Origin of the sequence: Leucobacter sp. CX169, from assembly GCF_017161405.1 — a bacterium.
In the GTDB taxonomy this organism is placed as follows: domain Bacteria; phylum Actinomycetota; class Actinomycetes; order Actinomycetales; family Microbacteriaceae; genus Cx-87.
This window is the reverse complement of record NZ_CP071051.1, coordinates 2,121,300-2,351,985: the sequence shown is the minus strand read 5'-3', so window position 1 is coordinate 2,351,985 and position 230,686 is coordinate 2,121,300. Positions and strand designations below refer to the sequence as shown.

At 65.6% G+C, this 230,686-nt stretch carries 204 protein-coding genes, 1 tRNA gene, 3 rRNA genes and 2 pseudogenes; 127 read left to right on the top strand and 83 right to left on the bottom strand.

Features of this window, described 5'->3' with window-relative positions; all coding sequences use genetic code 11:
• Positions 1–8: 8 nt before the first annotated feature.
• Entirely contained in the window at positions 9–497 is a 489-nt protein-coding gene (gene greA / locus JW030_RS10750) for a transcription elongation factor GreA (protein ID WP_188046252.1), read from the bottom strand.
• 99 nt (positions 498–596) lie between these two features.
• Positions 597–1,016, bottom strand: a complete 420-nt coding sequence (locus JW030_RS10745; protein ID WP_188046253.1) for a DUF4307 domain-containing protein — start codon at positions 1,014–1,016, stop codon at positions 597–599.
• Positions 1,017–1,105: 89 nt separating this feature from the next.
• On the opposite strand from JW030_RS10745, the gene mca reads away from it, so the two are divergent.
• Genes mca through recQ form a run of 3 tightly spaced genes read left to right on the top strand, consistent with a single transcriptional unit; the run spans position 1,106 to position 4,348 of the window.
• Positions 1,106–1,969, top strand: a complete 864-nt coding sequence (mca, locus tag JW030_RS10740; RefSeq protein ID WP_188046254.1) for a mycothiol conjugate amidase Mca — start codon at positions 1,106–1,108, stop codon at positions 1,967–1,969.
• 3 nt (positions 1,970–1,972) lie between these two features.
• Positions 1,973–2,311 carry a hypothetical protein gene (locus JW030_RS10735; protein ID WP_206348560.1) on the top strand — a complete coding sequence of 113 codons (339 nt, stop codon included), beginning with the start codon at positions 1,973–1,975 and terminating at the stop codon, positions 2,309–2,311.
• Between the two features lie 21 nt (positions 2,312–2,332).
• Positions 2,333–4,348, top strand: a complete 2,016-nt coding sequence (recQ, locus tag JW030_RS10730) for a DNA helicase RecQ (protein WP_188046256.1) — start codon at positions 2,333–2,335, stop codon at positions 4,346–4,348.
• Between the two features lie 48 nt (positions 4,349–4,396).
• On the opposite strand, the gene JW030_RS10725 is transcribed toward recQ, so the two are convergent.
• On the bottom strand, positions 4,397–5,416 hold the full coding sequence (locus tag JW030_RS10725) for a LacI family DNA-binding transcriptional regulator (protein WP_188046257.1): 1,020 nt from the start codon (positions 5,414–5,416) through the stop codon (positions 4,397–4,399).
• A 113-nt stretch (positions 5,417–5,529) separates the two neighbouring features.
• Positions 5,530–7,182 carry a glycoside hydrolase family 13 protein gene (locus tag JW030_RS10720; protein ID WP_188046258.1) on the bottom strand — a complete coding sequence of 551 codons (1,653 nt, stop codon included), beginning with the start codon at positions 7,180–7,182 and terminating at the stop codon, positions 5,530–5,532.
• Positions 7,183–7,444: 262 nt separating this feature from the next.
• Between JW030_RS10720 and JW030_RS10715 the strand changes: the two genes are divergently transcribed.
• The 3 genes from JW030_RS10715 to JW030_RS10705 all read left to right on the top strand — a co-directional run bounded on the left by JW030_RS10715 (position 7,445) and on the right by JW030_RS10705 (position 11,419).
• Complete coding sequence (locus JW030_RS10715) at positions 7,445–8,680, top strand: maltose ABC transporter substrate-binding protein (protein ID WP_188046259.1); 1,236 nt, start codon at positions 7,445–7,447, stop codon at positions 8,678–8,680.
• 136 nt (positions 8,681–8,816) lie between these two features.
• Positions 8,817–10,430, top strand: a complete 1,614-nt coding sequence (locus JW030_RS10710; RefSeq protein ID WP_188046260.1) for an ABC transporter permease subunit — start codon at positions 8,817–8,819, stop codon at positions 10,428–10,430.
• A 92-nt stretch (positions 10,431–10,522) separates the two neighbouring features.
• A complete protein-coding gene (locus tag JW030_RS10705; protein ID WP_188046323.1) occupies positions 10,523–11,419 on the top strand; it encodes a sugar ABC transporter permease in 897 nt (298 codons plus the stop codon).
• Between the two features lie 9 nt (positions 11,420–11,428).
• Here JW030_RS10705 and JW030_RS10700 read toward each other — a convergent pair whose 3' ends face one another.
• Positions 11,429–12,232, bottom strand: coding sequence for an isoprenyl transferase (locus JW030_RS10700; RefSeq protein ID WP_370567040.1), 804 nt, complete (start codon positions 12,230–12,232; stop codon positions 11,429–11,431).
• Between the two features lie 87 nt (positions 12,233–12,319).
• On the opposite strand from JW030_RS10700, the gene JW030_RS10695 reads away from it, so the two are divergent.
• Positions 12,320–13,090: a hemolysin III family protein gene (locus JW030_RS10695; RefSeq protein ID WP_188046261.1), complete on the top strand. Its 771-nt coding sequence runs from the start codon at positions 12,320–12,322 to the stop codon at positions 13,088–13,090.
• 131 nt (positions 13,091–13,221) lie between these two features.
• Here JW030_RS10695 and JW030_RS13605 read toward each other — a convergent pair whose 3' ends face one another.
• Positions 13,222–13,938 (bottom strand): GntR family transcriptional regulator, encoded by a 717-nt coding sequence (locus JW030_RS13605; RefSeq protein ID WP_285895462.1) that lies wholly within the window; start codon positions 13,936–13,938, stop codon positions 13,222–13,224.
• A 100-nt stretch (positions 13,939–14,038) separates the two neighbouring features.
• On the opposite strand from JW030_RS13605, the gene JW030_RS10685 reads away from it, so the two are divergent.
• The 3 genes from JW030_RS10685 to JW030_RS10675 all read left to right on the top strand — a co-directional run bounded on the left by JW030_RS10685 (position 14,039) and on the right by JW030_RS10675 (position 17,036).
• On the top strand, positions 14,039–14,830 hold the full coding sequence (locus JW030_RS10685; protein ID WP_188046263.1) for an SDR family NAD(P)-dependent oxidoreductase: 792 nt from the start codon (positions 14,039–14,041) through the stop codon (positions 14,828–14,830).
• Positions 14,831–14,880: 50 nt separating this feature from the next.
• Positions 14,881–16,206: an amidohydrolase family protein gene (locus JW030_RS10680; RefSeq protein WP_188046264.1), complete on the top strand. Its 1,326-nt coding sequence runs from the start codon at positions 14,881–14,883 to the stop codon at positions 16,204–16,206.
• A gap of 74 nt (positions 16,207–16,280) precedes the next feature.
• The gene (locus tag JW030_RS10675; protein WP_188046265.1) at positions 16,281–17,036 is read left to right on the top strand and encodes a nucleoside phosphorylase; all 756 of its coding nucleotides are present in this window, start codon (positions 16,281–16,283) and stop codon (positions 17,034–17,036) included.
• Positions 17,037–17,190: 154 nt separating this feature from the next.
• On the opposite strand, the gene JW030_RS10670 is transcribed toward JW030_RS10675, so the two are convergent.
• The 6 genes from JW030_RS10670 to mtnA form a co-directional block, all read right to left on the bottom strand.
• Complete coding sequence (locus tag JW030_RS10670) at positions 17,191–17,715, bottom strand: cupin domain-containing protein (RefSeq protein ID WP_241095424.1); 525 nt, start codon at positions 17,713–17,715, stop codon at positions 17,191–17,193.
• Positions 17,712–18,626, bottom strand: coding sequence for an ABC transporter permease (locus JW030_RS10665; RefSeq protein ID WP_188046266.1), 915 nt, complete (start codon positions 18,624–18,626; stop codon positions 17,712–17,714). Before JW030_RS10665 ends, JW030_RS10670 begins: the two co-directional genes overlap by 4 nt.
• Complete coding sequence (locus tag JW030_RS10660; protein WP_188046267.1) at positions 18,623–19,759, bottom strand: ABC transporter permease; 1,137 nt, start codon at positions 19,757–19,759, stop codon at positions 18,623–18,625. The genes JW030_RS10665 and JW030_RS10660 overlap by 4 nt, the downstream gene beginning before the upstream one ends.
• The gene (locus tag JW030_RS10655; protein ID WP_206348558.1) at positions 19,756–21,342 is read right to left on the bottom strand and encodes an ABC transporter ATP-binding protein; all 1,587 of its coding nucleotides are present in this window, start codon (positions 21,340–21,342) and stop codon (positions 19,756–19,758) included. Before JW030_RS10655 ends, JW030_RS10660 begins: the two co-directional genes overlap by 4 nt.
• 102 nt (positions 21,343–21,444) lie before the next feature.
• A complete protein-coding gene (locus JW030_RS10650) occupies positions 21,445–22,503 on the bottom strand; it encodes a BMP family ABC transporter substrate-binding protein (protein WP_188046268.1) in 1,059 nt (352 codons plus the stop codon).
• 59 nt (positions 22,504–22,562) lie between these two features.
• Entirely contained in the window at positions 22,563–23,603 is a 1,041-nt protein-coding gene (gene mtnA / locus JW030_RS10645) for an S-methyl-5-thioribose-1-phosphate isomerase (protein ID WP_188046269.1), read from the bottom strand.
• A gap of 449 nt (positions 23,604–24,052) precedes the next feature.
• Here mtnA and JW030_RS10640 point away from each other — a divergent pair, with 449 nt between their 5' ends.
• Together JW030_RS10640 and JW030_RS10635 are read left to right on the top strand one after the other, a co-directional pair.
• Entirely contained in the window at positions 24,053–25,342 is a 1,290-nt protein-coding gene (locus tag JW030_RS10640) for a PhoH family protein (protein ID WP_241095627.1), read from the top strand.
• Between the two features lie 132 nt (positions 25,343–25,474).
• The gene (locus tag JW030_RS10635; protein ID WP_188046271.1) at positions 25,475–26,641 is read left to right on the top strand and encodes an acyl-CoA dehydrogenase family protein; all 1,167 of its coding nucleotides are present in this window, start codon (positions 25,475–25,477) and stop codon (positions 26,639–26,641) included.
• Positions 26,642–26,771: 130 nt separating this feature from the next.
• Here the strand turns inward: JW030_RS10635 and JW030_RS10630 are convergent, their stop codons facing one another.
• On the bottom strand, positions 26,772–27,266 hold the full coding sequence (locus tag JW030_RS10630; protein ID WP_188046272.1) for a tetratricopeptide repeat protein: 495 nt from the start codon (positions 27,264–27,266) through the stop codon (positions 26,772–26,774).
• Positions 27,267–27,563: 297 nt separating this feature from the next.
• On the opposite strand from JW030_RS10630, the gene JW030_RS10625 reads away from it, so the two are divergent.
• Positions 27,564–31,205, top strand: a complete 3,642-nt coding sequence (locus tag JW030_RS10625) for a phosphodiester glycosidase family protein (RefSeq protein ID WP_188046273.1) — start codon at positions 27,564–27,566, stop codon at positions 31,203–31,205.
• A 227-nt stretch (positions 31,206–31,432) separates the two neighbouring features.
• On the opposite strand, the gene JW030_RS10620 is transcribed toward JW030_RS10625, so the two are convergent.
• Genes JW030_RS10620 through xseA form a run of 5 tightly spaced genes read right to left on the bottom strand, consistent with a single transcriptional unit; the run spans position 31,433 to position 35,725 of the window.
• Positions 31,433–32,839: a class II fumarate hydratase gene (locus tag JW030_RS10620; RefSeq protein ID WP_188046274.1), complete on the bottom strand. Its 1,407-nt coding sequence runs from the start codon at positions 32,837–32,839 to the stop codon at positions 31,433–31,435.
• 57 nt (positions 32,840–32,896) lie between these two features.
• The gene (locus tag JW030_RS10615; protein WP_188046275.1) at positions 32,897–33,571 is read right to left on the bottom strand and encodes a carbonic anhydrase; all 675 of its coding nucleotides are present in this window, start codon (positions 33,569–33,571) and stop codon (positions 32,897–32,899) included.
• A 10-nt stretch (positions 33,572–33,581) separates the two neighbouring features.
• The gene (locus JW030_RS10610; RefSeq protein WP_188046276.1) at positions 33,582–34,232 is read right to left on the bottom strand and encodes a DUF4245 family protein; all 651 of its coding nucleotides are present in this window, start codon (positions 34,230–34,232) and stop codon (positions 33,582–33,584) included.
• A gap of 2 nt (positions 34,233–34,234) precedes the next feature.
• A complete protein-coding gene (locus JW030_RS10605; protein WP_188046277.1) occupies positions 34,235–34,468 on the bottom strand; it encodes an exodeoxyribonuclease VII small subunit in 234 nt (77 codons plus the stop codon).
• A gap of 9 nt (positions 34,469–34,477) precedes the next feature.
• Positions 34,478–35,725, bottom strand: coding sequence for an exodeoxyribonuclease VII large subunit (gene xseA / locus JW030_RS10600; RefSeq protein WP_188046278.1), 1,248 nt, complete (start codon positions 35,723–35,725; stop codon positions 34,478–34,480).
• A 111-nt stretch (positions 35,726–35,836) separates the two neighbouring features.
• On the opposite strand from xseA, the gene JW030_RS10595 reads away from it, so the two are divergent.
• On the top strand, positions 35,837–36,868 hold the full coding sequence (locus JW030_RS10595) for a 4-hydroxy-3-methylbut-2-enyl diphosphate reductase (protein ID WP_188046327.1): 1,032 nt from the start codon (positions 35,837–35,839) through the stop codon (positions 36,866–36,868).
• 33 nt (positions 36,869–36,901) lie between these two features.
• Here JW030_RS10595 and JW030_RS10590 read toward each other — a convergent pair whose 3' ends face one another.
• The 5 genes from JW030_RS10590 to fbaA all read right to left on the bottom strand — a co-directional run bounded on the left by JW030_RS10590 (position 36,902) and on the right by fbaA (position 42,973).
• Positions 36,902–38,029 carry a sorbosone dehydrogenase family protein gene (locus JW030_RS10590; protein ID WP_188046279.1) on the bottom strand — a complete coding sequence of 376 codons (1,128 nt, stop codon included), beginning with the start codon at positions 38,027–38,029 and terminating at the stop codon, positions 36,902–36,904.
• Positions 38,030–38,095: 66 nt separating this feature from the next.
• Positions 38,096–39,610, bottom strand: coding sequence for an aspartate aminotransferase family protein (locus tag JW030_RS10585; protein ID WP_188046280.1), 1,515 nt, complete (start codon positions 39,608–39,610; stop codon positions 38,096–38,098).
• Positions 39,607–41,010: an MFS transporter gene (locus tag JW030_RS10580; protein WP_188046281.1), complete on the bottom strand. Its 1,404-nt coding sequence runs from the start codon at positions 41,008–41,010 to the stop codon at positions 39,607–39,609. Before JW030_RS10580 ends, JW030_RS10585 begins: the two co-directional genes overlap by 4 nt.
• An 87-nt stretch (positions 41,011–41,097) precedes the next feature.
• Positions 41,098–41,943, bottom strand: coding sequence for a DUF6264 family protein (locus JW030_RS10575; RefSeq protein WP_188046282.1), 846 nt, complete (start codon positions 41,941–41,943; stop codon positions 41,098–41,100).
• A gap of 1 nt (position 41,944) precedes the next feature.
• The gene (gene fbaA, locus JW030_RS10570; protein WP_188046283.1) at positions 41,945–42,973 is read right to left on the bottom strand and encodes a class II fructose-bisphosphate aldolase; all 1,029 of its coding nucleotides are present in this window, start codon (positions 42,971–42,973) and stop codon (positions 41,945–41,947) included.
• A gap of 174 nt (positions 42,974–43,147) precedes the next feature.
• On the opposite strand from fbaA, the gene glpX reads away from it, so the two are divergent.
• Complete coding sequence (gene glpX, locus JW030_RS10565) at positions 43,148–44,131, top strand: class II fructose-bisphosphatase (RefSeq protein ID WP_241095423.1); 984 nt, start codon at positions 43,148–43,150, stop codon at positions 44,129–44,131.
• An 84-nt stretch (positions 44,132–44,215) separates the two neighbouring features.
• Here the strand turns inward: glpX and JW030_RS10560 are convergent, their stop codons facing one another.
• Positions 44,216–45,583: a DNA recombination protein RmuC gene (locus JW030_RS10560; protein WP_188046284.1), complete on the bottom strand. Its 1,368-nt coding sequence runs from the start codon at positions 45,581–45,583 to the stop codon at positions 44,216–44,218.
• A 98-nt stretch (positions 45,584–45,681) separates the two neighbouring features.
• The gene (locus tag JW030_RS10555; RefSeq protein WP_188046285.1) at positions 45,682–46,266 is read right to left on the bottom strand and encodes a 3'-5' exonuclease; all 585 of its coding nucleotides are present in this window, start codon (positions 46,264–46,266) and stop codon (positions 45,682–45,684) included.
• A 122-nt stretch (positions 46,267–46,388) separates the two neighbouring features.
• On the opposite strand from JW030_RS10555, the gene JW030_RS10550 reads away from it, so the two are divergent.
• The 4 genes from JW030_RS10550 (at position 46,389) to JW030_RS13625 (ending at position 52,064) form a co-directional block, all read left to right on the top strand.
• Positions 46,389–46,814: a DUF1761 domain-containing protein gene (locus tag JW030_RS10550; protein ID WP_188046286.1), complete on the top strand. Its 426-nt coding sequence runs from the start codon at positions 46,389–46,391 to the stop codon at positions 46,812–46,814.
• Positions 46,815–46,825: 11 nt separating this feature from the next.
• Entirely contained in the window at positions 46,826–47,899 is a 1,074-nt protein-coding gene (gene ychF, locus JW030_RS10545; RefSeq protein WP_188046287.1) for a redox-regulated ATPase YchF, read from the top strand.
• 899 nt (positions 47,900–48,798) lie between these two features.
• Positions 48,799–50,466 carry a hypothetical protein gene (locus JW030_RS10540; RefSeq protein WP_206348556.1) on the top strand — a complete coding sequence of 556 codons (1,668 nt, stop codon included), beginning with the start codon at positions 48,799–48,801 and terminating at the stop codon, positions 50,464–50,466.
• Between the two features lie 293 nt (positions 50,467–50,759).
• Positions 50,760–52,064, top strand: coding sequence for a M23 family metallopeptidase (locus JW030_RS13625; protein WP_188046289.1), 1,305 nt, complete (start codon positions 50,760–50,762; stop codon positions 52,062–52,064).
• 38 nt (positions 52,065–52,102) lie between these two features.
• Here JW030_RS13625 and JW030_RS10530 read toward each other — a convergent pair whose 3' ends face one another.
• Together JW030_RS10530 and JW030_RS10525 are read right to left on the bottom strand one after the other, a co-directional pair.
• Complete coding sequence (locus JW030_RS10530) at positions 52,103–52,687, bottom strand: DapH/DapD/GlmU-related protein (protein ID WP_188046290.1); 585 nt, start codon at positions 52,685–52,687, stop codon at positions 52,103–52,105.
• Positions 52,688–53,270: 583 nt separating this feature from the next.
• Entirely contained in the window at positions 53,271–53,924 is a 654-nt protein-coding gene (locus JW030_RS10525; protein ID WP_188046291.1) for an alpha/beta family hydrolase, read from the bottom strand.
• 100 nt (positions 53,925–54,024) lie between these two features.
• Between JW030_RS10525 and JW030_RS10520 the strand changes: the two genes are divergently transcribed.
• The 12 genes from JW030_RS10520 (at position 54,025) to JW030_RS10465 (ending at position 64,606) form a co-directional block, all read left to right on the top strand.
• A complete protein-coding gene (locus JW030_RS10520) occupies positions 54,025–54,963 on the top strand; it encodes an alpha/beta hydrolase fold domain-containing protein (protein ID WP_188046292.1) in 939 nt (312 codons plus the stop codon).
• 46 nt (positions 54,964–55,009) lie between these two features.
• Positions 55,010–55,555, top strand: coding sequence for a PadR family transcriptional regulator (locus JW030_RS10515; protein WP_188046293.1), 546 nt, complete (start codon positions 55,010–55,012; stop codon positions 55,553–55,555).
• Positions 55,556–55,593: 38 nt separating this feature from the next.
• A complete protein-coding gene (locus tag JW030_RS10510; protein ID WP_223159973.1) occupies positions 55,594–57,273 on the top strand; it encodes an AarF/ABC1/UbiB kinase family protein in 1,680 nt (559 codons plus the stop codon).
• Between the two features lie 17 nt (positions 57,274–57,290).
• Positions 57,291–58,016, top strand: a complete 726-nt coding sequence (locus JW030_RS10505; RefSeq protein WP_241095422.1) for a hypothetical protein — start codon at positions 57,291–57,293, stop codon at positions 58,014–58,016.
• Positions 58,013–58,459: a HEAT repeat domain-containing protein gene (locus JW030_RS10500; RefSeq protein WP_241095421.1), complete on the top strand. Its 447-nt coding sequence runs from the start codon at positions 58,013–58,015 to the stop codon at positions 58,457–58,459. Before JW030_RS10505 ends, JW030_RS10500 begins: the two co-directional genes overlap by 4 nt.
• 68 nt (positions 58,460–58,527) lie before the next feature.
• Positions 58,528–58,824, top strand: coding sequence for a putative quinol monooxygenase (locus JW030_RS10495; protein WP_188046295.1), 297 nt, complete (start codon positions 58,528–58,530; stop codon positions 58,822–58,824).
• A 9-nt stretch (positions 58,825–58,833) separates the two neighbouring features.
• Positions 58,834–60,525, top strand: a complete 1,692-nt coding sequence (locus JW030_RS10490) for an ABC-F family ATP-binding cassette domain-containing protein (protein ID WP_188046296.1) — start codon at positions 58,834–58,836, stop codon at positions 60,523–60,525.
• Positions 60,526–60,584: 59 nt separating this feature from the next.
• Complete coding sequence (locus JW030_RS10485; RefSeq protein WP_188046297.1) at positions 60,585–61,235, top strand: DUF1345 domain-containing protein; 651 nt, start codon at positions 60,585–60,587, stop codon at positions 61,233–61,235.
• Positions 61,236–61,285: 50 nt separating this feature from the next.
• A complete protein-coding gene (locus JW030_RS10480; protein ID WP_188046298.1) occupies positions 61,286–62,791 on the top strand; it encodes a SulP family inorganic anion transporter in 1,506 nt (501 codons plus the stop codon).
• Positions 62,792–62,908: 117 nt separating this feature from the next.
• Positions 62,909–63,136 (top strand): DUF4287 domain-containing protein, encoded by a 228-nt coding sequence (locus JW030_RS10475; RefSeq protein ID WP_188046299.1) that lies wholly within the window; start codon positions 62,909–62,911, stop codon positions 63,134–63,136.
• A gap of 5 nt (positions 63,137–63,141) precedes the next feature.
• Entirely contained in the window at positions 63,142–64,017 is an 876-nt protein-coding gene (locus JW030_RS10470) for a homocysteine S-methyltransferase family protein (RefSeq protein WP_223159988.1), read from the top strand.
• A gap of 19 nt (positions 64,018–64,036) precedes the next feature.
• A complete protein-coding gene (locus JW030_RS10465) occupies positions 64,037–64,606 on the top strand; it encodes a hypothetical protein (protein ID WP_188046301.1) in 570 nt (189 codons plus the stop codon).
• 9 nt (positions 64,607–64,615) lie between these two features.
• Here the strand turns inward: JW030_RS10465 and JW030_RS10460 are convergent, their stop codons facing one another.
• The gene (locus JW030_RS10460) at positions 64,616–65,419 is read right to left on the bottom strand and encodes a CPBP family intramembrane glutamic endopeptidase (RefSeq protein WP_188046302.1); all 804 of its coding nucleotides are present in this window, start codon (positions 65,417–65,419) and stop codon (positions 64,616–64,618) included.
• 360 nt (positions 65,420–65,779) lie between these two features.
• Here JW030_RS10460 and JW030_RS10455 point away from each other — a divergent pair, with 360 nt between their 5' ends.
• The 9 genes from JW030_RS10455 to JW030_RS10415 all read left to right on the top strand — a co-directional run bounded on the left by JW030_RS10455 (position 65,780) and on the right by JW030_RS10415 (position 77,891).
• On the top strand, positions 65,780–67,402 hold the full coding sequence (locus tag JW030_RS10455) for an ABC transporter substrate-binding protein (protein ID WP_188046303.1): 1,623 nt from the start codon (positions 65,780–65,782) through the stop codon (positions 67,400–67,402).
• Positions 67,403–67,587: 185 nt separating this feature from the next.
• Positions 67,588–68,514, top strand: a complete 927-nt coding sequence (locus JW030_RS10450; protein WP_188046304.1) for an ABC transporter permease — start codon at positions 67,588–67,590, stop codon at positions 68,512–68,514.
• The gene (locus tag JW030_RS10445) at positions 68,507–69,463 is read left to right on the top strand and encodes an ABC transporter permease (protein WP_188046305.1); all 957 of its coding nucleotides are present in this window, start codon (positions 68,507–68,509) and stop codon (positions 69,461–69,463) included. Before JW030_RS10450 ends, JW030_RS10445 begins: the two co-directional genes overlap by 8 nt.
• Entirely contained in the window at positions 69,460–71,151 is a 1,692-nt protein-coding gene (locus JW030_RS10440) for an ABC transporter ATP-binding protein (protein WP_188046306.1), read from the top strand. Before JW030_RS10445 ends, JW030_RS10440 begins: the two co-directional genes overlap by 4 nt.
• A 112-nt stretch (positions 71,152–71,263) precedes the next feature.
• On the top strand, positions 71,264–73,168 hold the full coding sequence (gene typA, locus JW030_RS10435) for a translational GTPase TypA (RefSeq protein ID WP_188046307.1): 1,905 nt from the start codon (positions 71,264–71,266) through the stop codon (positions 73,166–73,168).
• A gap of 123 nt (positions 73,169–73,291) precedes the next feature.
• Complete coding sequence (argF, locus tag JW030_RS10430) at positions 73,292–74,218, top strand: ornithine carbamoyltransferase (RefSeq protein ID WP_188046308.1); 927 nt, start codon at positions 73,292–73,294, stop codon at positions 74,216–74,218.
• 58 nt (positions 74,219–74,276) lie between these two features.
• A complete protein-coding gene (argH, locus tag JW030_RS10425) occupies positions 74,277–75,731 on the top strand; it encodes an argininosuccinate lyase (RefSeq protein ID WP_188046309.1) in 1,455 nt (484 codons plus the stop codon).
• A gap of 46 nt (positions 75,732–75,777) precedes the next feature.
• Positions 75,778–77,094, top strand: coding sequence for a tyrosine--tRNA ligase (gene tyrS, locus JW030_RS10420; RefSeq protein WP_241095420.1), 1,317 nt, complete (start codon positions 75,778–75,780; stop codon positions 77,092–77,094).
• Positions 77,095–77,099: 5 nt separating this feature from the next.
• On the top strand, positions 77,100–77,891 hold the full coding sequence (locus JW030_RS10415) for a nitrilase-related carbon-nitrogen hydrolase (RefSeq protein ID WP_188046311.1): 792 nt from the start codon (positions 77,100–77,102) through the stop codon (positions 77,889–77,891).
• Here JW030_RS10415 and JW030_RS10410 read toward each other — a convergent pair.
• Positions 77,888–78,853, bottom strand: coding sequence for an Lrp/AsnC family transcriptional regulator (locus JW030_RS10410; RefSeq protein ID WP_188046312.1), 966 nt, complete (start codon positions 78,851–78,853; stop codon positions 77,888–77,890). The genes JW030_RS10415 and JW030_RS10410 overlap by 4 nt on opposite strands.
• Before the next feature lie 221 nt (positions 78,854–79,074).
• On the opposite strand from JW030_RS10410, the gene JW030_RS10405 reads away from it, so the two are divergent.
• The 15 genes from JW030_RS10405 to JW030_RS10335 all read left to right on the top strand — a co-directional run bounded on the left by JW030_RS10405 (position 79,075) and on the right by JW030_RS10335 (position 99,119).
• Complete coding sequence (locus tag JW030_RS10405; protein WP_188046313.1) at positions 79,075–79,245, top strand: hypothetical protein; 171 nt, start codon at positions 79,075–79,077, stop codon at positions 79,243–79,245.
• Positions 79,242–80,723, top strand: a complete 1,482-nt coding sequence (locus JW030_RS10400; protein ID WP_241095419.1) for a cytosine permease — start codon at positions 79,242–79,244, stop codon at positions 80,721–80,723. The genes JW030_RS10405 and JW030_RS10400 overlap by 4 nt, the downstream gene beginning before the upstream one ends.
• A gap of 4 nt (positions 80,724–80,727) precedes the next feature.
• Entirely contained in the window at positions 80,728–81,840 is a 1,113-nt protein-coding gene (locus tag JW030_RS10395) for an alcohol dehydrogenase catalytic domain-containing protein (RefSeq protein ID WP_188046315.1), read from the top strand.
• 170 nt (positions 81,841–82,010) lie between these two features.
• A complete protein-coding gene (locus JW030_RS10390) occupies positions 82,011–83,417 on the top strand; it encodes an aminotransferase class V-fold PLP-dependent enzyme (RefSeq protein ID WP_188046316.1) in 1,407 nt (468 codons plus the stop codon).
• A gap of 640 nt (positions 83,418–84,057) precedes the next feature.
• Positions 84,058–85,583, top strand: a 16S ribosomal RNA gene (locus JW030_RS10385).
• A gap of 408 nt (positions 85,584–85,991) precedes the next feature.
• Positions 85,992–89,105: ribosomal RNA gene (locus JW030_RS10380) — 23S ribosomal RNA — on the top strand.
• A 170-nt stretch (positions 89,106–89,275) separates the two neighbouring features.
• A 5S ribosomal RNA gene (rrf, locus tag JW030_RS10375) occupies positions 89,276–89,392 on the top strand.
• Together the 16S, 23S and 5S rRNA genes form the textbook arrangement of a ribosomal RNA operon.
• Positions 89,393–89,515: 123 nt before the next feature.
• The gene (locus JW030_RS10370) at positions 89,516–91,684 is read left to right on the top strand and encodes a primosomal protein (RefSeq protein WP_188046650.1); all 2,169 of its coding nucleotides are present in this window, start codon (positions 89,516–89,518) and stop codon (positions 91,682–91,684) included.
• Between the two features lie 2 nt (positions 91,685–91,686).
• The gene (locus JW030_RS10365; protein ID WP_188046651.1) at positions 91,687–92,721 is read left to right on the top strand and encodes an HAD-IIA family hydrolase; all 1,035 of its coding nucleotides are present in this window, start codon (positions 91,687–91,689) and stop codon (positions 92,719–92,721) included.
• A gap of 147 nt (positions 92,722–92,868) precedes the next feature.
• Positions 92,869–93,408, top strand: a complete 540-nt coding sequence (locus tag JW030_RS10360; RefSeq protein ID WP_241095418.1) for a gluconokinase — start codon at positions 92,869–92,871, stop codon at positions 93,406–93,408.
• A complete protein-coding gene (locus JW030_RS10355; protein WP_188046652.1) occupies positions 93,405–94,496 on the top strand; it encodes an ABC transporter ATP-binding protein in 1,092 nt (363 codons plus the stop codon). The genes JW030_RS10360 and JW030_RS10355 overlap by 4 nt, the downstream gene beginning before the upstream one ends.
• 28 nt (positions 94,497–94,524) lie before the next feature.
• Entirely contained in the window at positions 94,525–95,670 is a 1,146-nt protein-coding gene (locus JW030_RS10350) for a spermidine/putrescine ABC transporter substrate-binding protein (protein WP_188046653.1), read from the top strand.
• Positions 95,670–96,620 carry an ABC transporter permease gene (locus JW030_RS10345; protein WP_188046654.1) on the top strand — a complete coding sequence of 317 codons (951 nt, stop codon included), beginning with the start codon at positions 95,670–95,672 and terminating at the stop codon, positions 96,618–96,620. Before JW030_RS10350 ends, JW030_RS10345 begins: the two co-directional genes overlap by 1 nt.
• Positions 96,617–97,474, top strand: a complete 858-nt coding sequence (locus JW030_RS10340; RefSeq protein ID WP_188046655.1) for an ABC transporter permease — start codon at positions 96,617–96,619, stop codon at positions 97,472–97,474. The genes JW030_RS10345 and JW030_RS10340 overlap by 4 nt, the downstream gene beginning before the upstream one ends.
• Positions 97,475–97,496: 22 nt before the next feature.
• The gene (locus JW030_RS10335) at positions 97,497–99,119 is read left to right on the top strand and encodes an amidohydrolase (RefSeq protein WP_188046656.1); all 1,623 of its coding nucleotides are present in this window, start codon (positions 97,497–97,499) and stop codon (positions 99,117–99,119) included.
• A gap of 11 nt (positions 99,120–99,130) precedes the next feature.
• Here JW030_RS10335 and JW030_RS10330 read toward each other — a convergent pair whose 3' ends face one another.
• Positions 99,131–99,877 carry a FadR/GntR family transcriptional regulator gene (locus tag JW030_RS10330; protein ID WP_188046657.1) on the bottom strand — a complete coding sequence of 249 codons (747 nt, stop codon included), beginning with the start codon at positions 99,875–99,877 and terminating at the stop codon, positions 99,131–99,133.
• 38 nt (positions 99,878–99,915) lie between these two features.
• On the opposite strand from JW030_RS10330, the gene JW030_RS10325 reads away from it, so the two are divergent.
• The 22 genes and pseudogenes from JW030_RS10325 to JW030_RS10220 all read left to right on the top strand — a co-directional run bounded on the left by JW030_RS10325 (position 99,916) and on the right by JW030_RS10220 (position 120,400).
• Positions 99,916–100,110, top strand: a complete 195-nt coding sequence (locus JW030_RS10325; RefSeq protein ID WP_188046687.1) for a hypothetical protein — start codon at positions 99,916–99,918, stop codon at positions 100,108–100,110.
• A gap of 86 nt (positions 100,111–100,196) precedes the next feature.
• On the top strand, positions 100,197–101,000 hold the full coding sequence (locus JW030_RS10320; protein ID WP_188046686.1) for a TlyA family RNA methyltransferase: 804 nt from the start codon (positions 100,197–100,199) through the stop codon (positions 100,998–101,000).
• A 47-nt stretch (positions 101,001–101,047) separates the two neighbouring features.
• Positions 101,048–101,998 carry an NAD kinase gene (locus JW030_RS10315; protein WP_188046658.1) on the top strand — a complete coding sequence of 317 codons (951 nt, stop codon included), beginning with the start codon at positions 101,048–101,050 and terminating at the stop codon, positions 101,996–101,998.
• Positions 101,995–103,683, top strand: coding sequence for a DNA repair protein RecN (gene recN, locus JW030_RS10310; RefSeq protein ID WP_188046659.1), 1,689 nt, complete (start codon positions 101,995–101,997; stop codon positions 103,681–103,683). The genes JW030_RS10315 and recN overlap by 4 nt, the downstream gene beginning before the upstream one ends.
• Before the next feature lie 38 nt (positions 103,684–103,721).
• A complete protein-coding gene (locus JW030_RS10305; RefSeq protein WP_188046660.1) occupies positions 103,722–104,990 on the top strand; it encodes an AI-2E family transporter in 1,269 nt (422 codons plus the stop codon).
• A gap of 50 nt (positions 104,991–105,040) precedes the next feature.
• Positions 105,041–106,768, top strand: coding sequence for a CTP synthase (locus tag JW030_RS10300; protein ID WP_188046661.1), 1,728 nt, complete (start codon positions 105,041–105,043; stop codon positions 106,766–106,768).
• A complete protein-coding gene (locus JW030_RS10295) occupies positions 106,737–107,489 on the top strand; it encodes an NUDIX hydrolase (RefSeq protein ID WP_188046662.1) in 753 nt (250 codons plus the stop codon). Before JW030_RS10300 ends, JW030_RS10295 begins: the two co-directional genes overlap by 32 nt.
• Positions 107,486–108,526, top strand: coding sequence for a site-specific tyrosine recombinase XerD (locus JW030_RS10290; RefSeq protein WP_188046663.1), 1,041 nt, complete (start codon positions 107,486–107,488; stop codon positions 108,524–108,526). Before JW030_RS10295 ends, JW030_RS10290 begins: the two co-directional genes overlap by 4 nt.
• Before the next feature lie 159 nt (positions 108,527–108,685).
• On the top strand, positions 108,686–108,859 hold the full coding sequence (locus JW030_RS10285) for a hypothetical protein (protein WP_188046664.1): 174 nt from the start codon (positions 108,686–108,688) through the stop codon (positions 108,857–108,859).
• 110 nt (positions 108,860–108,969) lie between these two features.
• Positions 108,970–109,824 carry a ParA family protein gene (locus JW030_RS10280; RefSeq protein WP_188046665.1) on the top strand — a complete coding sequence of 285 codons (855 nt, stop codon included), beginning with the start codon at positions 108,970–108,972 and terminating at the stop codon, positions 109,822–109,824.
• Positions 109,825–109,834: 10 nt separating this feature from the next.
• Complete coding sequence (locus JW030_RS10275) at positions 109,835–110,695, top strand: ScpA family protein (protein ID WP_188046666.1); 861 nt, start codon at positions 109,835–109,837, stop codon at positions 110,693–110,695.
• Positions 110,685–111,323 carry an SMC-Scp complex subunit ScpB gene (gene scpB / locus JW030_RS10270; RefSeq protein ID WP_188046667.1) on the top strand — a complete coding sequence of 213 codons (639 nt, stop codon included), beginning with the start codon at positions 110,685–110,687 and terminating at the stop codon, positions 111,321–111,323. The genes JW030_RS10275 and scpB overlap by 11 nt, the downstream gene beginning before the upstream one ends.
• A gap of 157 nt (positions 111,324–111,480) precedes the next feature.
• Positions 111,481–112,230 (top strand): annotated as a pseudogene (locus JW030_RS13530) (pseudouridine synthase); the annotation flags it as partial.
• A gap of 335 nt (positions 112,231–112,565) precedes the next feature.
• The gene (locus JW030_RS10260; protein WP_188046668.1) at positions 112,566–113,708 is read left to right on the top strand and encodes a prephenate dehydrogenase; all 1,143 of its coding nucleotides are present in this window, start codon (positions 112,566–112,568) and stop codon (positions 113,706–113,708) included.
• Positions 113,693–114,472 (top strand): (d)CMP kinase, encoded by a 780-nt coding sequence (cmk, locus tag JW030_RS10255; protein ID WP_188046669.1) that lies wholly within the window; start codon positions 113,693–113,695, stop codon positions 114,470–114,472. The genes JW030_RS10260 and cmk overlap by 16 nt, the downstream gene beginning before the upstream one ends.
• A complete protein-coding gene (gene der, locus JW030_RS10250; protein ID WP_188046670.1) occupies positions 114,465–116,006 on the top strand; it encodes a ribosome biogenesis GTPase Der in 1,542 nt (513 codons plus the stop codon). Before cmk ends, der begins: the two co-directional genes overlap by 8 nt.
• A gap of 152 nt (positions 116,007–116,158) precedes the next feature.
• Positions 116,159–116,539 (top strand): GntR family transcriptional regulator, encoded by a 381-nt coding sequence (locus JW030_RS10245; protein WP_188046671.1) that lies wholly within the window; start codon positions 116,159–116,161, stop codon positions 116,537–116,539.
• Positions 116,536–117,591 carry a DUF1648 domain-containing protein gene (locus JW030_RS10240; protein ID WP_188046672.1) on the top strand — a complete coding sequence of 352 codons (1,056 nt, stop codon included), beginning with the start codon at positions 116,536–116,538 and terminating at the stop codon, positions 117,589–117,591. Before JW030_RS10245 ends, JW030_RS10240 begins: the two co-directional genes overlap by 4 nt.
• Positions 117,588–118,700 (top strand): CPBP family intramembrane glutamic endopeptidase, encoded by a 1,113-nt coding sequence (locus tag JW030_RS10235; protein WP_188046673.1) that lies wholly within the window; start codon positions 117,588–117,590, stop codon positions 118,698–118,700. Before JW030_RS10240 ends, JW030_RS10235 begins: the two co-directional genes overlap by 4 nt.
• Before the next feature lie 9 nt (positions 118,701–118,709).
• The gene (locus tag JW030_RS10230) at positions 118,710–119,132 is read left to right on the top strand and encodes an ester cyclase (RefSeq protein ID WP_188046674.1); all 423 of its coding nucleotides are present in this window, start codon (positions 118,710–118,712) and stop codon (positions 119,130–119,132) included.
• Between the two features lie 44 nt (positions 119,133–119,176).
• Positions 119,177–119,659 carry an N-acetyltransferase gene (locus JW030_RS10225; RefSeq protein WP_188046675.1) on the top strand — a complete coding sequence of 161 codons (483 nt, stop codon included), beginning with the start codon at positions 119,177–119,179 and terminating at the stop codon, positions 119,657–119,659.
• A 27-nt stretch (positions 119,660–119,686) separates the two neighbouring features.
• Entirely contained in the window at positions 119,687–120,400 is a 714-nt protein-coding gene (locus JW030_RS10220) for a lysoplasmalogenase family protein (protein ID WP_188046676.1), read from the top strand.
• Between the two features lie 24 nt (positions 120,401–120,424).
• Here the strand turns inward: JW030_RS10220 and JW030_RS10215 are convergent, their stop codons facing one another.
• The 3 genes from JW030_RS10215 to JW030_RS10205 all read right to left on the bottom strand — a co-directional run bounded on the left by JW030_RS10215 (position 120,425) and on the right by JW030_RS10205 (position 124,713).
• Positions 120,425–121,378, bottom strand: coding sequence for an NUDIX hydrolase (locus tag JW030_RS10215; protein WP_188046677.1), 954 nt, complete (start codon positions 121,376–121,378; stop codon positions 120,425–120,427).
• Positions 121,379–121,477: 99 nt separating this feature from the next.
• Positions 121,478–122,968: an HNH endonuclease signature motif containing protein gene (locus tag JW030_RS10210; protein WP_188046678.1), complete on the bottom strand. Its 1,491-nt coding sequence runs from the start codon at positions 122,966–122,968 to the stop codon at positions 121,478–121,480.
• Between the two features lie 224 nt (positions 122,969–123,192).
• Positions 123,193–124,713, bottom strand: a complete 1,521-nt coding sequence (locus JW030_RS10205) for a 6-phospho-beta-glucosidase (protein ID WP_188046679.1) — start codon at positions 124,711–124,713, stop codon at positions 123,193–123,195.
• Positions 124,714–124,875: 162 nt separating this feature from the next.
• Between JW030_RS10205 and JW030_RS10200 the strand changes: the two genes are divergently transcribed.
• The 6 genes from JW030_RS10200 (at position 124,876) to JW030_RS10175 (ending at position 129,856) form a co-directional block, all read left to right on the top strand.
• On the top strand, positions 124,876–126,015 hold the full coding sequence (locus JW030_RS10200) for a carbohydrate kinase family protein (protein ID WP_188046680.1): 1,140 nt from the start codon (positions 124,876–124,878) through the stop codon (positions 126,013–126,015).
• Between the two features lie 81 nt (positions 126,016–126,096).
• Positions 126,097–127,455: an extracellular solute-binding protein gene (locus JW030_RS10195; protein ID WP_188046681.1), complete on the top strand. Its 1,359-nt coding sequence runs from the start codon at positions 126,097–126,099 to the stop codon at positions 127,453–127,455.
• A complete protein-coding gene (locus JW030_RS10190) occupies positions 127,433–128,380 on the top strand; it encodes a carbohydrate ABC transporter permease (RefSeq protein WP_188046682.1) in 948 nt (315 codons plus the stop codon). The genes JW030_RS10195 and JW030_RS10190 overlap by 23 nt, the downstream gene beginning before the upstream one ends.
• Positions 128,377–129,192 carry a carbohydrate ABC transporter permease gene (locus tag JW030_RS10185; RefSeq protein WP_188046683.1) on the top strand — a complete coding sequence of 272 codons (816 nt, stop codon included), beginning with the start codon at positions 128,377–128,379 and terminating at the stop codon, positions 129,190–129,192. The genes JW030_RS10190 and JW030_RS10185 overlap by 4 nt, the downstream gene beginning before the upstream one ends.
• Positions 129,189–129,698, top strand: a complete 510-nt coding sequence (locus JW030_RS10180) for a GNAT family N-acetyltransferase (protein WP_188046684.1) — start codon at positions 129,189–129,191, stop codon at positions 129,696–129,698. Before JW030_RS10185 ends, JW030_RS10180 begins: the two co-directional genes overlap by 4 nt.
• Before the next feature lie 84 nt (positions 129,699–129,782).
• Positions 129,783–129,856 (top strand) — tRNA-Pro (locus JW030_RS10175).
• A 195-nt stretch (positions 129,857–130,051) separates the two neighbouring features.
• On the opposite strand, the gene JW030_RS10170 is transcribed toward JW030_RS10175, so the two are convergent.
• Positions 130,052–131,244, bottom strand: a protein-coding gene (locus JW030_RS10170; protein WP_188046809.1) for an IS3 family transposase whose coding sequence is annotated in 2 segments (ribosomal slippage) — positions 130,052–130,957 and positions 130,960–131,244 — 1,191 coding nt in all. Because the reading frame shifts where the segments join, the coding sequence is not laid out codon by codon here.
• 43 nt (positions 131,245–131,287) lie between these two features.
• Between JW030_RS10170 and JW030_RS10165 the strand changes: the two genes are divergently transcribed.
• From JW030_RS10165 to JW030_RS10155, 3 genes are read left to right on the top strand one after another with little or no spacing between them, the layout of a single operon-like run.
• Positions 131,288–131,974: a class I SAM-dependent methyltransferase gene (locus JW030_RS10165; RefSeq protein WP_188046749.1), complete on the top strand. Its 687-nt coding sequence runs from the start codon at positions 131,288–131,290 to the stop codon at positions 131,972–131,974.
• 23 nt (positions 131,975–131,997) lie between these two features.
• Positions 131,998–133,797: a DUF262 domain-containing protein gene (locus tag JW030_RS10160; protein ID WP_188046748.1), complete on the top strand. Its 1,800-nt coding sequence runs from the start codon at positions 131,998–132,000 to the stop codon at positions 133,795–133,797.
• Complete coding sequence (locus JW030_RS10155; protein WP_188046747.1) at positions 133,797–136,115, top strand: DUF262 domain-containing protein; 2,319 nt, start codon at positions 133,797–133,799, stop codon at positions 136,113–136,115. Before JW030_RS10160 ends, JW030_RS10155 begins: the two co-directional genes overlap by 1 nt.
• A 432-nt stretch (positions 136,116–136,547) precedes the next feature.
• Here the strand turns inward: JW030_RS10155 and JW030_RS10150 are convergent, their stop codons facing one another.
• The 3 genes from JW030_RS10150 to JW030_RS10140 form a co-directional block, all read right to left on the bottom strand.
• The gene (locus JW030_RS10150; RefSeq protein WP_188046746.1) at positions 136,548–139,109 is read right to left on the bottom strand and encodes an excinuclease ABC subunit UvrA; all 2,562 of its coding nucleotides are present in this window, start codon (positions 139,107–139,109) and stop codon (positions 136,548–136,550) included.
• Positions 139,110–139,203: 94 nt separating this feature from the next.
• Positions 139,204–139,947, bottom strand: a complete 744-nt coding sequence (locus JW030_RS10145) for a Pr6Pr family membrane protein (RefSeq protein WP_188046745.1) — start codon at positions 139,945–139,947, stop codon at positions 139,204–139,206.
• Positions 139,948–139,991: 44 nt separating this feature from the next.
• The gene (locus tag JW030_RS10140; protein WP_188046744.1) at positions 139,992–140,174 is read right to left on the bottom strand and encodes a hypothetical protein; all 183 of its coding nucleotides are present in this window, start codon (positions 140,172–140,174) and stop codon (positions 139,992–139,994) included.
• Between the two features lie 255 nt (positions 140,175–140,429).
• On the opposite strand from JW030_RS10140, the gene JW030_RS13600 reads away from it, so the two are divergent.
• From JW030_RS13600 to JW030_RS10125, 4 genes are all read left to right on the top strand, one after another.
• Positions 140,430–140,564, top strand: coding sequence for a hypothetical protein (locus JW030_RS13600; RefSeq protein ID WP_255499232.1), 135 nt, complete (start codon positions 140,430–140,432; stop codon positions 140,562–140,564).
• Positions 140,565–140,848: 284 nt separating this feature from the next.
• Entirely contained in the window at positions 140,849–141,121 is a 273-nt protein-coding gene (locus tag JW030_RS10135) for a helix-turn-helix domain-containing protein (protein WP_241095417.1), read from the top strand.
• 4 nt (positions 141,122–141,125) lie between these two features.
• Entirely contained in the window at positions 141,126–142,292 is a 1,167-nt protein-coding gene (locus JW030_RS10130) for a tyrosine-type recombinase/integrase (RefSeq protein WP_188046743.1), read from the top strand.
• A gap of 80 nt (positions 142,293–142,372) precedes the next feature.
• Positions 142,373–142,954, top strand: a complete 582-nt coding sequence (locus JW030_RS10125) for a hypothetical protein (RefSeq protein ID WP_188046742.1) — start codon at positions 142,373–142,375, stop codon at positions 142,952–142,954.
• Between the two features lie 186 nt (positions 142,955–143,140).
• Here JW030_RS10125 and JW030_RS10120 read toward each other — a convergent pair whose 3' ends face one another.
• The 6 genes from JW030_RS10120 to JW030_RS10095 all read right to left on the bottom strand — a co-directional run bounded on the left by JW030_RS10120 (position 143,141) and on the right by JW030_RS10095 (position 151,837).
• Complete coding sequence (locus JW030_RS10120) at positions 143,141–144,622, bottom strand: class I SAM-dependent DNA methyltransferase (protein WP_241095416.1); 1,482 nt, start codon at positions 144,620–144,622, stop codon at positions 143,141–143,143.
• Positions 144,623–144,632: 10 nt separating this feature from the next.
• Complete coding sequence (locus JW030_RS10115) at positions 144,633–145,601, bottom strand: Abi family protein (RefSeq protein ID WP_206348554.1); 969 nt, start codon at positions 145,599–145,601, stop codon at positions 144,633–144,635.
• Between the two features lie 195 nt (positions 145,602–145,796).
• Positions 145,797–146,699, bottom strand: a complete 903-nt coding sequence (locus JW030_RS10110) for a GIY-YIG nuclease family protein (protein WP_188046741.1) — start codon at positions 146,697–146,699, stop codon at positions 145,797–145,799.
• On the bottom strand, positions 146,696–147,982 hold the full coding sequence (locus JW030_RS10105; RefSeq protein ID WP_188046740.1) for a restriction endonuclease subunit S: 1,287 nt from the start codon (positions 147,980–147,982) through the stop codon (positions 146,696–146,698). The genes JW030_RS10110 and JW030_RS10105 overlap by 4 nt, the downstream gene beginning before the upstream one ends.
• On the bottom strand, positions 147,979–150,621 hold the full coding sequence (locus tag JW030_RS10100; protein WP_241095415.1) for a DEAD/DEAH box helicase family protein: 2,643 nt from the start codon (positions 150,619–150,621) through the stop codon (positions 147,979–147,981). Before JW030_RS10100 ends, JW030_RS10105 begins: the two co-directional genes overlap by 4 nt.
• 20 nt (positions 150,622–150,641) lie before the next feature.
• Positions 150,642–151,837, bottom strand: a protein-coding gene (locus tag JW030_RS10095) for an IS3 family transposase (protein WP_188046806.1) whose coding sequence is annotated in 2 segments (ribosomal slippage) — positions 150,642–151,550 and positions 151,553–151,837 — 1,194 coding nt in all. Because the reading frame shifts where the segments join, the coding sequence is not laid out codon by codon here.
• 43 nt (positions 151,838–151,880) lie between these two features.
• On the opposite strand from JW030_RS10095, the gene JW030_RS10090 reads away from it, so the two are divergent.
• Both JW030_RS10090 and JW030_RS10085 read left to right on the top strand, forming a co-directional pair.
• Positions 151,881–152,036, top strand: a complete 156-nt coding sequence (locus JW030_RS10090) for a hypothetical protein (protein WP_188044399.1) — start codon at positions 151,881–151,883, stop codon at positions 152,034–152,036.
• 376 nt (positions 152,037–152,412) lie between these two features.
• Positions 152,413–153,192 (top strand): DUF6602 domain-containing protein, encoded by a 780-nt coding sequence (locus JW030_RS10085; RefSeq protein WP_188044398.1) that lies wholly within the window; start codon positions 152,413–152,415, stop codon positions 153,190–153,192.
• A gap of 370 nt (positions 153,193–153,562) precedes the next feature.
• Here the strand turns inward: JW030_RS10085 and JW030_RS10080 are convergent, their stop codons facing one another.
• Together JW030_RS10080 and JW030_RS10075 are read right to left on the bottom strand one after the other, a co-directional pair.
• Positions 153,563–154,429, bottom strand: a complete 867-nt coding sequence (locus tag JW030_RS10080; RefSeq protein ID WP_241095625.1) for an IS3 family transposase — start codon at positions 154,427–154,429, stop codon at positions 153,563–153,565.
• On the bottom strand, positions 154,426–154,989 hold the full coding sequence (locus tag JW030_RS10075) for a transposase (RefSeq protein ID WP_188044397.1): 564 nt from the start codon (positions 154,987–154,989) through the stop codon (positions 154,426–154,428). The genes JW030_RS10080 and JW030_RS10075 overlap by 4 nt, the downstream gene beginning before the upstream one ends.
• Before the next feature lie 376 nt (positions 154,990–155,365).
• Here JW030_RS10075 and JW030_RS10070 point away from each other — a divergent pair, with 376 nt between their 5' ends.
• A complete protein-coding gene (locus JW030_RS10070; RefSeq protein WP_188044396.1) occupies positions 155,366–156,193 on the top strand; it encodes an FxLYD domain-containing protein in 828 nt (275 codons plus the stop codon).
• 104 nt (positions 156,194–156,297) lie between these two features.
• On the opposite strand, the pseudogene JW030_RS10065 reads toward JW030_RS10070, so the two are convergent.
• Positions 156,298–156,449: pseudogene (locus JW030_RS10065) on the bottom strand (IS5/IS1182 family transposase); the annotation flags it as partial.
• 272 nt (positions 156,450–156,721) lie between these two features.
• Between JW030_RS10065 and JW030_RS10060 the strand changes: the two are divergent.
• Entirely contained in the window at positions 156,722–157,633 is a 912-nt protein-coding gene (locus tag JW030_RS10060) for a patatin-like phospholipase family protein (RefSeq protein WP_188044395.1), read from the top strand.
• A 100-nt stretch (positions 157,634–157,733) separates the two neighbouring features.
• Complete coding sequence (locus JW030_RS10055; RefSeq protein WP_241095414.1) at positions 157,734–158,183, top strand: GNAT family N-acetyltransferase; 450 nt, start codon at positions 157,734–157,736, stop codon at positions 158,181–158,183.
• Positions 158,184–158,228: 45 nt separating this feature from the next.
• Here JW030_RS10055 and JW030_RS10050 read toward each other — a convergent pair whose 3' ends face one another.
• From JW030_RS10050 to JW030_RS10025, 6 genes are all read right to left on the bottom strand, one after another.
• The gene (locus JW030_RS10050) at positions 158,229–159,050 is read right to left on the bottom strand and encodes a DUF1206 domain-containing protein (protein ID WP_188044394.1); all 822 of its coding nucleotides are present in this window, start codon (positions 159,048–159,050) and stop codon (positions 158,229–158,231) included.
• A 4-nt stretch (positions 159,051–159,054) separates the two neighbouring features.
• On the bottom strand, positions 159,055–159,936 hold the full coding sequence (locus JW030_RS10045; protein ID WP_188044393.1) for a DUF1295 domain-containing protein: 882 nt from the start codon (positions 159,934–159,936) through the stop codon (positions 159,055–159,057).
• 57 nt (positions 159,937–159,993) lie between these two features.
• Entirely contained in the window at positions 159,994–161,886 is a 1,893-nt protein-coding gene (locus tag JW030_RS10040) for a long-chain fatty acid--CoA ligase (protein WP_188044392.1), read from the bottom strand.
• A gap of 240 nt (positions 161,887–162,126) precedes the next feature.
• Positions 162,127–162,957: a tryptophan-rich sensory protein gene (locus tag JW030_RS10035; RefSeq protein ID WP_188044391.1), complete on the bottom strand. Its 831-nt coding sequence runs from the start codon at positions 162,955–162,957 to the stop codon at positions 162,127–162,129.
• A 96-nt stretch (positions 162,958–163,053) separates the two neighbouring features.
• Complete coding sequence (locus JW030_RS10030; protein ID WP_188044390.1) at positions 163,054–163,989, bottom strand: linear amide C-N hydrolase; 936 nt, start codon at positions 163,987–163,989, stop codon at positions 163,054–163,056.
• 209 nt (positions 163,990–164,198) lie between these two features.
• On the bottom strand, positions 164,199–165,632 hold the full coding sequence (locus JW030_RS10025) for a nucleobase:cation symporter-2 family protein (protein WP_188044389.1): 1,434 nt from the start codon (positions 165,630–165,632) through the stop codon (positions 164,199–164,201).
• A 209-nt stretch (positions 165,633–165,841) separates the two neighbouring features.
• Here JW030_RS10025 and JW030_RS10020 point away from each other — a divergent pair, with 209 nt between their 5' ends.
• Genes JW030_RS10020 through JW030_RS10010 form a run of 3 tightly spaced genes read left to right on the top strand, consistent with a single transcriptional unit; the run spans position 165,842 to position 170,852 of the window.
• Entirely contained in the window at positions 165,842–168,052 is a 2,211-nt protein-coding gene (locus tag JW030_RS10020; protein WP_188044388.1) for a glycosyltransferase, read from the top strand.
• Positions 168,049–169,383 carry a glycosyltransferase gene (locus tag JW030_RS10015; protein ID WP_188044387.1) on the top strand — a complete coding sequence of 445 codons (1,335 nt, stop codon included), beginning with the start codon at positions 168,049–168,051 and terminating at the stop codon, positions 169,381–169,383. The genes JW030_RS10020 and JW030_RS10015 overlap by 4 nt, the downstream gene beginning before the upstream one ends.
• Positions 169,380–170,852 carry an SDR family oxidoreductase gene (locus JW030_RS10010; protein ID WP_188044386.1) on the top strand — a complete coding sequence of 491 codons (1,473 nt, stop codon included), beginning with the start codon at positions 169,380–169,382 and terminating at the stop codon, positions 170,850–170,852. Before JW030_RS10015 ends, JW030_RS10010 begins: the two co-directional genes overlap by 4 nt.
• Positions 170,853–170,925: 73 nt before the next feature.
• On the opposite strand, the gene JW030_RS10005 is transcribed toward JW030_RS10010, so the two are convergent.
• The 6 genes from JW030_RS10005 to idi are packed head-to-tail and all read right to left on the bottom strand — an operon-like array spanning position 170,926 to position 176,680.
• Entirely contained in the window at positions 170,926–172,140 is a 1,215-nt protein-coding gene (locus JW030_RS10005; protein WP_188044385.1) for a prenyltransferase, read from the bottom strand.
• Positions 172,137–172,469, bottom strand: a complete 333-nt coding sequence (locus JW030_RS10000) for a lycopene cyclase domain-containing protein (RefSeq protein WP_188044384.1) — start codon at positions 172,467–172,469, stop codon at positions 172,137–172,139. The genes JW030_RS10005 and JW030_RS10000 overlap by 4 nt, the downstream gene beginning before the upstream one ends.
• Positions 172,469–174,070 (bottom strand): phytoene desaturase family protein, encoded by a 1,602-nt coding sequence (crtI, locus tag JW030_RS09995; RefSeq protein WP_188044383.1) that lies wholly within the window; start codon positions 174,068–174,070, stop codon positions 172,469–172,471. The genes JW030_RS10000 and crtI overlap by 1 nt, the downstream gene beginning before the upstream one ends.
• Positions 174,067–174,966, bottom strand: coding sequence for a squalene/phytoene synthase family protein (locus JW030_RS09990; RefSeq protein ID WP_188044382.1), 900 nt, complete (start codon positions 174,964–174,966; stop codon positions 174,067–174,069). Before JW030_RS09990 ends, crtI begins: the two co-directional genes overlap by 4 nt.
• Positions 174,963–176,135: a polyprenyl synthetase family protein gene (locus tag JW030_RS09985; RefSeq protein ID WP_188044381.1), complete on the bottom strand. Its 1,173-nt coding sequence runs from the start codon at positions 176,133–176,135 to the stop codon at positions 174,963–174,965. The genes JW030_RS09990 and JW030_RS09985 overlap by 4 nt, the downstream gene beginning before the upstream one ends.
• Entirely contained in the window at positions 176,132–176,680 is a 549-nt protein-coding gene (gene idi, locus JW030_RS09980; RefSeq protein WP_188044427.1) for an isopentenyl-diphosphate Delta-isomerase, read from the bottom strand. The genes JW030_RS09985 and idi overlap by 4 nt, the downstream gene beginning before the upstream one ends.
• Positions 176,681–176,784: 104 nt before the next feature.
• Between idi and JW030_RS09975 the strand changes: the two genes are divergently transcribed.
• Complete coding sequence (locus JW030_RS09975; protein ID WP_188044380.1) at positions 176,785–177,354, top strand: MarR family winged helix-turn-helix transcriptional regulator; 570 nt, start codon at positions 176,785–176,787, stop codon at positions 177,352–177,354.
• Between the two features lie 160 nt (positions 177,355–177,514).
• On the opposite strand, the gene JW030_RS09970 is transcribed toward JW030_RS09975, so the two are convergent.
• Positions 177,515–178,621 carry a serine hydrolase gene (locus JW030_RS09970; protein WP_188044379.1) on the bottom strand — a complete coding sequence of 369 codons (1,107 nt, stop codon included), beginning with the start codon at positions 178,619–178,621 and terminating at the stop codon, positions 177,515–177,517.
• 83 nt (positions 178,622–178,704) lie between these two features.
• Positions 178,705–179,499: a siderophore-interacting protein gene (locus tag JW030_RS09965; protein ID WP_241095412.1), complete on the bottom strand. Its 795-nt coding sequence runs from the start codon at positions 179,497–179,499 to the stop codon at positions 178,705–178,707.
• Between the two features lie 85 nt (positions 179,500–179,584).
• Here JW030_RS09965 and JW030_RS09960 point away from each other — a divergent pair, with 85 nt between their 5' ends.
• Positions 179,585–180,100 (top strand): hypothetical protein, encoded by a 516-nt coding sequence (locus JW030_RS09960; RefSeq protein WP_188044377.1) that lies wholly within the window; start codon positions 179,585–179,587, stop codon positions 180,098–180,100.
• Positions 180,101–180,143: 43 nt separating this feature from the next.
• On the opposite strand, the gene JW030_RS09955 is transcribed toward JW030_RS09960, so the two are convergent.
• The 3 genes from JW030_RS09955 to JW030_RS09945 all read right to left on the bottom strand — a co-directional run bounded on the left by JW030_RS09955 (position 180,144) and on the right by JW030_RS09945 (position 182,858).
• Complete coding sequence (locus tag JW030_RS09955) at positions 180,144–181,274, bottom strand: GTPase family protein (RefSeq protein ID WP_188044376.1); 1,131 nt, start codon at positions 181,272–181,274, stop codon at positions 180,144–180,146.
• Between the two features lie 109 nt (positions 181,275–181,383).
• Complete coding sequence (locus JW030_RS09950; protein WP_188044426.1) at positions 181,384–182,361, bottom strand: zinc-binding dehydrogenase; 978 nt, start codon at positions 182,359–182,361, stop codon at positions 181,384–181,386.
• 14 nt (positions 182,362–182,375) lie between these two features.
• Entirely contained in the window at positions 182,376–182,858 is a 483-nt protein-coding gene (locus tag JW030_RS09945; protein ID WP_188044375.1) for a MarR family winged helix-turn-helix transcriptional regulator, read from the bottom strand.
• A 148-nt stretch (positions 182,859–183,006) separates the two neighbouring features.
• On the opposite strand from JW030_RS09945, the gene JW030_RS09940 reads away from it, so the two are divergent.
• From JW030_RS09940 to JW030_RS09930, 3 genes are all read left to right on the top strand, one after another.
• The gene (locus JW030_RS09940; protein ID WP_188044374.1) at positions 183,007–183,996 is read left to right on the top strand and encodes an intradiol ring-cleavage dioxygenase; all 990 of its coding nucleotides are present in this window, start codon (positions 183,007–183,009) and stop codon (positions 183,994–183,996) included.
• A gap of 10 nt (positions 183,997–184,006) precedes the next feature.
• Positions 184,007–184,390: a hypothetical protein gene (locus JW030_RS09935; protein WP_241095411.1), complete on the top strand. Its 384-nt coding sequence runs from the start codon at positions 184,007–184,009 to the stop codon at positions 184,388–184,390.
• A gap of 65 nt (positions 184,391–184,455) precedes the next feature.
• Positions 184,456–184,686 carry a hypothetical protein gene (locus JW030_RS09930; protein ID WP_188044373.1) on the top strand — a complete coding sequence of 77 codons (231 nt, stop codon included), beginning with the start codon at positions 184,456–184,458 and terminating at the stop codon, positions 184,684–184,686.
• 19 nt (positions 184,687–184,705) lie between these two features.
• Here the strand turns inward: JW030_RS09930 and JW030_RS09925 are convergent, their stop codons facing one another.
• On the bottom strand, positions 184,706–186,424 hold the full coding sequence (locus tag JW030_RS09925; RefSeq protein ID WP_188044372.1) for an HNH endonuclease signature motif containing protein: 1,719 nt from the start codon (positions 186,422–186,424) through the stop codon (positions 184,706–184,708).
• A 156-nt stretch (positions 186,425–186,580) separates the two neighbouring features.
• The gene (locus tag JW030_RS09920; protein WP_188044371.1) at positions 186,581–187,621 is read right to left on the bottom strand and encodes an NAD(P)-dependent alcohol dehydrogenase; all 1,041 of its coding nucleotides are present in this window, start codon (positions 187,619–187,621) and stop codon (positions 186,581–186,583) included.
• Positions 187,622–187,816: 195 nt separating this feature from the next.
• Between JW030_RS09920 and JW030_RS09915 the strand changes: the two genes are divergently transcribed.
• Positions 187,817–189,286 (top strand): MFS transporter, encoded by a 1,470-nt coding sequence (locus tag JW030_RS09915; protein ID WP_188044370.1) that lies wholly within the window; start codon positions 187,817–187,819, stop codon positions 189,284–189,286.
• On the opposite strand, the gene JW030_RS09910 is transcribed toward JW030_RS09915, so the two are convergent.
• Entirely contained in the window at positions 189,283–189,741 is a 459-nt protein-coding gene (locus tag JW030_RS09910) for a hypothetical protein (protein ID WP_188044369.1), read from the bottom strand. The two genes, JW030_RS09915 and JW030_RS09910, sit on opposite strands and share 4 nt — an antisense overlap.
• A gap of 79 nt (positions 189,742–189,820) precedes the next feature.
• Positions 189,821–190,417, bottom strand: a complete 597-nt coding sequence (locus tag JW030_RS09905; RefSeq protein ID WP_241095410.1) for an HPP family protein — start codon at positions 190,415–190,417, stop codon at positions 189,821–189,823.
• 171 nt (positions 190,418–190,588) lie between these two features.
• Between JW030_RS09905 and JW030_RS09900 the strand changes: the two genes are divergently transcribed.
• From JW030_RS09900 to JW030_RS09890, 3 genes are all read left to right on the top strand, one after another.
• Entirely contained in the window at positions 190,589–191,518 is a 930-nt protein-coding gene (locus JW030_RS09900; RefSeq protein WP_188044368.1) for a LysR family transcriptional regulator, read from the top strand.
• Positions 191,519–191,672: 154 nt separating this feature from the next.
• On the top strand, positions 191,673–192,764 hold the full coding sequence (locus JW030_RS09895; RefSeq protein ID WP_241095409.1) for an AI-2E family transporter: 1,092 nt from the start codon (positions 191,673–191,675) through the stop codon (positions 192,762–192,764).
• 43 nt (positions 192,765–192,807) lie between these two features.
• The gene (locus JW030_RS09890) at positions 192,808–193,938 is read left to right on the top strand and encodes a hypothetical protein (RefSeq protein ID WP_241095408.1); all 1,131 of its coding nucleotides are present in this window, start codon (positions 192,808–192,810) and stop codon (positions 193,936–193,938) included.
• On the opposite strand, the gene JW030_RS09885 is transcribed toward JW030_RS09890, so the two are convergent.
• Positions 193,935–194,726: an SDR family NAD(P)-dependent oxidoreductase gene (locus JW030_RS09885; protein WP_188044421.1), complete on the bottom strand. Its 792-nt coding sequence runs from the start codon at positions 194,724–194,726 to the stop codon at positions 193,935–193,937. The two genes, JW030_RS09890 and JW030_RS09885, sit on opposite strands and share 4 nt — an antisense overlap.
• Positions 194,727–194,869: 143 nt before the next feature.
• On the opposite strand from JW030_RS09885, the gene JW030_RS09880 reads away from it, so the two are divergent.
• Positions 194,870–195,739 (top strand): DUF817 domain-containing protein, encoded by an 870-nt coding sequence (locus JW030_RS09880; protein ID WP_188044367.1) that lies wholly within the window; start codon positions 194,870–194,872, stop codon positions 195,737–195,739.
• 4 nt (positions 195,740–195,743) lie between these two features.
• Here the strand turns inward: JW030_RS09880 and JW030_RS09875 are convergent, their stop codons facing one another.
• Positions 195,744–197,483 (bottom strand): L-aspartate oxidase, encoded by a 1,740-nt coding sequence (locus tag JW030_RS09875; protein WP_188044366.1) that lies wholly within the window; start codon positions 197,481–197,483, stop codon positions 195,744–195,746.
• 77 nt (positions 197,484–197,560) lie between these two features.
• Here JW030_RS09875 and JW030_RS09870 point away from each other — a divergent pair, with 77 nt between their 5' ends.
• The gene (locus JW030_RS09870) at positions 197,561–198,529 is read left to right on the top strand and encodes a LysR family transcriptional regulator (protein WP_188044365.1); all 969 of its coding nucleotides are present in this window, start codon (positions 197,561–197,563) and stop codon (positions 198,527–198,529) included.
• Here JW030_RS09870 and JW030_RS09865 read toward each other — a convergent pair.
• From JW030_RS09865 to JW030_RS09845, 5 genes are all read right to left on the bottom strand, one after another.
• Entirely contained in the window at positions 198,522–199,286 is a 765-nt protein-coding gene (locus JW030_RS09865; protein ID WP_188044364.1) for an ABC transporter permease, read from the bottom strand. The genes JW030_RS09870 and JW030_RS09865 overlap by 8 nt on opposite strands.
• On the bottom strand, positions 199,283–200,083 hold the full coding sequence (locus JW030_RS09860) for an ABC transporter ATP-binding protein (protein WP_188044363.1): 801 nt from the start codon (positions 200,081–200,083) through the stop codon (positions 199,283–199,285). The genes JW030_RS09865 and JW030_RS09860 overlap by 4 nt, the downstream gene beginning before the upstream one ends.
• 25 nt (positions 200,084–200,108) lie before the next feature.
• The gene (locus JW030_RS09855; protein ID WP_188044362.1) at positions 200,109–200,471 is read right to left on the bottom strand and encodes a DUF1048 domain-containing protein; all 363 of its coding nucleotides are present in this window, start codon (positions 200,469–200,471) and stop codon (positions 200,109–200,111) included.
• A gap of 2 nt (positions 200,472–200,473) precedes the next feature.
• Positions 200,474–200,824, bottom strand: coding sequence for a PadR family transcriptional regulator (locus JW030_RS09850; protein WP_188044361.1), 351 nt, complete (start codon positions 200,822–200,824; stop codon positions 200,474–200,476).
• A 126-nt stretch (positions 200,825–200,950) separates the two neighbouring features.
• Positions 200,951–202,837: a PucR family transcriptional regulator gene (locus JW030_RS09845; RefSeq protein WP_188044360.1), complete on the bottom strand. Its 1,887-nt coding sequence runs from the start codon at positions 202,835–202,837 to the stop codon at positions 200,951–200,953.
• 117 nt (positions 202,838–202,954) lie between these two features.
• On the opposite strand from JW030_RS09845, the gene JW030_RS09840 reads away from it, so the two are divergent.
• From JW030_RS09840 to JW030_RS09795, 10 genes are all read left to right on the top strand, one after another.
• On the top strand, positions 202,955–204,115 hold the full coding sequence (locus JW030_RS09840) for an alcohol dehydrogenase catalytic domain-containing protein (RefSeq protein ID WP_188044359.1): 1,161 nt from the start codon (positions 202,955–202,957) through the stop codon (positions 204,113–204,115).
• The gene (locus JW030_RS09835; RefSeq protein WP_188044358.1) at positions 204,112–205,335 is read left to right on the top strand and encodes a thiolase family protein; all 1,224 of its coding nucleotides are present in this window, start codon (positions 204,112–204,114) and stop codon (positions 205,333–205,335) included. The genes JW030_RS09840 and JW030_RS09835 overlap by 4 nt, the downstream gene beginning before the upstream one ends.
• Entirely contained in the window at positions 205,332–206,207 is an 876-nt protein-coding gene (locus tag JW030_RS09830) for a 3-hydroxyacyl-CoA dehydrogenase family protein (protein ID WP_188044357.1), read from the top strand. Before JW030_RS09835 ends, JW030_RS09830 begins: the two co-directional genes overlap by 4 nt.
• The gene (locus JW030_RS09825; protein ID WP_188044356.1) at positions 206,204–207,016 is read left to right on the top strand and encodes an enoyl-CoA hydratase/isomerase family protein; all 813 of its coding nucleotides are present in this window, start codon (positions 206,204–206,206) and stop codon (positions 207,014–207,016) included. Before JW030_RS09830 ends, JW030_RS09825 begins: the two co-directional genes overlap by 4 nt.
• Positions 207,000–207,284, top strand: coding sequence for a hypothetical protein (locus JW030_RS09820; protein ID WP_188044355.1), 285 nt, complete (start codon positions 207,000–207,002; stop codon positions 207,282–207,284). Before JW030_RS09825 ends, JW030_RS09820 begins: the two co-directional genes overlap by 17 nt.
• Positions 207,268–208,779 carry a sodium:solute symporter gene (locus tag JW030_RS09815; protein ID WP_188044354.1) on the top strand — a complete coding sequence of 504 codons (1,512 nt, stop codon included), beginning with the start codon at positions 207,268–207,270 and terminating at the stop codon, positions 208,777–208,779. Before JW030_RS09820 ends, JW030_RS09815 begins: the two co-directional genes overlap by 17 nt.
• Before the next feature lie 80 nt (positions 208,780–208,859).
• Positions 208,860–209,270, top strand: a complete 411-nt coding sequence (locus tag JW030_RS09810; protein WP_188044353.1) for a thioesterase family protein — start codon at positions 208,860–208,862, stop codon at positions 209,268–209,270.
• On the top strand, positions 209,267–210,046 hold the full coding sequence (locus JW030_RS09805; protein WP_188044352.1) for an enoyl-CoA hydratase/isomerase family protein: 780 nt from the start codon (positions 209,267–209,269) through the stop codon (positions 210,044–210,046). Before JW030_RS09810 ends, JW030_RS09805 begins: the two co-directional genes overlap by 4 nt.
• A 63-nt stretch (positions 210,047–210,109) precedes the next feature.
• Positions 210,110–211,729, top strand: a complete 1,620-nt coding sequence (locus JW030_RS09800; protein WP_188044351.1) for a class I adenylate-forming enzyme family protein — start codon at positions 210,110–210,112, stop codon at positions 211,727–211,729.
• A 13-nt stretch (positions 211,730–211,742) separates the two neighbouring features.
• Positions 211,743–212,657, top strand: coding sequence for an acyl-CoA thioesterase II (locus JW030_RS09795; protein WP_188044350.1), 915 nt, complete (start codon positions 211,743–211,745; stop codon positions 212,655–212,657).
• Positions 212,658–212,723: 66 nt separating this feature from the next.
• Here the strand turns inward: JW030_RS09795 and JW030_RS09790 are convergent, their stop codons facing one another.
• Together JW030_RS09790 and JW030_RS09785 are read right to left on the bottom strand one after the other, a co-directional pair.
• Complete coding sequence (locus tag JW030_RS09790; RefSeq protein WP_188044349.1) at positions 212,724–214,154, bottom strand: MFS transporter; 1,431 nt, start codon at positions 214,152–214,154, stop codon at positions 212,724–212,726.
• A gap of 149 nt (positions 214,155–214,303) precedes the next feature.
• Complete coding sequence (locus tag JW030_RS09785) at positions 214,304–215,404, bottom strand: NAD(P)-dependent alcohol dehydrogenase (protein WP_188044348.1); 1,101 nt, start codon at positions 215,402–215,404, stop codon at positions 214,304–214,306.
• 253 nt (positions 215,405–215,657) lie between these two features.
• Between JW030_RS09785 and JW030_RS09780 the strand changes: the two genes are divergently transcribed.
• A complete protein-coding gene (locus JW030_RS09780; protein WP_241095406.1) occupies positions 215,658–216,428 on the top strand; it encodes an isocitrate lyase/phosphoenolpyruvate mutase family protein in 771 nt (256 codons plus the stop codon).
• On the opposite strand, the gene JW030_RS09775 is transcribed toward JW030_RS09780, so the two are convergent.
• The gene (locus JW030_RS09775; RefSeq protein WP_188044347.1) at positions 216,425–216,874 is read right to left on the bottom strand and encodes an iron chaperone; all 450 of its coding nucleotides are present in this window, start codon (positions 216,872–216,874) and stop codon (positions 216,425–216,427) included. The genes JW030_RS09780 and JW030_RS09775 overlap by 4 nt on opposite strands.
• A 9-nt stretch (positions 216,875–216,883) precedes the next feature.
• Positions 216,884–218,851 carry an AarF/ABC1/UbiB kinase family protein gene (locus JW030_RS09770; protein ID WP_188044346.1) on the bottom strand — a complete coding sequence of 656 codons (1,968 nt, stop codon included), beginning with the start codon at positions 218,849–218,851 and terminating at the stop codon, positions 216,884–216,886.
• A 180-nt stretch (positions 218,852–219,031) separates the two neighbouring features.
• Between JW030_RS09770 and JW030_RS09765 the strand changes: the two genes are divergently transcribed.
• On the top strand, positions 219,032–220,684 hold the full coding sequence (locus JW030_RS09765) for a DHA2 family efflux MFS transporter permease subunit (RefSeq protein ID WP_188044345.1): 1,653 nt from the start codon (positions 219,032–219,034) through the stop codon (positions 220,682–220,684).
• Between the two features lie 3 nt (positions 220,685–220,687).
• On the opposite strand, the gene JW030_RS09760 is transcribed toward JW030_RS09765, so the two are convergent.
• Positions 220,688–222,046, bottom strand: coding sequence for a hypothetical protein (locus JW030_RS09760; RefSeq protein WP_188044344.1), 1,359 nt, complete (start codon positions 222,044–222,046; stop codon positions 220,688–220,690).
• 156 nt (positions 222,047–222,202) lie between these two features.
• Here JW030_RS09760 and JW030_RS09755 point away from each other — a divergent pair, with 156 nt between their 5' ends.
• Together JW030_RS09755 and JW030_RS09750 are read left to right on the top strand one after the other, a co-directional pair.
• Complete coding sequence (locus tag JW030_RS09755; RefSeq protein WP_188044343.1) at positions 222,203–222,685, top strand: aminoacyl-tRNA deacylase; 483 nt, start codon at positions 222,203–222,205, stop codon at positions 222,683–222,685.
• 54 nt (positions 222,686–222,739) lie between these two features.
• Positions 222,740–223,123 (top strand): DUF1304 domain-containing protein, encoded by a 384-nt coding sequence (locus tag JW030_RS09750; protein ID WP_188044342.1) that lies wholly within the window; start codon positions 222,740–222,742, stop codon positions 223,121–223,123.
• Here the strand turns inward: JW030_RS09750 and JW030_RS09745 are convergent.
• Positions 223,120–223,998, bottom strand: coding sequence for a CPBP family intramembrane glutamic endopeptidase (locus JW030_RS09745; RefSeq protein ID WP_188044341.1), 879 nt, complete (start codon positions 223,996–223,998; stop codon positions 223,120–223,122). The two genes, JW030_RS09750 and JW030_RS09745, sit on opposite strands and share 4 nt — an antisense overlap.
• A gap of 149 nt (positions 223,999–224,147) precedes the next feature.
• On the opposite strand from JW030_RS09745, the gene arfB reads away from it, so the two are divergent.
• The gene (gene arfB / locus JW030_RS09740) at positions 224,148–224,570 is read left to right on the top strand and encodes an alternative ribosome rescue aminoacyl-tRNA hydrolase ArfB (protein WP_188044340.1); all 423 of its coding nucleotides are present in this window, start codon (positions 224,148–224,150) and stop codon (positions 224,568–224,570) included.
• Between the two features lie 27 nt (positions 224,571–224,597).
• On the opposite strand, the gene JW030_RS09735 is transcribed toward arfB, so the two are convergent.
• Positions 224,598–225,242, bottom strand: coding sequence for an NAD(P)-dependent oxidoreductase (locus JW030_RS09735; RefSeq protein ID WP_188044339.1), 645 nt, complete (start codon positions 225,240–225,242; stop codon positions 224,598–224,600).
• Positions 225,243–225,368: 126 nt separating this feature from the next.
• Between JW030_RS09735 and JW030_RS09730 the strand changes: the two genes are divergently transcribed.
• The 3 genes from JW030_RS09730 (at position 225,369) to JW030_RS09720 (ending at position 228,317) form a co-directional block, all read left to right on the top strand.
• Positions 225,369–225,764, top strand: a complete 396-nt coding sequence (locus tag JW030_RS09730) for a helix-turn-helix domain-containing protein (RefSeq protein ID WP_188044338.1) — start codon at positions 225,369–225,371, stop codon at positions 225,762–225,764.
• A 75-nt stretch (positions 225,765–225,839) separates the two neighbouring features.
• Positions 225,840–227,489, top strand: coding sequence for an amidohydrolase (locus JW030_RS09725; RefSeq protein ID WP_188044337.1), 1,650 nt, complete (start codon positions 225,840–225,842; stop codon positions 227,487–227,489).
• Positions 227,490–227,525: 36 nt separating this feature from the next.
• A complete protein-coding gene (locus tag JW030_RS09720; RefSeq protein WP_188044336.1) occupies positions 227,526–228,317 on the top strand; it encodes a GTP pyrophosphokinase family protein in 792 nt (263 codons plus the stop codon).
• Here the strand turns inward: JW030_RS09720 and JW030_RS09715 are convergent.
• On the bottom strand, positions 228,314–229,378 hold the full coding sequence (locus JW030_RS09715; RefSeq protein ID WP_188044335.1) for an alanine/ornithine racemase family PLP-dependent enzyme: 1,065 nt from the start codon (positions 229,376–229,378) through the stop codon (positions 228,314–228,316). The genes JW030_RS09720 and JW030_RS09715 overlap by 4 nt on opposite strands.
• The gene (locus tag JW030_RS09710; protein WP_188044334.1) at positions 229,375–230,502 is read right to left on the bottom strand and encodes a DUF1611 domain-containing protein; all 1,128 of its coding nucleotides are present in this window, start codon (positions 230,500–230,502) and stop codon (positions 229,375–229,377) included. The genes JW030_RS09715 and JW030_RS09710 overlap by 4 nt, the downstream gene beginning before the upstream one ends.
• Positions 230,503–230,686: the final 184 nt, after the last annotated feature.

The following is a 230,686-nucleotide window of genomic DNA, read 5'->3' as shown; positions in this document are numbered from 1 at the left end:
ACTGAAAACTAGCCAGCGTAGGTGTCGACCGCCAGAATCTTGACGTCGATCGTCTTGCCGTTCGGGGCGACATAGCTGGACTCGTCGCCGACCTTGAGGCCCAGGATCGCGGTGCCCAACGGGCTCTCCGCGCTGTAGACGTCGAGGCCCGAATCGCCAGCGAGCTCGCGGCTGCCGAGCAGGAACTTCTCGGGATCGCCGAGGACGTTTGCGGAGATGACGGTGCCGACCTCGACCACGCCGTGGCTCTCAGGCGCGGCGCGCACGACGGCGTGCTTGAGCAGCTCCCCGAGGTCGCGGATGCGCGCCTCAAGCTTGCCCTGCTCGTCCTTGGCGGCGTGATAGCCACCGTTCTCCTTGAGGTCGCCCTCTTCGCGGGCAGCCTCGATGCGCTTCACGATCTCGGTACGGCGCGGTCCGGTGAGCTCGTCGAGCTCGAGCTGGAGACGATCAAACGCCTCCTGGGTCAACCAGGTTGCTGTGGGCAATGCGGCCATGCTGGGATCCCCTTTCTTGACAGTGTCGGGTTCGCTCGCACGAGTGTGAGGGACGAACGGAATGCGCCCCGGGAAAACCCGGAGCGCAGCAGCAGACTATCAGGACTGCTCAGGGATCCAACAGTGGTTGACGGTTCCGGTTGTTGCCGGATTGGTCGTCACGAGCGACTCCGTGACGGTGCGCGTGCGCTCTGAGGAGGCGGGTAGCTCGGTGAACTTCCAGCCGACCGTGGCGTACGAGGTGTTCAACGCCTCGACGGCGCAGAGCACGGTTGTCTCGGGCGGTGCGGTGACCTCGAAGGTCACCGTGACCGTCCGGTCGTCCGGCATCGAATGCGCCAGATCGCGGAACTCGAGCTTCGAGGAATCGTTCCATCCGCTGAAGGCGAGAAACGCGATGCCGCCCGCGACGAGCAACCCGCCGGCGACGTATCCGATCCGTTTGTCCAGTCGACGAGAACGCCCGGTGCCATAGCGGTCCTCAAGGGACGCGGCCTGGGCTTCCGCTGGAACTGACACGCGAACCTCCGATGTGGACCAAGTAGAGTGAGGGGTCGGTATCCAGGCTACCTGGCGACACCCGAACGCCCCATGAGAGAGGGATGCGGATGACCCCCAGACTGATCGCGGTGCACGCGCATCCTGATGACGAATCAAGCAAGGGCGCGGCGACCTACGCGCACTACGTCGATCGCGGCGTCGAGGTGCTCGTGATCAGCTGTACCGGCGGCGAACTCGGCGACATTCTGAACGAGCTCGTCGCTCGCGACCCGAAGTCGCGTCGAGACCTGGCGGGCCTCCGGCGTGATGAGATGGCTCGGGCGCGCGAGATCCTGGGCTTCGAGCACCGCTGGCTAGGCTATCGCGACTCAGGGCTCCCCGAGGAGGGCGAGACGGTACCGCCCGGATCCTTTGCGGCGATCCCGATCGAGCTCTCCGCCGAGGTGCTCGTGCGCGTCGTGCGCGAGTTCCGGCCCCACGTCATGATCACGTACAACGAGATCGGTGGCTACCCGCACCCCGATCACATTCGCTGCCACGAGATCAGCAAGTTTGCCTACGACTTCGCGGGCGACCCCGAGGTGTTCCCCGAGGCCGGCGAGCCCTGGAACATCGAGAAGCTGTACTACGAAGAGATCTTCAACTCCGAGCGCATGCGCCACGTCGGCGAGCTGGTGCGCGAGCGCGAGCCCGACTCCGAGATTGCCCGCCAGTTTGCCGAGCTCGAGGAGTGGCTGGGAAACCGGCCCTACAGTGCGACCGCCCGCGTCGATGTCGGCGATTTTTTTGAGAAGCGCGACGACGCGCTGCGCGCCCACGCGAGCCAGGTGCCGCCAGACAGCAGATTCTTCTTCTGGCCGAACGACCTACAGCGCGAGGCGTGGCCATTCGAGGACTACCGCCTGGCGGCCAGCCGGGTGCCCACCGCTGAGTTTGAACACGATCTGTTCGAGGGAATCAAGGAGGAGTAAGTGGTGAACTTCGTCACCGTATTCGCTGCCGAGGAAGTGCCGGTGTACGACCCGGACAAGGTCACGCCGGGAGTGCTCGGGTTTGCTGCGATCGCGCTCGTCGCGGTCGCCGTGATCTTTCTCTTGCTCGACATGAATCGCCGTGTCCGCCGCATTCAGTTCCGTGAACAGGTCCGTGAGGAACTCGCACAGGAGGTCGCCGATCGCGACACGCAGTCCGCCGACGGCGCGGATCCTGCCCCCGAGGAAGCCGCGAGCGCCGAGCCTGCGGACGCGGCGGAAACTCGCGCATCCGACGCGGCAGACCCAGACCAGAACCCGCAGGACAACGCCGGGCGCTAGCCCGGCCACACAAGGAGCTTCGTGCTGACAGGGCAGGATCCGGCACAGATCCTCTCGCAGGTCTTCGGCTACGCCGATTTCCGGGGCGAGCAGGACGAGATCATCCGGCATGTGACCGGCGGCGGCGACGCCGTCGTGCTCATGCCGACCGGCGGCGGCAAGTCGCTGTGCTACCAAATTCCGTCCATCGCCCGCGAGGGCACCGGGATCGTTATCTCGCCGCTGGTCGCGCTCATGCATGACCAGGTGGCGGCCCTGCGCCTCGCCGGCGTGCGGGCCGGCGCCCTGAACTCGACGATGGACGCTGGCGAACAGCGCCAGGTCACCGAGGCGTACCGCGCGGGCGAGCTCGACCTGCTGTATCTCGCGCCCGAGCGCCTGTCATCGCCCGGCACCATCGAGTTTCTCGCCTCGGGCAAGATCGCGCTCTTCGCGATCGACGAGGCGCACTGTGTGTCGCAGTGGGGCCATGACTTCCGCCCGGACTACCTGCGCCTGGGTGCCCTGGCCGAGCGCTGGCCGGACGTCCCGCGCATCGCGCTGACCGCGACCGCGACCCCCGAGACGCACCGCGAGATCACCGAGCGGCTGCACCTCGGTGCGGCTCGCCACTTCGTCGCGAGCTTCGACCGCCCGAACATTCGCTACCGCATCGGGGCGAAGGACCAGGTGCGCAAGCAGCTGCTGGCGTTCATCCGTGACGAGCACGCGGGCGAGGCCGGCATCGTCTACGCCCTGAGCCGCAAATCAGTCGAGCAGACCGCGAAGTTCCTGCGCGATCAGGGTATTGATGCGGTCGCCTACCACGCGGGTCTCGACGCGTCCGAGCGCATGCGGGCGCAGACGCGCTTCCTGCGTGAAGATGGCGTCGTGGTGTGCGCCACCGTGGCGTTCGGCATGGGTATCGACAAGCCCGATGTCCGCTTCGTCGCGCACATCGACCTGCCGAAGTCGGTCGAGGGGTACTACCAAGAGACGGGCCGCGCCGGACGCGACGGCGCCCCCTCCGACACCTGGCTCGCTTACGGCCTCGCTGACGTGGTGCAGCAGCGCCGCATGATCGAGACGGGCGACGGCGACGTCGCCACGAAGCGCAACCAGTCTCGTCACCTCGACGCCATGCTCGCGCTCTGCGAGACGGTCGCCTGCCGCCGCGTCTTCCTGCTCGACTACTTCGGCGAGCACGAGAACACGGCCTGCGGAAACTGCGACGTTTGCCTCGATCCGCCGGTGCTCTGGGACGCGACCGTGCCGACCCAGAAGCTGCTCTCGACGATTCTGCGCACCGAGCGCGAGTATGGCCAGCGCTACGGGGCCGGTCAGCACATCGATGTCCTGCGTGGCGTCGCCTCGGCGCGCGCCAGCCAGATCGGGCTTGACAAGCTGAGTACCTGGGGCATTGGCCAGGACTTGAACGCGACCCAGTGGCGCGGGGTCGCCCGGCACAGCGTCGCCACCGGGCTGCTCGCCTCAGTGGGAGAGTGGGGCGTTCTCACCCTGACCGACGAGAGCCGTGCGGTGCTCGCCGGGACCGCGAAGGTCGAGCTGCGCGAGGAGGTCCTCGCGGCGAAGGCCCCGCGGGCGCCCAAGGCGTCCGCCGCGACGCTCGATTTGGCTCCGGATCAGCTCGAACGGTTCGAGCGCCTGCGCTCATGGCGCGCCGAAGAGGCGCGCGAGCAGGGCGTCCCCGCGTACATCGTGTTCGGCAACGAGACGCTGAAGGCGCTCTCAGTACACCGGCCGTCTACCCTCGAAGAACTCGGCGGCATCAGCGGCATCGGCGAGGCGAAGCTTGAGCGATATGGCGAGGCGGTGCTCGACGTGCTTGCCGGGCTCGGCGAGCCGGCCGCGGACCTGGTCGCAGCGGCTGCCCCGGCGACGGCTCCAGCGGTCGCCCCAGCGCGCAGGCAAGCCCCCGCGCGCCAAGCGCCCGCCCGGCCCACCGTCACGAGCGCGCCGCCCGCGGACGAGGCGCCCTTCGAGTTTCCGGACGAGCCGCCGTACGACCCCTACGACGAACCGCCCTACCCAGGCTGAGTTCGGCGGCGGGTGTCCCGCAGCCGGGATCCTGCCGGGAAAGTCCAGTTAGCTCAACGGTCGGGCCGTCGACGAGCGCACGCGCAGCTCGAAGGGCAGCGCGGTGGGCGCCAGCGTCGGGGACGTCGAACTTCCGGGCTCGAGTTCGTCCATGAGGATCTCGACGGCCATCTCGCCCTGCACGCGTGGAAACTGTGCGATCGTCGTGAGGTTGAAGAAGTCTGCGAGGTCGTGGTCGTCGATGCCCACGATCGATACGTCACCCGGCACGGCGAGACCGAGGTCTCGTGCGGCGAGAATCGATCCAATCGCCATTTCATCCGAGGCGGCAAAGATCGCGGTCGGACGGTCATGCGGGGTGCCGAGCAGCTGCTTCGCCGCGTGATAACCGCCGGCAACCGTGAAATCTGCACGAGCGAGCAACCGCGGATCGGGGGTGATTCCGGCATCGGTGAGCGCGGCCTCGTAGCCGGCGCGCCGGCTCGTCGGGAGGTGGAAGTCGAGGTCGAGGTCGAGGTTGCCGCCGATGTGTGCGATGCGCGAGTGGCCGAGGCTGATGAGGTGTTCGGTCGCGAGGCGAGCGACCGTAACGTCATCGATCATCAGCGTGCGCACGCCGGGGATCGGCCCGCCGACGCCGACGAGCGGCTTGCCCAGGTCGTGCAGCCGCGCGACCTCGGGCTCGGTGAGCTCGAGCGACACGGCGATCACCGCGTCCACGCGTTGGCGCATGAGGAAGTGCTCGAAGACACTCGCGCGCTCACGGCCATCCCCGGCGAGGTTGTACAGCGTGAGGTCGTAGCCGCGATGAATGAGGGCCTGCTGCGCGCCCTCGAGCACCGAGGAGAAGAACCAGCGGTTGAGGAACGGCACCACGACGCCGATGTTGCGGGTGCGCCCGGAAGCGAGGCTCGACGCGTTCGACGAGACGACGTACCCGAGCGACGCGGCGGCCACCTCGACCTTGGCTCGGGACGCCGGTGACACGTGCCCGCGACCGCTGAGCGCGCGCGACACCGTCGCGGTCGAGACTCCCGCGAGTCGCGCAACCTCTTCGATGCTGGCCATGGCTCCTCATTCCCGGCGAGTGCCGAGTCGACTCCGGCAGTGCCGGAGGGTTCCCGGCCGTGCCGGATCACAGAAATCCTACTGGTCTCCTGGTGCTTCGGCGGCCGGATCCGCTAGGACTCGAGCCACGCGGTCGTGTCGGCGGGGAGGCGGTCGCCGTCGAGCGGCCCGCTCGCCCGCAGGAGCGTGCCGGCTGGGAGCTCGACGGGCACGTCGCCGGTGTTGGCGACAACCACGACCTGTCCGTTGCGGAACGCGATGACGGGCTCTGGGAACCCCGGCAGCCACTCGAGGGTGCCCGCTCCCAACCCGTATGCGCGCCGCAGGGCCAGGGCATCACGATAGAGCGAGAGCGTCGATTCGGGGTCGTCCTGCTGCACGTCCCGCGCAAGCTCGGCCCATTGAGCGGGTTGCGGCAGCCAGCTGGCGTCGGTCGGGCCGAAGCCGTACGAGGGCGCGGACGCCTCCCACGGCAGGGGCACGCGGCAGCCATCCCTGCCGTAGCGCTCGCCGAGGGTGCGGAACCATGTCGGATCCTGCCTGGCCCCATCGGCGAGGTCGGTGACCTCGGGCAGCCCGAGCTCCTCGCCCTGATAGAGATAGACCGAGCCGGGGAGCGCGAGCATCAGCAAGGTGGCGGCGCGGGCACGTTGGAGTCCCTGGGCGTACTCGGGAAGTCCCAACGAGCGGGAGCCGAGGCCGTGGCCCTGGGGGTTCTCGACGGTGAGCGAGAGGCGGGTTGCGTGTCGGACGACGTCGTGATTCGACAGCACCCAGGTGGAGGGAGCGCCCACCGACGAAAACGCCGCGAGCGAGTCGTCGATGACCCCGCGCAGGGCGTTCGCGTCCCACGGAGTCTCCAAGTACGCGAAGTTGAACGCCTGGTGCATCTCGTCGGGGCGCACCCACTGCGCAACCCTAGAGAGGGGATTAACCCATGCCTCGGCCGCGAGGACGCGGTCACCGGGGTACTCGTCGAGCAGGGTGCGCCAGTCCCGGTAGATCTCGTGGACCTCGTCCTGGCCCCAGTAGGGAGCGCTGGCGGCACCCTCGTCGGGATCGTCCGCGCCTCCGCCCATGCTGCCACTTGCGGGCGGGGGAGTGAAGTCGGGCAGGCCCTCGGCCTTGATCATGCCGTGTGCGACGTCGACACGGAAGCCGTCGACACCGCGATCGAGCCAGAACCGCAGGATGCGACGGAACTCCTCGCGGACCTCCTCGTTCGTCCAGTCGAAGTCGGGCTGCGAGCTGTCGAAGAGGTGGAGGTACCACTGGCCCGGGGTGCCGTCAGCCTCGGTCACGCGGGTCCATGCTGGCCCGCCAAAGACGGACTGCCAGTTGTTCGGCGGTCGCTCGCCGCGCTCGCCGAGGCCGTCTCGGAAAAGGTAGCGCCCGCGTTCGGCGCTGCCAGGCGCGGCGGCGAGCGCCGACTGGAACCACTTGTGCGCGTCGGAGGAGTGGTTCGGGACCAGGTCGACGATGACCCGGATGTCCTGCGCGTGCGCCGAGGCTACGAGGCCGTCGAAATCGCCGAGGGTGCCGAAGAGCGGGTCGACGTCGCAGTAGTCGGCAACGTCGTAGCCGGCGTCCTTCTGCGGTGAGGTGAAGAAGGGCGAGAGCCAGATGGCGTCGATGCCGAGTTCCTGCAACGCTGCAAGCCGCGACGTGATGCCGACGAGGTCGCCCATGCCGTCGCCATTCGCGTCAGCGAACGAGCGCGGATAAATTTGGTAGATCGCGGCAGTGCGCCACCATTCGGAAGTCATGCGGCGACTGTACCTGAACTCACGCAAATGTGAAAGCGCTTGCAGGTAGCGGCGCCCGCCAGTCGGTTACAAATGGGTATCGATGCATAAATATTGTTTTGATTGGGAACCTGAGGCAGGGTATAACTGTAATCGCTTGCACAATGCTGGCGAATCGTACGAAAGAACGGCTTTTCGAGTGTGATGCACGTTCACTGATGAACGAGAATTGCATCACGCAGGCGAAGGCGCCGATCTCACACACACGGAGAAGGGCACACCAATGAGGGTGAACAGAAAAAGCCTGCTCGCCGCCGGGGCCGTAGCCGCGATCGCGACGCTCGGTCTCACGAGCTGCACTGCAAGCGACGGCGGAGCGAAGGACGAAGCGGCCTCGAGCAGCTCGCTGACGGTCTGGGTGGACGCTGAGCGCATCGACGCGCTGCAGGGCGCCGCCGACGCGTACTCGGAGGAGAAGGGGATCGAGGTCAAACTGGTCAGCAAGGACAACGCTGACATCAAGGACGACTTCATCCAGCAGGCACCCACAGGCAAGGGCCCCGACGTAGTCATGGGCGCGCACGACTGGCTCGGCGAGTTCTCGACCAACGGCGTCGTCGCCCCCATCGAGCTCGGCGACGCTGCCGACGGGTTCCTCCAGGTGGCCATCGACGCGTCCACGTACGAGGGCACGACCTACATGCTGCCGTACGCGGTCGAGAACATCGCGGTGCTGCGCAACGCGGACCTCGTCCCGGAAGCGGCCACGAGCTTCGATGACATGATTGCCAAGGGTAAGGCGGCCGGGCTCGCTCAGCCGTTCGTGGTTGAGCAGGGCGCGGAGGGCAACCCGTACCACCTGTACCCGTTCCAGACCGCGTTCGGCGCCCCCGTCTTTGGGAGCGGCCCCGACGGGTACGACCCGACTGACTTGCAGATCGGCAACGCCGGTGGCGAGCAGTTCGCCACCTGGCTGGGCGGGCAGGGAAAAAGCGGCACCGGTGTCTTCAATACCGATGTTGACGGCGACATCGCCAAGCAGGCCTTTATCGACGGGACCGCGGCATTCTGGCTGACCGGCCCGTGGAACGTGGGAGCTGCGATTGATGCCGGCATCAACGTCTCGGTCGACAGCGTGCCGAGCCCAACCGCGGAGACCGCGGCGCCGTTCGCCGGGGTCAAGGGCTTCTTCGTCTCCTCGGAGTCGAAGAACAAGGTTGCCGCGAACGACTTCCTGGTGAACTACCTCGGTACTGAGGAAGTCCAGCTCGAGCTGTTCAAGGCAGGCAATGTGCTCCCCGCGCTTTCGGCCGCGGCGGAGACCGCGTCGAGCGATCCAATCGTCGCCGGGTTCGCTGCGGTCGGCGCCGACTCGGTACCGATGCCGGCCATCCCCGCAATGGGTGTCGTCTGGCAGTATTGGGGCATTGCCGAGGCCGACATCATCAACGGTGCCGATCCGGTCGCCACCTGGCAGAAACTGGCCACCGACGTACAGGCCGCAATCGACGGGAACTAACCCATCCGTTGATGCAGTTCGCGCAACGGACCAGATCGGGACCCGGGCAGGGGCCCGATCTGGTCCTGCGCAAGCAGCGCTACCGGACAGCCGAATTCCGTTCACTATCGATGAGTGAGACGAAAGAGCGAGCAGTATGAGTACCACGATCGACAACGGGGCCGATTTGGACGCGGGGGCGACCCGAAAGCAGCGGCGGGCGGCAGGCATCGCAGAGGCCGCCTCTGGTGGGATGAAGGTGCTGTTACTCAAGCTGGTCATGCTGGGCGTCGTGGACGCGATTGCGATCTACGGATTGATCGTCCTAGCGTCGGCCGGGCAGTGGCTCGTCGCGGGGCTGGTCTTCGTGGTCACGGTGGTCGTGAACTGGATCTACTTCTCACCCCGCAAACTCCCCGCGAAGTACCTCACTCCTGGCGTGATCTTCCTGGTCGTGTTTCAGGTCTTCGTGCTCGTCTACACCGGCTACGTCGCCTTCACGAACTACGGCACGGGCCACAACGGTTCCAAGGATCAGGCCGTCTCATCGCTCATGTCCTCCTCGCTGCAGCGCGTGGAAGACTCGCCCACCTTCCCGGTGACCGTCGTCGACCAGTGGGGCACACTGGGCCTGCTCGTGGTCGACCCGGTCGGCGAGACGCTGCTCGGCACGAACGAGCAGCCGCTCGCCCCCGTCGACGCCGAGATGGACGGCGATCGCGCCGTCGCGGTCGAGGGCTGGACCTCCTTGACCTTCGCGGAAGTCATTGCGCGCACGGACGAGATCACAAACCTCGCGGTGCCGTTCTCGCAAGACCCGAACGACGGTGCACTGCGCACCCCGGACGGCTCGAGCGCCTACCTCTATGTCTCGAACCTCGCGTACGACGAGGCCGCGGGCACCATGACGAACCTCGACACCGACGTCGTCTACTCCGACATTGGTACGGGCGCGTTCACCTCTGACACCGGAGCAGAGCTCCTCCCTGGCTGGCAGATCCCGGTCGGCTTTGACAACTTTGTGCGGGCCGTGACCGATACGCGGCTGCTCGGTCCGCTCGTCTACGTCACCCTCTGGACCTTTGCGTTCGCGCTCATCTCCGTCGCCTCGACGTTCTTCCTCGGGTTGCTGCTGGCCATCGTCTTCAACGACAAGCGCATGAAAGGACGGAAGTACTACCGGGTCTTGATGATCCTGCCGTACGCGATCCCGTCCTTCCTCTCCGCGCTGATCTGGGCCGGCATGATGAACGAGAGCTTCGGGTTCATCAACCAGGTGCTGTTTGGGGGAGCGGACATCCCCTGGCTCACCGATCCGGTGCTCGCCAAGTTCTCGGTATTGCTCGTCAACCTCTGGTTGGGATTCCCGTACATGTTCCTGGTGTGCACCGGGGCACTGCAGTCGATCCCCGAAGAGCTGGAGGAGGCCGCGACCGTGGACGGCGCGAAGCCCTGGGCGGTCTTCCGACTCATCAAGCTGCCGCTGTTGCTCGTCTCGGTGGCGCCGTTGTTGATCGCGTCGTTTGCCTTCAACTTCAATAACTTCAATGTGATCTACATGCTGACCGACGGCGGCCCGCGCGACTCGAACGCGCCGATCCCCGTCGGCCACACCGACATCCTGATCTCGATGGTCTACAAGATCGCCTTTACGGGACAGACCCGTGACTATGGCCTCGCGAGCGCGTACTCGATCATCATCTTTATCATCGTGGCAGTGATCGCCGTGCTTGCCTTCCGTCGCACCAAGTCCCTCGAGGAGCTGAACTGATGGCCAACCCACGTTCCCACCGCCGCACCCCGACGGATCTTGAATTTAGTGAGCAAGAGATGCCTGTTGATCTCTCAACGCGCGCGACCCTCATGCGGGACGCGGGTGCCGGGATGAAGCCGCCCCGCAAGCCGCTCCACCTTCGCCGCTGGTTTGCCGCGACGGGGTGGCGGCACCTGGTGGGCATCGCCGTCGTCCTCTTCTCGCTGTTCCCGATCATTTTCGTGGTGTCGTCGTCACTCAATCCGCACGGGACGCTCACGGGCTCGAACGCGCTGTTCTCAAAGATTGGCCTCGACAGCTACGCGCGCATTCTCACCAACCCGCAGGTGCCGTTCCTCCCGTGGTTTGGGAACACTCTTCTCATCTCGGGCATCACGGCGGTGCTGACCGTGTTCCTTGGGGCGCTCGCCGCGTACTCTTTCTCGCGCATGCGCTTCGCGGGGCGCCGCTTCGGCCTGATCTCAATTGTGGTCGTCCAGATGTTCCCGCAACTACTGGCCGTCGTCGCGATCTTCCTGCTGATGAGTGCGATCGGCGACTGGTTCCCCGCAATCGGCCTCAACACGCATATCGGCCTGATCATGGTCTATCTCGGTGGCGCACTCGGCGTGAACACCTACCTAATGTATGGCTTCTTCAATACGGTGCCGGTGTCGATCGACGAGGCGGCAAAGATTGATGGTGCCAGCCATGCGCGCATCTTCTTCACGATCATCTTGCGGCTCGTCGCCCCCATCCTCGCGGTCGTTGCCCTGCTGTCGTTCATCGCCTCGGTGAACGAGTTCGTCGTGGCCTCGGTGCTGCTGATCGACACCGAGAAGCAGACGCTCGCCGTGGGGCTCACCAAGCTTGTGTCGAACCCGCGGTACGCGGACTGGAGCGCCTTCTCGGCCGGCGCGGTCATCGCCGCGCTGCCCGTGGTGGCGCTCTTCCTGTTTCTGCAGAAGTACATCGTCGGCGGGCTCACCGCCGGGTCAGTGAAGTAACCCGCGGCGTTAGCTGCCGTAGCGGCGGTTGCGGCGTGAGTAATCGCGCAGCGCGCGCAGCAGATCGACCTCGCGGAGGTCCGGGTAGAGCGCGTCAACGAAGTAGAACTCGGAGTGTGCGGACTGCCAGATCATGAAGTCGCTCAGGCGCTGCTCGCCCGAGGTGCGGATGACGAGGTCAGGGTCGGGCTGCCCGCCCGTCCAGAGGTGCTCGCCGATCTGATCGGGGGTGAGTCGCTCAGCGAGCGAGTCGAGGTTGCCGCCGTCGCGCTGATGCTTCTCGATGATGCTGCGCACCGCCGCCGTGATTTCGCTGCGCCCGCCGTAGCCGACCGCGAGGTTGACGTGCAGCCCCGTGTGGTCGCGGGTGCGCTCCTCGGCGCCCCGAATCGCGCTGCAGAGCGACTCGGGCAGGCCGTCGCCGGAGCCTACATGCTGGATGCGCCAGTCGGGCTGCTCGCCCAGCACCTCGGCGAGGTCGGCGATGATGCTGAACAGCTCGTCGAGCTCGGCCGAGTCGCGGCCCGTGAGGTTGTCGGAGGAGAGCAGATAGAGCGTGACGACCTGCACGCCGGCGTCCTGGCACCAGCCGAGAAACTCGGGGACCTTGCGCGCTCCGGCGCGGTGCCCGAAGGCGGCGCGCTCCTGCAGCCGCAGCTTCGCCCAGCGGCGGTTGCCATCGACGATGACCGCGACATGGTGCGGCACCCGGGCCGGGTCGATCTGCCGGCGCAGGCGTCGCTGGTATAGGCGGTAGAGGGGACCATCGTCGGGCTGCTCCGCCGAGCTGGGGCGCGGATCTCGCATCACCATGCAACTGTACCGGTTCGCATACCCGAGAACAGTGGACGCCGCCCGATGTATGTCTCGGAGTTCAGCGGCGATCCGTAGACTCGGCACATGACGCCAGACCCCGCCGCAGAACGCTCAGCGCGTCCGTTTCCCGAGCCCGATAGCCTGTCGATCCCGCTGCTCGAGGACTCGATCGACCACGAGGCGGATCCTGCTCTGCCGGGGGTGCCGACCGATGAGGCGAAGCCGACCTGGCGCGGCTGGATCCACGCGGGCACCTTTCCCGTCACGATCGCCGCGGGCATCGTGCTCATATCCCTCGCCGACGGCCCCGTCGCGAAGTGGGCGTCCGCGGTGTTCATGCTCACGAGCATGCTGCTCTTTGGCAACTCGGCGCTGTATCACCGCATCAACTGGAAGCCGTCGACCAAGCAGATCTTCCGCCGCATCGACCACGCCAACATCTTCCTGCTCATCGCGGGCACCTACACCCCGCTCGCGCTCCTGACGCTGCCGCTTGACAAGGGGCTGATCCTGCTGGTCGCGGTCTGGGCGGGCGCCATCTTGGGCGTCGCCTTCCGAGTCTTCTGGATCGACGCCCCGCGTTGGCTCTACGTCGCCCTCTACGTCGGACTCGGCTGGGCGGCGATGGCGTTTATCGTTGACATCGCGCACGCGAACCTGGCGGCTATGGTGCTCGTCGTCGTCGGCGGACTGCTCTACACGATTGGCTCAGTCGTCTACGGGATGAAGCGGCCGAACCCGATCCCGGGGGTCTTCGGATTCCACGAGATCTTCCACACGCTCACCGTGCTGGCGTTTCTCTGCCACTGGGTCGCGTCTCTGCTGGCAGCGCTCGACCCGTTCTACCTGCGTTAGGTCGCGCAGGATCCTGCCCCGCGTGAATTATTCCGGAAATGACAATCATTTCGGAGTGTTTGGGGCGGTTCGATCCGTAATGATTGTCGTTTCCGACATGATTGACGGCGGAGGTGACCGGGTCGCCCGGCTCAGACCGTGCGCAGCATCGAAAACGCGATGCGTCCCTCGATGAAATAGGTGCGGGAGTAGAGCAGGAGCGCGCCCTCGGCGTCGTAGTGGAGCTGGTCGAGCAGCAGGTAGAGCGCTTCGTCTTCGGCGTCGGGGCCCCAGGCGACGTGCGCGGAGGACACCGCGTGAATTTCGGCCACGCTGTGGTCGGGCACGCGGCCCAGCTGCTCGCGCAGGTACCCGAAGATTGAGCCGTCGAGGTGCTCGGCCGGGCGGCCCTCGGGGAAGACGCCGACGGGGATCAGGTCGTAGGAGTACGCCACGAGCTCGCCATCGGCGAGGATCGCGCGGCGCGCTTCGAGCGCCGTCGCCTCTGCGGTGAGGCCCATCTTCTCGGCCTCGTCGGGCATGACGGGGCGGATGACTCGGCTGCGGTACGTCATTCCGGGCTGCTGCCCCATCGCGCGAATGGAGTCGGATACTGAGGTCAGCCGCTCGAGCCCGGCGCGGATGCGCGGCCGGTCGCTCACGAACGTGCCAACGCCGTGCTGGGTGCGCACGAGCCCGGTCGCCTCGAGCTCTCGGAGCGCGGCGCGCAGGGTGGGCCGCGAGACGCCGTAGCGCTCGGCGAGCTCGTGCTCGGTGGGCAACCGTTCGCCTGGCGCGTAGGTCCCGTTCCCGAGGGCACTGCGCAGCTCGCCGGCGACATGGGCAACACGGGTGAGGGCTCTGACCAACGCTGGGCTCCGATCGGCGAAGACGCGAGGAGGCCACACGTCTTGGCGTCGTCGCATCCCCGGACTAGGGTTGTTTTACAACATACCGGAAGGCGGGGACATGTCGACAGTCGGCTCCACTGCTCAGGCTGATCCCTTCTCGATCTCGGGCCAGCGCGTGCTCGTCACCGGCGGCGCCGGCGGCATCGGCTCGGGCATTTCACGTCGCTTTGCGGCGGCGGGCGCCCGGGTCGCTATCCAGTACCGCTCGTCGGCCGTCGCGGCGGAAAGGCTCGCGGACGAACTGTGCGCCGCCCACGGCGACGGCTCCGCGGTCGCCATCGCGTGCAACCTCGACGACGCTGACGCCGCCGAGACGCTCGTCGCGCGCACGGTCGCAGCGCTCGGCGGCATCGACGGCGTCGTGAATAACGCGGGCGTGCAACCCGTGCAGACGCTCGACGAGATGAGCCGCGCCGACTGGGACGGCATGTTCGCCACGAACCTCGGCGCAGTCTTCGCCGTGAGCGCCGCCGCCGCCGCGGCGATGGCCCCCGGTGGCTGGATCACCCACATCGCCTCGATCGAAGCGACCCGGCCGGCCGTCGGCCACGCCCACTATGCGACCGCGAAGGCCGGCGTCGTGATGCACGCCCGCGCCGCCGCCCTCGAGTACGGCCCCCGCGGCCTCCGCGTGAACACGGTTTCGCCTGGCCTGATCGACCGGGGCACTCTCGAACAGGACTGGCCCGAGGGCGTGGCGAGCTGGAACGCCGCCGCCCCGCTTCGCCGCCTTGGCCGCCCCGACGACATCGCGAACGCCTGCGTCTTCCTCGCCTCGCCGGGCGCGAGCTTCATCACCGGGCACGAGCTGGTCGTCGACGGCGGAATGCTCGTTACGCCCGGCTGGTAGCCGAGCCGATCCTGCCATTACGCGTTTCCCTGACCCCGAGAGCACACACCATGAGCGAGCCCCACGCCGAGCGCACCGCGCAGGTCATCCACGCCGACTGGATGCTGACGCCGAGCGGCGCCGTCGCCGACGCCGAGCTGGCGTTTGACGCCGCCGGCCTCATCACCTACGCCGGCCCGCGACGCGAGGGGAGCATCGCCGACCACGTGCTCGCCGGCCACGCGTTGATGCCGGGCCTCGTGAACGGGCACACGCACTCCGCGATGACGCTGTTGCGTGGCTCGTCCGACGACGAGGGCTTCATGCCGTGGCTCGACGAGGTGCAGGCGCTCGAGCAGCACCTGACCCACGATGACGTAGCGACGGGCCTGCAGCTTGCGATGCTCGAGATGATCGAGAGCGGCACGACCACCTTCGCCGACATGTACCACTGGGATGCTGAGCTGCTGGGCCTCGTGCGGGCCACCGGCATGCGCGTGCTCGCTGCCCCCGCGGCGTTCGCGGCAGATGCGGTCGCCTTCCCCGGCGTCAGCCCCTGGACAGGTGCCGAGGCCCTGGATCAGACCGAGGCCCTCGCCGAGCAGTTCGCCGGCGACCCGCAGATCAGGCTCGCCTATGGCCCGCACGCGCCCTACACTTGCCCGCCGGAGTTCCTGCGCGAGGTGGGGGAGCGCGCGGTGCGAAGCGGCCTGCCCGTGCACATTCACATCTCGGAGTCCGCCGCCGAGGTCGAGCAGATCCTCGAACGCTTCGGGGCGACCCCCGCGGACTTTGTCGCAAGCCTCGGCCTGTTCAACGCCCGCGTACTCATCGCCCACGGCGTGCACCTCACCCCCTCTGAGCTCGAGATGGTTGCTGCCGCGGGCGCCGCCATCAGCCACAACCCCGTGTCGAACCTGAAGCTCGGCAACGGCATTGCGGCGCTGCCCGAGTGGCTCGCATCGGGTGTGGACATCGCGCTCGGCACCGACTCAGTCGCCAGCAACAACACGCTCGACCTGTTCGAGGAAATCAAGACGGGCTCGATCGTGCACCGCGGGGTGCACCAGGACGCCGCCATCGTGCGCTCGCTCGATCTCATCGAGCTCGCCACCCGCCGCGGCGCCGTGGCAGTCGGTTTCCCCGAGACGGGCGCTCTCGAGGCCGGCCGACTCGCCGACGTCATCGCGCTCGATCTCACCGGCAACGCCGCGACCCCGCTGCCCTCGCTCACCTCCCACATCGGCTTCGCCGCGCGAGGCGCCGACGTGCGCCACGTCTTCATCGGCGGCCGCCACGTCTACGCGGACGGCGCGCACCTCACGCTCGACGCCTCCGCGGTCCGGGTGGCCGCGCTCGCTGCCTCCCGCAGGATCCGGGCGGCCGCTGCCCGCTAGGCGCCGCGGCCGGGATCCTGCCCGGACACCTCAACGTTTCATCTCCCACCGAACCACCTGTGAAAGGACCTTCCATGGCTCCCGTCCGACTTCCCGCCGATGCCGAACTGCCGCTTCTGCGCGCCCGTGTCTCTGACCTCGCCCCCCGCGCCCTCGTCGTGGGCGACCCGGCGCGCGCGGCGCTCGTCGCCAGCCGTCTGGACGACGTCAAGCAGCTCTCGAACAACCGTGAGTACCACGTGTACACGGGCACTCACCGCGGTGTCCCCGTGACGGTGGCCTCGCACGGTGTCGGCGCTGCCGGCGCCGCGGTGTGCTTCGAGGAGCTCGCGCGCGGCGGCGTGACCCGCATCATCCGCTCGGGGACCGCCGGCGGCATGCAGCCCGACGTGGTTGACGGCGCGATCGTGGTCGCCACCGGCGCGGTCCGGGCCGACGGCGTCAGCCACCAGCTCGTCCCCGCCGAGTTCCCGGCGATTGCGACCCCCGAGCTCACCATCGCGCTTGCTGCCCGCGCCGCCGAGACCGGCCTGAGCGTGCACCGCGGCATCGTGCTGACGGGCGACATGTTCTACCCGAGCGACGTCATCACGGGCGTCGACCACAAGATGTGGCAGCGCGCAGGCATCGTCGCGGTCGAGATGGAGGCCTCGGCGCTCCTCGTGATCGCGTCGCTGCACGGCATCGAGGCGGGCGTCGTGCTCGCGATCGACGGCAACCCGCTGAACGCCGCAGACGAGTCGATGGGCGACTACGATCCGTACCGCGAGATCGTGACCCGCGCGGTCGACGGGGCGCTCGAGACGGCGCTCGACGCGCTGATCGCCTAGTTCGTCACCGCGGCGCGCTGTCTCGGGCCCTCGGGGCCCCGGCGCCGCGCCGCCGCCGAAAATGCACCCCTCCGACAGGGTCAATCGCTGCAACACCCTGCCGGAGGGGTGCATTTTCGCATTCTCTCGCCGGCGAGGCGGCGGAGTGGGACAGCTAGCGGGTGAGTTCCGCGATGCGGCCGGCCGCGGCGGGGTAGGCGGCCGTGAGCGCCGCGCGCTCCCCGAGCACGAAGCCCTCCCAGTTGAACGCGGGCGCCATTGTCGTACCGATGAGGCACCATTCACCTTGAGGGGAGGATCCCTGCATCACCCCAGCGGGAACGACGATCTGCGGCAGCTGACCGGCTTCCGCGTCGGGGCCGAGCACGGGTTCTTCGACGCGCCCGTCGGGGTGCAGCAGCAGCAGGCGCAGGGCGGACCCGGCGTGCCAGTGGTACACCTCGACGCCGTCGAGGCTGTGCAGCGCCGAGAAGTCCGGGTCGGCGAGCAGATACAGGATCGCGCTCGAATGCTCGTCGAGGTAGGTGCGGCGGTAGAGCCCGCCCTCGTGCTCGAGCGGTTCGAGCTGCAGGCGCTCCGCCCAGGCCACGGCCTCCGCGGGTAGCTGCACGGCCTCGGCCGCGACGTTGTCGACCGTCACGACGGCAGGATCCTGCCCAGAGTTCACCGCGCCACTCACGCGAGCTGCGCCTGACGGGACTTACGGAAGCGGGTGCTCATCAGGATCAGCGCGATGAGCGTAATGACGTACGGGCCGGCATCGGTGAGCTGCTGCGGCAGGCCAAACGCCTGCAGGCGGAACCCGATCGCGTCGGCGAAGCCGAACAGGAGCGCCGCGCCCAGCACGCCGACCGGGTGCGCGCGGGCGAGCATGACCACGACGACCGCGATCCAGCCGCGGCCTGCCGACATGTTCTCGGTAAAGCCGACGACGTTTCCGAGTGCGAGCTGCGCGCCGCCGAGGCCCGCGAGGGCGCCCGAAGCGACGACCGCCCAGAGCTGGTACCGCTGCGGGTTGACGCCCATGGTGGAGGCCGCCAGGGGGCGCTCGCCGACGCCGCGCAGGCGCAGGCCGACGGGCATGCGGAAGAGCATGATCCAGAGGGCGGGGACGAGCAGCAGCGCGAGGTATCCGAGCGGGGTCAGCGCGAAGAGCGCGCCGATCCAGGGGATGTCGGCGAGCACGGGGATGCGCCAGACCGGGATGCTGTCGATGCCCGGATCCTGGAACGAGCCCTGCACCTTGAACATCGCGACGAGCAAGAAGCTCGTCATGCCGACCGCGAGGATGTTCATCGCGATCGCGAGCACGATCGGGTCGCCCTTGCGATAGACCGCCCCGTAGCCGAGGATCAGCGAGAACAGTGCACCGGCCATCATCGCGACGATGACGCCGATCAGCCAGTTGTGCGTGAAGAACGAGGCGGCGACGCCGGCGAACGCGCCGACGAGGAGCATGCCCTCGAGGCCGATGTTGAAGACGCCGGCGCGGTCGGCGATCATGCCTCCGAGCGCCGCCAACAGGATCGGGATCAGCGAGCGGAGGACCGACGAGATGAGGTCCTGATCAAACACATCGAGGATATTCATCGTCCCGCCTCCGTGGCCGTGGTTTCGGGTTGTTTCTTGCGGAAGCGGGGGAGCGCGACCTTGAACGCGAGCAGGATGATGACGAGCGCCTGGATGACTGAAGCGATCTGCGGGGAGAGCCCGAGCTCGCGGCCCATCGCGTCGCTGCCGACCATGATGGCGGCGAAGAAGACGCCGGCGATGACGATGCCGGTGGGCCGGTACAGCGCGAGCAAGGTCACGAGCAGCGCGGTCCAGGCGTAGTTGGTCTGCAGGAACTGGCCCTCGATGAGGCGGGTGTTCGGCGCCCCGATGACGAGCAGCATGCCGAACATGCCGGCGAGGCCGCCCGAGATCGCCATCGTGCGCAGCACCAGCGGGCCGGGCTTGACCCCGGCGTAGCGGACGAACTCGGCGTTCTGGCCGCTGAGGCCCGACTCGAAGCCGTAGCGCGTGCGGCGGTTGACGAAGATCGCTCCCAGCACGACGATGATCACGATCACCAGCGACCAGTTGACGCTCGTGAGGACCGCAGTCACGGGGCTCGTCGGTCCGAACGTGTTCCGCAGCACCTCGGCGAATGCCGAATCACGCGGCACGAGCATCGAGAGCTGCACCTCGGGGCGGACCTGCTCGCTCGCGACGAGGTCAGAGGTGGGTTCGTCGAGTTTGAAGCGGATCATCCACGAAGAGAAGTAGCGCGCGGGATAGTTGAGCAGCAGGGTCGAGAGCAGGATCGGGACGCCGAGCAGGTTCTGCAGGGCGGCTGCGATGAGGCCCCAGAGCGCGCCGGTCGCGATCGCCACGACGAATGCGAGCGGGACGATCAGGGCCGCGGGCCCGGGCACGTAGATCGCCACGATGCCGCCCGCGAGCGCGCCGAGGCCAGCCTGGCCCTCGGTGCCGAGGTTGATGATGCCGGCGCGGAACGCCACGGCGATCGCGATGCCGATACCGATGATCGGGATCGCGCGGGCGAGGGTGTTCGCGAAGCCAGCGCCGCTGCCGAACGATCCGGTGAACATGGCCGCGTACCCGCTCAGCGGGTCGACCCCGGCAATGAGCATGAGGCAGGCGCCGATGAGGAACGCGAGGATGACGGAGACGGGGATCGGGCCTGCCGCCCAGCGCCCAATCTTTCGCAGGACGGTCACTGTGCAGACTCCTTCGCGGTGGCGGTGCCGGTGGCGGGGTTGAGCGCGGCTGCAAACGTGCCGGGTCGGTGCCGCGCCTCGGGGGCGTGCCCGGCCATGTACAAGCCCAGCAGTGCTTCGGTGGCGTCGGCCTTCGGGACCTCGGCGACGACGCGGCCCTCGAACATGACGAGAATGCGCGAGGAGAGCGACATGATCTCGCTCAGCTCCGCGGAGATGAGTAGGAGGGCGCCGCCGCCGTCGCGATACTCGCAGAGTTCGCGGTGGATCGCCTCGATGGCGCCGATATCGACGCCACGGGTCGGCTGCTCGGCGATGAGCAGCGGCGAGCGGTAGTCCAGCTCGCGTGCCACGACGATCTTCTGCAGGTTGCCGCCCGAGAGTGTGCCCACCGCGGTGGTGGGCCCGGCGATTTTGACGCCGAAGCGAGCGATCAGGCGCTTGGCGTGCTCGAGCATGGGGCCGCGGGCCAGGAGGCCGCGGCTGAGGATCGGCGCGCTCCGGTGGTGCCCAAGCGCCAGGTTCTCGATCGCGTCGGCCGTGCCAGCGCTGCCCACCCCGTGCCGGTCCTCAGGGACGTAGGCGATGCCGCCGTCGCGGCGATCGGCGATGGACGCGCGGCTGAGATCCTGCCCCTTCACGGCGATGGTGCCGGCGGAGATCCCACGCATGCCGATGATGGCCTCGGCAAGCTCGACCTGCCCGTTGCCAGCGACGCCGGCGATGCCGACGACCTCGCCGGAGCGCACGAAGAGGCTCGCCTCGGCGACGGCGGGCCGGCCGGCGCCGGGCACCGAGAGTCCGGCGACGTCGAGCACGACGTTGCCTGGCGCGTTGGCGGGCGGCGGGGTGCTGAGGTCGACGTCACGGCCGGTCATGTGCCGGGTGATCTCCGCGGGGGAGCTTTCGGCGGTGACGAGGCTCGCGACATTGCGGCCGTCACGCAGCACGGTGACGCGGTCCGAGATCGCCATGACCTCGTTCAGCTTGTGGGTGATCAGGATGATCGTGCGACCGTCGGCCTTGAGCGCGCGCAGCACGTCGAAGAGGCGCTCGGTTTCCTGCGGCGTGAGCACGGCGGTGGGCTCGTCGAGGATGAGGACCTGGGCATTGCGGTAGAGCGCTTTGACGATCTCGACGCGCTGGAGGACGCCCACGGGGACCGAATCGACGCGGGCGGAGGGGTCGATCGCGAGGCCGTACTGCTCGGCAATCTCGGCGACCTTGCGGTTCGCCTCGGCTCGGTTGATGAGCCCGCGCTGAGTCGGTTCGCTGCGGAAGACGACATTCTCGGCGATCGTCAGCGAGGGAAAGAGCTTGAAGGATTGAAAGACCATGCCGATGCCGGCATCGATTGCGTCGAGGGGCGAGGCGAAGTGCTGGCGCTCCCCGCGAATGAAGATTTCGCCCTCATCGGGCTGGTACACGCCGGCGAGCATCGACATCAGGATCGACTTGCCGGCGCCGTTCTCGCCCATGAGCGCGTGGATCTCGCCCGACTCGACCTCGAGGTCGACCTGGTCGTCCGCGAGGACGCCGGGGAATCGCTTCGTGATGCTCCGCATCGAGACTTCGACGGTCACATGCGCTCCTTTGGATGGGAAGACAGAACAGGGTAAAACATTACCGAAGGCGCTGCCCGGGTGTCTGTGACAACCTGGGCAGCGCCTTCGATGCGGAGCGATTTAGGCCAAGGGATCCGTGACCTTGATCTTGCCGGCGACGATGTCATCGAACGCCTGCTGGACCTGCTCGAGGACCTCAGGGTTCTCCATGACGGTGCACTGCGAGTCAGCTGCGTCGTCCGTGAGGCTGACGATCGTCATGCCGCCCTCGGCCAGGCCGAAGGACGTCGTCGCGTCTGCCGCGCTGGTGCCGTCCATGATCTCGCCGACCACGGTCTCGACGACCGCGTTCACGGCCTTGATCGAGCCGTCAACGACGAATCCGGGGGCCAGCGGGCACTGGTTGGTGTCGACGCCGTAGGCGAAGAAGCCCTTCTCGGCTGCGGCCTCCATGATGCCGGGGTTGGCGGCTGCGCCAACGGCGAAGACCTGATCGACGCCGGACGCGGCATAGGCGAGAGCCTGCTCCTTGGCGCGGGCCGTATCAGCGAACGGGTTGTCGCCGCCGATGATCTGGGGCGCGACGGTCTCGACTGCGGGGTTAACGCTCTTCGCGCCCTCCGCGAAGCCGCCCGAGTACTTGGCGAGCAGCGGGATGTCGAGCGACAGGACCGAACCAACCTTGTTGGCCTCGGTCAGCAGGCCGGCCTCGACGCCGAGCAGGTACGACGGCTCCTGCTCGCGGAAGGTTGCCTGGTACAGGTTCTCAGGAGCGCCCTCGACGAAGGTGTCGATCAGGAGGAACTTCTGCTGCGGGTTCTGCTCAGCGAGCTCGAGCGCGACGTCGCCGAACTGGAAGCCGAGCATGACGACGACCTCGGGTGCCTCGGCGATCGCGGCCTCGAGGTGCGAGCGACGAGTTGCCTCGTCCTTGCCCTCGAAGGTCTTTGCTGTGCCCTCGAACTCGGTGGCGACAGCTTCGATGCCGTCCTTGCCCGACTGGAGGAACGCGTTCTGGCCGATGGGGTCGCTCGTGATGTAGACGAACTTGGGGCCGTCCGCGGGGGCTGCATCGCCCGAATCAGCCGAGCCGCCGCCGCCGCACGCGGTGAGGGCGAGGACGGACAGAGCCGCGGTCGCAGTGAGAGCCGCCTTGGCGCGGCGCGAGGAGATGATCATGCGATCGATCCTTTCATGGGGGTCATTGTGAGGGAAAACCTACGGAAAAACTGCTGAGGCTAGGGGGTGCGCGTGGCGCCGAGGGGAACCGAGTCGAGCGTCTCGCCGCGATCCAGGCGGATCACGCGGCGGTCGGTGACGATCGCGGTGATGAGCTCGTGCGGGGTGACGTCGAATGCCGGGTTGACCGCCTGCGTGCCCTCGGGCGCGGTGCGGGTGCCACCAAAGCCGCCGACCTCGGCGGAGCCGCGGTCCTCGATCTCGATGTCGGTGCCGCTCAGGGTGAGCATGTCGACGGTGGTCTCGGGGGCGACCACGATGAAGGGGACCCCGGCGTGCTTCGCTGCGAGCGCGAGCGAGAACGAACCGATCTTGTTCGCCGAGTCACCGTTGGCCGCGATGCGGTCCGCGCCGATGAAGACGGCGTCGGCGATTCCACGGGACAGCAGAAACGGGCCGGCCGAGTCGATGAGCAAGCGGAAGGGCGCACCCATGCGCTGCAGCTCGAACGCGGTGAGGCGCGCGCCCTGTAGCAGGGGGCGGGTTTCGAGCGGGAAGGCCTCTTCCAGCGCGTCCTGTTCGAGCAGGGTCTGGATCACGCCGAGCGCGGTGCCGCGCTCGACGGTCGCGAGGCCGCCCGTGTTGCAGATGGTCATGATGCGCAGCTTCTCGCGGTCGACGAGCTCGCGGGTGAGCTCAGCACCGTACTGGCCCATCGAGATGCACGCGGCGATGTCCTCGTCGCGGATGTTCAGCGCCTCGGTGAGCACGGCTCCCGCGCCCTGCTCGAGCACAGTGAGCGCGCGGTCGACGCCCCACGAGAGGTTCACCGCGGTGGGGCGTGCTTCGCGCAGCAGCGCTGCCTGGCGGCGCGCCTCGTCGATGTTCAGCGTGCCGGTTTCGTCCGACTCGTTCGCCGCGATGAGCGCGACGCCGAGGGCGCCTGCGACACCGAGTGCCGGGGCGCCGCGGACGGCGAGCCGCTGAATGTCGTCGATCAGATCGTCCAGGGTCGTGACCCGGCGCATCTCGATGGTGTGGGGAAGCAGGGTCTGATCGATCAGCTCGATCGCTCCGTCGGCCCAGTCGATAGTGCGCACGCACTCTCCGTCTCTGCAAGCGTTGCCTCGGTGGCGCGCGGGCGCATAGTGGCGGCCCCCGCACCGACGTTTGACAACGGCGGTCATTCTGGCGCAGACGCGCCCGAGGAATAGGCTACTCCACCCGCGCAGATTCCGCGCGTCGAGCGGGCGAGCGCCCAATCCGGTGTTGTCTGACAACTACACCTGGCTGGTGCAAAATCCCCGAACGTTCACCCAATCCCCGCGCGTGTCCGGCTCGAATTGTCACCTGCCGGGCGTAGCGTGTGTGGCATCGGGCAGGGCGCCCGACGAGGCGACTCTATGAACCCTCGACCCACCGGGATCGGTCGTCTCACTGACCCGGGCTGCGGCCCGGATTGGGAGGAACCGTGGCGACGATGAGCGAACAGGATCGGTCCATACAACGCCCTCAGGGGGACGACCGCCCAGCCGCGAGCGAACGCTCAATGCAGGCGGAGCGCACCTATGTGGTCGACACCTCGGTATTGCTGGCCGACCCGGGGGCGCTGTTCCGCTTCGCGGAGCACTCGGTGGTGTTGCCGATCGTTGTGGTGAGCGAGCTCGAGAAGAAGCGGCACGACCCCGAGCTCGGCTTCTTCGCACGCCGCGCGCTGCGCCTGCTCGACGAGCTGCGCGAGAAGCATCTGCGCCTCGACTTCCCGGTGCCCGTCGGCGACCAGGGCGGCACCCTGCGCGTCGAGCTCAACCACTCCGACCAGAGCCTGCTGCCGAGCGGTCTCCGCCTCGGCGACAACGACACCCGCATCCTGGCCGTCGCCCAGAATCTCGCCTCCGAGGGATTCGACGTCACGGTGGTGTCCAAGGACCTGCCGATGCGGGTCAAGGCGGCCGCGATCGGCCTCGGCGCGGAGGAATACCGGCATGAGCAGGCCTCGAACGCCAGCTACTCGGGCATCGTCGAGATTCGGATCGACGAGGCCGAGATGTCGACGCTGTGGGACGAGGAGAAGCTCGAGAACGTCGAGGCGATCGCCGGCGAGCCGCTCGGGTCGGGCGTCGTCCTGGTCTCGGACCGCGGCTCGGCGCTTGGCCGAATCACCGGGGCGGGCGCCCTCAAGCTCGTCCGCGGTGACCAAGAGGTCTTCGGGGTGCACGGCCGCAGCGCGGAGCAGCGCCTCGCGATCGACCTACTGCTCGACCCGTCAGTCGGGATTGTGTCGCTCGGCGGGCGGGCGGGCACCGGAAAGTCCGCGCTCGCGCTCGCCGCGGGGCTCGAGGCGGTGCTCGAGCGGCAGCAGCACCGCAAGGTGATGGTGTTCCGTCCCCTCTACGCGGTCGGTGGCCAGGAACTCGGCTACCTCCCCGGCGACCAGGAGGACAAGATGAACCCCTGGGGCCAGGCGGTGTTCGACACGCTCGGCTCGATCGTTTCGGAGAACGTGCTGAACGAGGTGATCGCGCGCGACCTCGTCGAGGTGCTGCCGCTCACCCACATTCGCGGGCGCTCGCTGAACGATGCGTTCGTGATCGTCGACGAGGCGCAGTCGCTCGAGCGGAACGTGCTGCTGACGGTGCTGAGCCGCCTGGGCCGGAACTCGCGCGTCGTGCTCACCCACGACGTCGCGCAGCGCGACAACCTGCGGGTGGGGCGCTACGACGGGGTCGCCGCCGTCATTGAGCGGCTGAAGGGCCACCCCCTCTTCGGGCACATCACGCTCACCCGCTCCGAGCGCAGCGAGATCGCGGCGCTCGTGACGGAGCTGCTCGAGGACTAGGCGCCCGGCGCGCGGCGGGTCCGGTCCGGCGGCTCTGAACTCGTCAGATCCTGCCGACCGGCTCCTGCCGGGCAGCATCCCGCCAGACAGGATCCTGCCCGGCGAGCCTTCGCCCGGGCGTAGGCTCGGGGCATGGCTGCGACATCCCGGGACCCGTTCACGAACAAGCTGCTCGAGACCTTTCGCGAGCGAGCGGCGGGCTATGACGCCGACAACCGGTTCTTTGCCGAGGACCTGGTGCACCTCGGCATGGCGGGCTACCTCGCGGCCCCGGTGCCGGAAGAACTCGGCGGGGCCGGCCTGTCTCTCGCCGAGCTCGTGCGGTCGCAGCGACGGCTCGCGGCGCACGCCCCGGCGACCGCGCTCGGCGTCAACATGCACCTCGTCTGGGTACAGGTGGCGCGGTTCCTCCACGACCGGGGCGACGATCGCCTCGATTGGGTGCTGCGCGACGCGGTCGCGGGCGAGATCTTCGCCTTCGGTATTTCGGAGGCGGGCAACGACGCCGTGCTGATGGACTCCCGCTCGAGCGCTGTGCCCGATGGCGCGGGCGGCTATCTCGTGAGCGGCACCAAGGTCTTCACGACGCTGTCGCCCGTGTGGACGCGGCTCGGGCTGCATGCCCGTGACGACAGCGACCCCGACGCGCCCCGCGTGATCTTCGGCTTCGCGCGGCGCGGGGGCGCCGGGGTGCGTGCCGCCGATCGTGGTGGGCCGGGCATTTCCCACCCGGGGCAGTGGAATCCGCTCGGCATGCGTGCAACACAGAGCTGGGCGACCACGCTCGATCAGGTGCCGGTCGCGGCGGAGGACGTCGCCGGGTCCATCGCCCCGTTCGAGCCCACCGACCCGATCGTGCTCGGCATCTTCGCCTCGTTCTCCGTGCTCACCGCCGCCGTGTACGCGGGGATCGCGGACCGCGCGCTCGAGCTCGCGACCGAGGCGGCGCGCCGGCCGGCCGGCGACGGGATCCGCCTCGACGACCCGGACACCGCTGCCCGCCTGACCGACGCGGTGCTCGAGCACCGCGCAAGCCTCGACGCGCTCGAGGTGCTCGCGCGCGACGTCGATGCGCGGGCCGACCGCGACGACTGGTTCCTCGCGCTCGCCGCAGCGAAGAACCGGGTGACGGACGAGGCGAGGCGCGCGGTGGACGTCGCGATGCGCTTCGTCGGCTCCCGCGGGTTCCAGGCCGACTCCGAGCTCGCCCGGCTGTACCGCGACGTGCTCGCCGGGATGTTCCACCCGTCGTCTGCTGCGTCACTCGCGTCGACGGTGCGGCGCGGGCTGGCGGGATAGCGCGGCAGCTCGGCTCCGCTCGGCTGCCGCGCCGCTTCCGCTCCGCCGCAATCGAGAGTTCACAAGCTGTGGGTGCTGAGGCATGCGCACCGGCAGATAGTGATCCCTCGATCGGGATTGACCGCTTCGATCAGCGGGGTGCGCTACCGCCCGCCCGCAGCTCGGCCGCATAGGCCGTGAGCGAGCGGCGGTAGCGCGGCAGCGTCGGCTCCAGCGCCTCGAGCGCCACGGCCAACGCGTCTTCGACTCGGCCCGCCGAATGTAGGCAGAGCGCGAGGAATGCCTCACGGGCGGCGCCCACCGACGCATCGGGCTCCGACGCGGACAACACCGCAACGGCCTCGTCAAAGCGGCCGAGGTTTCGGAGCGTCGATGCGTACTGGACGTCGAGTTGCGCGCGCTCGGGGCCGGCCAGCCCGAGCTCGATCGCCCGTTCGTATTCGGCCGCCGCTTCCGCCTCGAACCCGGCCGAGTCGTAGGCGCCGCCGAGTTCGAACGGCCCACGCGGGTCAGTGGACGGCAGCTCCGCCGCGAGCGCCAGCATCGCGGCGAGCGTCTCGGCAGGATCCTGCCCGCTGTCCCAGAGCTCGTCGACTCGTCGCTGCCATGCATCCTGATGGTTCATGCGTTTGACGCTATCAAGTGGCGGCGCGGGGACGGCGCAGGGCTGAGGTCCCGCAGGATCGCATCGCGGTCCGCTCCAATACGTTCACCTGCTGCGTCACTTCGGCGCCGCCGCCCCTCGAGCCTCGCGCATACCAGACCAGGGCAAACGACGACGTTCAGCGGAAGACTCTTCCCGTTTGCCTGCGCGACAGCTTGCATCCCTACGGTGGATGCGGCGCCCAGGTCGAGCACGCACCGTGCCCTGCCGCGAAGGTTCAGGGGCGCCGCGACATCTCGAAAGGTCTGCGGTCTTCTTGTGACTTGGTTCTCCCGATCAACTGTTCGAACTATTCTGACGGCCGGGCTCTGCCTCGGCATTCTCGCGAGCGGGGCGTCGCTGACGCAGCCCGCGTTGCAGCACCCGGTCTATGCCGCGCCCGATACCGGCGGGCTCGAACTGGGCGGCGCAGGCTCCAGCCTGCTGCGTGCCGATACCCGGACCATTGCGCCGGGGCTCAAGGCCACCAGCTTCGACCGGTTGCAGGCGCAGGGTTGGGTGACCGGTGACGTGCTCATCGCCGACCTCAGCACCCCGAGCCTCAGCCTCGACGTGCGTGACTCCGGCGCGCTGTCGCGCCCGGCGCCCGTCACCGAGCACACGATCGGCGGGCAGGCGGTCGCGGCGATTAACGGTTCGTTCTTCGACATCAACAACTCGGGTGTCGCGTTCGGCACGAACGTCTCCTCCTCCGAGGGAGTCAAAACCGCGAGCGGCACCCCGACCGAGAGTCTGACCGTAGCGAACGGGCTCGCGGCGGTGCAGGCGATGAGCTCGGCGGCTACCGTTGACATTGGCGGCACGAGCCACGCGGTGCCCTCGGTCAACAGCATCAGCATTCCCGTGGACGGCCTCGGGTACTTCACCCAGATGTGGGGCGAGTACCCCCTTTCTCGCGCGATCGGCGGACCGGCGAACATCGACCCGAAGTTTCTCCGGGTCGAGATCGCGGATGGGAAGATCGTGCGCACGAGCGCGGATCTCGCCGAGCTCACCGCGCCGGCGTTAATCGGATCGGGCACTTCGGTCCTGCTGGCCCGCGGCGCGGCGGTGGATCTCTTTGCGAGCGCGCAGCCGGGTGACGCGGTGCCCGTGACGGTCTCGGCGAGCTCCGATGTCGACGTCTCGATCAGCGGCAGCCAGCGGCTTCTCCGCGATGGAGTCGTCACGGGCGCGGCCGGCACCGGCGAGCCGCGCACCGCGGCGGGGGTGAGCGCCGACGGCAGCACGATCTACATCGTGTCGATCGATGGCCGCCAGAGCCACTCGCGGGGCATGGCGCTCGACGAGCTCGGCCAGTTCATGGTGGAACTCGGTGCGCACAACGCGGTCAACCTCGATGGCGGCGGCTCGAGCACCCTCCTGATGCGCGAGCCCGGGACGAACGAGATGAGCATCGGCAACGCCCCCTCCGACGGCAACCTGCGCAACGTGCCGAATAGCCTCGTGTTCTCGTCAACGGCGGAGTTCACCGGCGTCGCCGACGTGACGGTCACCCCGGAGATCAGCTCGGCACACGCCGACGCGGTCTTCCCGGGGCTGAGTCGCACGGTAGCCGGCACGGGGCTCGACGCGAACCGCGCGGCGACCCCCACGTCCGGTGAGTTCTCGATCGGCGGCGCCAACGCGACGATCGCCGCTGTCGACGGCGACACTGCGCGGGTGACCGGGCAGACCCCGGGGCGCGCCTCCGTGTCGTTCACGGCCGAGGGCAAGACCGCCTCGAGCGAGCTGCGCGTGCTGGGCGCGCTCGAGCAGCTGCGCGCCAGCAAGAGCGTGATCGCCCTGCCCGACGGCAACACCACCGCGACGGTGCAGGTCACGGGCATCGATCGCGACGGGTTCTCGGCACCCATCGAGACCAGCGACCTCACCGTTGCCGCGGGTACCGACGTGCTGGTCGAGGCCACGGGGACCGACACCTTCACCATCACCCCGCAAACCGCGTCGGGTGCGGTCACCGTATCGTTCTCGGCCGGCGGTCACCGCGTCGACGTCGCGGTGACGGTCGGCCTCGAGGAGAAGTCGGTCGCCGACCTGGGCGACGGGGCGGACTGGACCTTCCGTTCGGACCGTGCAACCGGTCAGCTGAGCCCGGCAACCGGGCCGAACGGCGAGGCCGCGCTCAAGCTGACGTACGACTTCGGCAGCTCGACGGGGACGCGCGGCGCCTACGCGGTGGCTGCCGCACCGATCAGCATTCCCGGCCAGCCGCAGGCGATCACGATGTGGCTGCACGGTGACGGCAAGGCCACCTGGCCGCGGTTGCAGCTCAAGACCGGTGCCGGCACGACGATCAACCTCGACGGGCCGCACACCAGCTGGACCGGTTGGCAACAGGTCACCTTCCCGGTACCGACCGGCACCGCGTTCCCGTTGACGCTCGAGCGCGTTCGCATGATGGAGACCTCAGCGGCGAAGCAGTACCGCGGCGAAACCATCTTCGCGGGAATCACGGCCGTGGTGGCCCCCGACGTGGCACAGCCCACGACCGCGACGGTGCACGACCCTCTCGTGGTGACCAACGGCACCGTGGACGGGCGAGCGCAGCGCATCGCGGTGATGAGCGATGCGCAGTTCGTCGCGCGAAATCCCGAGGGACAAAACGTGCAGGGCGCGCGTCAGACCCTGCGTGAGATTCTCGCGGCGAAGCCTGAGATGTTCGTCATCATGGGAGACTTCGTCGACGAGGCGGCGCCCGAGGACTTCGACCTCGCCCGGCGGATTCTGGACGAGGAGATCGGCGATCAGCTGCCGTGGGTATATCTCCCCGGCAACCACGAGGTCATGGGCGGGCCGATCCAGAACTTCATTGACGAGTTTGGGCCGACTAAGACGAAGCAGCAGCTGGGAAGTACCCTGATCATCACGCTGAACACCGCGGATGGATCGTTCAACCGGTCCGACTCCACGCAGATGAACTTCCTCGAGCGGGCGCTCGAGGACGTGGCGGACGACTCGAGCATCACCGGCGTGCTGGTGTTCGCGCACCACCCGGCGGACGACCCCAAGGCGAGCAAGGACAGCCAGATCTCTGACCGCCTGGAAGCGCGGAAGTTCCAGGCCCGGCTCGCGGAGTTCCGCGCGGACACTGGAAAGTCGATCGCGGCAATGAATGGGCACGCCGGGGTCTTCCACGCGACGAGCTTCGACGGCGTCTCGAACCTCCTCACAGGAAACAGCGGCAAGAGCCCTTCGGGGTCCCCGTCGCAGGGCGGGTTCACCGGCTGGGCGATGCTCGGCATCAACCCCGGGGCGGGCGTCGTCGGGAGCGATCCTGCCCCCGTCACGAGTCGGACCAACTGGCTGCAGGCGGAGGTCAAGCCGCGCGTAGATGAGCTGACCCTCGGAGCCACCGCAGCGATCCCGGCGGCCATGACCTTGGGCGACACGATCACCATCGACGCGACGCTCACGCAGGACGGTGGCCGGGTGGTGCCGGTGCAGTGGCCGATGAGTGCGCTGTGGGCGGGCGACGCCGTGGTGATCGACGACGGCTCGGCCGAGGAAGCCGCGGCGGGGAAGTCGTCGGTGAGCCGCGCCGAGGCAACGGCCGCCGGGGTGCTGCGCTTCAACCCGAACACCGGCCAGCTGACCGCGACAGGCGAGGGCACGGGCACGCTCACGCTCTCCGTGAACGGCAATACCGTCGAGCACACAGTCGCGGTGGCCGCGGCGCCGGTCGACCCGAACGTTCCGCCGGTCGATCCGACAGTTCCCGGCGACGGCGAGCAGCCCGGAAGCGGTGGTTCGGGTGCCGGCGGCGGCACGAGCGGGGCAGGATCCTCGCTGGCCGAATCCGGCAGCGATGAACTGCAGCCGTGGCTTGCCGGGGCGCTCGGCGCGGCGTTCCTGGGGGCAGCCGCCATCGTGTTCGGCGGAAGGCGCAAGCGCGCCTAACCGCGCAATCGTCTGAGTCACCGCAGTGGTGCCCGGGGTCGGCAAGACTCCGGGCACCACTGCCGTTTTTCGGCCCCTCGAAGCCACCGTTGGCGGTTGGCGCGGCAACCCGGCCCGTTGCCGGCACGAGGGCCAGCCGGACGACCCGGCCGCGCGGGAAACAACAGGGGCCGAGATCCCGCAGGATCCCGGCCCCAGCCGCGACGGTTCTCCGTCGCCGTGCAGAACTACTTTGCGACGCCCGGGTGGGTCATCGAGAGCAGGTCGAGCGCCTTGTCGAGGTCGGCCTCGGTGACCTCGCCGCGCTCGACGTAGCCGAGGTCGACTACTGCGTCGCGCACCGTGATGCCCTTGGCGACCGAGTGCTTCGCGATCTTCGCGGCCGCCTCGTAGCCGATGAGGCGGTTCAGCGGGGTGACGGTCGACGGGCTCATGCCGGCCAGTGCCTCGGCGCGCTCGAGGTTCGCGACCAGGCCCTTGACAGTCTTGTCGGCGAGCACGATCGACGCGTTCGAAAGCAGGCGGATCGACTCGAGCAGCGCCGTGCCCATGACGGGGATCTGCACGTTGAGCTCGAAGGCTCCCGATGCGCCGGACCATGCGATGGTCGCGTCGTTGCCGATGACCCGCGCGCAGACCATGAGGACGGCCTCGGGGACGACGGGGTTGACCTTGCCGGGCATGATCGACGAGCCGGGCTGCAGATCGGGGATGTGCAGCTCGCCCAGGCCGGTGTTCGGGCCCGAGCTCATCCAGCGGAGGTCGTTGTTGATCTTGGTCAGCGAGACCGCGATCGTGCGCAGCGCACCCGACGCTTCAACAAGTCCGTCGCGGTTCGCCTGCGCCTCGAAGTGGTTGCGCGCCTCGGTGATGGGCAGGCCGCTCGACGCGGCGATCTCGGCGATGACCTTCTCGGGGAAGCCGAGGGGGGTGTTGATGCCGGTGCCGACGGCGGTGCCGCCCTGGGGCACCTCGGCGACGCGGGGGACAGCCGCCTCGACGCGCTCGATGCCGTAGCGGATCTGCGCGGCATAGCCGCCAAAGACCTGGCCGAAGGTGACGGGGGTCGCGTCCATGAGGTGCGTGCGGCCCGGCTTCACCGCGGTCGCCCACAGCTCGGCCTTCTCCTCGAACGCCTCGGCGAGGTGCGCGAGCGCGGGCTTCAGCTGCTCGATGAGCGCGCCCGTGACGGCGATGTGCACCGAGGTCGGGAAGACGTCGTTCGACGACTGCGAAGCGTTGACGTGGTCGTTCGGGTGCACGGGGGCGCCGAGGTGCTTCGTCGCGAGGGTCGCGAGGACCTCGTTCATGTTCATGTTCGACGAGGTGCCCGAACCGGTCTGGTAGGTGTCGACCGGGAACTCGCCGTGGTGTGCGCCGCCGATGATCTCGTCGGCGGCGGCCACAATGGCCTTCGCGATGTCTGCGTCGAGCACGCCGAGCTCGCTGTTCGCGATGGCGGCGGCGCGCTTGATGCGCGCGAGCGCGACGATCTGAGCCGGCTCGAGGCCGCTGCCCGAGATCGGGAAGTTCTCGACTGCGCGCTGCGTCTGTGCGGCATAGAGTGCGTTCTTGGGCACACGAACTTCACCCATGGTGTCGTGCTCGATGCGGTACTCGATCTCTTCAGTCACGTTGATCCTTAGTTTCGGCGGAGTGTCGGGGGAGGAAAAATTTGGGGGACGAGCTGCCTAGGCCGCGTCGTGGATGTCGATATCGAGCGTGCCGACGGCGGTGTACGGCACCGCGCGGCCCTCAACGAGGCGATACTGGCAGCCGACGATCGCGAGCTCGCCGCGGTCCACAGCGTCGCTAATGACCCGGGAGTTTCGCAGCAACTCGTTCACCGTGGCAGCAAGGTGCATGCGCCCCACCGCGTTCGCGTCGATCTGGGAGGCCTCGGCGTAGGGGCTCTCGTGGTGATCGCGGTGCCAGTACTGCTGCACGGCCGGCTGGATGGGCGCCAGGGTGTTGCGCACCGAATCGGTGACCGTGCCCGGCGTGCGGCTTGACTGGTCGATCGCCGCGGCCACCGCGCCGCATGAGTCGTGCGCAAGGACGACGATGAGTGACGAGCCCAGCTCAGTCACCGCGTACTCCATCGATGCAGTGATGGACTCGGCCACCACGTGCCCCATGTTGCGCGCGATGAAGAGGTCGCCCAGGCCACAGTCGAAGATGATCTCGGCCGCGAGGCGCGAATCTGAGCAGCCGAAGAGGGCGATGTCGGGCGTCTGCACGTTGACGAGCTCGGAGCGACGATCAACGTCCTGGTTCGGGTGGTTCGAGGTGCCGGCGATGAACCGGTCGTTCCCGGCACGAAGCGTGTCCCAAGCGACCTGTGGCGTGACGCGCTGCTTCGACATACGTGCTCCTCTATTTGCTGGGGGTGAGGCCCGCCACGGCGCGCTCCGCGAGGAGGCTGATCGCGTCGGGGGTGTCGGTTCCGTAGACCAGGATCGTAGCGTCGCCCGCCTCGGTCTGCAGGGCAAAGCTCGCGTTCGTCTTGTCGAGCTCGGTGGCGCCCTCGTGGTGGTCATAGACCGTCCAGTTGAAACCGCCAATCGTTGCAGCGCCCGTGGCCGTCTGCTTCTCAAGCTGTTCGGCGATCCAGGTGTCGTTCGCCCCGAACGCCTGCGTGACCGCCGCGAACTGCTCGTTATCGGTCGTGTAGCTCAGGTACCAGTAGGTGATCTTGTCGGTTTCGGAGTAGCGCAGCTCGGCCTGCTTCGCGCGCCAGCCGTCCGGCACCTTCGGGGCAATGAGCTCGTGCCCGGCGCTTGCCGAGGCCGCGGCTGCGAGGGACGCCACGTCGATGTCACGGTGCTCGGTGTTCCCGACACCGCGGGGGACCGCGAGGAAGATCACGGCGACGAGGCCGAGGGAGACGAGAAGGGAAAGGACGAGGTTGTTGACCGTCTTTCGCTCACGGTACAAGCGGCTATCGCGCGTCTTGCGTGCGTGCGTCTCGGCTGCGGTTTCGGGGCGTCCAAGCTCGGCAACAACGGCCTTCGTCTTGCGGCTCATGCCTACTCTGCGTCCCTCTCCGGGGTGTTGGCCACGCTCTTGCGGGCCTCTTCGAGGCGGCGGCGTGCGCCGAGCAGCCACTCTTCGCAGCGCGCGGCCAGCACCTCGCCGCGTTCCCAGAGCGCGAGCGACTCTTCGAGGGTCGCGCCGCCCTGCTCGAGGCGGGCGACGACCTGCACGAGTTCGTCGCGCGCGTCTTCATAACTCAGCGTCACGGGATCTGCGGGGGAGGCCATAGGGCAAGTCTAGCCGTCGGTCCCGACAGGGAGATCTATGCGTCCGTCGGACGTCGCACCCAGGCGCCCGCCCGCCACAGCGAGGCGCAGCTCGGTCCCGGCCGGTGCATCGGCAGGATCCCGCAGCACGGCGCCGCTCGGCAGCTGGGCGATCGAGTATCCGCGCTCCAGCGTCGCCTGCGGCGACAGCGCGCCCAGCCGGGCGCGCAGCTCGGCGAGGACGGTGCCTGAGTCGCGGACCGTGCGCTCCGCGAGCTCGGTGCCGCGAGCGATCCAGCGCGTCAGTTCCTCGGCACGCTCGTCGATGAACCGCTCGGGCCGCGCGAGCACCGGGCGCCCGCGCAGCTGCGAGATCCGGTCGATCTCGTGCGAGACGAGCTGGCCGAGCCGCGTGCTCATGCGGCTGCGCGCCTGATCGATGCGGGCAAGTTCCTCGCCGACATCGGGTACCACGCGCTTCGCGGCGTCCGTCGGGGTCGAGGCGCGCAGGTCGGCGACCTCGTCGAGGAGCGGCCGATCGGCTTCGTGCCCGATCGCGCTGATGATGGGGGTCTGCGCGGCGGCGGCGGCGCGCACGACGCGTTCGTCGCTGAAGGCCAGGAGGTGCTGGAAGTCGCCGCCTCCGCGGGCGATGATGATGACGTCGACCTCGGGGTCCCGGTCAAGCGCCTCGATGCCGGCGACGACCTCGGCGGGCGCCTTGTCGCCCTGCACCGCGGCGTAGTGCAGCCGGAATTCCACGCCCGGCCAGCGGAGCTTCGCGTTGCGCAGCACGTCCTGTTCGGCATCCGAGTTCTTGCCGGTTATCAGGCCGATCCGGTGCGGCAGGAAGGGGAGGGGGCGCTTGCGGGCGGCGTCGAACAAGCCCTCACTGCGCAGTTGCTGGCGCAGCCGCTCGAGCCGCTCAAGCAGGTCACCCACGCCGACGTGGCGCAGGTCGTGCACTTGCACTGTGAGGCTGCCGCCCTTCACCCAAAAGTTCGCCTTCACGAGCGCGACGACGCGGTCGCCCTGTGCGAAGTCGCCCGAGAGCTTCGACAGCACGGAGTTCCAGACCGAGAGGCTGACCGTCGCGTCCTCGTTCAGGTCTTTGAGCTTGCCGTAGACGTTGCCGCCGCGGACCTGCCACTGGGTGAGTTCGCCCTCGATCCAGACCATGCCGAGCCGGTCGATCCAGTCGCGCAGCTTCTGGCTCATGAGCGCGACCGGCCACGGCTCCTCGCGGGTGGAGGGTGCGGTGACGGAGACGGGACTCATGCAGCGATCCTATCGAGCCAGGGGACAGTCAGGAGTGGCCCGTAGACTGGGCGCATGGCCAATTCTTCTGTGGATCAGCGCACGATTGGCGCCCCCGTCGTGAGTCTCTCAATGCCCCGCATGCGCCGTCAGGCCGGGCGGCTGCGCGACGAACCGGTCGAGGGCGAAAAGCTCGTGCTCCTCGCCGCTCCACGCGGGTATTGCGCTGGCGTGGACCGCGCCGTCGTCGCGGTCGAGAAGGCGCTTGAGCGCTATGGCGCCCCGGTGTATGTGCGCAAGCAGATTGTGCACAACGTGCACGTCGTGCGCACCCTCGAAACGATGGGCGCGATTTTCGTAGAAGAGGTTGACGAGGTGCCCACTGGCGCCCACGTCGTGTTCTCGGCCCACGGAGTGTCGCCCGCAGTCGTGCAGGAGGCCGAGGATCGCGGCCTGCAGGCGATCGATGCGACCTGCCCGCTCGTCACGAAGGTGCACCGCGAGGCCGTGCGCTTCGCGAAGCAGGACATGGAGATCTTGCTGATCGGTCACACAGGCCACGAAGAGGTCGAGGGCACCGCGGGCGAGGCCCCGGACCACATCACGATCGTGAACTCGCCCGACGATGTCGCTGGCCTTGAGGTCAAGGACCCGGAGAAGCTGGTCTGGCTCTCGCAGACGACCCTGAGCGTCGACGAAACCATGGAGACGGTGCGCCGTCTGCGCGAGAAGTTCCCGAAGCTGCAGGATCCGCCCAGCGACGACATTTGCTACGCCACCCAGAACCGTCAGGTCGCGATCAAGAAGATCGCCCCGCAGGCCGATCTCGTGCTCGTCGTCGGCTCGCAGAACTCGTCCAACTCGGTGCGCCTCGCGGAGGTCGCGCTCGAGTACGGCGCGAAGGCCGCCCACCTGGTCGACTACGCGCACGAGGTCAAGCAGGAGTGGCTCGCGGGCGTTCGCACCGTCGGCGTCTCGAGCGGCGCCTCGGTGCCCGAGGTGCTCGTGCAGGATCTGCTCGACGACCTCGCCGACGCCGGCTATGGCATGGTGCGCGCCGTCGTCACGGCGGAGGAGGACCTCGTGTTCTCGCTGCCGAAGGAGCTGCGCCAGGACAGCCAGGGTGTGCGCGACGAGCGCGCGCTTGGCGGGCGTCGCCGCTAGCGTTTCGTGTGCCAGCAGGATCCTGCTGGCAAGCTATTCGAGCCCGACGCTCATGATCAGGTCGTCCTCGGGGCCGGGAGTGCGCTGCCCGTCGGTGTTGTTCGTGACGAACCAGAGTGCTCCGTCGGGCGCTTCGGTCACGGCCCGGATCCTGCCGTACTCGCCCGCGTAATAGTCGGTCGACGTGCCGGGGTCTGCGACGGGAACCGAGCGGAGCACTGCGCCGCGGAGGTTCGCGATGAAGAGCGTTCCGCCGATGCGCGTCATGCCGCTGGGGCTCGCCGCGCTCGGCGCCCACTGCTGCACGGGGTCGGTGAAGCCGCTCTGCCCAGCGGCGCCCTCGACCGTCGGCCAGCCATAGTTGCTGCCCGGGGCGATGACGTTCAGCTCGTCCCACGTGTTCTGCCCAAACTCGGTCGCGAACATCGTGCCGTCGGCGGTCCAGGCGAGGCCCTGCGGGTTGCGGTGCCCGAAGCTGTAGACGAGGCTGCCCGGGAACGGGTTGTCTGCCGGCGCCGCGCCGTCGGGTGTCATCCGCAGGATCTTGCCCGCGAGCGACTCGAGGTCCTGCGCGAGGTTCGACTGGCTCGCGTCGCCGACCGTGGCGTAGAGCATGCCGTCCGGTCCGAAGGCCAGGCGGCCGCCGTTGTGGGTGCGCGCCGAGGGCAGCTGGCTGATGAGGGTCGTGGCCTCGCCGAGGGCGTACGCCCCGGGTGCCCCGGTGACGGCGAAGCGTTGAATGCGGTTCCCGTCGGCCCCGGTCGAGTACACATATAGGCGGCCCTGCTCGTCGATCGCGAGGCCGAGCAGGCCGCCCTCCCCGCCGTGCTGCACGCCCGGCACGATGCCAAGTTCGCGGGCGCTGCCGTCGGCCAAAAGCTCGAGGATGCGCCCGCTATCGCGCTCGCTGATGAGCGCGGTCTCGTTGAGGAACACCACCGACCAGGGCGCGTCTAGGCCCGAGGTGACGGCCTGCGGGGTTCCGACCGGCGCGACCGGCGCCGTGCTTTCCGCTGGCGGCGTGGTTGTGGGTGCCGGGGCGGGCGCAGGTTCGGCGGACGCCGTCGGGGCGGGCGCCTCGGCGGGCTGGGTGCAGGCTGCGAGCAGTATGCCCGTGCCCAGCGCGGTGGCCACGAGGAGGGGGACCCGGCGTCGACTCATGGAGTTCATCCAATCGGTGAATCCCCCCAATGTACGGCGCATACCCTGGCGAATGCAGAGAGCTTTCTAGGTGCTGCTTGGCTCGGACAGCCGGGCGATCACCTCGATCAACAGCGTCTCTGCCACGGGTGCTGGCAGCGCCTCGATGAGCGCCATGAGCGTCGACATTTCTTGGGGAAGGGCGTCGCCGCCCCCGCCGACGCCGACGACGCGCAGCATCGCCCAGGCGGCGCCGGGCGAGAGCCGTGCGCCCTCACGCATGAGTCCGAAGGCGCGAAGCCCCGCGAGCGCGACGCGCGGGTTGGCTCGCGGCACCCCGCGCACGTCGTCCGCTGCCTGCCGCATGGCTGGAAGGAAGGCAGGGAGCACCGATTCGGTCACCGGCGTAATGGTCAGGTGGGTGCTGTGCGGCACGCGCGTGCCGCTCGGCTGATCGATTCCGGGCTGCAGCTGCACCCGAAACCCGAGCGCGCTGATGCGGTCGGCGAAGCGGTGCGGATCGACCTGCTGGGCTGCGGGCACGGACTCGTCCGCCACGACCGCGAGCAGCGGCCCCGTCGGGTCACCCAGCACGGTGAGGCCCGGGATCGCGTCGACCTCGCGCCGGATCGCCGCCGTCGCGCGCACGCAGCGCCCGGTGAGCTCGGCGTAGCCGCTCGAGCCGAGCCGGGTCACGATCGCCCAGGCGGCGGCGAGGCCGGTCGCCGAGCGCGAGCCGAGCATCGTCGCGTTGACCACCGGGTAGCCGGGCCAGCGGGCGGTCGCGAAGAACTGCTTGCGCTGGCGGGCGCGGCCACGCTGCAACAGCACGGAGGCGCCCTTGGGGGCGTAGCCAAACTTGTGCAGGTCGGCCGAGATACTCGTGACGCCGGGATTGCGGAGGTCCCACTTCGGGAGGCCCGGCCACCACGGCAGGGCGAAGCCCCCGATGCAGGCGTCGACGTGGCAGGAGATGCCGCGCGCACCGGCTTCGCGCGCGACCTCCGCGATCGGGTCGAGGGCCGCCGTCGGGTAGGACGGCGCCGAGACCACGACGAGCGCGACGTCCTCGTCGAGCCGGTGGATGATGTCGGCGGCCGACACCGACCCGTCGCGCGCGACCGGGACCAGGTCGAGGTCGAGCTCGAAGTAGTGCGCGGCCTTCTGGAACGCGGCGTGCGCGGTGAGCGGGGCGACGAGGCGAGGCCGCAGGTTCGCGCGGGCCTCCGGGTCCTCGGCCCGCCACAGGTCGCGCGCGGTCTTCACCGCGAGCAGGCAGCTCTCGGTGCCGCCCGAGGTGATGGACCCGACCACCCCGCGGCCGCCGTGCAGCATGCGCTTGGCGAAGGCGATGAGGTCGCGTTCCATCGCGGGCACTGACGGGAACGCGGTCGGGTCGAGGCCGTTGACGGTGCGGACGAGGCCGGCAGCATCGCCCGCCAGCTCGTCGAGCTCAGCGAGCCCGGAGTCGTACACATACGAGAGCAGGGTGCCGCCGTGCGTCGGGGCATCGTGTTCGCGAAGCCTGGCGAGCCGCCGAAGTACCTCCGGGGCACTTGGCCCGCTGCCGAGGGCTTCGTGAGGGGTGTGATCGTGACTCATGCTGCCGCCTCCGGCTCAAGGTCGGCCTTGCGCAAGCGGTAACGGCCGAAGACGAGGATGCTGATGCCCATCAGAATGGCGGGCACGATGCTGAACGCGATGCCGATGCCCGCGACGGCCGAGGCGGGCTGTTCGATCGAGACGCCGGCGGTGCTCTCGAGGTACCCCGTCAGCGTGAGCACGATGGTGAGTACGGTCGCACCAAACGCCATGCCGGTAGTCTCGCCCGCCGTCCACACGCCGCCGAACGCGCCAGCTCGACCGTCGCCGCGTCGACTCGCGTCGTGCCGAATCACGTCGGGCAGCATCGCCATCGGCAGCGACTGCATGCCGGCGTACGCGGCGCCGGCAAGGGCGACCGGGGCCAGGATCCACCAGCCTGGCAGCCACAGCATCGCCGTCAGGGCGAGGGCCGCGACGGCGAACATTGCGCTGGCGATCACGAACGCGCGCTCCTTACCGATCGCGCCCGACAGCTTCGCCCAGAGCGGGGCGACGAGCAGGGCCGGCGCGATCAAGGCGAGGAACAGCGGCGTGACGCCTCCCTCGTCGCGCAGCACCCAGGTGGCGACGTACTGCGCGCCGGCCAACATGATGCCGGTGGCGAGACCCTGCAGCATGAAGGTCAAGAGCAGCGCACGGAAGGGCTGGCTTGCACGCAGCGTGGTGACGCCGTCGCGGTAGAACGCGGCGAGCGTGGTGCGTGTGGGGAGCGTCGCCGCGTGCAGTCCGCGCGGTGCGGTGCTGCTGCCGATGAGCAAGCCAACGGCAAGCACGAGCCCGGCGATCACCGCCATGACGAGGTAGCCCAGGTTCGGATTGTCGGGGAAGAGCCCGCGCAGCTCGGGGCCGCCCGCGCCGAAGAGCAGGATCGCGAGCGTGAGCACGACCACGCGCCAGGTCAGCAGTCGGGTGCGGTCGTCGTAGCCGTGGGCGATCTCAGCCGGGAGCGCGATGTAGGGCACCTGGAACAGACTGAAGGCGGTCGCTGCGGCCAGGAACGCGACGAACACCCAGAGGGCCGACAGCCCGGGGGTCAAACCGGGGACGACCGCGAAGGTGAGCGCGAACGCGACGGGCAGGGTCACCGCCCCGATGAGCATGGAGCGGCGCCGGGTACCGGTGCGCGCGAGGGCGCGGTCGCTCAGGCCGCCGATGACGGGGTCGATGAGGACGTCCCACACCTTGGCGAGCGTCACGATGAGGCCGGCGAGGGCCGCGGTCACCCCGAGCGTGTCGGTCAAGTAGTAGACGAGGACGAGGCCGGGGAGCGTCGCAAAGCCGCCCGTGCCGAGCGAGCCCGCGGCGTAGCGGGCGATCGTTCCGCGCGCGAGCGGCGCGGGGCCGCCCGTCGTGCGAGGCGGGGTGGCGGGGGAGGGAGGTGTCGACGCTGAGACCATGGCTGCATGCTATCGCCCTGCGCCGACACGCAGAACGCCCTCCCCGGTCGGGAAGGGCGTTCTGGCGACTCGTGTGAAGCGTGGAGGCTACATGCCGCGTCCCTGAAGCGAATCGAGCAGGAGCTGCATGCGCTCGGGCGTCATCTCGGTGGAAAACTCTGGGATCTGACTCATCGCGACGGTGAGGATGATGAACATCGCGATGAACGCCACGACGCCGCCGATGAGGGGAATAAAGAACGCGAGCTTGCGCCGGCGCATCCGCTGCACCGAAAGGATGAGGGTGATCGCGTACAGCCCGAGCGTCACCAGGGTGCCGACCGTGCCGATGGTCGTAATCGATGCCGGAGCGACCCAGTCGGGCAGCTCGATCAGTTCCGCAATGGTCGCGAGCTGCTGCGGCAGCATCATGAAGGAGCTGGCAAGGTTGAGCGCGCCAAACGCGCCTGCCGCGAGCAAGAGGATCGTGACGACGCGATCGCCGACGCGGCTCTTCGCCGGGGCGGCCGCAGGGCCTCCCGGTGCCGGGACGGGTGCCTGCATTGCGGGGACGCCTGCGGCGGGCGCCTCGAAGTGCTGCGGCGAGCCCGACCGCTGTTGCCCGACGCCCAGGTTATGCGGCACTCCGGTGAGCGACGGCGACGTCGCGGGCTTCGCGGCCCCGTTCGCTTGCGGGGCGGCGCCGGGGACGATCGCCCCGTACTGCGGCGCGGGAACCTCTGCGGGCGCGGCCGCAGCGCCGGCGTTCGCAGGATCCTGCCCAGGAGTCACCGTCTTTGCCTCGCTCGGCGGCTCCCAGGTCCACCCCTCGGGGGCGTACTCGCCGAACGCGGGGCGCGGGCGTTCCGTGGGTGTGGGGGTGTTGACTTCGGCTTCAGCAGCCGGCGTCGCGTTGGTGGGCTGCGGGTCGGCAGGATCCTGCGGGGACGTCATGTTACGCGCTCACCGACTTACCGGCAGAGCCGAGCTGGGCGGCGGCCTCGCCGACGCGGGCTCCCATCGCGGACTCGGCCTTCTTGCCCCACGCGCGCGGGTCGTACTGCTTCTTGTTGCCGACCTCGCCGTCGATCTTGAGTAGGCCCTCGTAGCCCGTCAGGATCGAGTCGACGACCGAACGCGTGAACGCGTACTGGGTGTCGGTGTCGATGTTCATCTTGATAACGCCGTTCGCGACCGCCTCGGCGATCTCGGCGGGGCTTGAGCCGGAGCCGCCGTGGAAGACCAGATCGAGGGGCTTCGGTCCCGTGCCGTAGCGGGCCGCGAGGCCGTCCTGAATCTCCTTGAGCAGTGCGGGGCGCAGCTGCACGTTGCCCGGCTTATAGACGCCGTGCACGTTGCCGAAGGTCAGCGCGGTGAGGTAGCGGCCCTGTTCGCCGAGGCCGAGCGCCTCGACGGTCGCGATCGCGTCCTCGAGGGTCGTATAGAGCTGGTCGTTGATCTCCTGCTCGACGCCGTCCTCTTCGCCGCCGACGACCCCGATCTCGACCTCGAGGATCGTGTTGATGGCGTGCAGGCGGGGAAGGAGCTCCTTCGCGATGCGGAGGTTCTCGTCGAGCGGCACGGCCGAGCCGTCCCACATGTGCGACTGGAAGTACGGCAGGCCGCCGTTTCGCACGCGCTCCTCGCTCGCTGCGACCAACGGCAGGAGGAAGTTGTCGAGGTTCTCCTTGGGGCAGTGATCCGTGTGCAGTGCGACGGTCACGGGGTACGCCTTGGCGACCTCTTCCGCGAAGAGGGCGAACGCGATCGCGCCGCCCGCGCGGTTCTTGACGGTGTGCCCGGCGAAGTAGTCTGCGCCGCCGGTGGACACCTGCACGATGCCGTCCGAGCCCGCCTCAGTCAGGCCCTGCAGTGCTGCGTGCAGCGTCTGTGAGCTCGAGACATTGATCGCCGGGAAAGCGAATGCGCCGGCCTTCGCAGTGTCGAGCATTGCGGCGTACTGTTCCGGGGTGGCGACGGGCATCGCAGCTCCTTCGTGTTCAGAGACGGGTCGGCCCACCAGTCTACTGAGTTCGCGATAGGCTGGGGTGGGAAACGCTGGGCGAGGAATTGGCCCAGATCCGGACTCGCGGGACCAGCCTGCGCACCGGTTACATTCCGCGCGAAATGCGGCGCGGAGCAAAGGAGACACCCCCATATGAACGACGGCCACTCGCTTCGTACCTGGCAGCCTGATCGGAACCTCGCGATGGAGCTCGTCCGCGCGACCGAGGCCGCAGCGATTCGTGCGACTCCGTTCGTGGGTCACGGCGACAAGAACGCTGCCGACGGCGCGGCCGTCGACGCGATGCGTCGTTTCCTCTCGACCGTCAGCATGAACGGCACCGTCGTCATTGGCGAGGGCGAGAAGGACGACGCCCCCTGGCTGTACAACGGCGAGAAGGTCGGCAACGGCGAGGGCGCCGAGTGCGACGTCGCGGTTGATCCGATTGACGGCACGTCGCTGACTGCTGCTGGCCGCCCCGGCGCGATTTCGGTCATCGCGGTCGCCGATCGCGGCAGCATGTACGACCCCTCGGCCGTCTTCTACATGGACAAGCTGGTCTGCGGGCCCGACGGCATCGGCATCGTCGACATTCGCAAGCCCATCGGCGAGAACATCCGCGCGCTCGCGAAGGCCAAGGGCGTCGACACGTCCGAGATCCGCGTCGCCGTGCTCGATCGCCCCCGCCACGAGCTGCTGATCGCCGAGATCCGCGAGGCCGGCGCCGGCACGCGCCTGCTGCTCGACGGCGACGTCGCTGGTGGCGTCAACGCTGCCCGCTTCGACTCGAGCATTGACCTCTGCGTTGGCATCGGGGGCACCCCCGAGGGCATCATCACTGCGTGCGCAGTGAAGGCGCTCGGCGGCGTCATCCAGGGCCGCCTCATGCCGCGCGACGACGACGAGCGCCAGAAGGCGATCGACGCCGGTCACGACCTCAGCCGTGTGCTCGAGGCGAACGACCTCGTCGCGAGCGACAACACCTACTTCGTGGCCTCGGGCATCACCTCGGCGGACTTCGTCGACGGCGTGCGCCGCCGCGGCCCGTTCGTCCGCACCGAGAGCATCGTCATGCGCTCGCACTCGGGCACCATCCGCCACGTCATCAGCGACTCGCTGGCGGACCGCTGGGCGTAACCGCTCACCGCAAACAGGGCCGCGCCGGGGGAAACCCTGGCGCGGCCCTGTTTGCGTTTTGGCGGGTATGACTTTCCGCCCGAACTACTCCGCTTCGAGCTCGTCAAAGATATCTTCGAGCTCGAGCTGTTCGCCGCCGAGCTCAAGGGTCTCGACCGAGCGCAGCCGGCGCTCGACCGCGCGAGTGCGCGTCTTGCCCTGCTGCACCGTGTTCTGCACGGTCTGCAGCTGCTTTTCCAGCTTGTCCCAGACCTGGCCGTACTTCTGGAACTCCTGCTTCGCGGCGCTCAGTACCTGCCAGACCTCCGAGCTGCGCTGCTCGATCGCGAGGGTACGGAACCCCATCTGCAGACTGTTCAGCAGCGACATGAGCGTCGTCGGCCCCGTGACGATCACACGGATCTCGTTCTGCAGTTTGCTCGTGAGGCCCGGCCGGCGAATTACTTCGGCGAAGAGGCCTTCGGTCGGCAGGTACATGATCGCGAAGTCGGTGCTGTGCGGCGGGTCGATGTATTTCTCGGCGATGACTTTCGCCTGGGTGAGGATGACGCGCTCGACCACCCTGCTCGCCGCTTCGGCCGCGTCCTTGTCACCGGATTCCTGCGCCTCGAGCAGCCGCTCGTAGTCCTCCTGCGGGAACTTCGAGTCAATCGGCAGGTACACGGGCCGCTCGCCCTCGCTTCGCCCGGGCAGCTTCACCGCGAACTCGACGCTGTCGCGCGAGCCCGGCGTGATGAACACGTTCTGCTCGTACTGATCGGGTGTGAGCACGTCCTCGAGTTGGCGGGCGAGCTGCACCTCGCCCCAGCTGCCGCGGCTCTTTACGTTCGTGAGCACGCGCTTCAGCCCGCCGACGTCGGACGCGAGCGTCTGCATCTCGCCGAGACCCTTCTGGACTTGTTCGAGCCGGTCGCTGACGAGCTTGAACGACTCACCCAAGCGCTTCTCAAGCGTCCCCTGCAACTTCTCGTCGACGGTTTCGCGCATCTTCTCGAGCTTCGCCTCGTTTCCCACGCGCATGCTCTCGAGCTTCTCGTCGACGGTGAGGCGCAACTGTTCGAGCTTGGTCTCGTTCCCGAGGCGCAACTCTTCAAAACGAGTCTCGACGGTCGTCTTCAGCTCGTTCTGCGCGAGCAGCGATGTCTGGGAGGACTGGTGCAGCTTCTCGTTGACGCCGGTGAGCGAACGGTCGAGCAGGTCGCGCAGTTGCGCCTGGGCCGTCGTCTGCCCATGATGCTCGCGCGCGAGCGCCTGACCGAGTTCGGTGCGCTGCAGCGCGAGATCCTGCCGGACGGTGTCGCCCACCAGCCGCAGGTCACCTCGCAGCTGCGCTGAGGGATCCTGCCCCGTCGCCCCCGCGCCCGACCGCCCGGTGCGCAGGATCACCGCGACCAACACGGCAATCAACAGCAGCAAATTCGCCACGAGTAAGACGATGATCATCGCGTCCATGCATGCACCCATTTCCAGTAGAGCTCCTGAAAACGACGCTACTGGAAACCTCCGACATCGCCGGGCCCACCGGCCCCACCGGCCCCATCACGGCCGGCCTACAGCTTGAGTGGTTGCGCCTTCAACTGGTTGATCTTGACGCCGGTGGCCTTCGCCAGCGCGGCGATCCCGTCAGCATCGAAGCGCCTTGCCGAATCGACGATGATCGCGGCGCACGCCTCGGCATCCGCGAGGGCATCGTGGTGCGGGAAGTCTCGAAAGCCCGCGGCCGCCGCGGCAAGCGGGAGCTTGTATGACTCGAGCTCGTACGTCTTCCGCGCGACCTGTACGCTGCAGAAGTACCGCATGCGCGGCGTCGGCTGCACGGTCGCGGCGCACGCGCCCCGGATCACGCCCATGTCGAACCCGGCGTTGTGCGCGACCACGATGTCCGAGCCCACAAAGTCGCGAAGGGCAGGCAACTGCTGTTCCCAGGACTGCGCGTGGGCGACCTGATCGGGGGTGATGCCGTGGATCTTGACGTTCCAATACAGGAACTCGCCGTGCGCTGCGGGCGGGCGGATCAGCCAGTCGGCCCGCTCGACCACGACGCCGTCGCGCACGCGAACCAGGCCTACCGCGCAGGCGGAGGCGCTATGGCTGTTCGCGGTCTCAAAATCGATCGCGGTGAAGTCAACTGGCACTCATTGATCCTGGCACAGACCGCTGACACCGGCCGGTGAGCTCACGCCGTATCGCGATGTCGTCGGCCGGGAGTAATGTGTGCCTTCACAGCGATCCCGTTCAGCGAACACAAGGAGCCACCATGATTCCCGCAATCAACTTCTTCGCCGTCATCGCCGCGACGCTTTCCACGATGCTCGTTGGGTCGATCTGGTACACCCCGAAGGTGTTTGGCACCTACTGGATGCGCGTCGCGAAGGTCACCCCGGGGGAGGGCAAGAGCGCGGTCGGCCCGATCCTGGTCACCCTGGTGGTGAGCTTCATTTCCGCCTGGGTGCTGGCCGGTGCGATCTACCTCTCGTTCAACTTCTATGGGGGCAGCTTCCTGGTGAACGCGCTCCTGACTGGTTTGATCCTGTGGGCCGGTCTCACGGCCGCCCGCTTCATTACGCATGACGCATTTGAGGGCCGACCAGTCGGCCTGACGGTGCTGAATTGCGCCCACGAACTCGTCACGATTCTCGTGATGAGCCTCATCCTGGGTGTGTGGCCGCCCGCGCTCGCCTAGACTGGCTTCTCGTGGCTCTTACTCTTGGAATCGTCGGTCTCCCGAATGTCGGCAAGTCGACCCTGTTCAACGCGCTGACGCGCAACCAGGTGCTCGCCGCGAACTACCCGTTCGCGACGATCGAACCGAACGTCGGGGTCGTGAACCTTCCCGACAAGCGGCTGAACAAGCTGGCCGAGATCTTCGGATCCGAGCGGATCTTGCCGGCTCCCGTGTCGTTCGTCGACATCGCCGGCATCGTGCGTGGCGCGAGCGAGGGCGAGGGTCTGGGCAACAAGTTCCTCGCGACTATTCGCGAAGCCGACGCCATCGTTCAGGTCGTCCGCGGCTTCAGCGATCCCGACGTGATCCACGTCGACGGTGGCGTGAACCCCGCCAGCGACATGGAGACCATTAACACCGAGCTGATCCTCGCCGATCTGCAGACGGTCGAGAAGGCTATCCCGCGCCTCGAGAAGGAAATCAAGGGGAAGAAGCAGGATCCCGCCGTCCTCGCGGCCGCCATCGAGGCCCGCGATGTGCTCAACGCTGGCACGCCGCTGTCGCTCTCGAAGGTCGACATGGAGCCGATCCGCGAGCTGGGCCTGCTGACCGCGAAGCCGTTCCTCTACGTGTTCAACGTCGACGAGGGCATCTTGGGCGACGCGGCGAAGCTCGAGGAGCTCGCGAAGCTCGTCGCCCCCGCGAAGGCGATCTTCCTGGACGCAAAGCTCGAGAGCGAGCTCATTGAGCTCGACGAAGAGGACGCTGCAGAGATGCTCGCCTCGATCGGCCAGGAGGAGAGCGGGCTCGACCAGCTCGCCCGCATCGGCTTCCAGACCCTCGGCCTCCAGACTTACCTCACGGCTGGTCCGAAGGAGTCGCGTGCTTGGACGATCCCCGTCGGCGCAAAGGCGCCGCAGGCCGCCGGCGTTATCCACACCGACTTCGAAAAGGGCTTCATTAAGGCCGAGGTCATCTCCTTCGATGACCTGGTCGAGACCGGCTCGATCGCCGAGGCTCGCGCTCAGGGCAAGGCCCGCATGGAGGGCAAGGAATACGTCATGCAGGACGGCGACGTCGTGGAGTTCCGCTTCAACGTGTAGGTATACATAATCTCGCGCATGTTGATTGCTAATTGCGGCTCAACATGTTTTTTTGAGGCATGTTTTTGGTCGGGTCCGGTGCTGACTGATTTTCATCGGTCGGCACAATTAGATTCAGTTCAGATCTTGAGAAGCGCGTAGCCGCTGATCTGAGCGTATCTTTTCATTCCGGGGCGTCTTGGCAATTGCAGCGCCTTGGAAGCCGCAAAGGGCGGAAACGAGGTGGGTGCGAGTTCGGCGAGCTTGATTCATCTTGTAGCTTTGCCGTTTCAGTCCCGCGCTCAGGAGCTTTCTCATGAGCAACTGCGTGCCCCGAACTTACTAGTTTGGTTCCGGAGCTTCGGTGCGTGTTCGCGTTGCTGCTAAGACCTGCTCGCTGGAAGATCGAGGTACTTTGTGAAATCGGTGAGTACTTCGACCGCCACGACTCATTTGTTCACGGCCACGTAATTGTTATGTGTTGAGAAGGGGCGCTTGCCGCCTGCATCGTCATGCTACGCCGCAGGCTCTGTCTCGCAGCTTTGAAGAGATTTGGGCGAGTTCTCGCAGTTCGAATCGGCTCCGCAATCTCGGTGGCCTCGGTGACCCTTGGGTTGGCGAAGCTCGGTGTGTGCTGTTGTCTGCCATAGGGCTCGCTTGGATCAGATACTGCAGGGTGCGTGTTGCAAGGAGTGGTCTTTGACAATGTGTCTATGAGTAGTAGCTCTCGAATGGAACAAATGTCGGTAGCGATCGGTAACCTGGCATAACTTGGACGTCGTCGTCTAAGGCATCGAAGCTGAGGAGTAACAGCATTGCTTGGATACAGAACTGTCCTCACTGCCGAGGGAACCACAGACAACCTGGACCGAATTGTCGGTGTGCTTCGAAGATGGGTATTGGGGAAGAAATTCCCATCGATGCCAACCGAGGGAACAGTTGAGAATCGTCGAGGGGCGACGCTTACTGCGAGTAGCTTCTCGGCAGAGACTTCCACAGGCCTGCGCTGGGAGCTTGTCGAAGAGTGGGATCCGCCGATGCGGTCCAACGTCGTTTCGACGACGAAAACAGCGGTGATGCATATAACGCTTGTCGTAGCTGAAGGGCGACTCTGGTTCTGGGTGGATATTGAGCCGCCTACGCTCACTGTCCGCGATGCGGGCGGTGAGTTCCGGGAAGATGTTCAGTACTCAGGTACGCCGGGATTCGTTGCGACGCTGCTCGAGGAAGTCGAGATGCGGGATGGTCTCGCGGAGCCGATGACCGGTTTTCAAGCCGTTCCTGAGGCATCCTATGTTGAGCAGCTCATCTGCATTCTTGAGGACGACACCAGGCTCGGAGCTGTCTTCGTGACGGCCCCGCCGGAAGGCCTCGCCGTCGAGGAGTGGATCACGAAATCCGATGACCGTAGCTATGCGATGCAGGGTCTCGCGGTTGGCTTCGTTCTCTCGACCGAGGCTCGGGAGGAGTTCAACCGCCGTGCGCAGTTTGGCCACTCGGTGCCTGCTGGGGGTATGCGTACCTTCATTCCCGGTGCTGATCTCTCCGATGCGCATGATTCGATCAACCACCGCTTGATGCTCCCTGCCACGTTTCAAAGCTCAGATGACCGTAGGATTCGTCGGATTCTTCGGAATGCGCAGGTCAAACGCCTCAGAGAGATCAAGCTACCGGAGGCGCTTCGCGACGCCGACTATGAGTTTCTCCGCAAGCGCCGGATGCAGCCGTTCGACGTGTTGCACCAGGAGAATACGGAGGTTGAGCCGCGAGACCTCACCGCCGAGGCGAGACTCGTTGAAATCGAGGCAGAGGTCACCGATCTGCGAACGCGGCTTTCGGATGCTGAGGAAATGGCCCACGAGGCACTGCGTGACATTGCCTTCTTCAGCGCCGAGCGCGATAGGGCGCAGGAGGAAGCAGAGCTCGAACGAATGGAGGCCGAGGACTCCTACATCAGGTTCTCGCGCAGCAGTCGAGAGATTGAGAAGCTCTCGAAGCGCGTGGAGTATCTGCAAAGCGAACTTGTGGCCGTAGGTGCGGGGGCCGCTGCCTGGGCAGAATCTGGAGATGAATCAGAAGACGACTACCCAACTAGTTTTGTTGAGCTTATTGATCGAATCGGTGACCTGCAGAACGCTGGGCAGCTTGAAGGCGTTCGGTTTTCTGGCGATCGAGAAGACGTGTGCGGTCTGGACGAGCATTCGATACTCGGTGAAGCGGCCGTTACTAAGGTCTGGGACACCTTGCTCACGTTTGACGCGTATTCAAGAATGCGCAAGACCGATGGTTTTGGCGGATCACTCAGCAACTACATACGTTCGAGTGCTCATGGAGGCCTTGTCCGAATAGGTAAGGTCGCGTGGTCAGAAGGAGAGACCACGAAGACTGGCAAACTCGGCGCTCAGAGGTTCTTTCCGGTCGATGAGCAAGTTGATCCTTCTGGTAGGCGGCAGATGGTTGCGCACGTGAAACTTTCGAACCTCACTGGGGTAGCGCCTCGAATGTACTTTGACGACACTTACTCGGCAGTTGGGTACGTGACGGTTGGGTATCTCGGTTCACACCTCGACAACACTCTAACCAACTGAGTGATGATCAGGCAGCGCAGCACTTGCGATTGCTGTAGTGAGCAATCTGACCGTCGATGGCGTCCCAAAACTCGGCAGCCCCAGCTTGAGCTAGGCTTCAGATTACGGTAGCCAGGGTAGAGAAGCTCCTGAAGTTGTTCTTTTGTTTGGGAACGTCGTGACGCTCCGGCTGAACGCACACTTGCGTCCCGCCTCCGCGGCCGCGGCCCTGGACGCACATCCGGTGGGGACCTAGGTCCTGAGTTCAGCTGTATCGCTGGACGGTGCAAAAAGGTGGCTGATAGCCTCCGGAAATGTCGAAGAACCTGCAGTCCCGCCGCGCAAGTGTTCTCGCAGCGCTCGTGGCCACCGTCGCACTTCTTGCGGGGTGTTCCTCGGCGCCGAAGGCCGCGACCACCGCGCCGCCGCCGGCGGGCTCGGTCGCCGGCGCAGAGGTGCCCGACGCGTTCACCGCGATCACCGTCTCCCCGATCGGAAACCCTCCGCTCCCGTTCCTGGGCACGGACGGCAAGTACCACGTCGTCTATGACCTGCAACTCACCAATGCCACACAGCAGCCGGCGAGCCTGGACGCCATCGATGTAGTCGACGGCAAAGATCCGAAAGCGGTCATTGCCAGCTTCTCGGGGACGCAATTGGTGGACGCGAATTGCACGTTCGGCGACTGCAACCGGCTGCGAGGCCTGCCCGCGGGCTATATCGACAGCGCGACGATTCCGGCGCAGGAGAGCCGAGTCTTGTTCATCGATTTCGCACTCGACTCGCGCGACGACGTACCGAGTGCACTGCTGCACCGCCTGTACGTCACCGGCGCGAATTCGCCCGCCTTTGGCGAACCGAAAGCGGTGGACTACCTGGCGACCCCCATCGCTATCTCCACGGAGACCGTGCCGGTGATCTCGCCGCCACTGAGTGGTGAGCACTGGATCGCGCTCAACGGTTGCTGCGAGCCTGGCTTCCCGCATCGCAGTTCAGTGATGTCGGTCAATGGCAAGCTCAACAACAGCCAGCGCTTCGCAATTGATTGGAAGCGCACGAACGACCAGGGCGAGTTCTACTCGGGTGACAAGACCAGCAACGAGAGCTACGTCGACTACGGCGACGACATCCTCGCCGTCGCCGATGCCACGGTGGTCTCGATCCTGGACGGGATGGAAGCGAATGCTCCGGGCGTGCTGCCCGCGAGCAACCCCGAACTCGCCGCGAAACTGACCGTCGAGAACGTCGACGGAAACCACGTGGTGCTCGACCTGGGCGATGGCGTGTACGCGATGTACGCGCACATGATCTCCGGGTCCCTGAAAGTGAAACCGGGCGACAAGGTGAAGAGGGGGCAGGTCATCGGCCATCTCGGCAACACCGGAAACGCGAACGCCTCGCACCTCCACTTCCAGCTGATGGACGGGCCGAGCCTCCTCGAAGCGGACTCTCTTCCCTACGCGTTTGAGCGTTTCGACTTCGATGGACAGGTCGCTCCGCAGCAAATCGCCGACGCGGACGACTACCTGAGCGGCACGTTCCTGCAGGGAAAGCTCTCCCGCCCCGAGGCGCGCACGAACGAGTTGCCCCTCAACTTGGCGATCATCGACTTCCCCTAGGCAAGCTGGGTCGAGAGGCGGTTCGTCTGGCGCAGGATCTAACCGTCCTGCACCGTGCCCACCTGTTTTGCGGGCACTCCCACGACGATCGCCCCAGGCGCCACATCCTTGGTGACAACCGCGCCCGCGCCTACCACGGCGCCATCGCCGATTGCCACGCCAGGCAGTACCGTCACGTTGGCCCCGAACCACACGCCGCGGCCGATGACTACGCGCGCCGGGTGCATGTCAGCCCGTCGGCTCGGTGCCATGTCGTGGTTCAGAGTGGTGATGACGGCGTTGTGGCCGATGAGAGACCCGTCGCCGATTTCGATACCGCCCTGGTCTTGGAAGCGGCAACCGCTGTTGATGAACACGTTCTCGCCGAAGCGGATGTTCTTCCCAAAGTCGGCGCTGAACGGCGGGAAGAGCTGGAGAGTGTCGGGGACCTGTTGCCCGGTCAGCTCACTCAGTAGGGCTCTGACCTCATCAGGTGAGTGATATTTCCCATTGAGCTCGGCGGTGATGCGCAGCGACTCCTGGCTCGCGGCGTGCATTGCGGCGTGGTGCGGGGAGCCTCCGGGGATCGTCTCCCCGGAGTTCAGAGCCGCAAGCAGGGCGTCGAGTCCATGAATTTCAGCCATGTCCCTACGGTACGCGCCCTTGATGGATGCCCCAGTGCATGCACAAACCTGAGGTTGGGTGAGGCGATCCCTTGAATTGCGGCATCTTCCAACAATCGGATTTGAGTGGCTGCCCGCTCTACCGCCTCCTCAGGGCGGAGTATGGGACCGAACGCAGAGAGGCCCGCGTCATACGCTGCGTCGATCCTCAAGAGGACGTCCTCGTTTCCCGCGTCCAGTCATTCCCCAGCGAGGGTGCCGTGCGCGAGAATATCCGCGGGGAAATGGATCGGGTCGTCGAGCACGAGGTCGGCCTCATGCGCGCGTGCCCGCCGGAGATCAGCAGGTACCGGCCCCGTCGGATCGGGATGCGCCAGACATCCATCTGCTCCGGGTCCCAGATATCGAAGACCTCACCGCCCTCGTCGAGCAGGCGCGTAGCGAACGCCGAGGCAACAGGGTCACGCTCAGGGCGCCCCAAATACGTCAGGAACCTCGGGAGGTTAGTGAGGCCGACGGAGTCTCGTGGCGTGGACACGCAATCGGCGTTATGGCAGCGCTGGATGTGGGCGGCCGGCGTTGCAATGCCGCGCGGGCGTCAGGCTCAGGAAACCTCGGCAACAAACTCGCGCACCGATTCCGCGATGAGCCGCGAAACGCCGCCCGCGTCCAGCGGTGACGACTTCAGGACCTTCATCGAGTGGTCGGCGCCGGGCACCTCGATGACGCGAATGCTGCGGCCCGAGTGTGGGGCGAGCGCCGTCAGCACCTCCTCCGCATCGCCAAACGTGTCCCGAACACCCTGCAAAACGAACACTGGCACACGCGGCTCGAGCAGCTCGTCAATCCGCGACTTCTCGGGTTTCCCTGGCGGGTGCAGTGGAAAAGCGAGGCACACGACTGCGGCGGCGCCAACCGCCGCTGCGGTGCGGCACGCGACGCGGGCGCCGGCGCTTCGCCCGCCGACAACGAGGGGGAGACCCGCGGCCAGCTCGGCCACGCGCGGCGCGGCTTCCAGCCACCCCACGTCGAGGGCCGCAGGCCGCGGGGCGACCTTTCGTCCCGCCATCCGCCATGGCTGCTCGTAGCGCGCGACGGTGATGCCAGCGCCGGGCAACGCTGCCGCGAGCGCCGACAGGTCGACCGCGTCAATCCCACCACCGGCACCGTGACCCAGCCAGAGCACCGCGCGCGGATCCGCTGCCGCATCGACGACGAGCCGTCCTGGTCCGAGCGAGGTCTGGATGTCGATGTGCATAGCTACGACGGTAACCGACTCTCCATCAGTTGGCCCGGCCTCACTCGGAGCACGGGGACTATCCTGGCTGCAGTCCGACGTCGAACCCCGGGAGACCCCTATGCCGATTCGCCTGCCTGAGCCCTTCGTGCCTGTCTTTCTTAAGGCGATCCGGGCCAATCGGCCGTTCGTTACGGCAGCGGGCGCTCACGACCGCATCCGCGAGCGCACGCTGCGGCCCACGTCGTACGGGCCGCCGGAGCGCCTGTCAGGCGTGCGTGTCGGACGCCGAGTGCCGAACCCGCTCGGCTGGCCCGTCTACGACGTCGAGCCCACGGGCGCCGAGCCCAAGCTATCGTCGGTCGTCGTCTACGTGCACGGGGGCGGCTGGGTGAATGAGATCGCGGGTCAGCACTGGCAGTTGATCGCCCGGATCGCGCGCGAGACCGGGCAGCGAGTCGTCGTGCCGATCTACCCGCTCGTGCCGTTCGGCACCGCGCGCGAGGTGCGCGACGGCGTCGTCGCGCTGGTGCAAGAAGAGCTCGATGGCGAGGGCGAGGTGAGGTTGGCCGGGGATTCCGCTGGCGGCCAGATCGCCCTTTCCGTGGCGCTCGCGCTGCGCGATGCGGGCAGGATCCTGCCGTCGACCACGCTGCTCTCGCCCGCGCTCGATCTCACCTGGAAGAACCCCAGGATCGATGCCGTACAGCCGAGCGATCCGTGGCTCGCTCGCCCCGGAGGGCGTGTGCTCGCGGACGCGTGGCGTGGCGAGGACGACATCAAGGATCCGGTGGTGAGCCCACTCTTCGGAGACCTCACCGGCCTCGGCCCGCTGACGATCCTGACGGGCACGCGCGACGTGCTGAACCCTGACGCGCACCTCTTGCGCGACCAGGCGCGTGAGGCGGGGGTCGCGGTGGATTGGCACGAGGCTCAGGGGCAGGTGCACGTGTATGCGCTTTTGCCCACGGGGACGGGGGAGCGTGGCGTGCGCGTCATCGTGGAGAGCCTGCAGCCCGAGCTGAGTGTTCGCCGCGAGAGACTATCGCTGAGGGAGTGAGCGATATATCCTCGAGGTATCGTTCACGATCACTGAGGAGGGCATCATGAGTAGTTCATTCCCCACCGGAAGCTTCGGGTCAGGGCACCACACCGACACGATGTGGCAGGCGATGGAGCAGCTGCGCGCCAAGTTCGAGAAGCGCGTCGGCGGGCGCGTGGGCCGGGGCGAGGTGCGCACCGCGGTCCTGTCGCTGCTGCGCGAAGAGCCGATGCACGGCTACCAGATCATTCGCGAGATCGAAGAGCGCAGCGGCGGGAGTTGGAAGCCCAGTGCGGGCTCCGTCTACCCCACCCTGCAGCTGCTTGCAGATGAGGGCCTCATTCGCGCAGAAGAGTCGAACGGCCGCAAGACCTACACTTTGACGGACGCCGGGCGCGAGGAAGCCGCAGACCTCGAGGCGCCGGCCCAGTGGGAGGCCTCAGATTCAGGGAAGGGCTCAGCGTTCGCTGAACTGTCCAAAGCGGGCTTCGATCTTGCACAAGCCGCATCGCAGGTCGGGCGCACCGGCTCGCCGGAACAGGTGAAGCAGGCCGTCACGGTGCTCGACGAGTCTCGCCGCCGCCTGTACGCCATTCTCGCCCAGGACTAGCGCGAGTGCCCCCGGTACTTCCTACTCGAGAAGGCGCGTTGCCCAGCACGAGAGTCTCTCGCGCGCGATATCGCAGGATCCTCCGCTTCGCCGGCTGGCATCTGGCGGTCACCTGGTGGTTCGAGCTGATCCTGCCCCGGCTGGGGCTGGCAGGGCTTGCCGAACGCACGCGGGCGAAACGCATGCACACCTTCGCCAGGCGCTTTCACCTGCTCGCGGTCGATCTCGGCGGGCTGATGATCAAGGTCGGCCAGTTCATGTCGTCGCGCCTGGACGTCCTCCCCCCGGAGATTACGTCTGAGCTGGAGGGCCTGCAAGACGAGGTGCCGGCAGTCCCGTTCAGCGAGATCCGGGCGCTCGCCGAGGCGGAGCTGGGCGTCTCGCTGGATCGCGCGTTCGAGAGCGTTGACGAGATTCCGCTGGCCGCAGCGTCGCTCGGGCAGGCGCATCGTGCCAGGCTCGCGGCAACTGACGCGGCGGACACGGGGCTGCGGAACGTCGTGATCAAGGTGCAGCGGCCAGGGATCGACGAGATCGTCGACATCGACCTCGCGGCGCTGCGCAAGGTGGGCGGCTGGCTCAGCCGGGTGCGCATCGTCGCCGACCGCGTCGATATGCCCGCTCTGGTCGAGGAGTTTGCAGCGACCAGCATGGAGGAGATCGACTATCTCCACGAGGCGGCAAGCGCCGAGCGATTCGCGGACAACTTTGCAGGCAATACGCGGGTGGCGGTGCCCCGGATTGTTTGGGAACGCACGAGCCGCCGAGTACTGACGCTCGAGGACGTGACGGCGATCAAGATCACCGATTCGTTGGCGCTGCGCGCGGCAGGCATCGATCCGGCGACAGTCGCACCGGTGTTCGCTGAAGTGATGTTCGACCAGCTGTTCACGCACGGGTTCTTCCACGCTGACCCGCATCCCGGGAACATTTTCGTCACCCCGGGGGAGGCTGGCGAGGGCGGTCCCGATTGGAAGCTGACGTTCATCGACTTCGGCATGATGGGCGAGGTGCCGGCCGACACGCGCGCGGGCCTGCGCACATTACTGGTCGCGGTTGCATCGCGTGATGGTCGCGGCCTCGTCGAGGCGATCCGCAAGGTGGGAGTGCTCCTGCCCACCGCGGAGACGACCGAGCTTGAGCGCGCCATGACACAGCTCTTCGCGCGCTTCGGGGGTATGGGGTTTGCCGAGCTCAAAGACGTAGACCCCAGGGAGTTCCGCGATTTCGCCGTGCAGTTCGGCGATGTCGTGCGATCGCTCCCCTTCCAGCTGCCCGAGAACTTCATGCTGATCATCCGAGCGATGTCACTCACCTCTGGGGTCTGCAGCGCGCTCAACTCCGAGTTCAACCTGTGGGACTCGGTCGAACCGTACGCGGCGCAGCTGTTGCGTGACGAGGGCGGCAACGTCGTCCAGGACTTCGCCCAGCAAGCCGCCACGATGGTTGGCGTCGCGTGGCGGCTGCCGAAGCGAATCGACTCGGTGCTCACGCGGGTGGAGGACGGGCAGCTCGCGGTGTCGAGCCCGCGACTAGAACAGCGGGTGGCCCGGCTCGAGCGCACCGCTAGGCGGGGCCTTTCCGGGATCCTGTTCGGGTCGCTGTTGATCGGTGGTGCCGTGCTGCGTGCCGACGACGCGGTGCTGGGGACCGTCGTGATTGCCCTGTCCGTGCTGCCGCTGCTGCACGCCCTGCTCGCGGGCGATCGGCGTCCGTGACTGACAGACTGGGCCGCATGGGCGTTCACTCCTTCCACCTCGCGCACCTGCCGCTCCACCGCGCCGCTGGTGCGCTGCTGAAGGCACCGAGCGCACCGGGGCTGCGCCGCATCGAAGTGCTGGGAGGGATGGAGCTCGGTTCGCCCGTGTTTTCCGTCCGCCGCATGCAGATGCAGCGCATGTCGGTGTTCGCGGAGTGGGATGACGAGGCGGCGCTCGATGACTTCCTCAAGCAGCACCCATTCGGACAAAAGCTCGGCGAGGGCTGGCACGTCCGGCTCATATTCCTGCGCCGCTGGGGCAGCGTGCGTGAGTTTGCCCACCTGCCCGAGGTGGCGGGACGCTCCGAGCGAGACGAGCCCGTCGTTGCGGTGACGCTCGCCCGCATGCGCCTCTTCCAGCTGCCGCGGTTCATCCGCTGGGGCCGCCCGGTGGAACGCCAGGTGCGGGACCACCCCGAGGCGACGCTCGCGCTCGCCGCGCCGCGGCGATGGCCGAACGTGACCGCAAGGACTTTCACCGCGAGTTCACGACGCTGCGCTTTCGGCCGCTTTCCGAGCACGGTTCCTGGGAGGGCCAGTCTCGCTACGTCCCTTGGCAGGTGGGAACAAGCCGCAGCGCCTAGGGTGGGTGGGTGCCTCACAACCCAGCAGCAGACTCAGCGCCCACTCCGGTTCCCGTCGATCTTCCCCTCGAGCGGAGGCTTGAGGCCGCCATCGAGCTGTACGGCGAAGCCGACGTGATCGCCCGCGCGCTCGGGCTCATGGCCGGCAAGAATGAGGGAGCCGACTTTTTGCTCTACGTCGGCGGCGAGCACGCGCAGGGCGTTCTGGACGGCGCCCCCGTGCTGTTCTGGCCCGAGCTCTGGGGGCTTCGCGCACTGCTGTACGTGTGGGATGACTCGGCCATCGCCGCGGTGATCCACTCCCTGAACGACCCCGCCTGGCGCGTGCGCGAGATGGGCACCCGGGTGATCGCCGCGCGCGGACTTCCCGCGGTAGTTGAACTCACCCAAACGCTTGCCGATGGTGTTCCCCGCGTGCGTGTCGCGGCGGCGCGCGCGCTCGGCGCGGTCGGATCGCCGGAAGACATGGACAGTCTCCGGAAGCTGCTCAAAGATCCGATGGTTGAGGTGCGTCGCGGCGCCCAGCAGGGACTCGACACGCTGCGGGACCGCTTCCGCTAAACGGCATCTGCCCAGGCAGAGCCAGAGACCGGTTGCGCTGTCAGCCGAGAACAGGGTGAACTGGGGCCATGGACGAAATCGTGCTCACCGGCCAGCTGATCTGTGCCGACGAGGCCGAGGTCGACATCGTGCGGCACCACTTGCCGCGGCATGCGGAACTCACCAGGGCCGAGCCCGGATGTCTGTCGTTCGAGGTCGCCGTGACCCCCGACCCACTGATCTGGCAGGTCGACGAGAGATTCGTGGATGTCGCGGCGTTCCGCGCGCATCAACATCGCGCATCGGCGAGCGAGTGGGGCCGGTCGACAGCGGCGATCCGACGCAGCTACACGGTGCGCGAGATACCGCCCGCAAATCCTCAATAGGCTAGACGGATGACCGCAACACTCGTGGCAAACGGCCTGGCCGGCGGCTACGCCCACCGCACCCTCTTCGAGCACCTCGACCTGACCGTCGCGCCGGGCGACGTTGTCGGCGTGGTCGGTGTGAACGGCGCAGGCAAGTCGACCCTGCTGCGCATCCTCGCCGGCGAGCTCGAGCCGCAGGCCGGCACGGTCAGCCTTGCCCCGAGCGACGCGTTCGTGGGCTACTTGCCGCAGGAACACGACCGTGTGGCGGGCGAAACCATCGCCGCCTACGTCGCCCGCCGCACCGGCTGCGCGCGTGCCACGGCCGAGATGGACGCGGCCGCTGCCGCACTCGGCGACACCGAACCGCAGGCGCCGGGTGCGCCTGACCCCGGCGACGTCTACGCTGCGGCCCTCGACCGCTGGCTTGCGAGCGGCGCCGCCGACCTCGAAGAGCGGCTTCCCGCGACCCTCGCCGACCTCGGCCTGAGCCTGAGCGATGGTGCGGAAGCGTCGAGCAACGTCGTCAGCCCGGACTCCCTGATGACCTCGCTCTCGGGTGGCCAGGCGGCACGCGTGGGTCTCGCCGCGCTGCTGCTCTCCCGCTTCGACATCGTGCTGCTGGATGAGCCGACCAATGACCTCGACCTGGACGGCCTGGACCGCCTGGAGACCTTCGTGCAGGGTCTGCGCGGCGGCGTCGTGCTCGTCAGCCACGACCGCGAGTTCCTGGCGCGCTGCGTGACGCGCGTGCTCGAGCTCGACCTCGCGCAGAACAGCAACCGGGTGTTCGGGGGCGGCTACGAGTCGTACCTCGAGGAGCGTGAGATCGCGCGCCAGCATAGGCGCGACGACTACGAGGAGTTCGCTGCGAAGAAGGCCGACCTCGTCGGGCGAGCCCGCACCCAGCGCGAGTGGTCGAGCCAGGGTGTGCGCAACGCCATGAAGAAGGCTCCTGATAACGACAAGATTCGCCGCAAGGCGTCCACCGAGTCGAGCGAGAAGCAGGCGCAGAAGGTGCGCCAGATGGAGAGCCGCATCCGTCGCCTCGACGAGGTCGAGGAGCCGCGCAAGGAATGGCAGCTCGAGTTCACGATCGGCGCAGCGCCGCGCTCGAGCGCCGTGGTCGCGACGCTGAATGCCGCCGTCGTGCACCAGGGCGACTTCACGCTCGGCCCCGTCTCTGTGCAGCTGAACGCGGGCGAGCGCATCGGCATCACCGGCCCGAACGGCGCGGGCAAGTCCACCCTGCTGCGCGTGCTTCTGGGTCGACAGGCCCCCGACGAGGGATCCGCGGCGCTCGGCACCTCAGTCGCCATCGGCGAGGTAGACCAGGCGCGATCCCTCTTCGCGGGGGTTGCCCCGCTCGCCGACGTCTTCGAGGGACTCGTCCCCGAGATGTCCGCGGCAGAGGTGCGCACCCTGCTCGCGAAGTTCGGACTCAAAGCCGATCACGTCATGCGGGCCGCAGGTGAGCTCTCGCCAGGGGAACGCACGCGCGCCGGGCTGGCGCTGCTGCAAGCCCGCGGCGTCAACGTGCTCGTGCTCGACGAGCCGACGAACCACCTCGACCTCGCCGCCATCGAGCAGCTCGAGCAAGCGCTCGAGACGTACGAGGGGGCACTGCTGCTCGTCACCCACGATCGGCGCATGCTGAGCACGGTTCGCCTGGACCGCCGCTGGCACGTCGATCACGGGACGGTCACAGAGCTGGTCTAGGCCCGGCAGGATCCTGTCGCGCGACCGGACTCGACACGGCCTCAAGCTACGATCGGGCCATGACCCGTTTGTCTGTGCGCGCCCAGGTGCGACTCCGATGGATTGCGTCGCTCGTCGTGGGCATAGCGGTCGGCGCCGCAGCGGCGCCTCCGCTCGGAGTCGCTGCGGGCTTTCTCGCGGGGTGGACCGCCCTTGCTATTACGGTCCTGAGCTGGACCCTGCTGACGGTCTGGAACATGGGCCCCGAGGAGACTCGCGACCACGCAACTGCCGAGGACACCGGACGCAACCTCGCCCGGATCGTCGCCATTCTGGGCAGTGTCGTGAGCCTCGCAGCTGTCGGCGTCGTGATGGTGCAGGGGCGGCAATCGGGCGGGGTGGAAGCGTTGGTGCTCGCTGGCATTGCAGTGCTCAGCGTCGTCTCATCGTGGGCCTTGATTCAGACGAACTACCTGCTGCACTACGCCCAGATGTACTACCAGGGTGGGCCCGGGCTGCAGGGCGGCATCAGTTTCAACCAGCGTGCAGACCCGCAGTACACCGACTTCGCCTATTTCTCGGTGGGACTCGGGATGACCTACCAGGTTGCAGACACAGCAGTCACGAACAACGCGATCCGCAGAATCGTGATCGGTCAGACCTTGCTTGCCTACCTCTTTGGCTCGGGCATCCTAGCGACGGTGATCAACCTGGTCGCCGGGCTCGGCTAACGGGATTCGGCCCGCTGCCGCGACTTCCCGAGCATGGGAGGATGAAACCCATGGCCCCCACTCGGTTATCCGCGACCCCACTCGAGCGACAGTCGGTGCTCCGCACCCTCCGCACGCCGCGCTGGCTCGGGACCGAAGTGCTCGCCGGGATCGTCGTGGCGCTCGCGCTCATTCCCGAGGCCATCGCGTTCAGCGTGATCGCCGGGGTCGACCCGCGCGTGGGGCTTTTTGCCTCGTTCACGATGGCGGTGACTGCAGCGATCGTGGGTGGTCGCCCGGCGATGATCTCGGCCGCCACGGGAGCGGTGGCACTCGTCATCGCGCCGCTCAACTCGACGCACGGCCTGCAGTACCTCATTGCTGCGGTGATCCTGGCGGGGATCCTGCAGATGCTCTTCGGCGCGCTCGGCGTCGCAAAGCTCATGCGGTTTATCCCGCGCTCGGTCATGATCGGCTTCGTCAACTCGCTCGCGATCCTCGTCCTGATGGCGCAGCTTCCCGAGCTCACCGGGGTGCCGTGGCTCGTCTATCCGCTCGTCGCCGCCGGCATCGCGATGATCTGGGGCTTCGGCAAGCTCACCCAGGCCATCCCTGCCCCGCTCATCGCCATCGTTGTCCTCTCCCTCGTCACCGTGCTGGGTGGATTCGACGTCCCGACGGTGGGCGACAAGGGAACGCTGCCCGATGCTCTGCCGACCTTCTTCTTGCCCGACGTGCCGCTCACCCTCGAAACGCTCCAGATCATCCTGCCGTTCTCGGTCTCGATGGCCCTCGTTGGGCTGCTCGAGTCGCTCCTCACCGCGAAGCTCGTGGACGAGGTCACGGACACCCACTCGAACAAGACGCGCGAGGCCTGGGGGCAGGGAATCGCGAATGTTGTGACCGGGTTCCTCGGCGGTATGGGCGGGTGCGCCGTCATCGGTCAGACGATGATGAACGTCAAAGCCTCAGGGGCGCGCACTCGCATCTCGACCTTCGTCGCGGGCGCTTTCCTGCTGGTGCTCGTTGTGGTGCTCGGCGACGTGGTCGCGGTCATCCCGATGGCCGCCCTCGTCGCCGTGATGATCTTCGTCTCAGCGATCACCTTCGACTGGCACTCGATCCGACCGTCGACCCTTCGGCGCATGCCCAAGTCCGAGACCGCCATCATGCTCATCACCGTCGCGACGGTCGTGGCGACACACAACCTCGCGATCGGCGTCGGGGTGGGCGTCGTCGCAGCTTCGATCCTGTTCGCCCGCCGCGTGGCGCACTTCTGCACGGTGTCCCGCGCGATCGAGACTGACGAAGTCGGCGAGATCGCGCGCTACACCGTCGAGGGCGAACTGTTCTTCGCCTCGTCGAACGACCTCGTGACTCAGTTCTCCTACGCGGAGGATCCGGGCCGGGTGGTCATCGACTTCTCGCGCTCCCACCTCTGGGATGCCTCGACGGTCGCCGCCCTCGACAGCGTGCAGGCGAAGTATGCCGCTCGGGGCATCGACGTGGAGCTCGTCGGCCTGAACGAGGCGAGCACGCGCATCAGGCAGCGTCTCGGCGGCAAGCTCGGCGCCTAACGTTCATCTACTGACGCAGGATCCTCCCGCACGACTCGCCCGGGAACGCCGGGGGCCTGTGTCAGACTGGGCGCACATGAGTCGCATGGGCGGCGCGAGGTGAGCAAAGGGGCCACGATGACCGAAAAAGTACAGGGACCGAAGTCCTACTTCCCGTCCATCGAAGCCAAGTACGGCAAGAGCATCGATGAGTGGTTCGAGACGCTCGCCCCGCATGCCGGCAAGAAGCACATGGACCAGGTCGCGTTCCTCAAGGAGCTCGGCGTGGGACACGGCCACGCGAACGCCCTCGTGCACGTCTTTCGCGCCGAGCACGGTGGCGCGGGCGAAGGCGAGACCGCGTGAGCCACATGATTGCCGACGGCGGCATTGAGACGGAACTCGAGGACCGGCTTGGGCAGGAACTGACCGAGTTTGCGGCGTACCCGTTGCTCGCAACGGCCTCAGGGCGAGAAGCACTGCGCGAGTATTTCCGCCCCTACATGGCGCTCGCTGAGACCACAGGAATTCCCATCGTGCTCGACACCCCCACCTGGCGCGCAAACGCCGACTGGGGCAGCGTGCTGGGCGACGATGCCGAGTCGCTCGCGCGGGTCAACGCGGACGCCGTTGCCTTCGTGCGCACAACAGCCGAGGCGTTCGCGCCGGAGGCCGAGGTCGTCGTGAACGGCTGTGTCGGCCCTCGGTTTGACGAGTTCGACGCGGCGACACGGATGAGCCCAGAAGACGCCGAGCGCTACCACGCGCCGCAGGTTGCCGCCCTCGCCGAGGCCGGTGCCGACCGCGTGACCTCGGTCACCACACTCGACGCGGCAGAGGCGATCGGCGTGGTCCGGGCAGCGGTCGCCTCCCGGGTCCCGGCGTACGTGTCGTTCACCGTCGGGGAGGACGGGTTACTCGCCGACGGGTCGACCCTCGACATCGCGATCCGGGCGGTTGACGAGGCTACCGGTTCGGCCGCGTCGGGCTTCTTGATCAACTGTGCGCACCCCGCCGCCGCCGCACGCGCGCTCGCGAAGGCGCCTTCCGCAGGTGCCCGTGAGCGGCTGGTAGGCGTGCGGTTGAACGCCGCGCACGAGGGCGACGAAGGTCCCGGTGACGCGCCGGAGGCGTTCGCCGCCGCCACGCTCGCGCTCGCGAACTCTGCGCCGAGCCTTGCCGTGTTCGGTGGCTGTTGCGGTACCGGCCCGGCACATATTGGTGCGTTGGCAGGTCTGCTCGGCTAGCCCCGGTAGGGTGGTGGACGTGAATGACGCCACCCCGAACTTCCAGGACGACGCCACGAACACCCGCAACCCCGCGCTGATTCCATGGATCGTGGTGGGCCTTGCGTCGGTCCTGGCGATCCTCGTGTCGATCCTCGTGATGAATCTGTCGCGCGGTGGGGCAGATGTGTCTGCTGACCCGATCCAGACGACCGAGCCCGCCGTCACCTCGCCGAAGCCGACAACGTCGCCGACGACCAAGCCGACTGCCGAGCCCACACCGAGCAGCGACCGCGCGCCGTCGGTGGACGTCGGCACGACGAGCTCGATGCGCATCGATCAGTGGAACGCCGTGACCGACGTGTCCGGGCGCTTTGGCGCCCTGAATTACGTCTTCGACGGGGAGACCATGCAGATCACCTCGGCACTCACCGACTCGTTCCCCGCAAGCTGCGGCGCGGCGATGAAGACGGGCTGGGGTATTGAACGCGTGGCCGGGACCAGCTACAAGGTCGTGAAGCCGGCCGGGCAATGCGCGGACTCGCCGGAACTGTACGACCAGGTCTGGGGCCTCATGCAGGCGATGGCCGACGCGATCAAGCCGGCCTAGTCCCGTTCGTTACGGGGTCCGCCCGAACAGGCCGGGCCACCACGCGACCGCGAGCGCGTACCCCGCAAAGCTCACAATGTCGAGAATCCAGTGCGCGACGATGAGCGGCAGGATCCTGCCGTAGCGCTGGTATGCCCACCCGAAGAGCAGCCCCATCGCGACGTTTCCGATGAACCCGCCGAAGCCCTGGTAGAGGTGGTAGCTGCCGCGCAGCAGCGCGCTCGTCACGATGATGCTCCACGGGCGCCAGCCGAGGTCGCGGAGCCGGGCGAAGAGGTACGCGACCACGATGAGTTCCTCGCCGAGCGCGGCGCGTAGCGCGGCCAGCACCAGCACCGGGACGGTCCACCAGTAGGCGTCCAGCTCGGTCGGGATGACGTTCACGTTGATGCCGATGGATCGTGCAAAGAGGTAGAACGCGAGACCCGGGATCCCGATGGCGGCGGCGAGGGCGAGGCCCCAGCCGCTGTCGCGGATCCACCAGGCACCGGGGCGCGGGGCGAGGCCGAGCCGGCCGAGGTGCGGGCGACTCTGCTGCCAGAGCAGAAAGATCACGAGGGCGACGGGAGCGAGCCCGAAGGCGAAACCGAGCAGCTGAGACACCAGGTCGAACGCTGGGCGATCGGAGAGCTGTCGGTTGATGGTCGCGGTCTGTTCTGCGAGTGCAGCCTCGCGGGTGAGGCGCTCGATGATCGAGACGATCGCATAGATCGCCGAGGCGCCAAACGAGAGCGCGAGCACGACGGCGATCTCGGCGCGAATGCGCCCTCGGGACAGCGTCTGCTGGATCGGCGCGGAAGAGAGGGGCTGCATGCCTTCAGCGTAGGGCGTTTTGTGGTCGATCGGGGCGGCCCGTTCACTGCGTCGGATCCTGTCTGAAAAGCAACGTGAAGCGCGAAGAGAGGCAGTTTTTTCTGGGGCCAACCAGGCCCTCTATGGAGCAGAGTCAGCCAGTGGGATCTCTACAATAATCTACGCCTCTCGTTGTGAAAGATTGTCGATCTCGTGGAGGGCTGGCTACGGTTTGGTCACCTTTGCGCCACGTGTGGCCATCTGTGGGGTCCGCCCCGAGCCAGATTCGTTAGGCTCATGGCGTTATCTCGCGGGGGTGCATGGTGGCGCGCTACTCGGGCGTCGTCGAGACCCCTGCGAATCCCTTTTCAAGGAGGAAAAATGAATCGTTCACGCATGGGACTCGGCGTCATCGCCGTGGCCACCGCGGGCATTCTGGCACTTGCGGGTTGCTCGCAGGGTGCAGGAGACGGCGGCGGTAGCAGCGGCGGAGACACGTCGGCAGTCATTACGACCAATGGTTCGGAGCCGCAGAGCGCGCTGATCCCGACCATGGTCAATGAGGTCGGCGGCGGCAAGATTCTCGACGCCATGTTCGCGGGCCTGGTCTACTACGACGCAGACGGTGCGCCGCACAACGACATTGCCGAGTCGATCGAGTCCGATGACGCGACGAACTACACGATTACGATCCGCGACGACGCGAAGTTCACCGACGGTACCGCGGTCACGGCGAAGAACTTCGTCGATGCGTGGAACTACGGTGCGGCGCTCGACAATGCGCAGCTCAACAGCTACTTCTTCGAGGACATCGAGGGCTTCAGCTACGACGAGAACGTTCCCGAGCTCTCGGGCCTCAAGGTCGTAGACGACACGACCTTCACGGTGAAGCTGAACAAGGCGGCCTCGGACTTCCCGCTGCGCCTCGGCTACTCGGCATACTTCCCGCTGCCCGACTCGGCATGGGATGACCTCGAGGCGTACGGCCAGGCACCCATCGGCAACGGCCCCTACAAGCTCGGTGAGGGGGACGCCTGGAAGCACAACGAGGAGATCGCGCTCGTCAAGAACGACGACTACAACGGTCCTCGTGAGGTCAAGAACGGTGGCCTCACCATCAAGTTCTACGTCTCGCTGGACGCGGCGTACTCGGACATCCTCTCGGGCAACCTCGACGTGATCGACGCGATTCCTGATGCATCGCTCGCGAACTTCGAAGCTGACCTGGGCGATCGTGCGGTCAACCAGCCCGCCGCGATTTTCCAGTCCTTCACCATTCCTGAGAGCCTCGCGCACTTCGGTGGGGAAGAGGGAAAGCTTCGCCGCGCGGCCATTTCCATGTCCATCAACCGTGATGAGATCACTGACGTGATCTTCGAGGGCACCCGCACCCCCGCAAGCGACTTCACCTCGCCCGTCATCGACGGCTGGTCGGATTCGCTCAAGGGCGCTGAGGTCCTCGAGTACAACCCCGAAGAGGCGAAGAAGCTGTGGGCTGAGGCCGACGCAATCGCGCCGTGGAGTGGCACCTTCGAGATCGCGTACAACGGTGACGGCGGACACGCTGCCTGGGTTGACGCGACCACGAACAGCATCAAGAACACGCTGGGTATCGAGGCTGCGGGCAAGCCGTACCCGACGTTCCCTGAGCTGCGCGACGAGGTCACGAACCGCACCATCCAGACGGCCTTCCGTACCGGCTGGCAGGCGGACTACCCGGGCCTGTTCAACTTCCTGGGCCCGTTGTACGCCACGAACGCTGGCTCGAACGACGGCGACTACTCGAGCGAAGCCTTCGACACGCTGCTGCAGGAGGGCGCGGTTGATACCGATCTCGCCTCGGCAAACATGAAGTTCCAGGAAGCGCAGGAGGTGCTGCTCGCAGACCTTCCGGCGACCCCGCTCTGGTACTCGAACGTGACCGGCGGCTACGCCGACACGGTTGAGAACGTGCAGTTCGGCTGGAACTCGGTGCCGATCTACTACGAGATCACCAAGAAGTAGTTCCCTAGTGCGAAGGCCCCGGGGCTCACCCGCCCCGGGGCCTTCCCGCGATTTCATCACGGCCTCGTCACCCCGATCGTCGTGCTCCGTGTTTGCGACAGAGCCGCCGCGAACCACCCATAGAACTCGAAGTTACGAGAGAATTTCCCCATGTCAGACTTCACCCACGGAACGGGGGACTAGGCGTGCTGCGTTATATCCTCTTCCGTTTGCTGCAGGTCGTGCCCGTGCTCCTCGGCACCACCTTCCTCATTTATTTCATGGTGTTTGCCATGCCAGGCGATCCCATCGCCGCGATGTTCGGTGACAAAACCCCGAACCCGGCGGTCGTTGAACGTCTGCAAGAGCAGTACAACCTCGACAAGCCGTTTATCGTCCAGTACCTGATCTACCTCGGGAAGATCTTCGTCGGCGACTTCGGCACGAGTTTCTCGGGCCAATCGGTCAATGAGATTCTGGCCCGTACCTTCCCCGTGACGATCAAGCTCGCGGCGATCGCGATCGTGATCGAGCTGACGCTCGCCGTCGTGATCGGCCTCATCTCGGGGCTGCGCAAGGGCAAGTTCTTCGACAACATCAATCTCATCATCGGTCTCGTCATGATGAGTGTGCCGATCTTCGTGATCGCGTTCATCGCCCAGTTCTTCTTCGGTATCAAGCTGGGCTGGTTCCGGACAACGGTGGGTACCGGAGCCCCCATCCAGGACCTTCTCCTCCCGGGTATCGTGCTCGGCATTAGCCTGTACGCCACCAGCATGCGTCTCACGCGCGCCTCGGTGATCGACACCCTGAACCAGGACTTCGTGCGGACCGCCTACGCCAAGGGCCTCTCCCGCGGGCGCGTCATTCCGGTGCACGTGCTGCGGAACTCACTCATCCCGACCGTCACCAACACTGCGGCCGACTTCGGGATCTTGATGGTGGGCGCGACCGTGACCGAGGGCATTTTCAACGTGCCTGGCGTCGGGAACACGCTTTACCAGGCAATCCTGCGCGGCGAGAACGCCACGGTGGTCTCGTTCGTCACCGTGATGGTGCTCGTCTACCTCGGCGTGAATCTCGTCGTAGACCTTTTGTATGCCGTGCTTGATCCGAGGATCCGTTATGCCTGAGTCGCGAAGTAATCCCATCCCCGAGCACTTTGTTGCTCCCTTCGAAGAGACCCCGGTCGCCGCGGTCGACGCGGTGCGCATCGCCGAACGCAAGTCCAATCTGTGGCTCGACGCCTGGCGCGATATGCGCAAGCGGCCGATGTTCTGGATCTCGTCCGCGATCATCCTGCTCGTAATCGTCGTCTCGCTGTTCCCGACTCTCTTCACCCAGGTGGATCCTCGGGCCTGCCAGCTCGCTCTTTCGAACGGCGGTCCCACCGCGGGTCACCCGCTCGGCTTCACCCGCCAGGGCTGCGACGTCTACTCGCGGATTATCCACGGTACGTCCACTTCGGTATCCGTCGGCCTCATCGTGATCACGATGACCTTCGTTATCGGCACCATCATGGGTGCGCTCGCCGGCTTCTTCGGTGGCTGGGTTGACACGGTGCTCTCGCGCCTGGGAGATATTTTCTTCTCGATTCCCTACATCCTCGCGGCAGTGATCGTGATGAGCGTCTTCTCCGCGCACCGCAACGTCTTCGTCATCGCGCTCGCGATCGGGGCCTTCTCCTGGCCGGTGACGGCGCGCATCTTGCGCGCCGAGATCCTGCGCGTGAAGAACGCGGACTTTGTGATGGCGTCCAAATCGCTCGGCCTCTCGCGCATGAAGACGCTGATCAAGCATGTGCTGCCGAACTCGATCGCTCCCGTGATCGTCGTCACCACGCTCTCGCTCTCGGCCGCGATCGTCGCCGAGGCGGTGCTTTCGTTCCTGGGGCTCGGCCTGCCCACCTCGATGTTCATGAGTTGGGGCAACGACATCAGCGCCGCCCAAGGTGACCTGCGCAACAACCCGCAGACCCTGATTTACCCGTCCATGGCGCTCACGATCACCGTGCTGGGCTTCATTATGCTCGGAGAAGTCGTCCGAGATGCACTTGATCCGAAGGCGAGGGCGCAGCGATGAACGAGCGTCAACCACTGCTGAGCGTGCGCGACTTGCGGGTCGCGTTCAATAACGGCGGCCAGACCAACGAGGTGCTGCACGGCATCAACCTGGATGTTTACCCCGGCGAGACCGTCGCGATTGTGGGGGAGTCCGGTTCGGGAAAGTCGACCGCGATGCACGCCGTGATCGGCCTGCTCCCGGGCACGGGCGCCGTCACGGGCGGCTCCATCCGCTGGAACGACCGTGAGCTGGTCGGTCTGCACCGCCGTGACCTCGAGTCGATCCGCGGGCGCGAGATCGGTTTCGTGCCGCAGGACCCGATGTCGAACCTCAACCCGGTGTGGTCAATCGGCTATCAGGTCAAGGAAGCGATCCGTGCCAACGGCGTCGCCACCGGCAAGAAGGAGATCGAGGAACGCGCAGTCGAGGTGCTCAAGCAGGCTGGCCTTGCCGATGCCGAGCGCCGGATGCGCCAATACCCGCACCAGTTCTCGGGCGGCATGAAGCAGCGTGCGCTCATCGGTATCGGTATGTCGGCGAACCCGCAGCTGCTCATCGCGGACGAGCCCACCTCTGCGCTTGACGTCACGGTGCAGCGCGTGGTCCTTGACCACATGGCAAAGCTCACGCGCGAGTCAGGCACCGCCGTGGTGTTCATTACACACGACCTGGGCCTTGCGGCAGAGCGCGCCGAGAAACTCATTGTGATGTACAAGGGCAAGATCGTCGAGTCGGGCCCCAGCCGGGAGATTTTGCAGCGCCCGCAGCACCCCTACACGCAGCGTCTCGTCTCGGCCGCGCCGAGCCTCGCGTCACGCAGGATCAGCGCCGGGGTGAGCGCCGCGGCGCCGGCGAGCGAGTTCGACCTCGCCTCGCTTGCCGCCCAGTCGACGCAGGTCGTCGGGGCAGGGGAGACCCTGATTGAGGTCTCGAACCTCTCCAAGGTCTACAAGCTACGCAAGGGCAACTTCGGCCACGAGGATTTCAAGGCCGTGGATGACGCCTCGTTCACCATCAAGCGTGGACAGACGATGGCGCTGGTGGGTGAGTCGGGGTCGGGGAAGTCCACCATCGCGAAGATGGTGTTGCAGCTCGAACAGCCCACCGCCGGCAAGATCGTGATCGCGGGCCGGGATACCAGCCTGATGGATGCGAAGGAGACCTTTGCGTTGCGGCGGACGTTGCAGCCGGTGTTCCAGGATCCTTACGGTTCGCTCGACCCGCTGCACAACATCGGCAACACCATCATGGAGCCGCTGAACATCCACAAGGTGGGCGACAGCGCCAGCCGCAAGGCACGCATGCTCGAGCTGCTCGACCAGGTAGCCCTGCCGCGGGAGCTCGCGACCCGATACCCCAACGAGCTGTCCGGTGGACAGCGACAGCGAGTTGCCGTGGCGCGAGGGCTCGCCCTCAAACCAGAGATTCTGGTGCTCGACGAGGCTGTTTCGGCGCTTGACGTTCTCGTTCAGGCGCAGATCCTAGAATTGCTGGCAGAGCTGCAGCGCGAGCTGGGGCTGACGTATCTCTTCATCACGCACGACCTTGCGGTTGTGCGTGTGATCGCAGACGAAGTCTGCGTCATGCAGCAGGGGCGAATTGTTGAACACGCTCGCACTGAGCAGGTGTTTGACACCCCCCGCGAGGAGTACACAAAGAATCTTTTGGCCGCAATTCCGGGCGCAAATATCCCGCTGGGAGCCTGACTTCCGGTTTTACCAGCCGATTCCCCACACCGATTCGCTAAACTAGCTCGTCGGCTTCTTCAGCATCCCGCTCAGCCGGCGACGCAACCATCCTCGTTAGGACAATACTTCTATGGCTCTTGCCACCCGCGAAGACCTTCGCAACGTCGCCATCGTGGCTCACGTCGACCACGGAAAGACCACGCTCGTTGACGCGATGCTCCGCCAGACGAACTCGTTCGACGCACACGCTGACGTGAGTGACCGCGTGATGGACTCGAACGATCTCGAGCGCGAAAAGGGCATCACGATCCTCGCGAAGAACACCGCCATTAGCTATGACGGTGAGCACGCGAAGAACGGCCCGATCGTCATCAACGTTGTTGATACGCCCGGCCACGCCGACTTCGGCGGCGAGGTGGAGCGCGCACTGTCGATGGTCGACGGTGTTGTTCTGCTCGTCGACGCGTCCGAGGGCCCGCTGCCCCAGACCCGCTTCGTGCTGCGCAAGGCCCTTGAGGCCAAGCACCCCGTTATTCTTGCCGTCAACAAGACGGACCGTCCCGACTCCCGCATTCAGGAGGTCGTTGACGAGAGCCAGGACCTGCTGCTGGGCCTTGCGTCGGACATGGCGGATGAGCACCCCGATCTCGACATCGACGCCGTGCTCAACGTGCCCGTCGTCTACCTCTCGGGCCGCGCCGGCGCTGCGAGCCTGAACCAGCCGGCCAACGGCACGCTGCCCGACACCGACACCCTTGAGGCGCTCTTCGGTGCGATCATCGAGCACGTTCCTGCACCGACCTACGACGACGAGCACCCCCTGCAGGCGCACGTTACCAACCTCGACTCCTCGCCGTTCCTCGGCCGTATCGCGCTGCTGCGCGTCTTCCACGGCGAGATCCGCAAGGGCGAGACGGTTGCTTGGGTGCGCCACGACGGCACCGTGCAGAACGTCCGCATCACCGAGCTCATGCTCACCAAGGCGCTCTCGCGTTACCCCGCCGAGAAGGCTGGCCCCGGCGACATCGTTGCCATCGCCGGTATCGAGGACATCACCATTGGCGAGACCATCGCCGATGCTGAGGACGTTCGTCCCCTGCCGAAGATCGAGATCGATGCACCCGCAATCTCCATGACGATTGGTTCCAACACCTCGCCGCTCGTCGGCAAGGTGAAGGGCCACAAGCTCACCGCCCGCATGGTCAAGGATCGCCTCGACCGCGAGCTCATCGGTAACGTTTCGCTCAAGGTCGTTGACGTCGGACGCCCCGACGCGTGGGAGGTGCAGGGCCGCGGCGAGCTCGCTCTGTCGATCCTGGTCGAGAACATGCGTCGCGAGGGCTTCGAGCTCACCGTCGGCAAGCCTCAGGTGGTGACGAAGGAGATCAATGGCAAGAAGCACGAGCCGTTCGAGCACCTGACCATCGATACCCCCGAGGAGTACCTCGGCGCGATCACTCAGCTCATGGCGACCCGTAAGGGCCTCATGGACGGCATGTCGAACAACGGCACCGGCTGGGTGCGCATGGAGTTCATCGTCCCCGCGCGTGGCCTCATCGGCTTCCGCTCGGAGTTCATGACCACCACCCGCGGCACCGGCATCGCCAACGCGATCTCGCACGGCTACGCCCCGTGGGCTGGCCCCATCGTCACCCGCAACAACGGTTCGATCGTTGCGGACCGCATGGGTGTCGTGACCCCCTTCTCGATGATCAAGCTGCAGGAGCGGATGACCTTCTTCGTCAGCCCCACGCAGGAGGTCTACGAGGGCATGGTCATCGGCGAGAACTCGCGCAACGAGGACATGGACGTCAACATCACGAAGGAGAAGCAGCTCACGAACATGCGTGCCGCGAGCTCGGACACCTTCGAGTCGATGACCCCGCCTCGCCAGCTCTCGCTCGAGGAGTGCCTCGAGTTCGCCCGCGAGGACGAGTGCGTCGAGGTCACCCCCGAGGTCGTTCGTATTCGCAAGGTTGAGCTCGAAGCTGGTGCACGCCAGCGCGCGACGGCTCGCCTGAAGAGCCAGAAGTAACTCTCTCTGAGTGTTGAGGGGCCCGGGGTGCGAAAGCGCCCCGGGCCCCTCCGTCGTTCCCGGGAATCGGTGACGAATGCGGCCGCGAATTGGCATTGCCCCCTCCAGTCATAGACTGGAGGGGTGATCAGACACTTCCTTCGCGACGACGACCTTTCCCCTGCCGAGCAGACTCTGGTGCTCGACCGTGCGGAGCGTCTGAAGCGCGATCGATTTGCGGAGCGACCGCTCGAGGGCCCGAAGACCGCCGCGGTGATCTTCGACAAGACCTCGACCCGCACGCGGGTGAGCTTCTCGGTGGGGGTCAGTGATCTCGGTGGTGCGCCACTGATCATGGACTCCGGATCCTCACAGCTCGGCGTCAAAGAGTCGATCGAAGACACCGCAAAGGTGCTCTCGCGCATGGTTTCGCTGATTGTCTGGCGTACTTTTTCGCACGCTGGGCTCGAAGAGATGGCGGCGAACTCCAGCGTTCCCGTCATTAACTCGCTCTCGGACGACTTCCACCCCTGCCAGATCCTCGCCGACCTGCTCACTATCCGTGAGCACAAGGGTGAGCTTGCGGGCCTCACAGCGACCTACCTGGGCGATTCGGCCAACAATATGGGCCACTCGTACCTGCTCGGACTTGCGACCGCTGGCATGCACGTCCGCATCGCTGGCCCAGCCGGCTTCCACCCGCGCGCCGACATCATCGCCGACGCCGAGAAGATCGCCGCGCAGACCGGCGGCAGCGTGACGGTCCTGCAGGATCCCGTCGCCGCCGTGACCGGCGCCGACGCCGTGATCACCGACACCTGGGTGTCGATGGGGCAGGAAGCGGAGAAGGCCGAGCGCGTCGAGCGTTTCGGCCCGTATCGGGTCACCCCCGAGCTCATGCAGCTCGCCCAGCCCGACGCGATCTTCCTCCACTGCCTTCCCGCATATCGGGAGTACGAGGTCGACGCCGCCGTCATCGACGGGCCGCAGAGTGTCGTGTGGGACGAGGCGGAGAACCGCGTCCACGCGCAGAAAGCGCTCATGTCCTGGCTGCTCGACGAGAGCAACTAGCACCTATTTTTTCAGACTGTTCACCCGGCCCCGCAACGGCCAAAAGATTGGGATCATCATGACCGACGAAAGCCTCGCCGCCGCCAGCCCTGACGAGTCGAGCAACCGCGCAGCCGAGGACGGTGCCCTCTGGGGCGGCCGTTTCGCGAGCGGCCCGTCGCCCGCGCTGCAGGCGCTGAGCAAGTCCACCCAGTTTGACTGGATCCTGGCGCCCTACGACATCGCCGGTTCCAAGGCACACGCTTCGGCCCTCGCCGCGGCGAGGTACTTGGACCCTGAAGAGCTCGCCGCAATGCGGGCCGGGCTCGACGAACTCGCCGCACGGGTGGCGAGCGGGGCGTTCGTCGCCGCGGAATCGGACGAGGACGTGCACTCAGCGCTCGAGCGCGGGCTGATCGAAATCACGGGCGTGCAGCTCGGCGGCAAGCTTCGTGCGGGCCGCAGCCGGAACGACCAGATCGCGACGCTCGTGCGCCTCTTCCTGCTGGACCACGCGGCGGTGCTTCGCGTGCAGCTGCTCGACCTGCTCGACGCCCTGCTCGACCAGGCGCTCGCCCACCCCGAGGCGATCATGCCGGGCCGCACCCACCTGCAGCACGCCCAGCCGGTGCTGCTCGCGCACCACCTCGGCGCGCACGCGTGGCCGATCGTGCGCGACCTCGAGCGCATCCGCGACTGGGCGGGCCGCGCGCAGCACTCGCCGTACGGCGGGGGCGCCCTCGCGGGCAGCTCACTCGGCCTCGACCCGCGCCTGGTGGCGCGTGAGCTCGGGCTCGGCGAGCCGCTCGAGAACTCGATCGACGGCACCGCGGCGCGCGACGTCGTCGCCGAGTTCGCGTTCATCTGCGCCCAGATCGGCATCGACCTGTCGCGGCTTTCGGAGGAGATCATCCTCTGGAACACCAAGGAGTTCGGCTTCGTTCGCCTGCACGATTCCTACTCGACCGGGTCGTCGATCATGCCGCAGAAGAAGAACCCCGACATCGCCGAGCTCGCGCGCGGCAAGTCGGGGCGCCTGATCGGAAATCTGACGGGACTGCTCGCGACGCTGAAGGCAATGCCGCTCGCGTACAACCGCGACCTGCAGGAGGACAAGGAGCCGGTGTTCGACTCGGTCTCGCAGCTCGAGATGCTGCTGCCCGCGTTCACCGGCATGGTCGCCACGATGCGCTTCGATACCGAGCGCATGGCGGCGCTCGCCCCCCAGGGCTTCTCGCTCGCGACCGATGTCGCCGAGTGGCTCGTGAAGCAGGGGGTCATCTTCCGCGACGCCCACGAGATCTCGGGCGAGCTCGTCCGGTTCTGCGAGGAGCGCGGCCTCGAGCTGCACGAACCGAGCGACGAGCAGCTGCAGAGCGTCTCGCCGGAGCTCACCCCTGCGGTGCGCGACGTCCTCACGATCGAGGGCTCGGTGAACAGCCGGGTCGGCGCGGGCGGTACTGCCCGCGTGCGGGTCGACGATCAGCTTGCGCGTCTGGCCGAGCGCATCGCAGAGTTCCGTTCGGCAAAATAGCACCCACCGGATCCTGCGCAGAAACTAGATGAAGGATGAACCCGCTGTGAACGAACGCACCGAGATCTTCGCCGCCCAAAAGCTCGACGACAGCTTTGCAACGCTGTGGGACGAGCTCGAATGGCGCGGCCTCATTCACGTATCGACCGACGCCGAGGCGTTGTCGACACTGCTCGAGGGCGAGCCGTTCACCTATTACTGCGGGTTTGACCCGACCGCGCCAAGCCTGCACCTGGGCAACCTCGTGCAGCTCTTGCTCCTGCGCCGGCTGCAGCTCAAGGGGCACAAGCCGCTCGGCCTCGTGGGCGGCTCCACCGGACTCATCGGCGACCCGCGGCCCACTGCGGAGCGCACGCTGAACAGCCGCGACACGGTCGCCGAGTGGGTGTCGCGCCTGCAGGCGCAGGTATCGCGCTTCCTCTCTGCCGAGGGGGACAACGCGGTGCGCCTCGTGAACAACCTCGATTGGACGGCCGAGCTCACCGCGATCGACTTCCTGCGCGAGATCGGCAAGCACTTCCGCGTCGGCACGATGCTCAAGAAGGACGCAGTCGCGGCCCGCCTGAACTCAGAAGAGGGCATCAGCTACACCGAGTTCAGCTACCAGATCCTGCAGGGCTACGACTTCCTGGAGCTGTTCCGCAGCTACGACTGCATCCTGCAGTCGGGCGGCAGCGACCAGTGGGGCAACCTTACGAGCGGCACCGACCTGATCCGCCGCGAAACCGGCAAGTCGGCGCACGCGATCGGCACCCCGCTGATCACGAACTCGGACGGCACGAAGTTTGGCAAGAGCGAGGGGAACGCCATTTGGCTCGACCCGAGCATGTGCTCGCCGTACGCGTTCTACCAGTTCTGGGTCAACGCGGACGACGCCGACGTGATCGACCGGCTGAAGGTTTTCACCTTCCTCTCGCGCGCCGAGATCGAGGAGCTCGCTCGCCAGGTTGCGGAAGAGCCCTTCCGTCGCGCCGCCCAGAAGCGCCTGGCCTACGAGGTCACGTCGCTCGTGCACGGCAAGACCGCAACCGAGGCGGCCATCGCTGCGTCGGACGCGCTGTTCGGCAAGGGCGACCTCACCGCGCTCGACTCGGCAACATTGGGCGCTGCGCTCACCGAGCTGCCGCATGTGCGGGCCGAGCTCGGCGCGCGCGTGATCCAGCTGCTCGTCGACGCTGGCCTGGTCTCCTCGTTGGGCGAGGCGCGGCGAGCGATCGCTCAGGGCGGCGTCACCATCAATGGCGCCCCGATCGACTCGGACGACGCGGAATTGGCGGCGGGCCACCTGCTGCACGACACCTACGCCGTGCTGCGCCGGGGCAAGAAGACTCTTGCGGGCCTCATTGTGGGCGGCGAGGGCTAACCATCATGCGCATCGCCCTGCTCCAAGCATCATCGTCGCCGCTTGACGTCGACACGAACCTCGGCGCGCTGCGGGCGGGGGCGGCGGAGGCGGTCGCCGCCGGCGCCGAGCTGATCCTTGCCCCCGAGTTGTTCGTGACGGGTCACGTGCCGCTGCTCCTCGCAGACTGGCTCACACAGGATCGCGTCGCCGACATTCCCGAGCGCATCGCGCTCATCGCCGCCGAGCAGGGCATCGCGGTGGCCACGGGGTTCCCCGATCTGCACCCCGAGGGCGGGTTCACCATCTCCGCTGGTCTCTGGAGCGCGAGCGGCGAGGAGGTGCTGCGCTACGCGAAGGTCCACCTGTGGGGGGACGAGCCGGGCGCGTTTACCGCGTCGACGGTGGCGCCCCGAGTCGCGGACTGGAACGGACGCCGCGTGGCCTTCCAGATTTGCTACGACATCGAGTTCCCCGAGCCCGCGCGCTTCCTCGCCGCGCAGGGCGCGGACCTGTTGCTCGTGCCGACAGCGATCGAGGCCGGCTCGGAGTACGTGCCCATGACGACGGTCCCGTCGCGTGCCGCCGAGAACGCCCTGGTCGTCGCGTACGCGGACCATGCGTTCCACGCAGATCTGCCGTTCGCAGGGTTGAGCACGGTGGCGGGGCGCGAGGGGCGCGTGCTCGGTCGCGCCGGCGCCGGGGTCGAGCTGCTCGTAGCGGACATTCCCGATCCGGCTCCCGTTTTGGCGGGCGAGGCAGACTACCTCCGCGACCGCCGGCCGGAGCTCTACCGTGACTGGGAAGCTTCGGCCTAGCCTTCGTCGGGGGAGGGGTTCTCGCCCCAGATGACCGCGCCTTTCCCCACGGGGGTGAATGGTTCGAGCGAGTGCCCGTGCCCGTACTGCTCCTTCGCAATTCGCAGGTGCGACCAGGACGACGTGTTCACGACGCCGGGGATAGAGCGCACCTGCTCCATCCACGCAAGGAGGTCTGCCGTGTTGTCCGCAGTGACCATCGCGATCATGTCAAATTCGCCGACGGTGACTGAGAGAAACTCAGGATCGAGCGCGCGCACTCGGGCGAGGGGAGCGTCGAGCGGTCCCTGGATGCTGATCCCAATCCCGATGGGAGCAGGCCCAGATCGCTTGCCGCGCAGCGGGATTCCGACGACTTTCAGCGCGCCCTGTGCGATCAGTTTGCGCAGCCGTAGGCGTGCACCGCTGGGCGAGATATTGGCCGCCTGTCCGAGTTCGAGAAACGATGCACGCCCGTCGTCGCGGAGGGCGCGAACGATCGCGAGATCTGCCGCATCAACGTCGAAGCTCGTGCGTCCGCTGCGCAGCGGCGAGTAGAGGTTCACCTCGATGCTCTCATACAGGTGTGCCTGAATCTCACGGACCCCGGGCAGCGCGCGGATCCGGTCCATCGCCTCTCGAAGATGGGGGTCGGCGCCCACTCGCAGCTCCGCATCGAGCGGCGTGGCCCCGCTCGTTTCGGAAACGAAGGATGTTTCGGGCATCGCGACGAGTGCTTCGCAAAGCTGCGCGACTGGGCCGTCGACGGAAATTTGTAGGTAGGCCAGACGCTCTACCCCGAGCAGATCAGGACTCACTGACGCGGTGATGTGCACTTCGCCGCGTTCGATCGCTTCCTGCACGATTTGGGTGACTTGGCGACGGGACATGCCGAGTCGTTCAGCGATGCGTGTGTAGCTCTCGCGGCCGTCTGCTTGGAGCTCGCGAAGCACGCGCGGCAGGGCATCGACCGTGGAATCCATGTGTACCGCTCCCCAAAGTCTGTCTGAATGATTCCTTCAATTATGAACCCAGATTGGCCTTGCTCGCCCGGTCTGGTCGCGAAATGGGCAAATTTTGAACGAAACGAGAATAACCGGGCGATCAGGGTGCGATTTCGTTTGAGTCGTCACTGCGGATGCGCATACGCTTGCCGAAATCGCCGCGGATCTGCGGCTGGATGTACAAGGAGGTAGTCCACCGCATGAATAGTCACACTGACATCGATCGAGAGCTCGAACGGCGGCTGACAGAGCTTGAAACCGTGGAGGCGGCTGATCCGGCGCACGCGGTGCTGAGCGGGCGCACGTTGGCCGTCTTTCTGCTCGTCGTCGGGGGTATCGCGGCAGCGGCATGGATTGGGGCCGCGCTGTGAACGACAATGCCGAACTGACCGAGACGCAGGCCATCCGCGTTGAGCGGGCCGTGGCCGCCGAGGCTACCTACGGCTCGCTTCCGCTGCTGAAGCCGGAGCGTGTGTGGGGCGCGGGCGACTTCAGCTGGGTGACCATCAGCCTGGCGATTGCCACCTGGGCGTTCATGACCGGTGGATCGACCGTACTGCTCGTTGGATTCACCGACGGCATCGCCGCGATGCTCATCGGCAATAGCGTGGGCCTGGCGATCATGGTGCTCGGCAGCGTGGTGCTCAGCCAGCGTTTGGGCCTCGAACAATATCGGGCGCTCAAGTCGGTGTTTGGTGCGATCGGCGTCGCCATCGTGGTGTTTACTGTTGTGCTGCTCACCGAGGTGGGCTGGACGTCGCTGCTCGGCATCATGTTTGGCCGCGCCTTTACCGAGATATCGAACCAGGCTTTTGGGACGGGACTTGAGACGATGGGCCCCATCGTCACGGTGTTCGCGCTGCTCGCGATCCTGGCGGGATGGTTCGTCCTCTCCCGCGGCCCGGTGACGATCAGTAAGCTCAACCGCTTCGTCGCCCCCGGCCTCATCGTGATCGTGGTGCTCATGATGACGCTGCTCATGTCGCAGCACTCGTGGTCAGACCTGCTCGCGGCGCCCCCGATGGCCCCGTTCGAGAATGACTCGCTCAACTTCATGATGGCGGTCGAGTTCAACCTCGGCGCCGGACTTTCCTGGTGGCCAGTCATGGGAACGCTCGCGCGCCTGACCCGACGTCCCAAGGCCGCAGTTTGGCCCGCCTACGCTGGCGTATTCCTGGGGACTTCGGTGGCGCAGGTCGTCGGAATGGCGGCTGCGCTGATGATCGGTGAGGCAGATCCGACCGCCTGGATGGTTCCGCTCGGCGGGCCGATCCTGGGGGTATTGACGTTGCTCTTCGTGGGCTTTGCCAACATCACCAGCATGGCGTCGATCTCGTACTCGACCGTGCTCGCGCTCAAGCAATCGAGCGGTCGACTGCTCGCCCGGCTGCGATGGCCGCAATTGTGCGCCGTGTTCCTTGCCCTACCGGCGATCCTGAGTCTGTTCCCCGGGTTCATGTACACCCATTTCATGACGTTCGTCGTCGTGACCGGCTCGTTCATTGCGGCGCTGTGCGGCGTGATCATCGCGGACTACTTCATCCTGCGAAAGCAAGCGATCCCGCTTCGCGCGCTCTACGCGAGCGGACGTAGCGACCCGCTGCAATTCACCGGAGGTGTGAACGTCGCGGCGCTTGTGTCGGTCGTAATTGCTGCGGCCTTCTACCTCTGGATCTACAACCCGATCACGCTCGAGACGCAGCCGCTCTTCCAGTACGCGACCGCATCGGTGCCTACCGTGCTGATCGCCATGATGAGTCACATCGTGTTGAGCCATGTGTTCTACATTCGGCGTGGGCTCGGCGGCTACGACGCAAAGGACACTTTCGCCGCTGCAGGAAAGGAATAGCCAGATGACCGAGACGATTGAGGTCCGCGCGGCGGTCTACCGCGGCGACAAGGCTGGGCGCTTGACAGTCGAGACGCTGCACCTGGCGCCCCCTTCGTACGGCGAGGTACGTGTGCGGGTGCGCGCGGCAGGTGTCTGTGGCTCGGATCGTCACGTGCTCGATGGTGAATGGAACGTCGCGCTGCCCGCCATCATGGGGCACGAGGCCGCCGGCGTTGTCGAGTCGATCGGCGAAGGAGTGCGCGGCCTTGCCGTGGGTGACCACGTTGTCCTTGCGTGGCATCAGGCCTGCCAGCGCTGCGAGTCGTGCACCGCTGGCAAGTCTTGGGCGTGCCGCTTCGCGAAGTCGAATGACTCCTTGTTGCCCGACGGTACGACGAGGTGGAGCGACGCGCAGGGTGCAGCCGCATACCCGTACCTCGCCGTCGGCGCCATGAGCGAGGCTGTCGTGGTGCCCGAGTTCGCGGCGATCAAGATCGATAATCGTGTGCCATTCGATATCGCGAGCCTCATCGGCTGCTCGGTCGGCACGGGCTACGGGGCGGTCGTCAACAACGCCCGTGTGGTCGCGGGGGAGTCCGCAGTGGTGGTCGGATCCGGCGGGGTCGGCCTATCGATCATTTCGGCGCTAAAACTTGCTGGCGCCACCCCGATCATTGCGGTCGACGTGTCCGAAGCGAAGCTTGCGGAGGCTGTGCGCGCCGGCGCGACCCACGGACTGATCGGGGGACCTGATCTCGCGATATGTGTGGGCGAGCTCACTGACGGCGGCGTGGACGTCGCCTTCGAGGCGATCGGGCGCGTGGCGACGATGGCGCAGCTTCCCGACCTCATCCGCCCGGGAGCGCGGGCCGTATTTGTGGGACTGCCGCCGGAGGGGCAGAAGGTCGAGATCGACGGCCTGCTGCTCGCCTACGAAGGGAAGACCATCATCGGCTCGAACTATGGCGGGCTTGTGCCGGCGCGGGACTTTCCGCGCATCGCGCGCGCTTACCTTGCGGGGGCGCTGCCCTTGGACGACCTGATCAGTGCCCGGGTGCCACTCGATGAGACGAACGAGGCGTTTGATGCAATGCGTCGCGGCGAGCGGACACGGAGCGTGATTACGTTCGACTGACGGCGCGAATCGCGTGTCGAAAGCGGCCTGGGCACTACGCCCGGGCCGCTTTTTCGTATCCAGATTCGAGCTGGGGCGCTTCTTCGAGGAATCCCTCCGCTGATTTTCTGGCAGAGTGACGCCTTCGCGCGAGACAATCAATGACACCACTCAGCGCGGAGGAGCCAGCAATGACGCACAGCGGCACATCAGATTCCGGGGCGAGCGGCCACCACACTCGCATGCACGAGGTTTCCGCGGAGACGGAACGCATCGTCGACCGGGTACTCGAGTACTCACGGCGCAGGATCCTGTCGGAGAACACGCCCCTTGATCACCCCTCCACCGAGGCGGAACTCACGCGCCTTGCGGGGACCACCATTGACGAGCGCGGCATTGGGGAGGCGCGTGCACTTGCGGTTTTCGAGCACGTGCTGGCGCCGGCCTGCATCACGACCGACCACCCGCAGTTTCTGTCATTCATCCCGAGTGCCCCGTCGAAGGCGGCCGTCGCATTCGACCTCGTCGTTTCGGCGAGCGCGCTGTACGGCGGGTCCTGGATGGAGGGGGCCGGGGTCGTGCACGCCGAGAACGAGGTGCTTCGCTGGTTGGCGAACGAGTTCGGGCTGCCGAAGGGCGCCGGCGGGGTGTTCGTACAGGGCGGCACCATCGGAAACCTCTCGGCGCTGGTCGCGGCCAGGGAAGTGGCGCGCGACAAGTTGGCGAGCCAGGCATCCCCTTCGGGCCGCTGGGTCATCGTCTGCAGCGCTGAGGCCCACTCGTCAATCGCGGCGGCGGCACGGGTCATGGACGTGGATATTGCGACCGCGGCCGTCGATGCGGATGGCGTGCTGCGCGCAGAGTCGGTCAGGGCGCAGCTGCAGGATCACGGAGATCGGGTGATCGCCGTCGTCGTGACGACAGGGACGACGAATTTTGGGATCGTCGATGACGTCGCGGGGATCGCGGCGCTGAAGCAGGAGTTCGACTTCTGGCTGCATGTGGACGGAGCCTACGGGCTCGCGGCGATGCTCTCGCCGCTGAGCCGCGAGCAGTTCGCCGGGGTCGAACTCGCCGATTCTCTGGTCGTCGACCCGCACAAGTGGCTGTTCGCGCCCTACGACGCGTGCGCGCTGCTGTACCGCGACCCCGAAACGGGGCGTCGGGCCCACACGCAGCACGCCGAGTACCTCGACGCGCTCACCGAGGCGACCGAGTGGAGCCCCTCCGATTACGCGACGCAACTGACGCGCAGGCCGCGCGGCCTGCCGCTGTGGTTCTCGCTCGCCACGTACGGAGCTGCCGCCTATCGCGATTCGATCGGTCACTCGATCACGCTCGCTCGACGCATCGCCGACGAGATTCGGCAGCGGCCCGGGCTGCAGTTGGTGCGTGAGCCGCAGCTGTCGGTGGTGGTCTTCGAACGAACGGGTTGGGAGCGGGCGGATTACGACCGCTGGTCGCACGGCTTGCTCGAAAGCCAGCAGGCGTTCGTCGTGCCGAGCTCCCATGCCGGAAGAGCGAACGCGCGCTTCGCGATCGTCAATCCGCTCACGACCTATGAGCAGCTGGTGGGGATTCTCGACAGCATGGAGTGAGTGCGGTGCGAGGGAGCGCCCAAAACGCCCGGGATTTTGGTCGAAATCGGTGTTTCTGGCGACTTTTGGCCGGATTGGCGCGGTTGGGGCAGATCGTCCGGGTCGCCTCGGGTTTGTAACTTCCGCGTGTTTCCGGGGGGACACGCCCGGCGGCGGGGCGTGATTTGCCCGCGGGCCGGATCGAACGTAATGTTATCCCTTGTCAGCACGGCAGTGCGGGACACGGAATGTGGCCCGGTTGCGAACGTGACAATGAATTGCTTGTCTCGCTGGTCTTGAACCTGATGGTTCGACCGGGTAAGATAGTGGTTCGCCTGCTTTGCTCGCACTGGTGCGGCTCGCCTTCGGGTTGAGGTCGTGTTCAGGGTGTGGTAAGTTAGGGAAGTTGCCTTTCGGAAGCCTTCGGGTGTGTACGGGGGGTGTCTGGTCCTTGAGAACTCAATAACGTGCACTAAATGTCAAATACCATTTATTTGAACCTCGTCATCTGCTCTTCGGAGTGGGTGTAGATGTTCCTTTTTTATTGGATAACGATACAAGAGCCAGATGGCGCTGCTTCGGTGGTGTCTATGGTTCGTATCTTTGTCAGAATCAAACTCGCTGCAGTCCGGATTTTTCCCCGGGTTGTATGCACTTTTCATTTACGGAGAGTTTGATCCTGGCTCAGGACGAACGCTGGCGGCGTGCTTAACACATGCAAGTCGAACGCTGAAGCCAGAGCTTGCTCTGGTGGATGAGTGGCGAACGGGTGAGTAACACGTGAGTAACCTGCCCCTGACTCTGGGATAAGCGCTGGAAACGGCGTCTAATACCGGATATGAGCAATCACCGCATGGTGTGTTGCTGGAAAGATTTATCGGTTGGGGATGGACTCGCGGCCTATCAGCTAGTTGGTGAGGTAATGGCTCACCAAGGCGACGACGGGTAGCCGGCCTGAGAGGGTGACCGGCCACACTGGGACTGAGACACGGCCCAGACTCCTACGGGAGGCAGCAGTGGGGAATATTGCACAATGGGCGCAAGCCTGATGCAGCAACGCCGCGTGAGGGATGACGGCCTTCGGGTTGTAAACCTCTTTTAGTAGGGAAGAAGCGCAAGTGACGGTACCTGCAGAAAAAGCACCGGCTAACTACGTGCCAGCAGCCGCGGTAATACGTAGGGTGCAAGCGTTGTCCGGAATTATTGGGCGTAAAGAGCTCGTAGGCGGCTTGTCGCGTCTGCTGTGAAAACCCGAGGCTCAACCTCGGGCTTGCAGTGGGTACGGGCAGGCTAGAGTGTGGTAGGGGAGATTGGAATTCCTGGTGTAGCGGTGGAATGCGCAGATATCAGGAGGAACACCGATGGCGAAGGCAGATCTCTGGGCCACTACTGACGCTGAGGAGCGAAAGCATGGGGAGCGAACAGGATTAGATACCCTGGTAGTCCATGCCGTAAACGTTGGGAACTAGATGTAGGGACCTTTCCAGGGTTTCTGTGTCGTAGCTAACGCATTAAGTTCCCCGCCTGGGGAGTACGGCCGCAAGGCTAAAACTCAAAGGAATTGACGGGGGCCCGCACAAGCGGCGGAGCATGCGGATTAATTCGATGCAACGCGAAGAACCTTACCAAGGCTTGACATATACGAGAACGGGCGAGAGATCGTCAACTCTTTGGACACTCGTAAACAGGTGGTGCATGGTTGTCGTCAGCTCGTGTCGTGAGATGTTCGGTTAAGTCCGGCAACGAGCGCAACCCTCGTCCTATGTTGCCAGCACGTAATGGTGGGAACTCATGGGATACTGCCGTGGTCAACACGGAGGAAGGTGGGGATGACGTCAAATCATCATGCCCCTTATGTCTTGGGCTTCACGCATGCTACAATGGCCGGTACAAAGGGCTGCGATACCGCGAGGTGGAGCGAATCCCAAAAAGCCGGTCTCAGTTCGGATTGGGGTCTGCAACTCGACCCCATGAAGTCGGAGTCGCTAGTAATCGCAGATCAGCAACGCTGCGGTGAATACGTTCCCGGGCCTTGTACACACCGCCCGTCAAGTCATGAAAGTCGGTAACACCCGAAGCCGATGGCCTAACCACTTGTGGAGGGAGTCGTCGAAGGTGGGACTGGTGATTAGGACTAAGTCGTAACAAGGTAGCCGTACCGGAAGGTGCGGCTGGATCACCTCCTTTCTAAGGAGCACTCATGGCCGTTTGGTCATGCAGAATACTCAGATCATCACCGAATGTGTGGTGCTGGGTGCTCACGGCTGGAATATTTGACAGGCTTGGTGCGAGTCATTTGGAGTAAGTACGCCGGTAACGGTTGGAACGCTTTGGGTGGTGAGTTCTGAGTCATTTGCACGTTATTGGGTCCTGAGGGACCAGGCCGGCACGGAAGTGTTGGGTTGGTTTCTTGGGCCGTGGCTTCGCCCGAACCGGTTGGTTCATGTGGTGGGGAGCGGTACCGACCGTACGTTGAGAACTACACAGTGGACGCGAGCATCTTTAGAAACACACACGAGAGTGTGGTGTTTCATGGTCTGCGTCGAATTTTCACTCCTTTGGGGGTGGGTTTGGCGCGAACATGATTATATGTGATTTCAAGTTTCTAAGAGCAAACGGTGGATGCCTTGGCATCTGGAGCCGAAGAAGGACGTCGTAATCTGCGATAAGCCTCGGGGAGTTGATAAACGAGCTGTGATCCGAGGATTTCCGAATGGGGAAACCCCGCCAGGGGCTGCAAGGTTGCCTGGTGACTCCCGCCTGAATATATAGGGCGGGTAGAGGGAACGGGGGGAAGTGAAACATCTCAGTACCCTCAGGAAGAGAAAACAACATGTGATTCCGGTAGTAGTGGCGAGCGAAACCGGATGAGGCTAAACCAGTCATGTGTGATACCCGGCAGGGGTTGCATGGTTGGGGTTGCGGGACTTTCCGTTCTGTTCTGCCGAGCAGTGAACGTGAGCGTGTGCGTATAGGGGAACGACTTGGAACGGTCGATCGAAGAGGGTGAGAATCCCGTACCCGAAATGCGCCCACCGCGTGGAGAGTATCCCAAGTAGCACGGGGCCCGAGAAATCCCGTGTGAATCTGTCAGGACCACCTGATAAGCCTAAATACTCCCAGATGACCGATAGCGGACAAGTACCGTGAGGGAAAGGTGAAAAGTACCCCGGGAGGGGAGTGAAATAGTACCTGAAACCGTTTGCTTACAAACCGTTGGAGCAGCCTTGTTGCTGTGACAGCGTGCCTTTTGAAGAATGAGCCTGCGAGTTAGCGATATGTGGCGAGGTTAACCCTTGAGGGGTAGCCGTAGCGAAAGCGAGTCTGAATAGGGCGATTTCAGTCGCATGTCTAGACCCGAAGCGAAGTGATCTATCCATGGCCAGGTTGAAGCGCGTGTAAGAGCGCGTGGAGGACCGAACCCACTTAGGTTGAAAACTGAGGGGATGAGCTGTGGATAGGGGTGAAAGGCCAATCAAACTTCGTGATAGCTGGTTCTCTCCGAAATGCATTTAGGTGCAGCGTTGCGTGTTTCTTGCCGGAGGTAGAGCTACTGGATGGCCGATGGGCCCTACAAGGTTACTGACGTCAGCCAAACTCCGAATGCCGGTAAGTGAGAGCGCAGCAGTGAGACAGTGGGGGATAAGCTTCATTGTCGAGAGGGAAACAACCCAGATCACCAATTAAGGTCCCAAAGCGCGTGCTAAGTGGAAAAGGATGTGGAGTTGCTGTGACAACCAGGAGGTTGGCTTAGAAGCAGCCACCCTTGAAAGAGTGCGTAATAGCTCACTGGTCAAGTGATTCCGCGCCGACAATGTAACGGGGCTCAAGCACGCCACCGAAATTGTGGCATTCATATTATTGGTAGGCCTTCGTGGTCCAGCCGTATGGATGGGTAGGAGAGCGTCGTGTGGCGAGTGAAGCGGCGGTGTGAACCAGCCGTGGACGCCACACGAGTGAGAATGCAGGCATGAGTAGCGAAAGACGGGTGAGAAACCCGTCCTCCGGAAGACCAAGGGTTCCAGGGTCAAGCTAATCTTCCCTGGGTAAGTCGGGACCTAAGGCGAGGCCGACAGGCGTAGTCGATGGACAACGGGTTGATATTCCCGTACCGGCGAAAAACCGTCAAAGACCTAACCAGTAGTGCTAAGCAATGGAAGCTTTCGGGATGCCTTCGGGTTGAACGGGAGGGGAAGCTGCGAACCCGGACTGGGGTGGTGAGCGTATTAACAGGTGTGACGCAGGAAGGTAGATGTTGCCGGGCGATGGTTGTCCCGGTCTAAGGTTGTAGGCCGAGCAGTAGGCAAATCCGCTGCTCATATAAGGCTGAGAGCTGATGGGGAGCCCGTAGGGGCGAAGTCATTGATCCTATGCTGCCAAGAAAAGCATCGACGCGAGGTTTTAGCCGCCCGTACCCCAAACCGACTCAGGTGGTCAGGTAGAGAATACTAAGGAGATCGAGATAATCATGGTTAAGGAACTCGGCAAAATGCCCCCGTAACTTCGGGAGAAGGGGGGCCATCCGCCTATTAGGATTTACTCCGAAAGGGTGTGATGGCCGCAGAGACCAGTGGGAAGCGACTGTTTACTAAAAACACAGGTCCGTGCGAAGTCGCAAGACGATGTATACGGACTGACGCCTGCCCGGTGCTGGAAGGTTAAGAGGAGGGGTTAGCGCAAGCGAAGCTCTGAATTTAAGCCCCAGTAAACGGCGGTGGTAACTATAACCATCCTAAGGTAGCGAAATTCCTTGTCGGGTAAGTTCCGACCTGCACGAATGGCGTAACGACTTCCCAGCTGTCTCAACCATGAACTCGGCGAAATTGCATTACGAGTAAAGATGCTCGTTACGCGCAGCAGGACGGAAAGACCCCGTGACCTTTACTACAGTTTGGTATTGGTATTCGGTGTGACTTGTGTAGGATAGGTGGGAGACTGTGAAGCTTGGACGCTAGTTCAGGTGGAGTCATTGTTGAAATACCACTCTGGTCATTCTGGATATCTAACTACGGACCCTAATCGGGTTCTGGGACAGTGCCTGATGGGTAGTTTAACTGGGGCGGTTGCCTCCTAAAGAGTAACGGAGGCGCCCAAAGGTTCCCTCAACCTGGTTGGCAATCAGGTGGCGAGTGTAAGTGCACAAGGGAGCTTGACTGTGAGACTGACAGGTCGAGCAGGGACGAAAGTCGGGACTAGTGATCCGGCAGTGGCTTGTGGAAGCGCTGTCGCTCAACGGATAAAAGGTACCTCGGGGATAACAGGCTGATCTTGCCCAAGAGTCCATATCGACGGCATGGTTTGGCACCTCGATGTCGGCTCGTCGCATCCTGGGGCTGGAGTAGGTCCCAAGGGTTGGGCTGTTCGCCCATTAAAGCGGTACGCGAGCTGGGTTTAGAACGTCGTGAGACAGTTCGGTCCCTATCCGCTGCGTGCGTCGGAAATTTGAGAGGATCTGACCCTAGTACGAGAGGACCGGGTTGGACGAACCTCTGGTGTGTCAGTTGTTCTGCCAAGGGCATCGCTGATTAGCTACGTTCGGAATGGATAACCGCTGAAAGCATCTAAGCGGGAAGCCGGCCTCAAGATGAGATTTCCATCCGGGTTTAGCCCGGGAGAGGCTCCCAGTAGACTACTGGGTTGATAGGCCGGATGTGGAAGCACGGTAACGTGTGGAGCTGACCGGTACTAATAAGCCGATGGCTTGATTTCACTTCCATCACCTCTGATGTGTGTTTTGATGTTTCGCGTCCACTTTGTGGTTCTTGACGTACGGTCAAGCCACAACCACCCACCCTGACCGGTGTAGTCCATGCTCTTCGGAGTGTGTACTTGTCCTGGTTGGTGTGTCTGTGTGGTTGGGTTTGACAGGTCAATAGTGTTACGGCGGTTATAGCGTCAGGGAAACGCCCGGAAACATTCCGAACCCGGAAGCTAAGGATGACTGCGCCGATGGTACTGCAGGGGGGACCCTGTGGGAGAGTAGGACACCGCCGGACTTCTTTTTCAAAGAAAAGGTCGTTCAGAATCGAAGATTACCATTGCTGGTAGCTTCGGTCCTGAGCGGCCTTTTCTGATTTCTAGACAGTGATTTGGGCACGACGCCCGCGGGAGGAAACCTCATGAACGACCGGTCGAATGGTAGCTACGACGGCAACGACCGAGCCCGACGCGACGGCAACCGTCCCGACGGGAATCGTTCCGACCGCGGACGTCCCAACTCTGAGAACCGTGGCGCCCCTCGTAGCGGCGACGGCGCCCAGCGTCCCTACCGTGAGGGGGGCAACAGCGGCGGCGCTTCCCGCGGTGGCAGCACGGGCGGCGGATACCGTGGCGGCAATGCCGGTGGCGGCTCCGGCAGCACGGGTGGAGGCTACCGCGGAGGAAACTCTGGCGGCGGGAGCTCGAACGGTGGCTACCGCGGCGGCGACCGAGATCGTGGTCCGCAGCGCGACAACCGCGGCGGCCCGGCAGATCGACGCGACTTCCGCGACGACCGCCCGAAGCGTGACTTCGGCGGCGATCGCCCCCAGCGTCCGTACAACAGCGACCGTCCGCAGCGTTCGTTCGACGGGCCGAAGCGTGAGTACAACAATGACCGTCCTCAGCGTTCCTTTGACGGCCCTAAGCGCGACTTCAACAACGATCGCCCGAAGCGCAGCTTCGACGGTCCCAAGCGCGAGTTTGGCGGCGATCGTCCGCAGCGTCCGTACAACAATGATCGTCCGCAGCGTTCGTTCGATGATCGCCCGAAGCGTGACTACAACAGCGATCGTCCGCAGCGTCCGTACAACAATGATCGTCCGCAGCGTTCGTTCGATGATCGCCCGAAGCGTGACTACAACAGCGATCGTCCGCAGCGTCCGTACAACAATGATCGTCCGCAGCGCTCGTCCGACGGACCCAAGCGTGAGTACAACAATGACCGTCCTCAGCGTTCCTTTGACGGCCCCAAGCGCGACTTCAACAACGATCGCCCGAAGCGCAGCTTCGACGGTCCCAAGCGCGAGTTTGGCGGCGATCGTCCGCAGCGTCCGTACAACAGCGATCGCCCCCAGCGTTCGTTCGATGGTCCCAAGCGCGAGTACAACAGCGATCGTCCGAAGCGCAGCTTCGACGGTGACCGTCCCCGCCGCGATGGCGATCGCCCCGAGCGCTCCTTCGACCGTGATCGTCCGCAGCGCGACGGCGGCTTCAGCCGCGACAACGCACGCAGCGGGGGAGACAGCTTCGGCCGTGGCGGTACCCGCGGCGGCGGACGTTCGGATCGCGGCGGCGTGGATCGCGAATGGACTGAGGCCGAGCGCCTCCAGCACGAGCTGCGCCCCGTGCGCTCGGAGCACTGGGATCCGTCGATCCCGGAAGAGGTCGTCGCAAAGGACCTGCACCCCGGCGCCCGCAACGAGCTGAAGACGCTCGAGAAGGACCTTGCTGACGTCGTCGCGCGGCACCTCGCGATGGTCGGGATCCTGATCGATACCGATCCTGAGCTCGCCCACCAGCACGCCATCTCGGCGTCGCGGAAGGCTGGCCGGATCCCCGTGACTCGCGAGACCCTCGCGATCACCTCATACGTGAACGGCGACTTCGCCACCGCGCTGCGCGAGCTGCGTACCTACCGCCGCTTGTCGGGTTCCGAGCAGCAGCTCGCGATGATGATCGACTGCGAGCGCGCGCTCGGGCGGCCGGAGAAGGCCATCGAGACCGGCCACGGCGTCGAGGTCAAGACCCTGTCGACCGACGTGCAGGTGCAGGTCGCGATCGCGATGTCCGGTGCTCGCCTGGACTTGGGCCAGACCCAGCAGGCGCTGTTCGAGCTCGAAATTCCTCAGCTCGATCCGCAGCGCGCCTTCTCGTGGAGCCCCGAGCTCTTCGCCGCGTATGCTGCAGTGCTCAGTGACCTCGGTCGTGATCGCGAGGCAGCGCAGTGGCAGAAGCGTGCCGAGGTCGCCGAGGCGGCCCTCGAGGAGAAGTTCGGCGGCGCCGAACTCGAGGTGTTCGAGGTAGTCGAGGAGTACTCGTACGCAAACGACTGGGCGGGCGTCGAGATTGACGATGCGCCTCGTCACGTGGCCGAGGAGTCGCCGGCTGACGAGTTTGTGGGGCAGCCGGTCGACGTGGTCGAGAAGTCCGTGGTCGAGAATTCGGAGACGGAGGTGCTTGAAGCCGAAGTTGCTGCCGAGACTCACGCCGGCGTCGAGGTCGCTCCTGAAGCCGACGCCGAGACCGAAGCCGGCAGCGCCCCAACGGCGGAGCCCGCAGGGCAGGCCGAGCCGAGCGAGCAGGAGTAGTCGTGGCGCTCTTTCGTCGCGCCGCCGCAGGTGCTGCGCCGATCGAGGGACGCGAGCTCGTACTCGCTGACCTCGACGGCGTCGTCTACCGCGGGCCGCTGGCGCTCCCTGGGGCCGTTGATGCGCTGAACCGTGCCTCGGAGACCGTACGACTCGGCTACGTCACGAATAACGCGTCGCGGACCGATGTCGCGGTGGCCGAGCAGCTCACCTCGCTCGGGCTGCACACCACCGCTGCAGACGTGGTGACGTCGCCGCAGGCGGCGGTCATGCTGCTGGCCGAGCACGTGCCAGCACACGCCCTGGTGCTCGTCGTCGGTGGCGAAGGCGTGGTCGATGAGCTTACGAAGGCCGGCTACCGCGTCACGCGCAGCGCGGAGGACAACCCCGATGCGGTCGTGCAGGGCTTTGCCCCGCAGGTTGGCTGGGAGCACCTTGCCGAGGCGGCGTTCGCGCTCGCCGAGCGCCCGGGCCAGCCGCCGCTGCCCTGGATCGCGACGAACACCGACTGGACGATTCCGGTTGCGCGCGGGATGGCGCCCGGAAACGGGACGCTTGTTTCGGCCGTCCACACCGCGGTCCAGCGGCTCCCGGTCTTTGCGGGAAAGCCCGAACGTGCAATCTTCGACACGGCGATCGAGCGGTTCGGCACGCGCAACGCGCTGATGCTGGGCGACCGCCTCGACACGGATATCAAGGGCGCGATCGCCGCAGGGATCCCTTCACTGCACGTGCTCACCGGCGCGGATCGTCCCAAGCAGCTCGTTGCCGCCTCAGCGGACATGCGGCCTGACTATATTGTGGCAAGCCTCGCCGATCTGCACCTGCCCTACCCCGAGACGGAGCGCATGCGCGACGGCAGCCACCGGGTCGGTCGGTCGCGCGTGCGCATGAACGCCAACGTGGTCGAGATCGTCGCTGAGGGCGACTCCCAGATCGATCTCCTGCGCGCGGGCTGCGCGGCGATCTGGTCGTCCGGCCTCGCGATCTACGGGCTGCGCGTGCCCGAGGCGTTGTACGCCGACCACTGGCTGTAGCACTCCCAGTGCCCGGCGAGCCGGCGCCCGGCGTGATCTCGCCGGGCGCTGTGCTTCCGCGCTCAACTCCTTACATCTGCTCTTTGCCAAACTTGACGATCTATAAATATGGTTTATTGTTGAGTGAGCTGCAACGAGGGGACGCGGATGGCACAGGTGCCGGTAGTGATCATGGGCGTTTCTGGCGCGGGTAAAAGTACCGTGGGAGAGGCGTTGGCGGCCCTGTTGGGCCGTCCGTTCATCGACGCGGATCACCTGCACCCCGCCGAGAACCGGCGCAAGATGGAAGCGGAGACCCCGTTGAACGACGCCGACCGGGAGCCCTGGTTGCGCATCGTGGGGCTTGCAATCGCCGCGGGATCGCGGGACGGCTCCGCGCCGGTCGTCGCATGTTCGGCGCTGAAGCTGAGCTACCGCACGCTGCTGCGCGCTTACAGCCCGGAACTGGCGTTTGTGCACCTGGATGGGGACTCGCGCGTGATCTCCTCACGCCTTGCCGAACGCAGTCACGACTACATGCCCGCGAGCCTGCTGAACTCCCAGCTCAACACGCTCGAATCGCCGGCCGGCGAACCCGGCGTGGCCTGCTTGGAGATCGACCGCCCGGTCGAAGAGATCGCCGCAGCCGCCGCCGACTGGCTGCGCACGCTCGAAGCTGCACATGAACATCTGGAGGAGACGCGATGAGTACCCCTGTACCCAACGGTTCAACGCTCGAGCTGCGCGGGATCACCAAGCGCTTCGGAAACTCCACGGTGGTTGACGCGCTCGACCTCCAGCTCAACCCGGGGGAGTTCGTCTCGCTCCTCGGCCCGTCAGGCTGCGGCAAGACAACCACGCTGCGCATGATCGCCGGGTTCGAGCAGCCAAATGCGGGCGAGATCCTGCTAGACGGCGAGAGCATTACGGGCCTTCCCGCGAACAAGCGCGAGGTAAACACTGTCTTCCAGTCCTACGCATTATTCCCGCACCTCACCGTCGCCGGGAACGTCGCGTACGGCCTGCGTCAGCGACGCATTTCGAAGTCGGAGATCGCCGAGCGGGTCGCCGACGTGCTGCAGCTCGTGCGACTTGAGCGTTTCGCGGACCGCAAGCCCGCTCAGCTCTCGGGCGGTCAGCAGCAGCGCGTCGCCCTCGCCCGTGCGCTCGTCAACCGCCCGCGCGTGCTGCTGCTCGATGAGCCGCTCGCGGCACTCGACCGGCAGCTGCGCGAAGAGGTCCAAATCGAGCTGCGCCTCATCCAGACCCGACTGCGCACCACTTTCCTGTTCGTCACCCACGACCAGGGCGAGGCGCTCGCGATGAGCGACCGAGTCGCCATTATGAATGGCGGCAGGATCGAGCAGCTCGATGACCCCGAGACCGTGTACGAGCGCCCCGCGAGCCGCTTCGTGGCAGGGTTTGTCGGCCAGCAGAACTTCTTCGACGACGTCCGCGCCGAGGGTGACGGGCTGCTCGTCACTGGTGACGGGGTGCGCTTCCACAGTGTGGCCGGGCCCCGATCGGGCTCGGTGACGGTTGCCATCCGGCCCGAGGCAATCTCGCTCGCGCCGGAGTCGGTGCACGCCCCGATCAACGCCGTGGCGGGCACGGTCGAGGCCGTAAATACCCTGGGCGATGCCCGTCAGTACGTCGTGCGGACACCCGCTGGCGCGACGCTGATCACCCGGGCCGCGCGCACCGTCGACCCGCACCGCTTCGCCGCGGGCGACCGCGTCCTCGCGTCGTGGCAGTCCGAGCACGTCGCCGTCTTCCCCGCAGTATCCGCCGTCTGACCCCGTCTATCTCAAGGGAGAGAATCTCATGACCGAATCACGCATTCCCAAGATCCTTGTTCCGCGCGCCCGTGAGTTGGAGCTGACCCGTCGGCTCTTCCTCGGCGGCATCGTCGGGGCGGGCGCGACGCTTGCGCTCGCGGCCTGTGCCCCGAGCGGCTCGGGCACGTCCGGTGGCGGCGCTGGCGCCGGCACGATGCGCGTGTACTCCTGGGCTGGCTATGACGACCCCACGAACGTCAAGGAGTTCGGCAAGAAGGTCGCCATTGACTCGTACTCCTCCAATGAGGAAATGATCGCGAAGCTCGTTGCAGCGCGCGGCACGAGCGGCTACGACATGGTGATCCCCACGGGTGTGTTCGTGCCGCAGATGGCGGAGAACGACCTTCTGGAGAAGCTCGACCTCAGCCGTCTGAAGAATATTGGCAACGTCGATGCTGCATTCATGGGCCAGGAGTGGGACCCCGACAATAGCTACACCGTGCCGAAGTTCTGGGGCACGACCGGCTTCGCGTATGACACCCGAGTGATTACGCGCGACCTCGTCTCGTGGGATGACTTCATCGACGCGGCCCAGAACGAGGCGAGCGGGCGCACGTCGCTCGCCGATGACCCGGGCGAGATCTGCTCGATTCTGTGCTTCGCTCGAGGCTGGAACCAGAGTACGCAGGACAAGGGTGAACTCGAGCAGATCCGCAAGTTCCTCGTGGACGACCTCGCCCCGCACATCTCGGCGTTCGACTCGGCCCCGGGCGGCGGCGCCATTCCCCAGGGGTCGCAGGCCCTCGTACACACCTGGAACGGTGAGGCCCGCCGGGGAATCCTGGCGAGCGGCGACCCCGATCGTTGGAAGTGGGTGCTGCCGACGCCTGAGACGAACCTCTGGACCGACAACTGGGCCATCGTCAAGGGCGCGAAGAACATCGATGCCGCGTACGAGTTCATCGACTTCTCGCTGGGCATCGAGGAGTCTGCGCGGAACACGGAGTTCGTCGGGTACGGCACCGGAATCGGCGCCTCGCAGGACGAGCTGGTGGCGCGCGACGTCGAGCTGCTCGACATGATCTTCCCCTCCGAGGAGGAGAAGGCGCGCATGTACACCGGCCAGATCAACGCCGCCCAGGAGACGCGCATGGCGATCGTCTCCGAGATGAAGGCGCGCGCGGGAGCCTGATGAGCGCGGCGAGAACTCGGACCTCCGGCGCCGAGCAGCGCGGCACGGCTGCGCTGCTCGCGGCGCCGGGGATGGCGTGGATGCTGCTGTTCTTTGCGGTCCCCATTTTGGTGGTGGTCTGGTACAGCTTCGGGCAAAAGCCGGGGCTCTATGGCACCCACGACAACTCCGTGCTCTCGCTCGCGCGCTACGGCGAGGCGCTCAGCGGCGCCTTCCTGCAGACGTTCGCGAACACCCTGCAGATTGCGGCGATCGGCACGTTCATTTGCTTGCTGATCTCGGTGCCGTTCGCGTATTGGCTCGCCGTGAAGGTGAGCGCGCGCTGGCGTTACGTCGTGCTCGCGCTCGTACTGGTGCCGTACTGGACAAACTTCCTCATCCGCACGATCGGCTGGCAGATTCTGCTCGCGCCCGAGGGGCCGGTCACACTGTTCCTGCGTGAGGCGGGTCTCGTGGACGCGGCGTTCTCGATGCTGTACACGAAGGGCGCCGTCCAGCTCGGCGTCGTCTACAACTACCTGCCGCTCATGATCCTGCCGATCTTCGTCGCCATGGAGCGGCTCACGCCCGCCATGCGTGAAGCCAGCAAAGACCTGGGCGCCGGCCGCTGGGGCACCTTCCGGCAGGTGACCCTTCCACTCGCGCTGCCCGGCATTCTGGCCGGCATGTTGCTTGTTTTCATCCCGTTGATGGGTGATTACATCACCGCGCAGGTGCTTGGCGGCGCGAAGGGGAACATGGTCGGCCAGATGATTGCGGGGCAGTTCCAGCAGGGTCAGAACTGGGCGCTCGGCTCGGCGATGTCGGTCACGCTGATCCTGGTCACGGTGCTCACGATCGCACTGGTCGCCGCCGTGGGCGTGGGGTGCGCCGTGGTGCAGCGTGCGCGCCGCCGCCTGCCCATCGAGCGCTCGTCCGCAGCTCTCGCACACACCAAGGAGTCCGCATGACCACGAACCCGCGCCCGCGTGGCCGCGGCGGTGACCTCGCGCTTCGGATCTTCGGGATCCTGGTGTTGGTCTTCCTGTTCGCGCCGCTCGCCGTCATCGTCGTGTACTCCTTCAACACCGGGCGCCTGCTCGGCGCATGGGAGGGGTTCGGGTTTAACGCCTACGAGGCGGCCTTCCAGACGCCAGAGATCCTGCACGCCGTCGGCGTCTCGCTGCGTGCGAGCGTGATCGCAACGCTGATCTCCACGCTGCTCGGTTCGCTGCTCGGTGTCGCGATCGGGATGCGCACGGGGACGCTCGCGTCTGTGGTCATGGCTGTCCTCGCCCTCGTACTCGTCACTCCCGAGATCGTGCAGGCCGTATCGCTGATGCCGTGGCTCACCTCGTTGAGCGTGGACTTCGGCGTGGCGATCCTGAACGACGGGCTGTTGCGCCTCGCGATCGGACACTCACTCTTTGCTACCGCCGTCGTGTCATTCTTGGTGCGTGGGCGCGTGCGCGCGCTCGACCCGGCTTTGACCGAGGCCGCCTCCGACCTGTACGCGACGCGCTGGAACAGCTTCCGGCAGATCCTCCTTCCGCAGCTCGCCCCGGCCATCGGGGCGGGGGCGCTCATGGCGTTCACCTTGAGCCTCGACAACACCATCATCTCGGCGTTCGTGCAGACCACCGGAAACACCCCGTGGCCCGTGTACGTGCTGAGCTCGCTGCGCTCCGGGCTGCGCCCCGAGCTCGCGGCGATGGCGACCGTCATGCTCATCGCGACCCTCGCGCTGCTCGCGCTCGCCGCTGCCATCCTGGCGCGCGGGACCTCCACAGCCAGCGCCGCCCGAGCCCTCGTCGGCTCGGAGTAGACACGACCGAAAGGAGCCGCGGGTGACTTCTGCGCTCACACTCATCAACTGCAAGCTGCCACTCACCGACGGCGGACGCGAACGCTTCGCGGTGCGGGTCGCGAACGAGCGGATTGTCGAGATCGTGCCGATGGCGGAGCTTGCACCCGATGACGGCACGTTCTTCGACGTCGCGGGTCGTAGCGTGTTGCCCGGGTTCACCGACGCCCACGTCCACCTTGTCGAGTCCGGTATCGAACTGGCACGTTGCGACCTCTCTGCCAGCCGCAGCCGTGCCCACGCGGTCGAGCTGATTGAGTCGTACTGCGCGCGCTCGCCCGAGCAGCCCTGGATCATCGGACGGGGCTGGTCGCTCGATCACTTCACCGACACAACGACGATGCTCGCTGAGCTCGACCGGTCCACAGGGGAGCGCCCGGCGTACCTGTGCAACAAAGACGGACACAGCGCCTGGGTGAATTCCGCCGCGCTGCGACTGGCCGAGATCACACAAGACACGCAGGATCCTGCCGGGGGCAAGATCGAACGGGACGCCGAGGGCAACCCGGTCGGCCTGCTGCACGAGGCCGCGATGCTGCTCGTGGCCGACCTGCTCCCACCGCTGGACGACGATACCCGTTTCCAGGGACTCGTCACCGGCCAACAGCACTTCTTCTCGCTCGGGATCACCGGGTGGCAGGAGGCCATCGTCGGCGACTTCGTGCCGACCACCGACATCGAACGCTGCTACCGGCGCGCCGTCGACACGGGCGCGCTGTTGGGGCAAGTCACTGGTAACCTCTGGCTGCCGCGCGAGGACCCGATGGGTGCGCTGTCAGAGCTCATCACGCGCCGAACGGCGTTCGGCGAGACTGAGCGTTTCCGCATCAACGGCGTGAAGATCATGTACGACGGGGTGTGCGAAACGCTCACCGGTGCCGTGTCGATTCCCTATCTCGACGGCGAGAGCGAGCCGAACCTCGGCATCACGTTCTTTGACCCCGAGGAGCTCGCGCCGGTCGTGCTCGAGCTCGAGCGGGCTGGCTTCGATATTCACGCGCACGTCATCGGGGACCGGGCGACCGACGAAATGCTCTCGATGATCGAGGCGGCCCAGGCGGTCAGCCCCGCGCGCGATCGGCGCCACCAATTGGCCCACCTGCAGGTGTTGAACGAGGCGCTCATCCGGCGGATGGCGCTCAGTGGAGTCATCGCGAACATCCAGCCTTACTGGGCGCAAGGCGACGCCCAGATGACCGAGATGACGCTGCCGTTCCTTGATCCGTCGTTGCACAGTCACCAATATGCGTTCCGCTCGCTCGAGCACGCCGGGATTCCGCTCGCATTCGGCTCGGACTGGCCCGTCACGACGCCGAACCCGATGGATTGGATTCACGTCGCCGTGAACCGCGCCTACCCGGGGGACTCCGAAGCCCCGTTCCTCCCGCACGAGGCGCTTTCGCGGGAGAGTGCCCTGCTCGCCGCGACGAGCGGCGCTGCCTACGCCGTCCGGCAGGAGGACCTCCGCGGCGCGCTCGAGCCTGGCCTGCTCGCGGACCTCGTAGTGCTCGACGCAGACCTGTCCCTGATCGCGGATCAGGAATTGCACGCGGTGCGGGTCGACGCAACGTTCGTGCGCGGCGAACTCGTGTTCACTCGGGAATAGCCCCGAGCGGGCTACGCGGCGGGAGTTCCCGCGGGGGCCTCGGCGAGTACGGAGGGGCGCGGCAGGTGCGACCAGGTCTGCGAGACCTCGGCCGCCGTGCGGCGCATAATGCGGTCCATCGCGGAGTGCGCCGCCGCGGCGTCCTGTGACCAGATCGCCTCGGCGACACGTACGTGCAACTCGAGCGCTTCCTCGTGAGGATGGTGTGGCATCAGGCCCTGCTCGGTGCGGGCGGTGAGCACCTCGGCGATCACGCTATCGAGCTGCGCGAACATCTCGTTGCCGCTGGCCGCGAGCACGAGCCGGTGAAATGCGATGTCGAGCGCGAGGAACTGGGTGAGATCGCCCGCGCGGCCGACCTCGCGCATCTCGACGGAAAGCTTGAGGAGTTTCGCAGCAGTGCGGTCGTCGCGAAACAGCGCCGCCATCTCGGCGGCCTTGGGCTCGACGGCCGAACGCAGCTCGGTCAACGAGCGGAGCTGGCCGCCGGCGGAGCCGACGGCCAGCCGCCACCGAATGATGAGGGGGTCGTAGAGATTCCAAGCGGTCGACGGTAGTACACGGATGCCGACCCGTTTCGTAGTGGCGACCATGCCGAGGGACTGTAAGACGCGAACCGCCTCGCGCACCACCGGCCGAGACACGCCCTGATCGCGCGCGATCTGATCGGCGAGAAGGATCGTCCCAGCGGGAAAGAGTCCCGTCATGATGCCGGTTCCGAGCTGCTGCAGGAGTTGGTCGTGCAGTGTCGGGGCCATGGCCCCATCGTAGTGCGTTCACCAGATACGCTGGGGCTATGAACGAAGTCGAGCCGCGAGAAACGGGGGCCGCACGGTCATCGGAGGCCGCCCCCTCTGGCCCCGCCGAGGACGGCCTGTTGGGTCGCATCGAGGTCATCGAGGCCCAGCCGCTCGCGGAGCGCGCCGCGCAGTTCGACCAGGTGTACGAGGAGCTGCTCGCGGAGCTGCAGGCCGGTGACGGCGCTCGGTGACGGTTGAACAGCACGGCCCTTCTTCCGAGAAAGACTCCGCCGGAAACGAGCGCGCCTGGACCGAACGTGTCTGGGCCGGGGAGCCGGTGCGCCTTGATCGCGCACTCGCCGAGAGTGGGCTCGCCCGTTCGCGCAGCCACGCCGCCGAACTGATCGCTGCTGCGCGCACCCGGGTCAACGGGCGGGTTGCGGCGAAGGCGTCGGAGAAGGTGCCAGACGGCGCGATGCTCTCCGCCGCCGATCTCGACCACTACGTCAGCCGGGGCGCCCACAAGCTCGTTGCCGGCCTCGATGCGTTCAGCGTCGACCCGGCGGGGCGCCTCGCGCTCGATGTGGGCGCGTCGACCGGCGGGTTCACGCAGGTCTTGCTCGAACGCGGCGCCCGCGCCGTGCTCGCGATCGACGTGGGTCACGATCAGCTGTCCGTGGAGTTGCGGGGCGACCCCAGGATCCGGCTGGTGGAGGGCCTGAACGCGCGCGAAATGACGGCCGCCGGACTCGCCGAGGCGACGGGGGAGCCCGCGCCGCCCGAGGTGATCGTCGCCGACCTGTCGTTCATCGCCCTGCCGCTCGTGCTTCCCGCGATGGTCTCGGTGGCGGCTGAGACGGCCGACTTCGTGCTCCTGATCAAGCCGCAGTTCGAGGTGGGTCGGTCAGGGATTCGCGACGGGATTGTCGTCGACCCAGCTCGCCGTGCGAACGCCATCCGTGGGGTACTCGCCGCCGCCTTCACCCTTGGCCTGCGTACCCAGGGACTGATCCCGTCACCGATTGTCGGTGGTGCAGGCAATCGTGAGTATGTCGTCCATTTCACTCGCGGGCGTGGCCCGAGCGATTCGGGCGGCGATCCGACAGAATGGGACGCACGGATCCGCGCGCTCGCCGCGTGAGCCGACGGCCGCGCCTTGCCGGTCGACACCGAGGATGAGGAGGACGCATGACGCACGACGCAGACGCGAACCGGCGGATCCTCGTGGTGTCCCACACCGCTCGTCCGGAGGCGATCGAGGCGACCCTCGAGGTGGTCGCGGCGCTGACTGCCGCAGGGGTCACCGTGGTCATGGACCCGGAGGACCGGGTCGAATTTGCCCCCCACCTCCCGCTCGAACGAACCTCTGAACTGCACTCTGAAACTCCCGTGTCCGAGGTCGAGATTGCGATTGTGCTCGGCGGCGACGGCACGATCCTGCGCGCGGCCGAGCTGGTGCGCGAGTCGAGTTGCCCCATCGTGGGCGTCAACCTTGGCCATGTCGGGTTCCTCGCCGAAATGGAGCGGCACGACCTCACTGCCACCGTCGAGCGGGTGCTTGCCCGCGCGTACACGGTCGAGGAGCGCGTCACGCTGCTCGTGCGCGCGAGCCTCGACGGCGAGCTGATCGCGGAGTCGTGGGCGGTCAACGAGGCCAGCGTCGAGAAGCGTCAGCGCATGCTCGAGGTCGCCGTCGGGGTCGATGGTCGCCCGCTGTCGTCGTTCGGCTGTGACGGGGTCGTGCTGGCGACCCCCACCGGATCAACCGCGTACGCCTTTTCCGCTGGAGGGCCGGTGGTCTGGCCGAGCGTGCAGGCGATGCTGCTCGTCCCAATTGCGGCGCACGCCCTCTTTAACCGTCCACTCGTGGTCGGCCCCGAGTCGGTGCTCACCGTCGAGATTCTTCCCGAGAGCACCGGCCACGGCGTGCTCTGGTGCGACGGCCGCCGCCGCACCGAGCTGCCTGCAGGCTCCGTCGTCGAGGTGCGGCGATCGCCGCAACCCGTGCGTCTCGCGCGCCTGGACGAGGCCGTGTTTACCGACCGGCTTGTCAACAAGTTCCACCTTCCCGTCTCGGGCTGGCGCGGCACTCGCGCCACCGAGCCGGCAATGGGCCTCGCCGAGGGGGAGCACGTATGATCGACGAACTCCAGATCCGGGACCTCGGGGTGATCGCCAATGCGCGCCTGCCCCTCGGCCCCGGCTTCACCGCGATCACTGGTGAGACCGGCGCGGGCAAGACGATGGTCGTCACGGCGCTCGGTCTGCTCATGGGCCAGCGCAGCGACGCCGGCGCGGTGCGCACGGGCGCCGCGCAGGCGCGAGTGACGGGCATCGTGCGCACGCAGGATCCGCAGGTCGCCGAGATCGTGGACGACGCGGGCGGCGAGGTCGAGGACGGCGAGCTCGTGCTCGGCCGGACGGTGAGCGCCGAGGGGCGCAGCCGCGCGAGCGTCGGCGGAGCGACCGCACCCGTCGGCACGCTGAACCGTCTCGCCGATCGGCTGTTTGCCGTTCACGGCCAGTCCGAGCAGCTGCGACTCAAGTCCTCGGCGGCCCAGCGCGACACACTCGACCGGTTCGGGGGAGCGACGCTCGCCGCCGCCCTTGATGAGTACCGCATCGCATATCGCGAGCGCCGGGAGCTCGCCGCCGCCCACGCAGAGCTCGCGGAGGCGCGCGACGAGCGCGAACGCGAGGCTGCCCGCCTGCGCGCAGAGCTCGACGAGATCGCTGAGGTCGAACCCGTCGTGGGCGAGGACGTCGAACTCACGCAGCGCATCGAGCGACTTGGCAACGTCGAGGAACTACGCACGGCAAGCCTCGCCGCCCACGAGGCTCTGACCAGCGAGTCCGACGACCCCTTCCGGCGCGACGCGGCGGGACTGATCGCCGAGGCCGAACACGAGCTCGATCGCGTTGCCGGGCACGACCCGCGCCTTGCAGCCATGCTCGAGACGGTGCGCGCCATCGGTTTCCAGCTCCACGATGTCGCCCAAGGTCTTTCCGGCTACGTCAGCGATCTCGATGAGGAAGGGCCGAGCGAGCTGGCGCGGGCGAACGAACGCCTCGCCAGCCTGACGAGCCTGACGCGAAAGTACGGCGCGGATGCCGCCGCGGTCGTGGCCTACGCGGAGGTCGGGTCGACTCGTCTGCTTGAGCTCGACGGAGACGATGATCGGATCGGCGAACTCGCCGCGCGGCTCGCTGGCGCTGAGGCACGTCTCGCCGCTCTCGCCACGGCCCTCACCGAGCTGCGCCGGGCCGCCGCGGTTGAGCTCGGGGCTCAGGTCAGCGCAGAGCTGCGCCAGCTGGCGCTGCCCGACGCCGAGTTTCGCGTCGATGTGCTGCCCGCCGAGCCAGGTATCAGCGGCGCCGATGAAGTGCTCTTGCTGTTGCGGCCTCACCCGGGGGCAGAGCCGCGCCCCATCGCGAAGGGTGCATCAGGCGGCGAGCTCTCGCGCGTCATGCTTGCACTCGAGGTCGTCATCGCCGGGGTGGACCCGGTGCCGACGTTCGTCTTTGACGAGGTGGACGCCGGCGTCGGCGGGGCAGCCGCTATCGAGATTGGTCGCCGGCTCGAGCGGCTCGCCCGAACGTCGCAGGTCATCGTCGTCACGCATCTCGCTCAGGTCGCCGCATTTGCCGGGAACCACCTCCAGGTGGCAAAGGACTCCGCCGGAGGGTTCACCGAGAGCAGCTGCCGCGCGCTTGACGGCGATGCCCGACTGGCAGAAATGGCGCGCCTGCTCTCGGGCATGAGCGACTCGTCGAGTGCGTTGGAGCACGCCGCGGAACTGCTGGCGCTTCGCGGAGCGAAATAGGCCGATCCGCGCCGGTGGCGGCTGCTACGCTCACCAGCATGGCGAACTTCCTACGACGAGCTCTCAAAACGAAGTCCGGCCCCCATCAGGCGGCGGACGTCGATTCTCCTGAGGAAGAGGCCACCTACCTCGAGGACCACCCCGACGTTGTCCACGCGGACCCCGAACAGATGGACCCGCAGACGCGCGCGATGTACCTGGACGCGCGCGAAGCGGGCCACGAGGCGCAGGTTGAGCTGCGCAGCGAACGTGTGCGCGAGTTCACGTTCCGTCAGCCCTTCCAGCTTGGTTTCGTCGTCACGCTGGGCGGGCTCGCCGCGCTGCTGTTCGGCGGCGCGGTCGGGCAGCTGTCCACCGTCATCATGTACGTAGTCGGAGCGCTGTTCATCGCGCTCGGTCTTGACCCGGTCGTCCGGTTCCTTGAGCGCCGCGGCCTGAAACGCCCGCTCGGCATCGGCGTCGTCTTCGGCGGGTTCATCCTGATCGTCGGCACCATCTTAGGCCTCGTGATCCCGGTGCTCTCGAGCCAGATCGGTACGCTGATCAGGACGGCACCGCAGTACTTCTCCGAGATTTCCACGCAGCCCTGGTTTATAGATCTCAACGATCGCGTTGGCGGCTTCATTGACCTCGACGGCTTGCTCCAGACGGCGCAGGACTTTATTAGTCGTCCCGAGAACTGGGCGCAGGTCGCGGGCGGCATCTGGCAGGCCGGCATTGGCCTGGCCAATGCGCTGACGGCCACGATCATCGTGCTGATCCTGAGCCTGTACTTCCTGGCCTCGATGCAGAACGTCAAGCGCGGCTTCTACTCGCTGACGCCGCGCTCGGCGCGCGGCAAAGTGATGGACATCACCGAGCAGGTGACGAAGTCCGTCGGCGGCTACGTCAGCGGCATGGTGACGCTCGCGTTCATCAACGCGAGCCTGGGATTCATTGCGATGACGATCTTCGGGGTGCCGTTCGCGCCGCTCGTCGCGGTCGGAGTGTTCTTCCTCGCGCTCATCCCGCTCGTTGGCTCGGTGCTCGCCACGATTATGGTGTCCGCGATCGCCCTGTTCAACTCGCCGGCGACCGCGATCGGCATCGCCATCTACTACCTGATCTACATGCAGATTGAGTCGTACGTGATGACGCCTCGCGTGATGAGTCGGGTCGTTTCGGTGCCGGGTTCGCTCGTCGTGATCGGCGCAATTGCTGGCGGTACGCTGCTCGGCTTGCTCGGCGCGCTGATCTCGATTCCGGTGACCGCGATGGTCCTGATGATCATCAAACAGGTCTGGATTCCCCGTCAGGAGCTGCGCTGAGTGCGGCGCCCAGTGTTCATGTCCAGAATGTACTGATAGGATCAAAGCCCGTGGGAATAGAGCGAAACGCGGATCGATCGGCCGGAGTCACGAAGCATATTTTTGTGACGGGAGGTGTGGTCTCCTCTCTCGGAAAAGGCCTGACGGCGGCAAGCCTCGGCAACCTGCTGACAGCGCGCGGTTTGCGCGTGGTGATGCAGAAACTGGATCCGTATTTGAACGTTGATCCGGGAACGATGAACCCGTTCCAGCACGGCGAGGTCTTCGTGACCGACGACGGCGCTGAGACCGATCTCGATATCGGCCACTACGAGCGCTTCCTCGACATCGAGCTGAGCCAGGCCGCGAACGTCACGACCGGCCAGATCTACTCGGAGGTCATCGCCAAGGAGCGCCGCGGCGAGTACCTCGGCGACACCGTACAGGTCATCCCGCACATCACGAACGAGATCAAGCGCCGCATGCGCTTGCAGGCGGAGGAGTACCCCCGCCCCGACGTCATCATCACCGAGATCGGCGGCACTGTCGGCGACATCGAGTCGCAGCCGTTCCTGGAGTCGGCGCGTCAGGTGCGCCACGAGCTCGGCCGCGGCAACGTGTTCTTCGTGCACGTTTCGCTGGTGCCGTTCATGGGCGCCTCAGGTGAGCAGAAGACGAAGCCGACCCAGCACTCCGTTGCAGCGCTGCGCTCGATCGGTATCCAGCCCGACGCGCTCGTGCTCCGCTCGGATCGCCCGGTGACGGAGGACAACCTCCGCAAGATCGCGCTCATGTGCGACGTGGACGAGGACGCGGTCGTGAACGCGATCGACGTGCCGAGCATCTACGACCTGCCGACGCTGCTCAGCGATCAGAAGCTCGACCAGACCATCGTCTCGCACCTCGGCCTCATCGCCGACGAGATCGACTGGAGCGGCTGGCAGCCCGTGCTTGACGCGGTGCACCACCCGAAGGACGAGATCACGATTGCCCTCGTGGGCAAGTACATTGATCTGCCCGACGCGTACCTTTCGGTCACCGAGGCGCTGCGCGCCGGCGGCTTCGCGCACACCGCGAAGGTCAAGATCAAATGGGTCCCGTCCGACACGTGCGAGACCCACGAGGGTGCCGCGGCGCAGCTCGGAGACGTCGACGGCATTTGCGTGCCCGGCGGCTTCGGCGTGCGCGGCATCGAGGGCAAGCTTGGTGCGCTGCGCTTCGCCCGCGAAAACCAGATCCCGACCCTCGGCCTGTGCCTGGGCATGCAGTGCATGGTCATTGAGTACGCGCGGAACGTCGTGGGCCTCACGGGCGCCTCGTCGACCGAGTTTGACCCCGAGACGGACACCCCCGTCATCGCCACGATGACCGAGCAGGTCAGCATTATCGACGGCGGCGACTTGGGCGGCACCATGCGCCTGGGCCTCTACGAGGCGAAGTTCACCGAGGGCAGCCTCGCGGCCGACCTCTACGGTGCACCGAGCGCGAGTGAGCGTCACCGTCACCGCTACGAGGTGAACAACACCTACCGCGACGAGATTGCGGCTGGCGGCCTCTCGTTCTCAGGCACGAGCCCCGACGGCTCGCTCGTCGAGTACGTCGAGCTGCCTCGCGACGTCCACCCGTTCTACATCGCCACCCAGGCGCACCCCGAGCTGCGCTCGCGCCCCGGCCGCGCGCACCCGCTCTTCGCGGGCCTCGCCGGCGCCGCGATTGAGCGCCAGCGGGCGAGCCGCCTGTTCAGCGATTCGAACGGCACCGATGAGAATGGCAGCACCGTTGGCGAATCTGCCGCCTAACTCGGAACGAACGAGGCAGGATCCCGCTGACGCGGATACCGGCCTTGCGCTCGGCGAGGCCGCGGGGAATTTCCCCGCGGCCTTTGCCGATTCCCCGGCCACCGACGTGACGGTGCACGAAAGCGTGCTGCTCGCCGAGGGCAAGGTCTGGGACGTTCGCCGCGACCGCTTCACCCTCCACGGTGCGCCTGGCTCGCCCGAGCTCGTGCGGGATTACGTCGACCACACTGGCGCCGTCGCGGTGCTCGCGCTCGACGACGACGGCCGCGTGCTCCTGTTCCAGCAGTACCGGCACGCGATCGGCGTGCGCGACTGGGAGATCCCGGCAGGCCTCATGGACGTCGCGGGGGAGTCGGCGCTGGCGGGCGCACAGCGCGAGCTTGCCGAGGAGGCCGACCTGCAGGCCGCGCGCTGGGACCTGCTGCTCGACGTGTGTTTGTCGCCCGGCGGCAGCTCGGAGGCGATTCGCGTCTTCCTCGCACGGGACCTCAGGCCCGTCGAACACGACTTAGTGCGCGACGGCGAAGAGGCCGAGATCGTGCCGACCTGGATCCCGCTCGACGACGCGGTCCAGGCCGTGCTCGAACGGCGCGTGCAGAACTCTCTCACCACCAGCGCGGTGCTGGGTGCCGCGCTCGCGCGCGACCGAGGGTGGGCAACGCTCGGCGACGCGACTGCGCCTTGGGGTCGCCGCGATATCGTGCGGGGCTCGCGGTCGTGACCCCCGCGCCGGCCGCGCTCTCGCCCGAGGACGGGTCGGCTCGCTTTCTCAGGCACTCGAGCCTCGAGCGAGGGCTGTCCGCGAACACCCTCGACGCATATCGCCGCGACCTCGCCGCATACCAGGCGTGGCTTGCCGCGCACGAGGTCACGGACCTCGCCGCGGTGACGCCCGAGCTGCTGAGCAGATACGTCGCTGAGCTCGGCGGGGCACCGCGGGAGCGGCGGGATACTGCGCCTGCGGCGGGCCCCGAACCAGCCGCCGCGGAGGAGAAGCCCCAGAAGCTCACGCCCGCGTCGATCGCGCGCCGGTTGTCGACCGTACGCGGGATGCACCGTTTCCTCTTCGACGAGGGGTTGCTGAGCGAGCACGCGGGGCGCGGCGTGCGCACGCCCAAGCCGACGCTGCGCCTGCCGAAGGCGCTCTCGGTCGGCGACATCGAGGCGCTGCTGAACGCCGCCGCGGGGGACGACCCGATCAGCCTGCGCGACCGCGCGCTGCTCGAGCTGCTCTACGCGAGCGGCGCGCGCGTCAGCGAGGCGACCGCGATCGACCTGGACGACCTGCTCTCTCAGCCCGGCACAGCCGACGCCTGGCGCGATCCGGAACGTGCGCTCGAACACGGCGGCTTCCTGCGCGTCACGGGCAAGGGATCGAAGCAGCGGATTGTCCCTTACGGGAGCTTCGCGGGCTCGGCCCTCGCGGCGTACCTGGTGCGGGCGCGCCCGCTGCTGGTCGCCGCGGGGAACGGCACCCCGGCGCTTTTCGTGGGTGCCCGCGGGGCGCGCCTCTCGCGCCAGAGCGTCTGGCTGATCATCCGGGCTGCCGCTGAGCGGGCCGGGGTCCTAGTTGAGGTCTCGCCCCACACGATGCGGCACTCGTTCGCGACGCACCTGCTTGCGGGCGGCGCTGACGTCCGCACTGTGCAGGAGTTGCTCGGGCACTCGTCCGTGACGACGACGCAGATCTACACCCACGTCACTGCCGAAACCTTGCGTGAAAGCTACCTCACGGCGCATCCGCGCGCACGAAAGTAGCACTGCTGCGCGCAGAAGTAACAGTCTGCGATCGCCGCCCATGTTTGGTTCGCGTCTGAATATCACGTTTCAGGTGTATCGTCCCTGTTTCGAGTATTTCGGGGGATTTGGCGATCCTCGAACGCGCACGCGGGACTCGCCGGAATGGCGGGGACGACCATGGCATCAACGACGACGATACGTCGGCGGACTCGGCTGGGGGGTACTTTGGTGGCGGCGGTCGTGCCCGGCACGGATCCTGCCCTCGCTCAGGCCGCACCCCTCGCCGCCGCGGCGCCACTCGTGGCCGGGGCGGTGCTGCTCAGGGCGCGCAGCATGCGAGGACGGCGCTAGCCGAGCCCGTTCCTGAAGTTCACGCCGACCGCGGGCCGATGTGGTCGCGGTCGGCGTGAACGATAGGATGTTCCCTGCACCAATTGGCGGGCGAAGAGCGAGGAAATGACATGGCACAGGCCGAAGCGAAGCTGGGCCCCACGGGGCGACCGGACCGCTTCATCCCCGTGCCGCCGAAGCTCACCACCCACGGCCCTGCGCGCATCATCGCGATGTGCAACCAGAAGGGTGGCGTCGGCAAGACGACGAGCACCATTAACCTCGCCGCCGCGCTTGCACGCTACGGCCGTCGGGTGCTCGCGGTGGACTTCGACCCGCAGGGCGCGCTTTCCGCCGGCCTCGGTGTGCAGGCCCATGACGTGCCCACGATCTACGACCTCATGCTCGGCCACGAGAAAGACCCGCGGGTCGCGATTCAGCGCTCCACGATCGAGAACCTCGACGTGATCCCCGCGAACATCGACCTGTCGGCCGCCGAGGTGCACCTCGTCTCGGAGGTCGCCCGCGAGCAGATCCTCGGCAGCGTGCTGCGCAAGGTCTCGGCAGACTACGACGTCGTGCTGATCGACTGTCAGCCGTCGCTCGGCCTGCTCACCGTGAACGCCCTCACCGCGAGCCACGGCGTGCTCATTCCGCTCGCCTGCGAGTTCTTCGCGCTGCGCGGTGTCGCCCTGCTGATCGAGACGATCGACAAGGTCAAGGACCGCCTGAACCCGCAGCTTGAGCTCGACGGCATTCTTGCCACCATGTACGACCCCCGCACCCTGCACGCCCGCGAGGTGCTCGAGCGCGTCGTCGACACCTTCGGCGACAAGGTCTTCGACACGGTCATCGGACGCACCGTGAAGCTGCCCGACGCCCAGATCGCAGCGAAATCGGTGCTCGACTATGCCCCCGCGAACGCGGCTTCGGAAGCGTATCTGAAGCTCGCGCGAGAACTGGTGCAGCGGGGCGCAGTCGCCTAAGGCCGCCCCGATGACAGCGCTCGACACGAACCCGAAGCCGGGCGCGCGAGGCGCGTCGGCCGGGGCAGTCGCGCCACAAAGCGATCAGTTCCGCGTCGTGTTCGACGGCTTCGAGGGTCCGTTTGACCTGCTGTTGAGCCTCATCTCGCAGCACGAGCTCGACATCACTGAGGTGTCACTCAGCCTCGTCACCGACGAGTTCATTTCGTACCTCGCGCGCTTCGAGTCGGAAGAGGGGCTCGGCGCGCTCGACCGCGCCTCCGAGTTCCTCGTCGTCGCCGCGACCCTGCTCGATTTGAAGATCGCGAGCTTGCTGCCCCAGGGCGAGGTCGTCGACGCCGAGGACGTGGCCCTGCTCGAGGCCCGCGACCTGCTGTTCGCCCGCCTCCTGCAGTATCGCGCGTTCAAGGAGGCGAGCGCCTGGTTCCGCGGCAACCTCGAGGCGGAGGCCGGCCGGCACGCGCGTCAGGTGCCCCTCGACGCCCGCTACCGCAATCAAGGCCCCGAGCTGGTCTGGACGCTGAGCGCCGCCGACTTCGCGACGCTCGCAGCCCTCGCCTGCGCTCCCCGCGAGATCCCCGTCGTCGGCCTGGACCACCTGCACGCCCCGCTCGTATCGATTCGTGAGCAGGCGGCGATTGTCGTTTCGATGCTGCGCCGCGGCGGCATGCATTCGTTCCGAGAGATGATCGCGGGCGTCAGCGAGAAGGGCGTCGTGGTGGCGCGCTTCCTCGCGATCCTCGAACTGTATCGCCGCTCGGCGGTGACGTTCGAACAGCCCGAGCCGCTCGGCGAGCTGACCGTGCGCTGGACGAGCGAGGGGTGGTCGGACGACGACCTCGCGACATTGGGAGCTGACTATGACGGATAGTTCGACCGTGGAATTCGAGGCGACCGGGCAGGATCCTGCCGTGGCCCCGAGCGCCCTCGCGCGTGCCCGCGAGGGCGCGACCCTGGAGCAGCAGCTCGAGGCGTTGCTCATGGTGGCGGACGAGCCGATCAGCGCGGTGGGGCTTGCGACCGCGACCGATCGACCCGTGCGCGAGGTCCGGAGGGCGATCGAGCTCCTCACCGCCGACTACGACGGAAAGGGCTCCGGCCCCGAGCGCGGATTTGAGCTGCGCGAGGTCGGGGGCGGCTATCGCTTTTACGTGAGAGAATCATTAGACCCGATCATCGCCGACTTCGTGCAACAGCAAAGTCCGGCGAGGCTTTCGCAGGCGGCGCTCGAGACGCTCGCCGTGATTGCGTATCGGCAGCCGATTTCGCGCGGGGCAATCGCCTCGATTCGCGCCGTAAATGTCGATTCGGTCGTGCGCACCCTGGTGGGGCGCGGCTTGATCACCGAAGCTGGGCAGGATCCCGAGACTGGTGCGATCCTGTACGGCACCACAGATACTTTGCTCGGACACTTGGGGGTTGGCTCGCTGGACGAGCTGCCGCCGATCGCGCCGATGCTCGATGATGGACGAGAAGGGTTTGACCATGAACGGTTCTAACGAGGACAACGACAACCCCGCAGACTTCGGCGGATCGATTGAGGTCGACGGCCAGAAGATGAATGTCGACATGGCCGCGTTTGGCTGGGACAAGCCGATCGGTTGGCGCGTCGGCGAGACCGAGATCGGCGAGAACCGCCCCGGCGACGACACCCGCGTGCGCCTGCAGAAGGTGCTCGCCTCGGCGGGCGTCGCCTCGCGCCGCGCGTGCGAGGAACTCATTACGAGCGGTCGCGTGCGCGTCAATGGCGAGGTCGTTGATTCGCTCGGCAGCCGGATTGAGCCCGGAACCGACGAGGTACGGGTCGACGGTGTGATCGTGCAGCTCGACGTGTCCAAGCGCTACTTCGTGCTGAACAAGCCGCGCGGCGTCGTCTCGACGATGTCCGACGAAAACGGCCGCCCCGACCTGCGCGAGTTCACCGACCAGTTCGAAGAGCGCATCTTCAACGTCGGTCGTCTCGACACCGACACCTCGGGCCTTTTGATTTTGACCAACGATGGCGATCTCGCCCACGCCCTCGCGCACCCGAAGTTCGGCGTGCAGAAGACGTACGTCGCTCAGGTCGAGGGGCGGGTCACCGCCGCGACCATCCAGAAACTGAAGGACGGCATCGAGCTTGAGGACGGCCCCATTAGCGTCGACTCCGCGAAGATCGTGCCGGGCGCACCCGACTTCGAGGTCTCGCTCGTTGAGCTCACGCTGCACTCGGGCCGCAACCGCATCGTGCGCCGCATGCTCGCCGAGGTCGGCCACCCCGTGATTGAGCTCGTGCGTCGCCAGTTCGGCCCGCTGCACCTCGGCACCCTGATGGTCGGCGAGATGCGCGAGCTCTCGGCTGCCGAGCGCGGCGCGCTCTTGACCGCGGCCCAGGGTGAGCAGGTCGTCTCGGCCCCGCCCCGCGAGGGCGCGCGGGGGAAGGGTGGTCCTCGCGAGCGCAAGGCCGGCGAGGTGACCGGCGGTCGCCCCGGCGATGGCAAGGGCGCGAAGGGCATGCGAGGCGTCGCGTCGCGCGGCAATCCCCACGCGCGCAAGCCCGGGCAGGATCCGCGCGGCGGATCGGGCGACGGCGGATCGGGCGGATCGGGCGACTCGCGCCAAGGCCGCGATGGCGGCCGCTCGGGCGGCAACGGCCCCGGCGGCGGAGGCTTCTCCGGCCGCGGCGGTGGCTTTGGCGGGCGCGGTGGCAGCGGCGGCAATGGGCGCAACCCCGGGCAGGATCGACGCAGCGGCGGTGGCCGATGAGCGTACTGGGTTTCTCGAACAACATCGACGGCGGAAGTAGCGCCGTAGCGGGGGACGCGCGCGTCAGCCGCGTGGCCGGGCCGGTGCACATCGTGGGCGCCGGCCTGCTCGGCGCGAGCGTCGGACTCGCGCTGACCGAGCGCGGCGTCGACGTCACGCTCGACGACGCGTCGCCGACGGCGCTCGCGCTCGCGATCGACTATGGCGCGGGCCGGGCCCGGGTCGCCGGTGACCCCGATCCGCAGCTCGTCGTCGTGGCGACCCCGCCCGACGTGACGGCCGACGCGGTGCAGGGCGCGCTCGCAGCGTTTCCGACCTCGGTGGTCACCGACGTCGCGAGCGTCAAGCTCGCCCCGTTCGTCGAGCTGACGCGTCGCGGCGTCGACCTCACGAACTACATCGGCTCGCACCCCATGGCGGGGCGCGAGCGCGGCGGCGCCATCATGGCCCGCACCGACCTCTTCGTCGCCCGGCCCTGGGTGATTTGCCGCGACGGGGAGACCCCCGCGGCCGCCCTCGCGATCGTGGAGGCGCTCGCGCTCGAGCTCGGCGCCTCACCGCTCGAGATGACGCCGGAAGAGCACGATCGCTCGGTCGGCCTCGTGTCGCACCTGCCGCAGATCGTGTCGAGCCTGCTCGCCGCGCGCCTGCTGCACGCGGACGACGCCGCGGTGGGCCTCGCGGGCCAGGGGCTCCGCGACACCACGCGCATCGCGGCGAGCCAGCCCGAGCTCTGGGTGCAGATCCTCGGCGCGAACCGCGCACCCGTGGTCGAGCTGCTTGAGGCGTTTCAGCGGGACGTCTCGGCGCTGACCGAGGCGCTGCGCGGCGCCGATCAGCCCGGGTCGAAGCGACAGATCGCCGACCTGCTGGCCGCCGGAAATCGGGGCGTCGCGAGGATCCCGGGCAAGCACGGCCGGACCGAGCGTTTCGTGACGCTGACGGTGCTCGTGGACGACCGGCCGGGTGAGCTTGCGCGACTACTCACCGAGCTCGGAGAATTGGGCATTAACATGGAAGACTTGCGCCTTGAGCACTCGCCGGGCGCCCAGATCGGCTTCGCGGAGATCGCGGTGCTGCCAGAGGTGGCGGATCGCGCCGCCAAGGACCTCTCAGACCGCGGATGGAGAACGCTGTGACCAATGCTGCACTGGCTGACGCCACCGCGCCCGTCGTGGCCCCCGTGCTCGTCGCAATTGATGGCCCCGCGGGAAGCGGGAAGTCGAGCGTCTCGCGCGAGGCCGCCCGTCGCCTCGGTTTTGGCATTCTGGACACCGGCGCCGCGTATCGCGCGCTCGCGTGGGCGGCGCTCGAAATGGGTGCGGACCTCGATGATGCAGAAGCCGTCGAAGCGATCCTGTCGCGCTGGGGGTACTCGAGCACGCTGCTCGGCGAGCCGCAGATCATGGTGACCCTGCCGCCCGCCCTTGGCGACGTCGCGGCGATCACGCGCGCACACGACGTGACCGACGCGATTCGCGACCCGAAGGTCAGCGGGCAGGTGAGTCATGTGTCGCGCCACCCTGGCGTGCGCGAGGGACTGAACGCCATGTTCCGTCGTATCGTGGCCGAGTCGGGCCTGCCCGGCGTCATCATCGAGGGCCGCGACATCACGACCGTTGTGGCGCCCGACGCCCCGGTCCGGATCCTGCTCACCGCATCGCCAGAGGTGCGCGCCGCGCGCCGCTCGGGCGAACTGTCCGGCTCTGACGCCGCGCAGGTGCTGGCAGACCTCGCCGCGCGCGATGCGAAGGACGCGCAGGTCGTGGACTTCTTCAACCCGGCGCCCGGCGTCACGCTCGTCGACACGAGCGACCTAGATTTCGAGGGATCGGTGGACGCTGTTATCAGCATCGTTCAGGCGCTCCCGGCCAACGCATCCCAGGAGGATACGAATGAGTGAACACGACGAGACGTTTGGCGCAGACGGCGCCGAGGTGGAGTTTAACGAAAACGCAGTAGCTGCCCCCGAGGTTGTCTACGAGGGCGACGCGGTGACCGACGACGAGCGCCTGCGCTCCATGCGTGCGGGCCTTGCGAACCTCGACCTCGACGAGGACGACCTCGCGCTGCTCGATGCAGAGGGTATCGAGGGCTTCATTACCGAGGTCCCGAAGACGCTGCCCGTGGTTGCGATCGTGGGGCGCCCGAACGTCGGCAAGTCCGCGCTCGTGAACCGCATCCTCGGTCGCCGTGAGGCCGTCGTGGAAGATATCCCCGGTGTGACCCGCGACCGCGTCACCTACCAGGCGGAGTGGAACGAGACCCGCTTCTCGCTCGTCGACACCGGTGGCTGGGAGCCCGATGCAAAGGGCATCGACCTCTCGGTCGCGCAGCAGGCGGAGATCGCCATTGAGCTGTGCGACGCCGTCCTGTTCGTCGTCGACGCCCGCGTGGGCCCCACGGCTACCGACGAGCGCGTCGTGGGCCTGCTGCGCCGCGCGAACAAGCCCGTCTTCCTCATCGCCAACAAGGTAGACGACGCCCGCCTCGAGCCCGAAGCTGCACAGCTCTGGTCGCTCGGCCTGGGCGAGCCGCACGCCGTCTCGGCGCTGCATGGCCGCGGCGTCGCAGACCTGCTCGACCTCGTCATCAAGTCGCTGCCCGAGGAGTCCGCAATCGCGAAGCCCCTCGTCGGGGGCCCCCGCCGCGTCGCGATCCTCGGCCGCCCGAACGTCGGCAAGTCGAGCCTGCTCAACAAGGCCGCTGGCGAAGAGCGCGTCGTCGTCAACGAGCTCGCGGGCACGACCCGCGACCCGGTCGACGAGCAGGTCGAGATCGCCGGACGCGTCTGGACCTTCGTTGACACCGCCGGCATCCGTCGCCGCGTGCACATGCAGCAGGGCGCGGACTTCTACGCCTCGCTCCGCACCGCGGCCGCGCTGGAAAAGGCTGAGGTTGCCGTCGTGCTCATCGACGTCACCGAGGTCATCAGCGAGCAGGACATCCGCATCATCGACCTCGTGCTCGAGTCGGGCCGCGCGCTCGTGCTCGCGTTCAACAAGTGGGATCTGCTCACCGATGACCGCCGTCGCTACCTGACCCGCGAGATCGAGCAGGATCTCGCGCACGTCGCCTGGGCCCCGCGCGTCAACATCTCGGCTCGCACCGGTCGTCACCTCGAGAAGCTCGTTCCCGCCCTCGAGACCGCGCTGGCCTCGTGGGACGAGCGCATCCCGACCGCGAAGATCAACGCGTTCCTCGCCGAGCTCGCACAGGAGCACCCGCACCCGCTGCGCAGTGGCAAGCAGCCCCGCATCATGTACGGCGCGCAGGTGCAGAACCGCCCGCCGACGTTCGTGCTGTTCACCACGGGCTTCCTCGACCAGGGCTACCGCCGCTTCATCACGCGCCGCATGCGCGAGCGGTACGGCTTCGAGGGTTCGCCGATCGTGATCAACATGCGCATTCGCGAGAAGCGCGAGCGCAACCGGTAGCTACTGCCGCGTTGTCGCGCACAGGGCCGGGGCCCGGTATTCGTACCGGGTGCCCGGCCTTTTGCGTGCCCGGGGAAGTGGATGCCTTGCGCCCTGCGCTCCTCTCTAGTTATAGTTTGCCTATAACAAGCTTGCTTTGAGGGGAGGGTGCGATGCTCATCAAGATCGACCCCACGAGCGATCGCCCCATTTACGAGCAGATCGCTGGCTCGGTCCGCGCTGACGCGGTTCGGGGCAGGATCCTGCCGGGGGCGAGCCTGCCGACTGCGCGCGACGTCGCCGCAGGCCTCGGCATCAACATGCACACCGTGCTGCGCGCCTATCAGCAGCTGCGCGACGAGGGCCTCATTGATCTGCGGCGCGGCCGTGGGGCCGTCGTCACCGAGGCCGCGGGGCAATTGTCCGAGCTCCACCGCGAGGTTCGGGCGCTCGTCGCCCAGGCCGCGGCGCTCGGCGTCACCCGCGAGACGCTCGCCGCGATCGTGCAAGAGGACTACGCGCAATTGGATCACCGCCAGGAGGAACGCTCATGACCGACATCACGCAGGCTGCTCGGGCCGAGGTGGCGACCGCCCGCCGGGTCTTCTTCTGGGTCGCGATCGTCGCGCCGACGCTGATCGTGTTGGCGGGCACTGCGGTCATCATCGCGTGGTTGCCGCAGCTGCCTGATCCCATCGCGACGCACTGGGGCAGTGGGCCGCGGCCCACAGGGTTCTCGTCGCCGATGGCGGCCGTGTGGCTGACGCTCGGCATGGGGCTCGGCATGACCGCTCTGTTCGGCGGCATTGTCTGGCTCGAGGCCCGTCAACGCCCCGACACCTGGGGCTGGTCGCAGCGGCTTATGGGGGCGATGGGCCCCGCGATGGCGGTGTTCCTGACCGTTCTCTTCGTCGGAATGGTCGGCATACAGCGCGGGCTGGCCGACGCGGCCGACGCCGGCAACGTTGACCCGATGCTGTGGGCCGGGCTCGCGAGCGCCCTCGTCATCGGCGTGATCGCCTGGTTCGTGCAGCCGAAGGCCGAGTTCGCGCGCCCGACCGTGACCGGGGCGCCGATCGAGTTGGCGCCCGGGGAGCGCGCCGTCTGGATCGCGGAGACCCGCATGGGAACCGGAGCCCTCGTGTCGCTCGGGCTGCTCGCCCTCGCCCTCCTTGTCAGCGCTACCGTCATGCTCGCCGCGGGCACCGAGGTGTGGTGGCTCATGCTGCTCGTGAGCCTCATCATCGTGTTCGGCATCGTGACGTGCACCGTGTATCGCGTGCGCATTGACTCGCGCGGGCTGCTGGTGCGCTCACTTGTCGGTTGGCCTGCGTTTCATTACACCCCCGACAGGATCACCGCGGTCGCCGTCGTCGATGTCGCCCCGATGGCGGAATACGGTGGCTGGGGCCTGCGCTTCATCCCCGGCAGCACCGGCGTGCTGATGCGCGGCGGCGAAGGGATCCAGGTCACGTTGACTAGCGGACGCACCTTCGTCGTGACCGTCGACGACGCCGCGACCGGCGCGGGGCTGCTGCAGGCGGTCGTGCCTGGCAGCCAGACCACCAGCGAAACTGAACCTGGACTCAAAGGAGAGCCGTCATGAGTGCCGAGAACCCTGCAGAGCCGGCGGAGGTCGCTGTGCCCGCGTGCGCCGTGCCACCCGCCGTCGTGCCACCCGCCGCGGTCGCGGATGGCCCCGTCCCACCTGCGCCGGGCACTGCGCCGGGGGAGCGCGTGCGCTGGGGCGCCGTCACCGCTTTCGTGCTCATCGCGTGCGGGCTCGCGTGGCTCGCGATTCTGCCCGTGTGGCTGAACGACGGCGACTTTGCGACCTTCGGTGGCGTGCTGCCGGTCGTCATGATGTACACGCCGGCGCTCGCCACCCTGGTCGTGGTCTATGCGATGCGGGCGCCTGCAAACGGGCGGGCCCGGTACCTCGGCCTGTGGCCACTCCGCCCCGCGAAGCGGGTGATCTGGTTCAGCGTGGCCGCCATCTTCGGTCCGCTGGTGCTGATCGCGGTCGGGATCCTGCTTTCGGCGGCCTTCGGGCTCGCGAAGCTTGATCTCGTGGGGTTCTCGGGGTTCTCGGGGTTTGCGGCGTTGCTCAGCGAGAGTGTGCCGCCCGAGTTGATGTCGAGCCTGCCGCCGATGGGCGTGCTCGTCGTGACGCAGCTGATCATGATTCCGGTCGGCGCGGTGTTCAACATCTTCGCGACGTTCGGAGAAGAAATCGGGTGGCGCGGGTGGCTGCTGCCGGCGCTCCGCCCGCTCGGGGTCTGGCCCGCACTCATCATCTCCGGCGTGATCTGGGGGCTCTGGCACTCGCCGATGATCCTGCTCGGCTACAACTTCGCGCGCACCGACTGGACCGGTGTGGCCTTCATGGTCGGCGGCTGCGTCGCCTGGGGCGTGCTGCTGGGATGGACGCGGCTGCGCACCGGATCGGTCTGGCCCGCGGTCTTCGCCCACGGCGCGCTGAACGCGGGCGGCGGGGCGATCCTGCTCTTCGCGATGGCGGGGGCGCCGCTGGATCTCGCGATCGTCGGCCCCATCGGCGTCGTGGCGTGGGGCGTGGTGGCGGTGGCCGTCGTCGTGCTCGTGCTCACGGGGCAGTTCCGGCAGGAGCCGGCGCTGGCGGGGCCGCGGCGCGGGGTCGCACCCGCAGCGCCGAGCGCCCCGGCTGAGACCGAGAACGCGACCGGTGAGCGCTAGGCTGGCCCGGTGAATCGCAGCACCCATGACACCGTTCGCCAGTTCCTCGACGTCGTTCGCAGCGGCGCCGCACCCGAACGGGCAGGCGAGTTTCTCGCCCCGACCGTGTTCGCGCACCAGGTGCGGGCGCCCGAGGGATCTGTCATTCAGCGCGACCCGCAGGACTATGCGGAGCACGTGCGCGAGATGACCGAGCAATTCGGGGCATTCGAGCTGGTGGTGGACGAGCTCATCGTCGACGGGGTGAAGGTGTATGCGCGATGGACCCAGCACGGCACTCACTCCGGGGAGATCGAGGGGTTCTCGCCGACCGGGCGCCCCATCACCACAATCGGAAGTGCCGTGTACCGGGTCGAGCGGGGACTGATTGCGGAGTACTGGATCCAGCAAGACGCCGCGGGGCTCATGGCACAGCTGCAGGCCGGGGCGTAGCGCACCGACCCTGGCACCCGCGGGGCCTGTGCCATTCTTGACGCATGACCCTCCGCTTGGCGCCGATCAGCAGTGACCAGTTCCCTGCGTGGGTGGAGCGCAGCATCGCGGAGTACGCGGCCGACCTCGTCACGACCGGAGTCGCCCCGGGGGAGGCTCGGCGCAGAGCGGCCGAGAGTATGGCCGAGGAGTTCCCCGGGGGAGCCCCGAGCGCCGAGAACGCCGTGTTCGACCTGGTCGCGGGCGATGGCGCGATCGTCGGGTACCTGTGGGTCGGCGAGGACCACTCGGACGACCCGACCTCCTGGTGGGTGTGGGACGTCGTCGTCGACGCGGGTCAGCGCGGGCAGGGGCACGGCCGCGCGGCCATGCGGCTCGCCGAGGCCTACGCTCGTTCCGAGGGCGCGACGATGCTCGGCCTCAGCGTCTTCCGCTTCAATGTTGCGGCCCGCGGCCTCTACGAAGCGCTCGGGTACGAGATCACCGGTAGCGATGCCGTCAGCATCAAGATGAGCAAGCGGCTGTAGCCGCCAGAACGTTGTCAAAGGAGACACGTGAGTAACCCAGCAACCCCAGCCCCAGCCGTGTTTCCGGAAACCGCACCCCGCGCCGCCCGAGCCTGGCTCTCGTTTGTGCCGTACATCGTGGTGTCGATCATCCATGTCGTGCTCCTCGCGCTCGAGCACCCGATCGCCGGGCCCACGAAGCTGCTGCTGATGCCGACGCTCGCGCTCGCCGCCGTGTGGGGTACTGCGGGCCTTCGCCCGTGGCCGCGTGCTGCAGTCATCGCCCTGCTCGCGGCGATCGCGGCCTCGTGGCTCGGCGACGGCGCCGGCACCTTCTTCCCGGGGCTGCCCGAACTTCCCATGATGCTGCTGTGGTTCGGCGTCGCCCACATCGTCTACATCGCGCTGTTCTGGCGCACGCGCGGCCTCGGGCGGGGCCGCCCGCCGCTCTGGGCGCTCGCCTACGTCGCCTGGTACGTCGTGCTGCTCGCCGTCCTCGGCCCGCACACCGGCGCCCTGTTCTGGGGCATCGCCGCGTACGGACTCGTGCTCGGCGCGACCGCGGTATCGGCCTCGCGCTGCGGCCCGATCGTGGCCTGGGGCGGCGTGTGGTTCCTGGCCTCCGACTCGATCCTCGCGTTCCGGCTCTTCCTGCCCGACGCGATGCCCGACTGGACGAGCCCCGCCGTCATGGTGACCTACACGCTCGGCCAGGGGCTCATCGTCGCGGGTGTGCTCGCGGCGCTCAGAAAGCGCGGCTGACCGGGCAGGATCCTGCCGGACGAGCTAGTCGGTGAATGCCCGCAGCCAGCCGGTGCCGCGTACCTGTGCGCCCGCCGTCTTGGCGCGCTGGGCGAGCTCGCGGTCGCTCGTGACGGTGAAGACCTGTCGGCCGTCGCGCACGAGGCGCGCGGTCACCGCCGCGATCGTGTCGTCGCCGTGGCCGGGGGCCTCGACCAGGGTGACCCCGCCGAGCCCGTCGTGGCCGAAGTAGCTCGGGAAGTTGCGGGACTCGTCGAACTCGATGACGCCGGGCACGTTTTCGTGCGGCGAGACGCTCACGATGCCGCGGCCGGTGCCCTCGGCCACCATGACGATCTCGGGGTGCCAGCGATCGCCGGGCAGCTCGAGCTCGGCCGCCGGGATGCCCTCGCGGGCGACGATGGCGAGGCGGTCGCGCAGGCGCTCACCGGCCCCGCGGCGGTCGCGCCACCAGCCGTCGGGCACCGAGCCGACGACGTTCGCGGCGTCCACGACGAGCGCGGGGCGCGTGTCCAGTTGCTCGCGCAGCATCGGCCAGGACGCGGCGAATCCGGGGTGCAGTGGGTACGAGTCGACCTCATCGATGGGGACCCAGCGCAGCTCAAGGCTCTCGGGGTCGGTGATGACCGGCTCGAAGGGGCGGACGACGTCGGCGACGACGGTCGTGTAGGTCCAGACGTCGCGGTCGTAGACGTGGGTGAAGCGGGGCAGGACGGCGCCGTCGGGCACCCCCGCCTCTTCCTGAGACTCACGGATCGCGCCAGCCTCGGCGCTCTCGCCCTGGTTGCGGGCGCCGCCGGGGATTCCCCAGGTGCCGCCATGGTGGCTCCAAGCGACGCGGTGCTGCAGCAGCACGCCGCGCTCGGCATCGATCGCGAGCAGGCCGGCCGCGCCAAACAGCCCCCACACCTCGCTGCCGTCGGGGAGGGTGACCCAGGCGTCGCCGGGGTCACGGGGCTGCGAGGTCGGACCGCTCATGGTTCGAGTCTTTCACAGGCGGATGCGAGCGCGCCTTGACCGGGTCGCGTCGGGACGCGGGGTGGTGAACTCAGGGTAGAGATGACCCGACCTGCCAGGTCAACAGGGTGGGTCTTCGTCGTTCGGGATGGGCGTTCTCACTCGCGCCTTCGACTTCTCGCGTCTCGGCGGCGATCGGTGCGGCAGTCCGGGCGTTGCGCGAATGACCGCCTCGGCCGGTGGGCGAGCGGAACTCGAGCGCCGTCCGGGGACGCTGGGCGGGAGACCCTCTCGTCTCGGCGGTCGAGTGGGAAGCAGGCCGCGTTCTGGCGGAGTGGGTGTCGGCCGGGCGGGCGTTGCCTCGTGAATGCCACCGAAATCGCTGTCCGGGCTCGTGCGATGCGTGCGGCCAGCGGGCGAGGTCCATTCGATGATGCCGTCGGCGAGCTGGGCGACCCGCCAGTCCGAGTTGTGCTTCAACCGGTGATGCTTCTTGCAGAGGGACGCCAGGTTCTCCACGCTCGTGTGGCCGCCGTCCTGCCAGTCCACCGTGTGGTCGTTCTCGCCCGTGATCGCGCGATGGGTGCAGCCCGGGAAGCGGCACACGCCGTCGCGAAGCCGGATGAACCGTTGCAGGTCGGCGGGAACCTTATAGGCGTCGCGGCCGTACGACATCCACGTGCCAGTCTCTGGGTGGGTGAGGATGCGGAAGAACGACGCTGCATCGCCCGCGAGCTCCCGAGCAGTGTCGGGGTCGATCGGGCCGAAGCCTTCGAGGGAGGCCGGCTCGTCCGAGCGACCCAGCAAGGTCAAAACGGGAACCGTCACGAAGATTGTCGGTCGGACCGAGCCCACAGACCCGGCGGCGGCCGAGCTCGCGGCGACATCGCGATCGACCGTGCCGTGTTGCAGCAGATCCGATGCGATATCAGCCTCGCGCTGTGCCCGGGTGCGCGGGTCGTCATCGGAAGCGGTACGCCGCCCCATGAAATCGAGCCGGGCTGAGATCGCCGCGACCTGGTCAGTTGGGAGGTAGAGGGTGAGCCACGACATTCCATCGCGTCCGGGCTCGACCGTCACCTTCCGCTCGGCCCGCTCGAGCCTGAGTCGCTCGGCCATGGACTCGGTATGCATGCGCTCACGCAGCTTCCGAGCCTCTCGACGGAACCGGGTAGGTACGAGGTCTTGGGCGAGGGGCAGTGCGAGCCGCTCGAACTCGCCGCGCCTCTCGAGGGGGAGCGACCAGGCCTCGTGCAACAGCACGCGCACGTGCTGCCGAGAAATGGAGCCTTCGGACAGCGACTGCAGCGTGGTGGGGAAGTGTTGTACGAGTGCCTCTGCCTCGTGGATGAGGGTGACCGCGGTCGCTTCGTGCAGACCCAGCGTCGTGGCAATTTCCGCGGTGAGGCTGCGGATCGCAAATTCCTGCGAAAACCGACCCTCGTTCACGGCGAATGCTCGAGCCTGCTCAATCGCTTCGTACTGCGAGGCCACTGCCGCGCGAGCGATTCGCTCGTCGAGATCGACCGCGCGGATGTAGCTGCTGATCAATGTCCGCGCGACGTCGAAACTCGCACCTGGGTGCGGGTCTCGGGGCTGGATTTCTTCCATGTATCGAGTGCACACTGCACCACCGACACTGAACGAGGGTCTTTCGATTCCCGGGCGTGTCGCGCTCGATTGAGGTGGAGCGGCTGACGCTGAGTGGGGCCGGAATCATGCGAAGGCGCGGGATAGGCCGAACGGCAACAAGACGCGGGTCAGCTATGCGAAGTCCGGCCAGTCAACCGCCAGCTATGCGAACCTCAGCCATGCGACCGCCGCCGGTACCCCAGCTACTCGAACGCCGCCGCGACACCGGGGATGCGCGCCCGGTAGCCCTCGAGCAGCGACTTCGCGACCGTCACCGAGTCCACCAGGGGGTGCGTGGCGAACGCGCGCCAGGCAAGGGCAGGATCGCGGTGTCGCACAGCAGACAGCGTGAGCTGCTCGGCGGCTTTGACCCGCTGCATCAGGCCGAGCATGTCGCCCGCGACCGGGGCGATCGGCAGCGGCCGCACCCCGTCCGCCGAGACGCGGCACGCGATCTCGATGACGGCGTGGTCGGGCAGTTCGGGCACCGCGGCGCGGGGCGCGGGCTGGCCGGGACCGGCAGTACCACTCCGGTTCGCCACGTTCAGGATCATGGTCGCCGCGGGCCCGCCCGTCAGCGCGCTCATGAGGTCGAGCGCGACCTGCTGGTACCCGCCGTCCTCGACGTCGGCCTCCTCGCGGCCCTCGCGCTCCTCCTCCGAACGGCTCTCGGCCATGTAGGTGAACTCGCGCTCGCGCAGCGTCTCTTGCCACGCCGCGTGCGCGTCGGCCGGGCTCGCGCCCAGAGCTCGCGCGTAGAACAGCTCCTGCTGCCCCTTCAAAAACTCGCCGCGTGTCTCGCTCGTGCTGATGCGCGCCGTCGCCTCGCGCTCGAAGTAGTAGTAGAAGAGGTACTCGTTGGGGAGGGCGCCGATCGCGCGGATCCAGTCGAAGCCCATCAGCCGCGCCTCCTCGATCGACTCGAGCGCGCTGTCCGAGGCGAGCAGCGCGGGCAGCTGGTCGACCCCGTCGATCGACAGGCGGCGCAGCCAGCCGAGGTGGTTGAGCCCCACGTAGTCGAACGACACGCGCTCGAGCGAGGCCTGGTCGAGCGACGTCAGGCCGACCCCGCGGCCCGCGACCCGGGTCGCCCGGCGCATGAGCCCGATCGGGGTATCGCAGATGCCGATGACGCGGTCGCCGAGGAACTCGCGCATCGCCTCCGTGACGAGCCCGGCGGGGTTGGTGAAGTTGATGATCCAGGCGTCGGGGGCGAGCTCCCGGACACGGCTGGCCAACCGCGACGCGACTGGCAGCGTGCGCATCGCGTAGGCGAGGCCACCCGGGCCAACCGTCTCTTGGCCGAGCACGCCGAGGTCGAGGGCGACGCGCTCGTCGGCGATGCGGCCGTCGATGCCGCCGACGCGCATAGCCGAGAAGATGAAGCCGGCGCCCGTGATCGCCTCGTCGAGGTCGGTCGTCACGGTGACGCGCGGCGGGTGCGGCAGGGTGGGCGCGAGGTGGCTGAGGATCGCGCGCATCGTGTCGAGGCGCGAGGCGTCGACGTCGTGCAGGCAGAGCTCGGTGACGGTGGGCCCGGCTGAGTCGGCGCTGAGACCGGCCCGCGGCGCGGCACCAGCGGCACCAGAGGCACCGGCAGTACCAGAAGCGCCAGCTCCCGCAGGATCCCCGCCCACCGGCCCCCGGCCCAGCCCGCCCCCGCCGATCGCGCTGAACAGCTGGGGCACGCGGAACCCGCCGCCGCCAATCAGGGTAAGTTTCATGCCGGAAACACCTCGAATCCGCTCGATTGCAGCATGGGTTCACTCTACCGAGGCCGTACTTCGCGGGGGAGGACCGAGTGATATTCTGGCGAGAAACCGGGCGACGCTTTCGCCCGACGAGTCGACACGGCGAAAGCCGCCAATCGCTGGACGGGGGACGTCGTGGCAGAGCCCACCGGAACGCGCCAGCACTCCGAACCGTCCGACGAACCCCTCGACCTCTTCCTCGCGGGCACCCTCTTCTTCGACCTCGTGTTCACCGGGCTGCCGGCCGACCCGCAGCCGGGCACCGAGGTGTGGGCCGCGGGAATGGGCTCGCTGCCGGGCGGCGTCGCAAACCTCGCGGTGGCCGCCGCGCGCCTGGGGCTCTGCACGGGCCTCGCAGCGGCGATCGGGGATGACGCGTATGGATCCTGGAACGCGCAGGTGCTCGGCGAGCAGGAGGGCATTGACCTGTCGCACTCGCGCGTCGTGCCCGGTTGGCACACGCCCGTCACGGTGTCGCTGTCTACGCACGGCGACCGCAGCATGATCACGCACGGCGACCGGCTACCGATGCGCACGAGCGAGCTCGTCGGCGACCCGCCAGCTTCGCGCGCGGTCTTCGCTGACCTGGGGTTGGACCTCGGGCTCGAGCTCGAACGGGGCGGCGCACCGGGCGAGCCCTGGTGGCGCACCGCCGCCCGCCGCGGTTCGCTCGTCTTCGCCGACCTCGGCTGGGATGCGTCGGGGGACTGGTCCGCGGCCACCCTCGCGCAGCTCGACGGCTGCCACGCCTTCCTGCCGAACCACGTCGAGGCGATGGCGTACACGCGCACCGACTCCGCGGAAGACGCCGTCAAGGCGCTCGCCGAGCGCGTGCCGCTCTCGGTCGTGACCTGCGGCTCGGGTGGGGCTCTCGCGATCGACGGCAGCACGGGGGAGACGGCCCGGGTGCCCTCCGTTCCCGTGAACCCCTTCGACTCGACGGGGGCGGGCGACGTGTTCGCCGCGGCCATGATCACCGGCACGCTGCGCGAGTGGCCGCTGGCCGACCGGCTGGGCTTCGCCACGCTGTGCGCGGCGCTCGCGGTGGAGGAGTTTGGCGGATCCCTCGCCTCGCCGGGATGGGCGGACATCGCCGCTTGGCGCGCGAAGATCTTGCGAGAGGCGCAGCACGACGAGGCGCGCGCCGCGATCGCCGAGCGCTTCGCCTTCCTCGATGGGCCGCTGAGCACCGGCACCCCGCCGCCGCCCCGCCGCGCAAGTGCTACGTTCAAACTGCCGCATGTGCCGCGGCCACACCCCGATTCGCGGCAGTAACTCCCGGCCGGCGCCCCACCGGGCGCGCACCCCAGACACTTTCACCACTCACGCACCACGACACAAAGGAATCGGAACGCGATGACACGCTCTCCCCGGACCCTCCTCGCCTCCCTCGCTGCGGTCGCCGTCGCCGGGCTGATCCTGACCGGCTGCACGCCGGGTTCGGGCGCCCCGGTCGCGACGGACGACCCGAACCGCACGGTCGAGACCGACGTTTCGAAAATGGGCGACCTCACCCTCTCGATCTGGGACCAGGAGGTGCGTGGTGGCCAGGACGAGCAGATGACGGCGCTGAACGACGCGTTCCAGGTGAAGTACCCGAACGTGACGATCAAGCGCAACTCGCAGTCGTTCGAAGACCTCGGCAAGACCCTGCGCCTCGCGCTCTCGGGCGACGACGCCCCGGACGTGGTGCAGGCGAACAACGCGCGCAGCTCGATGGGGCAGTTCGTGGCCGCCGGCCAACTGGTCTCGCTCGACCCGTGGGCCAAGGCGTACGGCTGGGAAGACCGCTTCGCGCCGAGCGTGCTGCAGTACACACGGTACAGCGAGGACGCGAAGACGTTCGGCTCGGGCTCGATCTACGGCCTGCCGCAGGTCGGCGAGGTCGTCGGCGTGTTCTACAGCAAGCCCAAGCTCGCGGCCCTCGGCCTTGAGGTGCCCGAGACGTGGGAAGAGTTCGACACGGCGCTCGCCGCAGCGAAGGCCGCGGGCGAGACGCCCATTCAGCTCGGCAACATCGAGCAGTGGCCCGCCGTGCACGTGTTTGGCCCCGTGCAGGGCGCGAACGTCGACGCGGAGGAGATCCAGAAGCTCGGGTTCGGCAACCCCGGCGCCTCGTGGACGACCGAGCAGAACGTGGCCGCGGCATCGCAGCTCGCCGGCTGGAGCACCGCCGGCTACTTCAATTCGGGCGCCAACGGCACCGACTACGACGCGGCCTGGCAGAACCTGGCCAAGGGCGACGGCGTCTTCCTGATCGGCGGATCCTGGTTGGCAGCCGATCTTGAGGACGCGATGGGCGACGACGTCGGCTTCTTCACCCCGGCAAACAAGGCGGGCGAGGGCGCGCACACCACCGGCGGCACCGGCATTCCGTTCACCATCACCACCGGATCCAAGCACCCCGACGCCGCGGCCGCGTACATCGACTTCATTACGAGCGACGAGGCCATGCAGATCCTCGCCGACACGGGCAACCTGCCCGTGGTGAACACGCAGGACTACGCGCCCGACAGCGGAGTGCAGCGCGACGTCTACGCCGCGTTCGGCGCCGTCACGAGCGAGGGCGTGCTGCTGCCCTACCTCGACTACGCGACGCCCACGTTTGGCACCACCCTCGGCGAGGCGCTGCAGCAGCTGATCGACGGCAGGATCACGCCGGAGGCGTTCACCGAAGCGCTCGAGGCCGACTATGCCGAGTTCGTCGCCGAATAGGCGAACCCGGTCACCGGGGGGAGCATCGCGCTCCCTCCGGCCCTACTTGTACCTGGCGCCGGCACTCATCGTGTACGGCGCCCTGGTGTTATACCCGCTCGGCCGCGCCGCGCACCTGTCGCTGTTTGACTGGGACGGGCTGTCGCTCGCGACCTTCGTCGGGTTCGAGAACTACGTCGACGTCTTCACCGACGAGCGGCTGCGGGCCGCATTTCTGCACTCCCTCGTGTTTGTGTTCTTCTACGCGATCCTGCCGCTCGTCTTGGGGCTTGTCGCCGCGACCGTGCTCACCCGCGCGAAGGTGCGCGGCATCGGCCTGTTTCGCACGATTGTTTTCTTGCCGCAGGTCATCGCGATGGTCGTCGTCGCCATCGCGTGGCGCCAGATTTACGCGCCGGACGGGGCGCTGAACGTCATGCTGCGCGCGGTCGGGCTTGGCGATTTCGCCCGGGCCTGGCTCGGCGACTACGACTTCGCGCTGCCCGCCGTGGGCCTGATCGGCAGCTGGGTCTCGACCGGGCTCGTCACGGTGCTGCTGCTCGCCGGCATGGCGCGCATCCCGCGCGAGCAGTTCGAGGCGGCTCGCCTCGACGGCGCCGGCCCCGTGCGCGAGTTCTTCGCCGTGATCTTGCCCGCCGTCCGCGCTGAGATCACCGTCGCGCTGACGCTCACGATCGTCGCGTCGCTCAAGACGTTCGATCTCGTCTACGTCACCACGCGCGGCGGGCCCGGATCGAGCACGACCGTGCCGAGCTACGAGGTGTACGTGCGGGCGTTCGAGCGCGGCGAGGTCGGCTCGGCCGCCGCCGTCGGCATCACGCTGACGCTGCTCATCTTCCTCATCAATCTCGCGGTGAACCGTGTGGGCGAGCGCAGCGAGGATCCTGCCCGCGAGCGCCGCCGAGCCGGGGCGGGTGCGCGATGAGGGTGTCTGCATTCGAGCGGGCCGCGAACTACGCGATCCTGCTGCTGTTCGCGCTCGTCGTGCTGGGGCCGATCGCGCTCATCGTGCGCGAGGCGTTCTCGCCGGCGACGGTTTCGGCGGCGAAGGACGGGGCGTTTCACCCCGAGAACTTCCAGGCGGCATGGGTCGATGGTCGGTTCAGTCAGTACATGCTGACGTCGGTGCTCGTCGCTCTGGTTGTGGTCGTGAGCGCGACGGTGCTGTCCATCTTGGCCGGGTACGCCTTCGGCACCATGCGGTTCCGGGGCAGTACGGTGCTGTTCTACCTATTCCTCGCGGGCATCATGGTGCCGACCGAGGCGATCATCATTCCGCTGTTCTTCGACCTCCGCAGCCTCGGCCTGACCGACACGCTGTGGGGCGTCGCGCTGCCGCAGGTCGCCCAGTCGATCGCGTTTGGAACGTATTGGATGCGCGCCTACTTCCGCGGCGTACACCCCTCGATGCTCGACTCGGCGCGCATGGACGGCGCGAGCCCGCGGCGCATTCTCTGGTCGATCCTCGTGCCGATGGGTCGGCCCGCGATCACGACGATGGTCGTGCTGTTCTTCATGTGGACGTGGAACGAGTTCCTCATTCCCCTCGTGCTGTCGCCCACCGGAGGGTTCCGCACGGCGCCGCTCGCGCTGTCGATCTTCCAGGGGCAGTACACCCAGGGGACCGCACTGCTGGCCGCTGCCGCCGTGCTCGTGGCGCTGCCGGTGGTGCTCGTGTATCTCGTGCTGCAGCGGCACTTCATTCGTGGCATGCTCGACGGGGCGGTGCGCGAGTGACCTACTGTGTGCGGCCGTACGCTGCCACTGATGCCGCCGAGACGCTCGAGGTGTTCGAGCGGTCGGTGCGCGGGCTTGCAGGGGACGCGTATTCGGACGAGCAGGTCGAGGCCTGGGTCGGGTCGCGGACGGTGGCCGTGTGGGTGGCCGCCCGCGTCGGGCAGCGCATTTCGGTGGCATCTGCCGGCCCGCACGGCCCGTTGGTCGGGCTGGTGGCGCTGGACGTGCAGGATCCCGCCGCCGGGGTCGACGCCCACCTGGACCTCATGTTCGTCGTGCCCGAGGCGTCGCGCCAGGGCATCGCGAGCGCGCTGCTCGAGTGGGCGATGGGGGAGGCGCTGGCCTGTGGCGCCGCGCGGATGTCGACGTTTGCGAGCCGGACGGCCGTGCCGTTCTTCGAAGCGCGAGGCTTTGTCGTCGAGGCGGAGCGCACAGTGTGGCGCAGCGGAGTGGAGCTGCAGAACTTCGCGATGAGCCGGTCTCTCGCGCCGTTGCTCGGTGCGTGACGCGCGCGGGGTGTGCGTGGTCACCCGGCCGTCCAAAGTGTGGGTAATATAGAGGGGTTGCCTCGGCCTTGGTCGAATCAGCAACGGGCTGTGGCGCAGCTTGGTAGCGCACCTGACTGGGGGTCAGGGGGTCGCAGGTTCAAATCCTGTCAGCCCGACCGAAAAGCCCTGATGAGAAGCAATTTTCATCAGGGCTTTGTCGTGTGAACAGTGGGTCAAAATGGCCAATGTACCCGCAAATGTACCCGCAAGGTTTTTGCGAACTATCCCGACACTCCAAGCCTGTACATGGCGCGCTCGCAAGGCAGGTGAGGCGAAGACGGGTCTGATGCAGGAACTGGTGACAGTTCTAGTTAGGCCGCGAGGGCCAGGTCGTTGTTCATGATGGTCTCGAACTCGATCGGCGTCAAACGGCCCAGACGGACCTGGCGACGCCTGCGGTGATAGGTCCGCTCGATCCAGGTCACGATCGCGATGCGTAGCTGTTCGCGCGTGGCCCAGGAACGTCGGTTCAGGACGTTTTTCTGCAGCAGGCTGAAGAACGATTCCATTGCCGCGTTGTCGCCGCAGGAAGCGACTCTGCCCATCGATCCGACGAGATTATGGACGGCAAGTTCGCGGCGCAGTTTCCTGCTTCGGAATTGCGATCCTCTGTCTGAATGGACGATACAGCCGTTCACGTTTCCGCGCATCCGGACGGCGTTGCGGACAGCTCGGACCGCGAGTGATGCCTTCATTCTCGAGTCGATCGAGTAACCCACGATCCGACCGCTGAAGGCGTCTTTGACCGCGCAAAGATAGAGCCGACCTTCGCTCGTTTTGTGTTCCGTAATGTCGGTCAGCCAGAGCTGGTTCGGCCGGGACGCCACGAACCGGTGACGCTCACGCCCGTGCTCGTCGATGACGACGCAGAGATCGTCGTGAACGGCGGGGCCAGACTTCTTGCCGTTCTTGCTCCGCTTCTTCCCGAACACACTCCACCAGCCATTCGATGATGCGATCCGCCACGCGGTCCGATCCGACATCGCCTGGCCCTCCTCGCGGGCCTCGTCGGCGAGGAGCCGATACCCGAACTCCGGGTCGTCGCGGTGCGCGTCGAACAGCGCGTTCGCCCGATACGCCTCCTCGAGCTCCCGGCTTGTCACAGGATCACGTAGCCAGCGGTAGTAGGGCTGGCGAGCGAGCTTCAAGACCCGGCACGACACCACGACAGGGATTCCGTCGGCGGCGAGCTCGCTCACGAGCGGGTACATCATTTTCCCGGCAGATGAGCCTGGGACAGATACGCGGTCGCGCGACGCAGCACCTCGACCTCCTGCTCGAGGAGGCGATTGCGCTTACGGAGCTCGCGCAGCTCGGCGGAATCCTGCTTCGTCTCACCCGGCTGTTCGCCGGCTTCGATGCGGGCTTGACGCATCCACTTGTCGAGAGTTCCGACATGGACGCCGAAGTCCTTCGCGATCTGCGCGAGGGAGACGTCTGGGTCGCGGTTCTGCGCGACCCGGACGACGTCGTCGCGGAACTCCTTGGGGAACGGCTTGGGCATGATGACATCCTTCCAGGCCAGCCCTCTCGGCTAGCCATGTTTGATGTCACCAGTTCCTGCATCAGACCCCATCGTCGACGACAGTGTCACCATCATCAACCGGGGCAGGGCCGACCACGTGTACGGCATCCAGAACATGCCCCGAACGGTGTCGGGCATCGACTCAGCCTTCGACGGGCTCGCAACGGTGTGGGATCGAAACTTTGGGATGACAGCAACGGAGAAATCCGCGAGCGCGGATCTCATCCGTGCGACATTCGGCGGACGTCTGGGCCGAACCCTCGATGTGGGGTGCGGGACCGGACTTCCCCTGGACCTCGGTGTTGTGGAACCCGTGCACTATGTCGGCATCGACCCGTCGACAGCGATGCTCAATGCGCTGGTGATGAAGCATCCCGTGATTGCGGGCCTGCACCCAGCGACCTACGCGGAAGCAGAGAGACGCCGGGTGCTCTGTGGCACGACCTTCGATACCGTGCTGACGCTCGGTGGTTCCGCCTCCTATCTCAGCGCGGCTGACATCGATCAGCTGCGTGCTCGCGCAAAGCGCGATGTACTGCTCATGCACTTCGCTGCAGGTGAGGCACCGCCGACCGGTGACCTTGACGCCGACGTCGCGGAGGAGTCGCTTCGGATCGCGACCGCAGAAGCGAGGGAACAGTTTCAGATCGGTCGCTTCATTGCTTCCGTGCTCCCCGGGGTCCGCACGGGCGAGTTTCGGGTACTATGACGCTCGTCGGTAAATTGGAGGGGATGACGGTCTCGATGCAAGGGGGGAGCGGGATGGAAGCGACGCTCGAGCGGCGGCTCGTCATGCAGGGTGATCCAGACACGCCTTATCTCAAAGGTGCTTTCTTCGTCGCGGCCTACCAACGGGGGTACCGCTGGGGTCGAGACGAGGTGCGCCAGCTCCTTGATGACATCAAGGGGAACTTGACAGATGCACAGAAGCGCCGAGAGTTCCCGGGCGACTACATACTGCAGCCTATTGTGGTTCTTCGCCGGGACGATGGCTGGGAGCTTGTCGACGGTCAGCAGCGGCTCACCACGCTTCTCCTCATTACGAAATACATTGCAACGACGCTTCCGGGGTCTGCTGTCGCGTACTCGCTCTCATACGAGACGCGGGAGGGGAGTAAACAGTACCTCGAAAACCTTGACCGTTCTCGTCGCGACGAGAACATCGATTTTCATCACATCGCAGCCGCTTACGACGCCATCGCGGAATGGTTCAGTGAACAGAGCAACGCGACACAGGCAGCCATCGACATCCATTCCGCACTCTCCAAGTGGGTCTATGTCATCTGGTACGAAGCTCCCCCTGGTACTGATCCGACTGAATTGTTCATTCGACTGAACCGAGACCGTATCCCGCTCACGGACTCTGAACTGATAAAGGCGCTAGTGCTGTCAAACTCGGCACGGGAGGGCGCACAGTTCAGCAGGCAACAGGAGATCGCTGCTCAATGGGATGGCTTTGAACGCGATCTCCGGGACGCGCAATTCTGGGCATTCCTCACCGGCTCGTCGACGACGCGATCGACCCATATCGATTTCTTGTTCGAGAGCCTGACTCCGGACGCAGGCCTGAAGGCGCGACCTCGCTTCTGGACCTTCAGTCAGGTGCTTGAGCAAGTCGCCGCGACAAACATCGACGCATTCTGGGATGAGGTCGTCGCCCGGCACGGTCTGCTAGTGGGCTGGTATAACGACCGCGAGCTCTACCACCGGATCGGCTACCTCATCGCGACCGGTACCCATGTAACCGACCTCATCGAGGCGTCGAAGTCACAGACACACAGCGCCTTCGCCACCTACCTGCGACAACTCATACGAAATCGACTTGATCTGACCGCAGCGGACGTATCGCTCCTCCGCTACGACGACTCGAGGCACGCAGAGAAATGTGTAGAGATCCTGCTGCTGATGAACGTTGAGACGGTGCTGGCAAGCTCCGACCAAGGCGCACGATTCTCGTTCTTTGAATACGCCTTACGAGGCTGGTCGCTGGAGCATATCCACGCCCAGAACTCACAGGAGTTCAAAAAGGAGGAGCAGCGCAGAGACTGGCTCGTGTCCCACCGGGCAAAGATCAACAAAACCACCTGGAATGCAGATGCGCAGGGTGAGGTTGACGCGCTCATCAGAGGCATCGACAAACACCTCGCTCTGCCGCCTACACGAACCGACATCGATGGCTTTCAAGACATCCAGGGTCGGGTCTTCACGCTCTTCAGCACTGATGGGGATACCTCGGACGAGGACGACCTCCACGGGCTGGGCAATCTCGCGCTCCTTCAGCGCGAGTTCAACAGTAAGCTCAACAATGCGGTCTTCGCGCTCAAACGTGAACGCATCCTGGAATTGGACGCTCAGGGCGCGTACCTCCTGCCGTGCACACGCAACGTCTTCCTGAAGTACTACACCGGCAGTGAGGACCAGCAACTCTCGTTCTGGAGTTCGCAAGATCGGGCGGCGTACTACGACACGCTCATCGCTGTCGTTAGCGACTTCCTCAAACCTGACGTGATAACCAGCGGAGAGAGCGACTAATGAAGGGTTATCCCACGACTTTCCTTGGCCTCTTCGATCCGCCAACGAGTGACCGACCGGCTATCACGCAGATCGAGATTCCCATCATCCAGCGCGACTATGCACAGGGCCGCAAGGACGATGAGGCGACCCTTATCCGTGACCGCTTTCTCGATGCCCTAATTGCCGCGGCGAGGTCCGACGAAGGTATGGGGCTCGACTTCATTTATGGTGAGCTTCGGTCCGGTGTGCTCCGCCCTCTCGATGGACAGCAACGCCTGACGACACTCTTCTTGATGCACTGGTACATCGCGTCGCGGGCGCAGACGCTCGACTCCAATGCGGCGTGGCTCTGTTTCTCGTACGCAACTAGACCGACAGCGCGGAACTTCACGGCCGCGCTCGCGACGCACCCGTACCCGGGCGAATCTCAGACGCCGTCTGAGTGGATCACAGACCAGCCGTGGTACCTGTACCCATGGCGCCAGGATCCCACGATCGCTTCGATGCTCGTGATCCTGGATGCCATCCATATACGGTTCGCGGGCCGCGACGATGAGTTCACGGCCATCTGGCAACGCCTCGAACGTCGGCCGACCGAGTCTTCGCCCGGAGCGATTTGGTTCCTCTTCCTCCCCGTTGAAGACATGGAATACGGTGAGGACCTCTACATCAAGATGAACTCGCGGGGAAAGCCGTTGACGCCCTTCGAGGTTTTCAAAGCCGACGTGGAAACGATCATCAAAGAAGCGGACCCCGCTCGGTACAGGCACCTTGCTGAGAGCATCGACGGAGCATGGACCGATGTCCTCTGGAGCTACGAGAAACTGTACGGCGGAGACAAGACCGTTGATGATGAGTTCATGCGGTATCTCACGTTCATCGTCGAGATCTGTGAGTGGCGTGATGGTGCACCTGAACGCAGATGGCGCGACAAGGACTCCCGGCAACTCCTTCCGCTGGAAGAGCGAGCACGTCTTGCCCTCGCTGATCCAGGGAACGGCTACGCCGAACGCAACCGGGACTTTTTCTTCCATGCGTTCGACACCTGGGTAGGAACCGATCCTGCCGAGGTATTCAATGGACTGTTTGCGGTGGGTAAGACGCGGAATGATTCGTTGCCGCTGTTTTCGTCCACGTCGGACCTCCTTGGTGCCTGCCTGACGCGGTACGGCAGCGAGTTTTCTGCGCAGGAAACGCTGTTGCTGTTCGCTGTGCTTCTGGCCCGACAAGCGGGTGAGACGCTCACGACCGGCGACGTGCAACGACGCCTCCGATCATTGCGAAACATCACAGCAGCATTCCTCGACCGCGACCGGTACATGTCTGACTACGTAGCGTCTACCGAAAGGCTGATACTCCAGGGCGTATTCGACGGCATGGCAGGATTCCGTGACTACTGGGTGACGGACGAGTCGCTCAAGTGGCGTTGGATGGATCAGCATCCGGAGGTCATTCCGGCGATCCACGAGTTAGAGGACAATTTGCTCATGCGGGGCCGTATCCAGGCTATTGACCTGCAGCCGGAGATGCTCTCAACGCGCGCCCGTGCGTTCGACGAAGTCAGTGAGAGGACTCTCCGTGACCTCTTTGGCGCGACGCTCCTCACGAAAGGGGACTACTCGCGTGATGTGAAGTGGGGCGGCGAGGTGCGGCAGCTCGGAAGCTCTCAGAAGGACGACTCGTGGATGGACTTGCTTACGACGGGTAAGCGTGAGGACCTGGCCTTCATCCGTGACCCTTTGATGGCACTGCTCGATGATTACTCGGCTCGTCGTTCCAGCGGCAGTGCAGAAGGGAAAGAGACCCTTGATGCGATCCGTTCGGAGTGGCTTGCGGAGCGGGAAAGTCGGTCGTACTTCGATTGGCGCTACTACCTCTCGCGGTACGAAGGCGCACGCAGCTCGGTCGGAGACGGGTACTTCCACAACAAGACCTACGACCAGACGCTCGGTGGCTTCAGTTACCGTCACTTGCGCATCCTCTATGGCGGCTCCTACGTCTCCCGCTTCAGCGACGCACTGCTGCGTGCAGCGTGGGTCGAGGGCGGGTTCCGAGACGTCGTCGAGGAGCCCAATTGGTTTCGGGAAGATGACCCCGGGCTCAGACTCAAGGGCTCTGCGGTTGAGATCCACTGCATGGAAGATGGCTTCCGCGTCGATGTCCCCCACGAGCGCCCGGATGTCTCGGCAACGGTTCGCTCGGTGCTTGATCAATTCGCTGCGACAGGCGACGGACTGGTGCCCGTCCAGCAATCGTTCAACGGCATCCGGCAAGTCGACTCCGAGGACCGGATCCAACTTTGTGTAAGGCTGGTGAGAATGCTTGTTGCCGACTGACGATTGTCGACGACCTCATTTTTGTTGCCGAGGTCTTGTGCCCACAAGTCGCGCCAACAAGCAGGATCGGCCAAGCCTCGCGTATGACCACCGTAAACTCGCCTCAATCGATCCTGATGGACCACCTCCAACCGGATACACTCGGAGGAGGCGAAACGCCTACTTCCCAGCCCACACTAGGGAACCCGAGACAATCCAAGATTTTCGAAAAAACCCGCTCTGACCAGGGATTTTCCAAGGGGTCGCAGGTTCAAATCCTGTCAGCCCGACGTAAACCGAGAAAGGCCCGGAAACTCGCAAGAGTCTCCGGGCCTTTTGTTGCGGAAAGTAGACGCCCTTCGCGGCAGCGGCGCGTACCGCTTCCAGTGCTCGCTGATCCTCGTTGTGCCGGGGGCGTCCGACGTGCGGGTGGGCTGAGTCACTCGGGACGGGTCAACGGCTGAGGCGCTCGGCGAGATACGGGGCCGTACGGCTCGCGGGGTCTTTCGCCACGGCATCCGGTGTTCCCGTCGCGACGATGCGCCCGCCGGCATCCCCACCCGACGGGCCGAGGTCGATGACCCAGTCCGCGGCGGCGACGACATCCATTTCGTGTTCGACGACCACGACCGTGTCTCCGGAGTCGACCAGCGCGTGCAGCTGCGCGAGCAACCGCCGCACATCGGCGGGATGCAGGCCCGTCGTCGGCTCGTCGAGCAGGTAGAGGGTGTGGCCTCGGCGCACACGCTGCAGCTCGGTCGCCAGCTTGATGCGTTGCGCCTCGCCGCCCGACAGCTCGGTCGCGGGCTGACCGAGTCGCAGATAGCCGAGCCCGACGTCGAGGAGGGCCTGCAGGCTGCGCGCAGCCGCCAGCACCGGCGCGAGGAAGCCGGATGCCTGCTCGACCGTCAGCGCGAGCACATCGGCGATCGTCTTGCCGTCGTAGGTGACCTCGAGAGTGTCGGCGTTGTACCGGGCGCCGTGACAGGTCGGGCAGCGTCCATAGCTGCCGGGCAGGAAGAGGAGCTCCACCGACACGAACCCCTCGCCGAGGCAGGTCTCGCAGCGTCCACCGGCGACGTTGAACGAGAAGCGTCCGGCGGTATACCCGCGCTCCCGAGCGAGGTCGGTCTTCGCGAAGGTCGTCCGGACCGCGTCGAACAGGCCTGTGTAAGTCGCCAGGTTCGACCGAGGGGTGCGTCCGATCGGCTTCTGATCCACGCGCACGAGCCGGTCGATGTGCTCGAGCCCCGTGGCACGGCGCACCGTCAGCGTGTCGGCGTGCGCATCCGGGACCGTCGCTTCGGTGAGACCCGCGTCATCGCCTGCGGGGTCGGTGGTCGTGGCGTCGTCCGGATCATCGATGCCGTCGTCGCGGCCGGAGCGCAGATGCTCGCGCACGACATCACGCAGCACGCGGCTCACGAGCGTCGACTTGCCCGACCCTGAGACACCGGTGACCGCGACGAAGGTGCCGAGCGGAATGGCCGCATCGACGTCGGCGAGGTTGTGCAGCGTGATGCCCTCGACGGTGAGCCAGTTCGCGGGCTCGCGCACGTCGCGGCGATCTGCCGCCGTGGTGCCCTGATCGGGGAAGAGGAACGGCCGGGTGACGGACGCCTCGACCGCGGCGAGTCCGTCGACCGCTCCGCTGTAGAGCACGTCACCACCGCCCTCGCCCGCGCCGGGGCCGACGTCGACGATCCAGTCGGCGTGGCGGACGACATTCATGTTGTGCTCGACCACGAAAACCGAGTTGCCCGAGCGCTTGAGCTGCTCCAAGACATCGAGCAACGGCTCCGCATCGGCGGGGTGCAGGCCGGCCGACGGCTCGTCGAGCACGTAGACGACACCGAAGAGCCCTGACCGCAGCTGGGTGGCGAGCCGCAGGCGCTGCATCTCGCCGGGGGAGAGCGTGGTCGTCACCCGGCCGAGCCCGAGGTACCCGAGGCCGAGGTCGGTGAGCACGGTGATGCGCGCCAGGAGATCGGTGGTGAGAGCGACGGCGACATCAGTGCGCTCGCCGGAGAGCGTGGTCGGCAGCGCGTGCGCAGCGTCCGTGAGCTGCGTGGTCGGGCGCAACACCTCGGCGAGTTCGGTCATCGGGAGGGCGTTGAGCTCGGCGATCGTGCGCCCGGCGAACGTGACGGCCAGTGCCTCGCGGCGAAGACCTGTGCCGTGGCAGAGCGGGCACGGGCCCGACCGCACGAACTGCAGCACCTTCGTGCGCATCATCTGGCTCTTCGAGTCGGCCAGCGTGTGGAAGACGTACTTCTTCGCACTCCAGAACATGCCGTTGTAGGGCTTCGCCACGCGGTCGCGCTGCGGGGTGATCTGCACGACCGGCTGCTCGTCGGTGAAGAGGATCCAGTCGCGGTCGGCCTGATCGAGGTCGTGCCACGGGCGCTCAACGTCGTACCCGAGCGCGATGGTGATGTCTCGCAGGTTCTTCGCCTGCCACGCACCCGGCCAGGCGGCGATGGCGCCATCGCGGATGCTCAGCGAGGGATCGGGTACCAGCGAGTTCTCGCTGACGGTGTGCGAGACGCCGATGCCATGGCACTCGGGGCAGGCGCCGGCTGCGGTGTTCGGCGAGAAAGCGTCGGAGTCGAGGCGCGTCGTGAACCCTTCGGGGAAGGTGCCGGCGCGGGAGAACAGCATCCGAAGCGAGTTCGACAGCGTGGTGACGGTACCGACGCTCGATCGCGAGCTGGGGGCGCCGCGGCGCTGCTGCAGTGCGACGGCCGGGGGCAGGCCCGAGATCGACTCGACGTGCGGATCATGACCCTGCTGGATGAGGCGCCGTGCATACGGGGCGACGGACTCCAGGTAGCGGCGCTGGGCCTCGGTGAAGATGGTGCCGAATGCCAGGGAGGACTTGCCCGATCCGGAGACGCCGGTGAACGCGACGATCCTGTCGCGCGGCACATCGACGTCGACGTTCCTGAGGTTGTTCTCGTTGGCGCCGCGAACGCGGACGAACGCATCGGTCGGGTCGTTCGGGTTTTCGGGCATCGGTCCAGTGTATCCGTGGGGCCCTGGGGGCGAGGTGAGGGGGCGGTGCCATGCGTCAGGTGTCAGCCGGATGCAGGAGGATTCGCCCCTGGCCTCAGAGAACGATGCGACGACCGGCAGCGCCGAGCATCCGGTCGATGGCGACGAAGAGGAAGCCGACGACGACGAGCGCGGCAGACAGGGCGACGCCACCCAGACCCAGCTTCTCGATGTTCATGAACGGATATGGATAGGTCTGTCCGGGCGTGAACTCTCCGCCCAGCGCACCGTAGATGAAGCCGAACACCAGGTAAGCGTAGGGGATCAGTGTCCAGCGCAGAGGATCGATCCAGCGGAACGTGCCCTTCGGGACGAAGAGCAGCCAGTCGCCGATCACCAGGCACGGCGTGATGATGTGGATGAGATTGTCGGTGAGGGAGAAGATGTCGGCGTCGCCCTGCTGGAACCGAGTCGGCACCAGCACGATCAGATAGATGAGCATGGTCACGGTGATCGCCATCATCACCGCCCCGCTTCCTCTCGCACTCGGAGTCGAGGTACCGGAGGTGCCCCGTCGACGCAGATCCCGCGCGGTGCGGATGATCAGCAGCAGCATCCACCCGAGGCAGAGGAGGTTGCTGATCATCGTGTAGAACAGCAGGGTCGACCAGTCCGGGGCCCCCGACAACACCCCGGAGTTGCAGACGACCCCCGCCAGGATGAGCGCGAACGCGATGATCCGGTAGGCCAGCGCCAGGGGTCGGGCGTTCACTGCCGCGTGCGCGAGCAGGGGCTGACGCCGGTGCCCGACCGCGGGGTCAGCGGGAGTCGCGAGGGAAGAGATGGGGCCGTACGGCATTGGTCGAGCGTACAAGCGGGCCCGACGACAGCCGCGGGGCTTGACTACGGGAACACCCGTCGCAGGAGTGCCACGTCGTCTTCGCTCAGTGCCTGGGTGATGACGACCGCCGCAGAGGGCTCGATGTCGGGCGCCAGACGCTTCCACACCAGCCTCGCGGCGCCCAGGTCTCCTTCGATCACCGCGTTCGAGAACTCGTCCACCGCGTTGACGACGTGGTTGTACATGCCGACCGTGACGATGTCGACGCAAAAGCGCTCGGATCGCGATGATGCTGTTCGCCACCGCCTACATCTGGGATGGCTTGGTTGAAGATCCCACCCTGCCCACGTCGCGATAGTGATACTCGGTGGGGGCGGGCACCTGATCGACCTCAGGCGTCCGCGGATCCGCGGTGAGTCTGGTGTGACGGCATCCGTCAAGGCCCTCACTCGAGGAGTTGACGTGCGCATACGGTCGTCGGATTCGACGAAGGAGACATCATGAGTGATCCGAAGGATCCGCAGAAGCACACTGACGACACTGCCGCCCAGGCCGGGTCGGAATCACCCGAAGAGGGCGCCGAAGCCGAAGAGGCCGCGCATGCCATCATCGACGGCGACCACCTCGACGCCTGAGGGCGCGACCCCTCGCCGGTCGACACTTAAGGGATATCGCCGACGAAGATCGTCCCTGGTTCGAGGGCATCGTTGAATCGCGGCTCCAGCAGGTCCTCCGGGTCCGGGTGCTGTCGGGCTCGAGCAGCCGATTTGCGGTATGCGGCCGAGCATCCGGTGGCATGATGCCCATATCACGTATCAACCGTGAGCACAGTCTTCCATTCACACGGACCCGTCACTGGGATGGGTAGTCCCCATGCTCTCGATAGTTCCAGTCGGGGGGCCAAAAGGGGACCAGAGCCATGCAAACCATGCATTGCATGACCAGCTCAACTTCGCTTCCGCTACCTCTGCCCGACTTGCCGCCTCTGCTCGATATCCGCGAGCTGTCGGCCTATCTCGGCGTGCCTGTCTCGACCATTTACGACTGGCGCTCGCGGGGCATCGGTCCGCGTGCGTACCGCTTCGGCAAACACCTCAAGTTCGCCGTCACGGACGTGACCGAGTGGATCGAAGCGCAGCGCGACCCCGCGCCGTCTTCACAGTCTTTGCCGCCTCAATTGCCTCGACGGTGACGCTGTGAGCCGCCCGCGCCTGACGATCGGCACCTACGGTGAGATCACCACCCGCCGTCGCCCGAGCGGGCGCATCGAAGCTCGCGCCCGCTACCGGGACTGGGATGGCGCCACCCGGCTCGTGCAGGCGAGCGGCGACACTGCAGCCGCTGCAACGCACGCGCTCAAGGCCAAGTGCGTCGACCGCAATCTGATTGCACCGAGCGCGGGATCGCTCACGGCGGACAGCTCGTTCCCTGATCTGGTCGCGTACTGGCTCGAAGACATAGGGCTTGAGGATCGGCTCTCGAAGGCCACCCGGCAACTGTATGAACGAGACATGCGCACCCTTGTGCTGCCCGCGTTCAAGGACCTGACGCTGCGCGAAATCGGGGTGGCCCGCTGCGACCAGTTTCTGAAGCGGCTTGCGAAGGATTCGTATTCGAAAGCGAAACATGCGCGCGTCGTGCTGCGACTCGCCCTCGCGCTGGCGGTGCGACACGAGGTGCTGCTGCGCAACCCCGTCGATCACGTTGCACGTTTTCATCGGGACGCGCGGATGCCCGACGCCTTCACGCCCGAGGAAATCACCGCGATCCGTGCGGCGATTGCGTATTGGGAAGCCGGACGCGACGTCTCGGGGCCGAAACCCGACGGGCAACTCGGTGCAATCATCGAGGTCATGCTGGGAACATCCGCGCGCATCGGTGAAGTGCTCGCAATTCGCCGACGTGACATCGACCTCAGTGTGCCATCCGTGCGGATCGCCGGAACGATCGTCAGCCCGAAGGGCGAGCCGACGACACGGCAGGATCACCCGAAGACCGCTCGCTCACTGCGCACGATTCAGCTCCCGGGGTTCGCCGCAACAGCCGTGCAGTATCGACTGAAGCAACGCGACACGATCGACCCCGACGCGCTGCTGTTCTGTTCCCGCGAGGGCACTCCGTTGACGACAAACAACGTGCGCCGTCAGCTCCGCCACGTCATGGACCTGGCCGGGATTGAAGGCGTCACACCGCACAAGTTTCGCCGCACGGTCGCAACCACGATCAACGAAAGCGCGGGCGTCGAACTGGCATCGCAACTTCTTGGCCACACCGACCCTGCCATCACGATCAAGCACTACATCCGCCGCGACGAAACCGTCAACCCCACGACGGCGGGACTGCTGGAGAGGGCATTCGGATGACGAGGTTCGGAACTCTGGTGATCAGAAACAGTAACAGGTATGCTGTATGTGTAACTAGTTCGGTTCGGGTGGAGGTGAACATGGATGCTGCACTGCTGCCAGACATGCTGGGATACAAGGACATCGCAGACGCAGGACTCACACGCAGGCAGTTCGAGCGACTCATTGAGGCCGAGGAGTATGAACGGATCGCACCCGGTCAGTTCCTACGCGCTGGCGCAACGGACGACACCACAGCCGCGTGGATGGCAATCGCTGCAAAGCGGCCGCAAGCAACACTCTGCATGCTGACGGCGCTATCGATCCATGACCTCACAGACGAGATTCCAACGCGCAGCAACATCGCCATCCCGCGAGGCACGAAGCCATTGACCGCTTGGAGCGCACCGATCAGTTGGCACCACTTCGATGCCGCGACTTTCGACATTGGCCGTACTGAACACGCACTGCCTGGCGGGAGAGCAATCGGACTGTACTCCGCAGAACGTACGATCATCGATCTGTTCCGCCTCAGCCATGATTGGGGCAGCGACCTCGCGATTGACGCGCTCAAACGATGGCTTCGGGTGAGGAAGAGCAGCCCGTCTCAGCTTCTGGCGATGGCCGATAGATTCCCGAAGACGAAGCCAGCCCTACAGAACGTTTTGGAGATCCTGCTGTGACATACCGAGACGAGAGCATTTCGTTCTCACGGTAAAAGCGTGGACGAAAGGGGAGGGCGAGCGTACCTTGGAAACAAAGGATTGACCGGAGCTACTGCTCCAACGCAGTGGCGATGCAACAATCGCGTCGAGGAGGACGGTCCCGCAAATTTTGCGGCACCGTCATCACATAAGCGCAGGCCCGTCTTACTTGATCGGCGAGTCGCTACTACTCAATGCCGCCTCTTCCAGTGCCGCGGCAACGGCTTCAAACTCGGCCAATGCCGCGGTGAGGTCCTCGACAATCTCCCGCGCGATGACGTCAGGCGCGGGAAGCGAGTCGAGGTCGTCGAGAGAATCATCCTTGAGCCAAGTGATATCGAGGTTCACTTTGTCACGGGCGATCAGCTCGTCGTAGGCGAACGACTGCCAGCGTTCAGACTCCGCGCGTTCTTCGCGCGAATTCCCGAGCAAGAACGAGTCGACGAACTCATCGAGGTGCGCCCGACGTAGCGGGTTTTGTTTGGGGGTGAAATGCTGGTTGGTGCGCAGGTCGTATACCCAGAGCCTCCGTGTCCACGGCACTTCGCTTGCAGGCTTCCTATCAAAGAACAGCACATTTGCTTTCACACCTTGGGCGTAGAAGATGCCAGTAGGTAAGCGCAGGATCGTATGCAGATCGAAATCGTTCAGCAGCTTTCGGCGCAGCACTTCCCCCGCTCCGCCCTCGAAGAGCACGTTATCGGGCAGCACCACGGCGGCACGGCCATTGATGTCGAGAATCGTCATGATGTGCTGCACAAAGTTCAACTGCTTATTGCTCGTGGTGGTGACGAAGTCAGCGCGCTCAATCTCGGTGTCTTCCTTCGACTCCCGGCCATCCGCTCCGACCATTGTCATTGATGACTTGCGCCCGAATGGCGGGTTCGACAGTACGACAGAGTATCGATCGCCGGGATCGGCGATCAGCGCGTCGCGTACGTCGATCAAGGAGTCACCGTTTGAAGTGCCGATGCCGTGGAGCAGTAGATTCATTGCGGCCAGGCGCGCGGTACCGTCCACGAGTTCGGTTCCATGTGCGAATTCGTCTCGCAGCCGGTCGCGCTGGATTGGGGTGAGGTGCTCTGCGTCGCGCGACGCAAAGTCGTGGGCAACAAGTAGAAAACCGCCAGTGCCGCATGCAGGGTCGATCACGGTGTCGTCGGCGGTGGGCTGCATTACGTCGACGATGGCCTGGATCAAGTCTCGCGGAGTGAAGTACTGCCCTGCCCCCGAGCCCTTGTCTGAAGCGCCCTTGGCGAGAAGCTGCTCGTAGGCGTCACCCTTCAGGTCAGTGCCGGAGGCGGACCACTGCTCCTTGTCGATCAGATCGACGATCAGTCGCTTAAGTTTGGCCGGGTCTTGGATCCGGTTCTGGGACTTGCGGAAGATCACACCGAGCGTGCCGGGCTGGTTGGCCAGTCCCGAAAGAATATTTGAGTACTCGAGTTCTAGCGCCGCACCCTCACTATCGAGGAGTCGCTGCCACGAGTACTGTTCGGGCACGATTTGCTCTGGCCTGAGCTTTCGCGTGGCGCGCTCGTGCGCCATCTTGAGGAACAGCAGGTAGGTGAGTTGCTCGATGTAGTCGAGCACGCCGACGCCGTCATCACGAAGCAGATTTCGGAACGAGTCGAGCTTGTCGACCAAGCGACGGGAATCAGACATTGCGGCCTCCTGACCAGAACGGATCGCCTTGCCATGTTTCGGGGAAGCCCATCTCTCCAACGTGGCGACCTTGAATAGAGGCGAAAGAACTGCTGACGAGATCTCGCACTTTGGCGCCCCAGGTTGTACCTGGTGAGGCCGCATCCAACAGCGTGCCCATCACGCAAAGGGCGCCATAGAGGCGCTCACTTTGGCCCTCGGGCAGTGATATGAGGGCTGGGATCGTTCGCATTGCGGCAGTGCCGACCGGCGCAAAGGACCGGTTCCAGAGGCGCGCGTGGTGGGCGCTCGTGTTGCGGACAATCGCGAGTTGCTCGTACCAGCGAACAAGGGGGTGATTCTTGCGCGCTTTCTCTGCCGGGTTCTTTCGCAACTTGCTCAGATCGATGCGAACGCCGACTTGCTCAGCAATCTCCCACTGCATGCTCGCGGGTAACCCTTCATAGAGTCGTGATACGTCCGCGAAGTCGAGCAATTCTGTCATTGCCCAGATTGGGAGCTTCCCGCCATAGTGCTCATCGTGGTGTTTGACGGCGTCATTTCGGCGGCGAGCGCGATCAGTTCGACGTTCAACTGTTTGCAACCATGCGGGGTGGTCGAAGTTTGGTCTGAAGTGTTTCGAGTCGAGATACGCCAGCGGGCCGATAATACCGATGGCCTCGTTGAGCTGCGCGCGAAGCATCACCTCTATGCGTTCGACACCGTCATGGATCAGCGTGCGGAGTTTGCGGTCGAACTCGTAGAGCGCGACGACATCGCTGAATGTTGTTCCCGGTGTGAACTCGTCGTCGCGACGACCGGCAACTAGCTCTCGGTACGGATACCAGTACCCGCTCAGACGGTAGTAGCCGACACTCGTGAGCCATTGATCGGGTGAGTCGAGATCGATCACCATCCCACGCTGCTGGATCTTCGAGAGGTGCGACTCGAGCGTCTCATAAGGCTTGATGGGGCGAATCAAGCGATCCCCTGCCTAAAAGAGATCCAGCCCACACCAGAAGACTGGGCGGGCTGAACTATTAGCTCAAGTCTAGCCCGTGTAGCCTCCCAGGGCCAAGCGAGATCAGAAAATCCCCCGGTTGCGCATCGTGGAGAGGCTCGGGGGATGTTGTGCCCCCAATCTACATCGGCACCAGTGCGACCGCGAGTGTCTCGTCTAAGCATCCTCGACACCTCGGCTCTCCCACGCTCCGAATGCACCCTCGGCGCTCACCCACTCGACACGACCATTGCAGGAGCGTCCTAGGGCGATAGCCCCGGCCGTCGAAGGGGACGAGAAAACGATGTCGCGTGTCGTGCGCCCGGTTCCGTTCTCGACCACAATCGAACCTTCAGCAAGGAGCTCTTCGTGTTGGGCGCGGTAGCTCGCGTATGCGCGTTGCGTGCTGATCGCATTGCCGACACCATGCCAGTGGGGAACCACTAGAGACCCGCTGAGCATGACGAACTCGCCGTCGATCTGCTGAGCGCTTGCGTTGACACCGAGCCGCGCACTTTTCAGTTGGAAAACTGGAGAGACCGTTGAGTTACCAGCCTCGGGTGATCCCGGCTGTGGCCGAACGCGGATGGCGTTCACGCCGAGCACGGGGAGCACGATCTGCAACTGCCCGAGAAAGTATTCCATGTCTGACAGGTCGGCCTCGGGGAGCCGCGGCCGTGGCGGGGCAGTGCCATTTTCGAGCGTGACGCGACCTGCTTGCGTGGCGAGTTCGATGAGGCGAGACTCGAGATATCTGACGTGTGACTTCGTCAGATTGGTGTCTTTCGAGGTGACGACGACTGCCTGGTTCCAGAACGGCTTCTCTTTAGCGTGGCTACGCAGCCGAGTTGCCACGGTGTCTGCTTCCCCGATGTAACAGCGCGTGTCGCCGACTGCGTCTTCATCTTCGCCTAGTAACAAGTACACTCCGGTGCGCTCTGCTTCTTCGCGACCAAGTAGTTCAGCTAGAGCTGACCGACGCGCAGAGACAATGCTGCCGGTCCAGTTAGTGATCTCAGCCGTCATGAGCCCACCCGGGGTCCCATCCACAAGGAAAAGCTTGACCTGTTTGCCAGTCATGCGCCAATCATCTCCGGAGCCTCTGACATTACGGGAGAGGAGCCAGTCAGTCGACCCGAGAATGCCGCAGCAAGGAGGGAACGGCGGAGGGCAGTGGAACGGCGTTGCTGACGCTGGAGCTGTTGTTGAAGCCCGGAGAAGGACGCTTCTATCTCAGCGATTTCATTGACCGCGCGCATTTGCGCAGCCAAATCGGGGCAAGGCACAAGCGTGTCTGCAACAGCACGTTGATCAATCTTCGGCATTGATCCGGAAAGCCCTTTGGCCCGGGCGCGAAGCGTTCTGTGCACTCGTTCAGTTCGCAACGCCGCAACAAGGTAGCGACCGACGACCCGAGTTTCGTCCGGGCGAAGTCGGATCAGGAGATCAGGAAAGATCGCCCAATAAGCTGGACCTGCGTAGCGGGCTGCCGTGCCCACCAACTCCGGTGCATTTGCACGCTGCACGAAGATATCGCCGGGCTCGAGCCAAAGCCCCTCAGCAACGGCAGATGTAGTTAAAGTCTCCTTCGTGAAGCGGTCTGTGAAGCTGTTCCGCGTTACCGCAGTCAGGGTCAGAGTGCGAGTGCCGGTCTCGCGACCTTGCACCGCTCGATCCGAACGTCCATTTCGCATCTTCTCCCGAAGGAGATCCCCGACCTTCTTCATCGAAGGGCTGTCGCGCCACAGCACGGCTTCAATCGACGCCGACGCCCAAGACCGCGCGCGTCTGTTGGCGGCGGTCATGTATTTGTCGGCTGCGTCTAGACGGGAGAGGTGATCTTCGAGGATTGCGACGATGCGGAGCTGTTCCTCCAATGGCGGCACCGGAACCGGTAGCTGAACGAATCGCCCATGGGTTAGGTTCAGACCGCTATCTGAAATGCCTGTTTTCATCTCGTCGATGCGCTTCTGCGCCTCATCGCTGAGGAGATAAAGTTCCAAGAAACGCGCGTCGAGTCGTTCATCCGGCCTCAGCCGATACATCTTGCCGGACATCATCAAACGCGTGGGAGTCGCACGTACAAGGGCAGGGATTCCGCAGCGAGCACGCGGCCCGGCACAGGTAAGAAGTAGATCGCCGACCTCAACCTCGATATTTGACCGTGGTTCTAGCGTGTCAGGAAGCTCCTTATTGTGTTCCGGTAGAAAACGTCCGGCTTGAATAGCCGTCGTCTTCAGGACACCCCAATTATCCTGCGTTGCAGGATGCGTATGACATTTGGGGCTCCACCCCTGTTGTACGACCTTCTTGTTCGGTAGGTCTAAAAGGAGGTCACCGATCGGTTGTCGTTCCCAGGTCACGCGGCCAACTCCCGGTTCAGTTCTTCGATGAGGTCGCCCGCGTTGTCACCGAGGTCTCGGAGAGCGCCGTCGATGCCGCCGCGCTCATCGAAGGGCGCGTTCTCGAGATCGTCGGCGTCTAGACCCGCCGAGGAAGCGATGATCTGCATCATCTTGTCGAGCCACCAGCGCTGCACTTCGGTGAAGTTCACGCCCGCCTGATCCTGGCGAGCCAACCAGTTCTCGTAGCGTGCCTCAACCTGTTCGGCATACGGCACGAGAGCATCATCAACACCGGTCTCGAGACGCAATAGTGAGATGAGGTCTGTGGTCGTGTGCCGATCCCTGTTCTCAGGGCGACCCCGGTACTCAATCTCCAAGGAAAGGTACGCATTCCAAATGAGATCGACCGTCCAGTTGTGCGGTGGGCGGGCGATCCGTTCCTTCAACTCTTCGATCTGTGCGAATGAGATACCCCGACCCCTCGCCTCAAACATCAGCTCGATTGCGCTGATCTCGGCGCGGTTCGAGTTCAGATACTCGCGCCAGGAATCGACGATCTCTTTCGCGCGGTCAAGTCGCTGCACACCGTAGGCCTCGTTGAGTACATCGACGCTGACCTCGTCGACGACCTGATCCTTGAGCCGACGCAACTCGATGATGCGAGTGCGCAACTCGGGGTTTGCTGCGAGCGGTTCGATGGCGCGCTCGAGCATCGCTTCGATCACCAGCTCTGGGTCTCGGCCAGGATCCGCAACGATCACTTCGGCCTGCTTATTTGGATCAACGGCATCGACCAGCGCGCGCACGATCGCGTGCATCGACGTGTGCGCAACCTCATCAAGCTCAGACCGTTCCTCGGGCTTGAGTTGCCGATCGAGAGCCGCTAGGCGGCTCGCGAGGGTCGCAGTTTCGTCTTCGGTGAGATTCAATGTCGCGGCCTTATCGAGCAGCTTCTTCAAGCTGATCGACTTGTCACGGTTGAGCGGTGGCTCCACGAAATCATGCTCGGTGACTCCGATGGCATCGACAATTACGAATCGGGTCTTGGCCTCGGCATCGTCGGTGACGGCTTTGAGGTCCGCGGGAGCAATTGTGCGCGCACCGCGTCCCTTCATCTGCTCGAAGTATTGGCCGCTTCGCACGTCGCGCATGAACATCACACACTCAAGTGGCTTCACATCAGTACCGGTCGCGATCATGTCGACCGTAACTGCGATGCGCATCCTAGGACTCGTGCGGAACGCCTTGAGATGCCCCTTCGGATCTTTCACCGAGTAGGTAATCTTCGCGGCGAAGTCATTGCCCTTGCCAAATACCTCTCGCACAGTCTGTACGATCTCTTCTGCGTGATTGTCATCTTTGGCGAAGATGAGTGTCTTCGGCACAGTGTGACGGCCAGGAAAGATCTCAGTAAAGAGCTTGTCTCGGAAGGTCTCAAGTACGAGGCGGATCTGACTCTTTGACGTCACTGCGCGGTCGAGCTGACCCGGAGCGTAATCAAGGTCGTCGTCGAGTTTGACGAGCTTTTGTTCACGAGTCGCGCGATTCACGGTGGGAACGTACGTGCCAGCCTCAATCGTCGAGCCGCTGGCGGAGATCTCCGTCTTGATTCTGTAGATGTCGAAGTCGACGTTCACCCCATCGGCCACCGACTGTTGGTAGGTGTACTCAGAAACGAGATTCTGCTGGAAGAACCCGAAGGTCTGCTTGCCAGGCGTCGCGGTGAGCCCGACAACATGTGCGTCGAAGTATTCGAGCACACCCCGCCAGACACCGTAGATGGAGCGGTGCGCCTCATCGACGATTACGAGATCGAAAGATTCCGGAGGTAGGTCAGAGTTGTATGCGACTGTCACCGGCTCGTCTGGGGTGAAGTCGTCGAGCCCGGGGTCGTCGCCCTCGGGGACATCTTCGTTTTTGATGGCCTTGAAAACGCGCTGGATTGTGGAGATGGCGACCTTCGTGGAATCCGGCATCCCGCCGCTTGTGAGCTTGGCTACGTTATACAGTTCGGTGAAACGTCGATTATCGTCGGGCGTGCGGTAATTGCTGAACTCACCCATCGTCTGGTCGGCGAGATTATTACGGTCCACGAGGAACAACACACGTTTGAAGCCGCCCCATTTCAATAGCCGATAGGCCTCGGTGACCGCGGTGAACGTTTTACCTGCGCCGGTCGCCATTTGGATCAGCGAGCGCCCATAGCGCTGTTCGGAGAGGCTGTGCTCGAGGCCCTTCACAGCGTCGATCTGCGCAGGCCGGAGACCCGACTCGTCGAGTGCTGGAAGTTCTCGGACCCTGCCTCGCCAGGTCGGCGGCACTGTTGGTTCATCGTGAGCCGCACGGATAGTCGCGGCCAGCGTCTCTGGCTTCGGAAAATTAAAAATGCGTCGTGAACGCGGTGCCGGGTCGAAGCCATCGGTGAAGTGCGTTTCGGAACCCGAAGCTTCGAAGACGAACGGCAGGCGACCCTCCGGGTCGAGCGCCTTCTTGCGCACGTCGTCAGGTAAGCCAGTGGCATACATCGCCGACTGCCATTCCACACCCGAGAGAGGTGTGCCCATCGGCTTGGCCTCGATCACGCCTACGACCTCTTTGTCTACGTAGAGGAGGTAATCGACGCGCCCGTGCCCGGGTTTCATGAGGGTCTGCTGCACGGTTAGGTGACAGTTTCTAGTCACGCAGCCAGTGCGGCTGGCGTGTTCATGATGGCCTCGAAATCGATCGGGGTCAAACGGCCGAGTCGGGGTTGGCGTCGGCGGCGGTGGTAGGTTCGTTCGATCCAGATCACGATCGCTATGCGCAGCTCCTCGCGGGTGGCCCAGGAACGGCGGTTGAGGACGTTCTTTTGGAGCAGACTGAAGAACGATTCCATGGCAGCGTTGTCACCGCATGAGGCGACTCTGCCCATCGACCCGACGAGGCGATTGCGGGTCAGAGCCCGCAGGAACTTCTGGCTGCGAAATTGCGATCCACGATCGCTGTGAACCACACAGCCGGCGACGTCACCGCGCATCGCGATGGCATTCTCCAGAGCGTTGACGGCCAGACTGGACTTCATTCTGGAGTCGATCGAGTACCCGACGATCTTGTTCGAGAACACGTCTTTGATCGCGCAGAGGTAGAGCTTGCCGTCCGTGGTGGTCCTGTGCTCGGTGATATCGGTCAGCCAGAGTTGGTTCGGCTTCTCGGCGGTGAACTCGTGCCGGACACGACCATTCTCGTCGGTGACCGTGCAGAGATCGTCGTGGACGGCCGGGCCGGGCTTCTTGCCGTTCCTGCCCCGTTTCTTCCCGAACACGCTCCACCACGCGTTGTCACGGCAGATGCGCCACGCTGTCCGGTCAGCCATTGCCTCCCCGACGTCGCGGGCCTCGTCCGCGAGCAGCCGGTGACCGAACTCGGGATCGTCGTGGTGGGCATCGAACAGCGCGTTCGCACGATATGCCTCGACCACCTCACTACCGGCGATCGGGTCGAGCAGCCACCGGTAGTAAGGCTGGCGAGCAAGCTTGAGGACCCGGCACGTCACCGCGACAGGGATCCTGTCCTCGGCGAGCTCCTTCACGAGCGGGTAGAGCCTTTTCCCGGCAGATTCGCCTGCGACAGATATGCCGCAGCCCGCCGGAGGACCTCGTTCTCCTGCTCAAGGAGGCGGATCCTCTTGCGCGCTTCGCGCAGCTCCACCGCCTCGCCGCGGGCCTGGCCCGGCTTAGAGCCGTCATCGACCGCAGCGCGTTGCAACCATTTCTGCAGCGTCATCGGATGGACCCCGAAGTCTTTCGCGATCTGCTCAATCGTCACTCCGGGTTCGCGACCTCGAGCGACTTTCACAACACCGTCACGGAACTCACTGGGATAAGGCTTAGGCACAATGACATCCTTCCAGGCCGCCCTCCCGGGCAAGCCAACTCAGATGTCACCTAACCGTGCAGCAGACCCTGATGACTTCGCGGACAGCGATGCCGCGTTGCGGAGCAAAGAGATTGAGATGTTTGCGGTCCTGTACAGCCCAACCGGCAGCGTTGAGCTGGCGGTCAATGACTACCCGCGCCTTCTGCTCCGCCGCTAGACGGGCATCCCCACTCTCATCCATTGCTTGAGAGTCTATCGGTGGCCTCAGACGCTGACTGCGGCTTCGACGCCCGGACTGCTGGTTCGCTGTTGACTGCTCCGAAGCCTGCCACGCGTCTTGCAGATCGACGGTGAAGTGCGTAGGTGGCTGCGTTGAAGATGGTGTCGTTGCCCGGCCGCACCAGGAGATCTGGAACTCGTTGTTCACCGTGTTCAGAGGCTTGCGTAGGGTGTGTGTCCAGGCAACCACGACAGTAGTGGAAATGGCGGAGGAGGCTGAAGCTAGGAGAAAAGGCATTAGTCACTGATTGCAAGTCGATGGATCATGCCGACGCGCGGCGCGAAAAAATGTCCTGTCGCGATACATTTGGTCAATGCCCTCTCTCGTTGAGATTATGACAGCCGTCTCTGACCAGCTCACATCGTCGATTGAAGCGAGCCGAGTGGCTTTCGCGCATAACCTCACCAAAGGAGAAGCCGTAGAGAGTGCGGTGCGCAAGTTTTTCAGAGACCACCTACCGATTTCGATTGGTGTCGCCCATGGCCAGGTGATCGACCGCCACGGTTCGACGAGCAAACAGCTCGATGTAATTCTTTACGATGCCGGACGAACTCCGATTCTCTTTTCGGACGAAGCCGACGAGAACCGTATTATTCCAATAGAAGGCGTGATTGCTGTAGTCGAATCAAAAACTAGTCTCAAGACCAGTGACATCACGACACTGGCTGAAAGCGCAAGAGTGCTAAAGTCGCTTGACCGCTCAGCTTATTACCGCAGCGATGATCGGATAATTAAGCACGTCGTGAATGGGTATGGGCGTGAGTGGGAAGTTTTGCCGCCTCTTTACTTTGTAGTAGCTTTCGACGGACCCACTCCGCAGAGCATCGCCCAGGCGTTAGAGAAGGCGAATGAAAACACACCCTTGCATCAGCGAATTGATATGACCTGCATAATTAAGCAAGGCATTGTGGCGAACTCGAAGCCTGATAGTTCCGGGATCGAGGCGCTCCCATTCCCAGGATCGAAATTGTTGGCGTTTGAGACAAAGAATTCTCTCCTGCTCTTTTACATTCTCATGTCGAGATATGTGCTTCAGTCCGCACTTCCGCCGATCTCCATCCAAAGCTACCTTCCGAAGGATTTCGTCTTCTAGTTCGGAACAATCTTCGGCAGTGCTAAAAATGCTTGTTTATAGTTCTCGGTTCGAGTTGCGCATCCGGCCATCTTTTACCCATCTCAATCACCCGTGACGGACCGCCAGCGACCGGGTAGACTAGCCCAAGGAGAATCGCTCGATTCCCCGTACGACCAGGGAAAACTAGAGATTTTCGCAAGCTTTCGGTGAGGCCAAAAAACCTCCAAGGGGTCGCAGGTTCAAATCCTGTCAGCCCGACCAGCAAGACCCGGAAACTCGCAAGAGTCTCCGGGTCTTTTGCGTTTCCGGGAGGGGTCGACCCTCCAAAACCCCTCCGCGTGGCGATATCTGGCTCGATCTGAGTTTCTGGGTTAGCGGCATAAAGGGCCTAGGACTGTTCCTTGGACAGTTCTGCCTCTAACGCCTCACGATACTCGGCGATGGTGGCTCCTCCGAGCACGGTTCTGATTCTCGTGTTGTTGTAGAAGTGCATGTAGGCGCTGATCGCCGATTCGATCTGGTTTGCGGTTTTCCAGGTGCGCCCGTATAATATTTCGGTCTTCATCCTTCCGAAGAACCCCTCACACGCGGCATTGTCGCCGCTATTGCCTTTCCTGCCCATGGACCTCGTGAGTCCGGCAGATTTCATGCCCTCGATCCATTCGCCGCCGCGGTAATGCCCGCCCCGGTCAGTGTGGATGGTGAGCCGGGAGGGATTCTCCTGTGCTCGGAGCTCTGCCCGGTAGCTCTCTGGAAGCGTGTGGATGGCGTCTTCGAGCATTCCTTGCGTGAGCTGCATGTTCGGGCTCCTGTGCATCCGCCAGGACACGATCTTCCCGTCGAAGCAATCAATCATCGGACTCAGGTACACCTTCCCGTCTGGCGCCGGGAACTCGCTCACATCGGTGACCCATAACCGGTTGGGCTCGTTGGCGTGAAACTCCCGGTTCACCTGATCGATCGGAGCCGGGGTGAGCTTACCCTCGTAGCTCGAGTACCGCCGTTTCCGCCGGGCATAGAACACGGGAATGCGCTCCTCTTTCATGAGTCGACGTACGACTTTCTCTGACACCTGAGTCCCGGATTTACGCAACGCCAACCACACCCGAGGAGATCCATACGTATACGAACTCGCGCTCGCGATATCGCGGATCATTGCACGAAGCTTGACGTGAGCCTGCGGCCGGTCCAGCACCTGCCTGCAGTATTGATAGCTACTCGGTTGAAGTCGAGCAAACTCCAGTAGCAGTCTCAACGGGAACAACTGGCGTAGCGCCTCAACGACCTGTGTCTTCTGCAGGTTTGACAGTTGTGTGGGGATAACGCCCTCGTCTTTTCCGCGAGCTCAAGCTTCCGCTCAAGGACAGCCTTCTCGACCATCAACTCCGCGGCCAGCCGTTTCAACTCTGCGACATCATCAGGTAAGGAGCGTTCCAGGCTTGCGCGGGTGGGAAGCCCGTCCGCCCGTGCTTGTTCTCGTTTACTCATCAGCCCTCGGTCGCCGTGCATGCGCCATTGCTGCACCCAGCCATACAACACGACGTGCGTGGTCATGCTAAGATCCGCGCCGACATTCTTCACCGACTCGCCTTCGGCGACCCGGTGCACCGCGGCTGATATGAACTCCCATGGATAGTGGAGTGGTGGACGCGGCTGCGCACGAGGGCTCGCACTCGGTGGACCTTCGCGAACCCAATCGTGCAGCACATGCCGGGACGGGTAGCCCAGCACGCGAATGGTTTGAGCGAACGACCCGAGACGACGATAGGTCGCGATCGCGGTCTCGCGCTGTTCCGGGGTGTAGATGATTCTCATGCTGTTCTCCAAACGATACGGAAAACAGTCCGAAGCTCCTTCATGCAAATACCCCGGAATTCGCAATTTCGTAAGGATTGGGCTGCGGGGTGTTCAGGGCTCCTTCGCTGCCGGGATTCTTTCAACTTAGTTGGAAGCCCAAATAAACTCTCCGGGCTTGCGCCGCGATGGTGGACCGTGCAAAACGCACCCACTCTGATGTAGTCGCATTGTCAACAGAAGCAAGTGAATGATGGGGCGGTGGGGTGGAGGCAAAACTCACCCTATGATTCTGTTATTGGCTAGATAAGCGAATGCTACGTGCGTTAAATTTAGGGGGTAGTCGATGAGGCTTGTATCGAAGAGACGTTTTGTAAAGATGTTTGGGGCCGGGCTCATGGTTGCGAGTGTGCTGCTCACGGCTGCCTGCACAGGGAGCGGTTCGAAGCAAGCGCCAGAAGCTGCAGACGAAGCCTTCCTTGGCGGCCTCGTGTCAGGGTGGGTCGCACGGTGGGACTTCTTTGCAGATCCTGAACAGGAATTAGCTCTGGATGACCCTAAGTATGCGGAAAAGTACAAGGATCAGCTCACTCAGGCGGTCAATCTTGAGCTGGATAGGCTCGAACCCTATATTGACATGCCTTTTACCGACAGTGAACTCGAGACCCGGGCCATCAATTACGTCGGTCTACTGCAAGAAAGTGCTGATTCGATCCAGTTCTTGAACGTCGATGACGCCAAACACGAAGCTCTGTGGACAGACATCTACGATCGACGTACTATTGCGATTCTTGAGTTCGTCGATGTATACAAGCTGAATATTCCTAAGGAGCACGAAGGTACTGTTTCGGAGATGCGGACGAATTCCGAACTTGCTGCTTCGCGTGCCGAAACGGAGGCCGCGCTTTCCGAGGCTCTCTGTGCGCTTGACTGGCAACTGGTCAGCGGCGGCGATGAGTACTATCCCTACTTCGATTACGCTGCGACCGCGACGAATACTTCGGATACCGATTTCTTGAATATGTGGTTGGACGTCGCGGTGATCGATGAGAACGGTGTCAATAAGGGGACGCAGTACGCCTCCGTCACTAATTGGCGGGCCGGACAAACTGCTTCATTCGAGCTTGCTTATCTGGAGAGCCCAATCTCCTCGTTTGATGTTTCTGCTCGGTGGGAGTCAAATGACGGCACTTTTTCAGAGCTTGCGTCGGTCTGCAAATCTTAGGCAAATAAGTAGGCGAAGTCACTGTTCGAATGCGGGGAAGCCTATGGTGGGGCGTACTCGCACGAAGTAAGGGGACTCTTCCCGTGGTGTGATGTAAGTCTCGGCTAGGGCGTGAGCGTTGAGTGCTTCAACCAGGTGATCGCTTCGTTCAGGACCACTGCAGCCCGGTACGAAATCGCGAATTTGTCGTACCGGGTTGCAACGTCCGCCATTGCTTCGGCCGGGCGTAGCTACGATCGATTACGTTGTGACCGCGGGATCCTTCAGGGGCGTTCAAGATTGAGCTGATTCGGTTGTGCTGCACAAATACGTTGCGTAGCTCTGTTCGAGGGTCTTCCCATCTTCTCGCAAGGGGCATCTATGGTTGGCGGGCTCGAGCGCGTAGAGTTCCCGGCGAACGTGAAACTACTTGAGGACGTGAGCCTGATGCACACAATGTCCATTCTGGGCGCTTCCTTGAGTTCACGATCGCGCGGCTGACGTAGACGCCGCGGGGAGCGCCGCGTGCACTCTCAGAAAGCTACGAGTATGAATCATTCAACGCAGAAGAACGTTACGCACCCCACCCGGACCGCGCTGGTGCTCGGCGGTGGGGGATCGACCGGCAACGCCTGGCTGATCGGCGTCGTCGCCGGCCTGTACGAGGCCGGACTCGACGTGACCGACGCCGATGTGACCGTCGGGACGTCGGCCGGGTCGACCGCCGCCGCCCAGCTTGTCGAGGCGAATCCGGCGGAACTTCTCGCGAGCATCCGTGCGGCGGGGCAGGGACAGTCACAGGACCGTGCCCGGGCTCGAACCGGAGGCGATGCGGCCAGGCCGGTCGAAGATCACCTGGAGCGGTCGAGGCGGCTCATCGCCAGCTCTGCGGACGCGGCCGACATGCGTCGGAGGTTCGGGGCGGCCGCGATCGACCTCGCATCGGCGCACGACCCAACTGAGCGGTGGCGCGGGTTGGTCGCGACGCGTTTCTCCGCACGTACATGGCCGGAGCGGCGGGTGCTCATCACTGCGGTGAACGCGGGGACGGGCGAAGCGGTCGTGTTCGATCGCGACAGCGGGGCCGATCTAGTGGACGCCGTTGCGGCGAGCTGCTCGAGCGGCTCCGCCTATCGCATCGGCGATGCGCAATACATCGATGGGGGCTACCGGATGAACGCCGAGAACGCTGACCTCGCGGCCGGGTACGAACGCGTGCTGGCGCTCTCTCCGTTCGGCGGGCGGACGCTCACGCCAGCCAGCTGGGGCCTGGATCTTGCGACGCAGGTCAGGGAGCTTCGCGCGGGCGGCAGTGAGGTCGAGACGGTGGTGCCGAACGAGAACGCTGAGCATCTCTTCGGCGCGAACGCGATGGACTTGTCGAAGCGACTGCCCGCCGCCGAGGCGGGTCGCGAGCAGGGCGTTGCGTTGGCCGGGAGGATCGCCGAGCTCTGGCGGTGATCCCGTCATCGCCGGGCAGGCGAAGTCATATACATTGGGAAGCGAAGAGGCACTTTCCCGGCGCACCCCGAGCGAGGCCCACAGAAGAGGAGAAACACACGTGACCGTGAGCTTCGAGAAGGCCGGCGTCGCCGAGATGGACGCTGTATCGCTGTACGCGATTCTGCAGCTGCGGGTTGACGTGTTCGTTGTCGAGCAGCAGGCCGCGTACGCCGAACTCGATGGCCGGGATGTCGAGCCGACCGCCCGCCTGTATTGGGCGGAGGAGGACGGCGCGGTGCTTGCAACGATCAGGGTGCTGACGGAGGAAGACGGCGCGCGCATCGGACGCGTCGCCACCGCGTCGACCGCGCGGGGGAGAGGCCTCGCCGCCGAGCTCATGCGGCGTGCGATTCTCGATTACGGCGGCGAGATGATCGTCCTGGACGCGCAGCAGCACCTCGAAGCGTGGTACCAGGGCTTTGGGTTCGTGCGCTCGGGCGAGGTCTTCGTCGAGGACGGGATTCCACACATCCCGATGACGCGGGCCGCGGGCAAGACCGCGCTGTAGGGCACGGAATCTGACACCACGTACCGTCGAGGGGTTCGCCCGCGATTACAACCGGGCGTATCGCGCGCGGAAGATGCAAAACACGCCGTATGCGACAAAGCCGATGCCGACCAGGCAGACGAGAAGCGGCCCGAGGGCGACGTTCAAGAGCGCTTGAACGGCCCCGTCGAGCCCGCCCGCAGTGGAGGCATCGACTCTCGCGGCGGCGACGACCAACAGAAATCCGACAATTACCAGGGCCACGCCCTTGGCGATAAACCCGATCACACCGAGCGCGGTCACTACGCCACCGAGCGGGCCCGAGGGGATTGATAGCTGCTTCTGGAAACTGCGCAGCACGCCCATCACCACGAACGAGACGCCCCCGATGCCGATGCCGAGCCCGAGGAGGCCGAGCATGACCGGGCCGCCGGGCAGCAACAGGATGCCATGGCTGGCGTTCTCTGCGGACTCCTCGCTGTCGACGCGCGCCCCGAGGGCGACAGCGATTGCGACGACGCCCAGCGCGATGAATATGCACGCCTGACCCCACTCGGCGATGCGGCGACCCCATTTTTTGGCGAAGCCCTTGGCGTCGTCACGTGTATTCCGCGCGAGCAAACCCTCGAGCGCGTGCCATATCCCGAGCGCGCAGAGCGCGACCGCCAGCACCCAGAGCGCGACAAAGCCGAGCGTTGCTGAGGCGATCGCCATGAACGCGCCTGCCTGGTCGCTCTCGCCTCTTCCGCCAAATGAGATGACGATGACGATGGCACCAATGAGCAGGTGCAGGACGCCGTTTGCGGCAAAGCCGCCACGCGCCAAAGCACGCAAGACGGAACTTGATTCCGCCTTGCGTGCGGCCCGCTTCGGGGCAGTAGCTTCCATTCGCTTAGGTTGTCTTCCCCCGCATTCCCGGGATCAACGCGGGGGTGCGGGCGCGGTACGCAAGGTACTCGGGGTCGTCGCCCCACTTGCGCTGCGCCTTCGCCTCGAGCAGCGGGATGCCAGACACGCGGGTCAGCAGCAGCACCACGAAGGCCGGGGACAAGATCGCGATCCACTGCCAGCCCTGCAGCGCCGGCGCCGCGATGATGAAGACACCCACCCAGAGCAGGATCTCGCCGAGGTAGTTCGGGTGGCGCACGACCGACCACAGGCCCGACTGAATGAACTTCCCGGCGTTGTTTCCGTTCGCCTTGAACTGACTCTTCTGCAGATCCGCGATGACCTCCATGCCGAACCCGAGCACCCAGATCGCGAGACCGAGCCAGGTGGTCCAGCCCAGGGGCACGGTGTTCGCCGAGGCAATCGTGATCCACGCCGCCGCTGCGGTCAGGCTGACCCAGAGCCCCTGCACGGTCCAGACCGACAGGAAGCGGAGCTTCGAACGCTTGATCTCGTCAAAGCGGTCGTCCCCGCCGCTGCGCAGGTTGCGGGCGAGGAGGAAGCTGCCGAGCCGGACCGCCCAAATGATGACGAGGGCGCCGAGGATCAGGCTTCGTGTGTCCAGTGCCGGAGCAAGCAACAGCAACATCGCGGTGACGCTGATGTAGGTCACGCTGCCGGTCGCGTCGAAGTAGCGATCGGTCTGTGCGATGGCGGCCGGGATGAACGCGACGCACTGCACCACGAACGCCACCGCCACCGCGATCGCAAACCCGGGCATGACGCCGATGGTCCAGCCATGCTGGCTTCCCGCGAGCGCCAGGGCGCACCCGATGACGACGGCAACCGCGATCAGGATCACTGAGGATGGGCGAGTACGTTGCATGACGGTTCCTTGTCGAGTGTGGGGTGGCGTAGAGGTGGGAGGGGCGAGGCGCGAGGCCTAGCGGTAAAGCTCGTCGAGGATCGGCTGCAGCTCGTCGATGAGCGCCTGGCGCTTGAGCTTCATGGTGGGCGTGACGAAGTCGTCCCAGCGGTCGCTGCCGACGACGATGACGCGCCAATACTGCACGCGCTCCGCAGGTGACACGGTGGCATTGGCGCGATCCACCGCGCCCGAGAGCGCCACTTCGAGGCGTCCGTCGGTGCAGACAGTCACGCCGGGAGCTTCGACCTCTGCTGGCAGCGATTCACCAAGCGTGCGAAACCACTCGGTGACCGCCTCGGGATCGATGACGAGCGCCGCAGTGAGATAGGGCCGGTCGGTGCCCACCAGCGCGGCGTGCGCGACGAGCGGGTGCGACTCGACTGACTGTTCCCAGGGCTCGGGAGAGACGGTGCGACCAGTGGAGGTCACGATGACGTGCTTCAGCCGTCCGTTGAGCGTTAGCGACCCGTCGGCGCTCAGCGTTCCGAGGTCGCCCGTCCGAAAGTACCCGTCGACAAAGACCTGCGCGTTTTGCGCCTCGTCGCGGTACCCCGCAAAGACGCCGACCCCTTGGGCCAGGACTTCTCCGTTGGCGGCGATTCGTACCGCGTTTCCGGGGAGCGGCCGGCCGACGCTGCCCGCGACGAGCGAACCGGGGCGGCCGCCGGTGAGCGGCGCCGTGGTCTCGGTCAGCCCGTAGCCCTCGATGATAGGCACGCCAATGCCCCGGAAGAATCGTGCAAGATCGGGTTGCAGGGTCGCCGCCCCAGAGAGCAAGTACTCGATCCGGTTGCCCATCACCGCGCGCAGGCGACGATAGAACAGGCGGTCGAAGAACGCGCGCTGCAAGCGCAGGCCGAGGGGAGCGCGGGCTGAGGGATCCTGGTCGCGGGTTTCGAGATACCGACCCCACTTCTGCGCGACCGTCGACGCGACCGACCAGATGGGCTCGACCTTCTTCTCGCGGGCCGAGGCCGCGGCCGCCGCCTGAATCTTCTCGAGCACCCGCGGCACCACCACGAGAAACGTCGGTTTCAGGATCGCGAGCGCCTGCACGACTTGCTTCGGGTTCGACAGGTGCGCGACGCGCATGCCATTCGCGACGCAGATCAGCTGCAATGCGCGACCCAGCACGTGCGTGAGTGGAAGAAACAGGATCGTGTTGCCGGTCTCCTTGACCACCTCGCGGTAGGCGGCTGCCGTGTTCAGCACCTGCCCGACGAGGTTGCGGTGGGTGATGAGCGCGCCCTTGGGTGAGCCGGTGGTGCCTGAGGTGTAAACGATGGTCGCGATGTCGTCCAGCTGGGCTGTGAGCCGGCGTTCCTCGAGACGGGCATCGCTGACCGCTTCGCCGAGATGGATCAGGTCGTCGAGCGAGTAGAAGGCGGGCCCGTCATCTTCTGGATCACTCACTTCGAGCACCCAGACGCTCGGGGGAGCCTCGACGGCGCCTGCCGCGGCTCGCGAGATGCGGCGCGCGAGACTCGTGTCGCCGGCAAATGCGGCGGTGGGGCGGGCGTCGGCCAGGATCGCTTGCAACTGCGCATCAGAAGCCGTGTCATATACGGGAACGACGACCGCTCCGGCGAACAGGGCCGCGAAGTCGGCGACGGTCCAGCGGTATTGCGTGGGGGACATGATGAGGATCGTGTCGCCAGCGTTCACTCCGCTGGCCATCAGTCCCTTTGCTGACCCAGCAACCTCCGCCATGAACTCCCGCGTGCTGATCTGCCGCCACGGTTCGTTGAGGGCCGCCCCGGGAACTCGCGTTTCGAAGGCGATGTGATCGGGTGCGGTAGCGAAGCGAGCCGCGAGAAGCTCAGTGACATTCCGGACGCCGCTGATGTCGACCAGAGGCTCTGCCGCAGAACGTTGATCTGAGCTTCCGCTGGCGTGTGTCGGGGTCATGTTCCTCACGATGAGTGCTCCGATGATTGGTGAACCGTGGTCACGAACGGCGTCTGGTGGGAGGTGCAGGGATATTTGGCGACGTTAGCTACTAGTATGCCAAACTAGCGACATTGTCCGGGGCTTTCCTTCGTTGCGTCGCAGTCTTCTCTATGTTCGGAGCGAGCGGGGTATCGGATGGAAAATTCATGCAGAGAATTTTCGCGGTTTCCGAGAACCTGTCTGCCGGGTTGGTCTGGATCACGCAACGCTCTGGTCGCCTGAACGGTGGTGAGTGATCAGGCGTGTCGCGATTGCGGCGACGATGACGATTCCTGCCGCGGCACACGCCGCGATTCCGACCGGTAGTGACGCGGGTTCGTCGGTGAGCCTGGCGATCGCAACCCAGCACAGCCCCCAGCTCAGCGCGATCGCTGGGGTGAGGCGCCCGCGACTGAAGATCGCCGTGGCAACGCCAATGCAGGCGGCAATCGCCAGAGCGGCCACGGCCCAGACGGTGGGCTCAATACCGAAATCGCTGAATTCGGCCGCTGTAGCCCAGGCAGCAACGTTCGCTGCGGAGGCGATCGTGGCCCACCCGAGATAGAGCCCCACCGTTCCATCAAGCACCACGGACTCGACAATGGCCCCGGTACGGGTGGTTACTCCTCTCGGCGTGCGCAGCAGCAGGCTCAGGGTGCGGGCGAGCACCAACAGGAGGACGACAATGATCGCCACCGACAGCCAGAGTTGTCCGATTTGGATGGCACCCAGCCAAGCGGCATTGAGCAGCATGGAGGCAGCGATGAGATAGCCAATCCGACGCTGGACCAACCGTGCCGCCTGAGCGGGAGCCAGCTGCCAAACGGCGTACGCCAGCAATCCCAGATAAATGACCGACCAGATGCTGAACGCGGGAGTTCCCGGAGCAATCAAGGTCGCGTCGGCGGCCAGCGCACCGCCCGCTGCGTCTTGCACAGGCGTTCCCCCGAAGGCGCCCGAACCGAGCCCCGCGGCAGCGACCGCCAGAAGAGCGAGCACGAAGACGATGATTTGCCGAACACGGTCAGAAGGTTCAGGTCGACTATTCATGTGGGGCACGATACCTGCACGAGCTGTCCTGCACGAGGGCTGCGAAGGCCTTCGAGTGGACTGCGCACTCCCCAGACCTCGTCGCACCGAGAGCGTTTAGTACGCGAGTTCAGCAGCCGCGAGTTGCGCGGTCACATCACCGATCAAGGCGTTTTGACGCGGATTGAGCGCGAGCACTTCGGCGCCGTCAGCGAGCTGGGCGAGATCTACCCAAATCACCGAGGGGCTGAGGGTTGACCAGAAGTAGTAGATCTGGTTGGTCACGTCGCTCGCGGAATGCCACCACGTGGGGTAGACACCTCCGTCGCGGTAGGGGGCACCCGGCGGAACTGCCACGTTTTGCGAGACGCGGAACACTCCTGCGACCACCTCGGTCAGGTTTGCGGGTTCGGGGAGATAGTGCCGAAAGTAGCTGGCGCGCACGAAACGATCGAGTGAGGTGATGTCGCCGGGAGGCGTTAGATCGCCGCCGAACGGTGCATAGCGAGTGAGATTCGCGAGTTGCTCGTCGTAGTTGGGGGAGTTCGCCATGACAGAGAACTCTGCACCGTGATGCACGACCAATTCGCCGTTGATCGGCTCTATGATCGCCGAGTCTCCCGAAGGGTCTTCGAGGGCGAGGTGTGCGCCGATGTACTGTCCCCTGATTGGCGGGGCAATGAGCTGCACCTCGCCGAGGTGCTCGAGCACTTCAGCGACGCTGGCAAAGCGGTCAAGAACGTATTGCGCCCACATTGCGATAGTGATGGTGGCCGCACCCGTGTCGGTGGGCGGGTGAATGTCATCGAGAAAGAGCGCGTGCGCCGCGAGGCCTTTCTCGTTCATGCCATCGGAGGTTCCGACGTTCCACATGCTGAGCCCGACGCTCGAATGCAACGATATCCAGGTGGCGGCATCTGGTTGTGTGCCGCCCGATCGCTCGAGGCCGCGCGGATAGAACCAGAGCTCTGGCTCGTCGCTCACCTCCCAATCCATGCAGCGCGAAGCAACCTTCGCGATCGGGTTGTCGTTCCAGAAGACTCGTGTGCACATAACGCTGACGATACTGGCTGATTACCTTCCGCCGGTGCCCAGATTGTTCGTCCGAACATCTGCGTACCCGATGCTAGATCTCAGACGCAGCAATCCAATGGGTGATGGTGAACGTTGTGAGAATCATCACGATGCCGCACGAAGCGGTAGCGACCGCTCCCAGCAGTCGCCAGCGCCACGCGGACGTCGACGAGCTTGGCTTCTGCGGACTATTCCGGCATGCCAGGTCCTGGAGGGGGAGGCGTGATGGGCTGATGTGTAACGGGAGCGTCTGCGCCGCTTCGTGGAGCAGCGCCGACAGCTGCAGGCGTGTGGTGGTTCTTCTTGCCGATTTTCAACTCGTTGAACAGCAGGTTGAGCAAGACCGCCATGATCGCAGCCGAACTAATTCCGGAGTGGAAGATGGTTCCGAACCAAGTTGGGAAGGCATCGTAAAAATCTGATTTCACGATGGGCAGGCAGCCAAATGCGATTGAGGTCGAGACGATGATGAGGTTAAAGTTCCCCTCATAACTGACCTTGCTGAGGGTGCGAATACCTGAGGCCGCGACCGTGCCGAAGAGGACGATTCCTGCGCCGCCCAGAACAGCAGTGGGAACGGTGGCGACCACTCGGCCCAGCACTGGCAAAAGGCCAAGAGCGACCAGGATCCCGCCGCCGGCGGCAACGACGAAACGGCTCTTGACGCCGGTGATCGCCACCAGACCGACATTCTGGGCAAACGCGCTCTGGGTGAAGGTATTCAAGATTGGGGCCAGGATGCTAGATGCCATATCTGCCCGGAGCCCGTCGGCGATGCGGCGCTTGTCGACCTTCGTTCCCACGATCTGACCGAGAGCAAGAATGTCGGCGGTAGTCTCCGTCAGAATCACCAAGACGACGACCGTCATCGAGATGATAGCTCCCACCTCAAAGACTGGCCAGCCAAAGGCGAACGGCTGCGGGAAGGCAAAAAATGCGCCCTCGCCGACCGTCGAAAAATCAGCCATGCCGAGCAGCCACGCCAGGCCGGTGCCCAGCAACAGCGCGAGCAAGATGGCTAACCGGGCAATCGCAGCATTTCCAAGCTTGGAGAGCAGAAGTGCAATCAAGAGTGTCGCACCGGCAAGCCCAATGTTGCCCATGCTTCCGTAGCTGTCAGCGGTTGAGTTGCCCCCCATTGCCCAATTTGCGGCGACAGGAATCAGTGAGATGCCAATCATGGTAATCACCACTCCGGTCACAACCGGAGGGAAGAACCGAACGATTCGGGCAAAGAACGGGGCAACAAGGAAGCCGATAGTGGAAGCCGCAAGCACGGCGCCAAACACGCCTTGGATGCCTCCGCCACTATCAATGATCGCGACCATGGTGGCTACTGCTGCGAAAGACGTGCCCTGTACCAACGGCAACTGGGATCCGAAAAACGGGATGCCGACGGTCTGCAGAATGGTTGCGAGTCCGCCGACAAACAGGCAGCTCGCGATCAAGAAGCCAATTTCTTGCGCGCTGAGCCCGGCTGCACCGCCAACGATCAACGGAGGTGCGATGATGCCGCCGTACATGGCGAGCACGTGCTGCATTCCGTAGGCGAGTGTGCGTCCCGCGGGAAGACGCTCGTCCTCTGGTCGACGAGTTGCGGTGTTACGTTGAGCGAAATTCACAACTATGTTCCTCGCTGTGGCGGGTGACGGACGAGATGAGGGCCTTGTTGCCAATGTACCTAGATAAACGAGACAATAGCTAGGCAATCAATCACGGTCTTCGAGAGGCAGGGACTGCTCTGAACGACTGGAAACTCGGACACAGCAGTGACTTGAGGGGGATTTTCGCCGCCAGGCTGAAGATTCATGACGCTTGAATTGGGAGATGAATGCGAGTTCGTAACTGTCTCGAAGCGGTGCAGAGCGCTGATCGACTCGTCGAAGTCCTCCGCCTGGCAGACGAGCTCGCCGTCGAGGCCAGCCGCGACGGGGGAATACGCAATGTTCTGATCCTGCTGAGTGCGATCGAATCTTCAGACCAGATCTCTGCGATCGCGGCGATACACGCGCTCGCGAACATCGCTGACGAAGAGTCCGACGAAGCGCTCGCTGACTTGTTGTCCAGCGAACGCGGGTTTGTGCGAGAGCATGCGGCCTGGGCGCTGCATGCGCGTGCCCCCCGCCCAGGGCCGATCGGGCGACTCATCGGTTTGGTGATCGCGGGCGGTTTTGTCGGGATGCTGGCCCAGCGCACCCTCGAGGGCTGGGCGAGGTCCTCTCCCGAACTCGTCGCCATCGGTCTGGAAAGTGCGCTACTCAGCCTCACGCACGCGCCCAGCCGATACCGACTGGCCGAGACTCTGGGTCTGGTGCACCACTCGATTGCGACTGCACCGCTGCTGCGTATCGCCAGCGATACAGGTGAAGAGATCGCCGTCAGGATGGCTGCTGTCGCTGCGTTAGGCGAACGCGCGGGCAGCGAGGAAGTCCAACGACGCCTGACGCAGCTGGCTGAAGCAGAAGCGCCGCTCGGAGAGGTGGCGCGACTTGCCCTGACTGACTTGGCGAATCACGACGAAGCACGTAATGGAAGTTCGACGCCGCTTCCTGAGGCGGGAGTTACGGTCGCCCAACTATTTCTCCACGCAGATATTGACCCAGAGCTCCGTCATGCGGGCAGCGGAGATACTGGTGGGATCGCCACGTTGTTGGTCCGACTGGGTGATGCGCTCGTCAGTAGCTCAGAAAGAGGTGTTGGGAGTTCGAGTACTGACTCGTCTCGGCAGCTGCCCATCAAGCGGGTCATCACACTGTCGAGAGGTGGAGTGGACGATGCCGTACAGAGTTTGTCCGCGATCGAAGACGAACGTTCTGGCCACCAGTACGGCCGCATTCCGTTGCTACAGGAGCCGATGCAGGCGACGAATGCTTGGCCGCTGCGAGTGGCAGCGCGCAGGGGCATTGCGCGGATCCTGAAGGCGGCAGGACCCGTGGACCTGATTCATCTTCGGATGGCAGACGTGGGGAGCCTGGCGGCATTCGATGTCGCGCGCGAGCTCGACATACCGGTAATCTTCACGGCGGCACCAGACCCGCATGGTCTCATTAATTCCCTGGACATGTCAGGGAAGCTGCACCGCCAAAATTTCGGCACGATTGACGAAGCAGAGCACTTCTGGTTCCGGGCCCGACTGGTCCAGCGGTTGGCGGCCAACTCAGCCCACAATGTCTTCTTCCCGCGACCAAACCTGCAACATGACATGCAAGACCTCATGGGCATCGACATGGGGAGTGAACCAGGACGGCACACGACGGTTCCGGAAGGCATTGATCTGGCGGTGATCGACCAGGCAGTGCGCGAAGCAGAAGCCTGTGCCGATGGCGGCCCCCCGAGCGCTCCCCTCGCGGAACTGTGCGCACTGCTCGAGGAGCTTCCGAGGGAACGCCGGAGCCTACCGGTACTCATCAGTGTCGGCAGATTCCACCGGGTGAAGGGCATGGCCTCGATCGTTGCCGCCTGGGCCGGATCAGATCTGAGCCTTCGTGCGAACCTCCTGCTCGTCGGAGGAAATCTGGAAAACCCCTCAGCCGATGAGCGCGAGCAACTGACTCGCATCGACCAAACGGTAGATCCCGAGAATCGGATGGCAGCGGGTCTTGTGCTTTCGGGGCATCGCCCGAACACCACCGTTTCTCGCTGGATCGCGGCCACCCGGATCGGATTGCCTGGATTCATCGCACCGGGTGGCGTCTACGTGTGCGGAAGTCTGAAGGAGGAGTTTGGTCTGGCGCTTCTCGAAGCCATGGCCTCGGGGCTGTTGCTGGTGGCCCCTGACGGCGGTGGCCCAGCGACCTATGTGGAACAGCGCCGAACCGGCTTCTTGACCACGACCTGGGATCTGGAGTTACTGCGCGGCGCAATGCAGGACGCCTTGGACTGCGCAGCCGCGGAAACCACCGCTGAACGAGCTGCCTATTCTCGGGGCGTCGTGCAAGAACGCTTCACGGTTGAGGCGATGGCCGAGGCCCTGACGCGAATCTATTCCGACGTCCACCGCGATGACGTAGCACAACGAAGAGAACTGGTGCGCACCGCATGACGCTACTGATTATTAGCCCCGACTATGCCTCACATCTCTACCCCCTCGCGGCGCTGGGAAGCAGCTGGTTGGAGGCTGGTGAGCGGGTGGTTGTCGCGACCGGACCCGCCACCGCTTCGATTGTCCGCTCCTTCGGTTACGAACATGTCAGTCTCCAGCTGAGCCGGGGCTCAAACCCGGGGATCATTCGCGCCGAGGAGCAACCAGACGGCGAAGATGATGCGCTTCGAGGCTTCTTCGCTGCAACCCGCGAGGGCATGATCCAGACGCTGTCGTTCCAGGCGGAGGCCCGTTTGAACGACCTCATGTGGGAGCCGGTCGCCACAGCCCGGGCAGTCCAAGCGATCGTCGAAGACCTGAATCCGACGACGATTATGGTCGATCATCTGGCCTATAGCGCGCGACTCGCGCTCGTAGCCGCAGGGATTGATTATGTCGATGTCGTGCTGGGCCACCCGACCGCATTGCCGATGACAGCCGCCGGCGAGGTGTACGGGCTGCCCCCTGCTTGGCCCTCCGCGTTCTCACCCAGCGAGCAGCAAGTCACCGAATTGCGTGAACTCTGTGAACAAGTGAGCCAGTCGTTTACCTCCGAATGGAACACTGCCTTGGCAGAATTGGCGCCGAACCGCGCGCCCTCTCCGAACGCGTTTGCCGAGCACGGAGATCCCCTCGTCTTCAACTACCCGGCGGAACTCATGCCGCCAGATCGTTTGGCGCACCTTCCGGCGCACCAGTTCATTGGTGCGTCCGTGCGTGCAGAGACGCCAGAACCTCACATCGAAGAATGGCTGTCCGCCACTGACGAGCCCTTTGTCTACGTCAGTTTTGGCAGCTTTTTGTCGGTTCGCGGCGATGTCCTCGGTAAGGTCGCCGAGGCGCTGCGGGTGGCGAACGTTCGTGCCGCTATTGCGTATGGATCCGCAGACATCGCGGATCTCGGAGATGTCCCCGATCATTGGTTGGTGGGGGAGTTCCTCCCGCAAGTCACGCTGCTGGGGGCAGCGGCGTTGGGGGTGACGCATGGCGGCAATAACAGCGTGACGGAGGCCCTCACTTTCGGCGTACCTCTCGTCGTCTTGCCTTTTTCTACAGATCAGTTTGCCGGTGCAGAAGCCCTCGAACGCATCGGGTTCGGGGCCGCATTGGCGCCCAATGAAGCCACAGTCGCCGAGATCAAAATCGCCATTGATTCCATGCTGAACCTTCCCGAAGACGCCCGCCGTGCCCTGCATGACCTGGGAGCGACCTTGCGTGCGCGCGAGGGCCATCACGCCCTCGCCGGACGGGTTCGGCCTCTGAACCCCATCGCAGAAGGGACAACGCAGTGAAGAGTGTTCTGGTCACTGGGGCAACCGGGTACATCGGTGGACGACTCGTCCCTCGGCTGCTGGACGCCGGGTACAAGGTCACGGTACTGGTGCGATCGCCTCAGAAACTCTTGGACGTGCCGTGGGCAGAGCGAGTGACGATCGTCGCAGGCGACCTGCTCGACCCAGACACGGTGGCTGAAGCCTGCGCGGGCAAGGACGTGGTTTACTATCTCGTCCATTCAATGGGCACCAAGGGCGACTTTGCAGTGGCTGAGGGCCGTGCTGCTCGGAACGTCGCGACGGCTGCGGCACAGCTTGGGGTGGGGCGAATTGTCTATCTCGGGGGGCTCTACCCCCGAGGGCATCGTCTGTCACAACACCTGGCCTCGCGCAAACAGGTGGGAGAGATCCTGCTTGCCTCTGGCGTCCCCACGGTTGCGCTGCAGGCCGGTGTGGTGATCGGCTCCGGGTCGACATCATTCGAGATGATCCGGCACCTGACTGACGTGTTGCCATACATGCCGGCGCCGAAGTGGGTGCGCAACTTCATCCAACCGATCGCGGTACGCGACGTCTTGTACTACCTCGTTGCGGCCGCAGAGCTTCCTCCTGAAGTCAGCCGTGCGTTCGATATCGGGGGACCGGATGTGCTGCGCTACGGCCAGATGATGAACGGGTACGCGCTTGAAGCGGGACTGCGTCAGCGGCCGATCGCAGCACTACCGGTACTGACCCCCTGGCTCGCCTCGCAGTGGGTCAACCTGGTCACTCCGATTCCGCGCAGACTGGCCATTCCGATCATCGCCTCGTTGCAACACGACTGCGTCATGACCGAGCACGACATTGACGAGTTCATTCCGCCGCCCGAGGGTGGCCTGACCGGCTACCGCCAAGCGGTCCGACTTGCGCTCGCGAAGCTGGATGCCGGTGCCGTCGAGACCACTTGGCAGAACTCATCAGTGGGCGATGCGCCCAGTGACCCGCTGCCCAGCGATCCGGAATGGGCCGGACGCACGGTCTTCACCGATTCCCGCGAGCGCAGGACGGACGCGACTCCCGAGAAGCTCTGGAACGTCGTCGAAGGGATCGGCGGAGCAAACGGCTGGTATTCCTTCCCGTTGGCATGGGCGCTTCGGGGGTGGGCGGACAAATTGGTCGGAGGGGTGGGACTTCGCCGTGGCCGCCGCCACCCGCAACGATTGCAGACTGGCGAAGTGCTCGACTTTTGGAGGGTGGAGCGTCTGGAACGCGGACGCCTACTGCTGCTCCGTGCCGAGATGCGGCTCCCCGGTCTCGCCTGGCTCCAGATGGAAGTGCTTCCCGACGGCAATGGCTCACTGTACCGACAACGCGCGATCTTCTTTCCCCGAGGACTCGCTGGGCGACTGTACTGGTTTTCGATCCTGCCATTTCACGGGATCATTTTCAGCGGCATGGTGAACCGGATCACCTCCACCGCGATGCAGGCTGATCCGCAACACGACTGATGCCTCGCGCCGTCGCGCCTGCTGCGGGCAGACTCGGCGGATCCTGCGACTCATCCCCAGGACCGGCCGGTCGTTAGGGCCCTTGCATCCACAGCAGGATCAGCGCGAGGGTCACCAAGAACCCGGAACCGTAGTTCAACCAAATGAAGCGCCGCCAGGAACGATTGGTGTCCGCAGCGGTGCTCTCCGTGACGTTCCACCACGGCAGGCTGTTCAGGAGGTACGGGATGGCCACCAGCGATACGAGGGGGCCCGGCCAGGCAGTCGCGAGCATCGCGAGCCCCGCCACGGACCAGAGGGCAACGGACAGCCGGACGGTGCGCCGTGCCCCGAAGACCGTGGCGATGGACGCGATGCCGGCGTCCCGATCCGGAACGATATCTTGCACCGCACCGAAGGCGTGCGCGGCCATACCCCACAGGAAGAACGCCGCTAGGACGATCACGAGCCCCGGCGTGACCTCCACGCCGGCAAGGGCCAGCCCGACGATGGCGGGGTTGACGAAGTGGGTGCTCGAGGTGATCGAATCAATGATGGGGCGTTCCTTGAAGCGGAGCCCTGGCGCAGAATAGGCGATCACCGTGAAGGTGCTGAAGGCGAGACTGACCCAGACGACTGGTCCGCCGGCGGCGGCCAACACAATCAGGAACGGCAGATTCGTCGCTGCAACGAGCCAGAGCAAGGGACGATGCAGCCGAGGTGCGAGGAGCGCGCCTTCGAGACCTCCCTTGCGCGGGTTCTGCAGATCCGATGCGTAGTCAAACACATCATTGATGCCATACATCGCGAGGTTGTATGGGATAAGGAAGTAGACCGTGCCGACGATGAGCACCCAGTCGATCTCACGCGTGGTGAGGAGATAGGCCGCCGCGAACGGGAACGCCGTGTTGATCCAACTCACCGGTCTCGAGGCCAGCAGGGCCTGGGATATCAGCCCTTGGCGCTGGGTGGGAACGCGCGCTTCACGCCCCCGAGCTTCACGCACCCGCGTGAGCGCGAGCCACAGGGCGGGAAGCAAGAGCACACAGACCAGCGGGTAAGAAAAATCTTCAATAGGCGCGAGCCCGATGCGCACTCCCAGGATGTGCGCTGAGCCGAAGTCGAACAGCTCCATGCCAATCATTACCGAGTCGAACACCGCGGTGAGGACCGCCAGCACAAGAAACGTCACCCCTGCGATGGCCCAGTGCGTGCGAGTTGACTCCCGCGTCCCACGGACACGAACGAGCAGTATTCCCGAGATCCCTGCCGCGACGACGAAGAGCAGCGCGAGCCAGAGATAGGTCACGACGCGTGCCTCTCTGCTCGGCGCTCATGAATCCGTCGAAGTCCGGTGTAGATAATCATGGTGCAGAGCACGAGGAAGAGGAGGAAGAAGGGTTCTTCAATGGGAAGCTCTGGCGCGATGAGCAGCCCGGTCGCGATCTCTCCCTCGCCGCGAAGAAAGATCCCCAAACCGATTCCCGCGAGGTCCCATGCGAGCATCACCACGAGACCCACGAGCGTCACAATTGTTGCCGACCGGGCGTCGTGCCAGAAGAACAGGCGGTAGCGAAAGTCGAGCAGGAGCATGCAGGCGATCCCCCCGAGGAGGGATAGGAGATAGATGTATCCCATTATCGTTTGGCCTCCGGTCCCGCGTGAGTCGGCCCGGCGCTGTGATCGCCGCGCACATGCTTCAGCACCAATTCTGCGCTAATCAGGCACATCGGTACTCCGACACCGGGAGAGGTGGTGCCGCCTGCGTAGTACAAGCCCTCCACCCGCGGTGATGCGTTCTGCGGGCGGAACATCGCGCTCTGTCGCAAGATATGCGCGGGCCCCAGCATGCCGCCCTGCCACGAATGGTAGTCGCGCGCAAAGTCAGCGGGCCCGAGAGTGTGTCGCAACACGATTCGATCCTGAAGGTCGGTGACACCTGACCACTGTGCGATCTGGTCGATGGCCGCATCTGCTGCCTGCTCGATCCGGGGGTCGCCGTCACCGTCTGCGCCTCCCGCGCCGATGTCCGGATCGGCGGGGATCGGAACGAGGACGAACAGGTTCTCGTGTCCGGGCGGAGCGACGCTGGGGTCGGTGGCACTGGGCTTGCACACATAGATTGAGGCAGGATCCGGAATTGACGGATGGCCCCCAAAGATGGCGTCGAAGTTGTGCTGCCAGTCCTGGGTGAAGAACAGAGAGTGGTGCGGGAGCTCAGGAAGCTCGCCGCGGACGCCGAGGAGGACGATCACTGCCCCCGGCCCGCTCGTTCGCTTCGTCCACCACTGTTCGGGGTAACTCTGATTTGCTGTTTCCAGCAGAGTTGTCTCGGTGTGATGCAAATCAGCCCCCGACACAACCAGGTCGGCTGCGGTGAAATGGACCTCGCCATGTGCGTCACGCCAGCGGACTCCTGTCACTGACGGACGGCGACTGGAGCGGGATTCGCCGTCCCGATCGGTAGTGATGGCGGTGACCTCAGCACTGCTGATCAGTGTCGCGCCGGCATCGCGCGCGAGTGCCTCGATTCGCTCCACCAGCTCGGAGAATCCGCCCATCGGGTACTGAACGCCCTCGTCGAGGTCGAGGGTGCTCATCAGGTGATACATCGCGGGCGCAGCGGAGGGCGCGGTCCCCAGAAAGACTGCAGGATAGCCCAGGATCTGGCGCAACACCGGGTTCTGGAATCGTCGCGCCACATAGGTATCAAGTGGAGTGAGGAGCAACTGTGCAAGCTTGGGGAGCGAGCCGAGAACTTGACGGTTCAGCAGGGAACGTAGCCGAGTGAACGGGTTGTAGAGGAAGAACCGCTCGGCCATCGCAGTGGTGGTGCGCGCGGAATCGAGATAGGTAGTGAGCGTGTGCCCACTTCCGCTTTCGAGCGACTCGAAGGCGGCAATCACACGTTCCCGGCCACGAGGAATAGTGACGGGGAGGGGCGCGCCTCCGTCCGGGCCAGGTTCTTGAAACACCCGATAGGCAGGGTCGAGATCGTGAAGATCGAGCTGCTCGCTGGTGCTCGTTCCCATGAGCGAGAAGAAACGGTCGAAGACACCCGGCATGAGGTACCACGACGGCCCCGTGTCAAAGCGGAACCCGTTTCGTTCGACAGTGCCGACGCGCCCGCCAAAGCGCTCGAGTCGTTCAAGTACGACGACCTCGTGGCCTTCCCGAGCGAGCAGCCCGGCAGTCGCGAGGCCGGCGATACCGCCACCGATCACCACAGTGCGGGTCATCGTCGCGGCTCCCGCCAACTCGTGAACAGGGCCCGGGCGGCGAGCCCGGCTTTCACCGGATTGGGTACTCGGACACGTCGGCGATACAGGTCTTCGATTTGCACGGCTTCAATTCGATCGGTGAGCGCGGTGAACAGCTCAAGTGCGCTGCGCACTGCCGCTCGGGCGTCAGGCGGCAACAGGGGAATACTCGCGCGCGCGTCTGCCAGCTGTTCTCGGATGGTCTGCACCCAAGAACTCCGGTCTTCGTCGCTGAGACGATCGTTGACACCCAGGTAGCTCCGCCCCAGGCGATCGGTGTCGTCGGAGAGGTCGCGGAGGAAGTTGATGTTCTGGAAAGCGGCACCCAGCTGGCGGGCACCATGTTCAAGCGCACGGCGTTCAGGCTCGCTGACGTGCTGGTCGCGCAGAAAGACGCGGAGGCACATCAGCCCCACCACCTCGGCCGAGCCGTATATGTAGTCGGCGTGTGCCGATGCGTCAAAACGGGCGAGACCGGGTGACGAACTGTCTTGTCTGATCAAGTCAGTGCGCATCGAGTCAAAGAAGGGCGTGGTGAGTTCGGTGGTGATGCCGCACTGACGTGCAGTTCGCGCGAACGCATGAATGATGAGGTCGCTGCTGCACCCCTGCCGCAACGCGAGATGGGTGCGCTCGATGAAGCTCTCGAGCGTCTCAGACTGTTCCGCCGCAGTCAGTCCAGCCTCGACCGTCATCCCGTCAACGAGCTCGTCGGCGACGCGAACGAGCGCGTAAATGTTTCGAATGTGCTGGCGATGCGGTGCTCCCAAGAGGCGGCACGCGAGCCCGAACGAGGTGGAATAGGACTCGATCACCTGATTTGCTGCACGCTCAGCGGTGCGCGTGAACAGGGCCAACGAGACGCTGTCATTCATGCCTGTCTGCCCTCCAACTGGCGTGCGAGGTCGACCAATACGCGCCGAACCTCAGCGGGGATCGCTGAGGCGCGGTTGCTCAGCAGCTCATAGAAAGACCTGAGTTGCTCGTCGACGAGGCCCTGCACAAACTGTTCCGCGCCGCATTGCCGAAGCAGGTCCTTGATACGCAGCGCGTCCTCCTTGCTGAGGGAAGCACTCCCGAACATCGGTTCGATGCTCGGCCATTCGCTCGTCATTCTCGCGTAGGCAATCAACGCGGTTTGCTTACCCTCCCTCAGATCGGAGAACGGGTCTTTGCCGTGTCGCAGCGGGTCCCCGAACGTCGACAACAGATCATCCTGGAGCTGAAATGCGAGCCCCAAGTGTCTACCTGCTGATGAGAGGGTGCTCTCGACTTGAGGGCTGGTGTCCGCGAGTATCGCCGCTGCCCGGAGGGGCAATTCGAATGTGTACGTTGCCGTCTTATACGTGGACATGGTGAGCACTGTCCCGAGATCCGGTTCAATGATGCCCCCGCCCAAACCCACATCGAGCTGTTCGCCCACCACCGACTCGGTGATGGTGTATTCGAGGAGGTCAAGCAATCTCAAACGTGTCGCCTGTGGGACGCACGCTCGGGCGAAGATCTGATGCGTGCTTGCCAGAAGCAGATCCCCCATGAGGATGCCACCGGTGCGTGCCCAGTGCAGCCCCGCGACAGACATATTTTCTGCGTCGACAGGGTCGCTCGTACCCGTGCCGGACTCGGCAAGGAGCGCCCCGATGAGGTTGGGCCGTCCGCGTCGAGTCAAGTCCCCATCGATCACATCATCGTGCAGCAAGAATGAGTAGTGCAGCAACTCGATCGCTGCGGCGATGCTGATGACGGACTCCTGGTTCGGCCACGCGCGATCCTGAGGGTATTGAGCTGTGGGGGCGGGGAGTGCAGCAGGCCCGGGACGCTCGGGATCTCGGTGATGGAGAGCTTCGTGCGTTTCTACGAGCAGCAGGGGGCGCACGAGCTTGCCCCCGAGAACGCTGTGTCCGGCGAGCGTCCAGAGTCGAACAAAACTGTTTCCGTATGGCGCGGCAGCGCTCGCGCGAGCCTGAAATATCTCACTCAGTTCGCGCTCGATCGCGCGCCTGACGTCGCTTCGATCGTGGAGGACGACTGTCGACGCCGTCATCGGCGTTCCCCGGGGAAGGCGTTCTCGTGCAGGAAGAGTTCGGGGAGTTGCCGCACCATCCAGGGACTGAACGTGAAGGGTGTGCGCTCAAGCGACTCTGCAAGGTGAAGTGGAGACACCCATGCCCACTCAGCAATCTCGTCCGGGTGGGGGGTCAGAGAGGAGCCGAGCCGGGCAACATACACCGGGCAGATCTCGTTCTCGACGACGCCGCTTGCGTCAGTCGCGCGGTACCGAAAGTTCGGAAGGACAAGTTCGATCCCAAAGATTTCGGCGCCAAGCTCTTCCTGCGCCCGACGCACGATAGCGATCTCTGGCGATTCATCAGGGCTGGGGTGGCCACAGAAACTATTGGTCCAGACCCCCGGCCAGGTTCGCTTGGTGAGCGCCCTGCGAGTCACGAGAACTTCGCCGAGCTCGTTGAAGAGATAACAAGAAAATGCCAGATGCAAGGGAGTGTCGGCGGTGTGCACGCCAGATTTCAACGCGGTGCCTATTGGCAGGCCGGTTTCACCTAAGAGAACCACACGCTCTTCATCGAACATCATCGCTCGCTTCACGCTTCCAGAATTTGCCTAGCCTGGCATGAAAATAACTTCTCAAGATTTAGTACTGGGTGCTTATGTTATCCGAAGCTACAATTCTTTTCATGGAACACGTCGATGAAAACCACGATTCGGTTTCGTCGAAGATGTTCGATATCGATTCCAGTGACCCGCGAGGCGCGCTGGTCGATCGATCGGCGTTGGACCCCGCTCAGGTGCGAGGGATCAGTGCCCTGATGGGTGCGTTCGCCCGGTTGCGAGAGGCCGAGCAGGAACTCTCGGTGCTGTCCAAGAAGTACATGAAGCTCAACCAGACGGACATGCGGGCATTGCACTACCTCATTGTCTCGAACAATAGTGGCGACATTGCGACTCCGGGGCGGATCGCCGCGCATCTCAAGATTTCCAGTGCATCAACCACCAAGCTGCTCGATCGCCTTGAACGGGCTGGGCACATTGCCAGAGCGTCGCACCCGACAGACCGCCGTGCCCTCGCCATCTCGATCACTCCTGAAACGCACGAGGCCGCCATGAACTCGGTGGGCCGACAACATGCAAAGCGATTTCATGCTGCGGCCCGCCTGACTGAATCGGAACGAGAAATCATCATTCGGTTTCTTGAGGACATGACCGATGAGATCACTACCTTCGATGAAACCTGGGCGGAAGCATGATGGCGGGACCACGGGAATTGGTGCGCAAGCGATCGTTCTCCCTCACGCGGTTCGGAACGTCTGGCAGGACTTGACCTCCGCGGAGTAGCGCTGCTACTGGTCCGTGGCGCGCTCGCCGACCGGACCGGCATCTCATCGAGACTCGGCGGCCGGCGGACCACTAGGCGCCGCGTAGCTCCTGGAGTTCGCGAAGCAGCCCCATGATCCGCTCGCCCATCTCGACCTGGGTGAGGACGATGCAAATGGTGCCGTCGGGGTCGACGAAGAAGTCGGTGCCGAGCCCGCCGGACCAACCGAACCGGCCGCGATGTGGGCCGGTGGTCGCGACGGAGACGCCATACCCCCAGCCGGTTTCTTCCCAGAACCCGGGGAAGAAACTGTCCTCCGCCTTCGCGTCGCGCGAGACTTGGTCGCTGCGGAGTTCGTTCAGCAGGGCAGCGTCGATGAGCTCGCCGTCGAGCAGCGCGTGCAGGAACGAGTGATAGTCGGCAACGGTTGAGACGAGCTCGGCATGGCTGACGTCGAACGGCGCCGGCTCAACGTAGAAACCCGATCCTGCTGGCTCGGTTTGTTCGAGGCCGTCTGCCCAATGCCGGAAGCCGGGGAGCAGGCGATGCGCCTGGTCGAGCGGCACCGAGAACCGGGTATCGGTCATCCCCGCAGGCGAGAACACGGTCTCATTGAGTATCTCGAGCGCGCTACGGTCGCGCACGCGTCCCAGCAGAATGCCCAGGAGGCCGAACGAGTGGTGGTAGCGCCAGGCTTCGCCCGGCTCGAAGGTGAGCGGCAGCGTTGCCAAGGCGTCGAGCCAGTCCTGGGCGCCGAGACCCACGGGACCGGCGTCGGCTTCCACCCCGGCATCGATCATCGCCTGCTTGAGCGGAGAATCGGTCGTCATGATTCCATAGCCGGACTGGTTGGTCAGCAGGTGCCGCACGGTGATCGGGCCTCGTGCTGGCCGAGTCTTGCTGAGTGGGCCGTCGGGGTGCACGAGCACGCGGCGGTCGGCCAGTTCGGGCAGCCAGGAAGCGACGGGGTCGTCGAGCGCGATTACGCCGTCCTGCATCAGGCGCAGTGCCGCCACGGAGGTGACGGCCTTCGTCATCGATTGGATGCGGAAGATCGCGTCGGCCGGCATGGGCTCGCCGCCAGGCGCGGTCAGCCCGACGGCGACCGGTTCAAACGTCGCCCCGAACGTGGCGACGGCGCCCGGCATGGTGCCCGCCTCGACGTGGCGGGCCAGGAGGTCGCTCAGGCCTTCGGACATGTCGGGCTCCTTCGTCGGATATCTGTTCGGGAAAACTGGCGTGCTTCGGGCTCCGCGGGCCTGGCCGGTGCGAGCGTCGAGCACTAGGCCTGCGGGATGACCTGCCCGATCGGCTCGCGCTTCTCTGCCTGGAAGCGGTCCTCGGTGCGGCCTCTGGCCCAGTACCCCGAGAGGGAGACCTGGGCGCGATCGAGGCCGCGCTCGTCGAAGAACACGCGGCGTAGCGCCTTCATCGACTCGCGCTCGCCGTGTGCGAAGACGTCCACGTGGCCGTCGCGCCAGGGCAGGGCGCGGACGGCGTCGGCGAGGAAGTCCGTGCCGTGCGCCGAGTCCACGACCCAGCGGACCTCGACGCCCGCGGGGGCCTCCAGGTCGAGAATCGCATCCTCCGCGTCGGTCTCGATGAAGACGGTGCCGACTGCGTCTGCCGGCAGGGCCTCCAAGCCCGCGGCGATCGCCGGCACCGCCGACAAATCGCCCGCGAACAGGTACCAGGCGGCGTCCTCGTTCGGCATGTAGCCCCCGCCCGGGCCAGAGAGCGAGATTACCGCGCCGGGCTCGACGCCCGACGCCCACGGCGCAGCGAGCCCCTCGTCACCATGCACGACGAAGTCGATGTCAAGCGTCTGGGACGCGGCATCGACCCGGCGCACCGTGTACGTGCGCGTAACGGGGTGCGACTCGGGCGGCGGGGTCGTGAACTGCAACTTCACGTACTTGTCGGACTCGTGCCGATCCTGAAACTCGGCGAAGCCCGGGCCGCCGAACCGCACGCGCACGAGCGAAGGTGTCAGGCGCTCGGAGGAGATCACCGTGAGCTGGACGACGGGGCGCTGAGCGCGTGAAGGGCGAGGGGAGGCCTGGGGTGCAGTGGTCACGTGATCCACGCTATCCGTTTCGCCAGTGGATTGGTCAGATCTTTTGCGCCCGCATGTGGCTTTCCCGGGTCCTAAACTTGTTCCCATGTCTGCCCCCTCGCCCGCAGCGGCCAAGTTCGCCAAGCACCTCTCATCGGGGGAGGGCGTGTACGGACTGATCCTGGTCTCGGGCCTGATCGCCACCGCGAGCAGCGCGCAAGCGCCTTCGGGCCGGGTGCTGCTTTTCGTCGCGGTGACCTTGGGGGTCTTCTGGCTGGCCCACGTGTACTCAGGAGTGGTCGCCGACTACGGCCGCACCGGGACCAACGGCGAGCCGATGCCGCTGAGAACGGTCATCCGTGAGTCCGTACGCGACGCGCGCGGCATGCTGTTCGCCGCCGTGTTTCCCGCGGGCGCGCTCCTGCTCGGGGCGTTCGGGGTGATGCCGGATCGATCGGCGAACTGGCTCGCGCTCTGGATCTGCGTCGGAGTGTTGGCGTGCCTCGGTTACCTGGCGTATCGCCGGCGTGGGGCGGCGCTGCACGTGCGGCTATTGGGGGCGCTTGCCACGGCCTCGTTCGGCCTGATCATCATTCTGGCGAAGGCGATCGTCACTCACTGACCAGGGTGTCGCACAGGAGGGCAGGGACCTCAGCGCCCCCTCGTCACGGCTTCTTCAACCCATCCTTCTTGAACCACGCCGCGAACTGCTCGGTGAAGAGCTTGCGCACCAGCTCGGTGTCGAGCGCCCCGTCGGCGCCTTTGAGTCGCCCCTGGGTGAGTTCGCCGCACACCGTTGCCCAGGCGTAGCCGACGGCGAAGGTGAACGTGCTGGCGACGGCCGCCGAAATGGTGCCGCCAACGACCCACCCGGCGCCCGGAATGAGCTTGATGAGGCTGACCGCGGCGCTGCGGCCCGCGGCCGTGGCCGCAGTCGTCGCGACAGTCGCGGCGATCGTCGCGGTCTCCATCTTGACGCCATAGATCGCGGCGATCTTCGCCATCATGCCGAGCTGGATGGGGACGAGCACGCCGGCGTCGGCCATCGGAATCGGCACCGCGCCGACGGCTAGCGCCATCCCGGCAGCCACTTTGACGACGTCTTTGGCTTGCTTGTGTTTGCGGTCGAGGTCGACTTTTTGCGCCGCGATGAATGCTGCTTCGACACCTGCTGGAGCAACGCGAAAGGTGGCATCAACGAGATCCTTCAGCCCGTGCTCGACCTGGCCGGTGAACTGGTCTTCGGCGGCCATCACCAGGATCGGCCCGCCGCCGAAGATCGGCAGGCCCAAGCCGGCGATATGCTCGGCGAGCGCGACCGCGTCGCGGTGGTACTCGGCGCCGCGGGATGGCACCTGTGTCAGGACGACGACGACGGGCAGGCCGAGGTCGTGCAACCGGCGGATGAAGTCCGCCTCGGTGTCTTCAAAGCGGCGGTCGGTCGCGCGCACGCAGTACCAGGCCGCGTGGACCTGATCCTGCAGGGGTTGCTTGCGCATGCTTTTGACGTAGTCGCCGAGCTCGCGAATCAGCGCATCCGTGTCCTTGCCAATCTCGAGCCCGCGGGTATCGAGCAGGCCGAGAAAGCCGGCGCGGTGCAGGTAGAGATGGTTGTCCATCGTGACCGGCTCGCCGATGCCGGTGGGGGCGACGTCCTCACCAAAGACCGCGTTGATGAGGGTCGACTTGCCCACCCCGGTCTTGCCGAAGATGGCCAGGTTGAAGCGGCCAATCTGGTCTGCCTGCTCCTGCCACTTCTGGCGGAACTCGTCATCGGACCAACCGTCGGTTGCCATGGTGCCCCTTCGTCTTTCCGCCAGGATACAAGTGCGCCCGCCCGGGTGGCTCGAAGTGAGCTGCCCGGACGGGCGCACTGTGGTCGGGCAGGATCCTGCCGGGTGAAAGTTACGGGCGCAGCAGCACCTTGCCGACGCGGCCGGGCTGGGCGCTCGCCGCAGCCGCGGCGCCGATCTCGTCGAAGCCGAAGGTGCCCGCGACCGGGAGGGTGAGCGTGCCGTCGAGCACGCGCCCGATCAGCTCACCGAAGAGCTGGCCCTTCAGTTCAGCGCTCATCTCGCGGCTGACCACGCTGCCCCAGAAGCCCTTGACCGTGGCCTGCTTGAAGATGAGGTCGCTTGAGGAAAGCTCGAGCGTCGGCGAGGCCATCGCGCCGAAGACGACGAGGGTGCCGTTCGTGGCGAGGGCCGACAGGACGTCGCCCGCTGCCTTGCCGCCGACCGAGTCGATACCGACGCGGATCTCGGCGCCGCCGGTGATCGCGGCGAGCTGCTCGCGCCAGTCGGCGGACTCGGTGGAGATCACGCGCTCGATGCCCTCGGCGCGGAGCTCGTCGACGCCGGCGTCACGTCGCACCAGGCCGACCACGTTGATTCCGCGGGCAGCGCCCAGCTGGGCAATCATGCGGCTCACCGCCCCGTTGGCGGCGTTCTGCAGCACCCAGTCGCCCTCCTTGAGGTCGAGGAAGTGCAGCAGGCTGATCGCGCTGAACGGCATCGACACGAGCTGGGCGGCAGCCTCGTCTGGAATGGCGTCCATGACAGGGATGAGCGCTGCGGCGTCAGCGACGAAGTACTCGGCCCAGGCGCCGAACGTTCCGCCGCTGGCGACGCGCTGGCCGACCGCGAGGTGTGTGACACCCTCGCCGAGCGCGTCGACAACGCCGACGGCCTCGGTGCCCGACTGTGCGGGCATCTCGGGCTTGAAACCGTAGAGTCCGCGAACCGTCAGCAGGTCGTGGTTGTGCACGGCGGCGAGGAGGGTGCGGACGCGCACCTGGCCGGGGCCGGGCTGGGGGAGCGGATGCTCTTCGACGGCCAGGACCTCGGCGGGGTTGCCGAACTGGTGCTGGACGAGGGCGCGCATGGTGGTGTTCGTGGTCATTTGTGTGACTCCTTCGAAGTGGTATTGGTGATTGTGTCGTTGGTGGGGAGCGTGCCGACGGCGTGCATCGTCTCGGTGAGGCGCTGCAGCGTCTCGATGAGCGCTGCCGCGGCGGCCCGGTCGGTGAGCCCGGTGCCCGCGGCAATCTGGGCCGGAATGTGGGCGAGCTCGGCGCGCAGTGCGAGGCCACGCGAGCCGACCGCGACCGTCACGACGCGCTCGTCGGTCGAGCGCCGTTCGCGTCGCACGAGCTCGCTCTGTTCCATGCGGCGAAGCAGGGGAGAGAGCGTGCCCGAGTCAAGCTGCAGGTGCTCGCCCAGCGACGAGACGGTCTGTTCTCCTTCGATCCACAGGGTGGCGAGCACCAGGTACTGCGGGTACGTCAGGTTCCACGGCTCGAGCAGTTGGCGGTACGCCTGGGTGGTCGCGCGGGTCGCGGCGTACAGCGAGAAGCACACCATTTCATCGGTCACGGGCATGGAATTATTCTTGCACGCAATTAAGTTGTGCACAATTCAAATGGACATGCTGCGTTCGGCTTGCACTCAGCTTCCTGCTTGGCTCCGCATAGGCGGACAGGGGAGGCTCAGGATCACGACCACTCTCCCCACTGTTTGGAGCACGATCATGAGCCGCATTCCCGAACCCGATCACACCCCCGAGGGGCCCGCCTACGAGGGTCGACTGCTCGACCGTGCGGATGAGGAGGTCGTCGACCAAGGCGTCCTGTTCGATGTGCGCACGCTGATGAGCCGGCGGGGAGTGCTCGGCCTGCTCGGCGTCGGCGTCGGCACGCTCGCGCTCGCCGCGTGCTCGACCATCGCCCCGGGCAGCGGTTCGGCCACGGCGACCACCGCGGCGGGCGAGATTCCCGATGAGACGGCCGGCCCCTACCCGGGTGACGGCTCGAACGGGGTCGACGTGTTGAACCAGTCGGGCATCGTGCGCAGCGACATTCGCTCGAGCATTGACGGGGGAACGACTGCGACGGGCGTACCCATGGCGCTCACGCTCACCATTCTCGACATGGCGAACAACGACGCGCCCTTCACGGATGTGGCCGTGTATGTCTGGCACTGCGACAGCGCTGGAGGGTACTCGATGTACTCTTCCGGCCTCGAAGACGTGACCTATCTTCGCGGGGTGCAGGTCGCAGACGCTGAAGGGAAGGTGTCGTACACCTCGATCTTCCCCGCCTGCTACACCGGCCGCTGGCCGCACATCCACTTCGAGGTGTACCCGAACGTCGCATCGATCACCGACTCGACGAACGCGATCGCGACGTCTCAGGTCGCCCTGCCTGAGGATGTCAGCAAGAAGGTCTTCGCGCTGCCCGGGTACGAGGGCTCAACCGCGAACCTCTCACAAGTGAGCCTCGCGAACGACAACGTCTTCAGCGACGATGGCGGTGAGCTGCAGCTCGCGACCGTGACGGGCGACCCGACGAACGGGTATCGGGTGGCGCTCACCGTGCGTGTCGATACCCGCACGGAGCCGACTGCGGGCGCGGCGCCATCGGGTGGAGGCGGTGCAGGCGGCACGCCTCCGCCTGGTGCCCCGAGCGGTGGAGGAACCCCGCCCGCGGGTGGCCCGGGAGAAACCCCGCCCGGCGGCTAGGATTTCGCTCGTGATCGCTATTGCATTCGTCGCGTTGCTCGCAGTTCTCGCGCTCTTCCAGGTTGCGCTCGCCTGCGGCGCTCCGTGGGGCAGCTTCGCTTGGGGTGGGCAACACCCTGGAACGTTGCCACTGAAGTATCGCGTGGCCTCCGCCGCGTCGCTCGTGATCTACGCCACCATTGCCATCATTGTGCTCGATCGCGCGGACATCATTGACGTCCTTCCCGAGGCGATTGCCACGATCGGGATGTGGGTCGTGTTCGGCTATCTCGCCCTCGGAGTGCTGATGAACGCGATCTCGAGGTCTACGCGAGAGCGATGGGTAATGACGCCGCTCGCTCTGGTGCTCGCGGTGCTCGCATTTATGATCGCGTTCAACGGACCAGGCCAGTAAGCACGCGGCGCATCGGGATCGCGGACGGAACGCTCGACGCGGCGGGCAAGATCACGGCCATTTCGATGACTGGCCCGGTGGGCAACCCGGCCGAGATTATCGCGCTGACCGGATCAGAGATGGGCCCGGCGCTCTTCGGTGCAATGGGGCTGCTGCTCGCGGGTCTGCTGGCTGGCGCGCTCGCGCTCGGCCGCCGCCGCCGCGGCATCCTGGGGATGCCGTTTGAACGGCACACTTGGGCCCGGGCTCTCAGGAACACCGACAGCCCGGGAGTCGGCGGGAATCGGCGGCATTGATTTCAGGCTCTGCGGCGCCTCACGCTCTGACGGATTCCCGATTCGTGTGAGCCCAGCGGTCCCGATTCTCTGATCGCACCTGTTGCGGCGGCGCACTTTCACCTGGCCGGAACCTTACCGAGGGCTGCGGGAGTGTGCCCCAGGCGTACAAACGGATCACGCGGATGGGGAGTTCAACCGCATTACTGGTGCGGTGCCCGGGCGGCGGATGCAGCAGGAACGTTCCTGTCCTGTCTCGCGTGATCCTCCAGCCGTTGTGGTGGAGCTGCATATGGTGGAACCGACACAGCAGAATGCCGCGGTCAATATCGGTGCGGCCCTGATCGGCGGCCCACTCATCGATGTGGTGTGCCTCGCAGTGCGTTGCGGGGCTGTCGCAGCCGGACCAACGGCAGCCGCCGTCGCGGATCGACAGTGCGATGCGTTGTTTGGTGGTGAAGAGTCGCTGTTCGCGGCCCACGTCGAGCGGGTTGCCCAGCGGGTCAACCGTGACCGAAACAGTGCCGGTATTGCAGACCGCTCGGTCGGCGACCCCGAGGGGGACCGGAGCGCCATCGAGCTCGAGGAATGCATGCTCGAAACGAGCGCGGTCCGACACACCTGCACCCTCTGAGCCGGCTGAGTCCTCTGAGCTGTCTGAGTTGCCCGTGTTCCCCGAGTTGCCTCGGTTGTCTGAGCCGCCGAAACCGCTCGAGCGGGTGTTCGCAGTCACCGTGACGACCCGCACGCCGGCCTGCCGAGCGCCGAACACCTCGGAGACAGTCGCGAGGGTGCCGCTGCGGAGCACATCGATCATGAGGTCGTGCGTGAGTTGCTCGTTCGAGCGCGGATCCTCTCGTAGCTCGTCGGCCCGGGCCTTTTCTTCCGGGTCGACGAAGCGGGGCCCGCCGCGGCGGGGCCGCAGCGCGGCATCAATCAGACTCTTCACCCAGGCTGCCGATTCGTCATCGAAGGTAAACGCGCCGTGGTGGGCGCCCTGTGCGTCGATCCAGATGCGAAACGACCGCGCCTCGTACCGGTCAGTGAAGCGGCGTTCCGCACCGACCGGGTCAAGCTCGTCGCGCACCGCGCGTGCAGCCTTGCGGAGCTCTTCGAGCGTACGCACGCCGGCCTCAGCGATGAGGTGCTCCGCGGCGAGGCTCCAGGTCTCGGACATTGCAGTGGCCGCCTGGCACCGTGCTGCGAGGGAATCAAGCTCGGCAGCGGCAGCGATCGCCGCCACATCGGCCTCCGTCGGCACGGGCGGCTGGCCGAGACCCGAATGAATGGCGTCGTGATGGTCGGACGTGATCGAGCCGGCGAGCAGCGCCCGATCGATAGGCGCGTGCCAGGGGGTGACCGGAGTCTCGTGCCGGGGGATGTCGGCAGCGGCGCCAGCTGGCCCCACCCCTGCCGCGCTCTCGAGCAACGACTGTCCCACCCGGACCTCGCGCATCGCCTGAACCCGGCTGGCCCCCGTGATCTGCTGCACCAGCGACACCGGGTTGCGGTGCCCCAACGCCTGCGCTATACCCGCATGTCCGCTCTCGCGCGTCGAGCGCCACGCGACCACGCCGGACGCGGCGATCTGCAACCGCTCGACCGAGCGCGAAAGCGCTGACGTCGCCTCGAGCACCGCGACGACGTCAGCGTCAGACAGAGCCCGCACGATCTCGGGAAGCGACGAAGCCTCGGGCACCTCACCGACCAGCTGGCGGACGGCCGCCAACTGCTGCTCGAGTGAGGTGATGAATTCCATGTGGTGATGGTCGCTTGGACCACCGACATTCAGGCCTCGAGATGGCCCCAAACCACCAGGTTTTCATCACAGTACGGTCACGAAACCCGGTGGGCCGGCGGTGGCCACGATCCTGCGCCAAAACGGCAGACCGCAGCACCCACCGGCCCCTGCCCCCTACAGGGTCGAAGTGTCCAGCACGAAGCGGTACCGAACGTCGGCCGACAGCACGCGCTCGTAGGCGTCGTTGATGCCGTCCGCTCCGATGAGCTCGGTCTCGGGGAGAATGCCGTGCTCGGCGCAGAAGTCGAGCATCTCTTGTGTCTCAGGGATACCGCCGGTCATTGATCCTGCGAGAGCGCGACGACCGCCGATCAGCGCGAACGCGGGGACGGTGAACGGCTCTGGCGGGGCGCCGACGTTCACGAGCGTGCCGTCGATGTCGAGCAGTTCGAGGTACACGACGATGTCGAGCGGGGCCGACACGGTGCTCAGGATCAGATCGAAACTGCCCGCCAGCTCGGCGAGGGCCGCCGCGTCGGTGGTGTCGACGTAGCGCGATGCGCCAAAGCCCAACGCATCGGCCGACTTCGCGGTGCCGCGCGACAGCACGGTGACCTCGGCGCCGAGCGCGCTCGCGATCTTGACGCCCATGTGGCCGAGGCCGCCCATCCCCAAGATGGCGACCCGCTTGCCGGGCCCCGCACCCCATCGCTTGAGCGGCGAGTACGTCGTGATGCCGGCGCACAAGAGCGGCGACGCCTTGGCCGGGTCGAGGCCCTCGGGCATCTTCAGCACGAAGTCCTGGTCGATGACGGTCGCCTCGGCATAGCCGCCCTGGGTGATGGACCCGTCAACGTCGGGGCCGTTGTACGTCGGCACGTTGCCGTTCAGGCAGTACTGGTCTTCGCCTCTCAGGCACTGCTCGCACGTGCGGCAGGAATTCGACTGGCAACCGACGCCGACCAGGTCACCGACCTGGTGACGGGTGACGGCGCTGCCGATCTCGGCGACGCGGCCGACGATCTCGTGGCCGACCACCTGCGGGTATGCGATGGGTCCCCAGTCGCCGCGCACCGTGTGAATGTCAGAGTGGCAAATCCCGGCGTACTCGATATCGATCAGCACGTCGGTCGGTCCGACGTCGCGGCGCTCAATCGTCATCGGCTCGAGGGGATCGGTCGCGGAAACGGCGCCGAAAGCTTTCACGGTTCGCATGGGGCTCCTCAGATTCTGGTGGTCGCCGCTGCTGGTGGCACCGGCGCTCTCGCTACTGACGATATCTGCTGCGGCTTGTGCTGCGCTCGATGGCTGCTGGGCAGGATCCGGCCCGATCACCAGGCGAGTGCCCGACGCATTAGAGTGGCACCCTGCGGAGTTGCAGCGAAATCTGACAACACTGACTGGGGGCGCATGAGCGACGCATCGTGGCTGAGCGAATCTGAACGAAAGCGTCTGAGCCGGAAGCAGCCCGACAGCGCAATCGTCGCGGCACTCGCGTTCACCGGCCTGGTGGCGTCGTTCATGATGACCCTGGTCACCCCGTTGCTGCCCGAGCTCCCTCATCTGCTCGGCGTGACGCAGGCGGACGCGATGTGGGTCGTGACCGCGACGCTGCTCGCCGCCGCGGTGGCGACACCGATCGGCGGTCGCCTCGGCGATCTCTACGGCAAGCGCAGGATCATGCTGGTGCTGCTCGGCAGCCTCGTGCTGGGCTCGGTGATCGCCGCCCTTTCCTCCACGCTCATTCCCCTCGTGGTCGGGCGCGCGCTGCAGGGCGCGGGACTCGGCGTCATCGCGCTCGGCATCAGCATCTTGCGCGACGTGTTGCACCGCGATCGCCTCGGCAAGGCGGTGGCGCTCGTGAGTGCCACCCTCGGCATTGGCGGCGCGGTGGGGCTGCCGGTCTCGGCAGTCATCTCGCAGTACCTCGACTGGCACATGCTGTTTTGGGCCTCGGGCGCGCTCGGCGCGATCGGTTTCGTGCTCGTCATCACGATCGTGCCGGTCAGTACGCTGCGCAGCCCAGGGTCCTTCGACTTCGTCGGCGCGATCGGGTTCGCGGTCGGCCTGGTCGGGATCCTGCTGGGCGTCTCGAAGGGCGCTGCGTGGGGGTGGACGAGCCCGCTGACCCTCGGCACCACGCTCGGCGGCATCGCCGTGCTGGGCCTCTGGGCCTGGTACGAGCTGCGCATCTCGAGCCCGCTGATCGACATTCGCGTGTCGATGCGGCGCTCGGTGCTGCTCACGAACCTGGCCTCGGTCACCGTGGGCTTCGCCTTCTTCGCCACGGCAGTCGCCCTGCCGCTGCTGCTCGAGTCGCCGACTGATACGGGGGTCGGCTTCGGCCAGAGCATGCTTATCGCCAGCCTCTGCCTGATGCCGAGCGGCCTGGTCATGTGGGCGATGTCGGGTGCCGCGGCCCGGCTGACCGATCGACACGGCGCCCGGACCAGCCTCTTCCTCGGGATCGCCCTGATCGCGGTCGGCTATCTCCTCGCGATCTGGCTCATGACCGAGATCTGGCACACCGTGCTGATCGCCACCCTGGTCGGCTTTGGCGTGGGCTTCGCGTACGCCGCGATGCCGACGCTGATCATGGCCGCGGTGCCAGCGTCCGAGACCGCGGGGGCGAACGGTCTGAACTCGGTCATGCGCACCCTGGGTTCGACGGCGGCCAGCGCCGTCATCGGCGTGATCCTGTCCGTGAACATCGTCACCGTCAACGGGGTGACGACGCCGAACGAGTTTGGGTTCAAGCTGAGCTTTGCGCTCTGTGCGGGGGCCGCCCTGATCGGGCTCGTGCTCACGCTGCTGCTGCCCAAGCGCCAGCCGCGCTACGACACCGCGAGCCTGCCGGTGCAGCCGAGCGCGTCTTCCTAGCGCTTCCGGCGCGGGCGATCGCGCCAGGCGCCGGTGGACCAGAGCGCGGCGAGCACGAGCACGGGCTGGAAGAACAGTCGGACGAAGCGCTTCGTGTCGGTGTCGAGCCCAAAGCCGTCGCGCGCGTTCAGCCACTGTGAAATGTTCCCGGGGAACACGGCGATGAAGAGCAGTGCCACCGCCCAACCGACCGGGACGCGGCGTTTAGCGAGGAGCGCGAGCGCCCCGCCCAGGGTGATCTCGACGACCCCTGAGGCGACGACGACCTGGTCGGCGCTGAGCGGCAACGACTCGGGGACCTGCGCCTGAAACTCCCCGCGGCCAAAGGTGAGGTGGCCGATGCCGGCGAAGACGAGAAATGCCCCCAGGATGACGCGCAGAATCGTGCGACCGCGCGACGTCGGCGGTTTCGGCTCGCTCAGCTGGGCGAGGAACGTCTTCGAGGAGCGAGCCATGGGGTACCTGGACCATTCTCTGGGGCGCTGCCCAAGTGGGCGCGGGCCGATGTGGGTCACATGCTGTCACGGATGGCTGTCAATTGGCGAGGACATCTGCGGCAGGATCCTTCGCGACGTCTGCCGGAGCCCGGCTCGCGCGGCTGAAGCGCGCGAGGAGGAACCGGTAGATCAACGCGCAGGCGCTCAGCGCGAGTGCTCCAGCAAGTACCGGGGTGAACAAATAGTCCCACCCCTCCCCGCCAAGCATCAGCGCGATCGGGGTTCCTCCGGCGGGCGGGTGGATCACGCGCGCGGTCGCCATCGCAGCCATCGCGAGGCCGACCGCAAGGCCGAGACTCCACCAGGTCACGGGGAGGAAAGTCTGCACGATGAGACCGCAAAGCGCCGCAAGGAAGTGCCCGCCAACCACGTTGAGCGGCCGCGAGAGCGGGCCGTCCGGCACGAGAAAGATGAGCACGCACGATGAGCCGAACGCGGCGATCAGGATGGGGGTGCCGGCGAGGTTGCCTGCCTCGCCCAGGAGAGCGATGGTCACACCGCCAGCGACGGCAGCTGCGAGGATGGCGTGCCACGGGAGCGCTGGTTGAGTCGGGCGAATGCGTGCCCAGAACGCCGCCGCCCAAGTACCGCGAGCAGCGGTGGTAGGGATGGGTGACTGTTCAGTATCTGCCACGAGTGTTCCTCAAGGTTGCGCGGGGTGCCACTCGAACGAAAGGCTGGGGAGAGGCGACGGGAAGCGCGTGCCGCCTGTGCCCTGAGATCAACGCTATGGCCGAATGCGCCGCCCCCACAACGAACCACGGGTTGCCGTGTCACAACGCATGGTTGTGCGTAGAATGATGAAGTGTTCAGTCCTCAGCTGCCCGACCTGCGCGCCCTCGAGCTGCTCGAATCGATCGCGCGAACCGGCTCGATCACTCTTGCCGCTGGCGAGCTGGGGATCACCCAGCAGGCGGCGTCGCTCAGGGTGCGCCGGCTCGAGCACCGTCTCGGAAGAGAGCTCGTCGTACGAGCCGCCCGTTCCTCGCACCTGACGGGGGATGGAGCAGCGCTGCTCGCCCTCGCTCAGCCGGTGCTGCGCGCGGCGGCCGAGATGGACGAGGCGTGGGAAGCATTTGTGGCGCCCGGGACCGCCGTCTCCGTTGCCGCAAGCCTCACGATCGCCGAGCACTTCCTGCCCCAGTGGATCATGACGTTCGTGCAGAACGGCAACGACCCCCGTTCGATCAAGTCCCAGTCCACAAATACGCGTGAAGTGGTGCGACGCGTCTTCGCTTCCGAAGCGGATATCGGTTTCGTCGAGGGGAGCGAGCCGCCGCCAGGGCTGAGCTATGCGTTTCTCGCACAGGACGAACTCGGCGTCTATGTCGCACCGGAGCATCCCTGGGCGACGCTTCGCCGCATCAGCCAGTGGACCCTCGCAGAGACGCCTCTGGTGACACGCGAAGTGGGCTCAGGGTGCCGATCGGTGCTGCTAGCGACACTCCTGCAACACGGTGTTGACCCCTCCCAGTTCGCTGGGCCGGCGCTGGAATTGCCCAGCAACTTCGCCGTGCTCGAGGCCGCTGCAGCGAACGTCGCACCCGCGGTCATCAGCACGCGTCCGGCCGAGCGGTTCATTCACGAGTCGCGCCTGGTTCAGGTGAGCGTCGATCGCGTCGCCTTTCAGCGACAGTTGGGCGCGGTGTGGAGGCAAGGAAAACAGCCGCCCACGCACGCGGCACGCGAACTGCTGAGCGCTGCGCTGCAGACGCCGGCGCGTTCTCCGAGTTAGCGCAGCTTCGCTGGATCGCGCAAATTTTCGGGCCCCGACCGGCCGCGGAAGGACTGGTCTGCCTCTACGCTGGGAGAACGTGCATCGACGGGATCCTGCGAAGCGCACTGGAGACCTGAGGCGGGCCGCACCGGCCCCAAAGACTGGGAGCGCAATGAATACGGCGAACGGCACCGCGGGGCGCATGGCAGGGGACGACCACCCAGCAGGGGACTCCGGGTTCGGGCGCTTGCGCCAACTCGGCGTGGCCAGCTGGTCGGCCGTCGGAGCGATCCTGTTGGTCGTCGTCGTGGCCGGCGGTATCAGCGCGCTGAGCGGGATCCTGACGCCCCTCGTGATCGCCGTGATTCTCGGCACCGTGTTCGAGCCCGTCGTGACGTGGCTGGTGAAGCTGCGGGTGCCGCGCACGCTGGCAGCAGCGATCGTGTTGCTCGTGGCGACCGCGCTGGCTACCGTCGTGGCCGTGGTGGTCGTGCGGGGCTTCATCCAGCAGCTGCCCGAGATCACACAACAAGTGATGAGCGGCTGGAACCAGCTGATGGACTGGGCGCGCTCGCTCGACCTCAACCCCGCCTGGATCGACCAGCTACGCAAGGCCGGCAGCGAGTACGCCGGGATCGCGGGGCGCGGGGCGATGGGGCTCGCGACGGGAGCCATCTTCGGAGCGGTGTCGTTCGGCATTGGGACGTTCTTTGCGCTGTACTTTCTTTTCTTCGTGCTGCGCGATGGCCAGATCTTCCCAGAGTGGGTTGCTCGGATCACCGGGCAAGACCGGGAACTTCTCACCCAGATTGACGTCAACGTCCGTCAGTCGCTGCGCGGATACTTCAGCGGTACCGCGGTTACGGCACTCATCACGGGCCCGATCTTCGTCATCCCGCTCCTGTTGCTCGGGATCCCGCTCGTCATCCCGATGATCATCCTCTATTTCTTCCTGTCCTTCGTGCCGTATGTCGGCGCATGGGTCACTGGCGCATTCGCTGTGCTGATCGCCTTCGGTTTTGGAGGAGCGCCGGCCGCGCTGATCGTCGCGCTCAGCCTGCTCGTTTCGAACGGCGTCGTGCAGAGCGCGGTGAGCTCGTGGGCGCTTGGGTCGTCGCTCAACCTGCACCCCGTGATGGTGCTGCTCTCTACGATTGTCGGCGGCGTCGTCGCTGGGGTGTTGGGTATGGTGCTTGGCCCGCCCGTGATGTCCGCGTTCCAGAAGGCATGGGCGACCGTGCGGAGCTACCGGGCGCGGGCATAGCGCCAGGCGATCACCCTCTGCCATCCTGAGGGCATGAGTATCAATGAACGACCTTCGCGGCGAGTCCATGGCTGAGCCCCGCGCGGCAGCGGAGCAGCTCATCGCCGTCCTGGCGCCGCAGCGATCGGTCAGTGTCGAGTCGCAGGCGATCTATGCAGCGCTGCTCGCGGGGACCATCGGGGCCGTGGTTGGACTCGTCGTGGGACTCGCCTTCCCGCCGATGCCACTGCACGGGGACTGGTCGCTCGGTAATATCGTCGCGATTGCCGCCGGCGTGGCCGTCGGCGTCACCACAGGGGTGGGCTACTGGCGGATGCGGTACTCGCCGGGACAGGAATGGCGGCTGAGCCTTCGCCCGTTCACGTTCTCGGTCAACGCGGTGGCCGTCGTGTCGGTGCACGTCGTCCTCACCGTGATTTCGGTGCTGGCGGCCTTTCTCGTGCTGAGCAAGGGGTTCGTCGGCCTCTTGATTGATCCCTTCTGGGCGACGGCGCTCTCCGCGTTGTTTGTGGGGCTCAGCGCCTACGTGACGTACCTCTCGATTGTGCTCGTGAACACGCAGCGCATGTCGACGCTGCTCATGGCCTTCGTCACGATGGGCACGTTTACGGCGATGGTGACCACCCCCGATCCCCAATGGTGGAAGCTCCACTTCAGCGAGCTCGGCACGTTCTGGAGCATCTCGAGCCTCGTGTTTAACGGCACGCTCGTAGTGGGCGGGCTGCTGCTCACCACGTTCGCGGTCTACCTCTCCCACGACCTGCAGGTACTCGTCGAGAGGGGAGTGCTCGCACAACAGAACAGCGCCAAAGTGATCTCACGGATGTTCATCGTGATGGGCCTCATGATCGCGGGCGTCGGCATTGTGCCGGTGAACGTCAGCCTCATCGTGCACAACACGTTCGCAAGCGGCATGGCGGTCATGTTCTTCGGCATGCTCGTCCTTGGCCCCAAGGTGCTTCGCGGTATGCCGCGCGCCTACTTCATCTCTGCCTGGATCTTCCTCGCCTCGGTCGTCGTGTCAGTGCTGCTGTTTGCCGTTGGCTACTTTGGGCTGACCGCGCTCGAGATTATCGTCTTCGCGCTGATCTTCGGCTGGATCTCGGTGTTCATCCGGTTCCTGGGGGCCACGGGCCAGGTGGACAGGGGCCCACAGGCGGGTAGCGGGCGCTAGCGGCCAGGCCCGGGGCCGCCTCGTCCCGTGAACTTGTCCATCGACGAGTAGACGTTGAAGACCCGATCGGCGACCGCGTCCCACGCGCGCGTCGGTAGGACCCCGCGCATCGCCATCGCGAGCTTGACCGTCCACGGCTTCGTCACGATGGGGGTGCCGGCGAGCATGCCGCGCCAAGCGGCACTCGTCGCTTGGCGGGGCGTCATGATGGGCGTGAGGAGCGGGCCTCGCGCGCCCTCGAACATGCCGGTCGAGACGAAGCTCGGGCAGAACGTGGTCACGGCGATGTGGGTGCATCCGGCCTGCGCGAGTTCGAGGCGCAACGACTCGCTCCAGCCAATCAACGCCCACTTCGACGCCGCATAGACGCTCATGTTCGGATTCGCGATCGTGCCGGCGGCCGACGCGATGTTCAAGATGCGCTTCGGGCGCGAGCGGTTCAGCATCATCGACGGCAACAATTCGTGGGTAAGCCACATCGGGGCGAGCGCGTTCACCTGCATTGTGCGTTCGATGTCGCGCTCTGGGTCGTGCTCCCAGAACGGGCCGCCCTTTACGATGCCCGCGTTGTTGATGAGCACGTCGACCTCGCCGAGCTGCTCGCGGGTCTCGGCGACGCCGTGGCGTACGTCAGTGAGGCTGGACACGTCGACCACGAAGGGCCGCACCAGGCATGAGGAGCGGTCGAGGCTCGCGGCAAGCGCGCTCGCCGCAGCCTCGTCGACGTCCCAGATCGCCACCGCCCGGGCGCCCTGCGCGACGGCCATGCGTGCGTAGATTTCGCCCATGCCGCGGGCCGCGCCCGTGATGAGGACGACGGCGTCGTGAATCACGGCGTGCTGTGCCAAAGTGCTCAAGTGGTGCCTCCAGAGTGGTCGTGGGACACACGCTACCGCCAGCGGGGTCAGGCTGCGCCCACTACTCTCGGAGAATGACCGGGGCTCACCGCATGCTCACGCCGCTCGAGGCGGCGATTGACCGGACGGCGAACCGTGTTCTCGCACGAAACCCCGCATCGGGGCGCCGCGCCGTGGCCATCGAGTGCGCCGTGTTCCTGCTCAAACAGGGGTGGGCATGCATTTTCGGGGCGTTGCTGCTTCTCGCGATCGTCGCCGCGAGGCTCTGGTACCCGGACGACGCTGCGCTTGCCCGCAACGACGCCCTCACTATCGCGGCGATCCTGATTCAAATCGGGATGCTTGTCTGCAAACTCGAGAGCGGCCGCGAGCTCTGGGTCATCGTTTTGTTCCACCTCACCGGCACCGCGATGGAGCTGTTTAAGACCGACGCTGGCTCGTGGACCTATGGAGCAGAGGGCGTGCTCAGGATCGGCGCCGTTCCCCTGTTCAGCGGATTCATGTACGCGGCCGTCGGCTCGTACATGGTGCGCGTCTACCGGCTGCACGACCTGCGCTTCAGCCGCTACCCGCCGATCTGGGTGACCACCGTCGTCGCGACCCTGATCTACGTCAACTTCTTCGCGCACCACTTCATATTCGATGCGCGCTGGATCCTGCTCGGGCTCGTGCTGCTCTTGTGGGGTCGCACGATCATGTACTTCCGGATCTGGCGGGTCACGTTGAAGGTGCCCGTGCTCGTCGTGTTTGCCGGGGTCGCGCTGGTGATCTGGCTCGCCGAAAACATCGCCACCTGGGCCGGAGCCTGGCTGTACCCGAATCAGGAGGCCGGCTGGGAGCTCGTCTCGCCGCAGAAGATTATCGCGTGGTTCTTGCTGATGATCATCTCGGTCGTGATGGTGACCTGGGTGTATCGACCCAGGCCACCGTCCGACGAGGCGTAGCTTCCTACTCCACGAGCTTCCCGACCGTCGACACCTCCACCATCAACGCCGCGATCTCTTCCGGGATCGGCGGGATCGCCTCGCGGGTGACGCCCGTGCTCGGCGACCAGACGAGGTTGACGGTGAGCGCCGGGTCCGTCTCGGGGAAGTCGCTCCGGTTGTGGCAACCGCGGGTCTCGCGCCGTTCGAGCGCGGCCTCGAGCGTGGCCCTAGCCGCGAGCGCCGAGGCTTTGAGGTCGAACGCATGGGCGAGATCCTGGAAGCCAGCGATGTCGGGGTGGATGCCCACCCGGGCTATGCGCTCCTCGATGGTTGCGAGCTTGGCGAGCCCCTCAAGTAGCCCTGCCTCGTTGCGCACGACGCCCGCGTGCTCGGTCATCATGTTGCGGATCTCGCGCTGCAGCGCCCGCACGTTCTCGTGGCCTTCCGCGGCCAGCAGATCGTCGATCTCGGCGCGCGCGGTCGCGAGGCTCTCGCGCGAGCGGGGCTGGGCGGCAAGCGTCGCCGAGTACTCGCGGGCCGCCCGCGCCACGATCCTGCCGAAGACCAGCAGTTCGATGAGCGAGTTGCCGCCGAGGCGGTTTGCGCCGTGCAGGCCGCTCGACGCCTCTCCGATCGCGTATAGGCCGTCGACGTCGGTGCTGTGATCTTCCGGTCGCACCCACACCCCGCCCATCGAGTAGTGCGCGGTGGGCGCGATCTCGATCGGCTCGCGGGTGATGTCGCGCATCTGCAGCTCCATCATGGTCTGGTAGACCCGTGGCAGCCGCTCCATGATGACCGCGCGCGGCAGATGCGACACGTCGAGCCAGACGCCGCCGTTCGCGGTGCCGCGCCCCTCCGCAATCTCGGTGTATGCCGCCAGCGCCACCCGGTCGCGGGTCGAGAGCTCCATGCGCTCGGGGTCGTAGCGCTCCATGAAGCGCTCGCCGAGCGCGTTGGTCAAGATGCCGCCCTCGCCGCGCGCCGCCTCCGAGATGAGGGTGCCCGCAGCGTTCTCGGGTTCGATGATGCCCGACGGGTGGAACTGCACGAGCTCGGGGTCGCGCAGCCGGGCGCCCGCGTCGACCGCGAGGCGGAACGAGTCGCCGGTGTTCTCGTCGCGACGGGACGAGGTGCGCCGCCAGATTCGGTTGTGCCCGCCCGCGGCCAGGATCACGGCGTCGGCGTGGATGAGGATGCGGGTGCCGGTGTTGATCTCGAAGCCGTAGGCGCCACAGACGCGGCCGTCCTGCACGAGCAGACGGGTGATGTAGACCTCGTCGAGGATGGGGATGTTCAGCGCGGCGGCGCGGTTCACCAGGGTGCGCTGGATCTCGAGCCCCGTGTAGTCGCCCGCGAACGCGGTGCGGCGGAACGTGTGTGCGCCGAAAAAGCGCTGCGAGATGCGGCCGTCGGCCTCGCGCGCGAACGGCATGCCGTAGCGCTCGAGGTCATGGATGCCCTCGGCGGCGCCGCGGGTCACGATCTCGACCGTGTGGGGGTTCGCGAGCAGGTAGCTCTCCTTGAGCGTGTCGGCCGCGTGCTGCTGCCACGAGTCTTCCTCGTCCATCGTGGCGAGGGCCGCGTTGATGCCGCCCGCGGCGAGGGAGGTGTGCGCGTCGTGCCGCGGGCGCTTGCCGATCGCGAGCACGTCGGTGCCGAGCTCTGCGAGTTCGATGGCGGCGCGCAGGCCTGAGCCGCCGGTGCCGATGACGAGGACGGTGGTGGAGAGTTGGCGTTCGTGGGGGAGTGAGGGGGTCATGCGCTCAACGCTAAAATCGGCGACTTGATTAGTCCAATGAATGATGTGAGTCATTTCGATAGCGGTACGCTATGAGCATGAACTTGGAACAGTTGCGGAGTTTCGTGGAAGTGGCCCGAACCGGGCATTTCACCCGGGCAGCGGCCAACCTGCACCTCGCTCAGCCATCGCTCAGTAGGCAGATCGCGACGCTCGAACAGGGACTCGGCGCGGAGCTGTTCCACAGAATCCGGGGCAACGTCTCGCTTACCGCCGCCGGTGAGTCGCTGCTGCCGCTCGCGAAGAGAATGCTCGCGGACGCGGAGACCGTGCGCCACGAGATGCAGGAGCTCGCGGGGCTCAAGCGCGGGCGAGTGCGTCTCGGCGCGACCCCGACGCTGTGCATCAGTTTGGTCGCGGAGGCGCTCGCCGCATTCCACACCGCATACCCCGGGATTCAACTACACCTCACCGAGGGCGGCTCGCACGGCCTGCTCGAGGGTCTCGCCGAGGGTGCGCTCGATCTCGCGCTCATCACCACCTCGGACGAGGGCGGCGGTGAGTCCTCCGGCCTCGAGCGTATTCCGCTGCTCACCGAGGAACTCGTCGTGATCTCGGCGGCGCAGAGCCCGCTCTTCGGATCCCGGACTTCCTTGACGCTCGCGCAGCTCGCGAAGCTGCCGCAGATCACCTTCCACGAGAGCTACGACGTGCGCGCGGCCACCATGCGGGCGTTTGGCGAAGCGGGGCTCGTCCCGCAGATCGTGCTGGAGGGCTCGGAAATGGATGCGGTGCTGCGCTGCGTCGAGCGCGGGCTCGGCGTCGCGGTCGTTCCCGCCATGGTGCTCGCGGACCGGCCGTCGCTTCGCTCGGTGCGCCTGCGAGCCGACGGCCTGACCCGCACCGTGAGTCTCGCCCATCGCGGTGACGTGCCGCTCGGGCGGGCGGCGCGGGCGATGCGCGACCTCGTCATCGACACGGCGAACGTGCTCTCCGCGGTCACGCCCGAGGTGGACGGGCTGGTAGGCCGGGCCTCACGTCCCACTCTCGGGACCGAGGCTAGCTGAGCTTGCGGCGATAGATCACAATCGCGTAGGCGTAGGCGGCGATGAGGATGCCGACCAGCCAGGCGAGGGCGATCCAGATCTCGCTGCCGACGGGCTGCTCGGCGAAGAGTGCGCGGATCGTGTCCACGATCGAGGTCACCGGCTGGTGTTCGGCAAACCAGGCGACTGGACCGGGCATCGAGCTGGTGGGCACGAACGCCGAACTGATGAACGGCAGGAAGATGAGCGGGTAGCTGAACGCGCTCGCGCCGTCGACCGTCTTCGCCGAGAGTCCGCTGATCACGGCGAGCCAGGTCAGTGCGAGGGTAAACAGCACCAGGATTCCGGCGACCGCGAGCCAGGCGCCGACTGATGCCCCGGATCGAAAGCCCATCAGCAGCGCGACCCCGACAACGATCACGATTGAGACGATATTCGCCACGAGTGACGTCAGTACGTGGGCCCACAGCACGCTCGAGCGGGCAATCGGCATCGACTGGAAGCGCTCGAAGATCCCGCCCTGCAGGTCGAGGAAGAGTCGGTACGCGGTGTACGCGACGCCGGACGCGATCGTGATGAGCAGGATCCCGGGCAGCATGTAGTTGATATACGACTGGTCGGAGCCGGTCTTGATCGCCCCGCCGAGGACGTAGACGAAGAGCAGCATGAGCGCGATCGGGGTGATCGCGGTCGTGATGATGGTGTCGGGGCTGCGGAGGATGTGCCGCAGCGAGCGGCCGGTCAGGACGCCGGTGTCGCCCAGGACGTGGCTGGTCATCGGTCTTCCTTTCGTGCGGGGTCGTCGACCGTCTCGCCGGTGTCTCCGACGAGGGCGAGGAACACGTCCTCGAGCGACGGTTGTTTTTCCACATACTCGACCTTCGCGGCCGGGAGCAGCTGCTTGAGCTCCGCGAGGGTGCCGTTTTGGATGATCGTGCCCTCGTGCAGGATCGCGATCCGGTCGGCGAGCTGCTCCGCCTCATCGAGGTACTGCGTGGTGAGGAGCACGGTGGTACCGCCCTCGGCGAGCTGACGCACGGTCTGCCACACCTCGATGCGTGCCTGGGGGTCGAGTCCTGTGGTCGGTTCGTCGAGGAAGATGATCGGCGGATTGCCGATCAGGCTCATGGCGATGTCGAGTCGGCGGCGCATGCCGCCCGAGTAGGTCGCCGCCCTGCGGTCTCCCGCCTCGGTGAGCGAGAACTGGGCGAGCAGCTGGTCGGCGATCGCGCCGGGCTGTGCGAGGTGACGCAGTTTGGCAATCAGGATCAGGTTCTCGCGCCCGGTGAGTACCTCGTCGACCGCCGCGAACTGGCCGGTCAGGCTGATCGATTGTCGAACGTCGCCGGGCGCCGCCGCGACGTCGAACCCGTGCACCGTTGCGGTGCCCGCGTCGGCTCGCAGCAGGGTCGACAGGATCCTGACGAGCGTGGTTTTGCCCGCACCATTCGACCCGAGCAGCGCGACGATGCTTCCCGCTTGGACCTCGAGGTCGACGCCGCGGAGGACTTCGACCGTGCCGAAGGACTTGGTGATGCCCTGTGTCTGAATCGCGGGCGCTCGGGTGGTGGCCATGGTGAAATCTCCGTTCTCGAGGCGCTTAGGCCTCGCAGGCGGCCCGATCGATGGCATCGGTCAGGCGCGTGCGTTCTTTGTCGATCCACTGCTTTCCGTTGTACGACCGGGCGAAGTCCTCGGCGAACTCGACAGGGTCGTCGCCCACCAGGGCCCGGACTGAGGTGCCGTCGATGGACGCGCGCTCCCAGAGGTCGGCGAAATCGCCAAACATGGTGACGAGCGTGTCGCCGTCGGTGACGCCGCCGAAGTACATGAAGTACCGCTCGAACGCCTTCGCGGCGGCGCGGTACGGCTCGGGGAGTGCCTCGATGCGTGCCTTGTACTGCTTGTACTGCTTCTTTTGTTCGAGGGACCCGGTGAGAGTCTCGATCCACTTGGCGGCCATGGTCATTCTCCTTCGTTCTGTGTCTGTTCGATGTCTCGGTGAAGCTGTTCGATGCGCTCGGCGAGGAAGCTCCAGGTGCCCCAGAACTCGCTGAGGTACTCCCTGCCCGCCGAGTTGAGGGAGTACACCTTGCGCGGCGGACCCTTTTCGGAGGGGACCTTCGCCACGTCTACGAAGCCGCGCTGTTCGATCCGCACGAGCAGCGCGTAGACCGTGCCCTCGGCGATCTCGGCGAAGCCCTGCTCGCGGAGTCTTGCGGTGATGTCGTACCCGTAGGCCGGCTGAACGGCCAGGATCGCCAGGACGATCCCCTCGAGCGTGCCCTTGAGCATCTCGGTCATTTGCTTGCCCATGACGCCCCTTTTCTCGCTACTTGGTGTTACTGACTACCACTAGATAGTAACACCAAGTAGCCGGCGCGCAAGGGGGAGTTTATGTACTACTCCAGGCTGCTGACCTGGCTCCCGTGAGGCCGCGTCTCAGACGTGCTGGCCGCGAAGTCTCTGCAACTGCAGAGCAAGAAAGAGCTGGGAGCTTGAACTGGGCTCAAGCCAGTCGGCCCCGAGAATGAGACCGACTCGGTCGAGACGTTGGCGAAGTGTGTTGGGGTGCACGTGCAGCTCGGCCGCGGCGGTGCTGTGCTTTCGCCCTGCAGTGAAGAACGCCCACACTGTCTCGACCAGTTGGGTCTGACGGTGCGCGTCGTAGTCGATGAGGGCGCCGAGCGTGCCGGCGATCACGTCGTCGATAGATTCCGGGCTGGCCGTGTGCAGGATCAGGCCCACCATTCCGAGGCTCTGGCGACTTCCCGAGGTACCCACCATTCCGAGGGCGAGGAGTGCCCTGAGTGATCGCTCCGCGGACGAGTGTTGATCCTGCAGTGAACCCGAGAAAGAGTCAACGGACTCGGTGCCAATGGTGGCGACAAGGTTCTGCGAGGTGAGCAACGCGAGAGCCTGGTCAGCGACGTTGTCTGGGTGGATGAGGACGACGGTGCCATTGACGGTCGCCATTACCCCCTGGGAGGTGTCGGTGAGTGCGCGCAACAGGCTGAGCGCGCGCTCCTCCTGTCCATGTGCGTCGAGCACATGGACAGTCACTGGTCGGCCAAGGTTGACCCCGAATCTGGCGGCGCGTGGCGAAACGCTGAGATCCTGCCCGGCTCCGGGTCGAATGAGTAGCCCGATGAGCTCAGATTGGGCGCGGAGATCGCTCTCGAATCGGGTTTCGTCAATCAAGAGCATGACGCTTAGAATCAGTCCGGATCGAGTCAGTGCTCGCCGACTCGCCTCGCTTGCTTCGCCGCTGAGCAGCACCGCCCCGAGAACTCGGGAGCCGGCATTTGCGGTCATGACGGTGTGGTGCATCGATACGTCGCCGGGGCTCAACGCGCCAGTGAGGGTGAAAGACTCTGCAGTCTGCGCAGACCGCGACATGGCGTCAAGGAGCTCGCTGCGATGAATGGGTGGGGTGCCAGCGCCGTGTAATGGTCGACCCGCACCATCAACGATCCAGGTCTCTGCGCCCGTGCCGGCGCTGAGGAGGCGAAGGAAGCTGCCGTATGGATCGTCGCCGACGATGCACTCCATGAGGGCACGCTCAAATTGCTGGTCGGCGGCGAGGCTGAGATGCTCCCGTTCTCGTTCAGTTTGAATGAGATCTCGCTCGCGAATGGTCTCCTTCATCTCGCCGATGAGGCGAGCATTGCTCAGAGCGACGCTCGCCAGAGAGCTCATCGATTCGACGAGCCACATTTCCTCCGCGGTGAACTTGCGTTGATAACGCTCTGCGACAAGAAGCGCGCCAAGGAGCACGCCATTGCGAAGCAAGGGTGCCCCCATAATCGAGCGCACTCCCTCGTCTTCAACCGTGCGGTCAATCTCTGGCACGTGAATGAAATCGGGATCAACCGTGTAGTCGAGCGACTGTGACGGGATGGTGCCGCCGGCGATCTTGCCGAGCACGCCGGTGCCGAGCTCCATGCGAATCTTCCGGTAGCTCTCAGTCGCCACGCCGTCGGTCGTGTGAATGTAGGTCTCCTGCCGCTCGTAGTCGTTCAGGCTGATGTAGGCCATGTCGCTTCCGAGCAATGTGCGGGTGCGTCGCACGATCGCCTGAAGTACCTCTTCGAAGTCCGTAATCGCCGACAGATCAGTGGAGGACTCGAGGAGCACGCGAAGCAGGTTCTCCCGACGGCGGCCACGGACGAGGCTTTGCTGCACCCTGCGAGCAGCCGCGGCATCGGCGTCCGTGAGCAGTCCGGCAGCCTGGACTCGCTCGAGCTCGAGCTCGAGCATTGCGGGGCTGCCGGAGTACTCAATGAGGGCAAGAAGTGAGTGCAGTGGAGACGAATCGCCGTTGATCATGGTCAGATCGTACACAATCACGCGACTCTTGTGTGATTCGCTAATATATGAATGCCGAAGTGACCCTGCAACGATTGGTCTTCGAACCGCAGCAGCACACAAAGGGGTACCGGTTACGTGAAGATATACGGCGCAGTTCTCGAGGCAGTTGGGCGACCTCGTCCGTTCGCCTCGAGCCAGCCCATCAGCATTAGCGAGCTCTCGCTCGCGGCGCCCGGCCCGAGCGAGGTGCTTGTTCGGATCGAAAGCGCTGGGCTCTGCCACTCCGACCTTTCCGTGGTGGACGGCAACAGACCTCGGCCAGTGCCGATGCTCCTCGGCCACGAGGCCGCCGGGATCGTCGAAGCCTTTGGTGGGCAGGTGTCCGACTTGGCCGTCGGAGACCGAGTGGTACTCACCTTCCTGCCTCGTTGCGGGAAATGTGATGGGTGCCTCGCAGGAGGACGGTTGCCCTGTGAGCCGGGCACCCGTTCGAACACGTTGGGCACCCTTTTCGAGGGCGACGTTCGTCTCAGCCGTGACGGCGAGCCGGTGGCCCATCATCTAGGGGTTTCGGGATTTGCGAGCCATGCGGTCGTTGACTACCGCTCCCTCGTGCGAGTTGATAGCGATGTGCCCGCAGAAGTTGCCGCCTTGCTGGGCTGTGCTGTGCTCACGGGTGGCGGTGCAGTGCTCAACGAAGCGCGGTTGCAGCCGGGCCAGCGCACCATCGTCGTCGGGCTCGGCGGTGTCGGGATGGCGGCTCTGATGACCGCGATTGCGGTCGGGCAAGGCCCGGTGATCGGCGTCGATATGAACCCCGAGAAGCTCGAGCTCGCTCGCCAGCTCGGCGCTATCGCTGCATTCACGCCGCAGGAGATGCTGGCTGCCGGAGAAACGGCAGATTGCGTTATCGAGGCTGCGGGCAGCGCCCCCGCGTTCGAAACCGCCGTGCAGCTGACTGCGCCAGGTGGAAAGACCATCACGGTCGGGCTCCCGCACGCTGACGCTCGCTCGTCGATCTCCCCGCTCGGACTCGTCGCCGAGGCCAGAACGATCGTCGGTTGCTACCTAGGCTCAGCCCTTCCGCAGCGCGACATCCCGATCTTTGCCGAGTTCTGGCGTTCGGGGCGACTTCCCGTTGAGCGGTTGGTGAGTTCGCATATCAGCCTTGACGGACTCAACGAGGCAATGGATCTGCTTGCAGAGGGCCGAGCCCTTCGGCAGATGATCACGTTTCCGATGCCAGGCGAGACCTCGCAGCCGGCGCCGAGCCCACTGATGGAGCAGCTCACTTGAACGACTCACTTCCTGTAATTGTTTCCGCGGTACGTACCGCGATTGGCCGCAAAGGCGGTGCGCTTGCCGGCTACCAAGCATCGGAACTTGGCGGCATTGTCATTCGCGAAGCGGTGGCCCGAGCCGGAGTTGCCCCCGAGGACATCACTGATGTGATTTTGGGTAACACTCTCTCGCCGCAGGGCAACGTGGCGCGAGTCGCCTCGTTGCACGCCGGGCTGGGCGAAAGCGTGCCGGCGCTGACGATCGATCGTCAGTGCGGATCCGGCATCAATTCGGTGGCGCTCGCTGCACAGGCGGTGCTTGCCACAGGCGGAATCTACGTTGCCGGTGGGGCAGAAAGCATGACGAACGAGCCGCATCAGCTTGCGCGCAGCGCTCGCGCATACGATGCTCAGCCGCCTCGTTTTCTGCGCCGTGAACTGGCGCCGGCGGAGATTGGTGACCCGGTGATGGGGATCACCGCTGAGAACCTCGCGGCGGACTACGGAATCTCACGTTCGGCGCAGGACGCGTATGCCCTTGAGAGTCAGAAGCGTATGGCGGCGGCCCAGGCGCGCGGCGCCTTTGACGAACATCTCGTTGGGGTTGCTCAGCCGGACGGCTCGCTCTTTCTGCGGGACGAGCACCCTCGTGCAGATAGTTCAATCGAAAAACTTGCGAGCCTTCGTTCAGTGTTCGACCCCGAGGGCAGCGTTACTGCAGGCAACGCATCAGGGATCAACGACGGTGCGGCTGCGACGGTGGTGATGAGCCGAGCCGAGGCAAACGCGCGGGGAATTACTCCACTCGCGACCATCACCGGGTGGGCGGTCGCCGGAGTTGACCCCACCCGAATGGGCATCGGCCCAGTGCCTGCAGTTCGGAAGCTCCTTGCCGCGACCGGGCAGCGTCTTGAGGACTTCGACCTGGTGGAACTCAACGAGGCGTTCGCAGCTCAGGTGCTCGCCTGCCAGGAAGAGCTGCGGATCCCCGCCGAGAAACTCAACGTGCTGGGCGGCGCCATTGCGCACGGCCACCCGATCGCGGCAACGGGAACAATGCTGATCGCCAAGATCATCACCGAGCTGGGCACGCGCGGCCTTCGTCGAGGCCTCGTCACTGCGTGTATCGGCGGGGGACAGGGCATCGCCCTCTCCCTTGAACGCGAAATACCGGGCATGGACGCGCCCCTAGCCGACTTGACCAGCGCCGAAAGCGCAACGAGGAGCCAGGCATGATCACCACTTCACCAATCGCTCTCACTGTGTGCGGGAGCGGCGCAATGGGTTCGCAAATCGCACTCGTTGGGGCGCTTGCCGGACACCAGGTGACGCTATTCGACATTGACGTGAACCGGCTCGATGCTGCGGTGACGGAGCTGCGCGGCCACATGGAACGTCGCGTAGCAAAGGGCCGTAACACGCAGGACGAGGCCGACGCGGCCTTCGCTCGGCTGCGCACCACGACGGAACTTGAGGATGCCGCTGCGAACGCCGACTTCATGATCGAGGCGATCGTGGAGAACCTCGAGGCGAAACGTGATCTCTTCGAGCGCTTCTCTCGGCTCGCGCCGGTGCACGCGGTGCTTGCGACGAACAGCTCCAGCATCGTGAGCTCGAAGCTCTCCGGCGTGGTTGTTGACCCATCACGGGTCTGCAATATGCACTTCTTTAACCCGGCACTCGTTATGGAGCTCGTCGAGGTCGTGCAGGGCGAACACACCTCCGACGAGACCGTGTCGCGAGCGATGGCCCTCGCCGAACAGATGGGCAAGAAGCCGGTACTCATTGCACGAGAGATATTCGGCTTCGTTGTCAACCGGATCCTGACCGCGATCTTTGACGAGGCGCTCAGCCTCTACGAGGCAGGCATTGCCTCGGCAGAAGATATTGACGTGGCCGTACGCGCTGGATTGGGCCACCCAATCGGTCCGTTTGCCCTTCTGGATCTGACGGGAATCGACGTGAACTACCACATCAAGAACCTGCAGGCGCAAGAGAGCGGCGACCCGGCCGATGGCCCGGCGAAAAGCTTGGTTGACCTCTACGAGGCCGGGAACCTCGGGCGCAAGTCCGGGCAGGGCTTCTTTAGTTACGGAGAGAAGGCGTGACCGCCGTGCTGATCGAGACGAGCCTCGCCTCGGGCATCGCGACGCTAACGCTGAATCGTCCCGAGGCGCTCAACGCCCTGAATGACCAGATGATCGACGAGATGCGTACTGCTCTTCTCAACTGGGAACGAGACCCCGAGGTCTCCGTGGTGATCGTCACCGGCTCCGGGCAGCGCGCCTTTGCAGCCGGTGCCGACATTGCTGAGCTGGCAGGGAAAGATCCCCTTGAAATGGCGCTAGGCAGCGGAATGCAGGAGTTCTTCACCTGGCTTGCCGGCTATCCAAAGCCGACGATCGCCGCGGTGAATGGATATGCCTTCGGCGGAGGCTTCGAGCTTGCGCTCAGCTGTGACATCAGGATCGCGAGTGACTTGGCTTCGCTTGGCCTTCCGGAACTGTCCCTCGGGATCATCCCGGGCGCCGGCGGAACGCAGCGGCTGTCTCGCATCGTGGGGCAGGGTCCGGCGCTCTACCACGTACTCACTGGCACGCCGATCAAGGCCGCGCGCGCACTCGAGCTCAATGTGGTCAGCGAATGCGTGTCACCTGAAGCGCTGCTTGAACGCGCGGGGGAACTCGCTCGAACGATCCAGCGGCAGGGCTCCGCCGCCGCCCGGCTGGCGAAGCTCGCCATCCGAGATACCCAGCCCGGACTCGACTCCGGACTGCTCGTGGAAAAACTCGCCCAAGCGGTGCTGTTCTCCACGACCCAGAAACGAGAAGGCATGGCCGCCTTCCTCGAAAAACGACCGCCGAACTTCAACGATGAAGTCCCACGAAAGGACACCCCTCATGTCGGAACTGCATAATCCGAAGGGATTCTTCCCGATATCCCGGTATCGGCTGATCTCAACGATTGTTGTGCTCGCGCTCTGCGTGCTCGCGATCAACCCATACACGTTCAACACCCAGGTCGCGGGTACCGCGATCATCAATTGGCTGATGGTCGGCATCATGATCGTGGCTCTCGCCGTCATGATCATCGACCTCTTTATTACGCCGTCGCCCAAAGACGAAGCCAAGAGTAGCAACCGCAGCGAAGACGCTGCAGTAGAGATCGGTGAAGCACGTGGATAAGGTTCAAGTTCTACCGCTCATTGTCCTCATTGCCTACATGCTGATCTGTGTCGGCATTGGCATTTACGCGTCCCGCCAGAAGACGTCGGGCACCGCAAAGGAGTACCTGACCGGCGGCGGTGGCGTCGGCTTCTGGGTCAACGGATTCGCGATCTTCGCAGCCTTCGCAACCGGTGGCACGATGCTCGGCAACCTCGGCCTTTCCTACGCCGGAGGTTGGGGCTACATCACTGCCTACAACGCTGGTGTCGCAGTCGGGTACCTCATCACGACGTTCTTCCTGGCGAAGACCCTGCGCAATATGAACGTCTCGACGGTGCCGGAGTTCATCAAGGCGCGATTCAAGAACAAGGGCCTGAACATCATTGTCCCGATCGTTCTCGTGGTGACCCTCGTGGCGTACCTGGTGGCACAGATGAAGGTCGGCGGCATGATCGGCGAGCGGCTGTTCGGCATTCCGTATGCGGGCTCGGTTGTTCTGATCGGTGTCGTCTACGTGTTCTACACCTTCATCGGAGGCATGAAGGCGGTGACCCTGACCGACTTCTTCCAGGGTCTGCTGATGATCGGCATCATCGTCGCAACGGGTGCGATCGCAATGACCACCAACGGGGGCGGGATCAACTCTTACGAGATCGCTCAAGAGCTTCGCCCGCAGTGGACCGCTGGCGGAGACGAGGGCACCTTCCCGTTTGTCGCCTACGTCGGTGGCTTCCTCGTATGGGCTACTGTCAACGCAGTTCTGCCGCACACCGTCATGCGCCTGTTCGCCGCAAAGAACGAACGCACCGGCCGGGCATCGCTGGTGCTCGGACTGGGTCTGTACGTCTTCACCGGCATTATCACCGTGATCGCGATCGTCGCGTCAACGATCATCATCACGAACGGCGCCGACCTCGACAACGCCGACGAGACGCTACTGATCTTCCTCGAGAGCGTGCCCAACTGGCTGATGGCGGTCGCCTTCGCGGGTATTTTCGCGGCTGTGATGTCGTCGGTGAGCGCAATGCTCCTCGGCCTCAGCGCCGCGTTCTCCTACGACCTCATGCCGGAGTTCCGCCCGGGCATGAGTGACGACACGAAGCGCAAGATGACCAAGGGCGGCATCATCGTCTTTGGCCTCATCACCCTTGCGCTCTCGCTGAACCCGCCAGCGTTGCTCACACTGCTCTATACGGCCGCAATGGGCCTGCTTGCCTCGGCGCTCTTCTTCCCGACGGTACTGGGCATCTGGTGGAAGCGGATGAACAGCATCGGCGCGCTGGCTGGCGCGATTGCCGGCGGCGCCTCCTACCTGATTCTGCTCTGGGGATTCAGCCTGCCAGCACTCTCGCAGATCCTGATCTCCCTGCCGGTTTCCCTCGTGGCCTGCATCTTCGTCAGCCTGCTGACGAAGCCGCCAACCGAGTTCGACCTGCACCGGATCGCTATCGCTCACGAGCGTGAGTACACCGATGCGGATGCGGCCGAAGCGAAGGCACGCTTCGCACAATAAGAAGCAGTAAAGAATGAATCGTCGGGGCGCCAGTCCGATCTGGGCTGGCGTCCCGGCACCCCTCAGTAGCTAGGAACTTCGTGTTTGAAACCGTGATCCACCCCAGAGTCTCCGAGACCGACGCCGTTGGCCACATCAATAACACCGTTGTCCCGGTGTGGTTTGAGGCAGCGCGCCGAGACTTCTTTCCCCTCTGCGGGCCAGTGGACGACTTCAGCCAGTGGCGAATGATCGTCGTAAACCTCACGGTGGACTTCATCCATGAGCTTCGCTACCCGGATCCTGTGGTCGTGCACACCTGGGTCGAGCGGGTGGGGAATAGCTCGCTCACCCTGTACGAGGAAATGCGCCAGGGCGGGGAACTGTGCTGCCGCGGCCGCGCAACCTACGTCAATGTTGACCCTGAATCGAAAAGGGCTGAGCCCCTCAGCGACTCCGTTCGCGCCGCGCTCGGCACCCACATCCTCCCTCCCGAGAAGGACTCAGAATGACCGACAACGTCCACTACTCCGTCAATGATCGGATCGCCCGGATCACCCTCGACCGCCAGGACGCGCTCAACGCCCTGAATAACAGCATGATCGCTGCGATCGGAGCCGGTATTCGGCAGGCAGGGCTCGACCCCGAAGTGCGGGTTCTCGTTATCGAGGGTGCCGGCCGCGCCTTCTGCGCAGGGGACGACCTGATCGACATGGGCACGGATGCGCATCCGAAGTTCGACGACACGCTCGAAGAGTATCTGCGCGGTTACCCAGCGCTCGTCAGCGCCATTCGTCATCTTGAGAAGCCGGTGATTTGTCGAGTTCAGCGTTACGCGCTCGGGGCAGGACTTGAGATCGCGCTTGCCTCGGATTTCATTATCGCCGAGGAGGACGCGAAGATCGGACTTCCCTTCGTGCTGCGAGGGATTGCGGCTGGCACAGCAGTGCTGCCAGCAATGGTGCCGCGTCAGGTTGTCGCGCGACTGCTCTACTCCGGAGAAATGGTGGGTGTGGTCGAGGCCCAAAGTTGGGGCCTGATCACCCAGGTTGTCGCGGCAACGGAGCTGGATGCGGCGGTCACTGAACTCGCCACGCAGCTGGCGAACGCCGCGACCCGCGCGATTGGACTCATGAAGGGCGCGATTGTTGCGACCGAGGAGTCTCAGCTCGCCACCGCTCTCCGGATGCAAGCCTCGGCGAGCGTCTCGTCTGCTCTGACGCGCGACTTTGCTGAGGGGGCAGCGGCATTCGCCGAAAAGCGCCCAGCGAATTTTTCAGGTAGCTAGAACGCTTGCTGGGCCGGGCGCCCTGCCCGGCAGCGACGAGACACGACGGAACGATAGAGAGCAATGACGCACACAAACGCGACCCTGGCACCGACCCGTGGCATTCCGCTGCACGCTTATCTGCGTGAGCACGCGGCGACGAGTCCCGACAAGACGGCGATCGTCTTTTACGGTCGAGAGTTTAGCTATCGCTGGCTTGATGAAAGCTCTGATTCACTTGCTGCCCAGCTCGCTGCGCGGGGAGTCGAGAAGGGTGACACCGTTGCCGTCTTCATGCAGAACTGCCCGCAATTTCTCGTGTCATTCTTCGCGGCTCAGAAACTCGGAGCAGTGGTTGGCCCCTGCAATCCAATGTTCAAGAAGTGGGAGTTGGAGTACCAGCTGACCGATCTCGGAGCGAAGGTCCTGATTACGACGGACGATCTCGCCTCCGTCGTCGAGGCAACTGCAGGCTCGACCCCGGTGGAGCATCTGATCTCGAGCAGCAACGAGGAGGCGCTGCCCGCCGGAGGTTCAGCGAGCTTCCCTGGCCCGCTGGGAGTCGCACCGGCGGCCGGTGCGGAGCGCTTCTTCGACTTGATCGCAGCGGGCATTCGTGCCCCGGAAGAACCCCCGATCGAGATGGAGACTGATCCTGCGCTCGTTATTTACACGTCGGGCACCACGGGACAGCCCAAGGGAGCGCAGCTGTCTTTCCGGAACGCTGAATTTAAGACCGCCTGCATGCTGTCGACCTACGGGTTCCGTTCGGATGATGTATTTCTGAGCGTGATGCCGGTCTTCCACATCGCGGGAATGCTCGTCGGAGTGAACTCGCCAATTATGGCGGGCGCGACGATAGTGCTGCTGAACCGCTTCGACGCTGACGAGGTGCTTCGCGCGATGCAGGCGCACCGTGTCAGCGTGATGTACTCAACTCCGCCAATGCACGCGCAATTGATGGCGAGCCCTCTCTTTGCGCGGGAGAGCTTCCCGGCATTCCGCATGAATCTCGGCACGAGCTTCGGCACGCAGATCGACGAAGCGCTCTCGGACAGCTGGGCTGCCCAATCAGGGGTGCCGCTGTTCGAGTTTGCCTACGGGATGAGCGAAACCCACACCGGGGACACGTTGATGCCTCCGCAGGCTATCCGGTACGGCAGTGTCGGCAAGCCCACCTGCGAGACATCGGTGCGAATCTGCGATCCCAATGACCGCTCGATTGACGTTCCGCCCGGAGAGCTCGGGGAAGTGGCAATCAAGAGTCCCAGCGTCTTCTTGGGGTATCGAGGCCGACAGGAGGCGACCGACGCCGTCAAGGTAGACGGCTGGTACTACTCCGGCGACATGGGCAGAGTTGACGAGGACGGGTATCTGTTCTTCGACGGTCGTTCGAAAGAGATGATCAAGTCGAACGGCTATTCGGTCTTCCCCGAAGAGGTTGAGCGGATGCTGGTACGGCATGCGGCCATTCGCCAAGCAGCGGTGGTCGGATTTGATGACGGCGCGCGGGGCCAGTCGGCGCGTGCGTTCCTTGTGCTCGAGAACGAGGCCGTCGGTACGCTGACGGAAGCCGAGATTATAAGTTGGGCCCGTGAGCGGATGGCAGCCTACAAGTACCCTCGCTCGATTCGGTTCATTGACGAGATACCGCAAACGAGCACCGGCAAGATGTTGCGTATGAAGCTGAAGGAGCTGGACTAGGAGATTGAACGCGGTGCCACACCTGATTCCGGTGCTCACCCCTTGGGCCATCGAGGTACGACCGTCACCCGTGGGTGCGCACGCTGACGAAATCCGCTTCTCGGGCAACACCATGCCCACTCCCTGGCCCGCGGCGTACGGGGGAGACCTCTGCGTAGGCGCGCTCGCCGCGGCGGCTCGCACCGTCGAGCCAGCGCGATCGGTTCACTCGCTCAACCTCAGCTTTCTGCGACCGGTTGACCGGAACGGCGCGCTGGAATATCGAGTGCGGCCGCTCAGGGACGGGCTCACCTACGCCACGCGCGACGTCTCGCTGTGGCAGGACGGCACAGAAATGGCCAGCGCCACAGTCTCATTCCGTCGGCCCGCGAAGTTGGAATGCTCGGATCACGGCGCCAGGAGCTCGTTGAGTGAGGTGCCACGACCAGAATCCCTCCCAACGGCGGCCGAGGCGATCGCGGCACGGGGGTCGTACGGGCTGGAGGACGCTCTCGATGAGTATTGGATCAACGGACGTGGTCTCGACGTTCGCCACGTGACGGCTCCGAGCTACGGTGTCGCCGCGGGCAAAGCAGGCAGCACCAACGCGCTCTGGGTTCGACTTTCCCCCGAAAGCGCAGCGCTCGCTCCGCTGCGCGATGCAGCGTGGGGCGGCCCGGCGTTGATTGCGTACCTGGCGGATGACACAATCTTGGAATCTGCGCTGCGCGCGCGCGGCGTCGGGTGGTGCGCGCCGGGCTTGTTTAGCACGAGCATTGACCAGAAGATCTGGTTCCACGCCGAGGCTGTTCCCGGCGACTGGCTCCTGTTCGAGCAGCGAATGCTCAGTAGCGCGGGAAGCCACGTAGTGTGCGAAGGTCACCTGTTTCGGCAGGACGGGACGCTCGTTGCGACGGTAGTGCAAGAGGGGATTGTTCGGACTCGGTAAGGGGCTCGAGCCCCTCGCTGAAGCGGCGAGCCAAATGGCCCGCCACTTCAACGATCCTGCGGGTGGCTACGCCGAGACGAGCTCCTCGGTCGCGGGGGAGGTGGCCGACGGCTGTCGCATCGCGAGCGCCGTGATGACGGCGCCGGCGAGGGCGAGCAGCCCCGCGCCGAGGAAGGCCGCGCTATACCCGTCGGTCAGCTCGGCGGTCGACGGCTCGGTGCCCGAGATCCCGTAGACGACGGCGGTGAGCACGGCGAGCCCGAGCGCCGAGCCGATCTGGTAGCTCGTGCTCACGAGCCCCGATGCGACGCCGGTCTCGGCGGGCGGCGCCGCGTTGATCGCGGTGCCGAGCGAGGGGACGAACGCGAGCGACATTCCAAGCGCCGCCACGAGGGCCGCGGGCAGTACGTCGACTGCGTAGTTGCCGTCGGGGTGCACGAAGGAAAGCCAGACGAGCCCGACCGCCAGGAGGAGGAGGCCACTTACAATCATCGACTTCGCACCGAATCTCGCCTGCAGTCTCGGGGCCAGTGCGATCATCACGATCACGACGAGGCCGGTTATTGGCAGAAGGGCGGCTCCCGCCGCGAAGGCGCTCGCGCCGAGGACCTCCTGCAGATACAGGTTCAGGAAAAACCACATCGAGACCCACGCTGCGCCCAGCAGTAGCTGCGCGCCGTTCGCCGCGCCGAGCATGGGGGCCCGCAGCAGGCCGAGGCGCAGCAGCGGGTTGCGGCTGCGCGCCTGGATGACGAAGAAGACGGCGAGCAAAGCGATGCCGGCGACGAGCGTGCCGATCGTTTGGAGGGTGAGCCAGCCGACCTCGGGCGCGCTCGCGACCGCGTACACGACGGCTGCGAGGCCGGCGGTAGCGGTGACGGCGCCCGCGATGTCGATCGATCCGGACGCCTTGCGCACAGTCCGGGGGAGCGTCGAAGCGGTCAAAGCGAGCACGACGAGCGCGATCGGGACGGTGATGTAGAACACCCAGGGCCAGCTGGCGAACTCGGTGAGCACGCCGCCCAGGAAGACGCCGGCGGTGCCGCCGATGGGGGCAGCGGCGCCGTAGATCGCGAACGCCTTGGGCAGGTCTGAGGTACCACCAAAGAGCAGCATGAGCAGGGTGAGTGCGGCTGGCGCGATCAGCGCGGAGCCGGCCCCCTGGATCGCGCGCCCGGCGATTTCGAGCCCGACGCTATTCGCGGCGCCCGCGAGCAGCGAGCCGGCGATCAGGATGACCCAGCCCAGCACAAATATCTTGCGCGCGCCGAAGGCATCGGCGAGGCGGCCGCCGAGCAGCAGGAGCCCACCGAAGGCGACCACGTACGCGTTGAACACCCAGGACAGCGATTCCGGCGTAAAGCCGAGGTCTCGCTGAATGTCGGGAAGCGCGACGCCGATGATCGACGTGTCCATGATGACCACGAACTGCGCCGTGGCTATCAACAGCAGGCCGAGCCATCGCTTCGTCGCTGAAATGGGCTTTGCGGGTGACATGTGAACTCCTCTGGGGCATGGTCCGGGGATACCCGGACGGGGTATAGCGTATACCCAGGGGGGGTATCCATTGCAAATAGGTCACCAAGCTGGAGGACACAAAGAAAAAGGTGCCAGGCCGAGGCCTGGCACCTTTCACACGAACCGAGCTAGTACAGGACGACCGGCTTGATCGTCGCGCCCGACTCACTGTCGGCGAACGCCGAATTGATGTCGGTGAACGCGTACGTCTTGACGAGCTTGTCGAAGGGAAACAGCCCGCGCTGGTAGAGCGAGATGAGCTTGGGAATGAACTCACGCGGCACCGCATCGCCCTCGACCACCATCGAGATGGTGATGCCGCTCGTGAGCAACGTGCCGATATCGAAAGGGGCCTCGGTGCCGAGCTTCGCGGCGCCGACGAGCACGCCGTGTCCCCGCAGCGCGAGCGACTTGGTCATCTGGGCGAAGACGGCCGGAACCCCGGTGGTGTCGAGCGCGTACTGCACACCCCTTCCGCCAGTGATCTCACGGATCGCCTCGACCGCGTCCACGTCTTTGGAGTTCACAACATGAGTGGCACCGAGCTCCTTCGCGAACTCGAGACGCGAGGGCACGATGTCGACCATGATGATGGTCGTCGCCCCGCTGGCGACCGCGGCGAGCATGCCGGCCAGGCCGACTGCGCCGGTACCGAACACCGCGATCGATTCTCCGGGGCCGGGCTTCAACACGTTGAGCACCGATCCTGAACCGGTCATGATGCCGCATCCGAGTGGTCCGAGGAGTTCGAGCGGGGCATCGTCCGACACCTTCACCGCGTTGCGGGCGCGCACGTTCGTCATCGAGGCGAACGAGGATTGGCCAAAGAAGTTCGACGAGATCGGGGTGCCGTTGTCATCGAACATCTTGCTGCCGTCGGCCCGGCTGCCGCCGAAGTTGAGCGCGAAGAAATCGGTGCAGTACTGCGGATGCCCGCTGATGCAGTTCTCACACACGCCGCACGAGGCGGGTGCAAGCACGACCTTGTCGCCCACCTTGAGGTCGATAACGTCGGCGCCCACGGCCTCCACGATGCCCGAGCCCTCGTGGCCGAGTACTGCGGGAAGTGGCACCGGATACCACTGGTCACGCACGATGGCGTCGGTGTGGCAGACGCCCGAGGCGACCATGCGCACCGTCACCTCGTCGGCGCGGGGCGCATCGAGCGCGAGCTCGCGAATGTCGAGATCGGTCTGGGGCGCGGTGGCGACAGCTGCTTGGATCTTCATGTGTTCCCTCAATTCTTTGGGTGGAAGAACGTTGTGAAACGATGTTCGGCCGCCGGAGAAATCTCGGGTGCAACTGGTGGTCTTGGCCCGGGAAGTGGCGCTCGAACTCACGTCATTTTGACCCTAGCCCTCGATGCGTAGAGGCGGCTGTGCGTCGTCGTCGGGCCTTCGCGGGCTTTCACGGCGAGATCACGAGTCGGGAACTTATCCTGGAATCGATTCACCTGTTCGCTCGACGCCGATGGGAATGATCGTGGCAACTTTTCGGGAGCTTCACCGCTACGGCAAGCCGTTGCTGCTACCCAACGCCTGGGATGTCGGTTCGGCCCTCGCTTTCGCCGCCGCGGGCTATCCAGCGATCGGCACGACGAGCTTCGGTGTCGCGGCAAGCGGCGGCAGGCCCGACGGGGCCGGGGCGAGCCGGGCGGCCACGATCGCGCTCGCGGAGCAGCTGTGTCGGCTGCCCGTCCACGTCACCTTGGACCTCGAGGATGGGCACTCCGATGACCCCGAAGAGGTGGCGCAGTTGGTGCAGGAGCTCGCCGACTGGGGCGTCGCCGGAATCAATCTCGAGGACAGCGCGCACGGGCATCTGGTCGACCCGGCGATCTTGACGGCGAAGATTCTCGCCGTCAAGCGGCGAAGCCCGGGCATATTCGTCAACGCCCGCGTGGACAACCTGTGGTTCGGGGAAGACGCCACGGTGGACGCGGTGCTGCGGCGCGCCCACAAATATGAGGAGGCCGGAGCCGACGGGATCTTCGTGCCCGGCGTCTTGGACGCAGCGGACATTCGGCTGATCGCCGACGGGGTTGGGCTGCCGCTCAACGTCCTCGCGCAACCCGCGATCACGCTCGCCCAGCTGGGCGCACTGGGGGTGTGCCGAGTGAGTTCAGGATCCCTGCCGTATCGCGCTGCAGTCGACGCGGCGGTCGCGTCGGTGGGAGAGCTTCGAGACGGTTCGCTGCCCCGCCCGGCGACCAGCTACTGGGAGATGCAGGCGCGTCTCGAGGGGTTTCGCTAGGAGACCGACTTCCGCACGAGCTCGGTGACCTTCTCCTCGACAGCCGGTGTCCATTCCTCGAGCGCGAACGAGACTGCCCAGATATCGCCGTCGTCGAGGCGGGCGGCCTCCTGGAACTCGATCGTGGAGTACCGGGAATTGAACTTGCCCGAGTTCTTGAACGCGAGCACGACCTTTCCATCCGCGTTCGCGTACGCGGGCATGCCGTACCAGGTCTTGGGCAAGAGGTCAGGGGCGTTCCGGGTGACCGCCAAGTGCACGCACTCGGCGAGCACGCGATCCTCTGGCGTCATCTTCGCGATGCTGTCGAGCAGCGCCTCGAGCCCGTCGGCGCGCTTCGCGCCTGCCTTACTCTCGGCACGCAGTTCGGCGGCGTGAGCCTTCATCGCAGCGACCTCAGCGGCGCTAAATCCGCCGTGTCCGTGGGTGTTCTGATTCTGGGCCATGCTCGGACTTTACTCCCGCGGGCGGATCCTGAACAGGTCAAAGAGTACGCGCAGGGTGAGAATTCCCGAGAGCACGACGAGGAGATAGCCGAAGATCTGGAAGAGGGTCATGCCCTCCGTGACCTCCGGCCCGCTGGTGCTCACGAGCATCATCGCCGCCATGATGCCGAACGCCGCCGCCAAGAAGCTCGCCGCGATCAGGTTGACGAGGCTGCGGACCAGGTCACGATCTCGCCGATCGGCGAACAAGCGCATGTTGATCTTGAGGCGGCCGTCAGCAATCGTCCCGGCGAGCTGGTCGAGGCGCTTGGGCAGGCGGCGCGCGATCGGCAGGATCGAGGCGAGCTCGTCGCTGAACGAAGTGAACACTGCCTTGGGGGAGAACCCTCGTGTGACCCGGTCCGCTGCATAGCCGCTGGCCTCACTGAGCATGTCGAAATCGGGGCTCAGATGGCGAAGCGTTCCCTCGAGGGTGGCGATCGCGCGGAACGCGGTCGCGAGCTCGGCGGGCACCGCGATCCGGTTCGTAGTCAACAGCCGCATCATCTCTTGGAACACCGTCACGTCGATGGCCGAGCCCGGGCCGAGCTTCGTCGCGACGAACACGCCGAGTTGACGCCTGAGTGCCGTCTCGTCAATCTCGTCGGGCAGTTCGACGAAGCCGAGCAACGCGTCAGCGAAGGCGCCCGAGTCGCCGCGGTAGAACGCAAGCAGGACCTCGCCGATCTGCGCGCGAAGCTCGGAGTCGAGGCGTCCGATCGAACCAAAGTCGAGCAGGACGATCTCGCCGTCGCCGCGGAGAATGATGTTGCCCGGGTGCAGGTCGGAGTGAAAGACGCCGTCCTCGATGATCTGCGTGAGCGTGGAGCGGAGCAGTCGGTTCGCCTGCTCGATGCGCTCCGCCTCCGGGTGCTTGGTGAACGCGCGAGGGTCGCTCAGGGTCTCGCCCACGACCAGCTCCATCACAAAGACCTTGCCGGTGCACAGCGCGGGGTAGTGGCGGGGAATCCCGACGCGTTCGCCCTCGGGGTGCTTCGCCTGCGTGATCGCCATGGCCGAGATGTTGCTCGCCTCAACGCGGTAGTCGAGTTCTTCACGCAGGCTCTCGGCGAAGTTCTCGACGAGCGCCTGAATGCCGAGGTCGCGCCCCCAGCTGGTCGTGCGCTCGAGCTGGGCGGCGAGGCGCAGCGTGATGTCGAGGTCGCGCTCGACGAGCGGCGTGATCCGGGGCCGCTGCACCTTGACCGCGACGAGCTCGCCGGTGAGTAGCGTCGCGCGGTGGACCTGGCCGATTGACGCCGCGGCGAGGGGCGTCTCGTTGAACTCGGCGAAGAACCTGTCGACCGGGCCGCCGAGCTCCTCCTCAAGCAGCGCTTTGACCTCGGTCCACTCGGCAGGCGGTACCCGCTGCTGCAGCTGCGACAGCTCGGCGAGAAACTCGGGAGGCAGCAGGTCGGTGCGGGTTGAGAGGAGCTGCCCGAGCTTCACGAACGCGCCGCCGGCGCTCTCGAGTGCGCTCCGCAGCGCACGCGCCTGCTTCGTGCGCTCGGCGATGCCCGCGCTCGTGCGCTCGGTGTTGAGTCGAAACGGGATCAGGCCGCTGCGGAAGGCGATTCGGGAGATCTCGGTGTACCGCCGTGTGCGCGCAACGCGCGCCTTGAACGACGGCAGCCACTGGTCGGGGCGAGGGATGGAACCCGTGGGCACCAGGAGCTCGGCAATCACCAGCGTGGCGATCGAGACGAGGAAAATGATGCCGATCTGGAGCGGCAGGAGAGCCAGGGTGCTGTCCTCTTGGCCCCAGACGAATCGGGACTCGAAGCCTACCTCGAGCCCGAGGCCCAGTGCGCCAGCGAGGAGCAGCCTGCCGAGGCCGATGCGCACCCCGAGCACGCGGGAGGCGAAGCTCGAGAGCACTACCAAGAACACAATCGTGAGGACGACCATGAGCACGCTGGTCCAGATCACACCGCTCATTGCAGCCTCCAAATATTCACGTCGGGGTGCTTACGTTACTGGGAAGGTCGTGTCGGGGCGGGGCTTCGGTGTCGATTGTCGTCAGGAGTCAACCCTTTGGTTGATACCGGCCAGACTTTCGATACTCCTAGACTGGGCGCGGAAAGCCTCGGCATTCCCTCCGGGGCGTTGGGGGTTGGCATGACCGACAATGTGGGCGTCTCGTCAGGCGCTGAAGCCGAAACGCACTCGGGTCGCCGTCGCTGGATCGGTCTCGGCGTGCTCGCCGGGGCGCTGTCGATGATCGTGCTCGACGGCACCATCGTGGGCGTCGCCCTGCCGGTGCTGATCGACGAGTTGCAGCTTGATCTCAGCGACGCCCAGTGGGTGAACGGCATCTACTCGGTGGTCTTTGCGGCACTGCTGCTCACGGCTGGGCGCCTGGGCGACCGGCTCGGGCGTCGCCGCATGCTCGTGGTCGGGATCCTGGTCTTCATGGCGGGCAGCTTGCTGGCGGCGCTTTCGGGCACGGCAGGATCCCTGATCTTGGCCCGGGTCGTGCAAGGCGTGGGCGGCGCGCTGATTTTGCCCACGACGCTCTCGACGGTCAACGCCACCTTCCGCGGACGTGACCGCGCCGTCGCGTTCGGTGTCTGGGGCGCGGTGATCTCGGGCATGGCGGCCTTCGGTCCATTGCTCGGCGGCTGGCTGACCACCGCGTTCAGCTGGCAGTGGATCTTCATCGTGAACCTGCCGATCGGCGCGATCCTGCTCGTCGGCGCGTTTCTCACGGTCGACGAGACCCGGGCCGTCATCACCGCGCGCGGTCTCGACGTCGACGGGCTCTTGCTGAGCGTTATCGGCTTTGGCGGACTGGTCTTCGCGATGATCGAGGGGCGCTCGCTCGGCTGGTGGGCCCCGATTGCGGACTTCAAGATTTTCGGTTGGGTGTGGCCGCAGACGGCTCCGCTTTCGCCGGTGCCGATCGCCGGCATCATCGGGATCATCGGGATCGTGCTGTTCATCCTCTGGGAGCGCCATCGCGCGAAGAATGGCCGATCGGCGATTCTTGACCTTCAGCTGTTCACCGTCCCGACCTTCACCTGGGGCAACCTCACCGCGCTCTGCGTCGCGATCGGCGAGTTTGGCCTGCTCTTCGTGCTCCCGCTCTTCATTGTGAACGCGATGGGGCTCACCACACTCGGAGCGGGACTCGTGCTCGCGGCGATGGGCGTCGGCGCATTTCTGTCGGGCGCCTCGGCCCGGCACCTGTCCGAGCGGATGGGTGCGCCCAACGTCGTGTTGCTCGGCCTCGGCATTGAGGTGGTGGGCGTTGCCCTGACTGCGCTGCTACTCGGTGCGGGCGTCTCGCCCTGGATTTTGGCCCTCGTGCTCGTCGTCTATGGGGTGGGTCTGGGGCTCGCTTCCGCCCAGCTCACGGGCACGGTGCTCGCGGATATTCCGCCGGAGGAGTCGGGCCAGGGCTCGGCGACGCAGAGCACCGTGCGTCAAATCGGATCGGCGCTCGGCACTGCGCTGATTGGGGCGGTGCTCGCTGCAGGCCTCGCGACGGCGCTGCCCGCACGCATGGACGCGGTCGCTGGTCTGCCGTCGGAAGGTGCGTCTCAGATTGTGCAGGCGACCGAGCTCAGTGCGGGAGGCACGATTGCGCAGATTCGCGGCGAAGGGACGACGGGCAAGCTGGGAGAGTCGGGGCCGGCGGTCGCGCAGGCCCTTTCCGACGGGCTTGCGGACGCATCACGCGTCGCGCTGTTCTCGGCGGGCGGCTTCCTGCTGCTCGGGTTTGGGGCCGCGCTGCAGCTACGGGCGCGGGCGCGAAGGAGCGCGAACTGACGCCTACCCTGCAGCGTTCCACGCCTCGACGAAGGACCGACCGGCCTGTGCGCCGTTGCCGCGAATCGAATCGGGGTCGATAGTGGGGGCGGTCTCGACGCAGAACGTGCTCGTCGTCCAGTCGAAGCACAGTCGCTCGTCGAAGGCGGAGAGCGATCTGAGTGGCGCGGCGTAGCTGGCGATGTCGGTGGGGGAGTCGAGCCCGACGTCGAACGAGTTCCCGGGTTCCAACCGTACCCTCGTGACGTGGTCCCGTTTCGCGAGAGCCAGCGCAGTTCGGGTCGAGGCCTCGAGCTCTCCCGGGGTCGCCTGCAGGCGGAAGGTCTGCTCGTCCCCCTGGCCTACTGCGAGGGTGACCTGATCGAGCGCGATCGAGCTCTGGAGATCGGAGATCGCTCGCGCCAGCTCTGCGAGGTTCGCGGTCGAATTCAGGGTGAGGGTCGCGCTCTGGTCGTTCGTCCATACCGACACGACGTCTGCGAGTGCGGCGGCATCCACCTGCGCCAGCAGGGATCGCGCTTGGTCGCCACGGGCGCCGGGGAACAGCGTGACGAGGTCACTCTGGAAGAACACCTCTGCCGAGGTTGAGTCGAGGGTTGCCTGGGTGAGCGCCCGCGCGATATCGAGGTCGTGTTCGTCGACGAGCGTGACGGTGACGGCATCTTTTTCGGCGCGGAACGACGTGAGCGGGATCTCTGCGCGGAGCGCGTCGTAGGCGTGAAATGCCGCCTCCGCCCAGGGCCCCATGCGGCCGGACAGCTCGATAGGGGCGGGCTCTTCGGCGGGGGATTTGAGCGTCATTGGTGGGCGCATGCCCGCGGCGGCGAAGGCGGCGGGCGCGTCGGTGATCAGCGCGGGTATTTCCGCCGGGGTCGCGGCAACCAGGGTGACATGAGTGACATCGGATTGATATTGCTTCGAGCTGAGCGTTGCGGCGCTCACGCGCTGATCAGCGCGCAGCTCAGAGAGGAGCGTCAGGAGAGCGTCATTTGCCTGGGGTGAGGCCAGCACCGGGAATGCCCAGTCGTTCATGACGAGGTCGATGCGCACGCGGGAGCCTGCTCCGTCGCCCGCGTGTTGCGCGGCAAACTCGCCGACTCGCTCAGCGAAGTCGCGAATGGCTGCGTCGCTGAGCCCGTCCCTGAGGGTGACGGTGCCGCCGACGCCGCCGGTGAATGGCATGTTGTCGGCACTCGAGAGATCGACGCGCAGGACCGCGGGGTCGCCCGCGAACTGCTGCGAGAACGACTTCTTCACCCCGTCCCCGGTCGCGCAGGCACTGAGCGTCATCAGCAGAACACCCACCAGTGCCGCACACACCACACGAATCCCGGCGGGCCAGAACTTCGGCAATTCGCGCATTGTTTCCTCTCTGAACCAACGCCGTTCTTGCCTCGGCGCCCCCAGGCTCCCTGGATTTCCGAGTATTGCATGCCGGTGACGCATCGGAAATATCCGGGACGCCGACAATGTTGTACTGCGAGAACGCGGCGAACGAGACGCTGAAGAAAGCGAGTCATGATGACGGAGACCACCCCCGCAGAGGTCGCGCGCGCGGCGACGGACGCCGCGGCACGCGGACTCGAGGTTGAATTCCTCAAGCGGGAGGGCTCAGGCCGCCCGACCAGTGCGGACTTTGGCGGTGCCCCGATCGTGAAGACCATTGTGGTGCAGCGCGGCGACACCTTCGTTTTCGTGTTGACCCCGCTCGACGCCCAGTTCAATTGGGCAAGGCTTCGCGCCCACCTCGGGGTGAATCGACTTTCGCTTCCCGATGCCGACGCGGCATTCGCCGCCACCGGCTACCGGCGCGGTACGATCACCCCGCTCGGCGCCAGCACGGCATGGCCGGTGATCCTCGATGTGAGCCTGGCGGGTCAGGACATCCTGTTGGGTGCGGGAGCTCCGGGCATCGGAGCCAAGGTGTCAGCCGACGACCTCGTGCGGGCCTTCTCCGCGGACGTCGTCGACTTGGCCGACGCGCCAAAAGCCATGGTCTAGGCTCGCGTCAAGACGCCGGATTACCTGGGCGCCACAGTTCACAGGAGGCCCATCATGGTGATCGCAGGACTCGTACTCGCTGGCCTCGCCGCGTTGCTGCACGTCTACATTTTCTACATGGAGTCGATCGCCTGGACGAGCACGCGCGTGCGCGCGACCTTCGGCACGACCGAAGATGAGGCTCGCGCGACGAAAGAACTTGCCTTCAACCAGGGCTTCTACAACTTGTTTCTCGCGATCGCCGTTGCCCTAGGGATCGTGCTGTTCGCGCTCGGCCACGCCGCAGTCGGCGCGACGCTGGTGTTTGTCGGGGCCGGCTCGATGGCGGCAGCCGCCCTCGTACTTCTCCTGTCGAGCCCGCGCAAGGCGCGCGCCGCACTGACGCAGGGAGTCATCCCGGCGCTCGGCGTGATCCTGCTCGCGATTGGGATTGCTTAGCGCTCCCGACCAGCTGCGTTGACCGGAAGGCCGAACTGCCCCGAAGGCAGCGAGGCCTTTCCCTTCACGAGGAAGATCGCGACAATCGCGGCCGCGATGTAGATGAAGTTGAAGACTCCAGCAAGAGCGATCAGTGACTCGGATCCGGAAGTTTTGCCTGCGGCGTCAACGCCTCCGGTGGCGAGGAACGTCGTGGGGTCGGTCGCGGCGTGCAACAAAATCGGCCAGATGATGTTCCCCGTCACCCGCAGCACGAGGTACAGCATTACGCCAAACCCGAAGGTGTAGGCCACGGTCAGCGCGACGTTGAGGAGTGGTTGGGTAAACGCATTGACGGTGTGCAGCAGGGCGAAGATGAGGGAAGACAGCACCATGACCGTCCGTTCGCCGTGACCCGCTCGGCGCAACAGGTTCACGGCGATGCCGCGGGTGATGAGCTCTTCCGCGAGACCGATGCAGAGTCCAGTTGCCAGCATCGTCAGGATGACCCCGACCGAGTACTCGGACCAGCTCGTGGCAGCGACGCGGAGCCCGATCGGGATGACGAGAAGGGCGACGGCGATCCACATCCACCAACGCCCGGCTACCGGCTGGCGGCCAAAAATCTCGCGGAACCAGCCGAGCGACCCAATGAAGCAGAGAAGAACGATCGCGCCAATCAGGATCGGGAGCGCGAGGCCAAAGAAGATGCTCGCCGGGGTCGCCAGTACGTTGTCGGCATCGACGTATTGGCCAAACCAGGCGCTGATTGGGAACGAGAGGGACACGTAGAACGCGAGGTAGACGGCCGCGGCGAGCAGGGCTTTCCACCACCCGCCACGGTTCCAGAATCGCTTCCAGCCCGAAGGGTTTTCGTGCGCGTGTTCTGCCCCCATGATGTGCCCCTTTGGTGTTCGTTGCCGCTCGAATTGCAAGTCTCGGTCCGCTCATCATTTCGGTTGCGGGCCTCAGCGCGCAAGACGGCGAGCCGTGACCTGGCGCGGGCTGCGCACATCCTGATCCCGTTTCATGGGACCCTGGACGCATGGACCTGGAGGTGACGCCCGCGCTGACGATTCCAGAGTCTGAGCTCGGCTGGCGTTTCTCGCGCTCGTCGGGCCCGGGCGGCCAGCACGTCAACACGTCCGACAGCAGGGTCGAGCTCATTTGGAACGTCGAGGGTTCGGCGGCACTGACAGATGCGCAGCGGGAACGATTGACCGAGCGATTGGGGCGGCGCCTCGTCGCGGGGACGATCACCGTGGCCGCTTCCGAGCAGCGCTCGCAGCTGCGCAACCGAGAAATCGCGCTCGAGAAGCTCGCTGAGCTCGTGCGCGCCGCGCTCGCGCCGGATCCTGCCAAGCGGCGTCCGACTAAGCCGACGCGCGGCTCGACCCGCCGCCACCTCGCCGCCAAGACCCAGCGGTCCGCGACGAAGCAGCTGCGGAAGCGGCCGTTGGGTGACTAGGGCTCGCCGCCGCCGGACGAGAACCTGCTAATAGGCGACGGTGAAGCGCGCGCGACGGTGTGCCGGGCGCTCGATCTCGTCGACGAACGCGTGCGCGAGGTCGGCGCCCGAGATTTCTGAGTTTCCCGCCTCGTCCGCGAGCAGGACGTCGCCCCCGAGGCGGAACGTCCCCGTGTGCTCGCCCGGCGCCCAGGCGCCAAACGAGGCCGCCGGGCTCACGAAGAACCAGTCGAGCGCTTCGTCGGAGGCGCGCAGGTCCTCGAGCGCGGCCGCCATCTCGCCCGCCTCTCCCTTGAAAGCGTCCGGGAAATCAGGAGTGTCTGCGAGCGCGGGGCCTCCCGGTGCAACGAGCAGGGATCCTGCGCCCCCGATGACGCCGAGGCGCGCGCCGGCACCCTGTGCCAAGGCGGCGAGGTCGCGCACGATGCCTTGTAGCTTGCCCTCGAGTGCACCGCGCGGAGACAGCGCCTCTGCGACGACATCGGCGCCAGCGACGGCCTGGTTGAGGGTCTCGGAGTCGAGCACGTCGGCCGCGACGTAGGTCACGCCGGGGACCTGCTGTTCGGGCACGTTGCGGGAGATGGCGGTCACCTGGTGGCCACGCGAGGCCGCCTCGCGGACGATGTTGGAGCCGGCGTAGCCGGTGCCGCCGAGGACGGTAATTCGAGTCACGGGGAACTTCCTCTCTCAGGGGCTCGTGTTTCGAGCCCTCAATAGTTACCATAGGAGAGTAAGGCGCGCATGGGAAGTAGGCACCTTTTGGTAAGTAAGTACCGGTTTGGTGCGCGAGAGGACATGATGACTGAGCTAGCCGCGAACCCGTATGACCGAAACTGCCCGTCGCGCCGACTGCTTGACCGCATCGGCGACCGCTGGACGGTGCTGATCGTCGGCACGCTGGCCGACGGGCCCATGCGGTTCGGGCAGATCGCTCGGCGCGTCGACGGTGTCTCGCAAAAGATGTTGACGCAGACGCTGCGCGCGCTCGAGCGGGACGGCCTGGTGAAGCGGACGCTCTACCCGGAGGTTCCGCCACGAGTGGAGTACGAACTTACCGAGGCTGGTCAGACGCTGCGCGCCCCGCTGCGCGCCCTTGAGCAGTGGGCGATGGAGCACATGTCGAACGTTGCCGTCGCCCACACCGAGTACGACGACGCGGCCGTTTCGCAGGAACGGTCAACTGTCCCGGTGTAGCCGCCCAGCGCAGATCACCCTGTGCCAGGATTGCCGAGGAAGTGGTGCACCGGAGCGCCACGACGGGGGAATGGCATGTCGGCAACACTGTTCATCGGAAACGTCCTGACGCTCGACGAGGCGAACCCGCGCGCGAGCGCGGTGTTGGTCGAGGGCGGCAGGATCGCGGCCGTTGGCGAAGCGGCCGATCTGCGCGCCGGGCTGCCGGCAGGCGCAGAGGTCGTCGAGCTCGGAGACCACGTCCTCATGCCCGGCCTCATCGAACCCCACGGGCACCCCACCTCGAGTGCTGTCGTGCTCAGCGAGCACGTCATCGACATTCGTCCCGTCATCGTGCCGACCGCGGACGAGGTCATGCGCCGCATCCGTCAGGGCATTGCCACTCGGCAGACAGGGGTCGTCGCCAGCGGGTGGGACCCACTCTTGCAGCGCGGCCTCGTCGACCCGAGCCGCATGAGCCTCGACGAGCTCGCGGGGGACGTCCCCATCGTGATCCTGCACAACTCGGGGCACAGCGCCTTCTTCAACACGGCCGCCGCGCGGCTGGCGGGCGTGACGCGCGAGACCCCCGACCCCGCCGGGGCCTCGTTCGTCCGGGAGGCCGACGGCGAGCTCGCCGGCGTCGCCCTCGAGATCGGTGCGGTGTTTGCCGTTGCCGGCCCGCTGCTGAGCGCCGCATATGCCGATTTTGGCGAACTCGTCGCCGCAGAGTTGCGTCGCGCAAGCGAGGTGGGCGTCACCACGATGGGTGACCTGTCGTGGAACCCCGAGCAGGCGCCGCTGATCGCCGCAGCCAGGCAACAGCACGAACTGACCGCGCGCATTCGAGGGTACGAGATGTCGCACCCCGGCGGCAGCGGGTCGGTGCCGCGCGAGAACGGCGACGACATGGTGCGCCAGGTCGGCATCAAGACCTGGGCCGACGGCTCGCCCTGGGTGGGCAACGTCGCGACGACGTTCCCGTACCTCACGAACGAGACGACCGCGTCGATGGGCCTCGAACCCGGCCATCACGGCACGGCGAATTACGACCAGCAGCAGATCACCGAGATCTCGCGCGCCTACGCCGCCGAGGGGTGGCAGCTGGCCTGCCACGCGCACGGGGACCTCGCGATCGACAGCGTGCTGAACGCCTGGGAGGCGGTCATCTCCGAGCTGGGGCTGACCGATCACCGCTTCCGGCTCGAGCACGTGGGCGCGATGACTCCGGCCCAGTTCGAGCGCGCCGCGGCCCTCGGCGTGACGGCGAGCGTCTTCGTCGAGCACGTGCACTACTGGGGCGACGTGCTCGTCGATGACCTGTTCGGCGAGCCTGGCGCACGCTGGGCCGATGCCGAATCGGCCTTCGCTGCGGGCATGCGGGCGACCTTTCACAACGACGGAACGGTCACGCCGCTCGAGCCGTTTCGCAACATGTCGGTCGCAATGACGCGCTTGAGCAATGCCGGAACGCACCTAGACGGTGCAGCAGGGGTCTCGCTCGACAATGCGCTCCGCGCCCACACCGTGAACGCGGCGTGGCAGCTGCAGTCGGAAAAGGACCTCGGCAGTATCGAGGTGGGCAAGTACGCTGATCTGATTGTCATCGACCGCGACCCGCACCAGGTCAGCGCGGCCGAGCTCGCGGACACCGTCGTGCTCGCGACGTACCTCGCGGGGGAGCGCGTGTTCGCCGTGCAGACCGCAGAACACTCAGAGCTCTCAAATACTCGTTCGGCAGACTGAAGGCTTGTGATCGACCGACCGTCAGGACCGCCTCGTATGAGTTCTCCCACCGCGCAATTGCCTCGAAGTTTTGTGAGCGGTTCGCCGAACCAGGAGCGGCTCGTTTTTGCGCGGAAGATGCGCGAGGACTTCCTGCGGTTGCAGATGGAGCACCAGTTCGGGATCGACGAGGTGCTGACGAAAGTGTCGATCCTGCAGCGCGAGTTTCTGCACCTGCACCAGTACAACCCCATCGAGCACGTCGGGTCGCGCATCAAGTCGACCGCGAGCATCTTGGAGAAGGCGTTGCGGCGCGACCTCGAGATGACGACCGAGTCGATCCGCGCCGGCATCACCGATATCGCCGGGATCCGGATCACCTGCAGCTTTATCTCGGACACCTACCGGGTGCTCGAGACGCTGACGTCGCAGTCCGACGTCCAGGTGCTGAAGATCAAGGACTACATCAAGTGCCCGAAGCCCAATGGATACCAGAGCTTGCACGCCATCATCCAGATTCCGGTATTTCTCACGTCGGGTCCGGTGCCGGTGACCGTTGAGGTGCAGATTCGCACGATCGCCATGGACTTCTGGGCGAGCCTGGAACACAAGATTCACTACAAGTACAACGGCTCGGTGCCCGACCACCTCGCCGCGAGCCTGACGCAGACCGCCGATATCGCCGGCCAGCTCGATCGACGGATGGAGCAGATGCACCAAGAAGTGCGGGGCATCAACCCGCAGCTCGAGGACGACTCGCACGCGATTGAGGGCGTGGACGAGGCGCTGCTGCTGCAGATGTGGGAGCGCGCACAGCCCCTTCCGGAGGCCGTGCGCGAAAGCGCCTAATTCGCGAACGTCCGGGTGCCGACGAACGGCGAGGTCGCCGCGACCATGAGCGCGCTGTAATCGAGCCCAAACGTGAGCTCGTCTCCCACCGACACGTCCTGGTCACCGAGGTCGACGACGAGGTGGTCGCTGCTCATGCCGATCATCGTGATGCCGGCCGGTGGGATGAGGCCAGCGAGATCGGTGTCTTGCCGACCGAGCGCGACGATGGCCTGACGGATGAACCCGTTGCCCACGGGCGGGGTGCGGTGCGAGAACGCGGCCGCGGAGATCTCGCCCCATGGCTGCACGGGCTTCAGCTTCGCCTCAATAACCTCGCCCACGAGGGTGAATGCGCCGGTTTGCAGGCCCGCGATGGGGCTGCGTTGCAGCGGCTCCGTCCCCAGCAGGATCGCCTCTCCGAGCCGCAGCTCGGTGATGCGGCCGGTGTCTGAGGTCGAAAGTGCCCACTCGAGGTTCGCCGAGTTGCCGCCAGAGATAACAGAGAGCGGGTGGCCGACGGCGGCCTCGACGCTGTCCGCGAGCCGCGAGAGCTCGTCCATCTTGCGTTGATCGGGCACGACCCCGCTATGGCAGGCCAGGTTCGTTCCGAGCCCCTCGAGCGTCAGCCCGGGGCTGCGCTCGACCGCCCGCGCGGCCGCCACGACGTCGTCGGCCGCGATGCCCTCGCGCAGGTCGCCGAGTTCGACCATGAGGATCACCCCGTGCGTCACGCCGAGCCGCACGGCAGCCTCAGAGAGCGCGTCAAGCACCGCAGGCTCGGTGTTCAAGCTGGTGCTCGCGTGTAATACCGTCTGCTCAACCTGGCTCAGCATGGGTGAGCGGACCAACGTGAGCGGCGCCGTGACGCCCGCCACCCGCAGCCGGGTCAGGTTCTCAACGCGCGAGTCGCCGATGCGGGCTGCCCCGCCACGCAGCATGGCCTCGGCGACGTCGGGGGAGCCGCACACGGCCTTCGAGATGCCGGCGATCTGAATGCCCTTGGGGGCGAGCAAGCCGACGAGTACCCGAGCGTTGTGCGTGATCGTGGTGAGATTGATGTTCAGGCGTGGGGCGTTCACCGGGTGGCCGAGGCGAGCGGCGCCTCGATCGTCGGGAACGCGCGCAGCACCATATCTACGAGCCGGTCGAGCGGCCGGGTGAGCGGGTCGGTCGCGGGCAGGCCGAGCTCGATCTCGTGCTGGTCGATGGCCGCGCCGATCTCGACGTCGGTCATGCCCTCGTGGTTGATGGTGACGCCGATCACTTTGGTGGCGGCGAACGCCTCAATGAGGGCGATCTCGCTCGCCACAGTGGGCGTCCTGATCGCCGGGTAGTCGCCGAGGAACTCACGCGTGGGCGCGTGCTGCACGACGACTCCCTGCGGGCGGCTGCCGCGCAGGATCGCGGTGGAACTCAGGTAGGCCGGGTGGCTGAGCGCCCCTTGGCCCTCGACCACGATGACGTCGGGGTGCTCGTTCTCGAATGCGAGCACGACTTGGTTCTCGACCTCGCCCGAGCAGAACTGAGGGATGATGGCGTCGAGGGCGACCCCGTACTTCCCTCCCTGGATGAGCGTCGTCTGGCCGGTGCCCACCATGACCGCTTTGATACCGCGCTCATTGAGCGCCTGCACGAGCAGCGTGGCGGTGGTGCGCTTGCCGACCGCGCCGTCGGTGCCGAGGACGGCGATGCGGGGGCAGGTCACGTCAAAGATCCTGCCGGTAAACATCTGCAGGTCTTTCTTGGCCTTCGGCTGCCGAATGTCGGTGATCGTGACGCCAGCGGCGAGGCTCGCGGCGACGAACTCGGCGTCGTCGTTGAGGAACTCGTGCAGGCCGTTGATGATGTGCATGCCGCGATCAATGCCGTCGAGCAGCACGATGCGCTGGGCGTTCGAGAGTAGCCCGTCGGCCGGGGCGAGCCCGCAGATGAGGTAGTCGGGGACGCTGCCGGCGTGCGCGATCGCGTCGTCCAGGCTCGCGAGCACGGGGATGCCGTTGGGCTCGCCATCGAGCAGCATGCCGGCGTCGACGCCAGCCTGCGTGCGGTCGATGACGCTCAAGATCTCGTACTTCTCGGAGTGGCGGACGAGGCCGTTGGCGGTCTTGCCGTCCTGCTCGCCGAAGAGCCCGTCGCAGTAGACGATGGCGCGGCTGCCGCGGGGGAGAGTGGATACGACGGAAATGGGGGTGGACGGGTGCATGAGCAATCCTCTGAGTAACTCAGAGGAGGCGACGGAATCGTGGCGGGGCGGAACGCCGGGCGGTCAACGAGAAGTCTTCCCTAAGGCCAGCGAGTGCCAGCGCCCCACGGTAGCAGCCGAAGTGGTGCGTGGGCTGGGCGCCGTCTTCTTCGGGGCTGCACAGGGTCTGCGTGAGCGTCAGGTG

What these genes read in the sequence shown, in the direction of transcription:
- JW030_RS13600 (WP_255499232.1), top strand. Translation starts at nt 140,430, where the DNA reads ATGAGTGATCCGAAGGATCCGCAGAAGCACACTGACGACACTGCCGCC.
- JW030_RS10355 (WP_188046652.1), top strand. Translation starts at nt 93,405, where the DNA reads ATGAGTACCCCTGTACCCAACGGTTCAACGCTCGAGCTGCGCGGGATC.
- JW030_RS09855 (WP_188044362.1), bottom strand. Translation starts at nt 200,471, where the DNA reads ATGGCCGCCAAGTGGATCGAGACTCTCACCGGGTCCCTCGAACAAAAG.
- JW030_RS10110 (WP_188046741.1), bottom strand. Translation starts at nt 146,699, where the DNA reads ATGACTGGCAAACAGGTCAAGCTTTTCCTTGTGGATGGGACCCCGGGT.
- JW030_RS10560 (WP_188046284.1), bottom strand. Translation starts at nt 45,583, where the DNA reads ATGGACGCGATGATCATCGTCTTACTCGTGGCGAATTTGCTGCTGTTG.
- JW030_RS09925 (WP_188044372.1), bottom strand. Translation starts at nt 186,424, where the DNA reads ATGGAATTCATCACCTCACTCGAGCAGCAGTTGGCGGCCGTCCGCCAG.
- JW030_RS10470 (WP_223159988.1), top strand. Translation starts at nt 63,142, where the DNA reads ATGATTGCCGACGGCGGCATTGAGACGGAACTCGAGGACCGGCTTGGG.
- JW030_RS10325 (WP_188046687.1), top strand. Translation starts at nt 99,916, where the DNA reads ATGAACGAAGTCGAGCCGCGAGAAACGGGGGCCGCACGGTCATCGGAG.
- JW030_RS09755 (WP_188044343.1), top strand. Translation starts at nt 222,203, where the DNA reads ATGATGACGGAGACCACCCCCGCAGAGGTCGCGCGCGCGGCGACGGAC.
- recN (WP_188046659.1), top strand. Translation starts at nt 101,995, where the DNA reads ATGATCGACGAACTCCAGATCCGGGACCTCGGGGTGATCGCCAATGCG.
- JW030_RS10550 (WP_188046286.1), top strand. Translation starts at nt 46,389, where the DNA reads ATGATTCCCGCAATCAACTTCTTCGCCGTCATCGCCGCGACGCTTTCC.
- JW030_RS10710 (WP_188046260.1), top strand. Translation starts at nt 8,817, where the DNA reads ATGAGTACCACGATCGACAACGGGGCCGATTTGGACGCGGGGGCGACC.
- JW030_RS10540 (WP_206348556.1), top strand. Translation starts at nt 48,799, where the DNA reads ATGCCAACCGAGGGAACAGTTGAGAATCGTCGAGGGGCGACGCTTACT.
- JW030_RS09990 (WP_188044382.1), bottom strand. Translation starts at nt 174,966, where the DNA reads ATGAATGACAGCGTCTCGTTGGCCCTGTTCACGCGCACCGCTGAGCGT.
- JW030_RS09860 (WP_188044363.1), bottom strand. Translation starts at nt 200,083, where the DNA reads ATGGCCACCACCCGAGCGCCCGCGATTCAGACACAGGGCATCACCAAG.
- JW030_RS09800 (WP_188044351.1), top strand. Translation starts at nt 210,110, where the DNA reads ATGACGCACACAAACGCGACCCTGGCACCGACCCGTGGCATTCCGCTG.
- JW030_RS10340 (WP_188046655.1), top strand. Translation starts at nt 96,617, where the DNA reads ATGACCACGAACCCGCGCCCGCGTGGCCGCGGCGGTGACCTCGCGCTT.
- JW030_RS10085 (WP_188044398.1), top strand. Translation starts at nt 152,413, where the DNA reads ATGCCCTCTCTCGTTGAGATTATGACAGCCGTCTCTGACCAGCTCACA.
- JW030_RS09880 (WP_188044367.1), top strand. Translation starts at nt 194,870, where the DNA reads ATGACCGGGGCTCACCGCATGCTCACGCCGCTCGAGGCGGCGATTGAC.
- JW030_RS09985 (WP_188044381.1), bottom strand. Translation starts at nt 176,135, where the DNA reads ATGACGGCGTCGACAGTCGTCCTCCACGATCGAAGCGACGTCAGGCGC.
- JW030_RS10455 (WP_188046303.1), top strand. Translation starts at nt 65,780, where the DNA reads ATGAATCGTTCACGCATGGGACTCGGCGTCATCGCCGTGGCCACCGCG.
- JW030_RS09760 (WP_188044344.1), bottom strand. Translation starts at nt 222,046, where the DNA reads ATGCGCGAATTGCCGAAGTTCTGGCCCGCCGGGATTCGTGTGGTGTGT.
- JW030_RS10125 (WP_188046742.1), top strand. Translation starts at nt 142,373, where the DNA reads ATGGATGCTGCACTGCTGCCAGACATGCTGGGATACAAGGACATCGCA.
- JW030_RS09720 (WP_188044336.1), top strand. Translation starts at nt 227,526, where the DNA reads ATGAGTTCTCCCACCGCGCAATTGCCTCGAAGTTTTGTGAGCGGTTCG.
- JW030_RS10260 (WP_188046668.1), top strand. Translation starts at nt 112,566, where the DNA reads ATGAGCGTACTGGGTTTCTCGAACAACATCGACGGCGGAAGTAGCGCC.
- JW030_RS10060 (WP_188044395.1), top strand. Translation starts at nt 156,722, where the DNA reads ATGAATCATTCAACGCAGAAGAACGTTACGCACCCCACCCGGACCGCG.
- JW030_RS10395 (WP_188046315.1), top strand. Translation starts at nt 80,728, where the DNA reads ATGACCGAGACGATTGAGGTCCGCGCGGCGGTCTACCGCGGCGACAAG.
- JW030_RS10030 (WP_188044390.1), bottom strand. Translation starts at nt 163,989, where the DNA reads ATGTGCACACGAGTCTTCTGGAACGACAACCCGATCGCGAAGGTTGCT.
- JW030_RS10515 (WP_188046293.1), top strand. Translation starts at nt 55,010, where the DNA reads ATGAGTAGTTCATTCCCCACCGGAAGCTTCGGGTCAGGGCACCACACC.
- JW030_RS09830 (WP_188044357.1), top strand. Translation starts at nt 205,332, where the DNA reads ATGATCACCACTTCACCAATCGCTCTCACTGTGTGCGGGAGCGGCGCA.
- JW030_RS10280 (WP_188046665.1), top strand. Translation starts at nt 108,970, where the DNA reads ATGGCACAGGCCGAAGCGAAGCTGGGCCCCACGGGGCGACCGGACCGC.
- JW030_RS10415 (WP_188046311.1), top strand. Translation starts at nt 77,100, where the DNA reads ATGCGCATCGCCCTGCTCCAAGCATCATCGTCGCCGCTTGACGTCGAC.
- JW030_RS09975 (WP_188044380.1), top strand. Translation starts at nt 176,785, where the DNA reads ATGGAACACGTCGATGAAAACCACGATTCGGTTTCGTCGAAGATGTTC.
- JW030_RS10445 (WP_188046305.1), top strand. Translation starts at nt 68,507, where the DNA reads ATGCCTGAGTCGCGAAGTAATCCCATCCCCGAGCACTTTGTTGCTCCC.
- JW030_RS09770 (WP_188044346.1), bottom strand. Translation starts at nt 218,851, where the DNA reads ATGAGCGGTGTGATCTGGACCAGCGTGCTCATGGTCGTCCTCACGATT.
- JW030_RS10680 (WP_188046264.1), top strand. Translation starts at nt 14,881, where the DNA reads ATGAGCGAGCCCCACGCCGAGCGCACCGCGCAGGTCATCCACGCCGAC.
- JW030_RS10275 (WP_188046666.1), top strand. Translation starts at nt 109,835, where the DNA reads ATGACAGCGCTCGACACGAACCCGAAGCCGGGCGCGCGAGGCGCGTCG.
- JW030_RS10440 (WP_188046306.1), top strand. Translation starts at nt 69,460, where the DNA reads ATGAACGAGCGTCAACCACTGCTGAGCGTGCGCGACTTGCGGGTCGCG.
- JW030_RS09910 (WP_188044369.1), bottom strand. Translation starts at nt 189,741, where the DNA reads ATGGCTCGCTCCTCGAAGACGTTCCTCGCCCAGCTGAGCGAGCCGAAA.
- JW030_RS10155 (WP_188046747.1), top strand. Translation starts at nt 133,797, where the DNA reads ATGAAGGGTTATCCCACGACTTTCCTTGGCCTCTTCGATCCGCCAACG.
- JW030_RS09790 (WP_188044349.1), bottom strand. Translation starts at nt 214,154, where the DNA reads ATGTCACCCGCAAAGCCCATTTCAGCGACGAAGCGATGGCTCGGCCTG.
- JW030_RS10705 (WP_188046323.1), top strand. Translation starts at nt 10,523, where the DNA reads ATGCGGGACGCGGGTGCCGGGATGAAGCCGCCCCGCAAGCCGCTCCAC.
- JW030_RS10530 (WP_188046290.1), bottom strand. Translation starts at nt 52,687, where the DNA reads ATGGCTGAAATTCATGGACTCGACGCCCTGCTTGCGGCTCTGAACTCC.
- JW030_RS10245 (WP_188046671.1), top strand. Translation starts at nt 116,159, where the DNA reads ATGCTCATCAAGATCGACCCCACGAGCGATCGCCCCATTTACGAGCAG.
- JW030_RS09875 (WP_188044366.1), bottom strand. Translation starts at nt 197,483, where the DNA reads ATGACCCCCTCACTCCCCCACGAACGCCAACTCTCCACCACCGTCCTC.
- JW030_RS09870 (WP_188044365.1), top strand. Translation starts at nt 197,561, where the DNA reads ATGAACTTGGAACAGTTGCGGAGTTTCGTGGAAGTGGCCCGAACCGGG.
- JW030_RS09945 (WP_188044375.1), bottom strand. Translation starts at nt 182,858, where the DNA reads ATGCCCGTGACCGATGAAATGGTGTGCTTCTCGCTGTACGCCGCGACC.
- JW030_RS09890 (WP_241095408.1), top strand. Translation starts at nt 192,808, where the DNA reads ATGAACGACCTTCGCGGCGAGTCCATGGCTGAGCCCCGCGCGGCAGCG.
- JW030_RS10505 (WP_241095422.1), top strand. Translation starts at nt 57,291, where the DNA reads ATGGGCGTTCACTCCTTCCACCTCGCGCACCTGCCGCTCCACCGCGCC.
- JW030_RS09710 (WP_188044334.1), bottom strand. Translation starts at nt 230,502, where the DNA reads ATGCACCCGTCCACCCCCATTTCCGTCGTATCCACTCTCCCCCGCGGC.
- JW030_RS10715 (WP_188046259.1), top strand. Translation starts at nt 7,445, where the DNA reads ATGAGGGTGAACAGAAAAAGCCTGCTCGCCGCCGGGGCCGTAGCCGCG.
- JW030_RS10035 (WP_188044391.1), bottom strand. Translation starts at nt 162,957, where the DNA reads ATGAATAGTCGACCTGAACCTTCTGACCGTGTTCGGCAAATCATCGTC.
- fbaA (WP_188046283.1), bottom strand. Translation starts at nt 42,973, where the DNA reads ATGCCCGTCGCCACCCCGGAACAGTACGCCGCAATGCTCGACACTGCG.
- crtI (WP_188044383.1), bottom strand. Translation starts at nt 174,070, where the DNA reads ATGACCCGCACTGTGGTGATCGGTGGCGGTATCGCCGGCCTCGCGACT.
- JW030_RS10695 (WP_188046261.1), top strand. Translation starts at nt 12,320, where the DNA reads ATGACGCCAGACCCCGCCGCAGAACGCTCAGCGCGTCCGTTTCCCGAG.
- JW030_RS09785 (WP_188044348.1), bottom strand. Translation starts at nt 215,404, where the DNA reads ATGAAGATCCAAGCAGCTGTCGCCACCGCGCCCCAGACCGATCTCGAC.
- JW030_RS10165 (WP_188046749.1), top strand. Translation starts at nt 131,288, where the DNA reads ATGTCACCAGTTCCTGCATCAGACCCCATCGTCGACGACAGTGTCACC.
- typA (WP_188046307.1), top strand. Translation starts at nt 71,264, where the DNA reads ATGGCTCTTGCCACCCGCGAAGACCTTCGCAACGTCGCCATCGTGGCT.
- JW030_RS10145 (WP_188046745.1), bottom strand. Translation starts at nt 139,947, where the DNA reads ATGCCGTACGGCCCCATCTCTTCCCTCGCGACTCCCGCTGACCCCGCG.
- JW030_RS09950 (WP_188044426.1), bottom strand. Translation starts at nt 182,361, where the DNA reads ATGCGCGCCCTCGTCCAGCACCAGTTCGGCAACCCCGCCGAGGTCCTG.
- JW030_RS10185 (WP_188046683.1), top strand. Translation starts at nt 128,377, where the DNA reads ATGAGGGTGTCTGCATTCGAGCGGGCCGCGAACTACGCGATCCTGCTG.
- JW030_RS10190 (WP_188046682.1), top strand. Translation starts at nt 127,433, where the DNA reads ATGCCGAGTTCGTCGCCGAATAGGCGAACCCGGTCACCGGGGGGAGCA.
- JW030_RS10480 (WP_188046298.1), top strand. Translation starts at nt 61,286, where the DNA reads ATGGCCCCCACTCGGTTATCCGCGACCCCACTCGAGCGACAGTCGGTG.
- JW030_RS10040 (WP_188044392.1), bottom strand. Translation starts at nt 161,886, where the DNA reads ATGACCCCGACACACGCCAGCGGAAGCTCAGATCAACGTTCTGCGGCA.
- cmk (WP_188046669.1), top strand. Translation starts at nt 113,693, where the DNA reads ATGGAGAACGCTGTGACCAATGCTGCACTGGCTGACGCCACCGCGCCC.
- JW030_RS10305 (WP_188046660.1), top strand. Translation starts at nt 103,722, where the DNA reads ATGGCGAACTTCCTACGACGAGCTCTCAAAACGAAGTCCGGCCCCCAT.
- JW030_RS09955 (WP_188044376.1), bottom strand. Translation starts at nt 181,274, where the DNA reads ATGGCAACCGACGGTTGGTCCGATGACGAGTTCCGCCAGAAGTGGCAG.
- JW030_RS09820 (WP_188044355.1), top strand. Translation starts at nt 207,000, where the DNA reads ATGTCGGAACTGCATAATCCGAAGGGATTCTTCCCGATATCCCGGTAT.
- JW030_RS10345 (WP_188046654.1), top strand. Translation starts at nt 95,670, where the DNA reads ATGAGCGCGGCGAGAACTCGGACCTCCGGCGCCGAGCAGCGCGGCACG.
- JW030_RS13625 (WP_188046289.1), top strand. Translation starts at nt 50,760, where the DNA reads ATGTCGAAGAACCTGCAGTCCCGCCGCGCAAGTGTTCTCGCAGCGCTC.
- JW030_RS09930 (WP_188044373.1), top strand. Translation starts at nt 184,456, where the DNA reads ATGACTGGCCCGGTGGGCAACCCGGCCGAGATTATCGCGCTGACCGGA.
- JW030_RS10725 (WP_188046257.1), bottom strand. Translation starts at nt 5,416, where the DNA reads ATGGCCAGCATCGAAGAGGTTGCGCGACTCGCGGGAGTCTCGACCGCG.
- JW030_RS10525 (WP_188046291.1), bottom strand. Translation starts at nt 53,924, where the DNA reads ATGCACATCGACATCCAGACCTCGCTCGGACCAGGACGGCTCGTCGTC.
- idi (WP_188044427.1), bottom strand. Translation starts at nt 176,680, where the DNA reads ATGTTCGATGAAGAGCGTGTGGTTCTCTTAGGTGAAACCGGCCTGCCA.
- JW030_RS10460 (WP_188046302.1), bottom strand. Translation starts at nt 65,419, where the DNA reads ATGCAGCCCCTCTCTTCCGCGCCGATCCAGCAGACGCTGTCCCGAGGG.
- JW030_RS10295 (WP_188046662.1), top strand. Translation starts at nt 106,737, where the DNA reads ATGGCAGCACCGTTGGCGAATCTGCCGCCTAACTCGGAACGAACGAGG.
- JW030_RS10235 (WP_188046673.1), top strand. Translation starts at nt 117,588, where the DNA reads ATGAGTGCCGAGAACCCTGCAGAGCCGGCGGAGGTCGCTGTGCCCGCG.
- JW030_RS10610 (WP_188046276.1), bottom strand. Translation starts at nt 34,232, where the DNA reads ATGAGCCGCAAGACGAAGGCCGTTGTTGCCGAGCTTGGACGCCCCGAA.
- JW030_RS10475 (WP_188046299.1), top strand. Translation starts at nt 62,909, where the DNA reads ATGACCGAAAAAGTACAGGGACCGAAGTCCTACTTCCCGTCCATCGAA.
- JW030_RS09970 (WP_188044379.1), bottom strand. Translation starts at nt 178,621, where the DNA reads ATGTCCGAAGGCCTGAGCGACCTCCTGGCCCGCCACGTCGAGGCGGGC.
- JW030_RS10405 (WP_188046313.1), top strand. Translation starts at nt 79,075, where the DNA reads ATGAATAGTCACACTGACATCGATCGAGAGCTCGAACGGCGGCTGACA.
- JW030_RS09940 (WP_188044374.1), top strand. Translation starts at nt 183,007, where the DNA reads ATGAGCCGCATTCCCGAACCCGATCACACCCCCGAGGGGCCCGCCTAC.
- JW030_RS10015 (WP_188044387.1), top strand. Translation starts at nt 168,049, where the DNA reads ATGACGCTACTGATTATTAGCCCCGACTATGCCTCACATCTCTACCCC.
- JW030_RS10050 (WP_188044394.1), bottom strand. Translation starts at nt 159,050, where the DNA reads ATGGAAGCTACTGCCCCGAAGCGGGCCGCACGCAAGGCGGAATCAAGT.
- JW030_RS10720 (WP_188046258.1), bottom strand. Translation starts at nt 7,182, where the DNA reads ATGACTTCCGAATGGTGGCGCACTGCCGCGATCTACCAAATTTATCCG.
- JW030_RS09750 (WP_188044342.1), top strand. Translation starts at nt 222,740, where the DNA reads ATGGTGATCGCAGGACTCGTACTCGCTGGCCTCGCCGCGTTGCTGCAC.
- JW030_RS09895 (WP_241095409.1), top strand. Translation starts at nt 191,673, where the DNA reads ATGAATACGGCGAACGGCACCGCGGGGCGCATGGCAGGGGACGACCAC.
- JW030_RS10520 (WP_188046292.1), top strand. Translation starts at nt 54,025, where the DNA reads ATGCCGATTCGCCTGCCTGAGCCCTTCGTGCCTGTCTTTCTTAAGGCG.
- JW030_RS10410 (WP_188046312.1), bottom strand. Translation starts at nt 78,853, where the DNA reads ATGGATTCCACGGTCGATGCCCTGCCGCGCGTGCTTCGCGAGCTCCAA.
- JW030_RS10135 (WP_241095417.1), top strand. Translation starts at nt 140,849, where the DNA reads ATGCAAACCATGCATTGCATGACCAGCTCAACTTCGCTTCCGCTACCT.
- xseA (WP_188046278.1), bottom strand. Translation starts at nt 35,725, where the DNA reads ATGAGTCCCGTCTCCGTCACCGCACCCTCCACCCGCGAGGAGCCGTGG.
- JW030_RS10575 (WP_188046282.1), bottom strand. Translation starts at nt 41,943, where the DNA reads ATGACGTCCCCGCAGGATCCTGCCGACCCGCAGCCCACCAACGCGACG.
- JW030_RS10215 (WP_188046677.1), bottom strand. Translation starts at nt 121,378, where the DNA reads ATGAGCGGTCCGACCTCGCAGCCCCGTGACCCCGGCGACGCCTGGGTC.
- JW030_RS10205 (WP_188046679.1), bottom strand. Translation starts at nt 124,713, where the DNA reads ATGAAACTTACCCTGATTGGCGGCGGCGGGTTCCGCGTGCCCCAGCTG.
- JW030_RS09885 (WP_188044421.1), bottom strand. Translation starts at nt 194,726, where the DNA reads ATGGGCGAAATCTACGCACGCATGGCCGTCGCGCAGGGCGCCCGGGCG.
- JW030_RS09725 (WP_188044337.1), top strand. Translation starts at nt 225,840, where the DNA reads ATGTCGGCAACACTGTTCATCGGAAACGTCCTGACGCTCGACGAGGCG.
- JW030_RS10590 (WP_188046279.1), bottom strand. Translation starts at nt 38,029, where the DNA reads ATGAGTCGACGCCGGGTCCCCCTCCTCGTGGCCACCGCGCTGGGCACG.
- JW030_RS10685 (WP_188046263.1), top strand. Translation starts at nt 14,039, where the DNA reads ATGTCGACAGTCGGCTCCACTGCTCAGGCTGATCCCTTCTCGATCTCG.
- JW030_RS10585 (WP_188046280.1), bottom strand. Translation starts at nt 39,610, where the DNA reads ATGAGTCACGATCACACCCCTCACGAAGCCCTCGGCAGCGGGCCAAGT.
- JW030_RS09805 (WP_188044352.1), top strand. Translation starts at nt 209,267, where the DNA reads ATGACCGACAACGTCCACTACTCCGTCAATGATCGGATCGCCCGGATC.
- scpB (WP_188046667.1), top strand. Translation starts at nt 110,685, where the DNA reads ATGACGGATAGTTCGACCGTGGAATTCGAGGCGACCGGGCAGGATCCT.
- JW030_RS10210 (WP_188046678.1), bottom strand. Translation starts at nt 122,968, where the DNA reads ATGGAAGAAATCCAGCCCCGAGACCCGCACCCAGGTGCGAGTTTCGAC.
- JW030_RS10225 (WP_188046675.1), top strand. Translation starts at nt 119,177, where the DNA reads ATGACCCTCCGCTTGGCGCCGATCAGCAGTGACCAGTTCCCTGCGTGG.
- JW030_RS09730 (WP_188044338.1), top strand. Translation starts at nt 225,369, where the DNA reads ATGACTGAGCTAGCCGCGAACCCGTATGACCGAAACTGCCCGTCGCGC.
- JW030_RS10150 (WP_188046746.1), bottom strand. Translation starts at nt 139,109, where the DNA reads ATGCCCGAAAACCCGAACGACCCGACCGATGCGTTCGTCCGCGTTCGC.
- greA (WP_188046252.1), bottom strand. Translation starts at nt 497, where the DNA reads ATGGCCGCATTGCCCACAGCAACCTGGTTGACCCAGGAGGCGTTTGAT.
- JW030_RS10045 (WP_188044393.1), bottom strand. Translation starts at nt 159,936, where the DNA reads ATGCAACGTACTCGCCCATCCTCAGTGATCCTGATCGCGGTTGCCGTC.
- JW030_RS10700 (WP_370567040.1), bottom strand. Translation starts at nt 12,232, where the DNA reads ATGGTGATGCGAGATCCGCGCCCCAGCTCGGCGGAGCAGCCCGACGAT.
- JW030_RS10370 (WP_188046650.1), top strand. Translation starts at nt 89,516, where the DNA reads ATGAACGACCGGTCGAATGGTAGCTACGACGGCAACGACCGAGCCCGA.
- JW030_RS09775 (WP_188044347.1), bottom strand. Translation starts at nt 216,874, where the DNA reads ATGGCCCAGAATCAGAACACCCACGGACACGGCGGATTTAGCGCCGCT.
- JW030_RS10090 (WP_188044399.1), top strand. Translation starts at nt 151,881, where the DNA reads ATGTCACCTAACCGTGCAGCAGACCCTGATGACTTCGCGGACAGCGAT.
- JW030_RS10075 (WP_188044397.1), bottom strand. Translation starts at nt 154,989, where the DNA reads ATGAGAATCATCTACACCCCGGAACAGCGCGAGACCGCGATCGCGACC.
- glpX (WP_241095423.1), top strand. Translation starts at nt 43,148, where the DNA reads ATGAACGACGGCCACTCGCTTCGTACCTGGCAGCCTGATCGGAACCTC.
- JW030_RS10675 (WP_188046265.1), top strand. Translation starts at nt 16,281, where the DNA reads ATGGCTCCCGTCCGACTTCCCGCCGATGCCGAACTGCCGCTTCTGCGC.
- JW030_RS10665 (WP_188046266.1), bottom strand. Translation starts at nt 18,626, where the DNA reads ATGAATATCCTCGATGTGTTTGATCAGGACCTCATCTCGTCGGTCCTC.
- JW030_RS09745 (WP_188044341.1), bottom strand. Translation starts at nt 223,998, where the DNA reads ATGGGGGCAGAACACGCGCACGAAAACCCTTCGGGCTGGAAGCGATTC.
- JW030_RS10315 (WP_188046658.1), top strand. Translation starts at nt 101,048, where the DNA reads ATGACGCACGACGCAGACGCGAACCGGCGGATCCTCGTGGTGTCCCAC.
- JW030_RS10605 (WP_188046277.1), bottom strand. Translation starts at nt 34,468, where the DNA reads ATGGCCTCCCCCGCAGATCCCGTGACGCTGAGTTATGAAGACGCGCGC.
- JW030_RS10495 (WP_188046295.1), top strand. Translation starts at nt 58,528, where the DNA reads ATGGACGAAATCGTGCTCACCGGCCAGCTGATCTGTGCCGACGAGGCC.
- JW030_RS10195 (WP_188046681.1), top strand. Translation starts at nt 126,097, where the DNA reads ATGACACGCTCTCCCCGGACCCTCCTCGCCTCCCTCGCTGCGGTCGCC.
- JW030_RS10070 (WP_188044396.1), top strand. Translation starts at nt 155,366, where the DNA reads ATGGTTGCGAGTGTGCTGCTCACGGCTGCCTGCACAGGGAGCGGTTCG.
- JW030_RS09865 (WP_188044364.1), bottom strand. Translation starts at nt 199,286, where the DNA reads ATGACCAGCCACGTCCTGGGCGACACCGGCGTCCTGACCGGCCGCTCG.
- mca (WP_188046254.1), top strand. Translation starts at nt 1,106, where the DNA reads ATGACCCCCAGACTGATCGCGGTGCACGCGCATCCTGATGACGAATCA.
- JW030_RS10580 (WP_188046281.1), bottom strand. Translation starts at nt 41,010, where the DNA reads ATGGTCTCAGCGTCGACACCTCCCTCCCCCGCCACCCCGCCTCGCACG.
- argH (WP_188046309.1), top strand. Translation starts at nt 74,277, where the DNA reads ATGACCGACGAAAGCCTCGCCGCCGCCAGCCCTGACGAGTCGAGCAAC.
- arfB (WP_188044340.1), top strand. Translation starts at nt 224,148, where the DNA reads ATGGACCTGGAGGTGACGCCCGCGCTGACGATTCCAGAGTCTGAGCTC.
- JW030_RS09960 (WP_188044377.1), top strand. Translation starts at nt 179,585, where the DNA reads ATGTCTGCCCCCTCGCCCGCAGCGGCCAAGTTCGCCAAGCACCTCTCA.
- JW030_RS10285 (WP_188046664.1), top strand. Translation starts at nt 108,686, where the DNA reads ATGGCATCAACGACGACGATACGTCGGCGGACTCGGCTGGGGGGTACT.
- der (WP_188046670.1), top strand. Translation starts at nt 114,465, where the DNA reads ATGAGTGAACACGACGAGACGTTTGGCGCAGACGGCGCCGAGGTGGAG.
- JW030_RS10360 (WP_241095418.1), top strand. Translation starts at nt 92,869, where the DNA reads ATGGCACAGGTGCCGGTAGTGATCATGGGCGTTTCTGGCGCGGGTAAA.
- JW030_RS10140 (WP_188046744.1), bottom strand. Translation starts at nt 140,174, where the DNA reads ATGTACAACCACGTCGTCAACGCGGTGGACGAGTTCTCGAACGCGGTG.
- JW030_RS10020 (WP_188044388.1), top strand. Translation starts at nt 165,842, where the DNA reads ATGCGAGTTCGTAACTGTCTCGAAGCGGTGCAGAGCGCTGATCGACTC.
- JW030_RS10630 (WP_188046272.1), bottom strand. Translation starts at nt 27,266, where the DNA reads ATGAACCATCAGGATGCATGGCAGCGACGAGTCGACGAGCTCTGGGAC.
- JW030_RS10390 (WP_188046316.1), top strand. Translation starts at nt 82,011, where the DNA reads ATGACGCACAGCGGCACATCAGATTCCGGGGCGAGCGGCCACCACACT.
- JW030_RS10615 (WP_188046275.1), bottom strand. Translation starts at nt 33,571, where the DNA reads ATGTCGAAGCAGCGCGTCACGCCACAGGTCGCTTGGGACACGCTTCGT.
- JW030_RS10635 (WP_188046271.1), top strand. Translation starts at nt 25,475, where the DNA reads ATGGCTGCGACATCCCGGGACCCGTTCACGAACAAGCTGCTCGAGACC.
- JW030_RS10490 (WP_188046296.1), top strand. Translation starts at nt 58,834, where the DNA reads ATGACCGCAACACTCGTGGCAAACGGCCTGGCCGGCGGCTACGCCCAC.
- JW030_RS09765 (WP_188044345.1), top strand. Translation starts at nt 219,032, where the DNA reads ATGACCGACAATGTGGGCGTCTCGTCAGGCGCTGAAGCCGAAACGCAC.
- JW030_RS10650 (WP_188046268.1), bottom strand. Translation starts at nt 22,503, where the DNA reads ATGATCATCTCCTCGCGCCGCGCCAAGGCGGCTCTCACTGCGACCGCG.
- JW030_RS10350 (WP_188046653.1), top strand. Translation starts at nt 94,525, where the DNA reads ATGACCGAATCACGCATTCCCAAGATCCTTGTTCCGCGCGCCCGTGAG.
- JW030_RS09845 (WP_188044360.1), bottom strand. Translation starts at nt 202,837, where the DNA reads ATGATCAACGGCGATTCGTCTCCACTGCACTCACTTCTTGCCCTCATT.
- JW030_RS10330 (WP_188046657.1), bottom strand. Translation starts at nt 99,877, where the DNA reads ATGGCCCCGACACTGCACGACCAACTCCTGCAGCAGCTCGGAACCGGC.
- JW030_RS09915 (WP_188044370.1), top strand. Translation starts at nt 187,817, where the DNA reads ATGAGCGACGCATCGTGGCTGAGCGAATCTGAACGAAAGCGTCTGAGC.
- JW030_RS10595 (WP_188046327.1), top strand. Translation starts at nt 35,837, where the DNA reads ATGCCCCGCATGCGCCGTCAGGCCGGGCGGCTGCGCGACGAACCGGTC.
- JW030_RS09920 (WP_188044371.1), bottom strand. Translation starts at nt 187,621, where the DNA reads ATGCGAACCGTGAAAGCTTTCGGCGCCGTTTCCGCGACCGATCCCCTC.
- JW030_RS10000 (WP_188044384.1), bottom strand. Translation starts at nt 172,469, where the DNA reads ATGGGATACATCTATCTCCTATCCCTCCTCGGGGGGATCGCCTGCATG.
- JW030_RS10160 (WP_188046748.1), top strand. Translation starts at nt 131,998, where the DNA reads ATGACGGTCTCGATGCAAGGGGGGAGCGGGATGGAAGCGACGCTCGAG.
- JW030_RS10640 (WP_241095627.1), top strand. Translation starts at nt 24,053, where the DNA reads ATGCAGGCGGAGCGCACCTATGTGGTCGACACCTCGGTATTGCTGGCC.
- JW030_RS09850 (WP_188044361.1), bottom strand. Translation starts at nt 200,824, where the DNA reads ATGGGCAAGCAAATGACCGAGATGCTCAAGGGCACGCTCGAGGGGATC.
- JW030_RS10240 (WP_188046672.1), top strand. Translation starts at nt 116,536, where the DNA reads ATGACCGACATCACGCAGGCTGCTCGGGCCGAGGTGGCGACCGCCCGC.
- JW030_RS10485 (WP_188046297.1), top strand. Translation starts at nt 60,585, where the DNA reads ATGACCCGTTTGTCTGTGCGCGCCCAGGTGCGACTCCGATGGATTGCG.